This window comes from Adhaeribacter radiodurans (assembly GCF_014075995.1).
Taxonomy (GTDB): Bacteria; Bacteroidota; Bacteroidia; order Cytophagales; family Hymenobacteraceae; genus Adhaeribacter; species Adhaeribacter radiodurans.
The window spans coordinates 57,672-288,357 of record NZ_CP055153.1 but is presented as its reverse complement, the minus strand read 5'-3'; the positions used below and the strand labels follow the sequence as shown (position 1 = coordinate 288,357).

The following is a 230,686-nucleotide window of genomic DNA, read 5'->3' as shown; positions in this document are numbered from 1 at the left end:
TTTTTTTGCCGATTAGTAAGCGAAAGGAAGCGGGTACCTTTCTCAATTCTCCCGTTTTTTATTGAAAGGACTTACGTTAGAAATAGAGCGTTGCGTAACTGAAGTATATGCCGTTTTTAAAGTGCCAAAATCAATTAAAATATTTGCTACTGAAATTCCCGCCCATTTACTTGCATTTTATTGTAAGCACTTCTTACTAAAAGCAAACATATAACGCATAACAAATTGTATATCATTTATATAAAGGCATTCTAAAGTAAAAATCAGCCACCACAATCCCTCCCTATTCAAAACGGGAAATTAGTGTAACCACATCCGAAAAATTACTTTAAAACAAAAAAGCCTTCCTGAAAAATCAGGAAGGCTTTGGATATATAGAGAGGAGGTATATTACTTGTTACCGTCTACTTCTTCGTAGTCTACGTCAGTTACGTGATCAGCAGCACCATTACCATTTTGGGACGAGTCCCCTTGCGGACCGCCTTGGCCTTGACCACCAAATCCAGCACCTGGGTCAGCACCCGCACCTGGGTTACCGCCAGTAGCCGCGTACATTTCCTGCGAAGCAGCTTGCCAAGCGTTGTTCAGGTTATTAATAGCAGTATCGATGGCAGCTACGTCTTTGTTACCGTGAGCCGTACGTAATTCAGCTAAAGCACTTTCAATAGCCGTTTTGTTACCAGCAGACAGTTTATCGCCGTATTCTTTCAACTGTTTCTCGGTCTGGAACAGCATAGAGTCGGCAGTATTTAATTTTTCTACCTGCTCTTTCGCCGCGCGGTCAGCATCCGCGTTAGCGGCCGCTTCCTGGCGCATGCGTTCGATTTCGGCTTCCGATAAACCAGATGAAGCTTCGATCCGGATTTTTTGCTCTTTACCAGTACCTTTATCACGGGCTGATACGTGCAGAATACCGTTGGCATCAATATCGAAAGTTACTTCGATTTGCGGTACACCCCGGGGAGCTGGCGGAATATCGGCTAAGTGGAACCGGCCAATCGTACGGTTATCGCGGGCCATTGGGCGTTCGCCTTGCAACACGTGAATTTCCACACTTGGCTGGTTATCCGAAGCAGTCGAGAAAGTCTCGGACTTTTTAGTAGGAATAGTGGTATTCGATTCGATGAGTTTAGTCATTACGCCACCCATAGTTTCGATACCTAGTGAAAGCGGCGTTACATCTAACAGCAACACATCTTTTACTTCACCGGTTAATACCCCACCTTGAATAGCAGCACCAATCGCTACTACTTCGTCCGGGTTTACACCTTTAGAAGGTTTCTTACCAAAGAATTTTTCTACTTCTTCCTGAATGCGCGGAATACGGGTAGAACCACCAACTAAGATTACTTCGTCGATATCATTCGTACTCACACCAGCATCTTTTAGAGCCTGACGAACCGGATCCATCGAACGACGAACCAAAGTATCGGCTAACTGCTCGAATTTAGCACGGCTTAATTTACGTACTAAGTGTTTCGGACCAGTTTGCGTAGCAGTGATGTACGGCAAGTTAATTTCAGTTTCCTGTGAGCTGGATAACTCCACTTTCGCTTTTTCAGCGGCTTCTTTCAAACGCTGCAAAGCCATGGGGTCAGTACGCAAGTCCATGTTTTCTTCCGATGTAAATTCATCGGCTAACCAGTTAATAATTACCTGGTCAAAGTCATCACCACCTAAATGCGTATCTCCATTGGTAGAAAGTACTTCAAAAACGCCGTCGCCTAATTCCAGGATAGAGATATCGAATGTACCACCACCTAAATCGTAAACAGCAATTTTTTGATCTTTATGTTTTTTATCAAGACCGTAAGCTAACGCCGCGGCAGTAGGCTCGTTAATAATACGTTTTACATCTAAACCCGCAATTGCACCGGCTTCTTTAGTAGCCTGGCGCTGCGCATCGTTAAAGTAAGCCGGTACGGTAATAACGGCTTCACTAACGCTGGTACCTAAATAATCTTCGGCGGTTTGCTTCATTTTTTGCAAAACCATTGCCGAAATTTCTTGTGGAGTATACTGGCGATCGCCAATTTTAACCCGCACGGTATTATTGCTGCCTTGTACTACTTCGTACGATACGTTCTTTAACTCAGAAGCTACTTCAGAGTAGCCCCGACCCATGAAACGCTTAATAGAAGCGATGGTATTTTTAGGGTTAGTGATGGCCTGGCGTTTAGCTGGGTCACCTACTTTCCGTTCGCCATTACCATTATCCAGGAAAGCCACAATCGAAGGAGTAGTCCGGCGACCTTCACTGTTCGGAATTACTACCGGCTCATTACCCTCCATTACAGCCACGCACGAGTTGGTAGTTCCTAAGTCAATGCCTATTATTTTTCCCATTTTATATTTATGTTTATTTTAGAAATCCTGTTCAGTAATTGTTACTGCTTTAATAACAAGGGATATGCCAACCAACTTTTAAGGTGTAATTTGTGACATATTGTCATTTTGCAATTTTCAATGATTTCATACTTAAATTTTTGTCCGCCAGAATATGCCGGATTAGTACATGGTTTTCAGCAGTTTTATGCTTAAACGGGCAAATGTGTCGGTGGTTGGCTGATTTTATCAGGAAAATACCCTTCAGCTCTAGTAAATTAACTAATTTATCCAGATCCTTAAATAACAACTACCTGGTATTCTTTTCTGGGGTAGGCGTTCGCGATAGATGTTTTTTCATTGATTAACGAGAGCCTCGTTTCAGCGTTTTTACTTCCTCGGGGGTTAAGTGGCGCCATTCGCCAGGAGCTAATTTGCCTATTTGAAAAGTGCCAATACTTACCCGAATAAGCCGGAGGGTTGGAAAGCCGACGGCGGCAGTCATTTTGCGAACTTGCCGGTTCATGCCTTGGGTTAATGAAATTTGTAACCAACTCGTTGGGATATTTTGCCGGAACCGGATAGGTTTGCTGCGTTCCCAAACAGTTGGTGCTGGCTGAAGAAGCGTAGCTTTAGCCGGAGCCGTTTTAACATTCTTTAAAAAAATACCTTTCCGCAATTGTAATAAAGCATTTTCATCCGGAATGTTTTCTACCTGCACCCAATACGTCTTTTCAATTTTAAATTTAGGGTCGGAGAGACGATGCTGCAAGGCTTTATCATCGGTTAACAAAACCAATCCTTCACTGTCATAATCCAAACGGCCAACCGGGTAAATATGCGGTACTGGTACAAAATCTTTGAGGGTGGCGCGCCCGTTTTCGTCGGTAAATTGGGTTAATACTTCGTACGGTTTGTTAATGACAATATAGGTGAACAAAATAAATGGATTAATTATTTTAAGATAAAAGTTGCTTCTATTACTTCTGAAATTATACGGATTATTGAGCAGCGTAGCCTTAACCAATTTTAGAAATTAAAGTCATGTTGAGATTATCGAAACATGTATCAAAACTTCATTTTTTAAAATTTAGATTTTTCTGGTGGGTTCGAAATAACAAATTCTTGGTCATAAATTTATCAGAATAAGTTTTACTACTTAAAACAAAAAAGCCCGGCAGAACCGGGCTCTTCTTTATTAGCTTAACACCTTATTCACCTATCGGAATTTCGATATCAATATTGTTAAATCTAATACGGTCATCTTCCAGAACGGCTTCTACTACCGCATCTTTCCGGATTTCACCCGACAAGATGGCTTTCGATAACTCGTTCAAAATCCGAGTCTGCAATACGCGTTTCAGCGGACGGGCTCCAAATTGCGGATCGTAACCCAGTTCACCGAGGTAATCCAGAACTTCGTCGGTAGCTTCCAGACGGATACCAGATTCAGCTAAACGGTCCTGAATATGCTTGAATTGAATGGTAACAATCTTGCGTAATTCATTCTGACTTAACGGACGGAACATGATCAACTCGTCAATCCGGTTCAAAAACTCAGGACGTACGGTTTGTTTTAGCAATTCAAACACCTCGTCTTTGGTTCGCTCAATTACTTGCTCACGGTTGTAATCTTCCATTTCGGCAAAATTACTTTGGATAATATGCGCACCAATGTTAGAAGTCATGATAATGATGGTATTTTTAAAATTTGCTACCCGACCTTTATTATCGGTTAAGCGGCCATCATCCAGCACTTGCAACAAAATGTTAAATACATCCGGATGCGCTTTCTCAATTTCATCCAGCAAAATTACGCTGTAAGGTTTCCGGCGAACGGCTTCGGTTAACTGACCACCTTCATCGTAACCCACGTAACCCGGAGGCGCCCCAATTAAACGGCTTACCGCGTGGCGTTCCTGATATTCACTCATATCAATCCGCACCATGTTGTTCTCGTCGTTAAACAAGAAATCGGCCAGTGCTTTAGCTAATTCGGTTTTACCCACTCCAGTAGTCCCCAGGAAAATAAACGAACCAATCGGCCGTTTAGGATCTTGTAAACCCGCCCGGCTCCGGCGAACCGCATCCGATATTGCTGCAATGGCTTCTTCCTGACCAGCTACCCGTTTACCTAACTCTTCTTCCAGGTGCAGCAGTTTTTCGCGGTCGCTTTGCAGCATTTTACTTACCGGAATACCGGTCCACTTGGCGACTACTTCGGCAATATCTTCGGCGGTTACTTCTTCTTTCAGCATGGGGTTACCATCCTGATTCGCTTCTACCTGCTGTTGCAGTTCTTTTAATTTCTGCTCGGCCTCGGTAATTTTACCGTAACGTAGCTCGGCAACCCGGCCGTAATCACCTTGCCGTTCGGCTTGGTCGGCTTCCAGTTTAAATTGCTCAATCAGCTCTTTTTGCTTCTGGATGCCTTCAATAACCTGCTTTTCGTTTTGCCATTTAGCTTTCAGGTCATCCCGTTTGCCACTTAAATCGGCAATTTCCCGGGATAAAACAGTTTCCTTATCTTTATCGTTTTCCCGGCGAATGGCTTCGCGTTCGATTTCCAGCTGCATAATGCGGCGCTGAATTTCGTCGAGTTCCACCGGTAAAGAGTCAATCTCAATGCGTAATTTAGCTGCTGCTTCGTCCATTAAGTCGATGGCTTTATCGGGCAAAAAACGGTCGGATATATACCGGCTCGATAACTCTACCGAAGCAATAATGGCATCGTCTTTAATGCGAACACCGTGGTGCAATTCGTATTTATCTTTTATTCCCCGCATGATAGAAATGGCATCCGGTATGCTTGGTTCATCGACTGATACGGCCTGGAACCGGCGCTCTAATGCTTTATCTTTCTCGATGTATTTTTGATATTCTTTTAAAGTGGTGGCACCAATAGCATGTAATTCGCCGCGGGCCAAAGCTGGTTTTAGTAAATTTGCGGCATCCATTGCGCTTTCACCGCCACCACCGGCACCAATTAAAGTATGCATCTCGTCGATGAAGAGAATAATTTCGCCTTCGGAATCGGTTACTTCTTTAATTACGGCTTTTAAACGCTCTTCAAATTCCCCTTTATATTTAGCACCCGCCACGAGTAAACCCATATCCAAACTCATTAAAGTTTTAGATTTTAAGTTCTCGGGCACGTCGCCGGAAACAATGCGCTGGGCTAGACCTTCCACGATGGCGGTTTTACCTACTCCGGGTTCACCTAATAACACCGGGTTGTTTTTAGTACGACGCGATAAAATCTGCAATACCCGCCGGATTTCTTCGTCACGGCCAATTACGGGGTCTATTTTACCGGATTGAGCCAGCTCGTTCAGGTTTTTTGAATATTTCTTAAGCGAGTTGTATTTGGTTTCGGCGTTTTGGTCAGTAACTTTTTCGCCCCCACGTAATTCTTTAATAGCCGCTTTTAAATGCTTTTCATTAAAGCCTACGTCTTTTAACAAGCCAGCTACGTTATCGCGACCTGCCAAAATACCCAATAATATATGCTCAATGGCAACGTATTCGTCTTTAAATTCTTTCAGGTAAGAGGTAGCTTTTTGTAAAGCTGCCGCCGCATCATTACTTAAGTAAGGGCTTCCGCCACTTACCATCGGATATTTGTCAACGATTTCGTCCAGTTTGTTGGTAAGTATATTTTGGTTGATACCTAACTTCTTTACCAAAAACGTAATCACATTTTCGTCGGTCTGGAGAATGCCTTTTAGTATATGACCGGTTTCCACGACCTGTTGCTGGTTACCACCCGCAATTTCAGTTGCTTTCTGGATGGCTTCCTGCGATTTGATGGTATAATTATTAAAGTTCATAGCTCTATTTTCCTACGCTCACTGTTTTGATCTATTATTATCAAATTACTCTCCAAGGGCTATTTAGGTTTAAATCCGGAAATAATGGCGGTATATTTTCAGGGAAATTTGTACTTTCAGGACATTTTGACTGTACCCTCCCCCTACGGGACCTCCCCTAAAAACAGGAGAGAAGAGGCCGCTAATTTTCTTAAAAGAAAGCCATTACGACATTGATTAAGATAATTCTAGCAGAATTAAACATCTGGGTTTTGAGGTGTTTTAAGCTTTTGTAAAACAAACCTCTATACGAGTTAAAATGGAATTTAACCCATCATGCAGTTTCTCCTTCCCTGTTCTTAGGGGAGGTCCCGCAGGCAGATGAGTTACCTTATAAAAGAAGAACCAATGGTATAACCAATAAAAATAAGTCCGTAGAAAATCAGAATTACTATCAGAAATATACCCCAAAATTTAAAAAAGGACTTTAGACGGGAAAAAGCAAAAGCTAAGTTTAACTCCTCGCCGTACAAAAGGGCGGCCTTGGTTTTAGCCGAAAATTGGTATAAGTACAGCGTAGGAAAGAAATAGAGAACAGCAAAGAACAGCAGGTAAATGGTCATGACTACACTGGAACCGCCGGGTATACTGGTGGGAGCACCGGGAAAGTTCGCCATCATAGAATGCATAATTGCGCCAAAAGTAAATGCCCCAATTACCATCAGGCCAATAAATATAAACCCGACAATTGAAAGAAAGTGAGTCCATTTTGCTGTTAACAGTAAATAGTTTCGCATTTGGGCAGTTACCTGCAACTCTGACCGAAGTGGTTCTAAACCACCTCCTGGTATCTGGTTTTCAATTTCCATGGTTGTTTCAGCTTATTTGGTAAGCTACTAAATTTCAGGAGGATATTTTTTAGTTTTATACCTATCTGGTTTATTATTTTTTAGTACTGCATACTACAAGTGGCCAGAATGTAAAAAAGCTTCCGGATAGTAACCGGAAGCTTTTTTACATAAAATTAGTAAGGAATTAAATTTACTTTCTTACTGCGTTTTCTTGGTACTTCTTTTTGGTTTAGAAGCGGGTGTTGGAATTGCCTCTGTATTAGATGCCGTTAGATTATCTGCTGTTAAGCCGGTTGCGGCAATTGTAGGGTCTATAGCCGCCACCGAAGCTGCCGCAGAATCTAAATTAGTAACAGAACTACTCTTGGTACTTCTCTTGCGGGTGGCAGTAACCGGGGCCGGCGCTTCTGTTACGGGTAAAGCAGCACTTTCAGAAACAACTGTAGTAGTACTTGTTTTTTTAGACGAAGATTTCTTTGGCTTGGTAGTCTCTTCCGATTGCTTGTGCATGAGCGTAGCATTTAACGCATCGGGTAGAATGGCACTTTGCGCTACCTGAATTTTGGCTTTAAAGGTTGGTACGGCGCGTTTGTCGCCGGCCAATAAAGCTTTGTAAGCTGTACTGGCTACTTCTTCGGGAGTTGCTAAATCGCCTTGAGCTATTTTACTGTTCTGGGCACCGGCCACGTTAAAAAAGTTAGTATCGGTGGCCGGTGGACAAAGAATTGTTACTGATACCGGGGAGTCTTTTAATTCTTCCTGCAAAGCTTCGCTAAAAGATAAAATAAATGCCTTGGTAGCCCCATATACAGATTGCAAAGGAGTAGGAGTAAAAGAAGCTACCGAACCTACCTGTAATATTTTGCCGGAGCCCTGGTTGAGCAAGTAAGGCAAAAACAATTTAGTAAGATGTACCAGCGCAATAATATTCAGGTGAATCATGGCTAATTCTTTCTCCAGATTTGATTCTGCAAAAAGACCATATTCGCCAAAGCCGGCGTTGTTAACCAATACATTTATCTGCCAGCCTTGTTGCTGCACGTGGTTGAACAAGCGGCTGGGGGCATCGTCTTTACTTAAATCTATTGCAATGGTATTTAGCCTTACATTACTAAACTCACTTTGCAATTGCCAGGCCGCATGATCCAGTTTATCGACGTGGTGCGCTACCATAATAATGTGGTAATTATCGCGGGCAAATAAACGGGCTAGTTCGAACCCAATGCCACTAGAAGCGCCGGTTATTAATACTGTTTGATTTTGTACCGTTTCCATAGTTATTTTTGATTTAAATGAAAAAGCTCCCGGTACGAATCCAGGAGCTATATTGTTTTATTCTTTTACGTTTTCTAATTGTTTTTTGGTCATGGCTGCATTCCACGCATCGGGCAAAGTAATACCTTGAGCGGCGTACATTTTGGCCACAAACGTTGGTAATACCCGGGCATCGCCATTCATTAATCCTTTGTAACCTTCTTCGGCTACATCTACCGGCGATTGTACCTGCGAAGAATTAGCAATTTTAGTATTTTCCATGTGCGCTACTTCAAAAAAGTTAGTTTCCGTAGGCGGCGGACACAAAAGGGTTAAAGAAATACCGGTATCCTTTAATTCAACTTGCAAAGCCTCGGTAAACGAAAGAATAAAGGCTTTAGAAGCGGCGTAAACCGACAATAAAGGATGCGGAATAAACGAGGCTACCGAACCTAATTGCAATATTTTACCTGAGCCGCGTTTTACCATATCCTGGGCAAAGAACTTAGTTAACGCTACCAGGGCAATAATGTTCAGGTGAATAAGAGCGATTTCTTTTTGCAGATCCGTTTCCAGGAAAGAGCCGCGTTCGCCAAAGCCAGCGTTGTTTACTAAAAATTCAATCTGGTGGCCGCGTTGCTGCACTTGTTGATAAAGTTGCTGAGCCGCTCCATCCTTACTTAAATCGCAGGCAATGGTATCTACCAGAACTTCCGGAAATTCTTGCTGAATTTTCTGAGCTGCTTCCGTTAATTTATCGGGGTAATGGGCCGTCATGATAACACCGTAACCATCGCGGGCAAAGCAGCGGGTTAGCTCAAAGCCTATGCCGCTGGATGCGCCTGTTATTAATGCTATTTTACTTTGTTTTGCATTCATAGTTTCTTGGGTAAGTTTATAAATTATGATGTTACGTTTACGGGATAATTCATTCTATGATTCTGTTTTTTGCCGGAAGTTTTTCTATTAAATAACACTAAATCAGCGCGCTGCTCACTTAAACCCAGGCTAACGGTCATCTTATGAAACAGAACGCCAGCCTTAAAAACAGCATTTCCAGTTATTATGACTATTGTCGGGCAATTTTCTACACCTGAAAACGGATTGTTTTAACGTAATAGCTACTGGTAAGAGTTACCCCGCATTATTTACCTTAGGGCAAACCTTTTAATAAACCCAAGCTAAAAATTACCACAGAAGGTAGTTTTTGTCCCATAAACCAAGCCCCTACCTACTCTATTTTTGTAGCATAAAATAACGCTGTACAATTAATAGGTAAAACAATGACTAGTTATAAGCAAACGTGGTTAAATAGTGTAATAACGGCAAAATGTCCGCGTTGCCGCGAAGGACGCATGTTTCCGGCAGGAACTTTATATAGCCGTCAGTTTTCCGATATGCACTCTCATTGTTCTTGTTGCGGCCAAAGCTTTGAACCAGAACCAGGCTATTACTATGGTGCTATGTTTGTTAGCTACGCTTTTAGCACGGCTATCTTTTTAGCCGTAATATTTGGGTTAAGCTTTTTAGTAAAAGAAGTAACTACTACTATGGTGGCGGTTACCATTTTGGTAATTGTGGTGGGTTTGCTGCCCATTACTTTTCGTTTATCCCGAGCCTTATGGATTAATATTTTTATTCATTATGAAGGCCCTTGCCAATTGATTGTTAAAAAATAAAAAGGAATTAGTAAATATTTAGGGGTTGGCAGCTCCAATTTGGTAATAGGTTAATTTCGGTATATTTAAGCGATGTAAATTGTTTAATATGCCGAATAAATCTTTACCTCTTTATAACATTCAAGACTTTGAGAAAACAGGTATTTCGAAGAAACCTGATTTTTATTTAAACCGTTTTGAAAAACATTTACAGGAACACGCTTTTATTCAGACGCCCCATAAGCACGATTTTTTTATTATTCTTTTAATTACTCAAGGTACCGGTACGCATACCATTGATTTTAAAACGTATCCGGTAGCTCCACAAACCGCATTTTTCCTTAGTCCGGGCCAGGTGCATGCCTGGCAACTCTCCGCCGATTCGGCTGGTTACATTTTGTTCTTTAACCTGGACTTTTATCGTTTGCAGCCAGATCAGCTAGAAGTTTACCGCTATCCTTTCTTTAATATGTTACTAAACCGGCCGTTACTTGCTCTACCCAACGAGCATTTGCTACCCACTACCACCATCATAGAAAGTATGGAGCAAGAATACCTTCAGTCTGATTATAAGTGGCAAGAGGTTGTTCGGAATTACTTAACTATTTTACTTATCAGGTTACACCGGGCTTATTTAGAACAACAACCCGATCCGGATGTCGCAAACGCGAGCCAATCGCTTTGGCAACAGCTGGACACTTTTTTGGAAAAGCATTTTAAAGAACACCAACCCGTAAGCTTTTACGCCGAAAAGTTAAATATTACCGAGAAACAGTTAAACGAAGCTTCTAAAAACACATTTGGCAAAACTACTTCTAGCCTTATACAAGACCGGATTATTTTAGAAGCCCGGCGCTTATTAATTCATTCGCCGCTTACCATTACCCAAATTGCCGCTGAGTTAGGTTATTTTGATAATTCATACTTCGGCCGATTCTTTAAGAAACATACCGGAAAAACTCCGGAACAGTTTCGGCAGGAAAAATAAAGCAACCAATATTTTTATTTCCAAGGTTTAAAGGTTTACAGAGCATTTTGCGAACAGGTACCGGAAGAAATCAAGCGTAAGAAATACTTTAAGCCTCAAAAAGATTTGCTAAAAATACCGGATAAGAATGCGATTGATCTGAGCGTAAGTTATTGAGTTGTATTTCGGTAAACACGTGGTTTAAAACCCGATCTAAGTTCCGCTTTTCTTGCTTGGTTTTACTAAAAGCTTCCAGACCGAAAGTATAATATTCTTGTTGATTTACCTTAATTTTAGTTAATTCTACGCCGCACCCTTCGTTCGGCCAGAAATCTTCCGGTGTAATAGAAAGTGTATCATTCAATTCATCTAAAGAGAATTTTACTAATAAGCGCTCTTTATCTACCCGCACCCAAAGGCTTTCATTCGTTTCTACAGTTGTTTGGCTAAATTGTTCTAGTAAAGCTTTATTTTCCGCATCCGATTCTTTCAGCTCGAAGCTGTATTTTACCCAATCGTTGCCAATGCCCGAACTTTTATGGTTAATAGTTACTACTCCCCTATCAATAAGTAAAATTTTTACTTCTATCTTGCCTTCTCTTATTTTAACACTATGAGTTTTTAAATCGGGTTGCCATAAATAAATATCGGCCCGGTCCCATTGACCAGAGAAAAATTTTTGCTGTGTGTTAAACCATTTTTGAACGGGAGAAACTTCAGAAAGGGAATTAAAAAACCATCTGATCTCGGAACTGTAAACCATAAACTTTCCTGAAATACTATATTTGTTTATAGGCGAAGTTACCTACGCCAATACTCTCTCGTTACTGATCATTCAAGGAGAAAGTTTATTAATATTATTTTATACATGCCTCAACTTGATCTTATACTTCCTTGCTATAATCCTTCGGTTGGGTGGAAAGAAAATATAATCCATACTATTTATCTGCTAAAGCAATCTTTACCCGATACTGAAATATTTATTATTTTAGTAAATGATGGCTCTATTTCTGGAGTAAAACCAGGGGATTTGGATCTGCTAAAACAAACGCTGCCTAATTTCACCTTTATATCTTATCATCAAAATCAAGGCAAAGGTTATGCTTTACGAAGAGGGGTTCAAGAGGCTAAACATGATTTATGTATTTACACCGATGTTGATTTTCCTTACAGTATCAAAAGTTTTATTCAACTATATAATGCTCTGATTAGCCCGGAAAATGATATTGTAGTTGGTGTTCGTGATAAATATTATTACTCCAGTCTTACTCAAAACCGTACAATTATTTCGAAATTCCTTCAAGTACTAAATCAGTATTTTCTGAATTTACCCGTTACAGACACTCAATGCGGATTAAAAGGCTTTAATAAAAAAGGGCGGCAAGTATTTCTTCGGACAAAAATAAACCGGTATTTATTTGATTTAGAATTCATTTTCCTGGCAGCTCAAAATCCGGATGTTAAGCTACTGCCTGTACTGGTTCAACTGCAATCCGGAACAATTTTTCAGAAAATGGGCTGGAGAATTTTAACAATGGAGGTAATTAGTTTATTAAAATTAACCTTAGCAAAAGCAAAATACCTGATTAAAAAATAACCTTTTTCAAAAAGCTTTCCTTCATTAACCTAGCATGAGGCTACACCGAAAGTACCGTACTTTATGTTTTATAATTCTTACCCAAGTATTACTGGTAGGTGTTACGTTTAGCCCCTTACTGTTACACCCTAATCATTATTTATTTCAAATTAACGGCGATGGGGCCAAAAATTATTTTACCTACCTGGCTTACCTAAAACAACCTTTTGAGCAAGGCTTATTAAAGTTCGAACAATTTAATTATCCTTTTGGTGAGTACCTTTTATATACCGATAATACCCCCATTTTTGCCTTAGCGGTAAAGCTGTTTTCTTATTATATTCTGGATGTAACGGACCATAGCCTACTTCTTTTCCATTTATTTTTATTGAGTGGTATTCTCCTCAGTTCTGTTTTAGTTTACTTAATATTAAAGCGACTCATCCATAATAATTTACTAATTTTTTTCTTTAGCCTGGTACTTCCCTGGATTCATCCTCAGATATTTCGCTTGGAAATTGGCCACTATAATCTAAGTTTCGCGTTTGTATTATTAATAACTATTTTATTTTTACTGCGCAGCTATCAAAAATTTTATAGTGGTAAAAATATTATTCAGGAGCTGTATTGGTTTATTCCGATCCTAATTATCTGTTCCTTTCTGCATTTGTATTATCTGCCGGTGGCGTTGGTTTTTGTTGGTTTCTTTTGTACTGCCTGGCTTATTCAAGCTTTTCGGCAACAAACTAATTACAAGCTACTACTCCAATGGAGTGCCACAGCCCTGTTAGTACCTTTAATTATTGTTTATTCTCTAATTCGATTTTTGGATGGGTATTATGCTTTGCGCGAATCCGGAGCCGGTGGTTATGATGCAGAGACTACTAAACTATTTTTAAATGCCTTATTTACCCCTTATTTTATTGCAGAAATAGGTTCTTTTTTGCGGCTTAAAAATCTGCTTTTATACGAATTCGGAATTGAATCTAACGCCTATATAGGCAGCTTTGTTATTGGCGCAGGCGTACTATTACTGCTTGCTCGCCTAATTTACAAACCCGTTAAAACCACTAAAAATCAGAATTCTACTCAGATAAAGCACTTTTTTTTACTATTTGCTTTTGCGGCTCTTTGCTGTTTATGTATAGCTCCGGGCGATAAATTTCATTTCGCCGAAAAAGATAATGGCATCAATAACTACTTTAATGTATTCCGCTACTTAAAACACGTAAGCGTTAGCTTTACCCAATTCAGGCAATTAGGCCGGTTTGGTTGGTTTTTTTTCTGGTTTATAAATTTCTGGATTATTTACTTATACGACCAATTTCTGGCAAATAATACCCGCAAAGGTTTGGCGCAACTAGCCCGTTATTCTTTTATTGGATTAGCCTTGCTGGATATGTTGTATATTCAGATTTACTACCGAAAGAACCTGTATCTGTTAACTTTACCAACTACAACTACTCAAGATCAACCTTTTTTAAAAGCCAATTGGAAGCTTACGCATTTTCAGGCTATTTTACCACTTCCTTACTATCACATTGGTTGCGAAAACGAGAATTATTACTTTACAGTAGATAATCCTTTTTTCCTGGAAACGGTACAACTTTCTCTGCGCACCCAGTTACCCTTAATGGCTAGTAATATGTCGCGGTCAGCAACTACTCAGGTAAAAGCTTTTTATGAAACAATTACTAGCGGTAACGTAAATCCAGCTATTCTTCAAAAGTTAAATCAAAAGCCTATTTTGGTAGCCATTGATACTAGTTACTATAATGGCAAACAAAATATATACACCAAAACGACCTACAAAAACGCAAAAATTCTTTTTAATGCCGGACGCACTTTTGTGCAGAAACATCGCTTACAACACGTAGGGCGCTACCAAAATCTGGAATTATATAGCTGGCAAATTAAACCTTAGTTATTCTGAAAAATTTACTAAAAGTTTGGCTTTACAAGAACTAGATAAATTCTTGTTCTACCCAATAGTGGGAATGTTCTATCCGCAATTGTTAGCCCCGGCAAATAAAAAAGGTAATCTTTTAGCAATTTGCAACAAAGTTTTAATCATCGTCGCGATCGCCGCGGCGGAGTTCCTGTACGGAGCGCATTACTTTTTCGCGTAACGAGTTCCGGTGTTTCTCTAAACGGTCTGCAATGGCGGCATTATACGTTCCTAAAATTTGAGCGGCCAGTAAACCGGCATTTTGAGCTCCGTTTAAAGCTACTGTAGCCACCGGAATACCGCTGGGCATTTGCAGGATAGATAACATAGAATCCCAACCATCGATAGAATTAGTAGATTTAATGGGTACCCCAATTACCGGAATGGTAGTTAACGCCGCCACCATACCTGGCAAATGTGCGGCTCCGCCGGCTCCGGCTATTATTACGCGTAAACCCCTTTTACGGGCATTCTCGGCATATTCTACCATGCGGTGCGGCGTGCGGTGTGCCGAAACAATGGTTAGTTCAAATGGCACTGCCATTTGCTCTAATATTTCGGCGGCTAATTCCATAACTTTTAAATCAGACTGACTTCCCATTATAATGCCTACCAGGGGAGTCGTGTGGTTAGTTCCGGATACTTCGGTCATGCTTTTACTTTTATCACTTCTTTAATATTGTTCGCTTTTTGGGTAGCCTCGGCTACGGTAGTAGCGGTAATAGTTACGTGCCCCATCTTGCGGGCTGGTCGGGTAAATTTTTTACCGTATAAATGAATACTTACCCCCGGAACAGCCAGCGCCTGCTGCAAACCTTCGTATTTTGCTTCGCCCGAAAATCCGGGTTCGCCGAGTAAATTCAGCATTACTGCCGCACTGTGTTCTTGGGTATCACCCAATGGCAAATTTAATATTGCCCGCAAATGCTGCTCAAACTGCGACGTTAAGTTGGCCTTAAAAGTATGATGGCCGCTATTATGCGGCCGGGGTGCTACTTCATTTACTAAAATTTGCCCGCCTTTGGTCAAAAACATTTCTACGGCCAATAAACCCGTCATGTTAAAGGCTTGAATTACTTGCTTGGCAATTTCCTGAGCTTTTTGGCCAATTTCGGCGGAAATAGCAGCCGGAGCAAACAAATAATCTACCAGGTTATGAACCGGATGAAACACTAACTCTACTACCGGAAAGCAGCTTACTTCGCCTCTTTCATTACGGGCTACCAGCACCGCCAGTTCTTTTTCGTAATCTACTAATTTTTCCAGTACCGAAGGGGCTTCAAATCCTTTGGTAAAATCGGCAGAACTGGTAATTCTGGTTACTCCCCGGCCATCGTAACCTAAGGTGCGTAATTTTTGAAACGCCGGCAGAAATGCTTCTTGCTGCGCTAGTTCGGTTTTATCCTGCAATAAGCGAAACTCAGCCGTTGGGATAGAATGCTGTTGGTAAAACTCTTTTTGGGAGCCTTTATCCTGAATAACTTTAATTACTTCCGGTTCCGGGAATACGCGAACACCTTCCTGCTTTAAACGCAGCAAAGCAGCGGTATTTACGTGTTCAATTTCGATAGTTACAACATCACATTTTTTCCCGAACGTATACACGGTATCATATTCAGCAAAACTGCCCACGTGAAATTCATTACACAACGATTTACAGGGTGCTTCCCGATCCGGGTCTAATACTAACGTATAAATATTTAAATCAATCCCGGCTTGTAATAGCATGCGGCCTAACTGGCCACCGCCCAAAATACCGAGTCTGGTTTCTCCTTGCATCTAACGTATTATTTTTTTAGTAAGACAAAAGTAAGCAATTTAATTAAGTTGCCGAGGATGCAAAATTTTAGCATCCTTATAATTTTTATCTAGCTTTTATTTTTCGATAACCCGTAAAAAAGGCAATATTCAAGCAATCAGAATAAAAAACAAGACGCAGGAACAACCGTATGTGCCAAATAAATTATACTATTGCTACTTAAAAGTAATTTATAAAAAATCCCGATGGAAATCTTACTGGCTACTTTTTCTGCTCTATTTTCGGTGGTAAACCCTTTTGGAGCAATGCCGGTTTTCCTGACGCTTACTCAAGACGATACTCCAGCCCGGCGGCGGCAACAAGCCCTGAAAGCTTGCTTTTACATGATAGGAATTTTAACGGTATTTTTTCTGGCTGGCCAGTACATTCTTAACTTTTTTGGTTTACGCATTCATGATTTGCGCATTGCCGGTGGTATTATGATTCTGAAAGCCGGTGCCGATTTATTAACCACTAAATCCGATGCGGGCCGTAAAGTTTCGAAAGATGCGGTAGAAGAAAGTATTAGCAAACCCGATATTTCCTTTACCCCATTAGCAATGCCGATGCTGTCGGGACCAGGAGCAATAGCAGTAAGTATTGGTTTATTTACCCAATCGCTTTCTTACCTGGATATGAGCCTGATTATTCTTGCCATTATTTTACTAGCCATTCCTACCTACTATATTTTAATATTTTCACCTACGCTGATAAAAATAATGGGCAAGGCCGGTTTAGAAGCTTTATCTAAAATTATGGGTTTTATTGTGCTGTCGCTCGGCGTAAACTTCATTACTTCGGCTCTTATTGCTTTGTTTAAATAATTTAGTCCATGGTCGATAGTCCACAGTCCATAGAATTCAGGATAAATTTGTTGGATGGTTAAAAAAGAGATGATTTATTTTAAACAGCGCTTCACAATTTTAATAAAATAGGCCTACTATTTTTAAAAAGCTTTGGGCCACATTATTTTAAACCAGCAACCATCAACTATATTCTTTTATCTATAGCCTGTTGACCATGGACTATCGACTATGAACGAATTGTATTACCTTTGCTGAATGGAGTTAAAGAACGATTTAATTTTACGGGCTGCCACCGGCGAGCCTACCGAGCGTACCCCTGTTTGGCTCATGCGGCAAGCGGGCCGGATTTTACCAGAATACCGGGCGGTTCGGAATAGCGTGAGCGGATTTAAAGAATTAGTGGAAACCCCCGAATTAGCTTCAGAAGTAACTATTCAACCGGTAGATATTCTGGGAGTAGACGCCGCTATTATTTTTTCAGATATTCTAGTAGTTCCCGAAGCCATGGGCTGTTCGTACGAAATGCTGGAGCAACGCGGCCCTATTTTTCCTAAAACCATCCAAACCTTAGATGATGTTAAGCAACTACGTGTAGACGAGGCTCATTACCAACTGCATTACGTGTACGAAGCCATCCGGATAACCAAACGAGCTTTGAATGGCCGGGTGCCTTTAATTGGTTTTGCCGGTGCCCCCTGGACTATTCTGGCTTATATGGTAGAAGGCAGTGGTTCTAAAACTTTTTCCAAAGCCCGCAAACTCCTGTACACTTCGCCGGAACTTGCGCATACTTTACTCGATAAAATTACCACCGTAACCATTAATTATTTGCAAGCCCAGGTAGAGGCCGGAGCCGCCATGCTGCAGATTTTTGACTCGTGGGCGGGTATTTTACCCCCGACGCACTATCGCGAATTTTCGACCCGTTACATTTCCCGTATTTGCGAAGCTATTCCAACAGTACCTATTACCGTTTTTGCGAAAGGTGCTTTTTTTGCTTTGGCGGATTTTGCCCAATTAAATTGCCATACCATTGGCTTGGATTGGAATAGTAACATTGCTGAAGCCCGCGCTACCGTTGGAAATAGTAAAACTTTGCAAGGCAATTTAGATCCCTGCGCTTTATACGGTTCCTTCGACAGTATTCGCCAGGAAACAATAGCCATGTTGCAAGCGTTTGGACCTACCCGGCACATTGCCAATCTGGGCCACGGCGTTTACCCGGATACCGATCCGGAAAAAGTAAAATGCTTTATAGATACCGTAAAAGAATATTCCAGTAAAATTAACACACCGGTAACTATTACTTAAATAAACAGGTACCAATTCAAGATTAATAATTAATTCCTACAAACAAAAGAGCCGCTCTTGGTAGCGGCTCTTTTGTTAATTAAGTTATTTTAAACAGAATCGTCCTCTTCTTCGTTATCTGAGTTTTCTTCGTCTTCTTCCTCATCGGGTTGCTTTCGAATGGTAATTCCGCCATCGTCGACAATAGAGTCGAGTAATTTATTAACTTCAGTTGCTTTTTCGGGTTCGTTTAATTTCTCAAACGAAACAGCTAAATTCCGCAAGGCTCGTTTTACAATATCCAGGTTAGAGCAAGGTTCGTAAAAAATATCTACCGGGTGCAGGTTTAACTGCAAAATATACGAATCAATATCAGTCTTCGATAAAATAAGTCCCCGGTTATACACATTAATGTAAAACTGGTAACCATCTTTTTTATTCTTATAAGTTAGAATAAATAAGTTTGGCAAATTTACTCCGTATACCGGTAAGCCTAGTTTTTGCGCAATGGTTAAATAAATAACGCACAAAGTTAAAGGATTACCGCGTTGCGTTTCCAGGGCCAGGTGCAGCATAGAATTAGCCGGCGAATGAAAATTTTTAGTATTGGCCGAAAACTTATACAACCGAAATAATACGTGGTTCAACGCCTTAATCTGATCGTAGGGATGCATATCTGGTTTTATGTGCAACCAGGCTTCGTAATAAATTTGATCTAAAGTTTTATTAATATTGGCCAGATCCGCATCTGGATATTGGTAGGTATTAACCAGCCACATGCCCTCTATTAAACTTTCGGCACCGTTCTTTTTCCAGTTAGCCAACCGGCTATAAAGCAATTCATATTGTAATTTATGAATCAGATCTTCAATTTTTTTCTGCACCTCAGGGTTAATACTTTCTTCCCAATGCTCTTCCAGAAAAGGAATTACCGGCTCACCCAACGACACAATTTTTTCTTCTACGTGTTCCGCTATTTCCAGGTCCTCATCGTCGAGTAAAGATATTAATGCTTTTATTTCTTGATTTGTCACGCTTTGTAAAATATGAATTAGAAATTATGAATTAGAAATTAGAAATTAAATTTATCCCGTTTTCTAACTTTTAATTCATCTTAACAAATTTAATTAAACGTTATGTTTCCTTTTTGTTGCTGTCTGGATAATAGAATTTCTATTAGTAGAGTAAAATAATAAGATTAAAGCAAGTATTAAAAATATAATCCACTAACAACTATATAGTTATAAAAAAATCAGAAAGTCAGAACTCTAAATTCATAATTTCTAATTTTTAATTTCTAATTATTTTAGGTTTGAATAATTCCCACGTTAAACGGCTTTTCAATAGGTGCCTGGTTAGCTGCCGCAATGCCCAGCGAAATTACCTGCCGGGTTTCCAAAGGATCAATAATGCCATCTACCCACAAGCGGGCTGCCGCGTAGTACGGAGAAAGCTGTTCGTTATAACTGGAAGTAATTTTCTCCAGTAATTCTTTCTCGGCTGCAGGAGTAATAGTTTCTCCTTTGCTTTTTAAAGAAGCCATCTGAATTTGTAATAAGGTATTAGCTGCCGCGGCTCCGCTCATCACAGCTATTTGGGCAGTAGGCCAGGCAAAAATTAAACGCGGGTCGTAAGCCTTGCCGCACATGGCGTAATTGCCCGCTCCGTAAGAATTACCAATAATAAATGTAAATTTTGGCACCACCGAATTAGCCATGGCATTCACCATTTTAGCGCCATCTTTAATAATACCGCCGTGCTCGGCTTTACTACCCACCATAAACCCGGAAACATCCTGTAGAAAAATCAGCGGTATTTTTTTCTGGTTACAATTCATGATAAAACGCGCAGCTTTATCAGCCGAATCGGAATAAATAACGCCACCCATCTGCATTTCGCCTTTTTTAGACTTTACAATTTTCCGCTGATTGGCCACAATGCCTATGGCCCAACCATCTATCCGGGCCAGGCCGCAGATTAAAGTTTGGCCGTATAATTCTTTGTAAGATTCAAAATCGGAGTTATCTACTAAACGCCGGATTATTTCCAGCATATCATAAGGCTTCACGCGATCAACCGGCAGCAAACCGTAAATTTCGGCTGGGTTTAGTTTTGGAGGCGCAGGTGTAACGCGGTTGAACCCAGCTTTAGGATTATCGCCAATTTTATCTAAAATGTTCCGGATTGCATCGAGACATTCCTGATCCGTTTGAAATTTATAATCGGTTACGCCGGAAATTTCGCTGTGCGTGGTGGCACCGCCTAAAGTTTCGTTATCTACCGATTCACCAATAGCCGCTTTTACTAAATAAGAACCCGCCAAAAAAATTGAACCCGTCTGGTCCACAATCATGGCCTCGTCCGACATTATAGGTAAATAAGCTCCGCCCGCTACGCAACTTCCCATAATTGCCGAAATCTGAATAATGCCCATTGCCGACATTACGGCGTTGTTCCGGAAAATGCGGCCAAAATGTTCTTTATCCGGGAAAATTTCGTCCTGCATAGGCAAGTAAACGCCGGCGCTGTCTACTAAATAAATAATAGGAAGCTTGTTTTCTATGGCAATTTCCTGAGCCCTCAGATTCTTTTTGGCAGTTATTGGGAACCAGGCTCCGGCTTTCACGCTGGCATCGTTGGCTACTACTACGCACTGCCTACCTTTTACGTAACCCATTACTACTACCACGCCGGCACTGGGGCAGCCGCCATGTTCCGGGTACATGTCTTCTCCAGCCAAAGCTCCAATTTCTAAAAATTCGGCTCCCTCATCTAATAAGTACTGTATTCGCTCCCGGGCGGTTAATTTACCTTTATCGCGCTGCGCTTGCAGGCGGTTAGCTCCTCCGCCCAGGTAAACTTTCTTCAGCCGGTTTGTAAGCTGATAAACCTGCTGTTTTAAAAGGTCATCGTTTTTGTTAAAGTTAATATCAGGCTCCATACATAGATTTGGAATGATATAAAAAATCCGCCGGGTGGCGGATTTTTAAGTTAGAGTTTATAGGTTGTAAGTTGTAGGTAAAATCAAACAAAATTTTGTTAAAATCAAAAATCTGTAACGTAGAACATATAACCTAAAACGTAGAATTTAAAACTTGAATCCTTATTTTTTCCCTACTTCGCCAACTGTTTGCGTATTTTCTACGGTAGTAGCATTCTGCACTTTATCCGCCGATCTTACATTATCCGCTTGTTTTATTTTGGTACCGCCGCCAATCAGCGAGAAATGCACGTAACGTTTCGGGTTAGCCTTTAAGTCCTGTAGCAAAGCATTTAAGCTTTCGGTAGAAGCATTCATGTTGCGGTACAACGAGTCGTCGTTCATTATTTTACCTAAGGTACCGCTATCCTGGTTAAACTTCTTAATCATGGTCTGAGCTTCAGTTACGGTAGCATTTAACTGCCGCACTGTACTGTTAATAGGAGTATTTTTTAAAGTGTCGGTAATTTGGCTCAGGTTACTGGCTAAATTACTAAATTTCTTTTCTGTATTTTTTAATGATGAGGTTAGATCGGCCATGTTAGTGGTAATCTGGTTAATGTTACGCTGATTAGCCAACATTAAATTTTTAACGGCTTCGGTAGTGGCCTGAGTATTTAAAATTGTAGCCTGAATACTACGCTTGGCATCTTCGTTAAAAAAAGAATTTAATTTAATTAAAGTAGAGTCAACGGTACCTAGCACCGGCATAGCCTTGGCGGTAAGCATATCAGTAATACTTTTTTCAATGAAAGGTGTCAGGGTTTCGCCACCGGTATACGTTTTAGTATTTGGCCGCAAGAAAAAGGTAATGGCTTTCCCCCCAAGCAAATCGCTGTTCGATAAACTGGCAATAGTAGAATCGCCTACGGTTATATCATCCTCCACGGCCAGAGTTACCCGGATTTTATTATTCTTATCTTTCAGAATAAACATATCCTTTACGGTACCTATTTTCACCCCGTTTAATACAATAGGAGCCGAAATATTTAAACCGTCAACGCTGTCGTATTCAACGTAGTAAGTAGTATTAGATGAGAAAAAATCGGTTCCCCGAAGAAAGGTGTACCCGAAATACAGCATTACAATGGCAACCACGGCCAATAAGCCTACTTTTATTTCTTTTGCAAATTTCACGCAGTGTAGATTAGTTTGAATTAGTTCATGGCTTCGAGCTCTTGCTTGTATTCTTTAAAAGCCCGGTATATGCCTGATGCAATATACGATTGCCCCAATTTATCGTTTAGATATTTTTCTTCTTGGGGATTAGTTAAAAATCCAACTTCAATTAAAGCGCTGGGCATTGCTGATTTCCAGAGTACAATTAAGCCGGCTTGCTTTACGCCGCGGCTTTTGCGGCTTATCTTATTTTCAAACTGATGCTCTACTTTTTGAGCAAACCGCAGGCTGTTATCCATGTAAGCACTTTGGCGCAACGATAATAAAATATGACTTTGAGGTGAATTGGGATCAAAGCCGTCGTAGTTTTCTTTGTAACCTTCTTCTTTTAAGATAACAGAATTTTCGCGCTTAGCTACTTTTAAATTTCCCTCTGATGTGTGCAGCCCCATGGTAAACGTTTCGGTACCATAAGCAGCACTTGGTCCGGAATTGCAATGAATAGAAATAAATAAATCCGCGTTATTTTTGTTAGCAATGCCGGCCCGGTCAATTAATTCTACGAATACATTTGTTTTACGGGTGTAAATTACTTTTACATCGGGCAAGTTTTCTTCAATATAATTACCTACTTGCAGCGCCACTTTTAACGCTATATCTTTTTCCCGGCTGGTTCCGCCCATATTACCCGGATCTTTCCCGCCGTGGCCGGCATCAATCACTACTGTACGTACCCGATTATCGCGGCGAGGAGCATTGGTACTAAAACCGGAAAAAACAAAAATAAGCGCTGGCAACAAAAACAAAACAATATTTCTCACGACTTACGTTACATTAAAGCTAATGATATTACCTTTGCAAAAATATATAAAAAGCTAGTTAATTCTGAACCGTTTACCACACATTTTGCGGCCACTCTTTATCCTTTTGGTTTCTTTAACCGGGTTGGTTAATGCCTGGGCGCAACAAACGCCGGGCCGCACCACCACACCCCAAACAGCCGAAATCACCTTAGATTCCACAACCGTAAAACAAGACTCTATTAAGGGTGATATTGTTACTACCATTAAGTATACCGCTAAAGATTCTATTGTTTTAAACGTACAAAACAAGCTGGTTAATATGTACAACGATGCCAATATTGAATATGGCACCATGTCGTTGAAGGCGCATACTACTCAACTGGACTATAAAACCAATTTAGTTACGGCTATCGGCACGAAAGATTCTACGGGTAAAGCACTTGGTACTCCGGTTTTTAAGGACGATGCGGAAGCGTATGAGGCCGAGCAGATTACCTATAACATTAAGTCCAAAAAAGGAAAGATCCGCAACGTAGTAACCCGCCAGGGAGAAGGCTTTTTGCACGCTGAAGTAATAAAAAAGACCCAAGGCGATGCCTTGTACGGGGTACATTCTAAGTATACCACCTGCGATTTGCCTCATCCGCACTTTTATATTAATGCTTCTAAAATAAAAGCCATACCCGGAAAGAAAATATTTTCAGGCCCCTTTAATCTGGTATTTGGCGATATTCCTACGCCGCTGGGTTTCTTGTTTGGTTATTTCCCTACGCCTAAAAAGCGGAGTTCCGGCTTGCTAATTCCCACCTTCGGCGAAGCGCGACAGCGGGGCTTTTACCTGCGCCAGGGTGGTTATTATTTCGTACTGAACGAAAATATTGACATGCGGTTAACCGGCGATATTTATTCGCTGGGAAGCTACGGGCTTCAGTTACAATCGATGTACCTGAAGCGTTATAAATACCGGGGTAATATTAGTATGAGTTTTAGTGCCAATAAAAATCCGGTTACGGCAGCTAATGAAGCAACTCTAGGGCCCGGCAATATTAACCGGGAGCCTAAATCATTCTGGATTACGGCCAGCCATACGCCTACCACCTTGCGGCCGGGTGGTAAATGGTCGGCGAGCGTAAACGCCGGTACGCAGTTTTACAACCGCCAGAACCGTTACGATAATCCGGCATTGGCCTTGAATAATACTTTTAGCTCCAGTGTGCAGTACCAGTTTGCGAAACCTACCTCACCCCTTACTTTTACCGCTTCGGCTTTGCACAACATGAATACGCAAACGGGGGTGCATAACTTTACTTTACCGGATGCCAGTTTTACTGTAAACCGCCAAACGCCGCTCAGATGGTTTAAGAAAACGGGCACAGGTACCTGGTTTGATGATATAGCTATTAGTTATAGTGGTAATGTGCGAAATTTAATTTCTACCCAATTGGATCGTAGTACGCTAAGTGGGGTTTCGAACCTGGTAGGAGGAACTCCTGCTACTACTGTTCTAAAACTAAACGGGAAAAACTTCCGGCGCATACTGGCCAATGCCGATTACGGTATTCAACATTCCATACCTATATCCATGAACAGTATACGGGTATTTAAGTATTTTCAATTATCCCCCGGCTTGAGTTACAACGAAACCTGGTTTTTTAAGAAATTTGATTATAACTACATCCGGGATTTAAATGCTGTACAAATAGATACTACAAAAGGCTTTTACCGGGCGTATACCTACTCAGCTAGTACCAGTATGAGTACCCGTATTTACGGAACGTACATTATTAAAGGAAAAAAAATAGAGGCTATCCGCCACTTAATGACGCCTAACATTAGCTACTCTTACAACCCAGACTTTTCTAAGAAATATACCCGGGCCATTCAGGTAGGTCGGCCGGATATCGAAAATAATATTCCGATTCAGTATTTACCTATTTACCGCAATTTGTACGGCGTTCCCACTTCGTTCATGCAAAGTAACCTGAACTTTAGCTTAACGAACAACGTGGAAATGAAGGTAAAAAGTAAATCGGATACTGCCAGCACCTTCGAGAAAGTAAGTTTAATAGACAATTTAGGCCTTACCTCGGGTTATAATTTTGCCGCCGACTCGTTCCAGTTGCAAAACGTAAATGTGCAGTTCCGGACTTTGTTATTTAAGAAATTAAATGTGTTCTCGAATGCTGTGTTTGACCCATACGAGGTTAGTAAAAGTGGTCGTCGAGTAAACCGGTACAGTTTTAACAATGGCAAACTGGCTCGTTTAGTAAATGCCAACCTAAACCTGGGCATGGAATTAAACCCAGAAGCTTTAAAGAAAGGCAGTCAGAATACAGACCAGGCGCCCCGCACCAACCGGCCTTCGCTCGAAACCAACCAGAACCTGGTAGCCGAATACGTTGATTTTAAAATTCCGTGGACGTTGAGTTTTACTTTTACAGCTTCTTACTTCGATAATCCTGCTTCCCAGACCAAAGAACAAATTTCTAAATCGCTGGGGATAGACGGCTCAGTTAACCTTACTGAGAAATGGAAGATTACGTACAGTAGTGGTTATGATTTTCAGTATAAAAAAATGACTTATACCAGCCTGAATATTTACCGCGACCTACATTGCTGGGAAATGAGCATTTCGTGGGTACCGTTTGGTGAATTTCAATCTTACTCCATTAATATTAATGCCCGTTCTTCTATTCTGCGCGATTTAAAATTAAGTCGCAACCGGGGTATTAACTGGCGTTAGAAGTACAGAAATTATGAATTAGAAATTAAAAATTAGAAATTAACGCTTAATATTACGCCTCTTTTACTGTTAGTGAAAGAGGCTCTTTTATTTTGCTTAAATGGTATAGCAAAATCCGGAAGAAACATAATTTATAAAAAGTAGTTAAGGAAATTTCTAATGCATAATTTCTAATTTTAATTCCCCTGCTCATGTCTGTTCATAAAAAAGATATCAAATTAATTACCACGCACCAATTGCAGGCCATGAAGGAGCGCGGTGAAAAGATATCGATGCTCACGGCTTACGATTTTTCGATGGCTACTATTCTCGACGGAGCAGGAATTGATGTGCTGCTGGTCGGGGATTCAGCTTCGAACGTAATGGCCGGTCATACTACCACTCTCCCTATTACCCTAGATCAAATGATTTATCATGCCTCATCAGTAGTACGCGGCGTTAAGCGGGCACTTGTAGTGGTAGATTTACCATTTGGCTCGTATCAAGGCAATTCATCAGAGGCTTTGCGTTCAGCTATCCGCATTATGAAAGAATCGGGCGCCCACGCCATAAAACTAGAAGGAGGTAGCGAAATTAAAGAATCAGTGGTTCGGATTTTAAGTGCCGGCGTACCGGTAATGGGCCACTTGGGTCTTACACCGCAATCGATTTATAAATTTGGTACCTATACTGTGCGGGCGAAAGAAGAACAAGAAGCACAAAAACTTTTGGAAGATGCCCTGCTCCTCGAAGAATTAGGATGTTTTGCCTTGGTACTCGAAAAAATACCTTCGGAACTGGCCCGTAAAGTAGCCGAAGGTTTACGGATTCCAGTTATTGGTATTGGCGCAGGACCGCACGTAGATGGTCAGGTGCTTGTCTCTCATGATTTACTGGGTATTACTAAAGAATTTAAACCACGCTTTCTGCGGCGCTACGCCGACTTGCACGATATTATGACGAATGCAGTTAGCAACTATATAAAAGATGTAAAATCACGGGACTTCCCCAGCTCCGAAGAAGCGTATTAGTTGCAGGTTACAATTTTCAGGTTATAAAGTTGAAAGGTTTTACAAATAGTAAATTACCTTTATAATTATTTATCCAATAAATAAGTCTGTCCACAGAATTATTTATTGGATAAATAATTGATCCTCGACTTAACTAAAACTATGGTCTATGGTCTATCGACTGTGGACTGTGAATCAATAAACATGACTGATTTTGGCCGATTAGTATTGTACGAAGACAATCATTTAATTGTAATTAACAAGCCAGCTGGTTTATTGGTACAAGGCGACGAAACCGGTGATGTTCCCTTATCTGAACTAATTAAACAATATTTAAAAGAAAAATATCAGAAAACGGGTAATGTGTTTGCCGGGGTTGTTCACCGTTTAGACCGCCCTGTGAGCGGAGTGGTTTTATTAGCCAAAACTTCTAAAGCCCTTACCCGATTAAATGAATTATTCCGACAAAATAAAATCCAAAAAACGTATTTAGCTATAACAGCTCGTAAGCCCATAGCGGAGCAGGCACATTTGGTGCATTGGTTAACAAAGGACGAAAGCCGTAATATTTCCAAAGCTCACACGAAAGAAGTACCTAAAAGTTTACGGGCAGAGTTAAGCTACCAAATTATAACCCAGGCACAAGATTATTATTTGCTGCGGGTAAAACCAGTAACAGGTAGGCCACATCAAATTCGGGTTCAGTTAGCCACTCAAAAAAGTGCGATAGTGGGCGATGTTAAGTACGGAGCGCCTACTTTACTACCCGATAAAAGTATTTGCCTGCACGCGTACAGTCTCGAATTTATTCATCCAATCCGGCAGGAGAAAATGCTTGTAAGAGCTTTACCCCCGGAAAACCATCCTTGGGCATTATTTAAAAATATGCTACCAGAAACGAGTTAATAATAATGATTTTCATCATCATTGGTATATTTTTTTATTAAAATTTTAAAATTTAAATTTTGGTGTTGTAGCTTTGTGAACTTAATAGTCGCAGAACTGTTGTAGACTAAACCTTTTACCTGTAGTTTTAATTTGTATACCTCCAATTAACAAACATGCCTATTCTCATATTTTTTGTAGCGCACTGGTATTTATCTTTATTTGTTCAAACTTTTTACCTGCATCGTTATGCTGCCCATAAAATGTTTACGATGAACAAGTTTTGGGAAAAATTCTTTTTCTTTTTAACCTACATAGGTCAAGGTTCTTCGTTTTTATCGCCGCGCGCTTATGCTATTCTGCACCGCATGCACCATGCGTTTTCTGATACGGATAGAGACCCGCATTCTCCGCATTTTTCGAATAATGCCTTTACGATGATGTGGAAAACTAAAAACATTTACAACAATGTATTACACAAAAGAATGGAAGCCGAAGCTCGTTTTGAAGGAAATTATCCTTTATGGGATGCTTTAGAAAGATTTGGTGACACGTATTTCTCCCGGATTGGCTGGGGTACTTTTTACGTATTCTTTTACATTGCTTTTGCTACCCAATGGTGGATGTACTTATTATTACCAATTCATTTTTTAATGGGCCCTATCCATGGCGCTATTGTTAACTGGAGCGGTCATAAATACGGTTACCAAAACTTTGATAATAACGATAAATCCCGTAACTCCCTGTTTTTCGATTTCTTAACCGGGGGTGAGTTATTTCAAAATAACCACCACAAGCTGCCAAATCGCGTTAATTTTGGAGTAAAATGGTGGGAATTAGATCCTACTTATCCGGTTATTTGGGCTTTAGACAAACTACGGATTATTCGCTTAAAAAAGGTTCGGGCCTAATTAAAATCTAAACTATACTATTTTAGGTCTCTTTACTCACGTGAAGAGACTTTTTTATTTGTATTTATTACAGTAACAAGTAAGAAATTCCGCTATTTTTACTTACTAAATTTAAGTAAAGGGTGCCGAAAATTAAATCTCTTCCTGATATTGGCTACCTAATAGTGGGGATAGTTATCTTCTTCATTCAAACCTATTTAATCTGGCAAACTGGTTTTTTCGATTACGATTCTGCGCATAATTGGCAAATAGTACAGGAAATCGGCCGGGGCAATTTCGAAAATTTATTTCAGCATGCTAGTCCCTCCTTTTTCTTATTTTATGCGGTTTTTACTCCATTTTTTAAAGATTTTCATCTTTATATCTTACTTAACAGTTTATTTAATATTCTGAGCATTCTGCTCCTTACTCGGTTTATAGCGCAGCAATTTTCTTTATCCGCCTTTCTTACCTTTTTACTTTTACTTTTCACAGGTTTTTCTGGTTATTTAACTGCCAATAGCCGGTATTTCACCATAGAAGCCCCTAGTTTATTTTTATTCGCACTCCTCTTACCCCTGTATTACAAACGCTTTACGGAGCAAAGCAGCCAAGCCTTTTTTCAGGTGATTATTCTTTTAGCTTTAGGGCTTACCATTAATTATAAGTTTTTACTTCTTTTTCCGATTGTTTTCGTTATTGAGCTACTTCACGCTGATAAAATAGTAAATAGCCGAAGCATTTTTTACTGCTTTATCATTTTACTTGTGCCATTTGTATTTTATGGCTTTATAGCAATTTTAGTAGAATTACCTTTTTATCGTTTCCCGGCGGCGTATGCCAATTTGTTTTACAATTTTAAAGTACCCACTCCAGGCTCCCGGTTAGGTTTCTTTAACTTCGATGTCTTCTATTATTTACGGTACTTTCTTCGCTTCGAGTCCCCGCTGTTGCTGGTTGGATTAGTACTTTTTCCCTTTCTTTTCCGGCAACAAATTTTCGGGCTTAAACAAAACAAATCAATAAATATTTACCGATATCTGTTTTTAATTATTTACCTGTATGTGGCCGGAATGCACGTATTGCAAAAGGCCCCCCGTGGTTTATTTTTGGTGTATAGTTTAATGTATGCTTGCGCACTTATTAGTAGTTTGCGATTACTGCAATCTCAAAAAATTACTTTTAGTTTATTACTATTCAGTATTGTTTACCAAGGCTTCGTGCTGCAACGTGAATTTTATACCTACGCGCATACCAACTACCCCCACGTAATAGCTTACTTACAAAAACAAAAAATTAACAAAATAGCAACTACCACAGGACTAGGCATTGCGCCTTATGCTCAAGAAGCTGGCATAACAATAACCCCCGTATTTGACGAAGCTCAATTAATTAACTTAAAAAACAGAGGCTATCTTTATGTTTTGCTCGATGATTACTACTTAGCTGCTAATATTCGAAAGTTCAAAAATTTAGAAGATATCCCGCCATTGGTTAGCTGGCCGGAGCCAAGTTTACTTCCTCCGTTTTTATATTTAGACCAAAGCGAATTTACCAGCTTTACGTACCAACAAGCATTAGAATTGCAACAGAAAGTTGCCCAGGATTCGGTACAATTAAGGCTCCTGCGTATTCCCTAATATTTTAACATTTTTCTAAAGAATTGAGATCTTACGCTAAAAATTGCTTAATCTGAAAACAGATAAATTGAATTTCTTCGTCGCGCAAATCATAATAAAAAGGTAACCGTAAAAGAGTATCAGTGTATCGGTCGGCGCATGAAAGTTCCCGGCCATCGTGCTTCTGATGGTAAAAAGGGCTTTTATGCAAAGCTAAATAATGAAAAACAGCCAGTACTCCTTTTTGCTCCAGATAATGAATTATATCTGTTCTCTGAGCTAAATTTTGACATAGCACGTAATAACCAAAACCATTGTTAGTAGCCGACGCAGGAATTACAGGTAATTGCAACTTATTTTGCTGGCCAAGTTCCTTTAAAGAATCATGATAGGTGGTCCAGATAGCTTTCCGGCGAGTTTGAATTACTTCCAAATTTTCCAGCTGGGCCCACAAGAAAGCAGCCATAATCTCTGAAGGCAGAAAAGAAGATCCCACATCTACCCATTCGTATTTATCAATTTCATCACGGAAAAAGGCTGCCCGGTTAGTACCTTTCTCCCAAATAATTTCGGCCCGCTGAATAAACTGACTATCATTGATAACCAGCATTCCGCCTTCACCCGCAATAATATTTTTTGTTTCGTGAAAACTAAAAGCAGCCAAATGCCCCAAACTACCTAAAGGTTTTTCTAAACCATTGGGCTCCTTATAAAAACTATCTAATGCATGCGCCGCATCTTCTACTACAAACAAATTATGCTTTTTAGCAATGCTCATGATTTGCTGCATATCACAAGCTATACCTGCGTAATGAACCGGTACAATAACTTTGGTACGCGGCGTAATCAAACTTTCCAGTTTAGTAACATCCAGGTTAGGATGCTGAGGGCTGCTATCGGCAAACACAATTTTAGCTCCGCGCAACACAAAAGCATTAGCAGTAGAAACAAAAGTGTAAGCTGGCACAATAACTTCGTCGCCGGGTTGAATATTTAGGAGCAGAGCTGCCATTTCTAAGGCATCCGTACCAGAAGAAGTTAGCAGCGTTTTCTTAAAGCCGTAACGCTTTTCAAAAAATTTCTGGCACTGTTGCGTAAACATTCCATTGCCGGATATTTTACCTGATGCTACTGCTTGTTGTATGTATTCTGTTTCTTTACCCGTTAAAAAAGGCTTATTAAATGGAACAATATACTTTTGGTTTTGCTGCACAAGAACAGATTGGTTTAATGAAGGAGGCTATTAATAATAAAATAGCACATAAACGTTATCGTTATTCAATTAGTAAAATAGCCCGTACGTATATAATAAATACTTCCTGAAGCATTGAAAAACATTTTAATAAAAACCAGTAACTACTTCTTCCATTTTTCCTATACTTAATTTTAACTAATTTTGGTAAAACAAGTTTTGTGCATGTCAGAACCCAATACTCCCTTTATTTCTGTTGTAAGCCCGGTTTACGGGGCAGCAGAATTAGTAGATTTATTGGTAGCCAATATTAGTCAGGTTCTCCGGACTTTAACCTCTTCTTATGAAATTATTTTAGTAGATGATGGCAGCCCGGATGCTGGCTGGAGTAAAATTGAACAAAATGCAAAACGTTGGCCGCAGGTAAAAGGTATTAAATTGAGCCGGAATTTTGGTCAGCATCGGGCTATTAGCGCCGGTTTAAAATTTAGTACCGGGCAATGGGTGGTAGTACTAGACTGCGACCTACAGGACAATCCACTCGAAATTCCCCAAATGCTTTTAAAAGCCCGAGAAGGTTATAAAATTGTGTTAGCCCAACGTAACAACAAGAAGCATTCTCGGCTGAAAATTTTTTTTTCGCAAGTTTTTAATCGGGTATTAACTTTTCTAACCAACCTGCCATTTGATAGCCGCATTGGTAACTTCGGTCTATACCATCGCGATGTAATTACTGCTATTTGTCAGAAAAACGATCGAGCTTATTACTTTCCAATGATGGTTCAAAAGGTTGGTTTCCGTAGCGCTATTCTGGAGATTGAACATCAAAAACGTCCTGCCGGAGAAAGCTCTTACAGTTTCGGGAAAAATATAAAATTGGCAGCCTCAGTTTTATTTTTCAACGGCTATAACCCGCTGCAAATAGATATTTCAGTTATGCTTCTTACCGGAATTTTACTTGTTTTAGTAAATCTTTATGCCCAAAATCATTTCCCAATTGCTACAACCTACACATGGGGTATCTTTTTACTTGGCTCAGTTTTTTTTCTGAGCATAATTGGTTTCAACTTATTTAAAACATTCGGAAACAAAAGAAATAAACCATGCTATCAGATTGAGAAGAAAGTAAATTTTAAAGCTGTCATTATTTAATGGTGGAAAACCTTTACGAGCATTTACCTTGGGATACTTTCACTTTTGGTTATAAAGTCGCTCGTATTACCTCCTCCAGTATGAGCCCGGCTCATTTAGAAAAGCTGCTCTTAAACTTAAAACAACAGGGCTTTCGCCTCGTTTATTGGTCAGTAGATCCAGATAATACTTTATTAAATATTGTTGCCGAACAAGCTGGGGGTTGGTTAGCAGATGAAAAAGTAACCTACACTACTCAGCTTTCGACTAATCATTTAGTAATTAATAACACAAACGCCGCTATTCAATCTTACTCCAATGCAGTACTACCCACCGATTTGCAGCAATTAGCCTTACAAAGCGGCGTCTATTCCCGATTTAATCTAGATCCTAATTTTAAAAATCAGGAGTTTGAGAAGTTATATACCGCTTGGCTTCAAAATTCAATTAATAATAAAGTAGCCCGCGAGGTTGTAGTGTATCGGCTGGAGGACGTAATTATTGGCTTTATTACTTTAAGCGAAAAAAATAAAACAGGTCAAATCGGCTTGTTTGCGGTAGAGGAACAAAATCGCCGGCAGGGTATTGGAACACAATTACTGGAAATTGCTTTGCATAAATTCTACTCCTATGGATGCCAACAAGTACTCGTATCTACACAAAGACGTAACCAGGCGGCTTGCCGGTTTTACGAGAAAAGTGGTTTTATTCTTAAAAACCGGGAGAACGTGTATCACTTCTGGTTATAATTAAGGCAAAAAGCTTCAATAATTACACACTCTTTCCACTTTCATAAAAATATTCCTTATCTTTGCAAACTCAAAAAAGCCGGACGGGTTCCGGCGCTTAACAAACGTTAGTTTTATAATATGCCTGTTAAAATCAGACTGGCCCGCAGAGGCCGCAAAAAAGCTGCAATGTACGATATTGTTGTAGCAGACTCAAGAGCACCACGTGATGGTAAATTTATTGAGAAGTTAGGTACTTACAACCCCAATACGAACCCAGCATCGATTAATTTCGATCAGGATAAGGCTTTTAAGTGGGTAATGGATGGTGCACAACCTACAGATACGGTAAAAGCAATGTTATCGTATACAGGAATACTGTTCAAAAAGCATTTACAAATTGGTGTTGCCAAAGGCGCTATAACTCAAGAACAAGCTGATTCTAAATTCCAAACCTGGAAAGACGAGAAAGAAGCGAAAATCCAAGGTAAACGCGATACTTTGAGCCAGAAGAAATCAGATGCTGCTAAAACTGCTTTAGAGAACGAGCGTAAAATTAACGAAGCTCGGGCTGAAGCTCTTCGCAAACGGGCTGCCGATGCTGCAAAAGCAGCAGAACCAGCTGCCCCGGCTGAAGATGCAACTGAAGCTCCTGCGGCAGAAGAACAAGCTTAATTATTTTTTACCATGAACATTGATGCCTGTTACCAATTAGGTTACATCCTCCGGACGCATGGTATCAAAGGACAGGTAATTGCATTTTTTGATGTAGATTACCCGGAAGATTACGAAGAATTGGAATCAGTTTTCCTGCTTATCAACGGAAAACTGGTTCCTTTTTTTATTCAGTCCATTGACCCGCAAGCCAAAGGCCGTTTTTTACTTAAATTTGAAGATACGGATACTATAGAGCAAGCCGAAAGATTAAAAGGCGTATCGTTGTATCTCCCACTCAACTCTTTACCGGAACTCGACGAAGATCAGTTTTACTACCATGATTTAATTGGCTATACCATAGTGGATGAAACCTTAGGGGAACTCGGTGTTATTAAAGAATTATTTGAGTTACCGCATCAGGATTTACTAGCCATGGACTACAAAGGTGTGGAAGTATTAATTCCCATGCAGGAAGATTTAATAATTCGGGCAGATAAAACAGAACAAAAGTTATACATGAACCTGCCCGAAGGTTTAGTAGACGTGTACACTCAACCTGGTAATCCATCCGAGGAAGAACGCGACGAAGATGCGATTTGATATTATAAGTTGCCAGCCCGATTTACTGGAAAGCCCGTTCAATCACTCTATTTTAAAACGTGCTCAGCAAAAGGGTTTAGTTGAAGTGCATGTGCATGATTTACGCCAATTTGCCATTAATAAACACGGCCAGATTGATGATTATGCATTTGGCGGAGGAGCCGGCATGGTTATGATGATTGAACCCATTGCAAAGTGCTTAGATCAACTAAAAGCCCAGCGCTCCTACGATGCCGTTATCTACATGACTCCTGATGGAGTAACGCTGAACCAGAATACGGTAAATAGATTTTCCTTGCTGCAAAACGTTATCATTTTATGTGGCCATTACAAAGGCGTGGATGAACGAGTGCGTGAGCACTTTGTAACGCACGAAATTAGTATTGGAGACTATGTACTTTCGGGTGGTGAGTTGGGAGCGGCGGTTTTAACAGATGCCATCATTCGGATTTTGCCCGGCGTTTTAAACGATGAATCTTCTGCTTTAACTGATTCTTTTCAGGATGGTTTACTTGCCCCTCCGGTTTATACTCGTCCGGCTGATTATAATGGGTGGGCTGTACCAAGTATTTTACTATCAGGAGATACGCCTAAAATTGACCAATGGCGCTTTGAGCAAGCCGTTGCCCGTACTCAACAACGTCGTCCAGATTTACTAAATTAGGCAATTAGCTATAGTTTCAGTTCTTCAGAAACGAAAAGTAAAAGTGGGCATCAATAGTACTTTCTAATTGATAATTATTTAATCCTTATACCTTTTATTTGTAGTTTGTTAGCTGTTGATTACTGATTATCAATTAAAAAATACATCATAACTGTTTTTATCTGAAAATTTCTCTATCTTTGCAGTCCGAATTTTGAAGATACGATATAATCCATTATAAGAGCCATGAGCCAATTATTAGACCTCATTCAACAAGAATACAACGAAAAGCGGGCAGGTATTCCTGATTTCGCGGCTGGTGATACCATTAATATCCACGTAAAAATCCGGGAAGGTAACAAAGAGCGGATTCAGCAGTTTCAAGGAGTAGTTATTCAGCGTAAAAACCCAAATTCAAACGGCGAAACTTTTACAGTGCGTAAGGTATCTAACCAAATTGGTTTGGAGCGTATTTTCCCATTATTATCCCCTAACATCGAAAAGATTGAAGTTATTCGTCGGGGTAAAGTAAGAAGAGCCCGTTTATATTATCTGCGTGGTCTTTCTGGTAAAGCTTCCAGAATCAAAGAGCGTCGTTTTAAAACTGCTTAATTAAGACTTTTTTATCTTCAGATTAGATAAGTACTTAAATTGTTATATAAACAAAAAAGCTCTGGTTCTTAAGAACCAGAGCTTTTTTGTTTTAAAATCTGTTTAAACCAGGATTGAAGACTAATCTTTACTACTTTTATAAGTTATACCTTATTGCCCTCATTACCTCTTATAAGAATAAGCAACCCCGACAAGTTCTCAAAACAAGGTTGCCTTCCAGCTAGATTCCGGCTAATGCCATCATCAATGCCCTTCTCTTGTTCGTTCTCCTGCAAAGATTTAATTAGTTCGCAGCGCCTGCTAGAGCAGTGTCAAAAAATAGTTTCTTGGTTGAAGTAGGGATTAACTCGAATTAGTTTTTATAAGTTTCTCTTTTCTGCTGGTTAGCTTCTTCCAAAATGGATTAAAAGTTTTCCTCCTCCCTAATTTAGGTTTCAGACAATCTTGTTTATAAAACCTGCTGGATATATCTCCTCTTAAGTAGGCAAGTATGTTCAGGCGAGTGAGAATAACTTTTAAGTTTAAGTATTTGATGATACATTAATTTATATAATCCATCTTAGTTAAATAAACCGGCTAATTTTTACTTTGTTGGTATAAGTATAGTCCCGATATATTTAAAACAAGCATTTCATTTAAACTCTAACTAATTTTATAGTGCTATAAAATAAAGAACCTCATCCTTTTGGAATGAGGTTCTTTATTTTACTTGTGCTTGGGTCTTATTTATGCAGAAATGGATTCGGCTAGCACTATAATTTTATTATTTAGCACCTCTACCACTCCACCATCCACCTGAAAGAATTGTTGACCAGTAGGTGTAGTAATCCGAATCTCACCGTTCTCCAAGGTGCTAATAATAGGTGCGTGGTTATTTAACACTTCAAATGAACCCTGGGTACCCGGAAACTTCGCCCCCGCTACTTCGCCTTCAAATACTTTTTTATCAGGAGTAATAATCTCTAAATACATTTTTTCAAGTTATGCGTTTAAAGTTAAAAGTTTAAAGTTATCCCGAGTTTTCACTCATAACCTTAAACTTTTAACTCTTAACTAAATTAATTATTTTGCTTCGGCTATTAAGCGCTCACCTTTAGCTACAGCGTCTTCAATAGAACCTACCAGGTTGAACGCTACTTCTGGCAAATGGTCGTATTTACCATCCATAATTTCGTTAAAGCCCCGGATAGTATCTTTAATGTCTACCAGTACTCCTTTTAAGCCGGTAAACTGTTCTGCCACGTGGAAAGGCTGCGATAAGAAACGCTGTACCCGACGGGCTCTGTGTACTACTAATTTATCTTCGTCAGATAATTCGTCCATACCCAGAATAGCAATAATATCCTGAAGTTCTTTGTAACGCTGTAAAATTTCTTTCACCCGCTGAGCCGTATTATAATGCTCATCACCTAAAGTTTGTGCGTTCAAAATGCGAGAAGTTGAATCCAGTGGATCCACCGCCGGGTAAATACCTAACTCAGCAATTTTACGGGAAAGTACCGTTGTAGCATCTAAGTGAGCAAATGTTGTAGCAGGGGCCGGGTCAGTTAAGTCATCAGCAGGTACGTAAACGGCCTGTACAGAAGTAATAGAACCCCGTTTGGTAGAAGTAATACGTTCCTGCATCGCTCCCATTTCGGTAGCTAATGTAGGCTGATAACCTACCGCCGAAGGCATACGGCCTAAAAGAGCCGATACTTCTGAACCTGCTTGAGTAAAGCGGAAAATATTATCAATAAAGAAAAGAATATCTCGACCTTGACCGGTACCATCGCCATCGCGGAAGCTTTCGGCTACAGTTAAACCAGATAAAGCAACGCGGGCACGGGCTCCTGGTGGTTCGTTCATCTGCCCAAACACTAAGGTAGCTTTTGAATCTTTTAAGGCTTCGGCATCTACTTTAGATAAGTCCCATCCGCCTTCTTCCATGGAATGTTTAAATTCTTCGCCGTATTTAATTACATCCGATTCTAAGAATTCGCGTAGTAAGTCGTTTCCTTCGCGGGTACGTTCTCCTACTCCGGCAAACACTGATAAACCACCATACGCTTTCGCAATGTTGTTTACCAGTTCCATAATTAATACCGTTTTACCTACTCCAGCTCCTCCAAAAAGGCCAATCTTACCACCTTTTACATAAGGTTCAAGCAAGTCAATTACTTTAATACCGGTATATAATACTTCCGAAGAAGTAGCTAAATCTTCAAAGCGTGGAGCACTCCGGTGAATCGATAATCCACCTGTACTTTTTGGTTGAGCAATACCATCAATAGCTTCCCCTACTACGTTAAAAAGACGACCTCTTACATCGTCACCAGTAGGCATTTTAATCGGAGAACCCATATCCACTACTTCAGCTCCACGGGTAAGTCCCTCGGTAGAGTCCATCGCAATTGTACGGATCCGGTCTTCGCCCAAATGCTGCTGACATTCGAGAACAATTTTCTGGCCGTTGGCTTTTGTTACCTCCAGCGCGTCCAATATATTTGGTAATTTAGAGTTTTCACCCGAAAAGCTAACGTCCACTACCGGACCGATAACCTGGGTAATTCTGCCAATATTCGCCATTTGTATAAATTAAGATAGATAGAATCAGGTTGAACTGGTTTCAGGGTGCAAAACTAACGCTTATTTCTCTTAATTCAAATTACTCTATTTGAAAAGTTTTGCCGATAAAATCCTTATACTATAGACTTTACTTTCTTTCTGCAGCTCGGCTTACTACTTACAATCCATTTCAATTCATTCGCTTTTTAACTCTTAATCTGGTTTATAAATATAATTACCTGTATTTAATCTGTGTCCTAAAAAAGAAATTTTAAGTTCACAAGCATTCCATTTAAAGTTTACGGCTTCCTTTTCATTATTCTGCTTGCATAAAAACAGCATTACTCATTTACAAATCGAGCAACTAAATAATACTTATATTTTGGTTTACCAGCGAATTTATCTCGTTTAATTGAAGTCTATGAAAGAGAAATCCCTAATTTTGCGGCAAATTAAAACCAGTACCCGTGGAACAACAACTCCCAACCGTAGAAACTGCTAAAAAGCTGGGTTTGCTACCTGAAGAATTCCAAAAAATTCAAGATATTCTGGGCCGTGTCCCCAACTTCACCGAACTAAGTGTTTTTTCGGTAATGTGGTCGGAACACTGCTCTTATAAAAATTCGATTGTTTGGCTAAAAACTTTGCCCAAAGATTCGCCGCACATGCTAGCAAAAGCGGGCGAAGAAAACGCCGGCTTGGTGGATATCGGAGGCGGCTTAGCCTGTTCCTTTAAAATAGAATCGCATAATCACCCTTCGGCCATTGAACCTTACCAAGGTGCTGCTACCGGAGTTGGGGGTATTAACCGGGATATTTTTACGATGGGTGCCCGGCCTATTGCCCAACTCAACTCTTTGCGCTTCGGTAATTTGGCTAGTGATAAAACCAAACGACTGCTGCGTGGTGTAGTAAAAGGTATTGGCGATTATGGTAACGCTTTCGGTATACCAACTGTGGGTGGCGAATTATTTTTTGATGATTGCTACAACGTGAATCCATTGGTTAACGCTTTTTCGGCGGGAATTGTGGAAGTAGGACAAACAGCTTCGGCTACAGCGCACGGAGTAGGTAATCCGGTATTTATTATTGGTTCTGCTACGGGCAAAGATGGTATTCACGGGGCAACTTTTGCCTCAGAAGATATTAGTGAAGCCTCCGCCGATAAATTGCCTTCGGTACAAGTTGGTGACCCTTTTCAGGAAAAATTACTACTGGAAGCTACCTTAGAAGTGCTGCAAACTGGTAAAGTAGTGGGCATGCAGGACATGGGAGCAGCAGGTATTACATGTTCTACTTCCGAAATGAGCGCCAAAGGCGAAAGCGGCATGGATGTATGGCTCGATAAAGTACCCACGCGCCAAGCCAATATGCAACCTTTCGAGATTTTACTTTCCGAAAGCCAGGAGCGCATGCTGGTAGTAATGGAAAAAGGAGCCGAAGACTTAATTTATCAGATTTGTGATAAATGGGATTTATACTGCGCCCAGATTGCCGTAGTAACGGATACCAAACGTTTACGCTATTATTTGCACGACGAGCTGGTAGCCGACGTACCTGCGGAAGATTTAGTATTAGGCGGTGGAGCACCCGTATATCATCGCGAATACCGTGAGCCTGCTTACTTCCAAGAGACTTTAAAATTTAAGATTGACCAGGTAACTGAACCCACTTCTCCGGCCGAATTAAAGCAAATAGCCGAATATTTAGTACAACACCCCAATATTTGTTCCCGGCGCTGGGTATCGCAGCAATACGACTCTATGGTAGGAACTGCTACCATGACTACTAATTCCCCTAGCGATGCCGCCATTGTAAAAGTAAAAGGTTCTGATAAAGCCATTGCTATTACCGTTGACTGCAACAGCCGCTACGTAAATGCCAACCCCGAGGAAGGTTGCGCTATTGCGGTTGCTGAAGCTGCCCGGAACATTGTGTGTTCTGGTGGCGAACCTTTAGCCATTACTAACTGCCTAAACTTTGGTAATCCTTACGTACCAGAAGTATATTGGCAATTTGTAGGTGCCATTAAAGGCATGAAAAAAGCTTGTGAAAAATTTAGTACTCCCGTTACAGGTGGTAATGTAAGTTTTTACAATCAATCCTCCGACGAAGGTCCGGTATTCCCCACTCCTACTATTGGCATGTTAGGCTTAGTAGAACAAAAAGAGAACACAACTACACTCGCTTTCCAAGCAGCCGACGATTTAATTTATTTAGTTGGTGAATCGAAAAACGATATCAACTCATCCGAGTACTTGTATTCTTATCTTAATGTAAAATTATCGCCTGCCCCTGCCTTTGATTTAGACGAAGAATTTAAGGTACAAGTAGCCGTAAAAACGATTATCCAGCAGCAATTAATAGCTTCTGCGCACGACGTATCGGATGGTGGCTTATACATTACCTTGGTGGAGGCAGCCATGCCAAATAATTTGGGCTTTGATATTAAAACAAACCCTGACTTCCGGAAGGATGCGTTTTTATTCGGCGAAAGCCAGAGCCGTGTGGTAGTATCCGTAAAGCCAGGTAAACAATCTGAATTGGAAGCTGTACTAGCAGAGCAAAACGTGCCTTTTGAACTACTCGGAACCGTACAGACGGATGGTGGCCGTATCGACGGAGAAGATTTCTTTAAAACCGAAGAAGTTAAAAACTTGTATGATACAGCTTTAGAAAAAATCATGCAGTAGGTTTTAAAAATTTTAGACAGAAATTTTGAATCTAAAATCTTCGCCGTATATTTGTGCTCCCAAACAATAATAGGGCGGGAAATTGTCCGATGGTGTAACTGGCAACACGTCTGATTTTGGTTCAGAAGAGTCCAGGTTCGAAACCTGGTCGGACAACGAAAAAAGAAATTAACAATGTGCCACTTTGGTTTATCCGAATGAAGCGCATTGTTAATTTTGTTAATAGGCGGGTTGTAATTAAAATAAAAATAGTGTGTGCACGATTGCAGTTTATGCAGTACTTTTGCCGCTCTTAATATAAGTTTTAATTTCAATCCTTAGTTTTCTAAAATGGCGCAGGTCAAAATCTTTTCGGGTTCGCAATCGGTCCAACTGGCCGAAAAAATTGCTGCTGCCTATGGCACCACGCTGGGAGATATCAGCTTACAGAAATTCAGCGATGGTGAAATTTCCGCTAGTTTTAACGAATCAGTGCGCGGTTGTCACGTTTTCCTGATTCAGTCTACTTTTCCTCCATCCGATAACTTAATGGAGTTGATGCTGATGGCAGATGCGGCCAAACGGGCTTCGGCTACCCAGGTAGCCGTGGTAGTACCCTATTACGGTTATGCCCGTCAGGATCGGAAAGACAAACCCCGGGTTGCTATTGGGGCTAAAGTGGTAGCTGATGCTATTCAGGCAGCTGGAGCCGACCGCCTCATGACCTGCGATTTACATGCCGGCCAGATTCAAGGTTTTTTCGATATTCCCGTAGATCACCTGGATGGTTCGGCCATTTTTGTTCCTTACATTAAAAGCTTACAACTCGAAAACTTAACCTTTGCTTCGCCGGATGTAGGAGGCTTAGTTCGAGCTCGCACTTTTGCGAAACGCTTTGGCGCGGAGTTAGTAGTTTGCGATAAACACCGGGCACGGGCCAACGAAGTAGCCAGTATGCAAGTAATCGGAAACGTAGAAGGCATGGACGTGGTTTTAGTAGACGACATGGTAGATACAGCTGGTACCATTACTTTAGCGGCTAATTTATTAAAAGAAAAAGGAGCGAAAAGCGTGCGGGCAATTGCTACTCACGCTGTTTTATCCGGACCAGCTTACGAACGCATCGAAAATTCGGTATTAGAAGAATTAGTAGTTTCGAACACGATTCCACTACGCCAGGAGTCTTCTAAAATAAAGGTTTTATCTTTTGCCGATTTATTTGCCCGGGCAATTAGTAACGTAGTTACCCACGAATCTATTAGTTCGCTGTTTTTGTAGTTGGTTGCAAGTTGAAAGATTAGAAAGTTTGAAAGCTAAATTTGATAACTTACTAAAAATTAAATAAAATCTATAGTCTATTGCCTGTGGATTATGGACTAAAAATAAACATGGATTGTCGACCATGAGTTTTCGGCTAAATACAAACAATTAAATTTATTATTAATGAAAACTTTAGAGATTATAGGGTTTAAAAGAGCAAATCTCGGTAAAAAAGAATCAAAAGATCTGCGTGCCGAAGCAAATGTACCATGTGTATTATACGGTGGCTCAGAGCAAGTAGCTTTTTACTCTCCTGCTATTCTTTTCCGCGATTTAGTTTACTCCCCAGATGTTCACATTGTAGATTTAAACATTGAAGGCACTCACTACAAAGCTATCATGCAAGACTTACAGTTTCATCCGGTAAACGAGATGTTGCTGCACGTAGACTTTTTAGAATTAAAAGAGGATAAAGAAGTTAAGATTGAAGTTCCGGTTCGTTTTGTAGGCGTTTCTCCAGGTGTTCTTTCCGGTGGTAAATTAGTTGCTAAATTACGTAAACTTAAAATTAAAGCTTTACCAGCTAACCTTCCGGATAGCATTGATGTGGATATCTCCGATTTAGAGTTAGGTCGTTCGGTAAAAGTTGGTAAAATTAAAGCCGAAGGTTACACTATTTTATCAAACCCTGCTTCACCGGTAGCTACTGTTACTATACCGCGGGCGCTAAAACAACAGCAAAACGAAAAGTAATTTTTAGTAGTAATTATTTTTTAAATCCCATTTGCACCAGCAAATGGGATTTTTTATTTATGCCCCAGTTCTACCTGTATTCGCTCGCTAAGAATATTTTAAATAATCATTAATCCAGATTTACTAATTAAACTCTTCAACACCGCAAATCTATATATGTAGGTCGATTTTGGCCTTTTTCTACCCAGGTATTATTTCTTAGTGGCAGTTACCACCCGTTGCTCAATCTTTCCGATTTTGGGGATAACCTGAATTAAAAACCGTTTGTTATCGTACTCGCGTTTGTTTTTATACCGGCCGGTACCGTAAAAACCACTTCCCGCAATAATTACTTCAAACCGTTTTTCATCAAAATTAATGTTGCGGCTCTGCCACAAATTTAATAGTGCTAAAGCGCGGTTGTAGCTCAGCTGGTAACCGTAATCGCGTTGCCGGATATGAAAGGAAGGATCGTAAGGATCGCGGGCGGCCATGCCTTCAATAATTACCAGGTACTTTACGCCTTGGTCTTGCTTAATATCGTCGATGATCTTTTTTAACGTAAGGCCCGCCGCGTATAAATCTTTTTTGTCGGCTTCTTTAATTACCCAGCTATTCGGGTCAAATTTGGTTTGTACTTTTAATTCGTGGCGTTTATTTACCGGGTCAAATTTAAAATATTTTCCTTCCAGACCTTTTAAGGCCACTTCAATTTCCCGGATTTTATTCAGTTGCTCTACCTGCACCAGCAACTCGCTTTCTTTATCTTTAAATAATTTATAGCTGAGCACAAACAATACGAGCATGACAATGAACAAACTCGTCATTAAGTCCACGTAACTCGGCCAGAAAAAGTCTTCTTTATTGGTGTTCAAGAATGGTTGAAAAGTTAAAAGGTTTGAAGGTTTTAAAGTTGAACAATTATCTCACTTCTTAAAGTAAGTCAAATATTAGACGGAGAAATATATGAATCAAAGTTCTGCTTTATTTACTAAATCATCTATAAAGAAGTACTTATTGGAATACAAGCTTGTGTCTAATATTCTGATACTTATGTGTGTTTTATTATTTAAACATTCTGTCCATCATTTTTTTGAGCATGCCGGGCTGGGTTACTTTATCCAGGTTTTGGTTCATGTGTTCGAGTTGCCGGAGTAAGCGGGTCTGGGTTTCGGCGTCGCGATCCATTTTCTGGAGTAAGGTGCGCTGGGTCTGGCTTATTTCCTGGTGCATGGCTTCCTGCTGGGTATTTAATCGCTTAAAAGGCTCCAGGTACTGTACTACCCGCTCGTAAATATTATCACGATTTAAGGTTTCAAAATGACTGGACCAGCGTTCGTAGGCATTTTGGGCATCTTTCTCCAGGTATTGCATGCGGGCGTCCATCAACTCGGTTAAACGTCCAGCAGCCTGGTCGAAGTACTGTTCTATTTTGGCCGAAATATCGTTCATTTCTTTTTCGTGGGTACCAAAAAAGTCGAGTTGCTTTTGAATTAAATTATCGTGCTGACCAATGTATTGCCCCACGTTATTAATACCGCGCTCAAAACCCGTTAAGCGATCCAGGATGCTTCGCACCGCCGTCGCAGAGCCAACCCCCGCTTCTAAGGACTGGTTTAAGGCTTGCTGGTAACCCAAAAATTTCTGAAACTCTTCGGTACTTTGTGTTACTTTATCAAATACCTGCAAGCTGGCTTTGGCCATTTGATCGTAGCCAATTTCTTCGAGTTTTTTTAAAAAATCTTTCTGCACCTCAATATTAGCCGTTATACCCGCAATAATAGGTTTAAAGTCGGCTACTTTATCCAGGAACTCCCGGTTAAAAGCATCTAACACGGCTTTTAAACTGCTTAAGCTACCCGCCATATCGGAATGTAAACGCGGCAACAGTTGAGCCTGCAAAAAAGTGTAATAATCGTTTTGATAACGATCTCGCGTGAAGCGCGCATTTTTAAATAAAGTATTTCCCCAGAGAGTAAGCAATAAACCCACAAACGAACCCACCATTGCTATTACCACGCCAGTAATAAAAGTTTGAATAGCCTCGTTGGTTACGCCGCCGCCCAGAATAATACCCGACAAACCAAAAATTACTCCCAAAAAAGTACCCAGCAAACCCACGTAAAGCGGCGTGGCTACGGTAGAATTAATCTCTTTTTCCAGAACTTCGGATTGCCGCTCCGAAATATCTTTTAAAATATTAAAATCAGCAGCGGCTCCTTTGTTATTGCGCAGATAGTTATTGGTATCGTTCACAATTTCCAGGAACTCCGGCGAAGGATTCTCCGCCGCAATTAAATCCAACTCAATTTCGGCAACCGGCGGATTGGTGGTGGTTGGAATAGCGGCTACTTCAGCTTCTAAATCAGACTTAAGGCCAATTAGCTCTACCTCTTTATTGCTGGCCAGGTTCACCAAGCGGATGTAAGGAATAAAATACGTTTCCGAGTTGGAGGCAAATCCATCGTAAACGGTGCGGCGAATTTCAACCTGATCGCCCCGATTATTTAAATTAACCACCCGGTGAATTTCGGAGGGTTTATGCAGGTACAAGAATTTTTTGCCTTGCTCCAGTAATTGCAGCTTTTCGGCCTGCGCCGCCGACAAGTTATTCCGGACTTCCTGTACACTATTACCGAAGCCATTCAGGTATTCTTTCGTAATTTTTAAACGCTGTTTGTTGGGGTAAAGCGCAGCAAACCGGTTTATCTTTTGCCTGTTCTGCCAAAACACGTAGCCTTGCAAACAAACAATCCCGATAATGATAACGGCTTCTAAAAATATTTCGAACATAAAAAAGCGGCGGTATAAAAAGCAATTAACCGACGCTCGGGCCGGTTAACTTAGTAACAGTTATTTTTAGTAATTCTAATTTTAAGATTTACGAATTCCCCGAGTTTAAAAGCACGTGGCAACCAGAAGTTTCAGAATCAAACTGATCATTTTTAAAATTTTTAAATTTTACTCAAAGTGAACATTGGCTTTCCGGTCGATTTTCCAGAAACCGTTTACCTGGCTAAGCACTCCGGGTTCGTCGTTTACAATGCGGGTGGCATTGGTATTATTCATCTGGTAAGTGCAGGCATCTTTCAAAGATAAATAGGCGCTTTCGATGGCGCTGCGGTGTACGCTGGTGTTGGTAACAATCCGGAACATGGCCCGGTTAGGGTCTTTGCGGCTGATGCGGATTTCGTAAATGCTATCGTGCTGCGGGGTGTCGTATAAATCTTGCTCATGAAAGCCACCATTCACCGGAATGCGCGCAAACTTGCTTTGCGGTTTATCGGCCGCAGGTGCCGGCGCAGCCGCTACCAAATTAGGCGGGGTAAGCAGTTCTTCTTCGCTTGGTGAATCCTCGACTACAGAAGGTGCGGTATTGCTAGGAACTGGTGGTGGTGTTACCGGAGCCTGCGCTGCCGCTGCAATTTTAATTGGTCGTTGCGCTCCGGGGGTTCCACCTGCAGTATTCGTAGTAGTCTGCCAAGTTTCCCGCTCTTTCGCGATAGCCCGGCTTATTAAATTTTCTACCGCCGACATGGTAATTTTACCGCTGGTATCGGCTCCGGTGCGACCCGGTAAATTTACCATTTGCGCTAAATTATCAATATCAATCCGGCGCTGATCGATGCGTTTACTTTGTTTTTTAATTTCTTTGTTGAGCAAATAGATTAAAACTAAATTTATTAAACCCAGGGCAAGAGCAAGTATAGTCATAGAATTATTTCCGGTTGAGGTAGTTGAATCTTCACGTTTGGCAAGAGAGGATAATTTTTCTTCGGCAGTAACATCGGTATCAGTGCCATCGGGGTCGGTAAACGACTCGTTGGCATGCGCACTATCCGGGTTTAGGGCGTCTGCTTCCTGCACAATAGGTGCTCCCGTGGCAGCAGGCACCCCATAGTCGGCAGCAATTTGCTGCAATTGTTTGTTCAGATCGTCTAATTTACGCCGGCGATTAATGTCGTTCATGCGCTGGTCGTTGGTGCGCAAACGGGCGTAAATGCTTTTCACCAAGGTTTTTAACTGATCTTTGGCCGCTTTAGGTTGCTTGTAAAAACCGCCATCTTCAATGGGTTTGTAAAGCTTTGAATAAATCGACGAAGTACCATCTTCTTTTTTAATCAAAGCCACAAACTCCGCCATACTGGAAACATTATTAAACTGACCCGCATTTGGTAAGTTGGCATCCCGGTATACAAAATCAGCTGTTTCGGTCCAGATGTCTAGTTTTGCCTGCTCCATTTCCGACTGGGCCCAGCCTGGTGGCGCTATCCCTAGAAATACCCCAATAATTAAAATTACAAGCTTCTTCTTCATTGTACTCTCTATAAATCTTTTGCAAAGATAGCGCATAAAGGTTTTCGCATTCTGGTTATCCTTAAAAAGAACTGCGCCCTTTGGCACCCTGCTGGTAAGTGGCAAATTTTAAAAATTTAAAAAATTACTACTTAACTTCTGTGAAATGTGCTTACACCGTTGCTTTACTGGCATAATGGCGTTCGTACAAATCCCGGGACAGTTGATACAGCGTTTGCTTAAACGGATAAAAGAACAACGTTTCGGCCAGCACTTCGTCGGCGCGTAGATTTTGGTGCGTTTGATTTAAGCCAATGCTTAAGCTATCTTCTACCTCATTTTGCAAATACGGCAGTAAAAAGTTCGGATCAATTTGCACGCCTAAATCCGGCAGCATCGACGTAACTTCGGGATCTTGCAACACTAACTTTAAATACGCTTTCGCATTTTCCACTACCGATTGTCGCACCGTTGAATCAATTTGCTCAGTGGTGGTAAAGTTACTTCGGATGTCCTGCAACTCCTGGCCTCCCACCAATTTTACTTCCTGAATATGTCCGTACTCGGTTTGCTGCGTTGAACCTTGGAACAATACGCCGCCGTTAGCCGTGGCTTCTTTCGGGTTATCGGCCAGAATAATTTTAAAATTCTGCTTGGGTTCTTTACTGGTTACTTTCTTCAGAATGGTTTTAGTTAAACGTTCCACCACCAGCATGTTGGGGCCGCCACTAAGCAATTTAATGTACAAACTACCTTCCCCACTGAAACATACATATCTTGGGGTTTCCATATCTAGGTGCTTAACTAACTGCGCTACGTGGTAGATAATACTGGTGTAATGCAGGTAAAAAATAATACGCAAATGCCGAGCTTTCATAAGCTGGTGACTAAATTTCAATTCATCATCATAATTAAATAACAAACTTACAACATCCTCCGACCGAAATTGGTCATTTCTCATAGCTAATTCAAATGCTGTCCGAGCTTGTTGAATTGAACCAGATACTGGCACATTACGGCTCTCCTGATCATATAGCTGTAAAAAGCCGTTATGTTTTCCACTTCCCTGTAGGCGATTATAGCCTTCTCCCCACAAGTCGTCTCCAGCAAACCGAAACGAAGTACTATATGTGGGCTGTTTACCTTTTATAAATAATAAATCTGTGGTACCACCTCCAATATCGATATTTACTACATTCTCATTACTATTAGGTATAACCTGATTAGTAGCAGTAAGATAATAATATGGTGCTACGGATTCAGTGAGTGATACGGTAAACTCAGAAGTTTTAAAAATGTCTTGATAGGCTTCGTCCCATTTTTGCTTAAACTGGTTCAGTGAGAACATATCAAAACTTAGTGGTCGGAACCAAATCAGGCGAGTGTTTTCGATGATACCATTGTTGAGCGCTACTTTGTGTTTAATTAGATAAAGTAACTCTCGGAAAAATGCTTCAACACGGGCTTCACCTTGGGTATCTAGTTCTAGAGACCATTTCAGGTTAGTTACATAACGAGCCTGTTGTACAACAGCTACTTCTGAGTTAATACCAAAACCAATATTAATATTACCTAGTACGCTCATAGTTTCGTTAGGAAAGTTTGGCGTCTCGCAAGTAGCAGTCCGAATTGGGAACTCAAATACGCTACCTTGTTCTGTACCAATAAATGATGGCACAAACTCGCGGTTCTGAATTAATAATACAGGAAATAACTCGCCAAATCCTGCTCTATATCTTTCGTATATTGTTTTGTTTAAATCATTAGAAGGTTTGTTGAGCAGCACCACCTGCATATCGTTTTCACCTATGGTAAAAGTTTTTGGATGGGCATTTGGAGCATTATTATAAGACACAAAAGTGTTGGTCGTACCAAAATCAATAGAGAATGTAAAATTTTGAGTACCGCGGTCCAGTTCGGTCCATTTTGGGACAATTAAACCTTTCACTTCCTGCCCTTGCGGACAAACCAACTCGACATAATCAAAGTGGGTATGTTTCACCTCGTAATACGTAGAACCTGCTCCCACGGAGGTTTTAGAAGTGCGTTGCGTTTTGGTAGCGCTGCGACTACCGCCCTGCCCTTCAATGCGGTGGTTACCCACGTAAAAATTCAGGTCGTAGCTTTTGTTCACCAGCGAAGGAGCAGTATCATCGTCCACGAGCATTACTTTGTACAAATCATTATGCTGCGGCTGGTTACGCATCTTATAGAATGGGAAAATACCCAATCCTACTTTGGCCCGGATAGTAGCCCCTTTTTCTGGTATTTCGCGGCCAAACTCGTCTTTTACGTTCTGCGGATTCTGATAATAACTACGCTCGTACGTTACAAATTGCCCGTTTTGCACCGGTATTTTCAAGCTTACCTTAACGTGGTTGATGTCGATGGTAAACGTGAGGAATTCGTATAAATCCCGTACTTCAAAATAATCGAAGAAAGTACGTTTTATTGGCAGTAAATACGGAAACTTGTGCTTCACGCGGGTATCAGCGCCGTAACTATATGCAATCTGCCCTACCTGGAAACGTTCGGTGTTTACCTCGTAAGGCAATTCTACCAGGTATTCTTCCAGAAAATCATTAATCGTCAGGAATGGATATTTGTATTTTTTACCCGGCAGCACCCGGCTTTCGAGCGGTAGCGGGTCAGCCCAAGGTACGGTAGTGGCGTTATCCCAGCGCTGCCCGTTAATGTAATTGGCCTCAATTTTTAAATTTGGCTTGAGTACAATGGGCAAAGTACCCGGGTGCGGCACCCCCGGACTAATGCGCACGAACAAATCGCTGTTTATTTCGATGCGGTTGGAACGGGTAGGCAGCGCTACATTTTTAACCAGTACCGGGTTGCTGTTCGCGTCGGCTAAGGGAATGTACTGAGCATCAAAACTTGCTGGCGATACCTCGCCCCGCAACTCCATGGCATTAAAACGCTCCGTTTGTAAATTGGCAAACACACTGCCGCAGAAGCACTTGCTCCGCAGCTCTGGTTTTACCATAAATAACCCGTACACGAAATCCTGAAAAGCTTTGTCCCGCTCGTGTAGCAATACTGTATTTTTATCAAAGTAATGTCCTTTGGCCTGTGGTCGCTCAATATCCAGGGGCTGCACGGTAGGCGCGGTAAAGAACAAGGTAAAAGGCGAGGTACCGCCAATCAAGCGTTCCGCCGCTTCGCCGTTCGGTAAATGGTATTCGTAGTAAACCAGGTATAAATCCGAGAAACCGGTAAAGCGGTCGTCGTTTAGGAACAGTCGCAGGGTATCGCCCAAAATTTTAGTAGCCGGATTATTCCGCAAGGCTTGCAACTCGCTGTCGATGTTCCAGCGGCGTAGTGTAATTTTTTTGCCGGCTTGGGCGTATTGGTGGTAATTAAAAATCAGCTCGAACAAATCCCAGTAATGCGATACCAACTCGTGGTAAATAGAGTTACGATTTCCACTTTTATCGGAGTTCACAAAATCGAAGGCCGTCTCGAACAAGTGCATCCGGGCAAATGGCGTCGGGATGGAAGTAACAATTTTACTGGCTTTGGCCCCGGTGGGGTCAGTTATATCATTCAGTTCAATATGCGTGATCGGCGAGGATTGCTGCCAGCCTTCTATTTGCTGTTTTCCTTTATCGTGCAAGCGCAGTACTTTCGGCATATGTCTTATTTTTTAAGTCTTTATTAGTCCATTGTCCCTTATCGATGGTCCACAGATGTAAATTTTAATGGTTAAATTGGTAAATGGTACTTGTTAAATGTATAAGGAGCAAAAGTCCCCCTTCGAAGGGGGTAGGGGGATGATTTACCTCTGCCTTTCCGTTATCCAATATTCAAGGGTTCGCTGTACATTAGGTAAGTCTTTCATCACTTCCTCATCAGTAAATCTTAAAACAGTAAACCCTAAGTTAGTTAATAGCTTATCCCTTTCTATGTCTGCTTCAGTTTTAAAAGAATGAGAATAACCGTCTACCTCTAAAATTAATTTTAACTCCTTACACATAAAATCGGCAATAAAGTCACCAATGGGTCTTTGCCGCAGGAAAGAATAACCCAACTTACCTTTACTTAGCAACTCGCACCATAATCTTACTTCGGCTTTGGTAGAATCTTCTCTTAAAGTTTTTGCTAATCCTTTAAGCTGTTTATTATAAAAGTGATGTTGCGCTGTTGTCATAATCGCTAATTTATCTACCAAGTTTACCATCCCCCTACCCCCTTCTAAGGGGGACTTGTATCAGCAATATTTTATACCGTTTTCACCTTCTCGTTAAACGCTTTTTCGGTAACCCGGTCGAAGAGTTGAATGAATTTGCGGAAGCGGTCGTGTTCGGGAATTTGCTTTTCGGCGGCGTCGAGTTCGTTGCGAAAAAAGCCGTGGCTGATGCCTTTATCAAAAATATTCCAGGACTTGGTAATGATTTCTTTACCTTTAATTAATTGGTTAAAATCGTCGGTACTCAGGTTAAAAGGGGCAAAACTACGCTGGTTACTGTTGAGTTCGCGGAGCCAGTTCAGGAAGCCGAAATCCGGGTTATTAATAATTCTATCCAAGTCTTTAAATAAGCTGTCTTTGCCCAATAAATTTTGCAACTCTAGGTTTTTATAGTACGGCGAATCACGATCGTCTTTTAACAGATCATTAAAATACTTGGCGAAATACAGGAAACGGCTTAAGCTTTCGGCAATCTTTTCTTTGGATTCCGGCGCCAGATGCCCGAACTGTACTTCGCGGGTATCTTCGGTAAAACCGTACTCGTGGTATAGGGTGCCCGCACTAAAATCTCCGGCGTTGTAATCCATAAAATCCAGCACGGCCATGGCGCTAAGCAACTCTACTAAATGCGCTTTATTTTGCTGCCCACTGCCACCCGGTTGGTTTTGATACGGTGCATCGGGAGTATCGGCAATGTAATACAAGGCCTCCAAACCCTTCAGGTGATGCTCGTAGTAAGAAAGTGCCGCCCGGGTTTTAGTAATAAAGGTATTCGAGTCAATCACGCTGCCATCTTCGGCCTGTAAGGCAAAATACGGCAATACGGTAATCGCACCGGTAATCGCGTCCTGAATGTAACCTGCGTTAGCCAAAGGCGCTTGCTGATCTTTCAGATTTTTGAGCAGCAATGGGAAGCCTGCGGCCCCGGTACCACCAAAAATAGAACTGATGAAAAAGATGCGGTCGCTTTTCTGAAAGTTCTTAGCAAAATACTGGATTTCGGGCGAGTCCACGATCTTATTCAGAACCACGCTGCCCACATTTGGGCTACCCCGGAAACCAATGGTCAGCGGGCTTTCCAGGTTATCTTGGGTAAATAGCAAATCTACCACGCTTTTGGTACCCGGCGTGAGAGAATTATAGTTAATGTAATCGCGGAAACGCTGGTTAATGCCGCCAAAATCGTACACGAAGGTATCCTGCACCACGCCATCGGTATCGTTGGCAATGTTGGATAAGGTGCTGATATCGGTTTTAAAAAAACCTTTGTCGCGCAGCCCCAAGTGTTTCTGAATGCGTTTGTAGGTTTTCAGTAGCTCTACGGTGCGGTTCATGTCGCCGTTTTGCGCATCCGGGTCGATGATGATGGGCACTACCCGTTCGCAATTTTTAATTTCAGCACCCGCCGCCAGCAACATGGTCAATGACCGGATTACCCTGGAACCCGTACCGCCAATACCAAATATGAATAGTTTTGCCATTTATGTTAGTTGATAGTACATGGTCGATAGTCGATAGACCACAATCCATAGATCATTTTTTAAATTATTGTATTTGAAAATCTATCTCTTTTAGAACTAAATACCTCTTAATAAACCAGTCTTCTAAAAAGATATTGTTTATTCAAACTAATTATATCGCGAGCGGCCTCGCTCGTGATGCTTATCGTCCGGCCTCTGGCCAGCAGGAAATTGCCGACGATTTGCTTTTAGGAAAGGTTTATCTGTTCGCCCGGCCGGAGGCCTACCAGATAGTAGACACAGCGAAGACGCTCGCGCCAGCAGATTTTTTAAAATTTTTAAATTTTCAACTTACTAACCTTTCAACTTTACAACCTGCAACCAAACTAAAACCTGACCGGAGTAGTGCTGGCTCCCCGGGACCAGCGTCGTAGTAAGAACGAAAAAATCAGAAAAAATAAGGCGCCGTACAAAGCATTTACGGTAGCAAAATTATAAACGTAGTCGCCTTCCACTTCTTTGCCGTGCGCGTAATTAACCGCGTAAGCAAAACCAATAATGGCGCTGATAATCATAAAAAGAGCCCAGTGCCAGGCTTTCCGGAAGAACGCGATGGGTAGCCAATGATTAATGACGTAGTAAAAAATAACCATCATGGCCAAAGCCGATAGCACGGTGACTAAGCCCACCGTCGGAAAAATTTCGTTCCAGTAAATGGGCCGGGCTTGCGGCGGTTGCGGGGCAGATAAGAATAATTGGTAGATAAATTTAAAAAATCCGGGTAGCATAGTTTCTTATTATAATGTAGATGATGCGCAAAAACCAGTTGTATTACCAGTTGGCTCCGCGATGAAATTTTATTCTTTTTTCGCCTGAATGATAGCAGTAAACACCGAATTGTTGGTGGCGCCGTAAGCTCGTTCTACGCCCGCCACCATACCGGCCAGTTGAAAAGTTTTGCCTCCCGCGTTGTTTATTTGGCTATCGTCGGTAGTGGTACGAGCTTGCACCCAGGCGGGCCGCTGGTTTTGTAAGCTTAGTTGCAGTTCTATTTCGGGAGCGGCCATTTTCGAAAATTTAACTTTTACAAAATGTGAATACGGTTTTAAAGGATTGGTATTCTCGCCCGCTACGCCTTTCTGCGTCCGGAATTGGGCCGCCGTGTAAATGCCGGTAATTTGCGCGTCGGAGTTTTCGGCTTGTATTTTTAAATTTTTCTTCAAATAAGCTTCGTTGGTGTAAGAAGCCGGTAATGATGTTAAGTTAAGCCCCACTACCATTTCTAAGGGAGTTTTTAAATCACTAACGGTAATTGCCCGGCAACCCGTATCGCTGCTGTTGCAATACCAATTACCTACCGGTAGGTATTTATCCAGCACCGAATAGACGGGCGTTGTAAATTCAAAACCAATATGCACCTCGTCGACAAATTTACCCGCCATAATCTGGCGATTGAAGAGCTGCACTTGCTCGGGTTTACCCATTACCCATAAGTAATACGGTACCTCCGAGTCGCAACAATTGGGTATGGTTTTACGAGTAGTTTTTACGGCCGGGTAAAACGTGCCTTTAAAGTCAGAAGTGACCCCAAATATAGAAACGGCCTGGCCTTGTTGCTGGGCTTTCGCTACTACCTGGTAAATATCAGTGGTCACAAAATTTACGGCCCGGCCATTAGCAGGCGCATAAATAAAGTCCGAAATAAACACGTTTACACCATTAGGCTGACTGTAATTCGAAATAATAGAATCTAACATAGCTGGAATGGTGCTACTGCTGGCAGTGGCCTCTAACCCATAGCGCAAATGTTTAGATACCTGACTGTACTCGGCTGGGGATATTTTCTCGCTAACTTCGTAGAATTGCTTCTTACCTAACTGGTTATTTTGCTGCACCGTAGCCAGTAACGCATCCAGAGTTTCCTGAAATTGGGTAATCTGACCGCCGTTACTGGCCGGCATAAAGCCTTTCATACTCCCCGAAATCTCCATAAAAACATTTACCTGCCCAACCGCGGGCGCTGCCGGGACTTTGGTTTTAGCTTTGGTGGCTGTTACTTCTTCGGTATTGTTGTTTTCCGTAGCAGATTCATTTTTCTTTTCCGAGGAACAGGCAATCAAGCAGAGTACTCCGGCCATAGCCGCCGCACTCGTAATTTTTTTAAAAAATTGCCGCTTTTTATTCAGCATGGATTGAGTTTAAGGTGAACGTATTGTTTAACGTAAGAAAACCGGGTACCTGTTTACGCACTAACGAATATAGGTGTTCTTATATTTTTTACTTATTCCGAATCATTCTCAAAATTATCTCTCCGGACAAATAGGGCAGTTATGATTTAGGCTTTCGTGCGTTTCCTATTTATACTTACTTCTTTATTTCTTGGTAATTTTAAAGCTGATGTTTGAAGGTAATACCAGCTGATTTTTCAAATTTCAATTCATCCCCAAGCGTCCTACTTTCAGCCTTTATTTTAAAATATTTAAAAAAAGCTATAGTAGATGTATCTCAAAATCAACACAAAGCAAATAACCTGGCTCTTACTACTGGAACATCTACCGGAAAATATAAATTATTTACTGGAATATACGTATACTCCTCGTTGAGCACCTACATTGGTTAGTAAAAACTAAAATAACCTGATTGTATTTACGCAAGCTAAGCTGCATTGATCATAAAACGGCTTTTGCCACAGGCTTTTACCGGAGAACCTCCGGACAAATATAATCTGGTTAATTTTACTTATTATTGTTTAATTAAATGCTCAGCACTGAACTTAAATTAAAAAAAACTATGAAACGATTATTGCTTTACTTCTTTGGCTTCATCATTCTGGCTTCTCAAACGTCGTGTGGCTACAACGATATGGTAGCAAAAGACGAAAATGTAGCTGGTAAATGGGCGCAGGTACAAAACGCTTACCAGCGCCGTGCCGACCTTGTTCCGAACCTGGTTAATACGGTGAAAGGAGCCGCCAACTTTGAGCAAAAAACCTTAACCGATGTTACCGAAGCCCGCTCTCAGGCTACTCGAATTCAACTGAAGCCAGAAGATTTAACCCCGGAAAATATCCAGAAATTTCAGGCAGCACAGGCTCAGTTAAGTGGTTCGTTGTCGCGTTTACTGGCTACCGTAGAAAGTTATCCGCAATTAAAAGCCAACCAGAACTTCCTGGAATTACAGGCTCAATTAGAAGGAACCGAAAACCGGATTTCGGTGGAACGCATGAACTTTAATAATGCCGTACAGGATTATAATACGTACATCCGCTCGTTCCCAAGAAATATTTTTGCCGGCTGGTTTGGCTTCGAACGCAAAACGCCTTTCGCCGCCGATCCTAACGCCCAACGTGCCCCAGCAGTAACTTTTTAAGTTTTAAGTTTTGAGTTGGAAGGTTGGAAAGTTGAAAAGTTAAAAATTAGAGATTAAAAGATTGCTGTAGGTAGTAAAACAGTTATGTACTTTCAACCTATTCATCCTTAAACTAAACTCAAAATCTTCTCATCCAACTTTCTAACCTTCTAACTTTTTAACTTTCCAACTCACCATGAAAGAAGATATAACGGCGGAAGACGAAGCCCAGATTGTGGCAGCCATTGCGGAAGCCGAAAAAAATACTTCCGGCGAAATTCGGGTACACATTGAAAATACCTGTAAAGGCAACGTGCTCGACCGGGGTACGGAGGTATTTGCTTATCTGCACATGCACCAGACTAAGCTGCGCAACGGCGTTTTATTTTACGTAGCCCTTAAAAGTCATCAGTTTGCTGTTTTGGGCGATGCTGGTATTAACGCGGCAGTACCTCCTAACTTCTGGCAAGAAGTAACGGCATTGGTTATTCAGCATTTTAAACAAGGCCAGTACGCCGAAGGCTTAAGCAAAGGTGTTTTAATGGCCGGTGAACAATTAAAAGCGTTTTTTCCTTACGCTGGCGATGCGGCTGATACCAACGAATTGCAAAACGACATTTCCTTCGGGAAAGATTGAATTAAAGTAGCAGGTATCAGGTAATAAGAATCAGGATTAAATTGCTATTCTGATACTTGTTACCTGGTACTTGATACTTACTACCTGCTACCCATTATGAAAAAATATTTTTTTCTGCTGCTATACTTCTTTAGTCTGCATTTGGCCTGGAGCCAGGACAATGCCGGTATTCCACCCCGGCCAAACCCGCCTCGGCTGGTAAACGACATGGCGGGTATTTTGAGTCCGGAAGAAGTACAGGCCTTGGAACTGAAGCTTAAGAACTACAATGATTCTACTTCTACCCAGGTTACTATTGTGAACGTAAAGTCCATTGGCCCTTACGAAATTGCGGATTTTGCGGTGAAGCTGGCACAAAGCTGGGGAATTGGTCAGAAAGATAAGAACAATGGTCTTTTAATTTTAACATCGGTAGAAGACCGGAAAGTTAATATTACCACCGGCTATGGCATGGAAGCGTTACTGCCCGATGCTTTAGCCAAGCGGATTACTGAGTACACCTTAAAACCCAATTATAAAGCCGGTAATTACTACCAGGGTTTAGATGAAGCCACCAATTTAATTATTGATATTTTTAGCGGCCAATACAAAGCGGATCCACGCGATACCCGTGGCGATGGCGAATCTAGCGGTTCTTTCTGGCTTATTATTGGCATTCTGGCCTTAATTATTATTTTCAGTTTGCGCCGGCGCGGTGGTGGTGGCCGGGGTGGTCGGGGTGGCGGCATGCGCACCTTAGGCGGTGGTTTCTTCCCGCCGGTCATATTTGGTGATTTTTCTTCCGGCCGAGGACCATTTGGCGGTGGAGGCGGCGGCTTTGGCGGCGGCGGTGGTGGTTTCGGTGGCTTCGGTGGAGGTTCCTTCGGCGGCGGCGGTGCCAGCAGCGATTGGTAAAATTTCACGGATACACTTTCGTTAAACCTCTGGTGCCACCCAAATTTAAATCTTCAAGCACCACTACAAATCTTTTATATACATTCTTGCGCTCTTGCAGCAAGCGTCCTATTGGTTGTTTGGTCCGGATTGTTACCTTAAAATAACAATTATTTATCGGGCCAGGTACCTTATTTTACCAGACTAAAAATGCCAACTATTTTAAAAACCTATGGCTTGCGCTTTTTCTTTTTCAGCAACGAAGCCACGGAACCTGCTCATATTCACATAGAAAAAAACAACGCGTATGCCAAGTACTACCTGACACCGGTAGAACATGCTACCTCTTTTGCCTTTAACGCGAACGAACTAAGTCAAATTCGTAACCTGGTACAACAGCATCAATCCTTATTTTTAACAAAGTGGAATGAATTTAGCAGCAAGTAAAAAAATAACTATTACCGCTAACCAGGTTTGGTTCGCCCAAGATAAATTATACGTTTTGCTCAACGATGGCCGTGAGTTAGGTATTCCGCTGGAATGGTTTCCGAAGCTAAGTACCTGCACCGACGAGGACCGCGCCAAATGGCGATTGATTGGTAACGGCATTGGTATTGCCTGGGATAATTTAGACGAAGATCTATCTGTAGCGGCTCTGTTGTAAGTTTAACCAGCGGCAAAAATTTAAAATTTTCAAATTTTTGCCGCTCCTTCTTTCCAAAGCACTGCTAAGGTTGGGGGGTAGTTTTTTGTCCGAAGGGTACTGTTAAACCCAGAAAAGGAATAGCAATAAAACTATCTATCTCAGAACCAGCCGGAAGAACTAAGCCAAAATCCAAGCCTACTTTTTTAATAATTCGACGGCCGCCAAAAGTTATTAACCCAATAGAACCATCGGCAGTGCCAATTAAGTAATTTTCGGTTAACAGATATCCCCGGTTGCCGGTTCGCAGCATGCCGCTTAAGGTAAGAGTAGGCGTACGCGCCCAATCGCCGCCTGCATAACCGTAGCCCAATCCTAAACTTATGTTTTTATCGCGGGAACCCAAAGTGGTAATACCGTACACAATACCAAACCCGGCAGATTCTTCGCCCATTACCGTACCGACTAATGCTCCGGCGCCCACATTAAATTTATCTTTTACTACCGGAAAGGAAACTTTGGGGAGCACCCAAACCGGCGTAGAGGCCCCAAACAGAAACAATGGTACGGTACCCAAACCAATCGAAACATTATCAGTAATGCCAACGCTAATCTGGTTTACCACTACCGTAATGTTTTGATAATACCCTTCGCCGGCCCGCAATCCGTAGCCGTTGGGTGCGAACAAATACCGGGTACTTTGCGGGTTTTCAAACCAATAAGCACCATTTTTTAAATTTTTAGTATTTACGGCAGTTATAGTTTTAATGTCCGGTCGCGCAATCCGAATAGTACCCAGCTTTTCGGTCCTTAATTGAATACCGGTTGGATCTTCGGTTATTAGTTTACCGACATACTCGTTATCATCGGTTGTTTCAATGCGGTAAAGATTGGTGGTATCGATGGCAGTTTGGGCTAAAGCTTGTTTGGCCATAAGGCTTAAGAGCAGCACAGACAAACTCCAGAGTATTATCTTTACATAACAGGCCATGCTTTTAACCAGCTAATTTAAAAATGAATCAGATTTCTATTACTATCAATCCGGGGCAATTAATAGCCAGAATTATTGCCGTAAGCGCAACATCTTACTAGCTTAACACCCCATTAATATAGTAATTTTTAAATAAATTTAAAATTTTACTCTTTCTTTTAATGCAATTACAAAATTGCAGAATGCCCACGCGTAAAGAACTAGTTATAAACAGGTAAACTATGTATCATCAAAATATAACTCAAAAAATATTCTTTTACTCAAAAGTTATGTAAGTCATAAAATAGCATTTTTGCCAACCACCCAGCCCGAATACCGTTTTATAGGTAAGTTTTTGATGTATCATTATTAAGATACCCTAGCTATGAATAGAAGAGAAGATCAATATCAGCCAAGAAGAGAAGAATACCAGAACGATAATAACAGCCGGGAGGATAGCAACTACCGGGGTGCTTACCGGTTTGATGACCACCGCACCGCCCGCGATGATTAGATAAAGCTAATAATAACCGCAGCCGCGGCCAGAACTACGCCACTAAGACCCTAAAAGCGGTCGGGTACGAGAACAAGATAATTCTCGCCGGAACCATCCGGACGAAAGAGGCTACAATCGATAAAATTTAAAAATTATAAAGAAAGAGGTTTCCAATGCGGTAACCTCTTTCTTTATATGTAAGCCTTAGCCATAAGCTTTATCGACTCATAAGAGTAGCTATTACTCTTTACTTGGACTCACTATGGCGTGGAAGTTACTTCCGTGACTTACCTAAATACAAGTCACGGAAGTAACTTCCACGCCATAGTGAGTAATTAACACGATAACTGAACAAAAACTTTACTGATCGAACCGGAAACCGGCCCCAAAAGAAAACAGCAGCAACTCTTCGCGGGAGTGCTGCAATAGCATGGAAAAAGCAAATCTTTCGGCTACCGGGGCAATGTAAAATCCGAAACCATACCCATCGTGCCAGCGGCCTTCGCTTTTATTCTGGTACCAAACCCGGCCCCGGTCAAAAAAAGCAATTCCGCCGTACCGAAACGGCAAAAAGGCGCTTTCTACCTCGCCCAAATGAAAACGGACTTCACTGTTTACGTACAAGCTGGCGTCGCCGGCAAAGCGGTTAATTACGTAACCCCGTAAATTCGATCGCATGCCCAGTGTAGTATATTTATAATAAGGCAAGTTATCGCCGTAGTTGCGGCCGCCGCCCAAGCGTAACGCCAAGGTTACCGGTAAATAAACCCGGCCTGTGGCGTAATAATCGATAAAACCTTCGGTAAGGCCGTAGGCTTTCATGTTGTTTTTGATGGGCTTATAAGTATTGTGCCGCACCAGAATGCGAATGCCGCGCTGGGTAAAAATAAGCTTATCGCGTAAGTCCAGTACAAAGTCGGTGTTAAAACCAATGAGTTGTTGCTTTTGGGTATTTACTGGCGGTAATTCACCGTTGGGCTGATTTAGGAAAGAATTATCCCGATAGTTAGTCGTGAGTGTTTCGAACAAAGGCCCGATGCGAAAATAACTTTTTTGAAAAAACTGCCGCTGTACAAACACCGACGACATGACGCCGCCGTAACGCGCTTTATAAAATTTATCGTCGTAGAGTTGCTCGTTCTTTTTGGTACTATTACCTAAGCCAAAAAAATCGTACGTCCGGAAGTAGCCGCCCAAATCCAGGTACGCACCTAAATCCCATTGGCCTACTACGTGGCGCCACAAAGTATTGGTGGTAAGCTGCAAATTACCAAATTGTGTAGCCCGGGCACCAAAGGAATAAATACTGGCAAAATCTTTTTTCCGGAAATGCTGCCGCTTATACGTTACCCCCAATGCCAAGCCAACCCCGTCGCTTTGGTTATAGATGAGGCTGCCATTGGGGCTGTAGGCATTATACACAAACGAAGTCGGGCTAAAAGCATTAATGTCGGGCGTATCGGAGGTTAAGTTGCGGGCTTCTTTGCCTAAGTCCAGTTTCGTGGCTTTATTGTCGTAAACAACGGTGCTTTTACCGTAACTTTTAACCGCCGATACATCCCGGATGCTATCCTGACCATCGCCCCCGATAATACGCACCCGAATGCTGGCCGCAGTTTGCCCGGAAACATCAAACACGTCTTGCCCGCCTAAGCCGTACAATCGAATCTCGTTGGTTTCTTTTTTAAAAAATATGCGGTTGTAATACGGTTCTCCCTGGGGTAAATTAGTTTCCTCGTTCTTCCGGAATATTTGTACCCGTACTTGGGCATCGGGCAAGCGTTCAATTTTAAAATATTCATTTTTGTTGGTACCTACCACATCTACGTACTGGGCTAACAACTCGTAGTACTCTTCCATCGCGGCGGGTAACCGGGCCCGGCGGGCTTTTAAGGTTGTCCCAATCTCCTGTCCCTGGGCTTTGGCAATTAATGGTGGTAATTCGGCAATGGCTTTATCAATTACGGCATCGGTAAAGGTACGCTGTAGTTCCTCGGCCAGATTTAACCAATCCTGGCGGGTAAGCGAGGTAAGTAAAAACCGGTCCAGGTGGCGGGCGGCCCAGGTAAGGCTGCGGATGCCACCAATCTCTGGGTCAAAATTCTGGATATTCGGGATGGCCCATTTGCGGTCGGCGAGCCAGGGGATTACACCGTCCCAGCGGGAAAAAGCATGATCACGGTCGCGTGGGATGGGGCGGTAAACCCACTGCGAATCTGTTTTGTAGCCAGCCCAACGCCAGTTATCGGGTTGGCGGCCCCAATCTCCAATAAAAATATCGAAAGCCCGGGCCTTGCCAAAAGCCTGGGCATCTATGTGGTTGTTGTTATCGCGGTAAAGTTCCTGGTACAGTTTAAAGCTGTTTTTTAGATTAGTGGCTCCGCCAAAGCCCAGTGTTTCGCCCTTGGCATCGCCTGGTTGCTCTTCGAGCATTCCAAATAAATCCTGGTAATTTTTCCGGTAAGGCCCTAAAACCCGGTCATCACCCAAAACATATAACTTAGGTTGCGCGTGCAAAATATCGGTAGCATCTAATAAGCTACTCACGATTAAGGCGCCGTAAGGCTGCTCGGTGGGTGTTATTTGCCGCAACACATCGGTTACTACCGTATTGCGCAACTCGGGTGGGATGGCGCCAATCGGGTCTTTATCCACAGATCGGAATATAAACTGCCGACCATCAGCGGCTTGTAGTTGCAGCGTCGTAGTTTGCCGCCCACCGCTAAATTTAGAAGGCCGCAGTTTTTCCGGGGTCCGACTTAAATACAACAAGGGCACCTGCACCGGTTGCGCCCAACTTTTACGATATAACTGGCCGAAAAATTTTAATTTCAAACCTTTAGCGGCGTATTGGGGTCCGGCAATTACTGTGGCTTTATTGCCGTTGGTTGTAACTTCTTCGGTGGTAATAGGCGCAGGCATTTCCAGTTTAATGCAAGGCCCTACTTGTTTGTTTACCGGTATAGCTTTGTCCGGGTCTGGGTTGCAGGCTGATTGCAGTAAGGTGTAATTGGCAACTTCGGCCGCAGTACCCGATTTAGTAAATTCGTAGAACGAGGTGGTTACTTTGCCGCTGGCGTACGTGGTAATTTTGGCAAACCCGGTTTTGGCTCGGTTAAACTGACTTTCTATATTTTTAGCCACGTTCCTTTTCTGCGAAAAACTACCCGAAACAATGTGATAGTTATTTGCTAGGGCATTTAGCTGTAAGGAATAATCGTGCGCCGCGGCGTAAATAAGTTGGTCGTGTTCCTGAAATACCCGGTTCATGTTGGCGATAAAATTCTGATAACCCGGATTAGCCATGTCGCGGGGAGTGCCGGTATTTTGCCGGTAAGAGGCGTACAAACTTCCCAAACCCGGTAAAGGTAACCAGGTAAGCGGCTTAAGCCGGGTATCGGCGAACGGAAAAAAATGGCTTTTTACCGGCACATGCCCGCCGTAAAAGCCATTAGACAATACCGGGTGATGCCCCACAATAATTATTTGCCGGCCGCGGGCATCAGTAATGGCATTTTCCAGAGTTTCTAAAAACTCGGCATCCGATAAAATACCGCAGTCAGTATCGGGTTCGGCAGGTTTGCGGTGCGGGTGCATCCACCATTGAGTATTTAAGGCAATAAGCCGAATGGTTTTACCAATATCTCTTATCTCAGGTCCGGGGCAGCCACTACTTGGTAAAAGTACCTGCGCGTTGGTTTGGTGGGTTTTAATGTATTGCTCCAAACGCCGTACATCTTCCAGTCCTTCTCTACCAGAGTTATCCCAATCTTTATCGCCGGGCACCAGATACATTTTGCCCCGGTCTTTGGTGAGCTGCAGTAGCTGGTCTATTTTCTGGTTAGCTCCTGCGTTTAATCTTTTGCCAATACCCCGGTTAGCTGCAATGTCGCCAAGATGTACCACGGTAAACGGATTTTTTTCAGCCTGCAAAACCTGCTGAAAAGCTTGCAAATGGTCAGCAGGAATAGTAGTGCTAGCGGTATTGCCCAGCAGGTATACCACTTGTGCCACCGAATCAACCGTTTGGGCATTTACCTGCAAGGTGATTCCCAAACTAAGTAATCCTAACAGGAGTATTTTTTTTAGCATATATTACTTATACAAATCGATTTTAAATAGGCATGATATCTTCCTGCCAGGCTCTCACAACAAATTCCTGTTGCTGCAACTGCACGTAGAAAAGTTCATCAAAACCTTCGGTAAAATTTGGCAACACCAGTTTCTTATAACAGCTTACTACTCCAACGTCTTTAATCCGGTCTTTACCCTTTCGTAGTTTATTTCTCTCTAAAGCTGCACTTAGGGTAGAAGCGAAAAAGTAACCAATTACCCGGTATTTCTTGTCTTTGGCCAGCTTAATGTATTTTGCTCTTTCTTCCTTAGTGGGGTTGGTATTATCTACAACAAACCGGGAGTTGGTATCGAGGCATAATTTTAAAAATTGGTCTTCTCGTTTACGGGTTTTTAATAAATCCATGCTTATGCGCACATGAGAATTAAAAAACTTTTCCTTGTAAAAAAATGATTTACCCGAAGCCGGAATACCCATAAATATGATTGCCTGCAATTTCTATTGTGTTTTTCTTACCAAAGAGTTTTAGTTACTTTTTAATCAGCTAAAACTTAAAATTTTTAAATTTTTACTAATAACCAACTTCTAAAATCTATTCAGCTTTTAACCTTTTTTATTTTTAACCCAACCCTAAATGCTATTCACCGGTTTAGTTTTATAATACAATAAATCAGAAAAATCTTGGTTCTCGTACTACTCCTACCCACGTACGTAATTTGCATACCTAATAGATACACAATACCTTTATAGCATGAGCGAACGAAGCAAAAAATTATTTCTCCTGGATGCCATGGCCCTTATTTTTCGAGCCCATTTCGCGTTTAGTAAAAATCCGCGCATTAATTCGAAAGGCATGAATACCGGGGCTGCCTTGGGTTTCACCAACACCTTATTCGAGGTTCTTTCCAAAGAAAAGCCCACGCATATTGGGGTAGCCATGGACGGACCCGCTAAAACCTTCCGGCACGAAAATTTTGTGGAATACAAGGCTAACCGCCAGGCTATGCCCGAAGATATTGGCATTGCTATTCCGTACGTAAAAAAAATAATTGAAGCTTTTAATATTCCGCTGTTAATGATGCCCGGCTTCGAAGCCGACGACCTTATTGGTACGCTTTCATGCAAAGCCGAAAAAGCCGATTTCGACGTGTACATGATGAGCCCGGATAAAGATTTTTGCCAGTTGGTAACCGATCACGTGTACTTATACAAACCGGCTTTTCTGGGCAACGGCGTAGATATTCTGGATGTAAAAAAAGTGTGTGAGCGTTGGGAAATCAGCAACGTAAAGCAAGTAATTGATATATTGGGTTTGCAAGGCGATGCCGTAGATAACATTCCGGGCATTCCGGGAATTGGCGAAAAAACGGCCAAAACGCTTATTCAAAAATACGGTTCCGTCGAAAACCTGATTGCCCACGCCGACGAGTTAAAAGGCAAACAACGCGAAAACATTATTCAGTACGCCGAACAAGGCCTGCTTTCAAAAGAGCTGGCCACTATTCACTTAGATGTTCCCATTGAGTTTGATGAAGCAGCCCTGGAATATACCGGTCCGGACGTAGAAAAACTACGGGCTTTGTTCGATGAATTAGAATTCCGGCAGTTAGCGGCACGTATTTTAGGAACGCCCGCCGCCGCAACTACGACCAAAGCGCCCACTGCTAAAGCAACTTTGGTAAAAGGTAAAAAGTCCGACCAGCAATCTTCGCTTTTTGAAGAAATGGACGAATTATTTACCGAAAACGGCGCAGGTACAACTGAGGAAGCTACAACGCCAGCCGTCCGGAAAACGATTGCTACGACTGTACACGATTACCGCTTAATAAACACGCCGGAATTACGGGCCAGCTTAGTTTCGTACTTAGAAAAACAAAAAGAATTTTCGTTCGATACCGAAACCAACAGCATTGATGCCATCACGGCCAAGCTAATTGGCATGTCGTTTTGCTACATTCCCGGCGAAGCCTATTACGTGCCGGTGCCGCTGGATAACGATTCCGAAAAGAAAGCTATTCTGGACCAATTCCGGGGATTGTTGGAAAACGAAAAAATTAAAAAAATCGGGCAGAACATTAAGTACGACATCCTGGTCATGAAAAGCCACGGCGTAGCCGTAAAAGGACATTTATTCGACACCATGATTGCGCATTATTTGCTGGAGCCGGATATGCGCCACAACATGGATTTACTCGCCGAAACATACTTGCACTACACGCCCATTTCTATAACCGAGCTGATTGGAAAACGAGGCAAAAAGCAGTTGAACATGAGCGACTTGAGCCCGGAAGAAATTTACGAATATGCCTGCGAAGACGCCGATGTGACTTTACAGTTAAAAAATTACTTTGAGCCGTTGCTCGAAAAGAATAAGGTTAATGAGCTATTCGAGGAAGTTGAAAACCCACTTATCCCGGTTTTAGCTACCGTGGAGTACGAAGGCATTTCCATTGACGGCAATGCCATGGCAGAATCGTCGAAAGAACTAGCGGGTTACATTTCGGACCTCGAAAAACAAATTTACCAGATTGCCGGCACTACTTTTAACATTGGCTCGCCCAAGCAGCTCGGCGAAATACTGTTCGAAAAACTAAATTTAACTGGCGACAAAACAAAAAAAACCAAAACCGGCCAGCACGCTACCGGCGAAGAAGTACTCTCTAAATTAGCCGGAGAGCACGAAATTGCCCAATTAATTCTGGACCACCGGCAGCTTACCAAGTTAAAATCCACGTACATCGATGCCTTGCCGCAATTAATTTGCGACCGCGATGGTCGGGTGCATACGTCGTTTAACCAGGCGGTAGCGGCCACCGGGCGTTTAAGCTCTACCAACCCGAATCTGCAAAATATTCCCATCCGCACGGAAAAAGGCCGCGAAATCAGGAAAGCCTTTGTGCCCCGCGACAGCAGCCACGTACTAATATCCGCAGATTATTCACAAATTGAGCTGCGCATTATGGCCGATTTTAGCGGCGATGCTACCATGAAAGAAGCTTTCCAGAAAGGCTTAGATATTCATGCTTCTACAGCCGCCAAGGTGTATCATGTAGGGTTAGACGAAGTGGATGCAGATATGCGCCGCAAGGCTAAAACTATAAATTTTGGGATTATTTACGGCATTTCGGCCTTTGGTTTAGCTGAGCGTTTGCGTATTCCGCGCCGCGAAGCCGTAGAAATTATCGATGCGTACTGGCAAGAATTTCCGGCGGTAAAACAATACATGGACAGCGCCATTAACAGCGCCCGCGAAAAAGAATACGCCGAAACCAAGCTAGGTCGTCGTCGGTACTTACGCGATATTAATTCCCGTAACGCCAACATTCGCGGTTACGCCGAACGCAACGCCATTAACGCTCCTATCCAGGGTACCGCTGCCGATATTATTAAAATTGCTATGATCAACATTCATAACTGGATTGAAGCCGAGAAACTACAAACCCGCATGGTGTTACAAGTGCACGACGAATTGGTGTTTGATGCTCCCAAAGAAGAACTAAAAATTATACAGCCGAAAATAGAAGAATTAATGAAAAATGCCTTACCGCTCAGCGTACCCATGGAAGTAGGCATGGGCATAGGCCATAATTGGCTGGAGGCACATTAAAAAACAGGAGCTCAAAATCTAGTTAAAGCATTGATTTTGAGCCCCTGTTTTTTAGGTTGTAAAGCTTTTTTATTCTCGACTTGTCTTTAAACATTCTCTAGCGCCAGTGTTCAGAGCAGCGCCACTGGTGCTTAAAAAACAAGAGGAAGTCTTCTGACTTTTGGCTACCAGCAAGCTAATACTTCTTACGTTATGAATAGAGTTCGCGTTAGCGGTCTCTACTCATTATCGGACAGTCAATCTTCAGATTGGCGTATTTAATAAATTTCTACTCTAAACCTGGTTAACGCCAATCAGAGATTGGCTCATCCGGAAAAGCTTAGAGCGCTATGCTAACTCTACGCTTAACGAAAAGTAACGAAAAACAACTTAGCTTAAACTATAAAAGCAGACCTTTCAGTCTGCTTTTATAAAATTTTAAATTTTCTACTACTGCTTAAGCTACATCACATATTCTAACACCTTGGTTCAGGGACGCCAATTTATCTTCCCGTTTCGGAATAAATTCTTGCGCTACAAAACCGGTAAAGCCGGTATCCACAATGGCTTTCATGATTGCCGGGTAATATAGTTCCTGGGTTTCATCAATTTCGTTGCGGCCAGGCACGCCCCCAGTGTGATAATGCGAAATATACGGATGATGCTTTTTAATGGTAGCAATTACGTCGCCTTCCATAATTTGCATGTGATAAATATCATATAATAACTTAAACCGTTCCGAACCCACCAGTTTACATAAACCTACTCCCCACTCGGTATGGTCGCACATGTAATCTTTGTGATTTACTTTGCTGTTGAGCAACTCCATTACTAAAGTTACTTTGTATTTTTCGGCGGTAGGCATTAAGCGTTTTAAACCTACGGCACAATTTTTCATACCCTCTTCATCCGACATACCCCGGCGATTGCCCGAGAAACAGATAATTTGATTATAACCAGCAGCAGCTACTTTCGGAATAACTTCTTCGTAGCTTTTTACTAGTTCGTCGTGTAGTTTGAGGTCGTTAAAGCCTTGCTCAATGCCTTTGCCGGCGCCGTTGGGTAAAGCGCAGGTTAAACCGTATTTCTTAAGAGTTGGCCAGTCTTCGGGGCCTAGTAGCTCAATGGATTTAATGCCCATTTTTTTCGCTTCTTGGCAGAATTGATCGAGGGGCACTTTGTCGTAGCACCACTTACATACCGAGTGGTTGATTTTTCCTTTTAATTCAGTTCCCATAGCTTGTTCGGCCGCAGCTACCCGGGCCGACAGCGAAGAGCCAACTGTTACGATAGCGGCACTACCGGCAATTTTTTTTAACGCCGCACGCCGAGAAGATGCATTTTTCATAATAATACGATATAAATGTAGGAGTGAAATTCGTTAACGGCCCGTACGCTAAAGGTATTTGCCAGTATGCAATGTAGGAAATACTTTGCTTAAAACTTCTAAACTTAGTAAGATATTTATGGATGGTTTAACCTACAGTAAAGTGGAAAGTATTCTATTTGCTTCAAAAAACAATGCTTTCCAGCTTTTAGCTCTAATTCAATGATTAGATTGTGTTAGAATGTAGTTGGGATATAGCTTTTCTTTGGACCTCTTCAAGACTACGGGCTCGGGTGCTAACTTATTTGATATTCCAAGTTTTGCCTCGTGGCCGGCGGGCCTCGTTTGGCCATGAGGCAAACTTAGCTCGTTCGAGTTAGATAGCACCACTACATGGAGACTTGTAAAGGCTCCAAAGAAAACATCACTTATGTACTAATCTCTACCTAGCAGAACATCAGGAAAATGCCATTAAAGATTAATCATTAATAAATAAAAAATCCAGACAGTACGCGTACTATCTGGATTTACAGGTATTGAAAAAATTTGAATCTTTGCGCTTAGGCTAATTTAGCCCGGGTTGCGAAAAAGGATACGCATAATCCCATAATGGCAATAATAAAGAAAGATACGCGTAAACTGGTGGCGCCAGCTACTAAACCAATGATAGGAGGCCCCATTAAAAAACCTAAAAAGCCAATGGTAGAAACTGCTGCTAAAGCAACACCAGGCGATAATACTTGTGATTTACCAGCCGCGCTGTACACCAAAGGTATGATCGACGATACTCCAGCGCCTACCAGTAAAAAGCCAGCCATAGCGGTAATTAAATTAGGTAAAAGCACAGCCAATAATAAACCAGTAGCAATTAGTACCCCGCTCAGTTGCAAAGTACGTTTCAATCCGAATTTACTGGTGAACCAATCGGCTACAAACCGGCCGGAAGCCATGGTTGCCATAAAAGCGGTATAACCGGCCCCTACCCAGGCTTTGTCGGCCTGCACTACTTTCTGAAAATAAACGCCGCTCCAGTCGAACATGGCTCCTTCGCAAATCATAGAACAAAAAGCAATAACGCCCAGCATCAGCAAAGATTTATCGGGTTTAGCAAAAATCGGCTGGTCGGCCTGGCGGTTCGGATCTTCGGCAATGGTAAACCGGGTACTTACTAAAGCTGCTAATACTACAAAAATAGTAACTGCCATAAAGTGTTGTACTGGTAAAATCCCTTCCCCAATCATCAGGGTACCCAGAGCTGCTCCGGAAAAACCGGCTAAACTCCACATCCCATGAAACATACCCATAATCGGCTTTTTGTACATCGATTCTACCCCAACAGCTTGGGTATTTACCCCAATATTTAAAAAATTACCGCCAAAGCCGAACAACAACAAATAGCTGATTAACTGAAAAGTATTTTGGGCCATGCCCAATGTAATTAAGGTTAAACTGTATAAAAATACACCCAGAGTAACTACTTTTTTACTGCCAAATTTAGCCACTAGCCAGCCCGTTATGGGCAACGAAATCATGGAACCAATGGGAATAGCTAATAAAACAGCGCCTAATTGGCTTTCGGTTAAACCAAGTTTTTCTTGAATAGTCGGAATCCGGGAAGCCCAGCTGGCAAAGCACAAGCCTTGCAGAAAAAATAAAGTACTTACCGCCCATCGGTGTACTTTCTTCGAAACCGGAAAGCTGGAGGGTAAACTAAGAGAAATCATACTAAAAAAATTAAATTAAAATGGTATTCGTGTTTGTTACTAGCTTTTGGTTAACAATTTTCATTCCAAAAACAAATGTTTATTGTAAAATATTTTACTAAATAGTATTTATAATAAATAATTTATAATACAAAAGCTATTACGTTGTAATTAATACAAAGTTAACGCTTATTTATTAATAAATCATTAATAAACGTATTATTACCTATTATTTCGGGTAGTTTAACCTGTTGTAAGAAGAGAAATAATGACCAGAAGACTATTTAAGGGGAATTTTATCGAAGGTGTTAACTTTAAATAAAAAAAATGGCAGCTAGCTTTATTTAAGCTAAAATCAAACGGGCTAAGTACTGGTCCTGTTCGTCTTCGTACTGAATAATAGTAAGCCAGCCTTCTTCACCGGCTATTTCGGCTAAGGTATCCTGATCGATGTATAACCACTTAAACCATTCGCCTTTTACCTGGCGGTATTCGTATTGGTACGCAATTTCGCCGTAGTACTTTTCTCCATCGGGTAAATTCCCTTCGTACAAATAAGTAATATCCGAAGAATCAAAAACCAGTTGGCCATTGGGGTTAATTAACTTTTTGGCGTGTTGCAGAAATTGGCGCAGTCCGGCAATATCACCTACTAAACCAATGCCGTTCATGAGCAAAAGCAATGTATCGTAGGTATCACCGGAATAAGTAAAAATATCCTGGTTGATAATTTTTGCTACGCCCCGTTGCTGCATGATTTCGGCGGCTAAGGGCGATATTTCCAAAGCTGTTACATCTAATTCTAACTCCTGTAATGCCAGTGCGTGGCTGCCCACGCCGGCTCCAATATCCAGCACATTGCCGTAGCAGCAGCTTAACGCTTCGAGCTCTACTTCCGACATTTCTTCTTCATCCCGAAAAAAAATATCCAGCGGCATGTCTTCCGGCTCGCCGTAGCTGGTGTGAAGTATTAACTTTTGGGTAAAATTGTCGGTGTAAAAATCGCGCAGCGCTTCGCCAAATACATCCATGATACCAGGATTAAAAATTTCGAGCGGCAAAAGTAACCTTTCTACCGTAAGCCACCAAGCTTAATCCTAAATCAACTGTTTTTGCTGGGAATCAGAACGGCGTCATAACCAGATTTAGATAAAAGTTTTCAAAAAATAACCAGCTAAAAGGTGTATCTTTAAGCAGTAGCCTTTAATAATTTTAAAGAAAGCTATTTATTCTTTGCACTAAAATTTAAAAATATGGACTTAATTACGGTATTAATTCTGGTCTTTATTGGCTTGGTGCTTTTGCTGGTAGAGTTAATTTTTTTACCGGGCACCACGCTGATCGGGATTCTGGGTTTTCTGGTGTTAGCGGTCGGGGTTTGGCTGGGTTACGATAAAATGGGAATGGCTAATGGCCATATTATTTTGAGCATTGCCCTGGTATTAAGCATTGCTATTGTAGTTTTTAGTTTTAAAGCTGATGTCTGGTCGAAGTTTGCTTTGAAAGATGTAAACCACAGCCGGGTAAACGACAATGTAAAGCCGCAACTACAGGAAGGCGATATGGGTCGGGCGTTATCGGCGCTCCGGCCATCGGGTACCGCTATGTTCCACGATCAACCCTACGAAGTACACACAAATGGCGAGTTTCTGGATCCGGATACAACCATTATTATCACCCGCATCAATCATCATAAAGTAATTGTAAAGCCGGTAAGCTAAGTGTTAGACACTAGTATCTAGACGCTAAACACAACACTTTTTAAATTTTTAACTTATAAGAATTCAATTAATTAACTAGAAATTCATCGCCTTTATTCAATCAGATTTTACTTTTTTTAAACTTTATAAGATGAAGCCAAAACAACTTTCTTTCGATTTTAAAAATCGGGCTTCATCAAACAACTAAACCTCAACTCATGGAATTATCGCCTTTACTTCTTCTTGCTGGTGGCTTTATCTTACTATTGGTTTTCTTATATTTCGTACCCATTAACCTCTGGATTACAGCGTTATTTTCGGGCGTAAAGGTTAATTTATTTGAATTGGTTTTTATGCGCATCCGGAAAGTATCTCCCAGCCTGATTGTAAACTCCCTGATTACTGCTACCAAGGCCGGTTTACAAATTACTGCCAGCGAACTGGAAACGCACTACCTGGCGGGTGGCAACGTGCCTACCGTTATCAAAGCATTAATATCTGCAGATAAAGCCAACATACCGCTTACTTTTAAACAAGCTACTGCTATTGATTTAGCTGGTCGGGATGTATTTGAAGCCGTAACCACTTCGGTAAACCCCAAAGTGATTAATACGCCTAACGTAGCCGCCGTAGCCCAGGACGGCATTCAGTTAATTGCCAAAGCGCGCGTTACCGTACGGGCCAATATTGCGCAGTTAGTAGGTGGTGCCGGCGAAGAAACCATTCTGGCCCGGGTAGGCGAAGGTATTGTAACTTCCATTGGTTCGTCTTTATCGCACAAAGAAGTACTCGAAAACCCCGATAAAATCTCCAAATTAGTTTTACAAAAAGGCCTGGATGCTGGTACGGCTTACGAAATTCTATCGATTGATATTGCCGACGTAGACATTGGGGAAAACATTGGCGCCAAATTACAAATTGACCAGGCTAACGCTGATTTAAAAGTAGCCGAGGCCCGCGCTGAGGAACGCCGCGCCATGGCCGTAGCGGTAGAACAGGAAATGCGCGCCCGTACCCAGGAGGCCAAAGCCTTGGTAGTGCAGGCCGAAGCCGAAATTCCAAAAGCTATGGCCGAAGCTTTCCGGTCAGGCAATTTAGGCATTATGGATTACTACAAAATGCGCAACATCCAAGCCGATACCGATATGCGCGACTCTATTGCTAACCCAAATACTGGTAATACCAGCAACCGGGCTGGCCGCGACGAAACGAAATTATCTTAAGAAATTTACCATCTTACGTAGGAACACGCCGCTGCGCGTTCCTACGATAAATTTATATTTACTAAACTTCTACCGAAACCGCGTTAATCGAGAAGGTATACGAAATCTGAGCCGTTTTATTTAAAATAGCTGTAACGGAGCAGTATTTATCCATCGATAAATCAATGGCGCGTTTTACTTTTTGCTCATCCAGGTTCCCCGACAAAGCATAATGAATGCGGATGTTGGTGAAAACCGCAGGCGTGGCGTTGGGTTCCCGGTCGCCGTCAATGTGAATGCGAAAATCCGTAATTTCCTGCTTTTGTTTTTTTAAAATCAGGGTAATATCAATGGCGCTACAACCACCTAAACCCATCAGAATCATTTCCATAGGGCGGGCACCGGCATTGTTTCCCCCAACTTCGGGGTTAGCATCTATATTTACGGGTACGCCCGCTGCTCCTACTGCCTCAAAATGGAAGGCATTATCTACGCGCTTTAATTCAACTTTCATTTTATTTAGATATAAGTATCAGGACAAAGGTATCTGGATAGAAATACCCGGACAATAACCATTGTACCTGCTTTTCATAACAATAATTACACCTGATGGTTTTTGGCATAAAAGCCCTGACACTTTTGTCCTGCTACAAGCTACTTACTACCTGAAACCTGCTACTTTTTAACCGGCGGTTCCATAACAGTGCCGCAGTTTTTACAGGTCCGGTGCTCTTCATTAGCAAAGAAATTATTCATTACTACCGGTAACTGCTGCACAATATCCGTAACTACTAAATACTCTTCGTAGAGCTTGTTACCGCAATTTTCGCAGAACCACAAGAAACCATCCTGTTCGCCTTCGCGACGATATCGTTCCATTACTAAACCAACTGTATTGGCCGGCCTACGCGGTGAGTGCGGTGTACCGCCCGGCAATAAAAATATTTCGCCTTCCCGAATAGGAATATCTACGGGTTTGCCGTCTTCAATTACTTTTAATACAATATCGCCTTCGAGTTGGTAAAAAAACTCTTCGCCTTCGTTGTAGTGGTAATCTTTACGGGCATTGGGACCACCCACTACCATTACAATAAAATCTTTATTATCCCGGAAAACCTGGGCATTGCCTACCGGTGGTTTTAATAAATGGCGGTGCTCATCAATCCAGGTACGAAAATTCAACGGTCTGATCATAAGTATTAATCGTTATTATGTATTCGCTGCGGGTAATCTACGAAAAAATCAGCTTTAAGTAATTTACAACTAAGATAAGAGTCGCTTTTAAACTATACAATTTACATATTAGCAACCCACTTACATAACTAGTGCAGTTAAATCTATACTAAATGAGAACTACTGTAGGAGGATATCCAAAAAATAAAGAGCTTTGAACCAGTTTGATGCTTCTATAAAAATCAAAAAATTAAAAAAACGGGTACATGCAATTTGAAACTTCGGCTCAAGATGAATTTTATATAGTGGGTATTTCGGTTAGAACAACTAACGCAAACGGTCAGGCCCAGGTAGATATTGGTGCGCTCTGGAGCCGTTTTTTCAGCCAAAACGTAATAAGCCAAATCCCAGATAAAGTAAATAATGATCTTTATTGCGTCTACACCGAATACGAGAGTGACTATACAGGTCCTTACACTACGGTTTTAGGCTGTAAAGTGCCTTCACTTACTAATATTCCGGACGGGTTGACCGGTATAACTATTCCGGCGGCTAATTACCAGATATATACCTCGCAAGGGAAATTACCTGATTGTGTGGGGCAAACCTGGCATTATATCTGGCAAAACGCCCAAACCCGAAAATACACCGCTGATTTTGATGTGTACGGCCCGGACGCGCAAAACCCAGAAGCAGCTACCGTAAAAACCTACCTTTCCGTTACGGCATAACTATCAAATTTTAAAAATTTACCGTATAACCGGCCATGGATTTAAACTTAAGTCAAAAACAAGCGATTGTGTGCGGCAGCACGCAAGGCATTGGCAAAGCCATTGCGGTAGAACTGGCCCAAATGGGCGCTTCGGTAACTCTGATAGCCCGCAATGAAGAAAAATTACAAGAAACTTTGCAGGAACTAGACCAAACTGCTGGTCAGCAACACTATTATATTTGCGCTGATTTTTCGAATCCGGATGATTTGACTACCAAAATTAAAGCCTATGTGGTCACCAAACTGGCGGTGCATATTTTAGTAAATAATACCGGTGGCCCTAGTGGTGGACCGATTATAGATGCCGGTCTAGAGGAGTTTAAAAAAGCATTTAGCAATCATTTAATCTGCAACCATATTCTGGTGCAAGCCGTGGTACCGCTCATGAAACAAGCCCAGTATGGCCGCATTATCAATATTATTTCTACCTCGGTAAAACAGCCCTTACCAGGCTTAGGAGTTTCTAATACCATTCGGGGTGCCGTGGCTAACTGGGCAAAAACCCTTTCGTTGGAGTTAGCCCAATTTGGGATTACCGTAAATAATGTGTTACCTGGTGCTACCGTTACGGGCCGGCACACGTCGCTTATCCAAGCCAAAGCGGCGAAAACTGGACAAACCATCGAGCAAATAGAAAATGAAATGCTGGCTAGTATTCCGGCCAAACGTTTCGGCAGTTCCGCAGAAGTGGCGGCGGCAGCGGCTTTTTTGGCTAGTCCGGCAGCGGGTTATATTAACGGCATTAATATTCCGGTTGATGGGGGTAGAACGGGGAATTTGTAGCTCCAGATATTTTAAAAATTACTTCTCTACTGGTATTACTTAGAATCTGTTCCAGGCTCCAGGATTTGGTGCTATCGTGTTTGACAGGGCTGCGTTTGCCTCATGGCCGGCGGGCCTCGTTTGGCTCTTTCGGGCGGTCTAAGCTTCCTTTCCTCGACTCCGTCTGCGGAATTCTGCTGCGCAAAACCGGAACCTTAGAAGGCCCTCCACAGCCAAACTGGTATCAGTAACGCTTCGCTACGGTTGATGTTTGTCATTCTAACTTTTGGAAATTTTCAAATTTGTTAATTGATGAATTAGTAACATGAACCTTTAGATTTCATCAGCAGAAGAAAAGTCCCCCTTTGGAGGGGATATGGGGAGGATAAATGCTATATATATTGAAGCAGAAGAAAACTAAATTTCTAAATCCATAAGGCTTGAGTCAGCTCCTCTGATTTAATTAGAAACTGCGCTACATCTTTCTTTTCTGAAACAAAATTGCTTGCTCGTCTTCGTAGATTATTTTAAAATTTAAGTTTTGCCGGAGTTGGATTATCTTCTGGTTGTAAGCTACGGGAGAAAGCGGGTAGGTTCCTTCTTCGGTTGTTTTAACCAGGGCAATATACGCGGCATCGCGGATTACCGGGAAATGATACAATTTTTCTCGTTCTACTAAGCGGGGAGTTAAACAAGAGGAAGCACTTACGGGAACCTGACCGGGAATTAGTTGCAACATCGCATGGAGTTTCTCCCGGTCGAAAAGTGAACGGTAATGCATGCGCCGCTGGAATTGCACCATCGGTTTTATAAACCATTTCGATTTTCGTTTTACTAAAGTAACGCTAGTAGCTGCTAACGTAAGTACTAGAAAGGCAACTAAGTATCTCTTTTGAAAAACTGACGTAAACTTAGTAGAAGCTTCGAAAGTAGCCAAGGCCAATACCGGGGCAAACTCAATCGAATACTGGTAGTTAATGCCCCACAAAGTAAAATCGTGGGTTAACAGTTTCTGGGCGAAAATCGGCAGTAATAAAAACAAATACCAGGGCCGAAAAAAGAAAGAGATGCCACCGGAAAGTAAAATCATGCCATATAACTCGGCTTTAATATAATTGAACTTAGGATTACCGGTAGTATTTAAAAATAAGTGCGAAAATATGACTCCCGGGTGCTCCCATAAATACTGGATAATAGAGCCAAACGAATTCCCTAAATGCTGGTACCGGATTAACTGCGCAAACTGGTGGTGGGTAGTGTTTAACTGCGGCATAATTACCGAAGTGACCATCATAAAATAAAAGAGAGTAAAAATGGCTAAACTTAACGCCACCTTTCGGGCAGATTTATCAGAGAAATATTTACCCAGGCAAGCCACCGCAATAAAAACACCCCACAAAGCCATGTTTTCTTTACTGATAACCAGTAATCCGAAAAACACTGTCGCCAACCAATACTTTTTCTGATCAAAGTAATGGAAGAACCAGGGCAGAAACATGGCGCCTACCATATTATCGTGATAATCAAAAGCTAGCGCCGAGTAAATTCCCCACATGAAAAAAAACTGAGCCGTAATTAACAACGGAATAGTCAGGCCTGTAGAACGATGCCGGCAATAAGCGTAAATACCCACTCCCCCAAACAAAACGGCCGCAATTTGCACGACTAATAAAGTGTAGGAACCCAGCAGCCAGTACAAAGGCGAAAACAGCACGGGTAATAAGGTAAAATGCGATCCCAGAAAATTCATAGGAGCGGCATCCACTAACAATGTGGAGTAATTTACCCGGAAGTGCGCGTAATCGTAAATCGCATGGTTTACTAAACCCAAATCTAACGCATATGTGCGGAAGTTATAATGATTTACCAGCGAAATAAGCCCGTAAATAATCCCGAATACTATCAGGAGAATTACTAAATTTTTGTAGCTTTTCAATGCCGGAGCAATCATTATATTTTAAAAAATAATCTGGGGTAGTTGGTTATAAAATGCCGTAAAGATAAGATCCGAATTTGGAGTTATATTTTTTTAAATTTTCATCTTATTTGTACTTACTTGTAGCCGATTTCCGTCTCCAGGTTTAGATTTCATCTTATTTAATACGGCTGAGTTTACCTCATAGTCGGCGGGGCTGGTTTGATTTTTCGGGCGGTTTAGCAAATCTTTCCTCAATCCGTTGCGGAATGTGGCTGCGCCACTCCGAATTGCTAAACGTCCTGCATATATGGCGCGGAAGTTACTTCCGTGCCTTGCCTCACGACTAACCGTAATGCATTAGCAAACGCCATTATGAACCTACTACATTGCCGGAATTAAGCGGAAAGACACGGAAGTAACTTCCGTGCCATAGTAAAAATCATTCTTTTAGAAAAAAGAACTGAGTCAATAACAGTAATACTCTAAAAAGATAATGTTTAAATCCGGAGTACTCCGTTGTATTTTTCTTACAAAATAGAAAAGCCATTCCGGAAACAAACTTGTAATTGTTTCCGGAATGGCTTTCAGTTTACTAAATGGACTTAAAATTTAAAATCTACCGGTTTCTCTTACAAGTACTTCAGCAAAAAATCGGTCATCATGGTATATAAATGCAGGCGGGTATTGCCGCCAGAAATGCCATGGTTGCGGTTAGGGTAATAGAACGAATCGAACTGCTTGTTGGCTTTAATTAAAGCATCCTCCATGGCAATAGCATTTTGAAAGTGCACGTTATCGTCGCCGGTACCGTGAACAAGTAAGTACTTGCCTTTTAACTTATCTGCGTACGTAACCGGTGAATTTTCGTCGTAACCAGCGGCATTTTCCTGTGGCCGTTTTAAATAACGCTCGGTGTAAATATTATCGTAGTAACGCCAGTTAGTAACGGGAGCTACGGCAATAGCGGTTTTAAAGTAATCGGCTCCTTTGGTTAAGGCCAGCGACGACATGTAACCCCCGAAGCTCCAGCCCCAGATGCCAATCCGGCTTTTATCTACGTAAGGCAGACTCCCAAAATATTTGGCGCCTTCTATCTGGTCAATGGTTTCGTAGTGGCCTAGGTTGGCATAAGTAATTTTCCGGAAAGCCGCTCCACGTCCGCCGGTTCCCCGGTTATCTACACAGGCCACAATGTAGCCTTGCTGCGCCAGCATCTGAAACCAGAAATAATTGCCGCTGTTCCACGCATCGAGCACCTGCTGACTACCCGGACCACCGTACACAAACATCAATACCGGATATTTTTTAGATTGATCAAAATTGCTGGGCTTAATTACATACGCATTCAGTTTCACGTTTTCGCTGGTGTTAAACGAGATAAATTGCAACGGCGACAGATCAAACTGTTTTAAAGTGGCATTCAGTTGGGTATTTTCTTCCAGGTTTTTCACCAGTTTCCCGCTCGGAGCAGCGTGCAAACTTACTAATGGTGGCGTATTGGCAGTGCTTTGATAATCGAGGTAATACGTAAAATCCGGACTCATGCTGATCCGGTGCGTGCCTTTGGCTTCAGTTAAGCGTTTTTTGTTGCCGCCCTTCAGGTTTACGCTGTACAGTTGCTTTTCCATCGGCGATACTTCGGCAGCTATATAATACACCAAACCTTGTTTTTCGTCGATACCTACTACATCGGTTATATCCCAGTTTCCTTTGGTAAGTTGCTGCTGTTGTTTGCCTTGCATATCATACAAATACAAATGATTGTAGCCATCTTTGTCACTGGAAATAATAAACTGCTTCCCGTTTTTTAAATATTTTAAATCGTCGGTAATTTCGATGTAGGCTTTGTCGGTGAGGCGTAATGCTACGGTAGTTATACCGGTATTTACGTTGGAATGCAGTATTTCCAAAGTGTTTTGCAGGCGGTTCATGCGCTGAATCCAAAGCAAATCTTTGGTTTCGGTCCAGCCGATACGCGGAATGTAAATATCGGTTTCGGTACCAATATCCTGGCGGGTGGTTTTATTTGTACTTAAATCCACTACCGAGATAGTTACTATTGAATTAGCTTCGCCGGCTTTCGGGTATTTAAAAGTATAATCCTGCGGGTACAAAGGTCCCCACATCTGCAAAGTATATTGTTTTACCTGGCTTTCGTCGAAGGTGTAAAAAGCAATTTTAGCCCCATCTGGCGACCAGAAAAAGGCTTTGGCAAAACTAAATTCTTCTTCGTATACCCAATCGGTGCCGCCGTTTATAATTTTATTGCGCTCGCCGTCAGTAGTAATTTGCTTTTCCTGATTGCTGGCTAAATCCACATAAAACAAGTTATTATCGCGCACAAACGCTACACGGCTACCATCCGGCGAAAAGGTAGCGAACATTTGTTTTCCTTTAGTGCTTAAAGGCCGGAGGGTTTTGGTTTTTACGTCGTACACATAATACTCGGAGCGCGAAGAATGCCGGTAGATAGGTTCGGTTTCGGTGGCGAAAAGTATCTTCTGCTCGTCGGCGCTAAAAGTATATTCTTCAAAGTCGATGGGTTTTGCGCTATTTGCCACTTTTAAATCCTTCCCAGCTACTACCGTAGCTACCGGTTGGCCCGTAGTAACATTATAACGAATAAGATCGGTAGCATTGCTTTGATTGTTAGCCCCCATAGAGGTATAGTAACGCCCATCTTTCGCCCAATCTACGCCACTCACCGTATTAGCCGCAAACGTATTTTTTTGCCAGATATCTTCTAAAGTAATTTTTTGTCTTTGCTGAGCATGAACAGCCCCCGAGAATAGACAAATAAGAAGTAAAAAGAGAGATTTTTTAAAAAAAAGTATACGCATAAGATAGTAAAGAATTGCAAAAGTAAAGGTACCTATTTTGGCGGAAATTACCCGAACCTACGGGATAGCTATAACAAAACGCTGCACCAAATTTTAAATTATAATAAAGGTTAGTATCAAATCATATACAGAATGAGTAATTTTGATTCGTTCTAAGAACATATATTTTGCCTGGAACTTACATGATAAAAAAAATTAATTCTGCGTTTGCCCCAATTTTTCTATTACTCTTTATTGTTTTAGTTACTGCCTGTAATAACGAGCCGGAAACTCCTTCTGTTTTACAATTAGTATCTAGTACCGGACAGAATTATGTATCAGAGAATCGTAACGTATCGGGTGGTACGCCAGTAATTACGGGCGTATTTGCCCAATCCCCTACTAGTAATGTAAGCTTAACTAAATTTCTGGTAACTTTTAACCATGATAGTTTAGATAAACAACCTCCAGTAATTTATCTTGATTCTACTTTAGCTCCAGATACTAAAAATTTTGCGATGCAAGTAGCTTACACCCCACGCAATTTGGCTAATAAAGAAATCTGGAAATTTATTATAACAGATAGTAATAACAATACTTATCAACGAGTAATAAGCATAAAAACTACTACTACCGTAAACAAAGCTGATTCCAGATATTACACTTACAAGGATGTACTATTAAGTCGTGTTAAGAATCCGAGAACTTTTTTAGACTCGTTGGGTTGTATTGGTTTTTCTTCTGCAACCGGCACCTCTTTTCCGGCTTATGCGGCAAAACAGCCCGAGGTTAACAAGCAAATTGATTTATTATTTAATAATACAGGGACACAAAAACCAAGTTTAAGTTTAATGGGCAGCGATTCTTTGGCATTAACTGCATTAACACCCAATGATTTTGATGCAATTGATAATGCCGGGGAAATAAGAAATAGCTACCCGGCTACGCTTGGCGCCAACAAATTTGAAAATTTAAAAGATGGACAGGTTCTAGCTTACAAAACCACATTAAACAAGATAGGTTTACTGCGAATAAATAAAGTTTATAGAACGCTTGATTCTCTAGCAATTGATGTAAAAGTGGAAAAGTAAATTTTACTAATTTGCTTTCATCAAGTTGATTCTGAGTGTTGCTCTTAGTAAGATGCTTTAAACCTAAATAGTTAATTTAATTGAGCGTATTATTCAATAAAAAAGCGAACCCTCGTTCAAACCAGAGCTCGCTTTTTTATTATTTTAATCTTTCTTAGAAATTAAAGCCAACTGTAAATAATACACTGTTAGTTGTGTTTTTAGTACTAACTACAGGTTGCAAATTATCTATTAAAGAATAAGGTGAATACACACTATTATACCTTGCGTTTACTATTGCTAAATCAAAAAAATGGCTTTCTTGTTTAATACCTACGCCGGCAGTGATGTATCTTTTATCACGGTCGTAATCGCTGTTTTTATAAGGGTCGCCGTATAAGGCATAACCAGCCCGTAACCGGAAAATGTTGTAGCGATACTCCCCTCCTACCCGGAAATTAAGCGTAGACTGATACGTATTTTTAATTACATCATTCTTATCCGAAAACGAATCACCGCCATCATTGCTGTCAAAGCGAGCGCCTCCGTAGTTTACGTATTCTACATCAGCCGATATAAAGCCATACTTACCCGCAAAATAGGCAACGCCTCCATTCGCCCGCATGGGAGTAATTAAATTATATTCATAATCGCCGGGTGTCATTGCCAAATCATAGTTACCCGGAGTAGTACCACCAAAAGTTGATGACATAGAAGTAGTATACTGGTCGCGCAGAGTATAAAATGTGGGTGTCTGTACAGATACCCCAATGCGAACAGCATCAATTGGTCGCACAATAACTCCAACCTTTAAGTTAACGCCTGAACCAGTAGTAGTAAATTCGTCGGTTAAGGTTAAATCCTGAAAATCGGTTTGCGAATCGGCATCCACTTCGCGGTAAATCCGCTTCTGATTATAGCGCAGGGTAGTAAGACCTACTGAAGCCCCTAAGTAAAGTTTATCGCGGTAGCTGGCACCATAGGCAAAATCCCATTGGTTTTGAGCTCCTTTGCTGCTCACCGTTTCGCTTTGAGTTACATTCCCCTGTGATTCAACGTATATTTCTTCCCGTAAAGGCGAATTTGGATTATTGGGTTCAGTAGGGATTTTATTCACGCCAATCAGATACGTTGCATAACCTAAACCTTCTAAAGAATAAATACCGTCATCGTACTCCTGGTCTAAATTTGCTTCAGTGCGATTATTGGCAATAGCCGTTTCACCTAACGATTGCACCAAAGATTGAGTTTGGTCAACTGGCCCGGCGTAACTGTATCGATTTTGAAAATTGTTCAGGCGGGTTAAGCCAACTCCAAAAGCACCCGAGCGCCAATCACTCTCCTCCGAATCTGATTTGCGTTTAGTAAATACTATTCCTAAACTCGGAATATTAATAATATTACGCTGGTCTGTTAAACTGCTGCGGCCATTTAAGCTGCTTTCGGTACCAGATAAGCTAATGCCGGGTGTAAAAGAAAATTCAGAACGGCGATATAATCCTAAACCTGCCGGGTTAGTAGATAAGGTAGAAATATCGGCGCCCAGAGCCGTTTGGGCACCAGCAATACCCTGAATTCGGGCAGAACCGCCAAAATCCTGGCGGGAATATCGGAGGGCATCGACCTCATTTTGAGCCGATACCTTCCCTGTCCAGCTTAAAACTACTAAGCTGGCTACCAATAATTTATATGTTTTCATGTGTAAGTCTAAAGGAAATTAATTTCTTCTAGGTCGGCCACCGCCACTACTTCCACCGCTGTTACCTCCATTGTTTGATGGAAAAGAAGAAGAGCGGCTAGGCTGGCTCCAGGAGTCATTACGTTGTGGCGAAGATATCTCGTAAGTACGTTGCTCACGCCGTGGTGCTTCATAACGCGGGGTTTCAAAAGTCCGGGGCTGTGATTCAATCACCCGTTGTGGCCGGTTGTTGTTTTGACGTTGAACTTCTGCCGGGAAACTAGGCGGAGTAGGAGCACCATTGTTATTGGAAATAGTACCTTCAAAACGACGTACCGGACGAGTAGACGGACGGTATCCTAAATCGGTATTATTAGGACTAGTGTTAACCCGGGCAGGCTGGCCATTGTTAGGACTAACCACCATACCTGCATCTGTTGGGCTTACTACACGGGCACCACGCACCGAACGATTCGGAGTAACATTTGCATCGGGAGTTCTTACCCCACCCGTATTCGTATTAGGAGAAATTGCCCCACCACCACTAACAATACGTGCTGGCCGACCACCTGGGTTATCAATTACCCGATTACCACCAGTATTAGGAACTATCCGGCCTCCGTTATTCCGATCAGTTGGCACTACACTCCGCTCTGAACGCGGACCATAATTCCGGGACCGGTAATTAGGATAACGATCATAGTTACCACCATTAGCGTAATAACCATTATAGAAACCGTTGTAAAATCCATTAGAATAACCATTGCGATAGCCAGAGAAAAGACCTCCACCAAATCCATAAGGGTTATAGAAGTTATTATAACCATAGAATGGCGAATAAAATGAATTACCCCAGCCTAAGTTTAAAGACAAGCCAGTGTAGAAACCTGGACGGTAGAAGCCTGGTGAATAAGAGAACGGATCGTAAAATGGATTGTAAGCGTAAAAACTGGAACCATACCAATACGGATCAGTATAAGCAAAATCGTAGTAAGACATACCCCGGTAAGGACTATTAAACCGCCGGATACGCGAAGCATACGTATAATCATCGGAGTAGTAATCGTAATCGCTGTACGAATCACTATTGCTGTTATTTTTAGTAGTACCAGAATACTCCGGATTAGCTACTTCGTCGGCATTGGCATCAGAATTATTGCTAGCTATATTTTCCGAAGTTGTAACCGTTTGTTTACTGGCATAAACTGTCTTATCCGTCGAAGCATAATACAAATCATCCGTTTCTGTAGATGACGTAATGGCAGCAGGACCGCTACAGCCTGCCAGAAGGAGGGCTACTAAGGGTACCAAAGATATTTTTTTTGCGTATTTCATGGCCTTATAACGATAACTCTTGAAAGATAAAATTTTAGCAACCACTTCTAAGAGGTTGGCTTTATTATAATTTAACGTAATTTTGAGCAGATTTGATATATTATTTTATTAGTCAAATCCCGTACCAAATAACTAAGAATTTTCCAATACAAATATACAGAAAATTACAAAAAAATGAGCAAAAGCTTACCGAAAAGAAGCGAAGATTATTCCCTGTGGTACAATGAGTTAGTCAAACGTGCTGGCCTGGCTGAGAATTCACCAGTGCGGGGATGCATGGTAATTAAACCTTACGGTTATGCCATTTGGGAAAAGATGCAGCGCATCCTGGATGACATGTTCAAAAAAACGGGACATACTAACGCTTATTTTCCCTTGTTTATTCCTAAATCTTTCTTCAGCAAGGAAGCCAGCCACGTAGAAGGTTTTGCGAAAGAGTGCGCGGTAATTACGCATTACCGCTTAAAAAATGCGGAGGATGGTAGCGGAGTAATTGTTGATCCGGAGGCGAAACTGGAAGAAGAATTGATTGTGCGCCCTACTTCCGAAACGGTTATCTGGAACACGTATAAAGGCTGGATTCAATCTTACCGAGACCTACCATTATTAATAAACCAATGGGCCAACGTAGTTCGCTGGGAAATGCGTACCCGGTTATTTTTACGTACTTCTGAATTCCTGTGGCAGGAAGGTCATACAGCCCATGCCACTGCTGAAGAAGCCATTGCTGAAACCGAACAAATGCTGGAAGTATACGCCGAATTTGCTGAAAAATACATGGCAGTACCGGTAGTAAGAGGTATAAAAAGTCCTAACGAACGTTTTGCTGGTGCTTTGGAAACTTATTGCATCGAAGCCTTAATGCAGGACGGCAAAGCCTTACAGGCCGGAACTTCACACTTCCTGGGACAAAATTTTGCAAAAGCTTTTGATGTAAAATTTGCTACTAAAGAAGGAGGTTTAGAATACGTTTGGGGAACTTCGTGGGGGGTAAGTACCCGTTTGATGGGTGCTTTAATTATGGCGCACTCCGACGATGAGGGCTTGGTATTGCCTCCCTTACTTGCTCCTACGCAAGTAGTAATTGTACCGGTATTTTTCAACGAAACCCAATTATCTCAAATCTCAGAAAAAGCCAAACAAATTAAACAAGCTTTAGAAGCCCGGGGCATATCCGTGAAATTTGATGCCCGCGATACGCAGAAACCCGGATGGAAATTTGCCGAATACGAGTTACAAGGGGTACCCGTTCGGATTGCAATTGGTATGCGCGACTTAGAAAATGGCGTTGCCGAAGTTGCCCGCCGGGATACTAAGACAAAAACTACATTACCGCTCGACAACCTGGATGCACAGGTGGCGGATTTACTAAACGACATTCAGGAAAGTATTTACCAGAAAGCTTATCAGTTTAGGGCCGAGAATATTACTAAAGTAGACACCTACGACGAATTCAAAAAAGTACTCGATACCAAAGGCGGCTTTGTGTTAGCTCATTGGGACGGTACTCCTGAAACCGAAGAGCGCATTAAAGAAGAAACTAAAGCCACCATCCGGTGCATTGCTTTAAATGCTGAACCAGAAGAAGGAACTTGCATTTTAACCGGTAAACCATCTGCCCGACGTGTACATTTTGCCCGGGCGTACTAGACACAGGTAACAAGACACAGGTATCAGGATTTTTAAATTTAGTTAAACCCGGTAAGCTTTACAACTTACCGGGTTTAGCCTTTATACATCTTTCAGCAGTTTGTACTCTCTACTGCAAATTTGCTGTATACAATATAATTTTAGAACCCAATTTTCAAGAAACCTTTACAATCCATTGCTTCCTCTGGCATTGCTTGTATATTTGAATTTTCCGGTAAAACTATTCTTAGCAAAATATGAATTCTTCTCAAAACGCGCCAATCACGGTGGGCTTAGCTTCTTATGGTATGTCTGGTATGGTTTTTCATGCTCCTTTGCTGGCTACTAACCCGCATTTTAAACTTACCAAAGTATTGGAACGCAGCAGCGAGAAGTCGAAGAGTCGCTATCCGGAAGTAGCAGTAGTAAAAGATTTTCAAGCTCTTATTCAGGACGACAGCGTTGAACTGGTTGTAATTAATACACCCAATGCCTTGCATTTTGAAATGGGAAAACAGGCTTTACGGGCGGGTAAACACGTGGTAATGGAAAAACCTTTTACCGTTACTACTCAGGAGGCCAACGAATTGATTAACCTATCCAAAGAGCAAAATTGCATTTTAACGGTTTTTCAGAACCGGCGCTGGGACGGCGATTTCCGGACTATCCATCAAGTAGTAACGCAAAAGCTTTTGGGCAAACCGGTGTATTACGAGGCGCATTATGACCGTTTCCGAAATTACATAGAAGCCAATACCTGGAAAGAAGAGACTGGTCCTGGCTCCGGTTTATTGTATAACCTGGGCTCGCACATGATGGACCAGGCTTTGGTATTATTCGGCAAACCGCAAGCCATAACCGCGCATCTGGGCACCCAACGGCCCGGCGGCAAGATTGATGATTATTACGACATTACCTTACATTATCCGGAACTGGTAGCAAGCATAAAATCCAGCTATTTGGTGCGCGAACCCGGTCCGCGTTATATTTTAAACGGCACGGAAGGGTCTTTTCATAAATACGGCATCGACCCACAGGAAGAAGCTCTAAAGGCGGGGCAAACCCTAACCAGTCCAAACTGGGGACAAGAACCAGTTGCTGATTGGGGAAAACTCAATACCCAGCTAAACGGACTGCACTTTACCGGCACCATTGAAACTTTGCCCGGCTCCTACCCGGCTTTTTACCAAAACGTTTACGAGGCTATTCGATTAGGGAAAGAACTGCAAGTAAAACCCGAAGAAGCTGCTTTAGGTATCCAACTCATTGAGTTAGCCCAGCAAAGCAATGCCGAGAAGCGGACGGTTTTAATTGATTAGGGTTGAAAGTTGAAAAGTTACAGGTTACAAGTTGTAAATAAAACTTGGTAAATGGCACTTGGTAACTGGTAATTGTAAAAGAGTTCTCTGCCTTGGGGAAGGAGGAGTTAAGGTGGTTGATTTTTTGAAATTTGCTACTGCTTTTCAGGAACTCTAATTGTTGCTCCTTTTACTTAACTCAATAAATTTAACAGCTTATATAAAAAACTGCCAGAAGACACAAAAACGGGCTTATATCTTCTGGCAGTCTCTCCAGTAAATCGTTTTACCTACACTAAACCCCGTAAGCGGTCGGCGGCGGTTTCCGGAGTAATATCGCGTTGCGGATTGCCGAGCATTTCGTAACCCACCATAAATTTTTTAATAGTAGCCGAGCGCAGTAGCGGTGGGTAAAAATGCATGTGAAAATGCCAACCCGGATGTTCCTGACCATCAGTTGGGGCTTGATGAATACCCGCTGAGTACGGGAACGATATGTTGAAAACTTTATCGTAAATTACTGTTAACTTTTTAATACTATCAGCAAAAGCATCTTTTTCGGCTTCGGTAATCTGACTTAAACTGCCAAAGAGCCTTCTACTCACAATCATAGTTTCGAAGGGCCACACCGCCCAGAAAGGTACTAATACCACAAAGTGTTCATTTTCTACTACAATGCGCTTCTTTTCTTCTAACTCAATGGCCAGGTAATCACTCAGCAGACTGCGGTTATTTTTTGTAAAGTAATTTTGCTGTTGCAATAACTCTTTGGCTGGCTCCACTGGTATAGAACTTTGCGCCCAGATTTGCCCATGCGGGTGCGGATTGCTACAGCCCATGATAATGCCTTTGTTTTCGAAAATCTGCACGTAATTAATAAAATCGAGCTTACTCAGTTCTTCATACTCGCGCTGCCATAAATCAACTACTTTCCGGATATCTGCCACTTCCATATCGGGCAAGGTAAGATCATGGCGCGGAGAAAAGCAGATTACCTTACAAATACCCCGTTCACTTTCGGCTTGCAGCAGGCCACCTTTCTCGAAACCTCCGGCAGGTGTACTTTCCTGCAAGGCTCCGAAATCATTATTAAACACAAACGTTTCGGTATAAGGTGGATTTTGCTGGCCTCCTGCCCGTTCGTTGCCGGGGCATAAATAACAGGTAGGATCGTACTCGGGGCGGGTTTCCTTTTCTACTTCTTCCTGTTGTCCTTGCCACGGCCTTTTAGCCCGGTGCGGTGATACCAGTACCCAATCGCCAGTTAAGGCATTGTATCTTCGGTGCGGATGTTCTGCTAAATCAAAAGCCATAGTTCTATAGTTGATAGTCCACGGTCCAAAGACCACAGAGGTTTTGTTAAGTAATTGAATTGGTAAATGCTACCTGGTAAATGTAAAGAATGCTCCCCTCTTGTTTTAGGAGGGGTTGGGGGTGGTAAACGGAGCGGTGCTTTCCATTAATACTCCTTCATTTATTCAAATACTTTTTATTCTCAGATTGTGGCATTTTAATATTTAATTTTTTAAAAGTTTTGTTCTCTCTTCATCCCGTTCAAAACCGCTAGCAGAGAAGCGTTCTTTTCTATTTGATTTAGTTGCTAGCCTTAGTCTTAGCTGAAGTTGAATCACTCCAGTTTTTGGGCAATTAGTTGTTTTTGGATGCGTTCTTGCCTATTCAACTGGCTTGATCAACCACCCCTAGCCCCTCCTTAGCCAAGGAGGGGAGCTTTTAATACTTTTAACCCTCAAACTTGCAACCTGCAACTTGTAATATGCAACCTAGTAGCCCTTCAACTATTCAACTAAACCCGTACCATCTACAATTTCGGCAACGTAAGTTTTTAAGGTAATGTTAAATTGTTGCTGGTATGCTTCTGCCATTTTTTGAGTGAATGCATCCAGGCCACTTAATTTTACTAAATTAATGGTACAACCACCAAAGCCTCCGCCCATCATCCGGGCGCCTAATACGGCTTCATCCTGACGGGCTAAATCAGCTAAAAAATCGAGCTCGGGGCAGCTTACTTCGTAATCGTGTTGCAAGCCTTGATGCGAAGCATACATTTTTTGCCCAAAAGCAACTAAATCGTTTTTTTCTAAATCGTGGCAAGCAGCTTCCACCCGATTGTCTTCCTGTACCACATAGCGGCAGCGTTTATAGATAATCGGATCAAATTCTTGCTCGTGGGCGGCCAGCATTTCTTCGGTAGCATCACGTAAACTTTGCACCTCGGGGTAATACTTTTGCAACAACTCTACGCCTGCTTCGCATTCCTGACGCCGCGTGTTGTATTCTGATGAAGCCAGGGAATGTTTTACCTGGGTATCGCAGAGCACAATACGGTAATCAGAAATCTCGAAAGGATAATATTGATAGTCCAACGATCGGCAATCGAGTTTTACTACATGGTTCTTCTTTCCGAAAGTGTTCGCAAACTGATCCATGATGCCACTCATTACTCCGGCAAACTCATGTTCAGCTTTCTGTCCCATTTTTACTAAATCAAGCTTTTCTATGCTCAGGTTAAAAATGTGGTTTAAAGCATAACCAAGCCCGCACTCGATGGCCGCCGACGAAGACATGCCTGCCCCTATTGGGATATTGCCGCCAAATACTACATCAAACCCCGGTAGTTGGTGCCCGGCTTTTTGTATTTGCGCAATTACACCCAGCAAGTAATTCGCCCAATTAATATCTGATTTCTTAACCTGATCCAGGCTGAATTCTGCTTGTTCGTTTAAGTCGAAAGAATATACCCGGAAGGTATTTGTATTATTAGGCGCTACAGCAAAATATATTTCTTTATTAATAGCAGCAGGCAATACAAAGCCGTTGTTATAATCGGTATGCTCGCCAATTAAATTTACCCGGCCCGGTGAGCGTACTACCACGGGTTGAGAACCATAGAGTTCTTTAAATCTGGCAACAATATCTTGGATCATAGCTTTATTTTTAATAATTCTATAATGGAGTTAAGTCGGTAAAAATCTTCAACAAGCTTGCTTAAGGTCATTATTTCAGGTTGTTCTTTTGTACCGAAAATTTATAAATAGTAGATTGTTGAAAGGTTTCACCTGGGTTTAGAATAGCAGAAGGAAACTCAGGTTGGTTAGGCGAATCGGGGAAGTGTTGTGTTTCCAGGCAAAAACCGTAATGTTTTTTATAAACATGACCTTTGCCGGTTAACGAGCCATTCAAGAAATTACCAGAATAAAATTGTACGCCAGGCTGCGTGGTATACACCTCCATTACCCGATCTGTTTGAGGTTCATGAACAACAGCAGCCAATCCTAACTTTCCGTTTTGGCTATTATTGAGCACATAATTATGATCGTAACCATTGCCCGCTACCTGAGAAATACGGGAACCAATGGTATGTGGTACAGAAAAATCCATGGCTGTACCTGCTACTAAAGGTAACTCACCGGTAGGAATTAAATCTTCATCTACAATGGTATACCGGTCAGCATAAATTACTACCTCGTGGTTTAGAACATCTTCGGCCTGGCCCGCAGCTAAATTAAAATAACTATGATTGGTTAAGTTAATTGGAGTAGCTTTATCCGTAGTAGCTTCGTAATCAATCTTTAATTCGTTTTCGTTGGTAAGAGTATACGTAACGGAAACCGTTAAATTGCCCGGATAACCTTCTTCCCCGTCTTTACTGGTGTATGTTAGCTTTAAAGCATTTTGCGTAGGTATTTCTGTTGCTTCCCACACTTTCTTATCAAACCCTTTTAAACCGCCGTGTAAATGATTAGGACCATTGTTTATGGCTAAAGTATATTCTTTACCATTTAAGGTAAATTTACCTTTGGCAATCCGGTTAGCGCATCGTCCTGCAACTGCCCCAAAATAAGGGTGCTCCGCCAGGTAATCTTTTAAATTATCGAAACCTAATACTACATCGCCAGCTTGCCCATTTCTATCAGGAGTAATAATGGAGGTAATAATAGCACCGTAATTAATAATTTGCACGGTTATACCATTTTGGTTGGTAAGAGTATACAGATTTACTTCCGTACCTTCTGGGGTTTTACCAAAGACTTCTTTTTTCATAGTAGCTTTTCGTTGTTTCGCTTTTTGGCAATTAGCATTCTGGATAGATTGCTTTTCCGGCGCAACTTACTAATCCAGATACGCCAAAGTTGTTTAATAAGACCAGGATTATCAATATTTTTTAAAGATTTTGCTTTTGTATAGGCCACTAGAAACCAAAACATTAAAAAATTAACATTCAGTAATCGTGTCTGCACTAAATGAGCGCCATTTTTTTATTCTCAATACCAAAAATTAAGATTACTTGAACTGCTCAAATCGGCAAACAATTATTCCATTAAAACGATGGTAGTGTTTGAGTAAATATGGTAGTGTTTGAGTAAATAATATAGTGATTAAAAATAAAAAGGCCGGTAACGTATGGTCACCGGCCTTTTTGTTGGGCTTAAAGCATTAATTAGCTTTTCTTGGCTGCAGGTTTACCGGTTGTTCCCGCTGGTGCTAACGACAAAATATATTTAACCATTTCTGTAGCATCAGCTTTAGAAATTTGTGGGTGCGGAGCCATTGGAATATCACCCCAGCTACCAGCGCCACCTTTAATAATTTTATCAGATAGCTTGTTTAAGGCAGTTTTATCAGTTTTATATTTTTTAGCAATATCCTTAAAAGCAGGGCCTACTACTTTTACTTCTAACTGATGGCAGGCATTACAATCACTTTTATCCATCAGGGCCTTACCTTTTAAGTTAGCCGAGCCTTGTACCGGTGCGCCAGTTGCCGCGTAAGCCGCCGACGAAGCTAATAGCACTGCGGCTAAAGCAGCAGTCTTAAAATAATTGGTCACTTTTTTCATTTTAATTTTTACGTGTATGGAGGTATTCAATTTATTTTTTTTACTATAACCAGACCCTAAATAGTTGGTTTTTGCTTAACCAAAAGGTGAAATCACTAGTACTCCCCTGAGAATCAGTCAACAAGTTAATAGTATATACCAGTAAGTTAATTAAGTAGTTACATTATTTATGGGTAATGCTGTAAGTAACAACTTTTATACCTTTTTTTCAAATATTTGTGTAATCAGCTCACTATTACCAACTAATTTTTCTTTTTTTATAATATTGCCGTATTCTTAACAAAGAATATTTTTAAATATTCAAGTGAAGTTATCTGGTTAGAAGTTGATAACAAGGAACTAATAACCCAAAATTTGGTTTAAATTTCTTTAAGAGCCAAGAAGTTTAGATTTAAATATTTAATTGTATTTTTGCTATATACCAAACACTTGGTAAGTACAAGTAATTCTTAGCTAAATTGATTTAAAACCCGATGTATTTACTTATTCTCCGAACTTTGTTATAAGACCATATATGGTTTTGTAAAAAGGACAAAACTTGTCTGAATTAATACTTACCGCTATTCTTCCAATCACTATTTTAAAGCTATGAATTACAAGCTTACCTGGTTTTTGTTATTTTTTATTTCGTCGGTAACCGCTAAGGCGCAGATAGATATAACTCAGGCTATTACACATGCGCAAAATCAAACTAAACTTATTATACAGGAAGTAGGACAGGCTCAAACTCCCACCCAGCCCGACTTATTGTTACCTCGTTCTCTTACCTCTACCAACGAACTAAAACTTATTCCGGCCAAAGACTGGACCAGCGGCTTTTTTCCGGGTAATTTATGGTTTTTGTATGAATATACACAGGATCCTTATTGGTTAACCCAAGCTCAATCTTTTACTTCGCTGCTGGCGCCGGAGCAATTTAATACCGAAACCCACGATGTAGGTTTTAAAATTTACAGCAGTTATGGAGCGGGCTATCGTTTAACCCAATCGGCCTCGTATCGCAATGTTATTATTCAGGCGGCAAAATCATTAGCTACTCGCTTTAACCCAAAGGTAGGCTGTATACAATCCTGGGATTCTTCCAATAAATGGCCTTTTCCGGTTATCATTGATAACCTGATGAACCTGGAATTACTATTTGCCGCTACCCGTTTAACCGGAGACTCTACTTTCTATCGCATTGCGGATAGTCATGCTGCTACAACGCTTAAAAACCACTTCCGGGCCGATTACAGTTCCTGGCACGTTGTCGATTACGACCCTGTGACCGGGCAAGTCCGCCAGAAAAACACCCATCAAGGTTATAGCGATCAATCAGCCTGGGCGCGGGGGCAAGCCTGGGGATTGTACGGCTACACTATGTGCTACCGCGAAACTAAAAACCCCATTTACTTAATTCATGCGCAGAGAATTGCCTCTTTCATTTTAAATCATCCCCGCTTACCCACCGATTTAGTACCTTATTGGGATTATGATGCGCCGCTTATTCCGAATGAACCCCGCGATGCTTCGGCTGCCGCAATAATGGCTTCGGCTCTTTACGAATTAAGTACATATAGTTCTCAAGGAAGTACTTACCGGGCTGCTGCAGATAAGATAGTAACCAGTCTGGCTAATTTATATACTTCACCAAAAGGAGAAAATCGGGGCTTTATTTTACTACACAGTACTGGCCACAAACCTGCTCATAGTGAGATAGATGCACCCTTAATTTATGCTGATTATTACTATTTGGAAGCCCTTTTGCGCAAGAAAGAAACAAATATTGCCCCGCAATTAAATGGTATTAGTAATCGAACTATAAACGTTGGTCAGAATTTAAGTTTTACAGCTACAACATCCGATGCCAATGCCAATCAGATTAAAACTTATTCATTAGTAAATGCTCCGGCAGGCGCTACTATTCATTCGGCCACCGGAGCATTTAGCTGGACACCTACTCAAGCCGGAACATTTACATTTTTCGTTCAGGTAACCGATAACGGCTCGCCTATGTTAGCGGATGTGCAGGCAGTTACCATAACTGTTACTCCTATTCCAACTTATACTTTAACGGTAACTACAATAGGTAGCGGTACAGTAACAAAAAGCCCCAATCAGGCCAGCTACACTAGTGGCAGTACAGTTACATTAACCGCTACTCCTGCCTCTGGTTTTCAATTTACCGGTTGGAGCGATGATGCCGCCGGCACTACTAATCCGCTCCCGGTAAGCATGACCAGTAATAAAACTATTGTAGCTCAATTTACAGCGGTAGCCGGGCAGCAAGTAGTTAGCTTTAACTTAATAAATGCCGATTCTAATCAGCCAATAAGTACCATTACGAATAATTTTGTTTTGAACCTGGTCAACTTACCCGATAATCTAAACATCCAGGCCATTACTAATCCAACAACAGTAGGTAGTGTAGTATTTAACTTAAGCGGTGCCCAAGTATGGAATTCTACTGAATCGAGAGTGCCATATACTTTATTCGGGGATTCTGGCAGCAGTTCTAACGTCTGGGTACCTGTTCCTGGGAATTATACGTTAACCGCAACCCCTTACTCAGCACCAAATGGTGGAGGAACGGCTGGTACCCCGTTAATTATTCCTTTTAGTATGATAAATAGCGTAGCTTCTAGCGCTCTTGCGCATATAACAGCATATCCTACTCCTACTAGCAACGGCTATATTCAAGTAAATCAAATAATACCGTGGGAAGGTAAAATAACGTATATTCTTAAATCAACCACTGGTGCTCAATTAACTACTGGCGAAATCAACTTAACTGAACCGACAAACACTTTAAAATTTGATTTCTCGAGTCAAATGTCGGCGAGTGGCGTTTATTATCTACAAATTGTAACGGAGAAGCAAAAAAGTAGTGTGGTTTTAATGCGGCTGTAAAAGAAGAACTCTTTTTATAGTAGTTTAATTTATGATTGGTATTTAACTTAAAATTAAGAAAGCAATGTGCTGCTTTCTAATTATCTGTTCTTTTTGTTTTTTCTAAAATACCGGTGCCGCTTGCGGAGTAATAGTAGGTTGTCCGGTTTCCATTACGGGCCATTTTCGTTGCCATTTAATTTTATCAAGTAGCATTACTCTGCCGGTTTTTGGGCTATCTTTTCTGAACCCGTGGTACAGCATCCAGGTTTGGCCGGCTTTATCCTGAATAATATCGCCATTATGACCCGGGCCAACAAAACCTGAAGTTCCAACATTTTTTTGCAACAAGCGGGTACCACCATTTTCCAGCAGCGGCTTGCCGTTCTTATCTAAGTAAGGACCTTTAAATTTTTTAGCGCGCCCTACCTTTACTTCATAAGTACTTTTTTCGCCTTCGCAGCAGGTACCTGTCGACCCTAAATAGTAATAAAATTTACCTTTCTTATAAATCAGCGATCCTTCGTAATCAGTACCCGCCATTTGAAATTTTTCACCTTTTATCTGAGTACCGTCTCCTGATAGTTGGATGCCGTAAATTCCGTGAAAACTTCCCCAGATTAAATAAGGAGTACCTTTATCTTCAAAGAAAAAGGCATCAATAGAATTATCCACGCCTACTTCTTTACTCAAAAACAGTTTGCCATGATCGGTAAAAGGACCTTCGGGTTTGTCAGCTACCGCCACTCCAATGCCCGGATTGGGATCGCCCCAGGTGGAAAAAGAATAATACAGGTAATACTTGCCTTTGTAATAAACGGCATCAGGGGCCCAAATACCACCTTGTTCTTTCCAATCTGGTTTTTGAGCTAGCGCAGGTCCAACTACTTCCCAATTTACTAAATCTTTAGAACGCAGAATAGGAATAACGTAAGGGCCGCCAAAATTATCTTTTCGCCAGTCGGCTTGAGTAGAATAAGCGTAATAATAGCCGTCTGTCCCCTGCACTAAATTGGGGTCGGGAAAATCGTGATTAAAAACCGGATTCTGGTAAGTTACTTTTGGATTGCTGTTGATAGCCGTTCCGGCCTGCGCCCATACAACTTCCGAATTTATTAAAAAGCAAAAAATAAATGCTGCTAGTAAAAATAAAGATTTAGTAAATAAAGAATGCTGCATGAGTAAGGGAGTTTTTACTTTTTTATTTAACCAGATCAGAAACTGATTTAATAGCTTTTTACTCGCCGGAAGGTTTTACTATAAGCGTTGCTGTTGACAGAGGCGTGCCAAAATCAGGGATGCCATCTGTTTTCCAGGTAAATTTCTGAATGCGGGTACTCCGGCCGCTGCACTCGCCATTAGCCATCGATTTAGCGTGGTATACAATCCAATCTTCTTTCCCATCCGGCGATTTTGTGAAGCTATTATGACCGGGACCGTACACACTATTCTCTTTGGAAGCTTTAAAAACCGGCTCCGGCGATTTCTGCCAGGCAGCCTCTGGTAATAAATCGCTTTCATCAATGGCAGTAAGCATGCCCAAAGCATAGTTATCGTCCCAGCAAGCGCTAGCCGAATAAATTATATGCACCGTACCTTTTTTACCTTTTAAAAATTGTGGTCCTTCCAAAATTTCGCGGTCATTAAATTTTTCCCAGGCAAAGGTGGGTTTAGCAATTTCTACTTGCTTTGCACTAATGGTCCAAGGGTTTTTCATTTCGGCAATAAATAACCGGCTCTGTGGCCCAACATACGCCGAATACATAAAATAGCGTTTCCCCCGATGCTCAAATACGGATCCATCTAAGCCGGAATAATTTGTATTTACTTTGCCTTTATCCAGCCAGGTGCCGGTAAGTGGGTCATCGCCTGAATTTTCTAGTACAAAAACATAACGCGTTTTGTCGCCCGGATTCTGTTTATCGGTGGCGGTGTAATAAATGTACCATTTACCATCTAAGAAATGAATCTCGGGGGCCCATATATCCTTACTATTCGGCCCGGTAGCGGGTGGTATCCAGACTACTTTAGGACTAGCTTGTTTTATTCCGCTTAAGTTTTTTGATTTCCAAATAGAGAGCTTATTCCCTCCGGTTGACATAAAATAATAATTGCCATCGGTATGTTTATAAGCCCAGGGATCGGGACCTTCTGCCACCAGCGGGTTCGTAAACGTTTTCTCCTGGGCTAAAGCAACTAAACTGCTAAACGGAAGCCAAAGAACCATCTGAAGCAAGAAAATAAAGCTTACCTTATTCAAATTTTTCATGTATTAGATTCAGAATTTTAGGGTAAACTAAAAATAAGCAGGTAACCTTACACTTGCTTGCCTCGCATCCTAATGGCTTTTATTTGCCTGAAGCTTGCTGTAAAAAGTATCTGTTTCGGATAACGCTTTATTTTTAAACTTACTAAATGGTAGTTTATTATTTTAACTGCAAATACAGAATAGCAGCTACACAAGCCCCTAGTACCGGACCAGCAACAGGAACCCAGGCGTAGCGCCAATCGCTGTGGCATTTATTTTTGATAGGAATGAGCGCATGTACAATTCTTGGCCCTAAGTCGCGCGCTGGGTTAATGGCGTAACCGGTAGGACCGCCTAAACTTAAGCCAATTCCCCAAACCAGGAAAGCAACCGGAATTGCTCCTAAAGACCCCATTCCAATAGGCGTTTTATCGGTGCCCATTTCAGGGTTAGTAACGTAAAAAATTACAAAAATTAACACAAAAGTACCCACTGCTTCGCTGAACAAATTAGCCCAGGGATGCCGGATAGCCGGACTGGTACTAAAAGCCGCCAGTTGTAATAAAGGATCTTCGGTGTTATCAAAATGAGATTTATAAAGCAGCCACACTAACAGTGCACCCAGCATAGCACCCAGCATCTGTGCCAAAATAAACATACCTACCTGATCCCAGTTAAACTTACCCGCAATAGCCAAAGCTAAGGTAACTACCGGGTTTAAATGCGCTCCACTGTAAGGAGCAGCCACCACTACGCCGGTAAAAACCGCTAAAGCCCAACCAGTAGTAATTACCAGCCAGCCACTATTATACCCTTTGGTTCCTTTCAATAATACGTTAGCTACCACGCCGTTGCCCAATAAAATCACAAACATGGTTCCGAATAATTCAGCCGTAAATGGGGACATGCTATATTATTTTCTTTTAAGTGAATAATACTCTTGTTAATTTAAACAAAACGGACTAATCTCTGAATCAATCTATTATAAACGATTCATTAAAATTGCTAGAACTTAATTATTCGCCCTGTTATGTCAGGGAACAAGCAAAATCTATTTAATCAGGTTAATAGTTAAATGCAACTATAAAAATCTATCGCTTCAGAATTACTTGTACAATCAAATTTAGCTGGATAAAAAATATACATAGAAGACCATTACCTACCAACAGGAATTGCAGTAGGTATTCCAAAAACCCTAATAATAGAAGTTTGAACAGCAAATAAACCGATATTCCTTTAGTTGCAGAAACTTAAAAATGGTCCTCGTGATCATCGTCTTCGGCCCAGGCTTTAGCTGCTTTTACCGCCCGTTTCCAGCCTTTTACCATTTCATCTGAATAAAAACCAGGTTCCGGCTCAAAGCGCCGCTCTACTTGCCATTGTTGCTGAATATCGTTTATGCCTGACCAAAAGCCAACTGCCAACCCAGCTAGGTAGGCAGCACCACTGGCAGTAACTTCAGTAATTTCAGGGCGAACTACCTGCGCACCTAAAATATTGGCCTGAAACTGCATTAATAAATTATTAACCGTAGCCCCACCATCTACGCGCAATTCAGCAATTTTTACACTAGCATCTGCCTCCATAGCTTTTAATACCTCGCGGGTTTGAAACGCAATGCTTTCCAGAGCGGCCCGGGCCAGGTGAGCAGAAGTGGTACCGCGCGTCATCCCGACGATAGTGCCCCGCGCGTGTTGATTCCAGTGAGGCGCCCCTAAACCGGCAAATGCCGGCACCATATATACCCCTTCGCTATTGGTAACCGCACCAGCCAAATCCTCTACTTCCGCCGAAGTAGAAATGAGACCCAGGCCATCGCGCAGCCATTGAACTACCGCCCCGGCAATAAAAATACTGCCTTCTAAAGCGTAGTTTACCTGCCCATTAATTTTCCAGGCAATAGTAGTTACCAGTTTATGGGTAGAAATAATGGGTTTATCGCCAATGTTCATGAGCATAAAACAACCGGTACCATACGTATTTTTTACCATACCTGGCTGGGTACACATCTGCCCGAATAAAGCCGCTTGCTGGTCGCCGGCAATACCCGCAATAGGAATGCGGGTAGCAAACATAGCCGCACTGGTTTCTCCTACTACTTCACTCGACGATCTTACCTCAGGCAACATACTGGCAGGTATTTGAAACAAATCTAACAATTCTTCGTCCCAGGAAAGCGTATGAATATTATATAAGAGCGTGCGCGAAGCATTGGTTACATCGGTTACGTGAACCTGCCGGCCTGTCATATTCCAGATTAACCAGGAATCGATCGTTCCAAAGGCTAACTGACCGGCATCTGCTTTTTCGCGGGCGCCGGGCACATTCGCCAATATCCAATAAATCTTAGTAGCCGAAAAATAGGCATCAATTACCAATCCCGTTTTTTGCCGTATTAATTCTTCGTAACCCCTTAACTTTAAATCGTCGCAGAATTCTGCCGTGCGCCGATCTTGCCACACAATGGCATTGTACAATACTTTACCCGTTTGCCGGTCCCAAACTACAGTGGTTTCCCGTTGGTTAGTAATGCCAATAGCAGCAATATCCGTTGCCTGTAGGCCAGCTTTAGATATTGCTTCGGCCGCAACGCCCACCTGCGTCGACCAAATTTCGCTTGGATCATGCTCTACCCAACCCGGCTGAGGATATATTTGCTTAAATTCTTTCTGAGCCAGGGAAACAATTTGTCCTTGTCGGTTAAATACAATGGCTCGTGAACTGGTAGTACCTTGGTCAAAGGCTAAGATATATTCTTTCATAAAAAACGGATTAGCATTAAAGACACAAGTATTAAGGCATTAAACGTAAGACTTACTCTATACTAAATACTTGACTACAAACTCTTAATCAAATATTTTACAATCCTTAGCTACCTAAACAGAAGCTTGATTTTTTACTAAAAGTCTACGTTTACTCCATTACTTCCATTGAATTCAGTTCCGGGCCACCTCCGTGATTACCCGAACCGGCCGCAATAAATATTTTGTTCTGATAAACTACCGCTTGCGTGCCATGCCGTCCGGTTTGCATAGGAGCTAATTTTTGCCAGGTATTGGTTTTCACATCAAAGGCTTCAGTTTCGTTATGCGACACCAACTGCGGACTTTCCCCACCCATAATAATAACCTTATTGCCCAAAGGAACCGCCGTACAACCAGCGCGCTGCGTTGGAATATTTTGAGATGCCGGAGCAGTACGCCATTTATTCGTTTTAAAATCAAACACGTCTACCTGGGCAATAGTCGTATTCAGTACCGAATCAACGCGGGCAGTAGACCGACGGCCTCCCGCTACTACTAATTGGTTATCGGCTACGGCTACTGAAACGTGGTCGCGGGTTCGGGGGGCATCGGGTAGTTTTCGCCAGGTATTGGTGGCGGGGTTGTATTCATCAAACCAGCTTACCTGGCCATCCCAATGACCATCGGTAATACCGCAAACTACATAAATCTTGTTCTGGTAAACCGTTACACCAGCCGAACCGCGCCGCCGATCTGCCGGGATTTCGGGTCCTTCTCGCCAGGCATCTTGCTTGGGATTGTAAATATAAATGCGCGGAATGGGCGTTTCGTGCGGATAGCCACCCGTAAAAGCGCCTACCACATAAATCTCGTCTTTAAAAGTTATTGCCTGAAAATGGCTCATTTCTAAGGGCGGAGCTGCCCGTTTTTCCCAACGATTGGTCTTGGTATCGTATCGCTCAACGGGTTTTATTTGCCTACCACCCAGCAGGTAAAAGGAATCTCCCACGCGGGCAAAGGCATTTTCGTGCCGGGGTAAAGGTAAGTTTTCCGGAGTAACCGCTTTCCAGGATGCCATTATTTTGCTGTAAAAGCTAAAGCATACCAAACTAATAAGCAGTAATCCGGAAACCACGGTAATTTTCTTTTTCATAAGAATAAGACTGAGCAAATTGAATAAACAGTTGTTGGAATTTATTTCAGAAAAATGAATAAAAATATTTGAAAAGCATAATGTAAATGAAAATTGATGAAAATATTTTGGAGTAGAAGCTGGAAGCTTGGAAACAGATGGGAAAATAATTTTGAAGGAGCTTAAGCATTATGCCTCCGGATTGGCTAATGTATGATCAGGTTATCAACCTTTTTAAAAATAAGAAAGACAAATTGCATTAAGAAAAGATTATTGGATAGCCAGTTTATTGAATATTTTGTATTCAACCGACATAAGAATTTAAAATGGAATTCTCTTTTAGTTTAAACCCGATGCCAAGGTAATCGGCTAGCAAACAGTTCAAAGCAAAAGGACACCTTAGGGGTGCCCTTTCTAGATTTGGGAATATTGATTAATTGCTGTTAAGAGGTTCCTTCGCTTAAGCCTATCAAACGAAGACAAAATTTAATAAGAGTCCTATTTAATTTTTCTGTCCTAAATAAAAAGGCGTATTGTTGGGTGTTTGAATCCCACTTTCGTAGGAACCGGAAGATAAAGAGGCCGGATCGAAATCAAACTCAATCCATTCGTATAGTTCCGCTGTATTTGTACCTACAAATACTTGTTTTCTCGTACCATTCTGCTCACTTTCAATGGATACATGGTATTCTGTTACTGGAATATCGCCCATGTAATAATTTTGATCTGGCCCACTGATTATAGTAAAGGTTTTCTGAATTTTATCGGTAGCTACAGCAGGAGTGCCATCGAGGTATTTGGCGCTGTTGGTAGGCGTTAAGGTAACAGTTACCTTTGTCCCCGGATTCATAGCTGGAACTACACTATTCACGTTTACGAATAAGAGCGACCCGCCAAAGAAACCAAAACCATTTTTAATATCGGTGCCCCGATCTGGAATGCGGCCGCTCCGTTTCCAGACAAAGTTTTTAACGGCTCCTTTCTCTCCGGGAGTAAAAGCATCGTAATCTTTATCATCGGGCATTCCTAACCGTAAATGGTAAATTTTTCCTTTATACTCCACCTCTTTCCAGGCGTAGATTTTCCAACCGCCAATAGAGGTTAACGTTAAATTGTATTTTCCATCGGTACCGGTAGTTCCTTCCACAAAAATGTTGTAACCGGACGGATTCTCGGCTCTTACTTTTACTCCCGCCAAAGGTTTTCCTTGAGCATCTACCACGTGGCCGCTTACAGTATTAGCGCCTGCTCCATTGTCTGGTTGAGGCTCGTCATCTTCGGTACAAGAAGTAAAGGCTAACAGGGCAGCCAAATAAAAAATAACAAGTTTAGATAATGATGTTTTCATGATAAAATATTAATAGCTTAGTTAGAAAAGTTTAGTGAAATAACCGTTTTAATGAATTTTGGCGAGGATTATATTTTTAAGAACTATTACTTTAATTGAAAGTATGGGACAGGTTTTTCTCTGCTAATAAGGTCTGAATATCTGCTAATAAATAGTCTACTTGCTCTGGTTTAGTACCATCGTAAATACCCCGGACATGGCGGTTGGTATCTATTAATACTAAGGCTCCGCTATGGATCAAACCACCTTTTTTACTATTCTCGGTGGCGGCAACCATGTATTTAGAAGCAATAGCGTAAATACTATCTTTAGCATCCGTCACAAAATGCCACTTCTTGCTGGATACTCCCATGCTTTGGGCGTAGTCCCGAAGTACAGCTACAGAATCACGCTCCGGGTCGAGGGTATGCGAAAGCAGTAGGACTTGATTGTTATTTTTAAATTGCTGGTATACCCGCTGCAGTTGGGTTCTCATTTTAGGGCAAATAGTTGGGCAGGAAGTAAAAAAGAAATCGCTTACATAGATCTTTCGAGCAAAAGTTCGCTCGGTAACTTGCTGGCTATCCTGGTTAATAAAACCAAAATCAGGTATTCGGTGAAAAATGGTATCAACTATTATTTTACCATTCTGCACCTTTTTTATTGCCATCCGCTCTCCAAATATCGGAAGACTATTCTTGGTCTTTTGAGTATTAGTACAACTCCCTAACAGGCCGGCAAATGCCAGGAAAAGTATAACAGAAAGAATTGAATTTATCTTATAAAATTGGGGTGCATTCATATTTATGAAACCTGTATTTAGATTAAAAATAAGAGGAGAAAGGTGGCTTGAAAATTTTAGTTTTTTCAAGTGTTAGGATTTATGGCTGAACCACCATTACTAGAATCTGGAATGTTTTTCAGGTAAATTTCTAAGGCAAAACATTCAATTTCTACAAGCTTTTATTTGCCTTTCTGGATTTCCAAAGCAGTGCAATGCTCATAATTAAGGTGGAGAGTAAGAAAACCAATAAAGCTAGTACTCCAATTTTGTGCAATAATTCTCTGTGATCAAAAGTGCCGGTAGTTACTACAAGGGTTAGTCCGGCAATTAAGTTGAGCACAGCTATCCATCGGGGCATTATTCGGTATAGCCAAATGCAGACGCCAGTAGTAATCAAAAAAAGACTTAAGGGCGCCGTAAAGAAGTGAGTAGTTATATGGGATATTTCATCTAACCCCCGGACCAGATCCGCATTAACATCGCGGCTTGCCATTAAAGAGGTGGCAGCCAGGCTGGCTTGGCCCATTATAAAAATAACGGTGGTCATTAATGCGGAACCTAATAGTACACCTGGTAACCAATTATTACTTTTTACTTGTTGCCGTACCAGGTTATGCAAAGTGGTTGAAAAAATAAAGAACAATAAAAATGCTACAGAGGCCAAGTGTGTTCCTACTAAATGATTGGCTACGTTTTGTTTATAAAAAGCGGCTAAGGTTTCATTTGTAAAGTCCGCGGGAGGCCCCGGAGTAAGAAAACCAACGTACATAAAAAGGGCAACAAAGGCTAAGCCACTTGCCATGCCTATCCGGTCTAAAAGCGTTGTTGGTTTGGCATGGATAACAGTCGGTTGTGGCCGGGAAATGGTTTCGGAAGCAGTAATTACTGTTGACATATACTTATAATTTAATTAGTTAGGATGATTTAATTTAATGGTTCATTGGATATCACTTGGAGAGCAAATTGGTTTATCAGCTTTTTCATTATTGCCTTTAGCGGCATAGAGCTATTTTCCGCAATATTTTGTGTAAGGGATCATCGGCTTTATTATCAGAGGTATTCAAAACTTCGACTTTTTGACCCCTTTTAAAAAATGGCAGGAATTGGCTACTGTTTAGGTCAGTTAAAAAGCTGTTTGAAACAAGTTTTTCGTTTTGTCCTCTTATATAGAGAATGATTGAATCTTGGATATTAACAAAGGATACAATACTAATAATTGTAAGAGTAGAAGCTAGAGTAAAACCGAATAAAACTCTTTTCATGGCCTTTATAAATTTGTTTAAGTAGAGGTATTAGCTTTTGATTTCTAAACCTGATAAGGCAAATGTATAATCGCCGGAGTGGCCTTGTCTAACACGCTTGTTACAACTTATAACAGGTAAGTAACATATGAGAAAAAGGCCGTTTACAGTGTTTTAAGGCACTTTTTTATTGGTAACATTTACTAACACGGAGGTAACATGCACCCTTTTTATGGGTGGTAAACCGGTAACCAATCAAGGTTTGCTAAAGAATCAGGAAGGGATAGATTTAATAATAGAAAAGCCCCTCATTAGAAGGGGCTGGTAAGTTTTCTGAATGGGTTAACTGGCGCGATGCCCTGGCTTGGTGCTTAATATTTATCTAACCTCTTGCCAGGCAAACTCATTTATACTTAATCAGAGCAAGTAAGCTTTTTATGAATCTTCAGTTGGGCAATGGCAAGAACAATTGGCTATTTATCGCTGCGTATAGTAATAAAGAAAGTATTATAAATTTTTGAGCAAAAAATAACCCGCACGTTTCACATGCGGGTTATCACAACTAATTTCTATTAGATTTATATAACCGGGTAAGCCGGTTCCACTTCTGGCTCCGTTGCTAAAACTGGTTCTGGAAGTTCTTTTTTACCGTTTAATCTCTTTTTCAAGTAATAGTAAATACCCGAAGCAGCAGCTACCAGTACTTTCCAAAACTTTAAAATCAATGCAAAGAAACCAACTTTTACCAATACTTTACCGGCAATTAAACCACCAATCCCGTACTGGGCTACCTCATCTATGTCCGGATTAAAATCGCCGTATTGATTACCAGAAGTAAAATTTACAGCCGCCAACATATCCGGAATATTTTTCTTTACGGTAGGTAAAACCGACATAGGAGCAATTACATTTAGTAATAAATAGCCTTTGCGGCCTAATACCCGAACGTTGTAATTTAAGGTATTGGCTTCATCTTCGCCAAACTTTACTTCTTTTGCCCAATGCAGTTTATGATTTTGCGCATCGTAAAACGGTACACTTGCCCAGCGTACTAATTCCACGGATGGGTAACCCGCTTGTACCCGCTCCGGGTTGGCATCCCGAACATCTTGCTGCATTTCTTTTAATAAATCGGTGTAATTTAAATCTTGGGCATCGTTGTCTTTAATATATCCTTCTTCCGAATAACTAATTTCAACCGCATACGTGTTTTCGGTTAATGGTGAATCGTGTTCCGGAAAAAGCATTCCCAGGGTAGAACTATCCGGCGGATTCCCCCATAACTGGTTAAGCACATACTGGCTTTGTTTGGCACTTAAAAATTTGTAACCCTTAGGCACTTGCAACTTAGCCAGATTATCGCCCAGCGTAATAGTTCCAGTTTCGTAAGTAAAGGATTTTTCGAGTTGTTCGCGTTGGATGCCGGCCGAGTCTACAGCCTGCGCCCAGATTTTAGTGGGTAAAAGTACTAATAGCCATAACCAGGCTTTACGGAGTAAAAAGTGTTTCATGAAGTTGTTTTAGTTGTTTAATATTTACTTTTTATAATATATTATTCACATAATAAATACTATACCAAAATCCCTTTCAGTAATTATTTTCGGATATATACTCCCGAAACCCTCCATCCCTATTTTTTGCAGGTATACTGTAATTTCCGGTACTAGCCAATACAATCTCATAACCAACCATTGATAGCACCTAATAATTTAGGCTGATTGTTAAGGCCGGAAAGTATTAAAACTATTTCTTGTATTTAGGGTTATTTTACCATGAAAGTTTTAGTAACTGGAGCAACAGGCTACATTGGCAAACGCTTGGTTTATTATCTGGTAAGCCAGGGACATGAAGTATACGCGTCGGTGCGCGACCGTAATCGTTTTCCTATGCCCGAAAGCATTCGGCGCCACGTTCAGATTCAAGAAGCTGACTTTCTGGATACCACCAGCTTAATTAATTTACCCATCGATATAGATGTTGCCTTTTATTTGATTCATTCCATGAGTGCTTCTTACCAGCATTTTAACGACCTGGAAGAGAAAACAGCCCTCAACTTTACTAATTACATTGCCACCACAACCTGTAAGCAAATTATTTATCTGGGCGGTATTGCCAACGATGCAGAGTTATCGCGGCATTTAAACTCCCGCCGACACGTAGAAGAAATTCTGGCTACGGCTGGAGTTCCGGTTACGGTACTGCGGGCTGCCATCATAATTGGTTCAGGTAGCGCTTCTTTCGAAATTATTCGGGATTTGGTAGAGAAGTTACCGGTAATGATTGCGCCGAAATGGCTAAAATCCAGGTGTCAGCCTATTGGTATCCGGAACGTAATAGAATACCTGACCGGCGTAATGGGAAATCCGGAAACGCATAATAAAGTATTTGATATTGGAAGTTCCGAAATATTAACCTATAAGCAAATGTTAGCCATTTTTGCTCAGGTACGCGGCCTCAAGCGCTGGATTATTTCGGTACCGGTACTTTCGCCCAGGCTGTCGTCGTATTGGCTTTATTTTGTTACTTCTACTTCTTTTGCTTTGGCCCGCAGTTTAGTAGATTCTATGAAAAATGAAGTTATCTGCCAGAATTTAGGAATCACCGAAATAGTACCATTGCGATTAATGACCTACAAAGAATCGGTAGAATTAGCTTTTGCCCGTATTGATCAAAACGAAGTAGCCTCGAGTTGGAAAGATTCTTTTTCGAATAGTGAAAGCCCAATAAAAGTAACGGATTTTATCCAGGTACCCGAAGAAGGTTGTTTTAAAGATAAACGTGACTTTGTATTTAGCCGCTCGCCCGAGGCAGTTTTAAATAATATTTTCCGGATAGGTGGTTTACGGGGCTGGTATTACTTAAATAGCTTATGGCGGCTACGCGGCTTTATCGATAAGTTATTTGGTGGAGTAGGTTTACGGCGGGGCCGCACCAATCTGGCTACCATAAATCCAGGTGATGCCTTAGACTTTTGGCGGGTACTGCACGTCGATAAAGTTGAAAAACGTTTGCTTTTGTACGCCGAAATGAAATTACCCGGCGAAGCCTGGCTCGAATTTAAAATCGAAAACCAGAATCAGCAGAACCATTTAATTCAAACGGCCACTTTCCGGCCAAAAGGTATCTTGGGTCGATTATACTGGTACTCCGTGTTGCCCTTTCATTACTTTATTTTTAACGGTATGGCTCGCAACATTATTCATTACGGCGAATAATTTAAAATTTGGCTGGAAGTAAAAAAGCCGTATCTGATTATATAACCCTTTTGACGCGGAAGTAACTTCCGCGCCATAGGGAGGCGCCATTGTGAGGATTTTACAGGGGAATTTATATAATCAAGTCTTTTTAAATAAAAAACCGGGAGTACCCGGTTTTTTATTATTCATTCGCATTTCGCTAATACAGAGAGCAGGGAAATACGTAAGGGTCGTTTACTAATATTTTATTTATTTTCCAAGGTTACTACTTTCCCTCCCCGGCCGGTGCGGCTAACAGCACGCAGTTTTACAGTTCCGGTTTCGGTGATAGGTTCCCGGTAAATCCGGCTTCGGAAGGTAGGATCGGTACCATCGGTAGTGTACCGAATGGTTAAGCCCGGAAGTTGTATATTGGCACTTACCTGACCGTTTTGTACCACTGCCCCTACCGGAGGTAGGCGGTATTGGTACCCACCACTGTAATAATCCAAGCGGGGAAGCTCACGTTTACCCAAAATATTAGCAAACCGCGCCCAGGCCTGCTGATACAAAGCCTCACTTTTTACCGTGTCTTTTTCTACTGCCCAATCCGGATCGGGTGACCAGGCACGTTCTGCCAAACCTAATAGTTTGGGCAGAATCATGTATTCCATTCGTTCCGGAGTAATAATGGTTTCGGCCCAAAGCAAACCCTGAATGCCTACAATATTATTTTTACCAAAATCCGTGAGTCGTTCTTTCCCTGCAAAAACCGATTTAGGCAAAGGATTTCCGAACTTATCTTTTTTAGTATTTTTATAATAATTGTACGGAATAAAGTAAAAAGGCTTGTCTACGTCTACGAAGCTGCCCCAGTAAAAACCTGGTTCTTCAAACGTGCTATTATAAGCCATATCAAAGTACTGATTCGTCACGTTAGATAAGATAACTTTATAACCGGCATTGGCCAACCGATAAGCTAAATCTTCCGAGCCTCCTCCCAGAGTATTATTCCAGACATCTACGTGAATGTTTTCGTTTACAAAATCAGGATTAGGAATATAATGTTTTTGCCCTTCGATTTCAGTTTTACGCATGGCTACTTCTTCCCAACCCGATAAGTACAAATTGCGGATTTTTAGTATTTCGTTTACTTTCCGGAAATAATAATACCACATATCATCTACCGAGGTAAAGCGTTCATCTTCCTGCAACAGCTTTTGTACTACCGGCGATTTCACCCAAACGCCGGTCGGAACTTCGTCGCCCCCAAAATGAATGGTTTGCAGCGGAGCGCCTGCTTCCTGGTACATATCCCGCACCTCATCTACTACTTTTTCCAAGAAGTTATAGACTGAAGGCAAGGCCACATTTATCACGTTGTCGTTCCAGTTTTGCACCGACTGGTATTCTGATTTATCATTTAAGTCGCGCAACAGGTATCTTTCGGCATCTTCTTTCTTGCCTGCGGCCATTAACCGGGAATATCGAATATCCATGGCTTTAATTGCGGCCCGGGCATGACCAGGCGTTTCAATTTCCGGAATTACTTTTATGTTACGGTCGCGGGCATACTTTAAAATTTGAATAAAATCGGAACGGGTGTAATATCCCGAACCAGGAAGATTATTCGCTATTGGTCCGGACCCATACGAAGGCGGCAGGTTATTGCGGCTATCTAAAGTATGCGCCCGCTTTCCGCCAATTTCGGTTAATTCAGGTAAAGGTACAATTTCCACGCGCCAGCCTTCATCGTCGTTAAAATGGAAATGCAGCACGTTTAGTTTATACAAAGCCATTAAATCGAGCAACTTAAGCACCTGTTTTTTCGACTGAAAATTTCGGGCAACGTCCAACATTACCGCCCGGTGGTCGAAGCGCGGGTAATCCGATACTTCTACGCCGGGAATAGTTACGCTCTTTGGTCTTAATTCCCAGGCATTAGCCGGCAGCAAGGTTTTTAAAGATTGCATGCCGTAAAACATACCCGCTGGAGTAGACGCGTTTATTACAATTTCCTGTGAAGTAACCCGCAGATCATACGCTTCGGGAGCCAGATCTTCTTTCTTCACCAACCGGATTGCTTTGCCGGAACCAGTGTTCTTAAATTCTGTTTTCTTTCCGAAAATAGCGGCCAGGTCTTCCGCCAACATTTCTGCCTCCGGATAATAATCGGTGGCAGTTATAATCGGAATATCGGCAGTTAAGGCAAAAGACGCTTCCGTTTCCCGGTAATTAGCGGGCGTAGGAAATATTTTTGGTAATTTTTCGGCGGCAATATCGGGGGTAGGTTTATTTTGCTGATATAATGCTTCGGGATTAATTAAAGTAATAGCCGGGCTACCCGGCACAGTGCTGGGTTTAGTAGCAGTAGGTACTTTTACCTTGACGGGGCTTAACGCTAAACCTTGGTTAGGGCTTTTATCCCAGACCAGGTAAAATCCCGAGGGCGCATCCGTAATGTTTAGGGCGGCACCGGTTGTAACGAAAGAAATACGGGCAATTGCACCCGAAGACATTCTTTTAAAATCTGCCTTTGGTGTTATTTGAAATAAATCGCCGTTTAGGTGCTGCAGCGTAACGGCTCCCCGCACCGATCCTGAAATAATAGAGCGGTTATAATTAAAGTAAATTTTCCAGCCGCTTGTTGGTAATGCTTGCGGTGCCCCGTTGTTTAAAATTATCGTGGATAAAAACTGAGCTTTATTTTGGTAGTTATTTTCGTTTACTTCCCAGCTAACCAAAAGTTTTTTGGCATCAAAAGCCGGCGCCTGGCTCCAGGCAGTTACAGAAACACTAAGTATAGCCGCCAGCACAACTAACAAAAATTTTATCCGCTGGTTTATCAATAAAAACATTTCGCAAAACTATATACTGAACGAAGAGGCAAAATTATAAAATTTTACCTCTATAAAAGTAAAAGTCCTACCAATTGGGTACAGGTAGGACTTTTCTGAATTTAAATAAAAAGCCAACTCCTTTTCCATAACTGGCTTACGGGTATTATTAGGTAAGTTTACCAATTAATCATATTTAGGTTTGTTCTTCTTTTCTTGCTTTTCGGCGCGCTTTTCTTTGTCCGTTTTAGTAGGTTTTTTCTTTTGTTCCTTTTTGGCGTCTTGTGCTTTTCCCATGATTATAAAGTTTAAAATTTATAAGACTACTTTTTTATTCTTTAACTTTTATTGCATTTAAAAGTTACCTTAAAACCGGAGCAAGTCAGTATCGGGTGGCGTATACCCTAATTGCCGGCTCATAGAAACTATTTGCCCTTTGTGGTGGCACTCGTGCGTAATTACATGCGTAAAAAGCGCAAGCGGAGTTACTTGCATGTTTATTTTTCGCCAAGGTATTTCACCGGTAATTGGTTCTGACCATTTCTCCTCAAAATGTTGCAAAAACTGTTCGGTTAAACTATTTACTTCCTGAAAAACCCGGCGTACTTCGTTCAGGTTTGCTACAAAAAGTGGTTTAATAAAAGGGAATTCCTGCTGTTGAGCAAAATTACCTAACCAAAACTGATAGGTGTTAGCTGTATGCACCCATAAACTTCGAATACTGTTACCACCAAACATTGGCAAATCCTCGGTAAAGTGCGCTAAAGTAAACGTATCGCCGTAGCTAAACAACGCGGCACGGGCACTTTGCATTAATTTATACTGCTGCTTTAAAAGGTCCATTTTTGGGGAAAATTCAGAGGCAGAATAATTAAAGTTTGTACTTACCAGTGTTTTAGTTGAACATATTTCTTAACGCTAAGTTACAAATCTTTAGTATAAATAAAACAGAACTCGGGATAAAGCACTAAACTTAATAAAGTTGAAGATTGCGTAAGGATAGTTAAATTATTTGCAGGATAGTTTTTATCTTCGCCTTCTACCCTATTTTTATAACAGCTAATATGAAATATTTATTTTTCTTTTGTTTCGCCAGCATTTTAAGTTTAACAACTTTAACTACAAATGCTCAAACCAAGGCAACTAAGGCACAACCGCTTACCTGGCTCAACCACGTGGCCCTGCACGTAAAAGACCTGCAAACTACCACTACTTTCTACGAAAACTTTTTGCAGTTAAAAAAAATACCCGAGCCGTTTAAAGATGGCTTGCACACCTGGTTTAGCGTGGGCGAAAAGTCGCATTTGCATTTAATACAGGGTAAGCCGCACGAAACCCTTTACGATAAAAGTGAGCATTTGTGCTTTAGCGTTGCCTCGGTCGAAGATTTTATTAGCCGCCTTAAAAAAGAAAACATTAAGTTTGAGAGTTGGACCGGAGCACCGCAAGAATACACTTTACGTACCGATGGCGTAAAACAAGTTTATTTTCAGGACCCGGATGGCCATTGGATTGAAGTAAACGATGCCAAAGAATAAAATTCATTTATAGAACCAATCTTATTGGCAGTTTCTACCGGTAAAAGTTACTTTTTTTAAACAGGTGACTTCTCCCGGCAGAAACTGTCAAAATTATTTACTTTTTTCAAGCTAGACAGGAGAAGAAACACGCTTAATCTGGCTGGTTCACGTTTTACTTGCGATCACTGTGGCCCAATGGCTTATCGGGAGCAATTATATCCCGAATAAGTTGTTTTAATTCCTTTGCTTCCGGAAACCGCCCGGCTTCTTTCCTAGAAAAGATTAATTCTCCATTTAAACGGATATCTAATACTCCACCCGTTCCAGGTATTAAAGCAACTTCACCCATTTCTAACTCAAAGGTAGTTAATACTTCTTGCGCCAGCCAGGCGGCCCGTAAAAGCCAACGGCATTGCGTACAATAGTTAATTTCCAGACGAGGGGTTGGCATATTATAATTCGTAAGCTTTTTAATTAGAACTTTATACGTTATGGTGCTTTTAAAGAGTGTAAAATTTTAGTGGTTGATAATTTTGATAATTCTAGTAACTGGCAAAAATTAATTCAATATATCAGGTGTCGAGATTACTGTAATATACCATTGATATTCACATGCTTGATTACACCAAAGTCTAACATCTAATATCCGGATACTTGTGTCTTATAATTGAAACATAACTCAAGCACACAGGTTATTTTCAAACACGGTATATTTGCCATTATAAATTTTGAATTATAACTACTTACTAAATAAAGTAAATATGGAATCATTAAAAGGCAAAGTTGCCCTGGTTACCGGAGCCGGAAAAGGTATTGGCCGGGCAATAGCTATTGCTTTAGCAAAAGAAGGTGTACACGTGGGCTTACTGGCTCGTACTTCCAGCCAACTACAAGATACAGCCAATGCTATTCAAGGTCTTGGGGTTAAAACTTCGGTAGTAACCGCCGATATAGCGGATATAAATGCTGTAAATGCGGCGGCCGTTCAAATTAAAAAAGTACTGGGCCCCGTTGATATTTTAATTAATAATGCTGGTACGGGTACTTTTGGTAAATTTCTGGAATTGGAACCAGCCGAGTGGGGAAAAATTATTCAGGTTAACTTAATGGGGGTATATTATATGACTCGCGCCGTTTTACCGGATATGATAGAACGCCAAACCGGCGATATTATTAATATTTCTTCTACGGCGGGTCAGCGGGGCGCGGCCGTTACCAGTGCTTACAGTGCTTCTAAGTTTGCCGTAATGGGTTTAACCGAATCGTTAATGCAGGAAGTGCGCAAACACAATATTCGGGTAAGCGCTTTAACGCCCAGCACTGTAGCCACTGACCTGGCCATTGCCAACAAACTTACCGATGGCAATCCGGAAAAAGTAATGCAGCCCGAAGATTTAGCTGAATTAATAATTGCCCAGCTTAAATTAAACCGCCGGGTATTTATTAAAGAAGCCGGCATGTGGTCAACTAATCCTTAAGCAAAATAAAAGCGGCTCAGAGAATTTTCTGAGCCGCTTTTATTTTTATACAATTAATTATTTTTTATCCGCTACTGGTAACCGGTCGCCCATTTGCCGTTCTACCATCCAACCTGGATATCTTTTCTCCGGCTGACTTACAGTATTTAACTCTTCCAGAATGGCTGCTGATAAATCAAAAGTTGTAGAGTGAATATTAGACGTAAGTTGTTCCGGTGTTTTGGCCCCAATAATAGTACTGGTAATACCTTTTTGTTGCCGCACCCAGGCTAATGCTACTTCGGCTGCCGATACATTATAATTTTCACTTAGTCGTATTAATACATCAATAATATCGTAAGCTTTTTCTTTATCTATCACCGGAAAATCAAAGCTATCGCGCCGCGATTGGCCACCGGTATTGGTTTGATTACGAGTAAACTTACCCGATAAGAAGCCTCCGGCCAACGGACTCCAGGGCATAAATCCTAAATGCTGATCCAGGGCTAAAGGCAATAATTCTTGCTCCACATCGCGGTTAGCTACGGCATAAAAATATTGCATTGCTACAAACTCGTGCCAGCCGTGCTGCTTGGCAATACTCAATGCTTTCATTACCATCCAGGCTGGCCAATTACACACCCCAATGTAACGCACTTTGCCGCTGGTTACTAAATCGTGCAAGCTATGTACTACCTGCTCTACCGAGGTTGCCGCATCTACGCCGTGCACATAAAGTAAATCTACATGGTCCATCTGTAGCCGCTGCAAACTTTCTTCTACCGATTGAAAAATGTGATAACGCGATAAGCCTACTTGATTTACGCCGGCACTCATGCGGCCACGAACTTTAGTAGCAATAAATAATTCATTACGGGAAAGTCCGGCTTGTTTGAGCCCTTGCCCCAGTATTTGCTCTGATTGTCCGTACGAATACACGTTGGCCGTATCAATAAAGTTAATACCCGCATCTACCGCCGTTTTAAGCAAGGCGTTCGCTTCGTCCTGGGTTTGCCTCCCGATGGCTTCCCAATAACCCTGTCCACCAAATGTCATCGTACCAAAGCAAAGTTCCGAAACCAACACTCCGGTATTACCTAATAAATTGTATTTCATAGCTTATAGGTTTTTAAGTAGATTAAAACAAATATGGAACATACGTGGGTAGCAAGGCAAATTTTTACCTATTTACTTTTTATAAATATTTGTTTAGCAAAATAGGATAAATCCATATAAAAACTACCTGTTTTTATATGGATTTACTAAAATAGTAAGCTTTTTCGACAGTAAATGTTTTCATACAAGGCTTAATTCAAGTTTAATAAAAAAGCCGGCGGAAGAATCCGGCCGGCTTGGAACAAAAACAAAGAAAAAATTAAAACTACGAAGCTTCTATCTCAGCCAAAGCAGGATAATCTACGTATCCTTTCGCTCCGCCCGTATAAAAAGTATTTTTATCTGGAGCAGATAACTCGGCTTTTTGCGCAAAACGCTCGGGCAAATCAGGATTAGAAATAAATGGTACGCCAAAAGACACTAGGTCTGCTAAACCTTCCGTAATTATTTGGTTGCCTGTTTCCTGGCTAAATCCTTTGTTAATAATTAAAGTGCCAGTATATAACGGACGGAAGTGTTTAGCCACTTCGGCTACTGCATGGGGTACATTATCTACGGGCACAAAAGGCTCTGATAAATGTAGGTAAGCCAGATTATACTCGTTTAAACGTTTTACAATGTACTCGAAAGTTGGAATGGTTTCCTCATCTACGGTAATTCCGCTTAAACCATGTAACGAAGGATTTAGTCGTACACCCACGAGGTTGAGATCAATTACTTCTTTTAAAGCATCTAAGATTTCGAACAGAAAACGAGCGCGATTTTCGATAGAACCTCCGTATTGTTCGGTACGCTGGTTAGATACTTTATTAAAAAACTGCTGAATTAAATATCCGTTGCTGGCGTGTAGTTCTACCCCATCAAAACCAGCTTTTAAAGCATTAGCGGCCGCCTTTTTAAAGTCCTGCACAATAGCTTGAACTTCGTGCGTTTCCAGGGCGCGCGGGGTAACGGTATCTTTAAAACCTAGAGGAGTAAACGACTTATCGTTCGGGTTAATGGCCGAAGGAGCTACGGGCAATTCGCCGTTATGAAAATCCGGATGTGAGATACGACCTACGTGCCATAACTGGGCAAATATCTTCCCATCTTTTGCGTGTACGGCTTCGGTTACCTGCTGCCAGCCTTTTACCTGAGCTTCGGAATAAATACCCGGCGTATTTATATAACCCACCCCTTGCGGACTAACCTGAGTTCCTTCGGAAATAATTAAACCTGCAGAAGCACGTTGAGCATAATACTGAGCGGCTAAGGCTGTGGCTGCGTTTTCGGGGTTATCGGCCCTACTGCGAGTCATGGGAGCCATTACTACCCGGTTTTTTAAAGTTAGAGAACCTAACTGATATGAAGTTAAAAGCGGTTGTTTTTCCATTTTAATTTTATTCTAATTATCAATTACTACATTATTTGTATATACAACTGTTAAAGCAAAATTTTTTTATTCCCTGACTTTATCTAATAATTGACCCAAGATAGAAGCTTCTTCTGGGGTAATTGCCGGAAATAATTCTTCAAAAGGAGGTACCTTTTCTTCAATTTGTTTGAGTAATGCTAATCCTGTCTCGGTAATGGTAATATCTATTTTCCGACGGTTTGCCGTACACTGACAACGCTCCGCCAAACCTTTTTCCAGTAATTTATCTACTAAACGGGTAGCATTACTCATCCGGTCCAGCATTCGTTCTTGAATATCGCCCAATGAACAAGGATTAGGATGTTGCCCACGCAGAATACTTAAAACGTTGTGCTGCTGCGGCGAGACTCCAAAGGAACGCATCATGCATAGTAAACGCTTTTGCAGGAAATTTCCCGTAAACATGATGTTTACCATCATCCGGTGATGCGGCGACTTAAAACTTTTTTGTTTAATTTCCTCCTCGAGTTTCACAATTAGCCTTATTCTTAATTTCGTGTCAAAAGTATTAATGATATTTGTATATACAATAGTTGTATTTACATTGTTTCAAATTTAGTTAGATTTCTTTGTTAGAAGTGTTAAATTAAAATACTGATTTCCTTTTAGGCAAGCATTTTTAATTTTATCCCCATTTAGATTGCAGGAACCCTCGGGTACGTTTAGGTTTTAATCAGGAATTAATTGCTAACAGTATTGTTTTTAAAAGAAAGATAAAAGCTTTTGCTAGTAAAATTTTGCATGACAACATTCGCCGATAAAGTAATTCAATTTAACGCTACATTAGATTTTACAGATCCACTACCGCTTGGTATTCGTATTCTAAACCCATTTAAAGAAGATCAGAATATTATGCCGATAGTGTCGTCGTTTTATCATAAGTTTTATAACGATAGGCATGCGCGGCACATGATTTTAGGCATAAACCCCGGCAGGTTTGGCGGTGGTGTTACAGGCGTTCCGTTTACGGATTCGAAAAGGTTAAAACTCGAATGCGGTATTCCTTACTTTGGCAAAGAAACGCACGAGCCCTCATCGGTTTTTGTTTACGACGTTATTCAGGCTTATGGTGGACCAACTGCCTTTTATCAAAAATTTTATATTAATTCTATTTGCCCGCTTGGCTTTACGGCGCCAGGTAAAAATGGTACTGAAGTAAATTATAATTATTACGATAATCCAGAACTTACCGAGGCCGTTTACGAGTTTATTGTACAGAATATTCAAAAGCAAATAGATTTGGGTATAAATACCGATATATGCTTTTGCTTTGGTACCGGTAAAAACGAGAAATTTCTTCGGCAGTTAAATCAGAAATATCATTTTTTTGAAACAATAATGCCGCTCGAACATCCCCGATTTGTGATGCAATACAAAGCAAAATACAAACAATTTTACATTGAAAAATATTTATCCGCTTTTCGTCAGGCAGGTTAAATCAAAATTGCTTAATTGTTTAAAGTAAATTTTGTACTATAAGTATAAGGTAAATAAGGGCCAACTACAATAGTTTATGACTGGATAACCTAAATACAATTAAATTTTACTAATACTAAAAAAGGCCTGTAATTGATTACAGGCCTTTTTTAGTATTAGTAAAATTTAATTGTAACAATCCGCTATTCACATACATTAAATTTTAAACATTTCTGAGCCATTCTTTTGCAACAGGCAGGGAGTAAAAAACATTAATTCGGTTTTTAATAGATAAACTCGTAGCTTCTAGGGTTTGCTCCATAGAGTACTGGCTGTAAGGATTAGGTGATTGCACCCAGGCCAAATACTGCAAACCAGCTTCAATTAATTGCGGCAATGATTCTTCGGCTGCATACGAACAAGCATCTAACCAAGGACCTTGCACCTGCTGATTGTTATTTAAAATTTTAGTGCATTGCTTTTCTTTGAGAAACTGCAAAACTTTCTGGCCGTTCTGCTGAACAGTATGCAAGTTCAAAGAGCCTGTCCATTCTGTATAAAGCCACTGTTCATCAGGCTCATACCAAATTTTAATAGAATCGGAACTGTACAATAATTCCTGAGATATAGCAGCGGTACTACCACGAATAGTATCTAATAAAACAACCATAAGTATAGATTTAGAGCGTAGATATTTTAGTAAGGTATTGGATAAAATTTAAAAAGTCAATTCATTACTATTAAATGAAATTTTTTAACTTAAATACAGTATATACTATATAAAATTAATTTAAACCAATATCCATTAATTGTAGATTTAGTGTATTTACTATGTTTTTAAATATATAGTTCTATTTTGACACTAAAATACGTTCATTTTCTTTATAAAATCTAAATAATCAACATCATAATGCAATAACTATAAAATTCATTGTATTTAAAATTAAAGAGAGGTTAAAGTTAGTAAGAGCATTTACTTTTATTATGCCTTATGCTGGCTCTATTACTAAAAAGCTAAAGCTTTAATAATGTTACAGGAACAGCAGGTATGTAGCTGAGAAACTAGCGTAAGAGATGTACTATTTTCCTGCAATTTTCTATTCTACCAATATAAATAAAAATTTATAACCAATAGTAAGAAGTAGTTGCTAAAGCAGACTTTGATGTTGTTCTTTGGAGACTTGAAAAAGGCTTCAAAAAAACGCTTACTAGCAAGCAAAATCCAAGATAACTTTTTGATACAATTTAGTATAACTTAAAGCATTAGGCATAACCTTGCCGGTGAATATTTAAATAAACTTAAATATTCACCGGCAAGGTTATGCAATGGTGGGAATTTTTATTTAAATATTATTGCTGTAGCAATACTTTTTGCTGGAAACTTTTTGTAGACGTAGCTACCCGCACAAAATAAATACCGGCTTTTAAAGGTTGGGAAGGCTGCCAAGTGAACCTATTGTGCTTTGCTGCTTGTAGTTCGCCGCGGTAGAGGGTTTTTACTACTTGTCCCTGACCGTTATAAATTTGCACGTGCACTGTTTGAGTTTTTGCTAAAGTAAAGCTCAAAGTCATTTTATCCGCAAATGGGTTAGGGTAAGCTGTTAAATTAATTAATTGATTATTAGCTTCTAGTGGAGTAGCCAACCGGGTAGCAGCAGTAACCTGGTTGTTTGCTACCGCTAAGGAACCCGCAACAGAAGTATCTTCTATTTTAATCAGCCAATAATCGCTACCACCGAGGTTATTTTGGGTCCGGTCGCCTGTTAAGCCCGATTCTGAACGTCCGCCTAATACATAGCTACCATCTGCGGCAATAAGTACATTGCGTAGTTCTTCAGCTCCGCGCCCACCAAGTCGACGATCCCATTGCTTACTACCATTACTTGCTAATTTCACTATCCAGTAATCGGCACCTCCTTGACTATCCTGGCTTTTATCGCCACTCACGCCCGAAGCAGATTTACCGGCTAATAAGAACCCGCCATCCGCGGTACGAATAATAGAGCGTAATTCATCGTCGTTGCTCCCGCCAAAGCGCTTATCCCAAATTTTAGCACCGCTGCTGCTTATTTTAAGCATCCAGAAATCTTTTGCGCCCTGACTAGCCTGGCTTTTATCGCCTTCCTTACCCGAAGAACTGCAACCAGCTACAAAAAACTCCCCGGTAGATAAACGCCCCATCGAGAAAAGATGATCGTCGCGGCTACCACCGAACCGCTGATCCCAAAGCTGATTACCATTAGCATCGGTGCGCACCAGCCAGAAGTCCTCACCACCTTGGCTTGATTGGCTCTTATTACCGGTTTGCCCCGAAGTGGATGCTCCTCCTAGTAAGAAGCCACCATCATTAGTGAGAAGGAAGTTCTCCAGATTATCGGCTAAATTACCGCCGTAGCGTTTGTCCCAAATTTTAGTACCATCATTGTTCAGCTTTACTAACCAATAATCGCGTCCGCCCTGGCTACCCTGGCTCTTATCGCCGCCGGCCGGCGAATCGCTGGTACCAGCTAACATATAATCTCCAGATGGTAATTGAGCTACCTTGCGTAGCTCATCGTAGCCGCTGCCACCGAAACGTTTATCCCATTGTTTTACCCCATCGCTCGCAATTTTCACAATCCAGTAATCGCGATCGCCCCGGCTGGCCTGGCTCTTGTCGCCGCCTATGCCCGACAAAGAACTACCCGCCAGTAAAAATCCGCCATCATGTGTTTGAATCAACCGATTTAAATAATCGTGACCATTGCCGCCAAAGCGCTTATCCCAAACTTTTTTACCATTAGCATCGGTTTTCACTATCCAGTAATCGTTAGCACCACGGCTATCCTGCGTTTTATCACCAGTTTGCCCCGAAGCAGAATATCCACCTAATAAGTAGCCACCATCCGTAGTTTTAATTACTTCCGAAAAACTTTCGGTTTCAGAACCACCATAAGCTACATCCCAACCCGATTGGGCTACCGGCTGACCAATGGTAATGGTATAATCTTCAGTTTCACCAAATTCGAAAGCATCGCAGAACTGCTCCGCCTCAATTACGGTATTGTATTGTGCCCGCACGCGCATTCTTCGCGGACCCGGAGTTATTTTGGTTGGAATAGTGATTTTACCGGTATATGTTTCCCCTACAACTGCCGTAGGAGATTGATACACGAACTCTCCGGCATCGCTAAAGTTATTATTGTTGTTATAATCAATCCAAACTCCAAAACCTTCCGGATAGTCTGCCCCTGATTTTAAACTGAGCGTATAGCTTTGGCCAGGATTTACGGTGGTGGTGAGGGAACCTGTGGCAGGGTAAATAATATAGCCATTGGATTGCCCGTTACAACCCGAGCTACTGTTAGTTAAGGTGTTAAATTTAAAACTATCAATGTAATCGCCATCGCGGCAGCCTTTGGTAACTAGCGGCGTACAATAGCTGGATAGCAAGTTACCCGAAATACTGTATTCTCCCATAGAGCCGTAATCGGAATTAGCCCCTAATTTACCTCTAACGCCTGTTACGTAGAGGTAATACGTACCCGGTGTTAAAGTAGGCGTTAAAGAGGCGGACATGTTATCAGATTCGGCAGAAGCAACCGTAGTACCCGCGCTATTTTTTAAAGTTGATAAAATATCTAAATTAGGATAATCCGGAGAAGGATTAACATTAAGCGTAATGGCACCGCTGCCAACTGTAAAAGAAAAAACATCTATATCTGCTTGGGTAGTAATAATACCTTTGTTATTGGCAGCTAGTATAACTCCGGAGCTATTGGCTACTAACGGGCGGGCGTTGGTACTATTATTACTATAATCATCGGGACGGAAACCGATGCCGTTATCTTTAGAAGTAATTATAGTAAGATCATTTTCTGTGTTACTAGCTTTTGAGTACTCGCCTCTACTCCATTGCACCTGCTCTACGTAATAACCTACCCCCATAATAGGAGCCCATGATCCCTGGCCGGCATAATATTCTTCTAACGGCGAAGTGCGGCCATCGTGGCTCAACCCTAAGGTGTGTCCCGCTTCATGCGAACCAGCTTCGCCGGCACCTTTTATTCCGCTATTAAATACCCAGCAAGGCGTATCATTGCCCCAGGTATATGAACCTACGTAAGCTATTCCTCCGTAACCGGGACCAGCATCATCGGTAGGCGTAAAAATTACCCGCATCCGGCGGTTGGCAGGAGCATTTCGGTAAGCAGTTAAGCTGGTAGTAATATTTACGGCAAAAGGCCGAAAATCTTCGCTTATTAATTTCCAAACATCTACAATTTCGGATTCAGATAAATCAGCGGGTTTGGCATCAATTACGTTACCTGCATTCCAGTAAAGGCTTTTTACTTTTTCACCATCAAAATCGAGATATATTACGGCCTTAGCGCCCGGTAAACTTTGCAGATCAGGAACGGCACCTACTAGATTGGTAGTAGAACTTATGGCTGGAGCGGCTTTACTCTTGGCGGGTTCATACTCCAAACAAAGAACTTTATCAATGTTTACTTCTTTCAGATATACCTGGTTTGATACGGAAGCGTATTCATAGGCTTTTTTCTGATCTTTTAAGATAACATAACCCGATAACTTAGCGCCTTCGGCTTTCAGGAAGAAGTAATTGTTTTTGCCATTATTTACCGGGCCGGAAAATACTTCGTGGGCACCTTCTTTTTTATTATTCTTAACAGTAAGCACCAAAGGCGCTTGTCCTGGAATAATATAACTAATTTTATTTGTATTGCTTGTACTTGTTGCAGCGTTTGTTTTCGTTAGGTTTGCTTTATAAGCGGCTACAACATTCGGAACTTTGCCTAAATAAATGGAGCTTTTGTTTTGAGCCTGGAGGGAAATAGTACCCCATAAACAGAATACTACCAGGAATAAAGGCTTGTAAAAAGTCGTCATAAAGTTTTAAAGCAATTAATTTTAATATAAAAAAACATAAATATAATATATAAAAGAAATCTACCCTTAAAAAGTAGCAGAAAGCCCTCTACAACAAACAATTAAAAAGTTATGAGGTAAGTGGTAGTTAAGGTCTAACAGATGTTCTTAATAAATTGCCTTAAACTAACAGCAACTGAGCAACGCAAACATTTAGAATTACTTAAATAGTAACGTTAACTACAGATAAACTACCACATTAAGTAAGAAGAGCGAAAGCTATTCCACTGAAATAACTTCTCAAGTACTTTGATAAGCAGAATATTTGCTTTATTCAAATATACACCTTACAACCAGCATCCGCAATACCAATTTTCAATTACCAATTACCAATTACCATTTACCATTTACCAAATACCTGTTATTATTTACCATTCATCAAAGTAATTTCGCAAGAATTACATGTTGGTAAATGGTAAATGGTAATTGATACTCTTATACTTTCACACGTTTGCCGGTTGCATACGCCGAAGGCAGTTCATTAAACTCTTGCTTGAAGTATTTAGTAAAGTATTTCGGGTTATTAAAACCTACTTCATAGGCTACCTCGGCTACTGTAAGCTGGCTTTCGGTTAATAATTGGGCTGCCCGTTTTAAGCGTACCGTCCGGATAAATTCCAGCGGCGCTTTCCCCGTTATAGCCAGCAACTTCTTGTATAAATAAACCCGGCTCATCCCTAATTCCCGGCTCAGCTCTTCTACCGAAAAATCAGGGTTGGCTATATTTTGTTCGGTAAAAGCAATGGCTTTCTGAATTAATTTTTCGTCGAGTGGCGTAATAACAATATCTTGTGGCTTTACCTCCATTTTATGCTGCAAAGCTGTACGGAACGCCACTTGTTGGGCAATTAAATATTTTATACGGGAAAGTAGTATTTCGAAATTAAAAGGTTTAGTTATATAATCGCTGGCACCAGTTTCATAGCCTAGCAGCCGTTGCTCTTCGGTAGCGTTAGCCGTTAATAAAATAACCGGAATACCTGCCGTACGCGGATCTTTTTTCAATTTACGACTGAAGGTAATGCCGTCCATCTCGGGCATAAGAATATCGCTTACTATCAGGTCAGGAGCCAAAGTAACGGCTTGCTGCCAGCCTTGTTTCCCGTTAGCGGCTTCTACTACCTGGTAAAAAACACTCAGGTTATCTTTCAGGTAAAACCGAAAATCTTCGTTATCTTCTACTAATAAAATAACTGGCTTTTTGCCGAAGTTTTTAGTCCCATTCACCTTCACCTCAGAAATACCAGTAGTTAAAGTCTGTATTTCGCTGGTTACTACATTACCATTCACGGGGGTAAATACCTCTTGTACAACAGGCAGCATAATGGTAAAACAAGTACCTGCCCCGGGAGCACTTTGTATGGTAATTTCGCCTTGGTGTAATTTTACAAATTCTTTGGTAATAGCTAAGCCAATGCCGCTACCCTGGTTTACCATCGAGCCGGGTATATCACTCTGGAAGAACCGCTTAAACACATTTTCCTGATCTTCCGGCGGAATACCAATACCGGTATCTTTTACCTGAATAACCAGGTTCTTTCTATCCGGATCATTATTAAAATCGGCAACGCTTACCTCTACTGAAACTTTGCCTCCCTCCGGGGTAAATTTAAAGGCATTGGACAGCAAATTAAACAAGATCTTCTCCATTTTATCCTGGTCAATATTAGTTACCAGGTGTTCCATGCCGGTTTGAAAAGTAAACTGAATGTTCTTATTTTCGGAGATATCGGAAAAAGAAAAAGCAATTTCGCGGATAAAAGGAATAACATCTATTTGCGAAGGATGTAAAACAATTTCCTGCACCTCCATTTTTCGGAAGTCGAGTAGTTGATTTACCAGATTTAGTAAGCGGCGGGCATTGCGGTAAATTAATTTTAATTGCGTTATCTTGTTACCATCGGCCGTAGCTTCTTTTAGCATTTTCTCCAATGGCGAAAGAATCAGAGTTAACGGAGTTCGAAACTCGTGACTAATGTTAGTAAAGAAGCGAATTTTCAGAGTGTCTAATTCTTGCCGGCGCTGGGCTTCTTCTCGTTCCTGGACTAATTTATACTTCAGGCGTTCCTGCGTCTGCACTATCTTACGAGCTAACCATAAAGCAGCCAGAAACAATAAAATATAAAAAGCAAAAGCTAAATTAGTTTTCCAGAAAGGTGGTAAAATGGTTATCCGTAAGGCTGCTCCAGTAGCATTCCATAATCCGTCGTTATTTGAGGCTTTTACCCGGAAAATATAAGTACCCGGATCTAAATTGGTAAAGGTAGCTTTGCGTACCTGGTTATCTACACTAAGCCATTGGTCGTTAAACCCTTCCAGTTTATAGGCGTATTTATTTTTTTCGGGTTGCAAGAAATTTAGCGCTGCAAAAGCAATCGAAAACATGTTTTCGTGATGACGCAACGTAATTTCTTTTACCTCATTAATATTTTTAGTTAATAAAACCCGTCCGTTAAGCGAATCACCTGCTTCCACAAATTGATTAAAAATTTGAAAATCAGTTAACACCACCGGCGGAATTCGCTTGTTTACTTCCAGCTTACCAGGATGAAAAATATTAAAACCGTTACTGCCCCCAAATAATAAGTCGCCGGACCGGGTTTTTAAAAAGGCATTATTATTAAAAGCTTTTTCTTGTAACCCATCTGACACATCGTAATTTTTAAAATGAAGGGTGAAGCTAGTTGCCGCAGAGTTTTGCTTTACTGTTACATTTGAAATACCATTTTGAGTGGCTAGCCAAACAGTATGCTGATTATCTTCTACAATTCCCTGGATAGAATTATCGGGTAAGCCGTCTTCTTTACGGAAACTACGGAAAGCGTTCTTTTTCTTGTCAAAAATATTTAAACCTTCGTTGGTGCCCATCCAAATAAGTCCCCGGCTATCTTCCATAACCGTAATAATATTATTATTACTTAAACCTGTTGCGCTATGATTACTGTTTACGTAGTGAATAAACTCTCCCGTTTTACGGTCTAATTTATCTACTCCGTAAGCAGTACCAATCCATAAATTACCGGCCTTATCTTCTATTATCGACGAAATAAAATCAGAATGTACCGATTTAGGTTGCCCCATTCGATAATGCCGGAACGTTTCATTTTTTCGATCCAATAATTCCAGCCCTCCGCCTAAAGTACCAACCCATAAGTTATTCCGGGAATCTTCAAAAATTTCCCACACTCGGTCGTCTGAAATGCTGTTTGGATCTTTTGGATTGTGCTGGTAATGGGTAAAAGTTTTTCCATCAAATTTATCTAACCCACCGTAGTATGTTCCAATCCATAAATTCTGCTTTTTATCCAGGTATAAACCTACAATAACATTATTACTCAGACTGTTTGAATTTTTAGGATCGTGCTGAAATTGTTGAAAACGGTTATTTTTCCGGTCGAAATACAGTAAACCACCGCCGTTCGTACCCATATAAATATTACCGCGTGCATCTTCTACTAATCGGTTTATATCATTGTAAGGTAAGCTATTAGGGTTAGTGGCCTGGTAACGGTAAACCGGAAATTTAATATTATTAGGATGATAGTAGCTAAGGCCACTTTTGTAAGTACCTACCCAAATAATATTAGCCTTATTGCGGTACAGAGAATAAATACTATTCTGGCTGATACTACTTTCATCGTCGGAATTTTGTAAGAGGTACGCTATTGTGTTATTTTTTTTATCAATAATATTTACGCCGCCATGATCCGTTCCAACCCATATTTTACCATCTGAGTTCTGAATCACACTCCGCACTAAATCATTATTTAATTTAAATTTTTCGGAGTCGCGGTGGTAATGTTGAAATACTTTAGTTGTAGAGTTGAAACAAAATATACCAGCGGGTACATCTTCCTGGTAGATCCACAAATCATTGCTATTATCGGCAAATAGATGAAAACCTTGTCTGTTAGCTACTTGCTGCTGACCTAAATGTCGGTTTCGAAAAAGCACTTGCCAATTTTTTCCACTTCTTTTTTCCAGCGTTCCATCGCGGTATATTAGCCAGTAATCGTTGCTTTTATCCTGAACAAAATCGGACACGGAACCAGCATGCAAGCTCTCTGTTAAGTTTTGAGTTACTTTTGTTTGGGGAGAATATTTAAATAAGCCCTTTGTGGCATGAACAAACCAATAATCCCCGATTTTATCTTTTACTACCTTGGTAATACCAGAATCGGGCAAAGCGTACTTTTGCAGCCAACGCGTGGTACTCGGGAAAAAAGATTCAGTTAAGGGGTCGTAAATAGTTAATCCGCCGCGGGTTACCACCCACAATTTTTCTTCCGGCCCGGCATAAATAGCATTTATATAATTATCCCGCAGGGAAGTGGCATGCCGGACATCGTGCCGAAACGTTTTAAAAGCATTCCCATCGTAGCGGTTCAGCCCGGTCATAGTACCAAACCACATAAACCCTTGGTTATCTTCTAAAATACAGTTAATCTGATTATTAGATAAGCCTTTATCGTTATCGATCCGGATAAACTTATACTGGTCTGGCTGAGCAGACAGCCGGGAAATAGTAAAAAACAGAAAAACAAAAGCTAGAAAAATCCTAAAACTCATTATACATGTACGATACAGGTTCGAGTGGCGGTTTGTCTGGACCTGCTACTATTAACTCACTTACCAAACTATTATTAGCAAGTAAAGGTTAAACGTTATTAGCCCTTGGAAAGTGCGGGCACGGGCTATATCATTTTAGGATTTTATTAAATTTCAGGCACCTTCAAGAAAAAAGACGAGAAGCAACTACTGTAATTTTTCATATTCCTGGCGGGTAACTTTAAACACAGTACCGTGTCGCACGCCTGCCGGAAAAGTTATTTTATCTGAAATGTCGGTCCAGGTTTTTAAATCCGGAGAAGTAACAGCACCCATTTTGCCTTCGGTATATTTATCAAAATACACAATCCAGTTGTTGCCCAACTTTAAGGCAGTTGGACCCTCAGCCCAATATTTACCAGTTATGGGCGGTCCGGCGGCACTATAAGGTCCTGTCAGTTTTTTGCTCGTTGCTATCCGAAGGTTTTTTTGCGGGGGTTCGCGCGTTTCGTCTTTCAGGAACATTAAATACTCGTTGTGATTAGGGACAATAGTGGCATCAATCACGTTAAAGCCGGGCTCGTATAACAGTTTGGTGGGGCTAAATTTCTTAAAGTCGGAGGTCGTAGTATAATACATTCGGTGGTTGTAACCACTTTCCTCTTTCGATTGCGTTTCCGGATACAAACCAGTAATGGTAGTTGCCCAGTAGATTAGATATAATTTTTGTTTGGGATCGTACGTGATTTCAGGGGCCCAACTATTGCGGGCGCCTGCTTCGTGTTCCATTACCGGAATGTACTGCTGTTTTGACCAATGAATTAAATCCGGCGAATTGGCGTAACCAATTCCTTTCGCATTCCAGCTCACCGTCCAGACCATGTGAAACAGATTATCCGGACCTTTAATAATGCAGGGATCGCGCATAAGCTTATCTTTACTAACCTGGGGGTTTAGAAAAATACTATCGTTTTTTAAAGTAGACCAGTTTAAGCCATCGGTACTGGCGGAGAAGTGTAAACCATCGCCGTTTCCTTTAAAATAAGAAAAAAGTAAAACTTCATCTTTACTAAGTTCCTGAGCCTGAACAAAAAAGGGAATAGTAAAAAATAAAATAAAACTTAATAATTGTTTTTTTATCCGGGTTCTATAAATAGCAGCCATTTAACAAATTTAGGTAAACGGCGAAATATAAACCATTTATTAGATTTACTAACTAAGAGCTACTTAACTATTTTGCCTCAGCTACTACCAATGGATTAGCCTTTTTATTTACTTTATTCACCACCCACTCCCCTACTTGCAAACCTTGCAGACGGCCATTGTCAATAGCATCGCGGAAGTGAATACCGCCGTAAAAACGAGAAATACCTGCTTCATCGGCAGCTTGCTGAAAAGACTTAAATTCACGGGCAGGCAAACCAAACCGCACTTCTACGGTATCGTTATATTTAAAATTATCTCCTAAGTAATGCGTTAAAACTACTGCCGCAGCAGATGAAATAGTAGAGTGACCACTTAAGTATTCCGGAAATGGCGGAGTTTGCAAGAGGGGTTTCCACCGAGGATCAATGTATTTGCGAATAGCCGTTTCCGGGCGAATGCGATTGCTCCGAAATTTTTCATCCCAGCACGAAATAAAACCATCCATTAACGAAATAGCAACCAGGGTATTTATTTGCATGGCTTTGGCAAAAGGTACTTTGGCTTGCTGGCAGGCAATACCCGTAATACCCAGCCAATGCGCTCCCGGCGATATTTTTTTCATACCTACCAGCATGTGCCCATTATCTTGAAGCGCAAAAGGATTACAATCCCAGAAAGCCGCAATATCCTGGTGGTCTTTGGGTAATAGCACACCTTCCTGATAGCTTTCCTGCATTAATTTATAGAACTCAGAAGATTTCTCTTTAGAAAATGCTACCGGTGGCGCCGGCTTAAACTGACTGCAAGTATCTAAGGTAAACGACCGAACGGTATTAAAATAAGGCTCTACCGGTGCAAAATAGCCTGGCGGGGTAGGATACCAGGCACCCTCCTGGTTAGTTGGAGTATAGCGGGGATAATTGCTAATGCGGTTATATTTATCCGCTTTGGCGTAGGCAAGTACGTTTTTACTAATAGCTTGTGCATACGTTAGCGAAGCAGTTATTACTTCCTCCGAAATATTCTCCCGCCGGCAGGAATCTAAAAATCGCTGCTCATATTTTTCTACTAAAGTACCAGAAGGCTGCATTTTTTTTGCTGTTTCCATCATAGCCAGTAAGGCACTTAGCTGATAAGAATAACCCGAAATTTGCGGCTTTTCTATTTTAGGATATTTGTTTAAAATACCGTGCATGCTTTGACTGGAACTATCGTTCTGGGCTACTATTTCGTAACCGGCTAAGCAAGCATAAGAAAAAAAACGAGCCGCTAAAGGTGGATTCGTTACATCATGCACCATTATGTCCGTCATTTGGGCTAATACCTGACTAATTTGCCGACTGCTAAATTGAATTTCAGGTTGTTTCCGGGTACATCCCCAGAGTAGCGTTAGCACTAAAAGAAAACTTAAAATTTTCTTCATTTATTATTTTAATTTATAAGCTTTAATTGGCTGCTGATTAATTCCTATCAGCAAGGTATTATTTACCGGCAAAATACTTCGTACATCGCCCCGGAGTTGCAAACCCGATTTTGTTTGAGGCACATAAGTAAACTGACCTTTACTGTTTCCCTGTAGTAACACACCATAATTAGCATCGGCCTTGCCAAAGCGCAACCGGGCCAGGTTCTGATTTCCGGCTAGCAGCACATCCGGTTGTCCATCGTAGTTATAATCCAGGGTACTGATGGCATATACCGGAGCATACTGCGATTCTACTGGCAAAGGCATTAATTGCAATTTATGCTGACTATTGCTCAGAAACAAACTCGTTCCTAACCAATTAGCAGATAACTTTTTAGCGCCCTGCAACTCTTCTTTCGTAAAGATATCAGTTAAGCCGGCATCCGCGTAGCTTTTATAATCCGGAAAACGGGTACGCATCATACTAATCTGGTCGAGTAATTCGTCGCGACTCACGTATGGGTAACTCTTGCCTTGCATATATAAGCAAAGAATCGGGTCTATGGAACCATTGTCGTCGAAGTCTTTATAAATTAAATCGGCGGGTTGTTTGTCGCTGGCTTTACATTGGCTATTCAGCCCCATGTTGCCAATTAGTAAATCTGGCTGCTTATCCTGGTTAAAGTCACCTATTAACAATTTGTTCCACCAGCCACTATAACGCTTTGCAAAGTAAGCAGTAGTATTATCCGTTAGATTACCATTCGTGTTGCTAAAAACAGTTACAGGCAGCCACTCGCCAACAATTACTAATTCGTGCTTTTTATCTTGGTTTAAATCTACCCAAGCCGCATCGGTAATCATTCCTAAATGCTCCAGTTGCGGCGCTATATTCCTGGTTTGATCCGTAAACTGCCCTTTGCCGTTATTTATTAAAACATAGCTGCGGGGCACTTCGGGATAACGGCCCGGAATTACTCTGCCACCCACAAATAAATCCAGGGCTCCGTCGCCATTAATATCACTGGACCGTACGCAACTGGTGCTGGTAAGCATCGCAGGCAAAGCATTCGTACTTTTCGTGAAGTTACCTTGGCCATCGCCTAAATAAAGCCGGTCCTGTAACAAAGCATCATCGGGCATAAAATTGTTATACCCCCCACTACACACGTATAAATCCAGCTTTTTATCCTGATTTACATCTATAAATAAAGCATCTACGTCTTCGCTGCCTTTATCTGCCACAAATGCATCATTCGGTTTGGTTATAAACTTACCGCCTTTTTGCTGCAAGTATAACTGACTGGCTTGTCCGGCACTGCCGCCGGCGAATACATCTTCCAGCCCGTCTCCGTTTATATCGGCTTTTACCAGGCAAGGCCCGTTAAAAGATAAAGGATTAACCAGCAAGGGTTGCCGTTTAAAGTCGTTTATACCGGTGGGCTGATGGGTAAAAGCTACAGGCGTGGTTACTGGAGTAAAAACAGGAGATATATTTTTTGGGGCCGGGGTATATAGCCTTCCAGCTTCATCTTCTTTTAAAGTAAGTAACTGATTCGCCTTTATAATACGAAGCACTTGTTGCTTGCCACTTGGCCAAACTATACGCATCGAATCAACGGTAGAAGCAGCTCCTAAACCAATGTGTAAAACCGGTGATACACTAGATTGAAAACCCCTGGTAGGTATCTGCTCTAAAAATTGTTTTTTCCCCTGACTATACGCCGTTATTTTAGCTCCAATGCCAAAAGTATTTTTACCTGCTCCCTGTAGCTTAATTTGTAGATAATTATTATTCAGGTATTTATCGCTCTGGTTCTGGTATATAAAAGCTGGCTGATTTAAGTTATTAATTACTAAATCTAAATCCCCATCATTATCTAAGTCGGCGTAAGCAGCGCCGTTACTGTTAGAAGCTTTATTTAAACCCCAAGCCCGGCTCTGGTCACGAAACTGCACCCCACCGGTATTCTGAAACACATAGTTTACTACGTTTGAGGAGGGCATACTTTTTACCAAGGCGTTTACATCCTCTTCGCGCATATTACCGCCTTTTAGCCGTAGAAAATCGCCCCGGAATTTAATAAAATCCATGTTGGTAAAATCGCGCAGAAAGCCATTGGTCACAAACATATCTTTCCAGCCATCATTATCATAATCCGCTACCAAGGGTGCCCAGCTCCAGTCGGTATTAGACATTCCGCTCATTTGCCCCACCTCGCTGAAAGTACCATTCCCGTTATTTACTTGCAGCATGTTACGCATGTATTGGTAATGAAAACCTACCCGCAAAAACATATTAAAGTGTTCGTAATTATCCGGGGCAAACAATAGTTTCTGCCGCCGGTTATCTTCCGGGAGCATGTCCAGTGTTACAATGTCCGTTAAGGCATCATTATTCAGGTCGGCTACATCATTTCCCATGGAGTAAATGGGAGTATGCCCAATGCCGGATTTTAATTTATCGGTAAAAGTGCCATTGCCATTGTTTATATACAGGTAATCGGGGGCAGAGTAATCGTTAGAAACGTAAATATCCGGCCAACCATCCTGATTTATATCAGAAACCCCGGCGCCTAACCCATAAGTAAAAGCAGAATTTGCTAAACCTGCTTTAGCAGATACATCTTCAAAATGACCTTGATTGTTCTGAAACAACTTTACCCGCATGTTAGGCTCCGGGTGTTTTTTAATTTCGGAGATAGAAATATCATCAAGGTTGCTGAATAATTGTGGGTTATGGTTCAGCAGAAACATATCTAGGTCATTATCCCGGTCAAAATCAAAAAAAGTAGCATTGGTGCTGAAAGAAGAATCGGCTAATCCGTATTGCCGTGCCTGTTCCTGAAAACGGGGAGTACCACTTGCATCTGGTCCTTGGTTGATGAATAATTCATTTAATCGGGCTTCAGGAGGCATGTTACCGGAATAACAAACGTAAATATCGAGTAAGCCGTCGGCGTTTATATCGGCCATGGTAACTCCGGTTTTCCAGGTATTGCGTCGCCCAGCCACGCCCGCTGGTTCGGTTACTTCGGCAAATTGCATGTTACCTTTATTCAGATACAAGCGGTTAGGCGTCATGTTACCGGTGAAATAAATATCCTGCTGACCGTCGTTATTTACATCGCCTACGGCTACTCCTCCCCCATTATAAAAGTATTGGTACATTAACACATTGGCGTACATACTTTCGGTTAAGGTATTGGAGAAATTTACCTGCGTTTTTTCTGGCGCTAACAAAGTAAATAACGGATTCTGGGGGGCATCATCCGTGCTGCTTGGAGCTAAATTCTTTTCTTTTTTGTTGCAACCACTTACTAAACTGATGCTAATTACCAGTATAAAAAATGCACTATGGCGTATAAACTGCATTAAAAATTTTAAATTATTCGGATTATTACTATAGTAAATACTTTTCCGGGAAAATTAATTCCCTTACTATTTATATATAAAACAACCCTGATTTCTTCTGGAAATCAGGGTTGTTTTTGAAAAATTATAACGTATTTTCTTAAACTATTTAGCTGTGACAGCTGAGCTAATTTGATTTTGCAAAGCTTCCAATGCCGAAGCTAAGTACACAAATGGGGAATTCCAGTTAATAGCAATTTCGTTAGAGGCATAAGAACAATCCTGGTCGAGATAAACTTCATCCGGAGAAGTGGCCGTGTAACCACTGCATTTATCTTGCTCTTTCGCCCGGGCGTTAGTGCCCCCGGAAAGTAAACCAGGAACAGGTTCCTCAATACCATCGGCAATGGAAAGCCGGTGGTGCGGATGCATTGTAGATTTTTTACCAAAGCCGGTTAAAAAAGAATATCCCACGGCATTTCGTCCGAGTAAATAATCCAGATTACCCAATGCCCCCTGCAAATATTTTTTATTGTTCGTTAATTTATACGCCTGAATCAAAGCAATTCCTTGGTTAGCCGCAACGGCACTACTCCCCCAAATATAATCTTTTTCGGTTTTACCCATTACCGTGCGGTAGGTTCTTTCGGCAGTACCCGCCAATAAATCATCCGCAAACTGTACTATTTGCTTTTTAATTTCTGGCAAATCTTTTTGTGCCAATGGAGTTAAATTTTTACTAAAACGGGCTAGCGTATAATAGCCAAGCATTTTTACCTGCGCCCACGAAGGTAAAGTAAGCTGATCAGATGTGTTTATTTTAGCGGTGGTATAATAGGTATCTTTCTGAGTAGTTACATACAATTCAGCGCCGGCCCAAGTTAATTCATCGCTAAAGTCCCGATCGCCGTAAGCGCCCGTGGTTACTTTAGGCTCAAACTGTTGATTGATAGTATTTTGATCGTATGTTACATTCGGATTTTTCTGTGCCCATTCCCACGCTTTTACGGCAGCATTCAGGCAAGAATCGGATAGACCTGGCATTTCGCGGTTATATTTTTTATATACCCGGCTGGCTTGGGCCATAACAGCCGCAAAATTCAGAGCAGCGGCGGTGCCTTTTTGTACGACGTAGCGCGGTTTCATGGCTTTATCCGGCATTATCATACCATCAAAAGCAGCATTGGTTAGTTTATGGTATACTCCGCCATCATTGGGGTCTTGCATCGTCAGCATCCAACGTAAGTTCCAGAGCACTTCATCTAAAATATCCGGCACTTGGTTCGTACTTTCGGGTATATTTAACTTTTGTGTTTTAAAATATTCCGGAAAATCTTCGTAGGCGGCTAATAAAGTACCCATAGTAATTCCGCTATTCACAATATATTTATTGTAATCGCCGGCATCGTACCAACCTCGGCGCGAGGATATTACTGTACCAGCTGGCCGCTGGGCCGAAGCAGCGGAGGGATGAACCAGCACCTGGTTATCCGTAGTAGCATGGCCAGCTGGGCGATGCCATTTACCAGCAAATTTTTCGGGTAAATCAGTGGATACCCGCTGAAAATAAAACCCTTTTAGTGAAGCAGCCGCCGCATCTTTATGTACGTTTTTCTGAATCTGAAAAGAATAAGATGTGCCTACTCCCGGAATTTCTACTACATAAGTACCATTAGTTTTAAAAGTACTAAAATCAGCAATTTGGCTAGGCTTCTTAGAAAATTCGCCGGGTTTGCTGGCGGTTAGTTTCCCGGTATAAACTGCTTTTTTTCCCTCCACCGTTTTCACGTAAAAAGTAGCACCTTTTGGTTCGCCTACTACTACGGCCAGTTTTTCGGCCTGTGGGTAAAAGCCAACCTGGTTCAGACGTATATTTTCGGCAGTTTGCTGGGCTTGCAAAGTAAAACCAGGAAATAAGAAGAGCAGGCCGCCCCAGATTTTAAGAGTTTTCCGTTTATTCATTTAGAAAAAAGATTTTTAATTATTCAGATCTTAGTATACATCCATCCTTAGGCAGAAAAGCAACCCATAAAGGTTTTCGTGAAGTATCTTTAAATTATTCTATAAAAATCGATGATTTCACAAGTAGCTTTTTCTAGGTTTAAAAGGCTATTGGTAATTTAGTTGTAGTATAAATTTTACACAATAGCCATAAATACACTAGCCCTGATTAAACAATCAGGGCTAGTGTAGTAGTATTCACAGGTCAGTAGCTATAATACTTATAAAAAAGCTGTTATTGGCTACTATCTGCAACGTTTCTTATAATTTATATAATTAGTTACTTGCTACTTTAATACCGAATAACTAGAATACTATAATTATTGTACGGCATTAACTATTCGCATATTGTCGATAGCAATAGTGGCGGGTACATCTGCTGTATTGCCGTTAACAATTACTACCCGATAGGTTTTTACGCCAGATTTATTTCCTTTTAACAAATCTCCGTATTTAGCCAATTTTGTACTGCCGTTAACCAGGTTGGCTAAAGGAACAGCAACGGTGTACCATTTGCCATCCTTGCTACGCACAAAATCTTTTAAATTAACGTTAGCCGTAATTTCTTTGTCGGTTGCTTCCTGCGTCATTACTTGCAATTGAATTCCTTCTAAAGAGGCAATATTAGCCACTGCCACTTCCATTCTTGCTTCGTAGTTAGCTATAGGATCTTCCAATTTATAAATAGAAGCCGGCTCAGTAGGGAATATTTGGGCTCCACCCCAATCGGCCAGGTTAATTACTTTATCGTTTGACCAACCGTAAGCACCTGGAAGAGCCATGTTGATTAAACCAAACTTACCATCAATTGGTGTTATTCCAGATGCCGAATTCGTAATATTATCAGCAGGAATTCCCCAACCAAATGGATTTTTATCGTCGAAGTTTCCTACCATACCTACGCTATACAGTTTGGTTTTGCCGTTAGCTGCTGATTTTCCACTTTCGGTTGTTACAACTACATTGCCTTGCGCCGGATTAACGACCGTTGGAACAGTAACGTTAAGTGTTAAACCATCTGGAGAAGCAGTAAGGTTAGTACCTTCTGCACCCCCCGGAAAAGTAACACCTTTTACAAAGTAAAAATATTTACCATATAAGGTTAGGGTTTCGCCGGCTTTTACATATTCATTGCTCATAGCTTCTATAATGGGAGCTGGTGGCAGAACTGTAAAGTCATAAGTAGACTCACCTTTAGAATTTCCTACAATTAATTTATTAGAAACAGTAGCCGAGGTTGCTACAGTAGGAGTTAATTGTGGAATTGTAACAATAAGGTAGTTTTTGGAAGCATACGCCGAGTTGAAAGAAGCATTATATCCGTTAAAGGAAATGTACTGGGCATTTTCTAAATTTTGCCCTTTAATAACAATAGTAGAACCTAAAGTTGATTGAGTAAAGGTACTATCCGCCTTTGCGGGGTTCATAGAACGTACTGCCTCAATTACGGGAGCAGCTTTAGCTTTGGCTGGCTCAGTAGGATCTTCCTCTTGACAGGAGTAGAGCATTCCTACTAAAAAGAACAAGATCAGAAAACTTATTCGGTTCATTGACTTATTTATAAATTTATTCATATAACATTTATTTTATCTATCTGCCCTAATCATATTTAGGGCAGATAGGAAATTAACTTTTATTCAAACTGATAAGGAACAGGTGTTTTCCGTAAGTTAGGAGCCCGGCTAAGTTCTGCTGCAGGTAAAGGCACATAGAAACTAGATTCCGTAACAGAGTAAAACTGCGGCGTAACAGATTCAATGGTCCAGGAAGTAGCGTTTACTTTTGCGTTTGGCGTAATCCGGTAAGTTCCTCTGTCCTGCTGACTCAGTTTCTGTAAAGCTAAATTTGGATTATAATAATGCAGCCGAGTAATATCATACCAGGATTGTCCTTCCATAGCAAGTTCAGTCCGTCTTTCTTTATAAATATCCTCCCAGGTAATAGAAGTTTTTGCTGGCACACCCGCTCTTACCCGTACTTCGTTAAAAGCTTGTAAGGCCGATGCATCTGATGTAGAGGCTGAGTTTCCTAAAATTGCTTCTGCATATACTAATAATACTTCTGCATACCGCATCAGATAAGTCTGAATTTCAGTTCCCATCTGTACAACTCTTCCATCGTTATCTTCCGGACGGCCTACTACGTACTTTTTGATATTGGCGCGGGTTTTATATGTATCTGCACCGTTATTATCGGTAGTTACCTGAAGCGGACGTTTGATTTTGGCACCTGGTTTATTAGGGTCGTTTACTTCTTCGGTAATGTAAGAATAAGTATCACCAGGGAACATGTAGGTAGCTTTTCTACGCTTATCCCCTTCTTCATACGTTTTCAGGATGTCCATAGTAGCACCGTGGTCACCACCCCAACCATCACCAAAACCGGTGATGCTAGAAGAAAAGGCCATATAAGCTTGCTGCGTGTTTTGAGCACCCCAATAGGTATTTCCACCATTGTACACCCACTGCAAGGCAGCTACAGTCTCTTCGTTTCCGTTGTTTTTTGTTAAATATAAATCCTCGTAACTAGGTAGCAACTTATAATAGTTAGCATCCATTACAGATTTAGAGTAGTAAGCCGCGCTATCTAAATCCGACTGACGACGAGTACCATTTGCTCCTACACCCGCCCGGGTCAGGAACATCCGGGACAACATTGCTTGAGCAGAATATTTAGTAAGTCGTGATTTTTGAACTGGCACCGCAGGTAAAACTTTAGAGGCGTATCTGATATCCCGGATAATAAATTCCCAAATACTTTCTACAGTATTAGGAGCTAAAGAGGTATCCGTAAAAGCTTTGGTATTATCCTCTAACAGCGGCACTGCTCCCCAGGTTTGCACCAGGTAAGAATAAGCTAAACCCCTAAAGAAGCGAGCCTCTCCAATAGCATGTTGTTTAATATTACCAGGTACTGCGTCTGAAGCATACTTGTTTACGTTGTTGATAACGGCATTAGATTGCCCAACAATGTTAAAAAATGATTGCCAGGCGCCATTTACTGATTCTTGCGTAGCAGTACTAGCCAACCGAACGTGCTCCATCTCATAAGAAGGAGAAAAGAATGTTCCGCCCCGGCCATCGCCAATACCTACTGCCGCCTTGTCGTTATAGCCAAACCATACACCGCTATACAGTGGGGCAGTTGCCATTAACACCTGGTCCGTTGTTTTATAATACTGTATATCAGTAATTTGACTTAATGGCGGACGATCCAGAAAATCATCTTTACAGCTGGTAACTAATCCTAAAAGCATCAGGCCGGCCGCATATTTTTTTAAATCTATCTTAAACATTTTTTGCATTTTAATTAATTAAAAATCAACTCCTACACTAAAAGTGTACATCGGGGTAAGCGGATAACGACCATAATCTACCCCAATCGTTTGCGCACTTACTTGGGCATCCCGACCTACATAAGCACCTACCTCCGGATCAAATCCTTTGTATTTGGTGAAAGTATAAAGGTTCTGTATACCAAAAGTTAAGCGGGCACCTTGTACTATATTTTGTTTGGCTAAGAAGGCTTTAGGAACATTGTAACCAAGCTGCACATTTTTCAAACGGATGTAGGATCCATCTTCTACATATTTATTGGTGATCCGTTGGAAGTTACCGTTCACGTTAGTAGCAGTGATCCGGGGTACATCGTAACCTGGATTGGTTAATACCGGATTAGCAGCATCGCCACCTATTCTGGCATAATTATAAGTCTCTTTCATCATGTTCTGACCAACATTGATGTTATTTGGGTTGGTATTATAGAAGCGTACATAGTTGTAAACATCGTTACCATAAGAACCCGTTAACAATACCATTAAGTCAAAACCTTTGTAATTGAAAGTATTCGTCATACCAAAAGTTGCCTTTGGCCAAGGATTACCGATAAAAGTCTGATCTCTTTCGTCAATCATACCATCCTCATTAATGTCCTTGTATTTAGTATCACCTACCCAAACACCATCAGTAGCCGATACAGGTAACTCCACTCCATTACGGGTTGGTAAAGCACTCGCTTCAATTTCTTCTTTAGACTGGAAAATACCTTCTTCGATATAACCATAGAATTGCCAAGGAGCCTGACCCACAACCGCACGTTGGGTAAAAGCTCTCATAAACCAAGCCGAACGCTCCACAATAGCAGAAGCAGAATAGAACTCAGTTACTTTAGGACGGAAGCCGGAAACATTGAAGTTTGTATTCCAGGTAAATCCACCCCGGTCAATATTAACAGTATTCAAGCTTATGGCATATCCTCTATTTTCCAGGGAGCCGATGTTTACGGTTGGTTTTCCAATACTGCCGTTTCCGGTAGCACCTAAATAATCAGGTAATGGTAAGGTCATTAACAGGTTATCAGTTTTCTTAATGTAGAAATCACCTTCTAACTGAATCCTGTTTTGCAGTAAAGCAATATTAAATCCTATGTTATTAGTCTTGGTTTCTTCCCACTGTAAAGCAGGGTTACCATACTGACCAACCACAAAACCGGATCCCCAGGTAGTAGGAATGGTGCTCATAGGAGAATAAATACCGCCAGAACCTTGGTTACCGGTTAAACCTGTTTCAAAACGAAGTTTAAAATCGTTAATAAGCGGTATAGATTTCATGAAAGGTTCTTGCGAAATATTCCAGGCAGCAGAAACGGATGGGAAAACTCCCCAACGGTTATCCGGTCCGAAGTTAGAAGAACCATCAGTCCGGATAGCTCCCTGTAATACATACTTTTCATTAAAGGTGTAAATAACCCGGCCTAAATAAGATTCCAGTGCCCAATCGCTTAGATTACTGTTGTTGGTTTGACCTTGAGAATTACCCGCACTTAACACCGGGAAATCGTTAGATAAAAAGCCTTGTCTCTGGCCTGAAATATCCTGATATCTTCCAGACTGGGATTCGTGGCTAGCCATGGCATTGATAGCGTGCTTGCCTATGGTTTTATTATATTGTAGTAATTGGTTCCAGTTCCAATAAGTACTCGCTGTATTACTTGTATTTAAGGTAGCAGTTGGATTATTACGACCACCTATCTGGTAAGAAGGAACAAAGTAATTGGAGTTATTAAAATTAGCATTACCACTTAAAGAAGTACGGAAAGTTAATCCTTTCAAAAGATTTACTTCCGCATTCAAGCCGCCAATAACGCCTCTTCTGAGTAAATCGTTTTGAACTAAATTAGCCATGGCAATCGGGTTCAAAGGAGTATATTGAACAGCCGCTCCGTTGGTTTCGTCTGCACCACCCCAGGTACCATTTGGATTTACTACCGGAATTGCAGGAGACATTTGCAAGGCGGTTAAGATAACATTTTCCTGCGTAGAGGATAAGTTTTCATTTGTTTGGTTAACCGATAAATTAGTAGATAATTTAAGCCACTTACGCGCTTGGTTATCTACATTTAACCGGAAAGAGTAACGTTTGAAATTTGAACCAACAGCAATACCATCCTGATTAAAGTATTCACCTGAAACATAAACCTGGCTTTTTTCTCCTCCACCGGACAAGCTAAGCTGGTGCTTTTGTAAAGGAGCTCTTTTAAATAATGCCTCCTGCCAGTTTGTTCCGGCACCTAATATTGAAGGATCCTGAAAATCCAAGTTTGGCGTTGCTCCGGTTAATACCCGCATTTCATTCGTCATTTGAGCATATTCCTGCAGACTCATTACTTCAACGGCTTTTGGCTTATCCTGCAAAGAGTAGGTATAACCGTAATTTATTTTCATGTCGCCGGACTTACCTCTTTTAGTAGTAATTAAAACTACCCCGTTCGTTCCTCTGGAACCATAAAGAGCAGTGGCCGATGGCCCCTGCAGGATCTCCATATTTTCAATATCTGCTGGGTTTAATCCAGCTAATGGATTAGACGAACTGGTAGCTCCAAAACCAACATTACCTGGCTGAATTTGAACACCATCTACTACATAAAGAGGCTCGTTTGTACCATTAATGGAATTAATACCACGTACGTTTACCGAAACACCCCCACCCGGTTGGCCTGTATTTTGGGTAACATAAACACCCGCGGCCCGGCCTTGAATAGCTTGTTCAATAGTAGTATTAACTGTTTTCTCGATTTCTTTTGCTCCAATGGTAGTTTGTGCACTGGTTAAATCACTGCGTTTAATTTCACCGTAACCAGTAATAACTACCTCATTTAATGCCTTAGCATCTTCTTTTAAAGAAACGTTAATTTGCGCTTTGTTGCCAACTGTAACTTCCTGGCTCACAAAACCAATGTAGGATATTACTAATACATCGGTATTAGCAGCTTCCAGCGAAAAATTACCGTTTACATCAGAAGCTGTTCCGGTTGAAGTTCCTTTTATTAATATACTTACCCCAGGTAATCCTTGATTATCAACTGCTGAGATTACTTTACCGGTTATAGGGTGTTTTCCGGACGCAGTCTGAGCAAAGCTAGTAGAAATAGACAGGCTTATAACAGTTAATAGTAATACCAAAATGCGCCCGGCTTGCGGCAAGCTACAAATTGAATTACGCAACACGTTATTCCTGTATTGGTACTTGTTTTTCATCATAAATAATAGTTAATTAAAATAATTGTGTTTAATGCGGTTTAAAGTTGAAAAATAGCTTCTAAGTCTAACCTAGAAGGCAGCTTAATAGTCCAAATTGTTTTATCTGTTTTAGAGTTAAGTATAATTGATAAGTGTTATTTAAATTTCCGACCCAGCAAGCAATCAAAATCAAACGGAGCGTCTGATAAGTTGAACAACATTCAAATATTTAAAAAGTAATAAAAAGCAAGACATAGCTTTAAGCAACGCGCTTTTATATAAATACGCGTTTATAAATTTACCAACACTACTGTTAACAAAAGACTATTAAATGTTTCTAATATGGATACAGAATGTTAACTGAAAGGGGTAAAATGTCACCTAATAGGTTGTTTTCTGTTACATATACCTACTTTAAACACGTATAAAGGTATTTCACCCAGGTATTACCTAAGAAAAACCAATTTGTAAGTTTTACAATAACTAAAAAGAAACATTTAGTATATAATCGTCTTAACTACTAATTCTTCATCAACACATTGCTTATTTTATTAAAAAATAATTAAGCAATGAACCGGTTTAATAAAGAAAATACAATCACTATTTCAATGCTCATCAAAGCGCACTTTTCTAAGATAAGTACAACTAAATAGAAATCATTATACAACATTAAAGCAGTAGCAGAAACATTTTATCCCCGCTTACTTACTCATTAATGCCGGCATTATAAGTATACATGTCGCCCTGGCTGACACTCACCACAACTGTATGGAAACCCTAAAATCCTCCACCATATTTACTGATATTGAAAAGTGAGAAATCAGGCAGAAAAATAGTTATACTGAAATTGGCTTTTATCCTTCACAAAATCAGACAAAGATTTGGGTATATCTGATTGTAAGCGCCTAGTTTTAGAAAGAAACAGTAAGGTAATTTTTGGTATATTGGCCATATTTTTACTAAAATTCTGCTGGTATATGCCAGAAAATCTGTATATTTAGCTATGCCGGCAGTTGTAAATCGAACCTTAGATACTTATTTTGATAAGTACGCTGAAAGCCATGAAAATCCAGTAAATAAGCTTATTCACTGGATTTGCGTACCATTAATTGTCTTTAGTTTGTTGGGTTTGGTATGGTCTATTCCTTTTCCGCAACTTAGCTTTTTAGGTGCCGCTCAACGGTACTTTAACTGGGCTACTTTCCTGATTATTTTTTCTATTATTTACTATTTCCGCTTATCTGTTCCTCTGGCTCTTACTATGTTGCTAATAATTTCAGTGTTTTCGGCTATTATTATTACGCTAGAGATATTGCATCGGGAAAACGGGTGGCTCCCACTCTGGCAAGTCTGCTTGTATATTTTTGTTCTGGCCTGGATTGGTCAGTTCATTGGGCATAAAATAGAAGGCAAAAAACCTTCTTTCCTCGACGATCTAAAATTTTTATTAATTGGTCCTCTCTGGTTACTTCATTTTATTTTTAAAAAAGTAGGGTTAAGGTACTAACCCATTCCTGCATCTTACATTTACTTTTTTAAACCGCTTGTGAGGGGAGACTTTCCAATTGGTTCTTTCGCGCGTAAATGATGGGCAAGAAAGCTTAGGCCCGGATATTTATTAATCTTAAGGCTAATAACAATTCTCCGCCCACATGAACCGTACTTTTGCTTAGTAAATAATAGAAGTAGCTTGTCCCGAACCAGCCGGTACCAACACATACCTACCAAATAACCGTTTATCGGCTATAACATTATTCTGCATCAGGGCCGAAATAGTATCTACAGTAGAGGCTACGTTTACTTTGGCATCTAATTGCAACTCTAATCCGGTTTTCCAAAAGCGCCAGAATAAAACGCCCAAGCCAGTATTGGCGGCAATTCCTTTGCTGTTTTTATCATTATTATAGGCCAATTGAATATCGCCGGTTCTTACAAAGTAAATTTTATTAATACCATCCTTCCGATTAGTAGTATCTTTTTCTATGTTTAACCTATAGTTCTCGAGAGCAAACTAGGCCTGAATTTTTGTCGTGAAGAATACTAGACAAGAAAACAAGCAAATTGATTTGCAGATATTGTTTATACGGGTAGGTTTTGGGATTCACATCGAAATGGCTTTTTTAATCCGGATAAAATTCTTCTAACAGAAGCAAAATGTCTTATGCTAACTTTTCCGAAAGCGGCTAAACAGTATAAAATCGAAGCACTGCTTGCTTTAAGGTAAAAACACATACCCCTTATACCTATTCCTCTGACTTATAAGCAATTTAGAAATTACTATTTAAAGCAAACCAATTTTTCAAAGAACAACTTTATAAACATTGTACTAAAAAAGCAACTAATAATTATATAAAAACTAATAATGGTTTGAGTTAGATTACAGCATGATTTAACGTAAACTCGTAGTAAAAACTTTATGCACTTATAACAACTATAAATAAAAAAGCCACTCCGAAGAGCGGCTTTAAAGAACTATAATTTTAATAATAAATAGCAGTTTGTTTTAATATTTACCAAGCCAAAGCGTTGCGGTTCATTTATCTATGCTACCCTCTTTCTTTTTAAACTAGAGAAGCTTAAAAAACCTTTTTTAAGCTTCTCTAGTTTACTTACTAAATAAAATTCGGTACATCCAGGCGTTTAGTAATCCGGTACGCAGCATTCATTAAACCTACGTGGCTGTAGGCCTGCGGGAAATTACCCCACTGACTACCCGTAGTGGCATCTACGTCCTCACTTAGTAAACCTAAATGGTTGGTATAAGCCAGCAGTCGTTCAAACTCCCGACCGGCATCTTGTAATCGTCCGACGCAGGCCAGCGACTCAACATACCAGAAAGAACAAATCAGGAAAGTAGTTTCCGGAATACCAAAATCGTCCTGGTGGCGGTAGCGGTAAAATAATCCGTTGGGTGTTTTTAATTCCTGCTCCAGGTTGCGCAAATGAGAATGTGCCCTTTCCGAATTCGGATCTAAGTAACCCATTAAAATTAACTGCATGGTACTGGCATCCAGGTGAGGCGAGCCAATGGCATTGGTGTAAACTCCCCGTACAGGATCGTAACAAGCCTCTATTTTACTAGCTGCTTCGTTCATCAGGCGCTCGGCCATTTGCGCCATTTCCTGATTTTGCAGGTAATTGGCTATTTTTAAAGCTGCTTTACTACCCGCCCAATGAAACAAGTACGTATAGCAATGATACTGGGCAAAATTACGGAACTCCCACAAACCGGCATCGGGTATATCCATGGTGCGCTGAATGTGGTAGAGTGTTTTATAAATAAGCTTTTCGGATTCTACCCTTTCTTCCCCGATAAACCGGCGGTCTACGTACAAAGGCAACAAGGCTACGAGTACCTGGCCATACACATCGTTCTGAATGTGCGTATACGCATCATTTCCAATCCGGACGGGTTTATTACCTAAATAACCATCCAAATGGTCGAGTTCTTTTTCAATTAAATCGGTGCTGGTACTAATGGAGTAAAGCGGCTGAAACTTATCTTTGGCTTTGGCCGACACATTGGCAATGTAATGGAAATACCGCTCCAACTCCTCAAAGTGACCAATGTTATTGAAAGCCGTTAAAATATAATACGTATCGCGCATCCAGCAAAAACGATAATCCCAGTTGCGGGTACTATGAGGCGCTTCGGGTAAGCTAGTTGTAGTAGCGGCTATAATAGCTCCGGTGTCTTCGTACTGGTGCAGTTTTAAAGCTAAGGCCGAACGAATAACCTGGGTTTGGTAAAAGTTACTGATGCTAGTATTTTTTACCCAATTGCGCCAATATTTAATGGTATTGGTCAAAAACACTTCGGCGGTACTTTCCAAGGGAGCTTCCAAAGGTGCGCCGTAAGTCATTACCAGGTACTTAGGCTCATTTAGCACAAAATGTTCTTTATCCAGAATGTAGCTTAATGAAATATTAGTAGTTAACCGAACTTCTTCTTCCATACCCAGAAATGCGATATGATTGCTACTACGGCGCTGATCTAACTTATGAGCACCATACTGCCCCACCGGTTCACAACATACTTTCACCCGCGGCGAACCAGCCAAGGGTTCTATTTTACGAATGAACATAAGCGGCTTGTAATACCGATCGTACTGCGAAAAACGAGGAGCAAAATCGGTTATCCGGTAGCGGCCATCTTCATTTTCTATTTCGGTGCATAGCACATTGGTATTTTCAATGTAATATTGATAACTGTTATAGGAAGAAGTGCTGGGTTGAATACTAAATTCTCCGCCTTTTTTTTTGTCGAGCAAATCGCCAAATACAAAGCTAGAATCGAAACGAGGCCAACACAACCAGGCCACGCTGGTATCTTTCCGGATGAGGGCGAGGTAAGCACAGTTACCAATCAAGCCCATATCATAAGTATGTTTTTGCTGCATCAGGATAGTTTATATAATGTATAAGTATCAAACAGATCAGGAATAAGTACATCACCCAATCTACTTGTAATTCTGACTGATACGCAAGTTCGTTGTCAGTCGTTCTGAAATGATGAAAATGAAAGAAATAGAATAATTGTTTATTATTTACCAATTCGCTTAAAGCTATTGGATAACAAAAGATAAACAACTAGAAATGAAGCGTTTTAAAACGCTGGTGCTACCTTGTTGTAGCGGTAACAGAAATTAAAAAAATTTACTTTTTCTATCCGGAAGAAGTTTAGTCTTAATTGTTTTCCCTACTTCTTCCGGATAGATAACCCATAACCACCAGATTTCTATTAAGGCAAACCTACCATTAATGTAAGTTCTGGTTTCAGGAATAATTTTTGGCTTCTGGCTGATCCACGGATGGTTCCGGACAAGATGAATCTTTTAAGTTGCCTAGAGTTTGTAACAGATTTCTGACATCTTTTACCGAACCTAAGTGAAACTGGGCCATTGATCGTTGAGCGCCCACTTTAATAGTAAAAGTTCCGCGGGGCATAAGCTGGAACATATCTTCATCCGTACGATCGTCGCCGATAGCCATAATAAAATCCGAAGGATACATTTCGAGCCAGCGGGTAGCGGCCAAACCTTTATTTACTTCTAAATTTTTAATTTCTACTATTTTATTCCCTTCCATTACCTGCAGGTTAATATTAGAAGCAATATAACCCAGGTGATGAATTAAATCGCGCGAGCGCAGTTTGCCTAGGCCACTGGCTACCCGCCGGTAATGCCACACCAAAGAGTAATCTTTTTCTTCGATAAAAGAACCTGCCGTACGCTTAACATAAGCTTCCATAATGGGCCTAATCTCCCGTTTCCAATCGTTTTTTAAACTCAGAATAGTTTCCCAGTTTACTTCCTGCCGTTTTAGCCAAACGCCGTGTTCCGCAATTAAATCAACCGGTAAATGTCCGAGCCAGGTTTCTAACGTCTGCCGGTCGCGGCCACTTATAATAACTACCCGGTTGCAATTATCGGCTGTTAGCTGCTCTAAAATAGTAAGCAATTCCTGGTCGGGCCCGGCTTGGAGCGGATCTTTCGTAAAGGAGGTTAGAGTACCGTCATAATCCAAGAAAATGAGGCGCGGTATTTTTTGCTGATATTGCTGTTTTAAATTATCCAGGGCCTCTCCGGATAAAGGATCCGTTAAATAAGATTGTTGTTTGATTTTCACGTAACTCAACCGGTCCATAAATACTTTTACCCATTGGTGAATATCGTAGGTCTTAATTAAGGTTTGCATGGCGTTCATTTGCGCTATTTGCTCTTCCTCCGGTAATATCAGCGCTTCGTGAATAGCATCCGCCATCTGGACAATATTATTCGGATTAATTTGAATAGCATCCGATAATTCCTGCGCCGCGCCCGCCATTTCACTCAAAATTAAAACACCTTTTTGATCATACTTCGACGCAATATATTCTTTACTGACCAGGTTCATTCCATCACGCATGGGTGTTACTAAACCTACATCCGCCAAGCGGTAAAAGGCCGATATTTCGTTTAAAGGAAAAGACCGGTAAAAATACTGAATGGGGTTCCAGCTAATGGTGCGGTACGAACTGTTAATGCGGCCCACTAATTCGTCTATCTCTTCTTTCAGGCGTTTATATTTCTCCACGGTATCGCGCGAGGGAACCACAATCATTACCAGGGATACTTTTTCCTGAAACTCAGGATAGCGCTTTAAAAACAACTCAAAGGCAGATAAACGATTCGGAATACCTTTTGAATAATCTAAGCGGTCGATGGAAATAATAATGCGTTGGGTGCCAATCGCCGCCCGGAATTCGTCTGCTATTCGAATAGTTTCTTTGGCCGAAGCGAGCGTAGCGTATTTTTCGTAATCAATACCCATCGGGAAAGCATCAATCAAAACTGCCCGCCGGCCGGTTTCAATTAAACCATGTAAATTACTATATCCCAACAAGCGATTGGCCGAACTCAGAAAATGGCGCATATCGTCGTAGGTATGAAATCCAATCAAATCGGCGCCTAACATACCTTGTATAATTTCGCGGCGCCAGGGCAATAACCGAAATATTTCGAACGAGGGAAACGGAATATGCTGGAAGAAACCAATGCTAACCCCTGGTAGTTTCTCGCGGATAAGTTGCGGCAATAAAAGTAACTGGTAATCATGCACCCAAATAGTATCTTCGGGTTGCGCAAATTTTATAATTTCCTCGCAAAATTTTTGATTAACGGCTACGTAGGCTTCCCAAAGTTGCTGCTCGTAAATGGCATATTGGCTAAAATAATGAAAAGTAGGCCATAACGTTTCGTTACTAAAGCCCTCGTAATATTCTTTTACTTCTGTTTCTGTGAGAAACACCGGCTGCATGTTTTCTTTTAGTAAAGCTTCGCGCACGTATTCCTGATCTTGTTCTTCCTCTAAAGGTAAACCTGGCCAGCCAATCCATAAGTTATCACCTTGTTTGTACACCGAACCTAAACCGGTGGCCAGTCCTCCTTCGCTTGGCTCTAAAGTTATATTTCCTTCTTTTTTCTGCGCTTTTAACGGGAGCCGGTTAGATACAATAATAATTCTTGACATAAGTGTGTTTAGCAGTTTTATCTGTTTAAGGATAATAGGGAATAAAGCCTGCTTCTTTCTCTTAAAAATTGTTTCCTGTTTTTCTTTACTTGAAAAGCAACAACAATAAGATACGCGAGGCATATTCTACTTATAATTAGTAGACCTTATACGAAGCTAACAAATATTGGCCATCCCTTAACCTAACCTTCATTTTGAATAAGTACTTATACGGAAAAGAACCAGTGTTCTACCGAAAAAGGCTTTAAACTCTTTTGAAAAGAGAGGTAAATACAATAACAAAAGGCAGGTTGTTCTAGTTTCGAACGAAGTAATCTGCTCTGTTATACTGAGTTCGAAAAGTCTGAGAAATGGTTCTTGCGTTACGGAAACTAGTAAAAACTTCTGCGTTCTTTAGGCAGGCATTTCAGCTGAAGCTATAATTTACTTTTATTTTAAAGAATCAGTTTTTCTATTTCAGGCGACTATAAAGTTGCTCAGGCAAGATAGGAGAATCTTCTTTACCTGCCGGTTTCCACCAGATGGGTGAGAGCTGATTACCTCCTAACTTATACAAATACTCGATGCGAATGGGATAAAAACCTTTTTCCAGGGGCACCATGTAACTCTGTCCGGCTCCGGGAACATTATAATTACCTAGTACTAAATGCTTGCCCACATACACCTTAGAAGAGCTATCGTCGCCCATTTGAAAAATATAATAACCCGCTTCCGGAACTTCCAGGAAACCTTCCAGCAGACAGGCAAACCCACTTTGACTTTGCAACTTATTTACATTAAAATCTTTACCGGCTTTTCCGGATTGAATGGGCCTGAGCTTTTTTACATCCGGCCATTTTTCCCAATCACCAATGTAGTACGCATAACGAAGGCCTCCGGCTTGCACGGCTTTCGGTTTAGAAACAGCTGGTAAAACAGCAGAAGTTTTAAAATTAGCGTGCAGTGTCTTGGTATACTCATCCCGGGGGCTGAAAGAGGTAACGATTAAAGTAGTGGGCTCCGAAAAATTAAAATTATTTACTTTTTTTAAGGCAATTGAAGTTAAAGTGGGTTCTTGCGCATTGGTAGTGTACCGCAATAAAGTATTCGTAAAAAAGTTATCACATTCTACGATAAAAGGTTTGCCCGGTACTATTAGCCCGTTCATGGGTTTTAGTAAAATATTACCTTCGTGCAAGTGGCCGGTATAAGAGAAACGTAAACCATCGTACACCCCTTTCCAGATGGTAGAGAAATGCGTTTCATCCGGGTACCTGGCTACTTGCCAAATTAAACCGGACGGCGCTTTTTTCTGCAGAATGGAATCAAAAGCGGCAACGCCCATACCGTGATAATCCTTACCATCGCGCACCGACAGCCAAAGCGTATTATTCACTCCCGTCATGGTGGTGAGTTTTGTTTCGGCCAATTTATTTAAGTAGCCCTTATCCCACCATAAACTGGGCTCCACGGTTAAGTACGATTTAAACAAAGTTGGCTCCTGCAAAAAAGCATACACCGCAAACATGCCACCCAGCGAAGTACCGTATAAAGTATTATTCTCTTTTTTAGTGGGGAACGAATTATTAATATAGGGGATTAATTCGTTTTTAAGAAAAGCCAGGAATTTAGCCGCTCCCCCGGAAACCGGACCTTCTTTCACCGAGGAAGGAGTAAAATCTCTATCGCGCAAGTTCAAATCCTTCCTATACAAATTCGGAACACTTACGAGTATCATATTTTTAGGTATGTACCGGGCATATTCCATAAAGCCATAGAGTTGTATAGCTAAAGCAGTATTCCATTCACCGTCTAAAATGTACAGAACATCGTACTTCTCCGAGGTGCCTGCTTTGTAATTTTCAGGTAAAATAACCTGAATTTTTCGGGTTTCTTTTAAAATAGAAGAATACAGGGAATCTTGTAGCGTATTTGTTTTTTGTGCTTTAACTGGCGAGCTGTGGAGCAGAAAACAAATTAGCAGGACAAGGTTGTAAAGAAAAAAAATCAAATTTTTCAATTGCTTCTTCAATTTAACTCTGGTTATAAACTTCTTTAGTTATTTTGTTTTTAAATTTTGAACCGGATCGGTGCGGACCGCCCGAGTAGAATAGTAAATTACTGTAATTCCCGCACTTAACAAGCTGAACAGAATAGCAAACAAGAAGCTACCCGGCTCCTTCAGGTCTCGGTGTTCAAAGTTTTATAACTATTATTCTTTCATTAAAAAGACGATAAAAGGCGAAATACATTACAGTCTTTTTTAGAAAATGAATACCTAATTGGTGTCTATTATAGAACAGCACCTAACGCTACTAATTACTAATTATATTGTGAGTCCGCTTCACTCGTGCTAGCCACTACTACCTTTCTCATTCGCTTCTTAAGGCTTTAACCGGATTAGCTACGGCCGCTTTAATGGCCTGAAAACTAATGGTAAATAAAGCAATCAATAAGGCCATACCACCGGCTAAAGCAAAAATCCACCAACCCAGATGAATGCGAAAAGCAAAATCCTGCAGCCATTGGTGCATGGCATACCCTGCCACCGGAAAAGCAATAATAGCCGCCAGTAATACCAGTTTCAGAAAATCTTTGGAAAGCATAAAAACAATACTTTGCACACTGGCTCCCAATACTTTACGAATACCAATTTCTTTGGTGCGCTGCTCGGCCGCAAAAGTAGCCAGCCCAAACAAACCTAAACAGCCAATCAGAATAGCAAGTACGGCACCGGCCAGAAAAATAGTTTGTCTTATTTTATCATCGCGGTAAAATAAGCTCCACTGGTCATCTAAAAAATGATACTCAAATAAATGGTCCTGATCTACTCCATGCAACACCGCTTCCATTTGTTTAATTGTTTCGCTGGCATTAGCAGGCCCCATTCTAACGGTAAAATAATCAATACTGTGAATTGGATTTTTCTGAAAGGCTATGACCATAGGAGCCAGTGGCTCACGCAACGTTTGAAAGTTAAAATCTTTTACAATACCCACCACCCGTACCCGGTAAGGCTGCTTTAAAGGCTCGGAGTTGCCGCCAAAATTAGTAGCCGGGATTTGCACAATTTGTTCGGCTGGTTCCTGAATACCGAGTTGCCGGGCTGCCGTTTCGTTGAGCAACACCGCCGTAGAATCGGCTAGGCTGCCGGTTCTAAAGTTGCGGCCTTTTAGCAAATTAATTTGATAAGTAGCTAAAAACTGCTCGTCAACGCCCAGGAAGTACATCTCGCGCATCTCTCCGGTAGTATTACTATTTTTCACACTCACTTTCGGTAAGTTTTTCCATTCACCGGGCACCCGCGAGCTAACGGTTACTGCTTTTACCCGGGGAAGTTTAGCCAATTCATTTTTTATAGTACCGGCTCCCCGGCGAACCTGGCCGCTGTTTATATCTATTACCACCAATTGGCTTTTAGTAAATCCCATGTCTTTGGTTTGCACGTAGAGCATTTGCTGGTAAACTACTAAAGTAGCAACCATCATGGTAATAGAAACCGAAAACTGCAATACTACCAAAAACCGGCGCAGCGAAATACTATCATTTCCTACAGGCATTTTATTTTTAAATAATTCCAATGGCTTTAACCGCGACTGAAACAAAGCCGGATAAATACCCGCTAAAAGCCCTACCAGCAACATAATAATTCCTAAGCCGAGCCAGATCCGGTAATCGGTGGCGGAGTTAAGGGTTAATTGTTTTTCGGTGAAGGTATTAAAAGCGGGCAATAGTAATTTTACCAGTAATAAGGCAAAACCAAGGGCCAGTAGTGTTGTTAAAAAAGCTTCTGACAAAAACTGATTCACTAAATTCTTACGGGAAGCGCCAATCATTTTACGCACGCCTACTTCTTTGGCTCGCTTCGTAAAAAGCGCAGTAGTTAAATTCATGTAATTGATGCAGGCCAACAGCAGAATAAACACGGCAACCAGCGAAAAAACGTAGATGTAGGTGATGCTACCCGTTCTACCTAAAGTGTTCTCTATCCCCTCCGAATTAAAATGGACTTCTTTTAAAGGCTGTAAAGTAAAATTAATCCGGTCTTTATTATCTGCGCTGCGGTGGGAAGCAGCCAATCGATTTATTTTAGCTGCTACAGCGGGGACACTCGCTCGGCTATCCAATAAAAAATAAGTAAAAAAATTATGCGAATCCCAATCATCGGTAAAGGCAGTTGGCGGGAAGGTAGTTTCGGAGAAAAGCAAATTAAAAGAGAACTGCGAATTTGCCGGAAAGTTTTTGAGAACGCCGGTTATTTGAAAAGGAACGCTGTCTAGTTCAGCTTTTATTCGGCGGCCTAACACATCGGTGGTATTAAATAATTTTCGGGCAGTTTCTTCGGTTACTACCACTGAATGAGGCGCGGTTAAAGCTGTTTGGCGATTCCCATAAAGCATCTCAAAGTCGAAGGTTTGTAAGAATCCGGAATTACTAATCCAGAAATCTTCGTAAAAAACATTTGTGTTTTCGGGCGTAGAAACATTCGTTCGACTTAAAGCTACCAACCGTACAGCATTTTTAATTTCCGGAAATTCAACTTTTGCTCTTTCGGAGATTTGGTACCCCGCGCCCCCAATATTCGTTTCCTTGCCTTCTGGGGTAACCCGGTGTTCTACCAGCCGGTAAATATCCGCGGTATTTTTATGAAACCGGTCAAAAGTAAGTTCATCAAAAACATAAAGGGCAATCAGCAACAAGCTGGTTAAACCCAAGGCTAATCCTACCACATTAATAAAAGAGAACACTTTGTTTCGCCGGATATGGCGCCAGGCAGTTTTTAGGTGAGTTTGCAGCATAAGGGGAATATTTTAAAGTTGGTTGGCTCCATGGGAAAACTCAAAATTTAAAAACTAACCCTAGATAAGAGCTTGGGAAACGCTGAACCGTACTTTTATTCCGGATGGTTTTGATTGAACTACTCCGTTCGTAAGCTTTTTACCGGGTTAGCCACAGCCGCTTTAACTGCCTGAAAACTTACAGCCAGTAAGGCAATTGCTACTGCTGCTATACCCGCCAGGGCAAATAAACTCCACGAGATTGGGGCGCGGTAGGCAAAGTTGTCCAACCATTGGTGCATAGCCCACCAGGCTAAAGGCCAGGCTACCAGGTTTGCTAGTAATACTAACTTTAGAAAATCTTGCGAGAGCAGCGAAACAATTGAAGTTACCGAAGCACCCAGCACTTTGCGGATGCCAATTTCTTTGGTGCGCTGGGTAATGGTAAAGGCTACTAAACCCAGCAAGCCCAGGCAGGAAATAAAAATAGCCAGGCCAGTAGCCCAACGAACAATAGTCGCAATTTTTTGCTCTCTGTCGTAAAAATGCGCAATGGTATCGTCGAAGAAAGCGTAATCAAATTTCTGATCGGGGTACAAGGTTTTAAATTCTTGTTCAATTTTAGCCAGGGTAGCTTTTACCTGGTTTAGTTGCCTGCCCCGGGTAGATAATTTCAGGCTGATTGTGCGCGCGTATTTATTTTCGGTACCGATAAACGTTGGTACAATAGCGGTATGTAAAGACTGCACGTGAAAATCGGCGACTACCCCCACAATGGGTAATTTTTGTTTATCGAGGAGTAAATACTGCCCCACTGCTTCGCTGGTATTTTTAAAACCCAGGGCTTTCGCGTAGGTTTCGTTAATTAAAACTTCCCGTAAGGTATCGTTAGGAAATACATTACGTCCGGCTAAAAGCTTAATTCCATACAAATGAATAAAATTTTCGTCGCCGGATTTATTATGCACGTGCAGGCTAATTTCTTTTTTCCCGTTGATAAACTTTAATACAATGGTATTATAGCCGCTACGGGCCGGGGTAGAACTACTCAGGCTCACCTGGGCCACTTCAGGCATTTGCCGGATTTTATTTAACAACACAAACTTTTTCTGACTTTGGTCGCGCCAATCGGTTTCAAACGTTACAATTTGGTCTTGCCGAAAACCCATATCCTGGCTGCGCATAAAATTAATCTGTGTGCTAACGATTAAGGTGCCCAGAATAAAGATCTGAGAAAGCGAAAATTGAAATAATATTAAGGTTTTACGAAGGTAGGCTTTGCGGGTAGTAGCAACAGAAATCAGGCCTTTTAAAGATTGAATAGGCGCGGTAGCGGAAAGTACCAGTGCCGGGTAAAAACCAGCCAGCAAAGTAGTAATACCCGTAAGGCCAATTAAAAAAAGTAAAATAACAGGGTCAGTTATAGGCAAGTGAAGCCCTACCGGTAAAAAAGATGCAAAAGCACTTATTAAAGGATTGGTAAGCAGCACTGCCAGTAATACCGCCGTTAAGGTTAAAACCAAGGTTTCGCTCAGAAACTGAGTAATTAAACTTAAACGATTACTGCCTAATACTTTGCGCACGCCAATTTCTTTAGCTCTTTGCACCGATTGGGCGGTAGCCAGATTAATAAAATTAATAGCAGCCATTAAAAGTAAAAAAACCGCCACCCCCATAAGCGCATAAAGGGTAGGGCGGTGCGCTAACCGCACAAAGTCACCGCCATAATCAGCGTTAAAATGAATATCAGAGAGGGGCTGTAGCAAAAAGACGCGCTTTGCGTTAAACTCATTTTTTTCTGCGTGCCGGTAAAATAAAGCTGGCATTTGCTTTTCTACCTGAGTGGGTTTAATGCCGGGAGCTAGTTTTACAATTAACTGCGAAGAGGAGCTGGTCCCATCCCAGTTTTTTAATTGAAGGTTATCCTGCCATTTTAAATTTCGCGCGGTGGCAAGGGAAATAAATTCGGTAAAATGGAAATCGGTATTTTGTTGCCAATCCTTAACTACTCCCGAAACCGTTACAGTTAGGGTATCGCGGCCATCCAGGTAACTAAGGGTTTTACCGAGGTAATTACTTGCCTTATCCCAGCCAAAATACTTACTCGCTTGCTTTTCCGATAATACTACTTTATATGGTTCCCGGAGCGCTGTCCGGGGATTACCAGCCAGCCATTTGTATTGAAAAACCGAGAAGTACTGGGGACCAGTAATAATGGCGTACTGACCACCGGAATTAGGATCAGCGGTAAAATCCAATTTTTTTATTTTTCCTTTTGGTTCCGGAATATGCACCTGCTGCAGGTAAAGCAAATGAAAGGCAGCCACGCTGACGAGTCCGGTTACTTCTTGCTCCATGGCACTAGGTACCGCCCCCGATACGCCACTGTTCTTGTAAGTTTCATCAGCAATGCCAATGTGCGATACTACCCGGTAAATCCGTTCTTTATCCGGATGAAAGGTATCATAACTTAATTCAAACCGCACGAGCAGGTAAATAACTAAGCAGGCGCTAATGCCAATGGCTAAACCCAGCACGTTAATGCCCGAAAAAGCAGGATATTTCCACAGATGGCGCAGGGCTATTTTAATGTAATTCCGGAACATAGTATTTGAATTTGGCCGAATCAAAAAAAGATTGAACCCAGAATTTACCTGCTTTTAAATTTTACTTTAAAAGATTGCCCTGCTCCGAATTATAAAATGAAAAAGCACACCTACCCGAATAACGGGGTAACTTTAAAATTCTATAATTTTAATTCTGGTTTAGCTATAATGTGTTTACAAGTTCTGCTTACTAAACAACTAGGAATAAAAATGCCAGAGTTGTATATTGCTTATTATCTGATATTTACAGTATTGCCATTTGAGTACTTGTCCGGTTTTGATACAAAATTCGTTCGCTTTTAGAACATATAGCGGCATCTCCTTCCCTGTTTTTAGCTTGCCGTAGGCGGAAGGGTTTACATTACCGTTCAAACAAGTTAGCACCGTAGACTGGAAATGGCTCTATAAAACTAAATGTCATTAAACCTTTAAGTATCCTAATCCTACTAATAGGAAATTTCTTAATACAAAGCCTTCCGTAACACCTAAAACTTATTAGAAGCTCTATGGTTATTTACTAAAAGTAAAATTAGTTATGCCCGAACTACCCGAAGTAGAAACTTATCGTCGTTATTTCGAAGAAACTGCCCTTGGCCAAACCGTAGTAGATTTAAAAGCCGAAGATCCGCGGCGGCAACTAACCCTTGACTACGATACCTTGTTAAACGCTTTAAAGGGAAAGCAATTCGTAGGTACTCATCGCATCGGGAAGCACTTTTTAGTAAATTTAAGTTCGGGCAACGTATTGGTGCTCCACTTTGGCATGACCGGCGATTTGGCTTATTACCGCGACGAAGAAGATACGCCCCGATTTGCCCGCGTTGTTTTTTACTTCAGCAATGGGTTCCGGCTGGCCTTTATTGATTCGCGTAAATTTGGACGAATTGGCATAGCCGCTTCTATAGAAGAATACCAAAAGAAAAAAGCTTTGGGCCCAGATGCGCTCGATATTACTTTACCGCAATTACAAGCCAGTATAGAAAAGCGTAAAGCTCCCATAAAACCCTTGTTGCTCGATCAGAAAATACTGGCAGGTATTGGAAACTGGATTGCCGACGAGGTATTATTTCAGGCCAAAATAAATCCGGTAAAACCAGCCAATACCCTCAGCGACTCCGAGCTAAAGCATTTACACCAAGCCATTCAGCTTGTATTACAAACGGCCATTGAACACGAAGCCATTTATCAAACCTTTCCAAAATCTTTCCTGATTCATGCCCGTGGTTGGGACGACACAGTGGAAACAACGGCTGCCGAACGGCAAATTTGTCCCCGGCATGGTACTCCGCTGGAAGTGGCAAAAGTGGGTGGCCGCACTACGTACTTTTGCCCTATTTGTCAACCCCTTTAAACCAGCAACAGATTTGATTTAAATTAACAGTAAAAGGAGAATTACTCTGGTTCTTACTTTTATTTTGTACTGCCTGAATTGCTGACTTTTTAATTGGGTAACCGTATGACGTTTATAGTAAAACGGACAAGTAACTGTTTTTACCTGTACTTTTTTATATTTGGTATTTGGCCCGGAAAATAGAATGCGTGTTTGGTTATAGATATAAGGTAGTATTAAGAAGCATGGGGAAACAACGCAACAGTTGGCTGCTATTGGTTCTGTTTATCTTACCTGCTGTTTGTTTTTCCCAGAAAATCTTGCCACCCTCTTTAAATAATAATCAGCAAAAACTGGCTCCGGTTCTGCGCCAGAAAGCGCCGCCTAGCATTGGTAACCGTTATCGGGTACAAGTAACCAATCCGGTTGAATTTGCTAATTGGTTGCGGCATAAACTGCCTATAGCAACTCTCCAGAAACAATCCGAAACGACCAATATTTTTCTGCTGGCTAATCTTTCTTCTTCCGATGTAACTAAGATACTTCACTGCTCTTTAGTAAAATATGTGGATGTGCCGGACCGGATACCTCAAGAGGAATTAATCTTACGAAATACCGATTTAACGGCTAACAACGTAACAGCCGTACATGCGAAATTTCCGGCTTTAAAGGGCAATGGCTTGGCAGCTTCTATAAAAGAAAATCCTTTTGATACTACTGATATTGATTTAAAGAACCGCATTATTCGTACGTCAGCATTAAAAGGAACCGCCACTATGCATGCTACCACCATGGCTACTTTGTTGGCCGGAGCGGGTAATTCAGCTCCTTCGGGCAGAGGTGTAGCCCCCAATGCGCGTTTAGCTTCTTCTGATTTTAGCAACTTGCTTCCCGATGATGCCAGCACTTTAGTAACGCAAGAGATTTCGGTACAGAACCATTCGTACGGCGTAACACCCGAAAATTATTATGGCCTCGAAGCGCAAGCCTACGATCAACAATGCCGGGAAAACCCTCTATTAATGCACGTTTTCTCGGCGGGTAATGCAGGTGATCAAGCCATTAACACCGGACTTTACGCTAACCTGGCTGGTTGGGCAAATCTAACGGGTCAGTTTAAAACATCTAAAAACACCTTAAGCGTAGGCGCTACCGATACTTCCGGACAAATAAGCCCACTCAGCTCCCGTGGGCCGGCTTACGATGGCCGCATAAAGCCGGAATTAGTAGCTTTCGGGGAAGGTGGCTCTTCTGAATCAGCGGCTTTGGTTTCGGGTATGGCTTTATTGGTGCAGCAAGCTTACCGGGAACAAACCGGCACCTTACCGACCGCAGCCTTAGTTAAAGCGGCATTTATTAACAGTGCCGATGATTTAGGCCGGCCAGAAGTAGATTTTGAAGCAGGTTTTGGTCAGGCCGATGCTTTAGGAGCGGTACAGGCAATTCAGGAAAAACGTTTTTTTACAGGCCAGGTTACTAGCAACCAAGTAGCTACTTTTACTATTCCGGTACCCACGAATAGCCAACTTTTAAAAGTTACCTTAGTCTGGCACGACCTGGAAGCAGAACCCAATGCTCCAAAAGCCTTACAAAACGATTTAGATTTAACTTTAATTAATAATACTACCAATAAGCACTGGCTACCTTGGGTATTAAGTTCTTATCCGCACCCCGACTCCTTACGTTTACCCGCCCGACGAGCGGCCGATCACTTAAATAATGTGGAACAAATAACGCTAACCCAGCCGGTAAATGGCTCTTACGAGATTCAGGTAAAAGGCTTTCAGGTAGTTCAGGGAGCGCAGGCATTTAGCGTTGTGTACGAGGTGCAAACCGAAGAACTAACCTGGAACTATCCCACGTCCGGCACCTGGCTTCAGACGGGTGGACGGCACCGGCTACGGTGGCAAAACCTGGCAAGTAATCCTTCTTCTGGTAAACTGGAATACCGGCTTTTACCCCATGGAGCCTGGCGAGTAATTAACGACAAAGTAGCTATAACCACTAATCAATTTGATTGGCAAGTGCCCGATACGACTGCTTTTGCCCAATTACGTTTAACCACCGGGAACAAAGAAGTAGTGTCCGATACTTTTAACTTAGCCCCTGCATTACCGTTGCAAGTTGGTTTTAACTGCGGCGACGAGGTTTTGTTTTTCTGGCCTAAACAAGCTGGAGTTTCAGAATATCAGATTTATCAACTCGGCGATCTATATCTGGAACCCTTAACTCGAACAGCCGATACCACATTTTTAGTAAATAAAAATACTAGTAAGTCTAATTACTACGCAGTGGCTCCCGTTTGGCAAGGAGTAGTAGGCCCCAGAAGTTATACCCTCGATTATACCCAGGCAGGTTGTTACGTAAAAAGTTTTTTGCCTCGACAACTGGTAACCGATACAGTAGCATTTGAGGTGGAACTAAGCACGTATTATGGCGTGCAAACGGTTAGTTTAGAAAAAATAGAAAACGGCATTTTCAGAACTGTACAAACTATAAGTCCGGAGAATCAGGTAAATTTTACTTTTTTCGATCCAACTCCTCGGTCCGGCCGAAACGAATACCGGGTGCGGGTATTGGCCCAAATGCAAGCTTCCTTTTATAGCCAAACTGAAGGCGTGTTTTATACCCAACCCGAATTTATTCAGTTGTTTCCCAATCCAATTACCCGCGGAAATGACGTAAACATTGTAGTAGAAAGTGACGCCGAAGTTCCCATTGAGGTATATGACCAACTGGGGCGAAAAGTTAACCAATTTAACGAACTAGGAGTTGTAAAAGCCATACCTACTACTAATTTAAAGCCGGGCATGTATTTTATAAGAGTACAATCTGCTAATAACAAATGGCTGGTTGCCCGATTAGTGGTATTGTAATACGTTTAAGCCTTAAAAATTCCGGCTTTTATTTTTCGTAATAATTCAGAATAAATACCCTTACTTTTAATAAAAGAGGCTTTTTTTAAGGATAATTTTAAACCTTCCTGAATATTAATCAGACTAATGCCGAACTCTTCTTTTTCTGACTCTCTTAACGCTTGCCCCAGAGTCATGCTATTGCGGGCTTAGAAGTAGATTTGTCTAAATTCAATATTTTTCTTTTAAGCTAATATCGTGTGTAAAAGCGTTTTCAACTGGGTGGCGGAGGGATTTAGTAAATTACATAGCTTACCAATTTCCTGTTAATAGATAAAAAATGCCTTTATCCCTAAAATGGAAGTTAGTATTTACGCTAGTGCCAATGGGTGCGTATAGTATTGTACTGGTGCTTAAATAAAAAGCCCTCTCCTGTAGCAGAGAAGGCTTTTTATAATATCTTTTTATAAATAGTAAATTTGTTATAAGTAGATGAATGGCTTACAAGTTATTATTGTACAAATAATTTAAACCGTACACCATTATTTATAAACCTTGAACTTGCTAGTACAAATAACTTAATGCGGTTCTATCGTTCGCATTAAAAGGCCGATTCATTCCGCTGCCAATACAAGATAACATCCACGAATTAGGATCGGGACCGGAAGGTGTACCTGGAATTAAAATAGCACCTACGGTGCTCGCCCCTTCGTTAGTTGCCGAACCTCCGCAACTATAAGCCCGGTTCATATAATCCGTATGACGGAAACCAATACAATGCCCCATTTCGTGCGCCAGAATTGAAGCTACTGTGTTAAGCGGTTGATTACCAATAGACCGGGTATTTACTTTAACTTGATTATATGGATTACCACCAGAAGGGAATCCCGCTGAAGCTAAGTAACTGCCATTTCCATTAACTATCTGAATATTCCCATTAGAAGCAACCCGCTGAAAAGTAATTAGTAAATTTTCGGCATTATAACGTTTAATGGCTTCATTCAAAGCGTCACCATAAGAAGTTGGTAGTTTCGAAGCTAAACTAACCGTTATAGTACGTTTACTACCTGAGGGAATATATACTAAGTTAGTAGTTCGGTATTGCTCTGTTTCCCCTATCCGCAAGAACTTCTGATCGTGTTGATCGTTTAAAACACTCTCGCTTAAGAAAATGTCTCCTTCAACTAAGTAACCATTATCTACCTGTTGCACGTCATTAGTGCCAAAACCCATTTGGTAAATTTTATCTAATGTTGCCTGAGGAATATCCGTTTTCTGAGCAAGTTCCGGATCCTGCTGGCAGCCACTAAATCCTAATACCAGCATTAATGTTCCAATGGTAATACTGTTTCTTAACTTCATACTACTGTTTTTGTTAGTGAATAATAATTTAGCATGATGTGATTTAGAAATTTAGCTCTATATATGCAATTATATTTTTACAAATATTTTAAATAATAAACAAATAAATCACCTTTTTAATGCAACCTTAATATATAATAAAATATATTATTGTAAAATTTTCAATAAATATTTAATTTTTTCTGAAACCTTTCTATTTTATTAAACAATTAACAATATTGTACTATATCAATATCTACTTTAATCTTCATTTTTAATATAAAACCAAGGCTGTGTTTCTATATTAACTATAGGTTGATAGCCATTTATATTTCCTAATCTTTGCCCCAGCCCCGAACTACTTAACAGTTTTACATAGATTATTATTAATAATTTAGAAGCCTTTATAAAGTTGGGATCAGGCTTTTTAAGCTGATATTTAAAGAATTTTACCGGTTAATCCTGATCTAGTTAATAGTAAGAAGAGTTGTGCTAAAAGCGAACGAGATATGTATCAAAACCGGACAACTTTACACCCACATCTACCAGGTTTAGGATACAAAATACTGATAATTAACACACTGCATTTCTGGCATTTTTCTTCCTTAATTTTACCCAGCAGGTAATGGCTCAAGTGTAAACGGCATAATTAATTGCCTGAGCTTACTACCGGCTAGGCAAAATATCTGTCTTACTAATTACGGCTAAGGTTATGTTCCAGAATTTCTTTAAAATAGCAATCCGCAACTTGTTGCGCCGCAAAGCTTTTTCGGCTATTAATATTTTTGGGTTGGCCCTGGGTATGGCTACCTGTTTGGTAATTACCTTGTTCGTGGCCAACGAATGGAACTACGACCGTTTTAATCAAAAAGCCGACCGGATGGTACGGGTAATTTTTAAAGGTTCGATTCAGGGCGAAAAAATGGCCGAAGCGCACGTAATGCCACCCGTAGCCCAAACCCTACTCGCCGACTATCCCGAAGTGCAGGAAGCCACCCGTTTGCGCAACTACGGATCTCCCCGCGTAATTTACCAGAACAAATCTTTCCGGGAAAATGCGTTTGCGTTCGTAGATTCTAATTTTTTCGAGGTGTTTACGTTACCCTTCGTGCAAGGCGATCCTAAAACCGCTTTGGCAGAACCCAATACCATTGTTATTTCAGAAGAAGTTGCGCATAAGTACTTTGGCAAAGCCAATCCTATGGGCAAAATCTTGTTTTTTAAAGATTACAATACTTCTTTAAAAGTGACTGGGGTAATGGCGAAAGTACCCGCCAATGCACACTTCCAATTCGATATTTTTGCTTCCATGGCCAGCTTTCCGGATGCGAAAGCTCCCTCCTGGTTAGTATCGGAGTTTTATACTTACCTGGTTCTGCCCAAGGGTTACGATTACAAGCAACTGGAAGCTAAATTACCGCAGGTAGTCGAGAAGTACATGGGTCCGCAAATACTGCAATCCATGGGCGTGAGTTTAGCGCAGTTCCGGCAAGCCGGCAACGACTTAGGTTTGTTTTTACAACCCCTCACCGATATTCACCTGCGCTCGCATTTAATGGGTGAGTTAAAGCCCAGTGGCAATTTACAATACGTGTACATTTTCGGGGCAATTGCCGTGTTTATGCTCTTAATTGCAGGCATTAACTTTATGAATTTATCTACCGCCGGAGCCTCTAAACGCGCCAAAGAAGTGGGTATCCGCAAAGTTTTAGGTTCGGTAAAGAAAGAGCTGGTACAACAATTTTTAACCGAGTCGGTGCTTTTAACGGCTATCTCGTTAATTATAGCTATTGGCATTGTGTATTTTTCCTTGCCCATTTTTAATAATCTGGCTGGCACCCAACTTACTTTAAATTTTATTTCAAGCCCTTGGTTAATGCCCGGTTTGTTACTGTTTGGCTTACTAGTAGGTATTTTAGCGGGCAGCTATCCGGCCTTCTTTCTTTCTTCGTTCCGGCCAGTGGCGGTGTTAAAAGGCCGGTTTGCCACCGGTAAAAACAGTTTGAGCTTACGAAGCGGTTTGGTAGTTTTTCAGTTTTTTATTTCCATTGCTTTAATGATTGGCACCACCGTGGTGTACCAGCAACTGCGCTACATTCAAAATAAAGAATTAGGCTATACCAAAGATCAGGTACTTTTAATACCCGATTTATATTTATTAGGCAAAAAGGCGGAAGTGTTTCAGCAGCAAATTCAGCAAGACTCCCGGGTTAAATGTGTTAGTATGTCGGGTTATTTGCCGGCGGGCCCCAGCTATAATAATAATTTTATGGTTTCTCCGGAAGATAATCCGGCGCAGTTTATGAAAGCGCTGCGCTATGAAGTGGACGAAAGGTACATTCCTACTTTGGGCATGCAGGTAATTGCCGGACGCAACTTTTCGAAAGAATTTGCTACCGATTCTACCGGTATAATTTTAAACGAAACGGCTGCTAAAGCTTTAGGCTGGACCAATAACCCGCTGGGCCAGAAAGTAACCCATTCCGATAATGAAGGCAAAAAAGTAACTTACCGGGTAATTGGTATTGTTAAAGATTTTCATTTTAAATCGTTGCACGAGCCTATTTCGCCTTTAGCCATGACACTGGGAAATAACTCAGGCACTCTGATTGTAAAAGTAAAAACGCAGGATATTGCCGGCCTTTTGGCCACCGCTAAAAATAACTGGAACCAATTAACCGCTGAAGAACCCTTAAATTACGCTTTTCTGGACGAGCGCTTTCACCAAACCTACCAGGCTGAGCAAAAAATCGGGCAGGTGCTGGGCATCTTTGCCGGTTTAACCATTTTTGTGGCTTGTCTGGGTTTATTTGGCCTGGCTACCTTTACTGCCGAGCAGCGCACCAAAGAAATCGGCATTCGCAAAGTGCTGGGGGCTTCGGTAACCAATATTATCGGCTTACTTTCTAAAGATTTCCTGAAACTGGTTTTACTAGCTAACCTCATTGCCTGGCCGTTAGCCGGCTGGCTGATGCATCGCTGGCTGCAAGATTTTGCTTATCGCATAAATTTAGGTTGGTGGGTGTTTGCCTTAGCGGGCGTAATGGCCCTGGTAATTGCGCTGTTCACCGTTAGTTTCCAGGCTATAAAAGCGGCAGTAGCCAACCCAGTAAATTCGCTTCGCAACGAGTAGCTATTAATGCGTGAGTACGAATTAGCAACCAGAAAATGATTACTAATAATTTAAGGTTCAACATATAAACTTTGTTGCCTTCAGGCGTAAATTATGGAACTACGCAGCCATAATTTACGCCTGAAGGACAGTTATTTAATTCAAAGTATAGCCCTCGGGCATTTAAAACTGCTAAATATAAAACGGGATGTTTCGAAATTACTTTAAAATCGCACTGCGCAATTTGTGGCGCAACAAGGCGTTTTCGGCCATTAATATTTTTGGTTTGGCGATTGGCATTGCCACCTGTCTGGTAATTATGCTGTTTGTAGTAGACGAACTAAGCTACGATCGCTTTAACCAAAAAGCCGACCGCATAGTACGGCTGGTGTTTAAGGTTTCGTTAAACGGCGAAACCCTGGAAACACCTACCGCTTCGGCACCTACCGGGCAAACGCTCGTGCGCGATTACCCCGAAGTAGAAGAAGCTACCCGGGTGCGGGTAAACAGCGCTCCTTTTATTACCTACCAGGATAAAACCTTTAAGGAAGACAAGTTTGCTTACGTGGATGCCAACTTTTTTCAGGTATTTACGCTGCCTTTCATCCAGGGCGATGCCAAAACGGCTTTGCGCGAGCCTAATACTATTGTTATTACCAAGGCCATGGCGCAGAAATACTTTGGTACCTACCACAACGCCGTAGGCAAAATGCTACAATTGAAAAACGAAAAAACTACCTACAAAGTAACCGGCGTCATCGACAAAGTGCCTACCAATTCGCACTTTCATTTTAACTTTTTTGCCTCTATGGCCGGTTTAGAAGAAGCCCGTCAAACCACTTGGATGAGTAATAACTTTAACACTTATCTGGTGTTGCGCCCCGGCTACGATTACAAGCAACTGCAAGCCAAATTGCCGCAGGTAATTGAAAAATACATGGGCCCAGAAGTGCAGAAGGCCATGGGCATGACCTTAAAGCAATTCCGGGAAAAAGGCGACGATGTAGGTTTGTATCTGCAACCACTTACCGATATTCACTTGCGCTCCAATTTAAATAATGACCTGGAACCGGGCGGTGACATGCGATATGTGTATATTTTCGGGGCAATTGCGCTCTTTATGCTGCTTATTGCCAGCATAAATTTTATGAATTTATCAACGGCCGGTGCTTCTAAGCGGGCCCGCGAGGTAGGAATAAGAAAGGTGCTCGGCTCGGTAAAAAAAGAACTGGTGCAGCAGTTTTTGCTCGAATCTATTTTGCTTACCATTATTGCACTGGTACTAGGTATTGTGTTGGTTTATCTGGCGCTACCGCTGTTTAACGATTTGGCCGGCAAAGAACTTGCTTTACAGTTTATCGCTAACTTGTGGTTAATACCAGCCTTGTTACTATTTGGCTTAATTGTGGGCGTATTAGCGGGTAGCTATCCGGCGTTTTTCTTGTCTTCGTTTCAGCCGGTTAAAGTGTTAAAAGGTACTCTTACGGCGGGTAAAGAAAGTTTGAGCCTACGCAGCGGGTTGGTAGTGTTTCAGTTTTTTATTTCGGTGGCTTTAATGATTGGCACTACCGTGGTGTACCAGCAACTCAACTACATTCAGAACAAGAAAATAGGGTTTGATAAAGATCAAACTTTTGTGCTGCACGATACCTACGTGTTAGGCAAACAAGAAGAAGTTTTCCGGCAGCAGCTTTTGCAAGACCCCCGAGTTGTTAATGCGAGCGTTTCGGGATTTGTGCCCGTTGGGCCTACCAGTTCCGAGAACTCGGTAGTATTACCCGAAAATAACGCGGCGCAAAGCGTAAGTACCCGGCAATATTTTGTGGACCATAACTACATTCCTACGCTGGGCATGCAGATAGTAGCCGGTCGTAATTTTTCCAAGGATTTTGCCTCTGACTCTACTGCTATGGTTATTAACGAGGCCGCCGCGAAAGCTTTTGGCTGGGGGAATAACATTTTGGGTCGCAAAGTTTCGCGGTTTATTAATAACGCGGGCGATAAGGCAGAGTACCGGGTTATTGGGGTTGTAAAAGATTTTCATTTCGAGTCGTTGCACCAACGCATTACCCCGCTGCTTATGATTCTGGGTAATAATTCCGGCTCCATTATAGTAAAAGCCAAAACTAAAGATATTGCGGGCTTACTAACTTCCATGAAACAACAATGGGGCAGCTTTACCGCCAATGCGCCCTTTGCGTATACTTTCATGGACGAGCGTTTTGCCGAAACGTACCAGGCGGAGCAAAAAGTGGGTCGAATTCTAAGTATTTTTTCGGGACTTACCATTTTTGTAGCGTGTTTAGGTTTATTTGGTTTGGCTACCTTCACCGCCGAACAACGCACCAAAGAAATTGGCATCCGCAAAGTACTGGGGGCCTCCCTGCCTAACATTGTATCCCTGCTCTCTAAAGATTTTTTAAAGTTAGTACTCATCGCCAATCTGCTGGCTTGGCCGTTAGCTTGGTGGGCCATGCACCAATGGCTGCAAGACTTTGAGTACCGCACTACTATTGGTTGGTGGGTATTTGGTTTGGCCGGTGTGGGAGCTTTGTTGATCGCTTTGCTTACTATTAGTTACCAGGCTATTAAAGCAGCCATTGCAAATCCGGTGAAAAGCTTGCGCAGCGAGTAGCCTGTAGAATAAAAAGCTGCGTCAACTATAAAACCAGGCAGGATACCCGCATTCAGGTATCCTGCCTGGCCCTGTTTTAAGTTGTTAATTTATATATTGGTTCATGCAACCCTTAAATATGCTTAGAAATTACCTTAAAATTTCCGTCCGAAATTTGCTACGGCACAAAGCCTATACCTTTATTAATATTATTGGCTTAGCGGTAGGCATGGCTTGTTGTACCCTTATCCTGCTATATGTGCAGGATGAACTTAGCTTCGATACGCACCACCAGCAAGCTGAAAATATTTACCGGCTTACCGTTGAAATAGAAAATAATGGTACTTTAGAAAAAGCTCCGGTTACTTCCCCGCCCATTGCCCCGCAGTTACAAGCCGATTTTCCGGAGGTAAAAAAAGTAGTTCGTTTAAAAAATCCTTCCCGCAGTTTAATCCGGCACGGCGAAATCCGCAGTTACGAAGAAGGTGGTTTATTCGCTGATTCTACTTTGTTCGCTGTTTTTACTTTTCCGCTAACGGCCGGTAACCCTAAAACTGCTTTAGCCGAGCCTAATTCTATTGTATTAAGCCAGGAGCTAGCCATCAAGTATTTCGGCAACACCAACCCACTGGGGCAAGTCCTGGAACTGGCAATGGACACCATCCGGCAAGTAAAAGTTACGGGTGTTCTGGCTCCAGTTCCGGGTAATTCGCACATCCGGCCTACTTTTCTGTTACCCTTCCATATGGTATCGAATAACCGCACCAATTGGTGGGGGTTTGCTTATTATTCGTACATTTTAGTAGAAGTTAATTTTAGCGTTAAAAATTTTGAAGCCAAACTACCCGGTTTCGCAAAAAAATACTTCCCGGAACCGGAAGGTACCCCGCTGGCTTTGCACGTGCAACCTTTACGGGATGTTCACTTTGCTTCGGAGTACGGAAGCCATTTAGACGCACCCGCCGATATTAAAAATGTGTATTTATTCTCGGCGCTGGCGGTATTTATTATTTTACTTGCCTGCATCAACTTTATGAATTTGGCTACGGCCCGTTCGCAAACCCGCTCGAAAGAAGTAGGTGTACGTAAAGTAATTGGTGCTTCCCGTAAACAATTAATCAGTCAGTTTTTAAGCGAGTCCATTTTACTGGCTTTTCTAAGTCTGCTATTAGCTCTGGTGTTGGTACAGTTATCGTTACCGGCATTTAATGCGCTTGCGGGTAAATTAATACAGGTAAATTACTTTACTAATGGTGGTTTAGTAGCCAGCTTGTTTGCTTTAATGCTATTGGTAGGATTAGCAGCAGGTTTGTACCCGGCCTTATTCTTGTCGGGGTATCAGCCGGTGCAGGTGCTAAAAGGCCCGCTAATTACCAGTTTAAAAGGAGCTGTTTTGCGTAAAGGTTTAGTGGTAGTACAGTTTACTATTTCCATTGCTTTAATTGTGGGTACGGTGGTAGTGTACAGCCAGATGCAATACATCCAGCAAAAGCGTTTAGGTTTTAATAAAGAACAACTACTTTCCATACCCCTAAGCGGCCGAGTAACTCAGGCTAAGGCCAATAACATTAAAAATAGTTTCTTAAATGTACCGGGAGTAATTAGCGGCACTGCAACTACTGCTATACCGGGTAACCGGGGTTGGTGGCAAACCGACATTAAACCCACCGGAGAAAGCAAGCAATCCATTATCGGGCACGTGTTTCAATCCGATTTTGATTATTTGAAAACCATGGGAATGGAATTAGCGGCTGGCCGGGATTTAAGCCGCAATTTTGCTACGGATACTACTAAGTCAGTTTTATTAAACGAAGCAGCTATTAAAGCATTCGGCTGGACATCCGCAACTGAAGCTATTGGTAAAAAAATAGACTTTAATAACAGCGGTAATCTACGTAGCGTGGTAGGAGTGGTTAAAGATTTTAATTTTAAAACGCTACGCTCGAAGGTAGAACCGGCTATTTTTATAATTGCCCGCGAACCAGTTTACTACCTGGTTCTACGGTTGCAACCCCAGCAAGTACCGGCTACTTTAGCAGCTTTAAGCCAGAAATGGAACACCCACGATAATCAGCACCCGTTTGAATTTAGCTTTGTCGATGAAAACCTAAACAACCTGTATCAGTCAGAAATGCGCTTTGGCAAAATAGTAGGCGTATTTTCGGGCTTAGCTATTTTTATTGCCTGTTTAGGTTTATTTGGTTTGGCTTCTTTTACTACGGAGCAGCGCACCAAAGAAATTGGTATCCGCAAGGTATTAGGCGCTTCCCTCGCCAACATTGTTTCACTACTCTCCAAAGATTTCCTGAAATTAGTTTTACTGGCTAATGTTCTAGCCTGGCCCTTGTCCTGGTGGGCAATGCAACAATGGTTACAGGATTTTGAATACCGGACTCCCATTAGCTGGTGGATATTTGCGCTCACAGGTGCCTTAGCTTTATTTATTGCTTTGCTTACAGTCAGCTTCCAAACAGTGAAAGCCGCAATTGCCAATCCGGTAAAATCGCTGCGTAGCGAGTAATACTTATCCCATTGTTTATTTGATTATAAGGATTAACAAAATTTAGTAAAAAGCCAGTAACCAATTTAAAATGCCAAAGTTACCCCTTTATCCTGAACTCAGCTAAGCTATGGTTCCGCCAAAGTAACCAGGTAAGCCTTACATCAAATTAATCAAAGTTCTGACCATTATAAACCACAACTCCTTTGTTTAAAAACTATTTTAAAACGGCCTGGCGGCATATTCTTAGGAACAAAGGTTATAGTGCTCAGAACAGTCTGGGTTTAGGTACGGGTATGGCAGTAGCCCTTTTTATTGGGTTGTGGGCAACCCGGTAAAATCCTTACGCTCCGAATAAGAAAATTCTTAAAATTAAATTTAACTCTTATGAAAAAAGCATTTTTATTTATTACCTGTGCCCTGCTCCTATTCTCACTTAAAAGTGAAGCAGCCAATTTAACTAAAAAATCCAACAGTTATTCCAGCCGAATAGACGAGCAAACCCGTCCGGTAGATTCCTTTACCGGAGTAGCTTCGGGGGTTCCTTTTAACGTGTTTGTTACCATTGGCCCTAAAGAAAGCCTGCGTTTAGAAGGCGATACCGACCTGCTCGACAAAATTGAAACAGCCGTAAAAAACGGCGTTTTACATATAAAAATGCAGAAAGGCAGCGAACGATGGTTTGGGGGTTCTAAAAAAGCAACTATTTATATAACAGCTCCTAGCCTGAACAAATTATCGGTGAGTGGGGCCGGCAATATGGAGGTGAAAGGAACCGTAAAAGGAGAACGGGTAACAACCGATGTAAGTGGTTCCGGTCATCTTTCTGCTGCGGTAGCTTCCTCTAGCTTATCAGCTTCTATAAGTGGTTCCGGGGGCATGGAGTTAGAAGGCAAGGCCAATGAAGCGCACATCGATATAAGTGGCTCCGGCAAGTTTGAGGGTGAAGATTTAAATACCAAAACCGCTAAAATTACCGTGAGTGGTTCCGGTAAAGCTTCCATCCAGGCCGAAGAAACTTTAAATGCCACTTTAAGTGGCTCCGGAAAAGTTACATATTCCGGCAATGCAAAGGTGAATGTGGTTAAAAGCGGCTCCGGTACAGTTAGTAAAATTTAAGGCAAACAGCCGTACAACCCAAATCGCATATTTACTTACGCGATTTGGGTTGCTATAACCTGATTACTGCTTTTTTATAGATATTTTATGGTTTTTCATAAACATTAGTGGCAGAACTCCGGAACTAACCCTTCATTAACTTTCACTTTGCCGGCACCCGCAGGATACTCTTTAATCCAGGCTTCGGCTACTTCCGGATTCGTAAAAAAATGTTCATTTTCTTTCCCAAACAAGGTTTCGTACTTTTCTATTTTGGTTTCGTCCTGGTGCACGTGGGCCGCCGCGATACATTGAATCCCCCGGTTGTTGGTTAGTTTCAGATCGGCTGCTTCTTCAAACAAATCTAAATAGCCCGTTCTCCAGCCGTATGTGGCCAAAGTTTCCGGAATAATAGTTCTAAATTTTTTGTGCGCTGCAATATCGGTGGCTTTAAAGCCATAAAGATTTACTAAAATTTTAAAAGTGCCTTTGTCTTCCACCAAATTTAAACTTTCGTGTAAAGATTGTTCCCACCGGCTGATGGCGGCGCTGTCTACGTTGCCGCTAAGTTGGGTAATAATTAAACTTTGATTGGGGTACCAGTTGGTACGCGTTATTTGCGTTGCTTCCATTATCCTGATTATTAACTTTAATTTGATGAAACAAATGTAGAACAGGAATCTTATTTTTACCCGGAAGCCTCTCACTTTTAGGGGTATACTCCAGGAAACCCATATTAGGAAGCAAAAAATGAAAGAAGAATTAAAACCGCTCTTTGTTCTTTCTAAGTGCCGGAACCGCATTGTAGCCATCCGGGACACTTTGGATGTTTTAAATGGAAAATGGAAAGTACCTATTATTGCGGCCCTGAGTTTTGGCAACCGGAGCTTCAGCGAATTGGAATTGGTAATAGATGGGATTACAAGTAAAATGCTATCGAAAGAATTAAAAGACTTGGAAGTAAACGAGCTGGTTAAACGCGTTGAATTTGATACCAAACCAATAACCGTAGAATACGAATTAACCGAATACGGGAAAACCCTGCAAAACGTAATAGAAGAATTAGCGCAATGGGGAATACAGCACCGGAAAAGAATGTTTGCTGTTTCTGAAAAAGAAAGTTAACCGGGGTTAGTACGTAATCGTTAAGCAGGTAGCATCATTTTTCTTAAAAATTTCAAGCTTTGCGCCTTTTTCTAAAATAATTATATTCTATCCTTTTATACCAAATCGTGTAACAGATATTTTAAAGAAAAAGGGAAGGCCTAGCTTTAAACTTTTTTAAAATACTTAAACTCATTTGCCTTTTTCTTTGGAGTCTTTGCAAATCTCCAAAGAAAAGCCCTTAGGCATTTACTTTATACACTTTGGTATTAATCTTCAAGTAGTTTAATAAGGGTACTTTAAACAGCAATCATATTTATCATCATCCATAATAGCCGTATTGAAAATTGGAGACATCAAAAAAGCCGGACAGAACTTTTCTATCCGGCTTTTTAAATTTTCTAAAAATCTTAATTACTCCGCATTAGTCTAAAAGGGTAGCGTTTGGCCGGAGTTTGCAGTTCTAATAAATAAATACCAGCCGGTTGATTTTGTACCTTCCAGTCTACTTCATACTCTTGGTTGGCTTTTGCCTCGCCCTGGAACAAAACAGCCACTTCCCGGCCTTGGTTATCGATCACTTTCACCGTTATAGTTTGCGTTTCGGGTATAGAGAACCGAACCGTAGATTTATGGGAGAAAGGGTTTGGATACGCAATTAAATCTACTTTACTGGTTAGCTGTTTTGTTTCTTCTACGGGAGCAGCAGGCTGAGTTACTACTGGAACCGGCGTGGTTACCGGGGCCACTTTTACCAGCCAATAATCCATGTCGCCCTGACTGGGTTGAGTACGGTCGCCGCTTACACCCGAGTTGGATTTACCGCCCAATACATAACCACCATCGCTGGTTTGGAAGGCTGCCCGAAGTTCATCCTCTCCACTGCCACCAAAACGCTTATTCCATTGCACCATACCGGTACTGCTGGTTTTTACAATCCAGTAATCATTACTACCTTGGCTAGCTTGTGTGCGGTCGCCGCTAACACCGGATTGTGACCTGCCAGCTAACAAGTAACCGCCATCTTGGGTGAGTATAATAGACCGTAATCCTTCGTCCTGGCTCCCGCCAAAACGCTTGTCAAAAATCTTATCTCCGTTGCCATTGATTTTCAGCATCCAAAAATCTTTACCGCCCTGGGTTGGTTGGGTTTTATCCCCGCTCACGCCCGAAGTACTATGACCGGCAATATAGAAGTTACCTGTAGAAGTGCCAGTGCTACCCAGATCCATTAAATCATCGGTTTCCGAGCCACCGAAACGCTTATCCCAAACTTTTTGACCGGTGCCCGTAATGCGAACCAGCCAGAAATCATTGCCACCCCAGCTGCTCTTGGTTTTATCGCCGCTAATGCCCGAAGCCGAGCTACCACCCAGTAAAAAGCCACCGGTCAAGGTTGGTGCTAAACCTTCCAGGTTTTCGTTGGAGGAACCACCATAGCGTTTATCCCAAACTTTGGTACCGCTGGCATTAATTTGAATAATCCAGTAATCTTGTCCGCCTTGGCTGCCCTGACTCTTGTCGCCGCCCGCCGGTGAACTGCTGGTACCAGCTAATAAGTAATTGCCATTAGTGATTTGCAGCATTTTCTTCAGCTCGTCGTAACCACTGCCGCCAAAACGTTTATCCCATTGTTTTATCCCGGTTCCGGAAACTTTTACTACCCAGTAATCGCGATCGCCGCGGCTGGCTTGAGTTTTATCTCCACTTACGCCAGAGAGAGAGCTACCGCCTAAGAGGTATCCGCCATCAGAAGTTTGAATAATGGTATTCAGGTAATCATCGCTGCTGCCGCCATAGCGTTTTTCCCAAAGCTTTTTACCCGCAGCATCCGATTTCACAATCCAGTAATCGTTTTTACCCTGGCTGTTTTGGCTCTTATCGCCGCTAATGCCGGAAGTAGTATAACCCCCAGATAAATAGCCGCCATCAGAAGTTTTGATAACCGTTGAAAAAGCATCGGTGCCAGAGCCTCCGAACCGGGCATTCCATTGATTTACCGATTGTGTTATAGTAATGGTATAATCTTCTGCCTCCCCGCTTAAAATATCTTTGCAGGATTTTGTGCTTGTCATAGGCTCTTCGTAGCTACTTCTCACCCGCAGACGCGTGGCACCTAATGTAGCAGTAGCAGGAATGGTAATATTGCCCGTAAAAACACCCGTTCCAGTAGAAGGAGAGGCATACACGAATTCACCAGGATCATCAAAATCCTTATCCTGGTTATAATCTATCCATACGCCAAAGTACTCTGCAAAAGCACCAGATTGCATTTGAATAGTATAGCTTTGGCCTCTGTTCACAGAAGTGGTACGGGTATCACGAGGGGCATAAACTGTATATCCGTTTGCTGTTACGCTACCACAAACTGTGTTGTTATTAACTAAATTATTAAAACTGAAATTATTAATATAATCATCATTGCGACAACCAATGGTATAAACAGGTGTACAATAAGCACTTACTGGTTCTACTATGGTAATGGTATAATCCTCTGCTTCTCCTACCCCTTCATGGATTAGAGTGCAGGATTCGGTGCTCGTAATAGGAACATCTGAGATGCTTCTTACCCGCATACGCGTGTTACCCAAAGCTGCAATTGCTGGGATTGTGATATTAGCCGTAATAACACTTATTTCTGCTTTAGGAGAGGCATATACAAATTCACCGGCATCATCAAAATCCTTATCCTGGTTATAGTCTATCCATACGCCAAAGAACTGATGATAGATTGCGCCAGCCTGCAACTTCATAGTATAACTTTGACCTCTGTTCACGGAAGTAGTAAAAGTGCCGGTAGGAGCATAATTGGTGTATCCGGTTGTCGTTCCGCCACCGCAACCAGAATTATTATTGAATAAGGTGTTAAAACTAAAATTGTTAATTTCCTCTCCCTTGTAGCAACCCATAGCATATAAAGGCACCCCATAATCTTTAGTGGAAATGGAGTATCCTCCGAGAGAGCCGTAGTCTGAATTAGCTCCTAATATTCCGGTAGTTCCATCAATAGTGAGGTAATAGGTTCCGGCTGGTAAGGTAGTCTCCAGGGTAGCGGCTAAGGTTGCAGGATTGGCCGTAGCTACAACGGTACCAGTTGGGTTACGCAGGGTAAGATAGATATCCAGATTAGAAAAACTTAATTCCGTATTAACGGTAAGTGCTATTGGGCCGCCATTGTGAGTAAAAGTAAAAACATCTACATCGGTTGGAGTGGAGATAATACCTTTATTCACCAATCCCGACACATTACCATTGGCATCTTTTACTAGCGGCGTTGCGGTGTTTATACTGTTGCCGTGGTCATCGGCACGATAGCTAAATCCATTCAGAGTAGCTATTTTATTCAGATCATCTTCCTGGTTATTGGCAGAAGGGTACTCGCCTTTGCTCCATTGAGTGACACCCAGGTGTCGCCCCCCACCCATTATAGGAGCCCAGGCACCTTGCCCCTGAAAATATTCTTCGTACGGAGAGATACGGCCATCATGACTTAAACCTAAGGTATGCCCTGCTTCATGGGAACCGGTCCTTCCGGCTAATATATAATTGGTGCCATAAGTAAACACCCAGCAAGGCTGTTCGCCAAAGGAGGTACCTCCCGCATCAAAGGAGCCATGTATAGCTGTTCCCGCCACATCCGTATAAAAATAATCAGTAGGAGTAAAAATCACCCGCATCCGGCGGTTAACCGGTGCCTTATTAAAAACAGCTTCGCTGGTAGTTATATTTAGCGCAAAGGGTCGGAAATCTTCACTCACCTGTTTCCAAATTCCAGCTATTTCGGTTGCTGTATAAGTAGAGGGTTCCGCCACAATAGGTTTACCTTGGGTATAGGCGCTATTCCACATAGTATTGGTAATCGTTTGGCCATCAAAGTCAAGGTACACCACAGCACCCACCCCAGGTAAACTTTCCAGGGCAGGAATGGCAGCAGCAGTAGCTGCTAGTCTGGTTCGGCCTTGAATTCTTTCCTGTTCTTTCTGTTTTTTTGTTTTTTGTTCTTCCGTGGCTTTCGGCAGGCCTACGCATAACACTTTATCAATATCCTCTTCTGTCAGGTATACTGAGCCATCAGGCATAGTAGAATAACGATAAAACTCTTTTTGTTTTAATAAGATTATAGAACCTGAAACTTCAGAATTGGTGATTTTCAAGTAAAAGCTACTGGACTTAGTATTAAACACTTCGCCATAAAAGAATTCAGCTGTTCCATCCTGTTTACTAGCGTTTAGTTTAAGTTTTAAAGGTGGTTTACCTGACCGTGAATAGCTGATATGTGTTTCCGGACCGCTGCTACTTTTTGCCGCTACCGTAGATTTATGCTTATAGGTTGCGGCTACATCCTTAATTTTTCCGAGATAAATGGGCTTCTGAGCATAGGCAGAACCACCTAGCCTCCAAAGTAAGATGATAAGTAATAGTGTAAGGTTAAACTTTTTCATAGATTGTTAATTGTTTTGGATTGGAAAAGGGTTAAATGGTAGATTAGGGTTATAGATTAAGGTTAAGCGTCAATAACTTAAGCAATTCATTTCCATACTTTTATAAATAGCTATTTTAGAAATAAGGCCACAGATAACCGGTAACCAAATTTTACTCTGGTTTAATGGTTAAAAAATAAACTAGATTAATAAATCAGCAGGTCAGGGATTAAAAGAGACACGAGACTGGTTTCATAACCAACTTTTACTTCTATAGAATTAACCGTAAAAATTAAGAAGCGTGTACTATTCCAGGCGTTGCAGAAAGGAAGAACCGGACAAAGCTCGCTTTTGTAACATTCTATAAATAGTCCATTAACCTTTAACAGTAATTTCCTTTAAACGCGCCTTTTGGTTAAGGCTCTGCAAGGTTGGTTAAACGAAGTTTTAGCCGAAGAATACCCGTAAAAACAGGTTTTCCTTAACAACAACAATAAGTGAAAGGAGCTCTTTTACCTGGCATCAAGCTTACCACAATGGAAAGTAAAATTGTTGATAGAAAGGTATCTACTATCCATACAACAAGCTTGTTTTCTTTTAAGTGAATGGGACGAAGAGGAAACAGGGGCAACGAACCTTTTAGAACCTCTTGAACAGAAGAGGCTTGTACTTTTTTCATAGTTTTTGGACGGATTAATTGGAGTTTAAAGTATAATTTTCTATTAGTTTATTATTTATTTTTAATGCTAACCTTAATCTCTGACTTAGATACCAAAGTATCTTATTTTGTTACCATATTTTTTACAAAATTTTTTCTTTAATCTAAATTTTTATAGAAAGACGCGTTTACTTTAAATAAGACGCAGGCTTTAGAAATTTTTCAGCTATATGTTCTCCTACTTCCGTTTGATTTAGGATCAAATTTTTAGGTAAGACCAGACAGGATCTTAAAAGGTTGTCTGCTGCATAAAAAATTTAAATTTTATTTTTTGAGAGGCTTATTGAATATTTAAATTGTTCCTCCTGAATAATTTTATTTAATTGAAATGTATGAGCAGCGTTAAACTAGCCATTATAGACGATCACCAGGTGGTAATAAATGGAATGTTGGCCATGTTTGCTGATTCGGCTGAAGTAAATATTGCTTTTACAACTACTTCTAGTCAGGAATTGCTGCAGTATTTGCAGCACGAGCAACCCGATATAATTATTCTGGATATTCAGATGCCGGAAGTAAATGGGGTAGATTTAACCAAACAAATTCTGAAGCAACACCGGCAGGTAAAAATAATTGCCTTTAGCAGTTTTGCCGAATCGCAATACGTAAAACAAGTTTTGCGCAACGGCGCTTCCGGTTATTTACTAAAAAATGCCAATTTAGCAACTCTGTTGAAAGCTATAAAAGCAGTAAACCGGGGTGAAGAATTTATAGATGAGGCAATAAAAAATATACTGTTACAGGAAAGCATCACTGGCCAACGACGGTCTTTATTCGAAATTCCGCTTACGAAAAGGGAAAAAGAAATTTTAAAACTTATTGCCGAAGAAAACAGCAATCAGGAGATAGCCGATAAGCTTTTTCTGAGCTTACGTACTGTAGAAACCCACCGGTTTAACCTAACTCAAAAACTTGGAGCCAAAAACACGGTTTCGCTGGTAAAAGAAGCTATAAAAAGAGGCTTGATAGATTAAAGCGCCTTGACTTATTAACGGAAGAAATATCTAAATTTTAATCCCATCCGAAGGGTATTTTCCATTCCTATCGCGAGCGTCCTCGCTCGTGATGTATACCGCCTGGCTTCTAGCCGGTAGAAATTTACTTGGTTACTCTTAAGTACCGTTCATCCGTTTACCCGGCCAGATGCCTACCACATAGTTAACCACGAGGCCAGACCCTCGCGCCAGTTTTATGTTTATTAAAACAGAACAGCTACACCTGCTTTAAACCTGTTTTCAGAAGGGACGGATTTACGGAACCTGCTACATGGCAGACAGATTACTTTAAAATTCTCCTTCAATAACAATACTCCAATTTAGCTCACAGGACAACAGGTCTGTTCCCTTTGTAATTACATTATTGTTTTCATTTTCCCAGCCTTAACAGAACTACGTAGTACTACTTAATTTTAATTTTGGTAGTTTCTACATAAGTTTTTTCCTACTTCACACTATAACTTTGTCTTCATAATAATATAAAATTAATACAAAATAAAAACACATGAAGACAAATCATCTCTCAAGTTTATTTTTAGATAAAATACTTTAATAGGAGGCTATTACTATCTTCCCTAAACAACTCAAAAGGTTGAAAATTGAGGTTAATACCCATTATTTATCAGTAATTCTATTTAGAATATTTAATTCTACACCGCGCCTTTTAGATACCACTGCAGTTAAACTTTGTTTTTCTTCTTTAAAAAAAGTAAATAAAAAAATTAATCATACTCCAATTAATCCAATTTCCATCTAAAACACAATCCTGTAAAATTTAATTATTCATTTCTAAACTTAGCCTTATGTCATTGATTAAAAGATTACCCTTGTTTTTATTAGCGGCAACTCTTTTATTAGAGTCCTGCGAGACGAAAGATAAAACTACCAATCCTAAGCCTACGGTAATTACCGCAAATGCCGGCACCGACCAGGCTGTAAATACAGGTCAAGTAATAACCTTAACGGGGAGCACCGCCAATAATAATGAAAACAACACGGTAACGTATTCCTGGACCTTTTTACGGAAACCCACCAACAGCCAGGTAACTCTTACTGGCGCCAACACGGTTAATCCTAGCTTCATCCCCGATTTACCAGGAGAATACGAACTTGAATTAACAATAACGGCCGGAGATGTTACTGCCAAAGATAAAGTACTGGTTTCAGTTACTTTTGCGCCAATCGTTCTTACTGATATTGAGGCCGTAACCGTTTTGGAAGATCGCACGCCTGATCCGAACGCAGCTGATTATTACGTAAATGATGATATTAACGTAGACGCCGACCTGACGATTAAACCAGGAGTAGTAATAGCCTTTGCCGAGGATGCTCTTATGTTTGTAAACGAAAATGCCGCCTTCGTAGCTAAAGGAGAGGCGAACAAGAAAGTAAAATTTACCGGTAAACTAGCCAACCGGGGCCATTGGGCGGGTATTTTAATTTACTCTACCAATAGTTTAAATGAAATTTCTCAGGCGGAAGTTTTATATGCCGGTAGCGAAGAAATAATAAGCGGAGTAAGAGCCGCCATAACCTTAGCCGACCGGGCCCGCCTAACCATAAACAACACTACTATCGCCGAAAGTGGGGCCAACGGTATGTTCCTGAACGAAGGTTCTTTGCTGGTAGCTTTTGCTAATAATACTTTTAAAAATAATGCCGCCGCTCCGTTGGTTACCTATGCTGCCAACGTGCCTAAACTAGATGCCACATCGGTTTTTAGCAGCAACAATGGCAAAAACGTAATCGAAGTGCAACGCTCCATCATAGAGGGCGCCGCTGAAATTACCTGGCCAGCTTTTAACGATAACACGCCTTACCGTTTTGTGGAGTTTATAGGGGTAGAAACCGGCTGGAAACTAATGCCAGGGGTAACGATTGAAGTAGCCGACGATACTTATTTTGATATTAGCGCTGGCTATTTAAAAGCAATAGGTACTGCTGAAAGAAAAATTACTTTTACCGGAGTAACAAAAGCCACGGGTGCCTGGAATGGAATAATTATTTACCCCAGAAGTGCTAATAATATAATGGAGAATGTACAAATTAGTTATGCTGGTGGTGACGGAATTAGTGGAATAAAAGCAGCCGTTACAGTAACCCATGGTGGTAGCCTATCTATCCGGAAATCCACCATTAATAATAGCGGCGGCTACGGAATTCATGTAAACGGCGACGATGTTACGGTAAATGCCGATGTAGAAACTGTTAACACCTTCACCAACAATACTCAAGGCAAAGTATACTATAACCACTAATTACTTTTTCTAAACTGCTTTAGCCAAACGGCGTTCCTGGGTTTGTTAACCACAGGAGCGTCTTTTTTATTTATTTAATAATTAGCTCATCCTTTCACCATTCTTTCTTTTCTGGTTAGGCCGTAGGTAATGCTATGCTATACAAAAGAAAAAAAGATATTGTAATGCAACTGCTTTCAATAAAGTTTATAGAACGTTTAGCATTGCCTGTTGATTTTCTAAAGCTGCTAAATCTTGTAGCAAATCAAGTGTTACAGAACCGGGTTTGCCATTACTAATCAACTGGTCGTTTACCTGCACAATAGGGATAATGCGTTTAGTAGTACTGGTCAGGAAAGCTTCTTTGGCTTGGGCGAGATCGGTGAGGGTTATGGCTCCTGCTTCAGTGGGGTATTTTTTAGCGGCGAGTTCCAGTACATTTTTACGAGTTATACCTTTCAGCACATCCTCCCCCGGGGTGCGTACCTGGTTATCTTGGGTTATAATAAAGAAATTACAGCGCGGAAACTCGGTTATTACATTGTTGTGGTGGTATAAAACATCCGTAGCATTTTGGGCTTTTACCTCTTTCATTAGCCGGATGCCGGTGGTATAATTAATGGTTTTAGCCTGCGCCAATTCCCGGACGAAGGAATATGTAATAATTTTAATGCCTTGCTCTACCACTTCTGCGGGGGGCAGAGAAACGGGTTGCTGGGTAATAATCAGATTAGGAGCAGCCGGGGTGAAACCATCTTCAGAATAACCACCCGTGAGAACCATTTTAATGCCCGATTCTGGTATTTGATTCTTCTCCATTAACTGATACAGCACTTTTTTAAGCTCTGCCGGCGCAAAAGGTACCGATAAATCCATGAGCCTAGCCGATTCATAAAAACGCGCCAAGTAATCATCCAGAAATAAAGGCACGTTGTTTTGAATTTTAAAAAAATCAAAAATCCCGTAGCCACGTTGCACCGCCAAATCGCTAATGTGCAAAAAAGCATCTTGCAGTAAAATTATTTCGCCGTGGTGGTAAACGTACAGGTTAGGGCTGGAGGACATGGTGCTTTTTTAAAATTTTAAGGGTTTGATCAATGGGTAAAGCTGGAATACGATGCTGGTCGCGACCGGTTGAAGTTTCAGCTTTAAAAAGCGAATTTAAAATAGCTTCTTCGGTAGCCTCGATAGTAGCCAGAAACAAAGGTGTTACCTCATCGTTGCGCAGTAAAGTTACAGTTTGCGTTTTTGACTCCGAATTATGAGGAATGCGTAAATTGGGATGCGTGGAAAAAGCAATTACGTAATCGCCGCTGCCATTAGCCGCAATGCCGCCGGTTTTGCCTAAGCCCAGCATGGCTCGTTTGGCTATCCGCTCCAGGTTGCGCGCGTCCACGGGAGCATCGGTGGCTACCACTATCATGCAAGAGCCATCGGCTTTAGCTTTCATTTGTTCGGTCAGGTAATTTTTTAATTCTTCGCCCACCGGTGCGCCGTTAATTTGCAATACGCCGCCAAAATTGGTTTGTACCAGCACGCCTACGGTGTAGCCGCCTTGTTCTGGTTTAACCTGGCGCGAAGCCGTGCCAATACCGCCTTTAAAACCAAAGCAAACCGTACCAGTGCCCGCGCCACGTTTCCTTCCGCCACCGGTCCGTCTTTGGCTTGTTGAATAGCTTGCAGCGCGTGTGCCTCGGTTACATGCCTACCGCGAATGTCGTTGAGGTAACCATCGTTGGTTTCGCCGACCAGCGCGTTTACCGATTGCACCTTTTCGTTGCCCGGCAATTGTAACGTATAACTAATCAGAGCGTTCATGGCATTGGCCACGTTTAAAGTATTGGTAAGTAAAATAGGGGTTTCTAAGTTGCCTAGTTCTTGTACTTGCGTACTGCCGGCCAGTTTACCAAAACCATTGCCTACGTACACGGCGGCCGGCACTTTCTCCTGAAACAAATTACCCGCGTGCGGCACAATCGCTGTTACTCCCGTCCGGATACTTTCGCCGTTATTTAAAGTTACGTGGCCTACTTTTACGCCGAGCACATCGGTAATAGCGTTGTTTTTACCGGTAGGTAAAATACCAGTTTTCAGGCCGTATTCGCGGGCGCGCTTTCTCTCCTGGGCCTGTACCGAACTTACCATAGTAAATAATAAAAGTAAAAAAAAGACTTTAGACATGGACAACAGGAGGTATTCTAAAGATAATTTTTCGCGATATTTTTAAATTTTAAAAATATCGCTCTATTTAGTAAATAAATTTAAATAATACCTTCTAATATAAGTAGAATATTTAACTAAATCGTCCCAGCTTTCTCTTGTAAACTATCCGCGTATTTACCGGAAGAATATTTATAAATTTCTAGAAAAGTGGCCGCGGACTTTTCTCGTAACCCGTCATCCTGGTAAATCTTTTTGCCTTTACAGACTCTAACTAACTCTGGCAACTTCTGGCGCAAGTCTTAGCGCAGCGAGACTGGTAACGAACAGACAAGAGCCAGTCTCCTTTCCAATGTCATTAAGTTAAGGAATGGAAAACTTTAAGAAAACGTAATCCAATACGGTTAATCATCCCCCTACCCCCTTCAAAGGGGGACTTTTTTCTTTCGATTAGCTTAACTTAATGACATTGGTCTCCCGACTGGCGAAACTTAACCTCTTTGCTGAAGCGAGTTTATGGCTCAGAATTTATTAAATTTCAAAAAGCACACGCTATCGGCTCGTTCCGGCAGCAATATCTATTGCAATGGCACCAAATACTAGTTTAAATACCCGTCAGTCGGGAGACTGACTTTTGTTAATAAGCACCAGTGACGCTATGCTTAACACGGGCGCTGGTACAATCTAATCGGGAGATTGCCACTTAACCAATACATTTTCAAATACTTAAACAAGCATTAAGAGCTTTCTTCTTATGCGTGGCACTTTGATTCTCTGCTACTTATCTATTATCAAGAATACGTGCGGCAAGTATTTTATTCTTAGCTAAAAGCCGTGGTTTTATTTAGTTAAACCTGTTACAAAACTGAACAAAAAGTTGTATCAAAAGCGAACGCTTTTCTAGCTAAATCACGAAAATAAAGCTATAATCACCTACAAATCAATAAGATATAAATGTGGCATTTTTATTATTAAAAGTAGGGTTAAGCAAAGGCATCAATGTGCTTGCTTTATTAAACTAAGCCGGAAGGTTTCTGATTACTTAACTGCCCGATCAGCCATCATAAAAAATTTAATTAGAAAATATGTTAAAAAATTATCTAAAAATCGCGTTGCGAAATTTGCTCCGCCACAAAGGGTATTCTTTTATAAATATTGCTGGCTTGGCGGTGGGTATTGCCTGTTGCACGTTTATTTTATTATTTGTGCAAGACGAACTTTCTTTTGAGAAAATCCACAACAAAGCCGAAAATATTTACCGGCTCACGATTACCGTGGATAACAGCGGTACCTTAGAAAAAGCGGCTATAACTTCGCCGGCCATTGCGCCGCAGCTCAAACAAGACTACCCGGAAGTAAAGCAATTTGTCCGGTTCCTCAGTACCGGTAACCAGTCCCTGATTCGGTACAACGATAAGGCGCTCTACGAAACCAACGGCTATTTCGTAGATTCTACGGTGTTCCAAATATTTGATTATCCGTTAATTGCCGGAAATTCTAGAACCGCATTAAACGAACCCAACTCCATTGTACTGAGCCAGGAACTGGCCCAAAAGTATTTTGGTGCCGAAGACCCGATGGGTAAAATTATAGAACTCGAAACCCAATCAGCTAACACTTTAAAAGTAACCGGTATTCTGGCCGAGATACCCCGTACTACCCAGGTGCGTCCGGATTTTCTGGTGCCTATGCGTTTAGTAGGCAGCGGCTTTTTGAGCCAATGGTACGCTTACGGGTTTGCCTCTTATATTCTGGTAAACGATCACTTTAATGCCGCTGCTTTTGAACAAAAATTACCCGCTTTTACTAAAAAATACCAACCCAACCAACCCGGTAATCCGCCGCCGCCATCGCTGCACATTCAGCCTTTATTAGATGTGCATTTAAATGCGGAGTACGGCGGGCAAATAGCTCCGGTGAGCGACATTAAAAATGTGTACTTATTCTCGGCTTTAGCACTATTTATTATTTTACTGGCCTGCATCAACTTCATGAACCTGGCTACGGCCCGTTCGCAGAACCGCTCGAAAGAAGTAGGCGTGCGGAAAGTAGTAGGCGCTACCCGCAGCCAATTAATCCGGCAGTTTTTGAGCGAATCGCTGATTATCTCGGGTTTTGCTTTAATACTGGCTATTGTAATGGTGTACCTGGCGATGCCTTTATTCAATCAACTATCCGGCAAGTTTATTACAATCAATTTTTTGACGAATGGCGGGTTATGGCTGGGGTTAATGGGCCTAACGTTTTTTGCCGGCATAGTAGCCGGTTTATATCCGGCCTTTTACTTGTCGGGTTTCCGGCCAGTGCAGGTTTTAAAAGGCCGGTTTGGGGGTAGTACCAATGGCGCCTCTTTGCGCAAAGGGCTAGTAGTGTTGCAGTTTGCTATTTCCATTGCCATGATTGTGGGTACGGCCGTAGTGTATAACCAAATGCAGTACGTGCAGAATAAACGCCTGGGTTTTGACCAGGAGCAAATGCTGGTAGTGAACATCCCGGGCAACCTGGATTTTAAAAAATCCCGAACTTTAAAAGAAGATTTGCTGCAATTACCAGATGTAAAACAAGCCACGCTTACGGGTTCTATCCCCGCCGACGATAACTGGTGGCGTGCTCCTATGCGCCCCATAGGAAAAGGTAATTCCGAGGAAAATTCGATTATCGGGTTTGTATTACCGGCCGATTTTGATTTTGCTAAAACCTTTAATTTAGAATTAAAAGCGGGCCGTTTTCTGGATAAAAGCTTTGCTACCGACACTTCCCGGGCTATTATGCTCAACGAAGCAGCCGTAGCAGGCTTTGGCTGGCAAAAACCCGAAGATGCCCTGGGGCAACGGGTTAGTTATGGCGGTCAGGATTCTATTGGCAGCGTGGTAGTAGGTGTACTCAAAAATTTTAATTTTCAGTCGTTGCACCAGAAGGTAGAGCCTTTAATATTTAATGCCAGCTCTAACCGCGCTACGTTTCTGGTGGTAAAAGTGCAAAGCGCTGATTTGCCCGGTACGCTGGCCAAACTAGAGCAAAAATGGAATGCTTTTGACGCCAAACATCCCTTCGATTTTACTTTTATGAACGAGCGGTTGCAAAGCCAGTACCAGGCCGAAATACGTCTAGGTCGCATCTTCGCGGTATTTGCTGGGTTGGCTATTTTTATTGCGTGTTTAGGTTTGTTTGGCTTAGCTTCCTTTACCACTGAGCAGCGCACCAAAGAAATTGGTATCCGCAAAGTTTTAGGAGCCTCCGTGGGCAACATTATGGTAATGCTTTCCAAAGATTTCGTGAAACTGGTTTTAGTAGCTAACCTGATTGCCTGGCCTATTGCCTGGTACGGCATGAGCCAGTGGTTGCAGGATTTTGAATACCGCACTTCTATTTCGTGGTGGATTTTTGGTATTGCCGCGGGAGCAGCCTTACTTATTGCTCTGGCTACCATTAGCGTGCATTCGCTTAAAGCGGCAGTATCTAACCCGGTAAAGGCTTTACGCAGTGAGTAAATAGTAAATAAATACGAGTTGGATGATGTTAGGACGGGCAATTTTTAAAATTGTCCGTCCCAACAGTCGTTAATACAAGCTTATAGGTTTCAGTTTTAGCGGCAGCTGAATTAGAATAATAAGTCGTAAATGTGTAATTATTAAAAATATGCTGAGTACATCCTTTCTCGTGGGCATCCGGAACTTGCTTCGTCACCGGTATTATACCTTGCTCAACGTGGTGGGTTTGGCCGTAGGTTTAGCCTGTGCCTTACTCATCTGGGTTTTTGTGCGGTTTGAAAGTAGTTTTGATTTGTTTCATACGCATCCGGAGCGTATTTACCGGGTAGTAACCGAATTGCGGTTCGAGGACCATATTGGCCATCAATCTGGGGTGCACGTGCCGTTTCCGGAAGTGCTGCGCACCGATTTCCCCGAAGTAAAAGTAACGCAGTTATCGCATTACGCCGGCAGCCAGGTTACCGTTCTGGACGAGCAAAAGAACGCTACTCCCAAAATGTTCCGGGAAGAGGTGGGTGTATTTTTTCTGGAACCGGAATTTTTTAAAATTTTTAATTTCTCGTTTTTACAGGGTAATCCTAAAGCCACGCTTTCGGCTCCTAACCAAGCTGTGCTTACTCAAAAAGCAGCGGAGCAATATTTTGGTAGTTGGCAAACGGCTGTGGGTAAGTTTATTCAAATAGATGATAAAACCTTACAGGTATCGGGCATCTTGCAGAACCCGCCCGCTAATACCAATTTCCCTTTAAAAGTGCTGGTATCGTTTGCCACGATGGAGAATTATGTAAAAACAAAAGGCTGGGATGGCATCGACAGCGATTTTCAGGGTTATGTGGCCTTGCCGGAAAACATGTCGGCCAAGCGGTTTCAACAACTGCTCACTGCTGCGCACGATAAAAACGTAGCTCCTCCTAAAATTACTTTTCCTACGCTTCAACCCTTAACGGATATCCACTTTAACCAAGAGTACGATTCTTTTACCGGTTCTAATATTTCGCGCCAGACTTTGTGGTTATTTACGGGCATAGGCGTTTTTCTTATTATTATGGCCTGCGTTAACTTTATAAACTTAGCCACCGCTTTGGCCGCGAAACGTTCGAAAGAAATTGGCGTGCGCAAAGTACTGGGCGGCAGCCGTTGGCAGTTGTTCCGGCAGTTATTAACCGAAACCGGCTTAGTGGTTTTGGTAGCCATGGTACTGGCCCTCGCGCTGGCTTACCAGAGTTTTCCGTGGTTAAAACAATTATTAAAACTACCCGAAACTTTGCCGCTTTTTTCCGGGGAATTGCTGTTGTTTGCGTTGGGTATTATAGGGTTGGTTACCTTACTCGCCGGTACTTATCCGGCCTTGGTATTATCCGGATTCCAGCCAATATTGGCCTTAAAAAGCAAAGGCGTTTCGCAAACCGTAGGCGGGGTTTCGTTGCGCAAGGCTTTGGTAGTGGTGCAATTTAGTATTTCACAAGTGCTTATTGTCGGGACTATTCTGGTTATAAATCAGATGAATTTTGTACGGAACCAGGATTTAGGCTTTCAAAAAGACGCCTTGGTTTTTCTGCGCATGGACAGCGACAGTTTGAGCCAATTAAAATTCCGAACCTTTAAAGAACAATTGCTACAAAATCCGCAAATTCAGCAAGCTAGCTATAGCCGGGCTTTGCCTTCCGATATGGACTTTAACTCCAGTTGGGGCATTGAACAGTTTGATAATAAAAGCTTACCGGCTTACCTGGAACCGCAGGTAAAGCTGGCTGATACCGCTTACTTCCGGACCTATGGCCTGCAATTACTCGCCGGACGAAAATACCAAGCCGCCGATACACTGCGGGAAGTAGTAGTAAACGAAACATTCCTGCGGAAAGTGGGTATCCAAAGCCCGGAGCAAGCCATTGGTAAAACACTTCGTTTTTATGGTGGTCCCGCTTTACCCATTGTGGGCGTAGTGAAAGATTTTAATAACCAATCGCTGCACAACGAAATCTCGCCCATAGTAATGAGTACCCTAACGGAAAGATACCAAACCTTAAGCTTAAAAATCAGCACCCAGAATATGTCACAAACGCTCGGTTTAATCAAGCAGCAATGGCAGCAAACTTTCCCACAAAAGGTGTTTGATTACCAATTCGTCGACGATAAACTAGCCCAATATTACGCGCAAGACGAAAAAATGCTGCGCTTGTTTAAAGCTTTTGCTGGGGTAGCCATTTTTATCAGTTGTTTGGGTTTATTTGGGTTAATGGCTTTTACCGCCCAGCAACGCACCAAGGAAATTGGCGTGCGCAAAGTATTAGGCGCTACCGTAACCAGTATTGTATCGTTGCTATCCCGTGATTTTTTAAAATTAGTATTGCTGGCCAACGTGATTGCCTGGCCACTGGCCTGGTGGGGCATGCAAACCTGGCTACAAAACTTTGAGTACCGCACTTCCATTACCTGGTGGATCTTTGGCATTGGCGGCGCACTGGCTATTTTGATTTCTTTAGCTACCATCAGCTTTCAAGCCATTAAAGCAGCCGTGGCTAACCCGGTTAATGCGCTGCGCAGCGAGTAAAGGAATTTTGTTAATACTATAATGTCATGTGGTATAATTATTTAAAAATCGCTGTTCGTACTTTAATACGGCAAAAAGGCTTCTCTTTCCTGAATATTGCCGGGCTTTCGCTGGGTCTGGCCACCAGTTTGCTTATTTTGTTGTGGGTAGTAGATGAGCTGCAATTCGATGGCTTTCATAAACGGATTGATAGGCTCTATGTAGTGCTGCACCATCTGAATTTTACGAACGGCGAAGTGAGAACTGGCCCGGATACGCAGGGCTTATTGGCTCCCGCACTAAAAGAAAAATTCCCTGAAATAGTGGATGCCACGCGGGTTTCTTTCGCCCAGGAACGAATACTTAAAATAGGCAACAAAGCTTTTAAAGAACAAGGCCACTTTGCTGATCCTAATTTTTTTCAGTTGTTTTCCTTTCCTTTAATAGCCGGGGATAGTAAAACCGTTTTGCAGGGTATTTCTGCTATTGTTATTTCGCAATCGTTCGCCCAAAAACACTTCGGGAATGTGCCGCAGGCTTTAGGCAAAGTAATTCAGATAGGCGACGAAGACAAGTTTATGGTATCGGGCGTATTCCAGGATGTACCTAAAAATTCTTCTTTGCAATTTGATTACGTGCTTCCTTTTGAAGTGCTATTCCAGCATAATCATTGGCTCCGCGATTGGGGCGCCAGTTCTATCCAGACGTTTGTGTTGCTAAAAGAGAATGCCCAGGCCGATGCCGTGAGTAGCAAAATAGAAAATTTTGTAAAAACGCAAGCGAAAGGTTCTATCTCTACTTTAATGCTTCAGCCATTAAAAGAATTTTACTTATATGATAAGTTTGAAAATGGCAAGCCAGCAGGTGGGCGGATTGTGTATGTGCGTTTATTCTCGGTAGTAGCTGGCTTTATTCTGTTAATTGCCTGCATTAATTTCATGAACTTGGCCACCGCCCGGTCGGCGCACCGGGCAAAGGAGGTGGGTGTACGCAAAGTAATCGGCGCTAGCCGGACTTCCCTTGTTAGTCAATTCCTGACTGAATCTTTTTTGCTGTCCCTGCTTTCGATGGTTATTGCAGTAGCAATAGTTGCGTACACCTTGCCATTTTTTAATCAGCTTACCGGAAAAAGCATTTTCCTTCCTTTTCTTCATCCAACTTTTTTGTTGGCAGTACTAAGTATAACCTTATTTACCAGTCTGCTTGCTGGCAGTTATCCGGCTTTTTTTTTATCGGCGTTTCGTTCGGTGCAGGTATTAAAAGGAATTATTAAGGCTGGTTCCGGCACGGCTTATCTGCGTCAGGGATTAGTTATCTTTCAATTTGTACTTTCTACGAGCCTTATTATTTCTACGGTAGTCGTGCACCGGCAAATTCAATACATGAAAAATAAGGATTTAGGCTTAAACCAGGAAAACCTGATTTACTTTCCGGGTTCAGGCGGTATTTTAAATCATTTTGAAGCTTATAAAACAGAATTGCTGGTTCAACCAGGCATAGGTAAAGTGGCTCAATCCAGCCAGGAATTGTTAGGGAGAGTTACTACTTCACAGAGCCTGGATTGGAAAGGAAAGAACCCCAACGAAATAATTTCTTTCCAGATTATTAATGCCGATGCTAATTTTTTGCCCACCATGGGAGCAAAGCTGAAAGACGGACGGAATTTTTCCGTGGATTTCTCTACGGATAGTTTAAATTATATTATTAATGAAGAAGCTTTAAAAGCAATGGGCCTATCGCAACCTATTGGGCAGAAAGTGCGCTTTCAAGGCAAGGAAGGTAAAATTATTGGCTTGGTGCAAAATTTTCATGTTAGCAGTTTGCACAATCCTATTATGCCGATTATGATAACGCTTCGCCCGAAAGAAGCTGGAATGGTGTATGTGCGAACTAAATCCGGACAAGCCCAGCAAGCAATTGCCAGCTTGCAAAAACTGCATCCGAAATTTGAATCGGCAGCGCCGTTTGAATACCATTTTCTGGACCAAAACTTTGAACGCTTGTACCATAGCGATTTGCTGGTGAGTAAGCTAGCCACTGGGTTTGCTTTTATCGCCATTTTTATTTCGTGCTTAGGCTTATTTGGATTGGTCACATTTACGGTGCAGCAGCGCACCAAAGAAATTGGTATTCGCAAAGTTTTGGGGGCCTCGGTGCGCCTAATTGTTACGCTACTTTCCAAAGATTTCCTGAAACTGGTGTTATTATCTAATGTAATTGCCTGGCCGCTGGCCGGATGGGCGATGCACCGCTGGTTACAGGATTTTGCTTATCGCACCGAGCTTGACTGGGGAATATTTGCTTTGGTCGGAGCCGTTACTTTACTTATCGCGCTGTGTACGGTTAGCTTGCAGGCAGTTAAAGCCGCAGTGGCAAATCCGGTAAAAGCCTTGCGGAGCGAGTAAGCAATCTCTTATTTAAATTAGTAAGTCATGTTCTACCATTCTCTTAAAATAGCCTTTCGTACGCTGTGGCGTCATAAGTTTGTAGCGGGGATTAATCTTTTTGGTTTGGCCTTGGGCATGGCAGCTTGTTTACTCATTTTGCAGTATACCAGCTTTGAGTGGAGTTATGACCGCTTTCATGTAAACAGCAATCAGATTTACCGCTTACTACTGGAGAAAAACCCGGCGGAAGGACTAACCGAAAAGAGCGCCAAAACAGAGCCCGAACTTGGGACCGCCTTAAAAGCAAGCTTTCCCGAAATAAAAGAAGTTACGCGGGCCACCCCTTGGATTGGTGGGGTAGTATCTACCGTAGGAACAAATGGTCCACAACAAGCTTTCAACGAATCAAATTTACTTTTTGTGGATGCGGCTTTTTTGCGCTTGTTTTCTTTTCCACTTATTAAAGGTTCAGCAGCTGCTCTGGATGAGCCCAATACGGTAATTATTACGGAACAAACCGCTAAAAAATACTTTGGCGAGCAAAACCCATTGGGCAAAACGCTTACGCTCGATAACCATAACCAAGGGCATCATTTTAAAGTTACCGTACGGGGTATATGCCGCGACGTGCCGGCTAATTCGCATTTAAAATTTAAATTTCTGGTTTCACGCCACGTTACCGGGCAGGAAGGCGGGCCGCATACCTGGGCGGGGTACACTTACGTTTTAATAGCTCCCAAAACAAACGTGAATGCGTTGGAAACGCAGTTGCATCGGTTTATGCAGAAATACCCAGGTAACCAAACCGGAAATCAGGGAAACAAACAAATTCTTTCTTTACAGCCTTTAACCAGTATTCACTTATATTCTAACCTAGCCGACGAAGTGCCTGGAAGCGGCAATGGCAAAACAATTTGGTTCTTAACTGTTATTGCGGGATTTATCTTGCTTATTGCTTATGTAAATTATATTAATCTGGCAACCGCTCAGGCTACCGAAAGAGCAAAAGAAGTAGGAATCCGGAAAGTTTTAGGTTCGCAGCGGAGCCACTTAATCCGCCAGTTTTTTCTGGAATCGTTTTTACTTAATTTGTTGAGTGCCGCATTTGCTTTGGCGCTGGTTCAAGTAGGTTGGCCTTGGTTTAGCCAAGTAGTAGGTATTCCTTCATCCTTTTCACTAGAACATCCATACTTATTTGGAGGAGCATTTTTAGGAATTTTAACAGTTGGCGCTTTGCTTTCCGGACTTTATCCGGCGCTGGTTCTTTCGGCTTACCAGCCAGTGCAAGTCCTTAAAGGCAAACTCGGTCAGTTAAAGCAGGGAATAACACTCCGGCAATCATTAGTTGTTTTTCAGTTTGTGGCTTCTGTTAGTTTAATGACGGGCACCTTTACGGTTTACCGGCAATTACAGTACATGCGCAGCAAAGATTTAGGTATTGATATTACCCAAACCTTAATAATTGCTGCGCCGCAAGCCCGGCGGGAAACGCTGGAACAAGAACTAGCTTTTTACCAAAAAAGCAGCATTTTTAAAACAGAAATAAGTCGCTACCCCGGCATAAGTGGCGTTACGCTTACCTCTAACGTACCAGGCATAGCTATTGATTGGGCACCCCGTTATTTTAGTAATGCCAATGCCCCCAACAGTGCAGCAGTAAACCGCCCCACTATGGCCGTTGGGCCAGAATTTATCGACCAGTTTAACTTAACCGTGATTGCCGGAGATAAAATTTCGTCGGAAAAAGCCAAACAAATGACTGCCCGGGAAGTAGCACCCATTATGCTGAACGAAGCGGCGGTACGGGCCTGTGGATTTGCCAGCCCGGAAAAAGCAATCGGGCAGACACTTTTTATGCGGAATGGAAGCGGTAAAAACTTTAAAAACGAAGTAGTTGGAGTTTTACGCGATTTTCACCAGCGTTCTCTGAAAGAAGCGTACACCCCGCTTATTTTTTTAATTTCGGAAGATGCGAGCTCTATTACACATTACGCCTTAAAAGTAAATTCTTCTGATTTAAGCCATACTATAGCGCAAATTGAAAACACTTACCGGAGTTTATTCCCAGATAGTCCGTTTGAGCATTTCTTTCTGGATGAGTTTTTTAACCAACAATACCAAACCGACCAGCAATTCGGATACATTTTTGGTTTATTTACGGGGTTAGCCATTTTTGTGGCTTGTTTAGGTTTATTTGGTTTGTGCCTGTTTACTATTACGCAGCGCACCAAAGAAATTGGTGTCCGCAAAGTACTGGGCGCTTCGGTGGCCAACATTGTATCCCTGCTATCCCGTGATTTTTTAAAACTAGTGTTAGTGGCGAATGTGCTGGCCTGGCCATTGGCGTATTGGGGCATGCAAACCTGGCTGCAAAACTATTCTTTCCGCATTCCGATAAGCGCCTGGCTGTTTGTGGTGCCCACTTTACTGGTGTTGGGATTGGCGTTGCTTACGGTTAGTTTTCAGGCGATAAAAGCGGCAATAGCTAACCCAGTAGAAGCCTTGCGAAATGAGTAATAAATAAAATTTTTATTGAGACCCTCATCTAAAAGCAACTACCATTATGTTTTACAACTATTTAAAAGTAGCGCTGCGGCATCTCTTGAAAAACAAAGGATTTTCGTTTATTAATATTGCCGGATTAACGCTGGGCCTGACGGCGTGTTTACTGATTGGTTTATTTGTGCGTGACGAAAAGCAATTTGACAACTTTATTCCGGAAGGGGAACGAGTATACCGCCTTTATTATAAAATAACCAATAACGAGGGTGTGAGCAATATTGCTACCACGCCACCTATGTTTACAACTGCCTTGCAGCAGAATTTTCCGGAAGTAGAACAAACCCTTCGTATATTAAATATTCCTTCTAAAGTTCTCTTTCAAACGGATAGTAAAGAACTGTACGAAGAAGGGGGAATATTCGCGGAGCCTACTTTTTTCAATTTCTTTCCACTTTCTTTTAAATACGGTTCGGCTGATAAGGCTTTGGTTACCCCTAATGCCATTGTTATTTCCCAGTCTATGGCACAGAAATACTTTGGTTCTGAAAATGCAATCGGCAAGGAAATTCGACTAGACAAAGATTTATTCCGGGTAACGGGAGTGTTTCAGAACAATCCAAAATTTCATTTACCAGTTACATATATACTACCTTTAGCAGCAACGGGCTTATCCGACGAACAGTTGAAAAGCTGGGATTGGTATTCCTTCCATAACTATGTAAAACTTAAAAGGGAAGTGAATAGCTCGATCTTAGAACGCAAATTTCAGGATTATACCCGCGCCTTCATTAAAGATAAGCGTACCACATATCTGCCTCTTTTACAACCTCTGCCTCAAATTCATTTATATTCCGCCGCATTTAAATATGATATAGCCGTAAGGGGCAATATAACGTACGTGCGTGCTTTAAGCCTGATTGCCGTTTTTATTTTACTAATTGCCTGCTTTAATTTTATTAATCTGGCTACGGCTAAATCGCTGCAGCGGGCAAAAGAGGTAGGCGTGCGTAAAACCATTGGAGCTAGCCGTTCACAACTAATTGCGCAATTTATTGGTGAAACTTTGCTGCTTACCTTTATTAGCGTAGCTATTTCCCTTGCTTTTACTTACCTGGCCCTTCCCTGGCTAAATAATTTTACGGCTAAACAAATCTCGTTTCACCCCGTCAGTAATCCGTTTACACTGCTTTTTTGGTTGGGTTTAACATTGGTGGTAGGGCTTTTAGCGGGCTTTTACCCGGCCTTGGTTTTATCAGGTTTTCAGCCGTTAAAAGTTTTAAAAGGAGTTGCTTTGGCAGATGTTGGGCCGGGTAAGATTCCGTGGCTGCGGCACGGGTTGGTAGTAGTACAATTTACTTTATCGGTTTTACTAATTATTAGTGCCTTGGTGGTCATCACCCAAATAAATTACCTCCACCAGAAAGACCTAGGTTTTAATAAAGAAGAAATCATGTTTTTCCCGATGCGGGGCGATAACCTGACCAACAACTACGAAACCTTTAAAAATGAGTTATTGCAAGTACCGGGAGTAGCGGCTGCATCGGTAGGTTATGGTTTTCCGGGTGATATGTTTGGTGATGGCATTATAACAGTACCTGTGCAGGGGGAGCAAAAATCGTTAAAAGCTACGCAGGTAATGGTAGATTATGATTATATTAAAACTTTAGGTTTGCAGTTATTGGCTGGCCGGGATTTTTCCAGGGAGTATAAAACGGATACTTCCGCCGCTTACATTATTAACGAAACCGCAGCTAAAGAATTAGGCTTTACCACTCCCGAACAAGCCTTGGGCCATACATTGCTATGGCCTACCTGGCGAAAACCCGACCTGATTAAAAAAGGACAAATTATTGGAGTGGTAAAAGACTTTCATTACAAAAGTTTGTATGATAAAGTAGAGCCAGCCGTTTTGCATATTTATCCGCAAGCTTACTGGAAGGTAGCCGTAAAACTCAAATCAACGGATATCGGCGCAACCGTTAACCAGGTAAAAGAAGTCTGGGACCAATTCGCACCGGATTATCCACTGGAATATACTTTTCTGGACCAAAGCTTTGCCACCATGTATAAAGCCGAAGATAACCTGAAATCCCTTCTCGGGATTTTTACCGCTATTACCGTTTTTGTTTCTTGTTTGGGCTTGTTTGGTTTAGCCGCTTACGCCGCCGAACGCCGCCGGAAAGAAATAGGTATCCGGAAAGTATTAGGAGCCAGTATTAATCAAATTGCTTTTCTTTTATCGAAAGACTTTGTAAAATTAGTACTGGTGGCCATTTTCCTGGCTTCGCCGGTTGCCTGGTACTGCATGCATGCCTGGTTACAGAATTTTGCCTATCGGATTAATATGGGCTGGTGGGTATTTGCGGTAGCCGGAGTTGGCTCCTTAGCTATTGCCTTAATCACGATAAGCTTTCAAGCCATTAAAGCAGCCGTGGCTAACCCAGTAGATGCATTACGGAGCGAGTAAGCTGACTGAAGAACAAATAGATGAAGTAGTATTATCAGGAAAATTCTAAGTTTTTCTTTTTATTCTTTATGGAAAATCGGCGTGTTGTTGCTCCTTTAATTTAGATTACTTCTGTCCATACTATTCTCATCAACTGTAAACCCTACGCGTATGATCCGGCATACCTTCCTTCTTATTTACCGCCATTTCCTCCGGTTTAAAGGTACTTTCTTAATTAATTTAATTGGGTTGTCTTCGGGGTTGGCTTGTGCGCTGGCTATTTATTTGTGGGTGTACGATGAGTGGCATTTTGATAAATTTCACGAGCAGGACAAACAGCTTTTCCGGGTAATGGAAAACTGGCGTGATGCCAACGGCATAACTACTAAACCCGAAACGCCGCACCAATTAGCCACCGCCTTAGCGGCCGAAATGCCGGAAGTAGAATACGCCGCTACGGTTACTCCCCCGGCTTTTTTTCCAAAGTTTACTTTAAATTATAAGGGTAATAACATTCGGGCTACCGGCAAATTCGTGGGGAAAGATTATTTTAAAATGTTTTCTTTTCCGCTTACTCAAGGCGATAAAAACCAGGTTTTAATTGATAAAAATGCTTTGGTTATTTCGGAAGCTATGGCGCAAAGGCTATTCGGTACTACTAAAAATGTGCTGGGAAAACCGGTGGAATGGGAAACCATGGGCGTGAAGAAAACGGTTTTTATTTCGGGCATTTTTAAAGGCATTCCGGCTAATTCATCCGAAGAATTTGACTTTATTTTAAACTTTGAGGCTTTTGAGAAAGATGTAATGAACATGGGCGTAAACTGGGACATGCCGGAGCCTTTTTACACTTACGTCGTTTTAAAAAAAGGCACTAACCTGGAATTGTTTAACCAGAAAATTGCCAATTTTTTAAAAAATAAAAGCAGCAAAGCGCAGCACCGCACCTTATTTCTGGAGCCTTATTCCCGCCACTATTTATATGGTAAATACGAAAATGGCGTACCCGTTCCTACGCGCCTGGAGTATGTAAAGCTGTTTTCGTTAATTGCGGTGTTTATTCTGGTAATTGCCTGCATTAATTTTATGAATTTAGCTACGGCCAGAGCTTCGCGCCGTTTAAAAGAAGTAGGTATCCAGAAAACGCTGGGCGCCAGCCGTAAAATTTTAATTTCTCAGTATTTAGGCGAAGCTTTGCTGCTCACCAGTTTGTCCCTGGTGCTGGCTATTGTGCTGGTGGTGCTTTTTCTGCCGCAGTTTAACCAGATTACCGGCAAACAGTTGGCGTTGCATTTCGATGGTAATCTAATTTTATCGGTGCTTGGTATTACGTTCATCACCGGAATTATCGCGGGCAGTTACCCGGCCTTGTATCTGTCGGGTTTTAATCCGGTGGCTATTCTTAAAGGAAAACTCAACCGTTCGGGCAACGAGGTATGGGCCCGTAAAGGCTTGGTAGTGTTTCAGTTTGCCTTATCTATTATTTTTATTGTATCGGTGCTGGTGGTGTACCGGCAAATTCAGTATGTACAAAATAAAAACCTGGGCTACGACAAAGATCAGATTATTACGTTCGAGATAGAAGGAAAAGTAACCGCTAACGTAAAAACTTTTCTATCGGAAATTAAGAAAATACCGGGCGTGGTAAACGCCTCCGGCAAGATTGACAAATTTATTGGCGGGTTTGGGGCTGCTGCCGAAAATACCCCGATTACTTTAGACGGCAAACAAATTCCTGTTCATAACATCCGGGTAAATTACGGCCTGATAGAAACGTTGGGTATTCCGGTAGTGGCTGGCCGCACTTTTTCGCGGGATTTTGGCGCGGATACAAAAAAGAGAGTAGTAAATGAAGCTTTCGTGAAGGCTTTGAGTTTACCGGAACCCGTTGGCAAAATAGTAAAAGGTCCGAACGGAATGGAATTTGAAATTATTGGCGTCGTAAAAGATTTTCATTATAAATCGTTGCACGAAAAAGTAGAACCTTTGCTGTTTACTTTAGAACCCGAGTTAGCCACCGTTGTTCTGGCTAAAGTAGCTGCGGGTCAGGAGAAAGAAACATTGGCCCGCTTGCAGCAATTTTACAAAGAATTTAACCCCGGCTTTGTTTTCGATTACCAATTTCTCGATGCCGATTACCAGGCCCAGTACGTAGCCGAACAACGGGTAGCGGCTCTATCGCGGTACTTTGCCGGTTTGGCTATTTTAATTTCCTGTCTGGGTTTATTTGGTTTAGCGGCTTTTACCGCCGAACGCCGGCGTAAAGAAATTGGTGTACGCAAAGTTTTAGGGGCTAGTGAGTTTAGTATCGTGTATCTGTTATCCAGTGAGTTTTCTAAACTGGTTATTATCGCTATTTGTCTGGCCTTACCGCTAAGTTACTTACTTGTAAAACACTGGCTGAATAGTTTTGCTTACCAGATTGAATTAAACCCCTGGTACTTTGGCGTAGCTGGTTTATTAGCCTTGGTAGTGGCTTGGCTGACGGTGGGCCTGCAAGCCGCCCGAGCTGCTAAAATTAACCCGGTACATTGCCTGAAAGAAGAGTAATCAAAACATTTATCCAGGCTTATCGAGATATTTAAATTATACGCTACTATTCCTTTGATTTGCTATAATTTCTGAAGTATAAAAACAGAAGCGGACGTGAGAGCCCGCTTCTGTTTTTTACCTTTTCGCCTATTAATGCCATGTTTTTCAACATTAAACACGGCTTGTTAGAAATTAAAGATTTAAAAGAGGATTAATTATTGGAGTTGAGATAAGAAAGCATTTAGGTTGTTGGGGTATATAAAACAATAGCTAACCTATTTTAAAATTAATTAACTACTGGAGGTTATAAGTTCCAATTACTTCGCCTATTCTGTCAGTGCAGGTATCTTTCACTTCTGTAATAGTCAGGGTTTTACCATCTATCCTGAATTCGTAAATTCCTTTCTTATCCGAGCCACAGGTTTGGGCAAAGCCGGTAGCAGCTTCATCCACAATAGTTATCTGGTTGCGTTCCACGGTATATTTCCCGGAAATAGAGGAATCTCCGTTTAAAAACTTGAAAGTATGGTCAGCATTTAACGACCAGATCAATCCGGAATTGTTCCATTTTCCTACTAAACTAACTTCGGTAGTTTGCGAAGTATTACCGGCAAAAAGTTGCGTTACAACACAAGCGAAAGAGAGGGATAGAATTTTAATTTTCATAATGCAATAATTTTAGTGGTTGGGTTTAGGTTTAAATGTTTAGTTGTTATTTGGTTGTATTTGGATGGCTTTCTTTTTAGAATTTTTCTTCTATTGCCCGCTACATTCCTATTACTCTGAGTAGATTTTTTTATATCCTGGTGCTGAGCAAAAGTACAATTACCTGCCACCATTTGTCTAACAGCGTAGTTACAACTTATAACAGGCAGGTAACATTAATAAAATAGCTCCTCCAAAGCTTAGAAGTGCTTTAACAGGCAGGTTACATTTTATAACACAGGGGTAACCTGTGGTAATAAGAAGCCTTTCTGGTGAGTAATTACAAGGAAAGTTATAAAGTTATTACATAGAAGATCTTTCAAATCTTCTTTAAGCAGTGCTGATGCGGTTTGCACCGTTACCCATTTGCCTCATGGCCGGCAGGCCTCGTTTGGCTCTCTCGGGCGGGTCTAAGCTTCCTTTCCTCGACTCCGCCTGCGGAAGGATGAGAAAGTAATAGCTGCCTCTCCTTCCTGTTCTTAGGGGAGGTCCCGAAGGGAAAGACTTTAAATGAGGCAAGTAGATTACGATTCAAACTAGTTAGCACCGCAGCAGGAAGTGGGTAACCAGCTCCAACGACAAACCAATAACCGTAAGTTTTTATAATCTCAAATTAGTTTTAAAACCTTATTAGGAATTGGCAGGTTGGCGAGCGATGTACTCGTTTGGGAGAACGCCAAACTGCTCCCGAAAGCATTTGGAGAAGTAAGACAAATTATTAAAACCAACCTGGTAGGCTATTTCGGCAATGTTACCGGCACGGGCTTCGAGCAGTTGGGCGGCTTGCTTTAAACGCATCATCCGAATAAAATCACTGGGTGATTGGCCGGTAAGCGCCTTAAGTTTGCGGTGTAAATGCACCCGGCTTAAACCAATTTCGCGGCTAAACTCATCTACGCTAAATTCAGAATCGCTGAGCCGTTCTTCTACTACTCGCATTACCTGCTGCAAGAACTTCTCATCTACGGAGCTTACTACCATTTTAGTGGGTTCCAGCCGGATTTCCCGGCTAAAATACTCGCGTAATTTGCGGCGGTTTTCAACTAAATTAGCAATTCGAACTACCAGCTCCTTGGAGTCAAACGGTTTAGTCAGGTAATCGTCGGCACCAGTTTCCAGGCCTTTTACTTTCGCCGCTGCAGTTGTCAGAGCTGTAAGCATTATTACCGGGATATGACTGGTGCGCATATCTGTTTTCAGCTGTCCGCATAAAGCAATACCGTCCATCTCCGGCATCATCCAGTCTGTGATAATCAAGTCAGGAATAGTTTCCTGCGCTACAGTTAAGCCCTGCACTCCGTTAATACTTTCTACTACCCGGTAACTTCCTTCCAGGTGCGCGCAGATATACGCCCGTAAATCATCGTTATCTTCCACTACCAATATAAGTGGCAATTCCTCCGAACTGTTAGAAGTTACGGGCGATTTGCTAACTTCTGGCAAGGAAGTAATTTTTTCGGGAAGGGCAGATAAATCAGAAAATACTTCTTTTTGTAAGGTTCCTTTATTGTTTGATAAGACTTCTTCATTAGTAGAGATAAACGGTAGCTGCACGATAAAAGCTGCTCCTTTGCCCGGTTCACTTTCGGCCCATATCCGGCCTTGCTGCAGCTCTGTTAGTTCTTTAGCTAACGCCAGCCCAATACCCGTACCCTGGGCATCGGCGTAATATTGCTGACCCTGGTAAAACCGTTCAAACACTTTATTTAATTGCTCCGGATTTAAACCCGGGCCACTGTCTTGCACTGTAATTTGGATTACTGAAGTCGCTGTACTATTTGTAACCGGAAGAAGTTCGGTTTTTAAAAATACTTTCCCGCCATTCGGCGTAAATTTAAAGGCATTGGATAATAAATTATACAGTATTTTCTCTACCTTATCTTCGTCGTACCGGCAAACCAATGGTTCATCAGGCAATTGGAGTTCGAACTTTATGTGCTGGTAATCGGCTAAAGAGGAGAACGACGAATATATTACTTTTAGTAGCTGCTTAAAATCCCCGGTTTGTTGTTCCAAAAGCAATTGTCCCGATTCTATTTTAGATAAATCCAACAATTGATTAATAAGTTGCAGCAATCGCCGGGCATTACGCGACATTACTTTCAGCTCCGATACTTTTACCGGAACCAGCGTTTGTTCTGAATTTGAAGTTGTGCCGGATAGTTTATCCAGTACATTATTTAAGATAAGAGTGAGCGGCGTCCGGAACTCGTGCGAAATATTGGCAAAAAAATGGGATTTTACTTGGTCCAGTTCCTGGAGCTTTTCGGTTTGTGCGGCAAGTTCCTCGGCCTGTTGACGTAGCTGTTCGTTTTTAAGCGCTACTTCCTGAGTACGCTGGGCTACTAATTTTTCTAATTGCTCTTTCTCCGCTTTTAATTTCGCCGAACGCCACCGCACCAACAACCAAAATAAAATACCCGCACCCAACAGATACAGCCCATACATAAACCAGGTGCGGGGCCACGGCGGCAAAATAGTAAAAGTATACGACACAGGTCTACCTAAGTGGCCTTGCGCGTTTACAGCCCGGGCGTGAAAGGTATAAGTGCCTTCTGGCAAACGGGTATATTCTTTAACCGATTCTTTGGTCCAGGCCGACCAGTTTTTATCGTAGCCTTCCAACCAAAATTGAAATTTATTATTTTCGGCGCCATTATAGCTGGGTGCTGCCAGCTCCAAATGCAACGAATTTTCCCGAAAAGGCAATTGCACCTGTTGTTGATTATTGGAGTAAAGAACCGAACCAGATGGTAAAACAACGCGGCGGAGCAAGGTAAAAAACGATGGGCTTTTCTCCTCGGCAGCTGGCCACTCAAAACGCACCAACCCATCTACTCCGCTAAACCAAACTGCCTTAGCCGCTTGCTGGTAAACAAATTGTTTTAAAGGGTACGAGCTGCCACTAAAATCAAAAGATTGGGTGGTGTAAGTTCCGTTAGGTTGTTTTCGGGCTAACTGCAATTGCCAACGCTGATCTTCGTACTTTTTTGTCCATAGCCACACTTGCCCGCCATCGGAATATTCTGTGGCTGGTTGTACTTGCTGACGGGGTAAGTTAAACTGGGTTTCGTAAGCTTTTAAGGGCTCAAACACATTGCGGTCTTCCCGGAACCGGAATAATTGGTAGTTACCCTCCCCTATCTGGGCAATTAAGTCTTGACCTACATAATATAGGTTGGTAATGCCTGCCGGAACACCTTGAGCCGGACCATACCGGTTAATAACCGTATTTTTAGTAAAAGCTTGGCCATTTTTAAGTTTTGCTTCCGGAAATTGAACCCGGGTAATGCCTGCACGGGTGGGTAGCCACAAATCACCGATAGGCGACTCAATTAACTGCGAAATATTATCTGGTAACCCTGGTAGTGCGCCTTCGTTTCTCCATTGATTGCCTACCCGCCGGAAAGCGTATACGTTCTTAGAAGCAATAAATACAACCGTAGAATCGTATTTACTGGGTTGAATATCCCGGCAATAATTATCCCAGGGTGCAACGGTAATGGGTAAGGCAGTAATTTTGCCGTTGCGCCACTCAAACAAACCCTCTTCGCTGCCAATCAACAAAGATATACCTATTGATTGAAGACTCCAGATGCTGGAAGTAAATCCGGCCACGTTGCGGAAACTGGCTGAGGGATTTAAAGGCAATTTTTCGGTGAGTTGAAATAAGCCCGCCGTGGTACCGGCAAATAACTGCCCCTGGTGTTCGCATACGGCGTAGGTCTGTCTTTGCAAACCTACGCGCTCGTTAAAGTACGAAAATGGAGAATTTAACCTTATTCGGCTTAATCCTTTCTCCAGGCTAATCCACAAACCGCCCTGGTCGTCGGTGCCTAAACTATACGTGGTGTTGGTTACCAAACCACTCTCCTGGTTAACAATAGTTTTAATATTTGCGGCCTGATCTAAAATAACGACGCCACCTTTTAAAGTTGTAATAGCCACATTACTATCCGGCAATAATTTACCCTGGAACAGCACATTATTGCGTAAGTAAATGGCTGCTGCCCCTTGTACCGGAACAATAGTTTTCCCAGTAAAATAGGCAAGGCCGCTATTTGAGTTAGCTACCAGCCAGCGTTTATCTTTTAGCGGCAACAAAAACTGAAGCCGGCCTTCTGTAAAAAAGGTATCGTCGGAAAAAAGCTGGAGTGCATTATTTTGCAGCACAAAAAGGCCTTTATCTGCTACCTGAACGTGTAATTTATTATTAAGCCATTGTAATAGACCAAAAGCCGTTTCTGCTTGCCATACTTTAAATTTGCCTTGGTGCCAACGCAAAAGATACTGGTTAGATTTAAAATAAACCCCTTCGGGAGTAACCAAAGCATCCCAAACATCTCCTAACGTCCGCATATTTTTTGGTAATTTAGACAATAAGGAAACAAACCGGATTTTACCATTTACGTCGGGCGCTAAATAGCCCAAGTTATCCGAAGCGCCTACGTAAATGCGTCCCGACTTATCTTTTCCTAATCCCCACACCATGTTGCTGCCCGGAATTTGAATAAACTGCCAGGTAGTACCATTGTACTGCAATATGCCCCCGTGGCTCCCGATCAGCATTACCCCCCGGTTATCCTGTAAAATGGTAGAATGCTCGAAACTGGGCGTTAAGTGCAGGTATTCTTTGGGATTAAAGTTCTGAATAAAGGGTAGCCCTTGAAAATTGCTACCAGGTGAAGTATAAAAATAACCGAAAGGCAAGCCGGCCGCCTGACCGGATAAAAAAAATAAGAATAATAAAATCAGGATTACCTGCCGCGAACTTTCCATCCGGCACTTTTTAGGCTGCATACATACGGGTTAGTAGTATACAAGATAGCTAAAAAACAGAAATAGCAATCGCCTAAGCAGCAAAATAAAGCAAGATTATCTTTAAAACTTTATAGTTAAAAGACAATCTTACTGCAGAATGTTAAAAATCAAAAGGAATCTGGTTGTACCTCTACTGCCAGGCTGTAGCTGCCGGTAGCTCCTGGGTAAGCCGGGTCAAAACTGGAAGTTACCGAGGTAGCAAAATTTTGTCCTTTATTGCGAAGGCGAATTTGCAAAGGCCGGTTTTCTGGTACATATCGGGCCGAGATTTTATATTTACCTAAAGGAGCATCGTACAAAATGTTACCCTCGGGATTTTGAATAATCTTGTTACCGGTACTACCATCCAGTAAAACACCAACCGGTTCTAAAGTTAATTCTACCCCATCCGAATCGAAAAACTCGCCGCCAGAAGCATAAATTTCTACGCTGCCCCGTAGTAACCGCCCATGCCAAATTCCGGTGTTTTTGCTCCTGAAATTTTTAAGTGCAGGTTGCGTATGGCACCTTCTGTTCCGGCAAAAGCACCTTCGGTTTCGGGTTGTAGATCCAGAATGTACGTTTTACTATCAAACGGAATTACCACTGTACCCCGCACGTACCAGGAACCCGGTGTTAAAGCTATTTTGTAGGTGCCGTTGGCATCGGTGGTTCCCAGAATATTATGGTTATAAAACTGGCTATTATTCACCACAATAGCTGCATTAGCTAATGGCTTACCTTTAGTATCTATTGCTTTCCCAATTACATATCCTTTTTGCGGCTGTGAAGTATCGTTTAACTGGGGTTGGGGATCATCTTTTTCGGTACAACTGGTATAACTAAATAATCCGGCGGCCAAAAGTAGAACAAGTAATTTTTTCACGGCAGGGTTTATTTTTCGTTAACTAAGTTCCTGCAAAACTACTCCCTCTCCTACCCGAAATAAATAAGAAATAGCACTCATATTACTAAGCAGTACTACTCATTTTCAGCCCAAATACTTGTTAGGCAAAATTTTATGAAAACAAAAGCCAGGTTCAAACACCCGGCTCCTAACGCTATTTTCGCGAAATCATCTGAATAAACTATCAATCCAGATACTTTTTATACGTAGGCCGGTACCCAAGCAAATAGGCAATGGGCGTAAGCAATGCAAATAACACGCGCTGTACCATAAACGAAGGTTTTGCTAACCGAAAAACATCTGCGAAATAACGGGCTATTAAGGCTATTTGCCAGATATTGGGTATACCTGCTTCGTTGGTTTTGCCTTCATTAGCCAGCCCCATATGGGTTTCGAAAAAATGATCGGTATTAAGGGCCGGGCGTACTTGCCAATCTACTACGGCGGGACGTTCCGTCGCATTCCACATAGTATGAATGGTGTTTCGCGGAATATGCAGTGCCTCGCCTTGTTTTAAAAGTTTAACTTGGCCGTTTATTCTTACTTTTATTTCTCCTTCCAGTACCCTAAAATCTTCTTCCTGGTTAGGGTGATAATGAGCCGGAGGTTCTGTGGAGTGTGCCTGGTAAGTGGTTTGCATGTGCAGCAGTTGTCCGTTAGTTTCTTTGGCAGTTAACAGAAACTGAATTTCCTGCCCTGTTTTTGGATGACGAATAGTTTTATTTGGATAGGCCATGTTGGTATTGGGTTAATTAATTGGGGTAAATAAAGACTGATAAATTACTTTATAGATAAATTTTATTTAAAAGAAGTACCTGTTTTCTGGTGGTAAATAACTCCAGGGAATTTGCGCTTTGTACCCGAGGGAATACTTTCTTCTATTTAGTAAATTTTACTTTGCTATCAAATCTTTTGAAGCCAATTGGGCAGAGAGAGTAGGGTTATTAAGCCAAGCTTCGGGTTGAAACAATTGTTTTTGGTGCAAAATTATGCCTGTGCGGTTACCCGGAACGCTGGCAAGATCATGACCGGGAATAACAACAATGGTAGGCTCAGCTTTCTGCAATGCCCGAACTTGATTACGTATAGCAGCGGCTTTATCCGGGTGGTGCGCTATTTTTTGCACGTCTTGCGAGTTAAGCCAATCAAAATGAACTACGGCATCGCCGGTTAATAAAACAGGGCCTTGCGGTAACTGCACAATAGCTGCCATGTCACCTTCAGAATGGCCTTCGCCCTCTACCAGAATAATACTACCATCTTCAAAAAGGTCGATTGTGCGGAGAAAAGTGGCGTAAGGTTTTCCCTTCGTAAAATCAATTTCTTGTTGCTGTTGCGGGGCAATCCAAGCTGTATGAGCGGGTTCCAGCCCATCGAATCGGGAAGTATTTTTCAATTTTACTCCTTTGGTGGTTACAAAAGTAGCATTGGTAAAAGCGGGTGCAGTTCCGGTATGATCAAAATGCAAATGCGACAAAATAACGGTATTTACTTTTTCTGGGTGCCAACCAGCATGGCGCATCTGGCTGGCCAAATCACCACCCGTTGCCGACCTCGATTTAAATAATAAACCTACCACCGGGTGCAAAGCACCTTCTTGCTTATCTGCAATTTCCGGCCCTAAGCCGCAATCAAAAATTACTAAACCGCGTTGCGGGTGTTCAATAACAAAAGCCGGCACCGGACGCCAGGGTTGGTTTGGGCCTGCCAGCAGATCGGGTACCCGGTTAGTACCTGTGTTAAACACGTGCAACTTTAAATTTGCGTAGTGTACCCAATTCTTGTTAGCTAAAATGGCCGGCACTTCCGGCCCCGCTACTGGTTGAGGAGAATAACAACTGCTCAAACTTATCAGCAAAACGCAGCCGAAAATTTTTCCTATTTGTCTCATAAATACTTGTGGATTAATTAATTTAACAAGACAAAGTAAGCGAAGCATTTGGCCAGAAACCTTGATTAAAATCAAGATTTACCGTTATCAATAAATGAGTATATAATTAAATTATATTAAATTTTTAAATCCTTGACAAACAACGAAATTTTTGCGCAAGCGCGGGAGAGTTATGCACGATTGGTAAAATTTACCGAAGAAGAATGGCTATTTTTTCAGGAACGAACGCAAATCCGTTACCTGCAGCGGAAAGAACATTTTTTAAAGCAAGGAACCGTATGCCAGCATTGCGCTTACGTAGCGAAGGGTTATGTACGGCATTACTACCTCGTAGACGGCAAAGAAATTACCAATGATTTTAATTTCGAGTACATGTCTACGGGTGGCTACCAGAGTTTTATTACCCAAACTCCGGTGCGGTTTAACATTGTGGCTATGGAGCCTACTACCCTTATAACTTTTAACCGGAACACCGTACTAGATTTATATGAGCGCTATCCGAACTGGCAAAAGCTAGGAAGATTGGTGATAGAAGGATTATTTAACCGCAAAACCCTCCGTGAAGAATCTTTCTTACTCGATACCCCCGAAGATCGATACCAGCAGTTGTTACAACGGCAACCCTTTATCTTGCAACGCGTGCCTTTGGTGTACATTGCTTCTTACCTGGGCATTACGCCGGAAACGCTGAGCCGCATCCGAGCTAGAATTTAATTTTTGCAGAAACCAATATTCTGATGATTAAAAGGCCATTAAAGTAAATCTTTGCTTTAAAAAGGTCTAATTGAAACTAAGTAAATTCAGAAAGAATGCCTTCAATCTAGTACTTGCCTTAGGCTTTTACTTTTGATTTATAAAAGAAGGTAAAAGAACACTTAATCAAATTCCGGGTAATGCAGACCAATAACTTTCTCGGCCATCCCCCAAAGTTTTCGCTGATTGTTCCTTTAAGCCCCGGTGAGTAATAGTAAATCTTTATAAGATAACCCCACCAGCTTGACCTGGTTCATAAAAACCGCCACCTACGCACAGGTTTCTGCTGCAAATAGAGAAGATAGGCCCCTTTCAGAAACAAAGACCAAAACTAGAATTCAAATAAAAATATTTAAAATTAAAACCATGAAAAAGATCAACGTTCCCACCGCCGAACAGGTAGCCCCTGAATCGCAGGAAATATTCGCGCAACTAACCAAAAGATTAGGTAAAGTGCCTAATTTATATGCTACCATTGGTTATTCCGGTAACGCTTTAAAAGGCTTTCTGGATTTTGAAGCAACCTTAAACAAAGGCAGTTTTAGCGCCAAAGAACGCGAAGCCATTGCCTTGGTAGTATCCGAAGTAAACCATTGTGATTACTGTTTAGCCGCTCATACCCAGGCAGCTTTAAAATACCGCTTTACCTTGGAGGAAACTCTGGATTTCCGGCGCGGATCCGCTACCGACGATAAATTAAACGCTATTGTACAACTTGCCAAAGCCATTGCCGAATCCAAAGGCCACCCAGATGCTGCTCTGGTGGATAACTTTTACACCGCCGGTTTTAAAGAAGACGGTTTAATTGAACTGATTGGCCTGGTAACTGTTCGTATTTTTACCAACTACGTATTTGCTGCTACCCAAATACCAGTAGATTACCCGGCCGCTCCAAAGTTGGTTTAAGGAATTAAAAACAGAAAAAAGTAAAATAGCGCTATCATTTTGCTGTTATTTATCTTTTTGTTATTCAGTTGTCATTTTAGTTGTCATTTTCCAGTTCATCCAGAAGGACCTATTTGGCTGCGTAGCGAAAGTGTTTCCTCCTGAATGAACTGAAAAAGTTTCTTACGTCCGGCTATACTAAAAATAAAGGCTCTCTGCCCTAAATAAGGAGTATTTTTAATTAATCACTTTCGCCCACGGCTCACTCCTAGTAAAATATTCGCCGATTCTATTTGAAACTGATTCTCAAATTCATGTACTTGGCGAAAAATTTAAAAAATTGCAAAGGCTCTACTGGTTTTGGTTAATTGAATCGCTGCCCGTTGAGCTTTTTTCTGATTGCTACACCGAAATTAAATGAATTATGGCAAAAATTGTTTCTCCGCAAGTTGACTTCGCCGAACTAATCCGGCAGGTAAAGCAGGTAACCCCCGAAATTTATGACCAACAGGGTAACTACCTCAACCTTTTAGAAGGCCGCTGGCAGGAGCCGGGCACTACCCGTGAATTTGTAACTCCTATTGATGGCTCCGTACTCGGCAGCTTGCCCTTTCTGGATAAAGCTACCGCCCTACGGGCCGTACATGGCGCCCACCGCGAAGCAGCCGATTGGTGTCGCGTAGACCTGGACGAGCGCAAGCAACGCGTGCAAGACTGCCTGGACCAGCTGCTCGATAACGTAGAACTGATTGGCAAACTGCTCATGTGGGAAATTGGCAAAACCTACAAACTAGGCTTTACCGACATCGACCGCTGCATTGATGGCGTGCAATGGTACGTAGATAATATCGAGGAAATGCTCGGTCGTCGGGAACCTTTGGGCGTGGTATCTAACATTGCTTCCTGGAATTACCCCATGTCGGTGCTGATGCACGCGGTATTGGTGCAGGTGCTTTGCGGCAACGCGGCCATCGCCAAAACGCCTACTGATGGTGGATTTATCTCACTTAGTGTAACTTTTGCCATTGCCCGTCGCTGCGGTTTACCCGTAACTTTGGTTAGTGGCTCCGGTGGCGAGTTAAGTGACGTTTTGGTAAAAGACCAGGCCATTGAATGTCTTTCTTTTGTGGGCGGGCGCTACAACGGCCGCAACATTGCCGACGCGCTGGCTTCGGTACACAAACGTTATATGCTGGAAATGGAAGGCGTAAACACCTACGGTATCTGGAATTTCTCGGATTGGGACAGCCTGGGCGATCAACTTAAAAAAGGCTACGACTACGGTAAACAACGCTGCACCGCTTACGTGCGTTTTGTGGTAGAACGCCGCTTATTTCCGCAATTCCTGGAAACCTACTGGACCGCTATCCGCAGCCTCAAAATAGGCAATCCTACTTTGGTAGACAACCCAGGTGATAAACTACCCGACTTGCATTTTGGACCGGTAATTAACAGCCGGCAAGCCGAAGATCTGGACCGCTTGTACGCCGATGCGCTTAAAACCGGCGCTACGCCTTTTTACGAAGGTAAATTAGACGATTCGTTGTTCTTACCCAACCAGGACCGTTCAGCTTACCGCGCCCCGCGGGCGTTAGTTGATTTGCCGCGCCAGAGCGAATTGTACTTTAAAGAACCTTTCGGGCCAATCGATTCCGTTGTACTGGTTGACCGCGTAGAAGAACTGGTAGGGGAAATGAATATTTCCAACGGTGCCTTAGTAGCGGCCGTAGCTTCCGACGATACCAAATGGGCGCAACGCACCGCCAAAGAAGTGCGGGCCTTTAAAGTAGGCATCAACAAACTTCGCTCCCGTGGCGACCGCGAAGAAGTATTCGGCGGCCTCGGCGAATCGTGGAAAGGTGCTTTTGTAGGTGGTAAACTGCTGGTAGAAGCCGTTACGCAAGGTGCCCCATCGGAGCTTGTTCTGGGTAATTACCAGGATGCCACCTTGTTGCCGGAGAAAATATAAAAACATAGAATTTTTGCAGAAGCTGTTGCAGGCTGGTTGTGCGGACACAACCAGCGGCATTGGCCATTGTTCGTGAAGACACAGACAACTTTCACGAAAGCTCTGGGTTTAAGAAGTGCTGCTGATAAATTGCTTTTAGACTAAAATTTAAAAAATTTACAAACCTGGAATTAGCATGTAGCTGGTTCCAGGTTTTTTGTTTTAAGTATTATTGGGTAGCATTTTCGACAAAATTTCGAGAATAAATTATTGTATTATTTCATTCGATAATGGATACCTGCATTAAAAATTTCATTAAAGTTACCATATTGGTAACTTAATTCTTTATCTTTAAGTTATAAAATAAATAAGTGAGGGTAATAGCAAAACGAACATTACGTGATTTCTGGGAGAAGCACGCCAACAGTGAGCAACAATTAAAAGCCTGGTACAATGAGGCGGAGCAAGCTACTTGGAAGTCTCCCAACGATATCAAGAAACACTACCCTTCTGCTAGTATTCTGGAAGACAACAGAATAGTCTTTAACATTAAGGGCAATAGTTACAGGTTAATCGTCAGAATAAATTACCCGTTTAGCATTGTGTGGATACGATTTATAGGTACGCACGCCGAATATGATAAAGTTGATGCTACTAAAATTTAAGTGAAACAAAGATGAATATTAGATTAATAAAGACCGAAAAAGACTATCAATTAGCCTTGCAAAGGCTGGAAGAAATATTTGACGCGGAGCCAGGTACGCTAGCAGGCGACGAGCTCGAGTTGCTTTCCTTTCTGATTGATTCTTATGAAAAGGAGCATTTCCCTATAACTGCCCCAGACCCCATTGAGGCAGTAAAGTTTAGAATGGAACAATTAGGATTAAAGCAGAAAGACTTAGCTGAAGTCTTAGGTTTTAAAAGTAGAGTAAGTGAGGTGTTAAATAGAAAAAGAAAACTTTCTTTAGAAATGATCCGGAACCTTCACAAAACCTTGAATATTCCGACAAACGTGCTCATTCAGGAATACTAAAAGATATTCTCCTTATAAGGTTAAATTTAACCAATACGTTTACTCATCTGTAAACTTTTATGCTTTGTATCTATTCAATCTTAGTTTATGCTATCGGATAAATAGGATGAGGAAGAAAATAATTTAGGAAAAAACAAACTGAAAATAGCTACATGGATAAAACAATTCTCATAACTGGAAGTAGCAGAGGCATTGGAGCGGCAACCGCTTTGTTAGCCGCAAAACAAGGTTATAATGTTTGTGTAAACTACTTGCAAAATAAGAAAGCCGCCGAACAAATTGTGGATGCCATAAACCAACAAGGCGACCAGGCCATTGCGTATCAGGCAGATGTATCTTCTGAAGCAGATGTAACCGCGCTTTTTAGTAAAATAGATAAAGATTTCGGAAGATTAACAGCCTTAGTAAACAATGCAGGCATTTTAGAAGCGCAATCGCGAGTAGATAATATGAATGTAGAGCGGCTTACCCGAGTGATAAATAGTAATATTATTAGTTACATTTTGTGTTCGAAAGAAGCAATTAAACGAATGTCAACTCTTTATGGCGGTAAAGGTGGAGCCATCGTTAATGTTTCTTCCATTGCCGCCCGAACCGGTTCTCCTAATGAGTATGTAGATTATGCCGCTTCGAAAGGTGCCATTGATACGCTTACATTCGGGCTTTCAAAAGAAGTAGCTACAGAAGGAATAAGAGTAAATGCCGTTAGGCCAGGATTTATCTATACGGATATTCATGCAAGTGGCGGAGAACCCGATAGGGTTAACCGGATAAAAAGCTCTCTGCCCATGAAAAGAGGCGGCCACCCCGAAGAAGTGGCGAAAGCAATCTTATGGTTATTATCAGACGAAGCCTCTTTCTCAACCGGAACAATTATCGACGTGACCGGAGGTCGATAAATTATATCGTTGATTAACAGTTCTGAAAAGCCCGCGAGAAAGTGGTTGTTATTTCTTTAATTTTTAAACTCCACTTGCCTGATATTTACTATATTTGATTTTCGCAAATAGCTAAGAAAAATGACAGGCATTACTTCGTTGCAGGATTTTTACCGGGAAATGGGGTTTGTAGCCAATAACCAGCTCGAAACCATTTTACCCAGCGGCATTAATAAAGAAATTGGGCACTTTAACGTGTTTAACATTGCCAGTACCCGGAAAAAGTTGAAGGAAACCAAAGAAATGCCTTACAACCGGCGTACTTATTACAAAATAAGCCTGATCAACGGCCACAACCGCGCCGAATACGCCGACAAATCCATCGACATCCAGCAACACGGTTTGTTGTTTGCCTCGCCCAAAGTGCCGTACAACTACCTGCCCCAAGACGAAAACCAGTCGGGTTACTTTTGCATTTTCACCCATGAGTTTCTGGCAACTTCGCGGAGTGGCGTAATTCTGGACGAACTGCCTATTTTTAAACCAGGCGGTTACCCGGTTTTCGAATTAACGGAGAACCAAGTAGCAGAATTGAAACAATTGTTCGAGAAGATGTTTCAGGAACTGGCCTCGGACTATCCTTATAAATACGATTTGCTGCGCAATTACGTGTTAGAGTTAATCCACTATGGCCAGAAATTACAACCCGATATTGCCCAGTATAACGCCCATAATGCCACTACCCGTATTGCCGGTTTGTTCGTGGAATTGCTGGAACGGCAGTTTCCGATAGCTTCGCCGGGGCAACAATTAGAACTGCGGGCCGCCAAAGATTACGCCGAACGGTTAGCCATTCACGTGAACCACCTCAACAAGGTTTTAAAAGAAAATACCGGCAAAACCACCACCGATTTTATTAGCAGCCGTCTGGCCCAGGAAGCTAAAATCCTGCTTAAGCAAACCGACTGGAATGTTTCGGAAATTGCGTACTCCTTGGGTTTTGAAGAAGTAGCGCATTTTTCTAATTTTTTTAAAAAACAGGCCGGCTTATCGCCTCTGGCTTTTCGTTCCTGAACAGCTGATTTGATTTTTGCAAATAATAGATTGAAACGCGCAAACACCTGCCCGGTTAATTGCGCGAACTTTGTAGTATAAAATTTAAAAAAAATGGCTACAAATAATAAAATCGCATTAGTAACCGGCGGGAGCCGCGGACTAGGCAAAGACATGGCGCTAAGTTTAGCAAAAAAAGGCATTGATGTGGTGCTCACCTACCACAGCAACCAGCAAGAAGCCGAAAAAGTAGTAACGGAACTACAAGGATTAGGGCAAAAAGCTTATGCCTTTCAATTAGATGCCGGCAACATTCCGTCGTTTGATGGGTTCCTGGAAAAAGTAACTACCCATTTACAACAACAAACCGGCAACCCCAATTTCGATTTTTTAATTAACAATGCCGGCACTGCACTTTACGCTAATTTCGCCGACACCACCGAAGAACAGTTTGATACGGCTTTAAACATTCACTACAAAGGTGTGTTTTTCTTAACCCAAAAAGCTTTACCTTTTCTGAACGATGGTGGACGCATCATTAATATTTCTTCGGGCTTGGCGCGTTTTTCTAATCCGGGTTCCTCGGCGTATGGCTCCATGAAAGGTGCTGTGGAAGTACTTACCCGCTATTTAGCCAAAGAATTAGGTGCGCGCGGCATTGCAGCCAACGTTGTAGCACCAGGGCCTATTGCCACCGACTTTGGCGGCGGCCGGGTACGCGACAACCAAGACCTAAACGACCACTTATCTAGTTTAACGGCTCTGGGCCGGGTAGGGGTGGCCGAAGATATTGGTGGCGTAGTGGCCTTTTTATGCACCGAAGAAGCCAGCTGGATTAACGGCCAACGCATTGAAGTTTCGGGCGGCGTGAATTTATAAATTTTAGAAATCTAGCTAGTTCAGGATACCAGACAAAATGGGCAGATAGAGTTAAATCTTTATCTGCCCATTTTTTAAATTTTCAGGCTACCAAAAGGTACTCATTTTATTATTTTCTTCATCATAAATTCTATTGGGAAAGTAGCGGATAAATACCGCAGAACTTTACTTAGTCTCATTTCCGAAATAGAAGCTGCCAAAATAGTTTCTCTTAAGTAAAGCGGAAAAGTTAACTTGTCCGGTAAATACCGGATGCCCTCGCCAGGCGGTTAGTTCAAAAAAAGTAAATGGCAGAATATTAATGGACTTCGATAATTTAAAACAGCACATAAGCAAACGTGTTTCTTTTACGGAAGAAGAGCTACATGAATTTTGCCAGAGTTTTAAACTGGTAAAAGTAAAGAAAAGGCAGTTTGTGGTGCAGCCCGAATTTGTACCCCGCTACCGATTTTACGTGGTACAAGGCAGTTTTCGGGCTTACGTAATCGGCGATGAAGGCCAGGAACATACCATTCAGTTTGCCATTGATGATTGGTGGATAACGGATTACAACAGCTACCTTTTGCAGCAACCTGCCTCCATGTTTATAATGGCGCTGGAAGACAGTACCCTGCTGCAAATTGATTACGAAACGGAGCAAGCCTTAAAGCAGCGCCGCCATGTATTCGAAACGTACTTTCGGATACTCGCCGAAGCTACCGCAGCGCACATGGCCCGCCGGGTAATCACCAACCTTACTAAAACCGCCGAACAACGGTACGATACGTTTATGGAGCGCTACCCGCAAATCGGAAGCAAAGTGCCGCAATACGCGCTGGCTTCTTACCTGGGCATGACTACCGAATACCTCTCCCGGCTGCGGAATAAAAAAACTATCCCCAAAAAGTTAATCTAGTTCAACCTTTTTCCTTGAACTAGTTCGGGCTTATTTCCTAATCCAGTTCATTGAAAAATGGACCTTACCGGTGCCAACTTTGCATTGTTACCAACAGCAATAAAAAGTTAAAAATTTTAAAAATAATTAAGATGGCACCTCTTAAAAATACCCAGGTACTTATAATGGCCGCTACCGCCGGAATAGCCGTAGCCAATGTATATTACAGCCAACCCATTCTGCACGAAATTTCCCTTCAATTTCATACTACCCTGGAAAAAGCCGGTAGCATTTCGGTTTTAGCTCAGATTGGCTATGGCATCGGGCTGTTCTTTCTAACGCCCATTGGGGATATGATCGAACGGAAAAAGCTTATTTTGTACCTGCAGGCAGCCCTGGTTTTATCGCTTCTGCTCGTAGCCTTTGCGCCTAATATAATGATATTATATATCGGCAGTTTGCTCATTGGCGTGTTTTCGGTGGTAGCGCAGGTAATATTGCCCATGGCTGCCAGTTTGGTAAAAGAAAACCGGGGCAAGATTGTAGGGCAAATCTTTACGGGAATTTTAGTGGGTATCTTGTTAGCCCGCGTGTTCAGCGGTTTTATAACTAATTGGTTGGGCTGGCAATACGTGTATTTAATTTCGGCAGTTCTGGTAGCCGGTACCGCTATCCTGATGCAAACAGATTTTCGGTCTGTACCCGAGCGGTTTACCGGGACCTACGCTGGTTTGTTAAAGTCCACCATTGCTCAATGGAGCCGCTTTCCCGTACTGCGCCGAACTGCTTTAACCGGAATGCTGGCCTTTGGCACATTAAGTGCATTTTGGGTTACGCTTACCCTATACCTGAGCGAGGCACCTTTTCATTATTCCGCTTCGGCCATTGGTTTGTTTGGCTTATTAGCTGCCGCCGGCGCTTTAATTGCTCCTTTATTTGGCAAACTAGCGGATAAAGGTAGTTCGGTTCGGTCGCTGTTATTTTCTACTGGGTTAACGCTATTGAGCATAGTAATATTGAAGGTAGCTCCCGGAGCTATCGTAGCCATCTGGATTACGGTAATTCTGCTGGATATAGGCGTACAAGCCACCCAGGTAACCAACATTGCGGTTATCTACACCCTCGATTCTTTAGCCAACAGCCGAATCAATACCGTTTACATGACCAGTTATTTCATCGGCGGCGCCCTGGGTTCTTACTTTGCCATTCAGTTTTATAAATCTGGCGGTTGGCCCGCAGCCACCGCGTTCATGGCCTTACTCGCCTTAATAGCCATTATCAATGTAGTCACCTCCACAAGCAACGCCAATAAATTACAACTAGGCAAATCCGAATAAAATAGAAAATAATGGCTTTTCTACCTGATCACTCAGCAGCTAAATTTTAAGCTTCAATCATAAATTATTAAATCAGGTAGCTAAAAGCGATTGACACCAGTTTGGCTGAGGAGCACCTGCTAGGGTTCCGGTTTTGTGGAGCAAAATTCCGCCGACGGAGTCGAGGAAAGGAAGGCTAGCGAGGGCGGAAGAGCCAAACGAGGTCCGCTGGCCATGAGGCAAAACGTGAAGCCAGCCAGCTAGATAGCACCTGTGCCTGGAGACTGGAACAGGCTCCAATGAAATGGCTTTATAGAAACGGCTACAACAACCATAGATTTGGCTACATCCTTTTTTTAGTTACGGTTGACCTTTGCAGAAACTAAAAAATTAAAAAAATGAAAATTGTAGTTACCGGCTCCTTAGGCCACATCAGCAAACCACTTACCCAGGAGTTAATTCATAAAGGAAACACCGTTACCGTTATCAGCAGCAACCCGGGAAAACAAACCGAAATTACAGCTATAGGTGCCACCGCCGCCATTGGCTCCCTAGAAGATGTTGCCTTCTTAACCGCTACTTTCACCGGGGCCGATGCTGTGTACACCATGGTGCCCCCCAACAATTACTTCGACCCAAACCTGGACTTGCTAGGATATTACCGCCAACTCGGCTATAGTTACGCCCAAGCCATTAAAGAATCTGGCGTAAAGCGGGTAGTAAACCTGAGCAGCATTGGCGCCCATTTAGAAAAAGGTAACGGCATTTTGCGTGGTGCGCACGATGTCGAGCAAATCTTAAACGAACTACCACCGGATGTATCCATTACCCACTTGCGCCCCACTTCTTTCTATTATAACTTATTTGGCTACTCTGACCTGATAAAAAACCAGAACGTGATTGCTGCTAACTACGGAGCCGACAATGTGATTCCCTGGGTTTCAACAAAAGATATTGCCGCAGTAGTAGCGGAAGAACTGACTACTTCTCAAAACGATAGAAAAGTGCGTTACATTGCCAGCCAGGAATTAAGCGGCAACGAAACCGCCCGGATTTTAGGTTCCGCCATTGGCCAGCCCGATTTGCAATGGGTTTTAATTTCCGATGAACAAACTTTAGCTGGTTTAACTGCCATTGGTATGAACCCCGAAATCGCGGCCGGGCTGGTAGAAATGTATGCTGGTCTGCACAGTGGTTTGTTAGCCGAAGATTATTACCGGAACCTGCCAGCGGAAATGGGTAAAGTAAAGCTTACCGACTTTGCCCAGGAATTTGCAGCATCTTTTCAGCAAAAGTAAGTAACTTAGATTATGGCAACCACTCAACCCCTCCGCTTTAAAACCATTAGCGAGTACCACCAGCAAATGGGACTTCCTAAGCCGGAACATCCATTAATTAGCGTGATCGATATGGGCACCATGCCGGTTTGGGCGGGGCAGAGTCCGCAAAATTTGGTGTTGGATTTTTATTCCATTGCCCTGAAACGCAATTTTAATATCAAGTTTAAATACGGGCAGCAGGAATATGATTTTGATGAAGGCATCCTATTTTTTATAGCGCCGGGGCAGGTGTATGGCATTGAAGCTAGTCCAGATCAGGAAGTAAAACGGTCGGGGTGGATGTTACTCATTCATCCCGACTTTTTATGGAACACGCCTTTAGCCAAAACCATCAAACAATACGAGTACTTTGATTATGCGGTAAACGAAGCCTTGTTTCTGTCGGAGAAAGAAGAACACACGCTCACGAACCTGCTGCAAAACATTGCCCAGGAATACCATTCTAATATTGATAAGTTCAGCCAGAGTGTCATTATTGCCCAGCTGGAATTACTGCTCACATACGGCGAACGGTTTTACCACCGCCAGTTCATCACCCGCAAAATCACCAATCACCAAATATTAAACCGGCTGGAAGAACTTTTAAATGCGTATTTCAACAGTGATGCCTTAACCGAAAAAGGCATACCCACTGTGCATGATATTGCCGAACAGCTAAACATATCACCTACCTATTTAAGCAATTTGCTCAAAGTTTTAACCGGCCAAAGTACTCAACAACACATCCACGATAAACTCATCGAAAAGGCCAAAGAAAAATTATCCACCACGGCTTTATCCGTCAGCGAAATTGCTTTTACCCTGGGCTTCGAGCATTCCCAATCCTTCAGTAAATTATTCCGCAGCAAAACTAACTTGTCTCCCCTGGAATTTCGTCAATCATTTAATTAGCGTTATGCTTAATTAGAAATTATGAATTAGAAATTAGAATTTCCTTCTTCTAGCTTCTTCCTTCTATTGTTATAGCATCTATGGCGCGGAAGTTACTTCCGTGACTTTCGAGCCAAGATAGAAATACTTGTTCGCATAGCTGGCCGAGTAGCTGTAATTTCTACCTGAAGTTGTTTCATTGCTGAGGTAATTGTTCTTTTTGTCTTGACACAAAAAGAACCAAAAAAGTCAAGACGCTAAAAACTCGCTGAACGCTCGAACGGTTTAGCGTCAACTATTGCACTTGGCTCAAGCTATCTGTTGCATAGTAGATTTTCAAAATTTTAAAAATTTAAAATTTCATCATTTTTGCAATTACCTTCCGTGTCCTTCAGGAGGAACTTATTTGGCTACGTAGCTAAATAGGTTCCTCTTGAAGGACGCTCAAAATAATATTCAAAATAACACTCGATTATAAAGTTATATTGAGTCAAAAAGCACAAGTTCTTTTTATTTTCTTCGTCCAATCTGATATCTTCTTCTTTTCTAAGCAAACAGAATAGCAGTAGCTAAGAGCAACTGACACCAGTTTGGCTGTGAAGCACCTGCTAGGGTTCCGGTTTTGCGGAGGAAAATTCCGCAGACGGAGTCGAGGAAAGGAAGGCTAGCGAGGGCGGAAGAGCCAAACGAGGCCCGCCGGCCACGAGGCAAAGCTTGAAATTAGCAAACTAGATAGCACCCGAGCCTGGAGACGGGAACCGGCTCCAAAGAAAACTCCAAAACATTTAAAATTAACTATCCTACTATTTCCACCTAATCTTTCTCCTACCTTTTAACATAGTACTTATTCAAGCATAACCAATCAGGCTAACCTCAATTAAATATGCTTCTGCTCAGCAATGCAAAATATTTTATATCAATTATTTGCAAACAAAAATAAAACTTGTACGTTTGTATTATACATATAGTACATTATTATATTGTAACAATAGTATAATGATTGAGTTTAAACTAGACCCAAAATCTGGCTCGCCCTTTTACCGGCAGATCATCGACCAGATAAAATTTGGCATTGCGGCCGGAAACCTGAAAACGGGCGAACAACTCCCGACCGTCCGGTCTTTGGCCGTAGATTTAAAAGTAAACCTGAATACCGTAGCTAAGGCTTACAAAGAACTGGAAATTCAGAATGTATTGGCAACCCAACAGGGTACCGGTACTTTTATCAGTGACATTAAAATTGAAATACCTACCGAAGAAAAGCAGAACAAACTCCAGGAAATTTGCAGTGAGTTTTCGTCCATTGCTTTTAGCTATGGTTTTTCGGTAGACGATATCATTCAGCAACTTCAAAAACTTAAAATCAGATGAAAACAAATACCGATAGATGGTGGAATCCGATTTCTGCCACTGTATTAATTGTATTATTAGCCGCTTCCATAGCGCTGTTATATTTTCAACTCATCCACCCGGTGGGGTTCGCGGCACTCGTGCTGCTTTCTTTTTTTGTGGCCCGGGCCATTAACATTGCTAACCAGTGGGAAAAAGCGGTGGTTCTGCGGATGGGAAAATACCAGGGTCTGAAAGGTCCCGGCATCTTCTTTATCATTCCGATTATCGACAAAATAGATAATTACATCGACCAGCGGGTACGGGTAACAGATTTTAAAGCCGAGCAAACCTTAACCAAAGATACCGTGCCGGTTAATGTAGATGCCGTGGTTTACTGGACCGTTTGGGACGTAGAGAAGGCCGCCCTTGAAGTGCAGGAGTACGAAACCGCCATTTTCTACATTGCCCAAACCGGCTTGCGCGATATGATCGGGAAACACGAATTGGCCGACCTGCTGCAGGAACGCGATAAAGTAGCCGAAGATTTACAACAAATCATGGATCACCACACCAATTCCTGGGGTATTACCTGCCAGAACGTGGGTATCAAAGATATTATAATTCCGCAAACCTTAGCCGATGCCATGAGTAAGGAAGCGCAAGCCGAAAGAGAGCGTCGTGCCCGGGTTATTCTGGGAACCGCTGAAACCGAGATTGCCTTTAAGTTTGCCGAAGCCAGCGAACAATACCGCAACAACCCGGTAGCTTTGCACCTACGCGGTATGAATATGTTGTTTGAAGGGTTAAAGGAAAAAGGCTCAATGGTAATTGTACCGAGCTCCGCCCTGGACTCCATGAACTTAGGTGCCATGGGTGGTTTGGTTTCTCTGGCCAAAGCCAACGATCTGGAAAAAACGGTTTAACGCTGCGCTTCACTATACAAAATACCAACTTACAGTCTATCTATTTTAAAATTTAACCTGATTGTCTCACGCCTAAAAACCTAATTATGAAATGCCTTTATGTTCTTATAATCAGCTTATTGGTTAGCACCTTCACGTTTGCTCAGTCCGCTAATTATTTGCCCGCAGTGCAGCAAAAAATACAAGCTTTAAAGTGGGTAACCGGCAAATGGCAAGGTACCGTTTCTATCATGGGACCCGATGGCAGCAAACAGGAATACCAACAAACCGTGGAATTTAGACCGAAATTAAAGAATTCAATACTCCAATTCACCGAAGCAGCTAACCGGGGGCAGGATACCGTTTTTCAGAATATTGGAATGCTGGGGTACGATGCGCTAAAATCTAAATACACGATTCAGGCTTATACCAATGGTGGCATGCAAATACAAGCGGATGTAGAAGTGCAGGATAAAAAAATGATTTGGCGGCTTCCTTTGCCAAACACCCTGATCCGGTACACCATTACTTTAAACGAAAAAGGACAATGGCACCAAATAGGGGAAGGTAGCGCGGATGATGGCCAGACTTGGAACCTCTTCTTCGAGTCTAAACTAAGCCCCGTTAAGAATCAAAAATAAATTGAAAATGGAGGTATATGGCAATTATTGATGAATCATTTCTTATTTTTAGAGTTTTGATTGTAATAATTTAAAATAAATCATTGGCCATTCACTCATGAAAGTAAAGCATACCATTCTTTTAATTGCATTAAGTAGTTTATTTTTTAAAAATCCGCTATCTGCCCAAACCATTTCTAAAGAAGAACTAACCTATCTTACCTCCGATTGGAAAGGCGAACGGTTTCCGGATGGGCGTCCTAAAATTCCGGATAATTTGCTGGAGCGGGCCAAGCTAATCATGATCGATGATGCCTGGAGCGTTTTAAAGAACGAAGGCTACGTTAACCAGTTTGAAGGAAACTGGAAAAGTGTGAACGACATGCCTATGACGGGCCGCGCGGTAACTGCCATGTACCTGCCCAGCCGGCCGGATTTAGAAAAACAAATTAAAGACCGGGGCGCCAAGCAAGGTCGCAAAGGAAATACCAATGCCTGGCCCATTGATATTCTCGCCAAAGGCGATTTATACGTGGCCGATGCTTTTGGCAAAATAAGTGGGGGCGGTATTATGGGCGCTACCTTAGCCAATTCGATTATCAGCAAATCGGGGAACGGGGTGGTGTTCGATGGCGCCGCCCGCGATTTACAGGAACTCCGCCAGATAAAAGGATTTAACGCCGTAGTGCGCGATTTTCATCCTTCCTACACCGAAGAAATGGTCTTGCAGGGGCTTAATACGCCTATCCGCATCGGCCGGGCCGTGGTGATTCCGGGCGATTTAGTAATTGTACAACCGGAAGGCGTTCTTTTTGTGCCAGCGCATTTGGCGGAGCAAGTAGTAAGTACTTCGGAATTTGTGATCCGGAAAGATAAGTTCGGTTTTGAGATGGTACGTACCGGCAAATACAGCACCGGCGAAATCGATAGCCAATGGCCGGACAAAATCAAAGCTGATTTTTTACAATGGCTCGAAAAACACCCGGAACTAGGTAAAATGACCCGCCCGGAACTGGATAAAGTAATGAGTAAAAGAACGTGGTAGCTTTTTGCGCTTCGCTTAATTAGAAATTATGAATTTAAAATTAGGAATGAGTTCTAAATAGTAATTTTGGTATAAGTCAGAATTACTACTTTTGGAGCTACACTCTGGCGCAAGTCTTAACGGAGCGAAACAGCATTTCTATGGCGCGAAAGTAACTTTCGCGCTTTTTTATTTAATAAATAATTTTCAGTAAAATTAGTGGCATTGGTCTCCTGACTGGCAAAAATTGGGCAAGATGGTAGCTAATTTTTTAAATTTAAAAGTGCGAATTTGTCACTTGTTTCTTAAATTTATATCACCAGTTCTAAAACTTGAAAACCGTAAAATTTCATAAAACCGAATGCGGTGTAGATTTTCTACTGAACGTAGTCACGGGTACAGAATTAAAAGAAATTTTTCCGGATACAAATCTTAATAATGGGGAGGCTTATAACTCAGATTCCTTCGAAATTTACTTTTTTAAAAAAGGCAGTGGATCTATAATCGTAAACCAGCGAAAAATTAACATTGTAGATAATACCATTGTTTTTATATCTCCCTTTCAAAAAAGGCAATTCAAACTAGACCCTACTTGTTTAGATTTTACCTTGCTGATTTTTCAGGAAGACTTTCTGAACGACTTTTTTGCCGACAAATTATTTACGTACCAGTTGCTCTATTTTTACCAGTTAGATTATGCTTTAAACCTGGTGGTACTGGACGCGGATATTCAAAAAGCCTGTGAGATACTCACCGAAATTAAAGCAGAACTGAAAAAGCCGCTTGTAGATAGCAACCATATTATTCGTTCGCTTTTGTATTATTTACTGCTAAAACTCAATCGGGATTACGGCCAGCATAACCACTTGCCCTTGGAGAAACCGGAGAATAATTATGCCTATCAGTTCAAGAAATTGCTGGAAATCCATATTAAAGAAAAACAACGCATTACTGACTACGCGCTGCTTTTAGGAATAAGCCGGATAACGCTGAATAAAGCTGTGCAGGCGCAATTTAACGTAACGGCTACCCATTTATTAAAACAACGGCTGTTGTTCGAAATTAAAAACTACCTGATCCATTCCGGCCAAACCGTGGCCGAAATAGCACACGAGCTTCGTTTCTCCGAACCAAACCATTTAATGCGGTTTTTTAAAACCCAAACCGGATTAACTACTACCGAATTTATGATAGATTATCAAAATGGTATAAAGGAATAAGGCTTTGGTAGGTTGTTCCAGCCGAGTTATACCGACCTTTGCCCCATATTTTATTTCTTTAAAACTCCTGATAAAAAGAAATAAAATCAACCAGATCCATATCTAAATAAGATAATCATGAAACGAGTATTTTTAGTTGTAGCGTTTGCCTTATTCGCTACTTTTTCTTTTGCCCAAAGTAAAACCAACACCAAAACAAGTGTGCAGTTAATCAGAAATGCTACCCTAGTAATACACTATGCCGGGCAGAAAATTTTGGTCGACCCCATGTTGTCTGCAAAAGGCGCGCTGCAATCTTTTGCCGGAATCGAAAGAAATCCTACAGTTGATTTAAAGATGCCGACCGATGAAATTGTGAATGCGCTCGATTTGGTTTTGGTAACGCATAGCCATCCGGATCATTTTGATGAGGCAGCCAGCAAAATTTTAAATAAATCCATAAAACTCATTAATCAACCGGCGGATGCAGATTTTTTTAAAAAAGAAAACTTTACGAACGCGGTATCTCTGGATAACACTACCGCCTGGAATAATATAAGCATTCACCGGATAGAAGCCCAACATGGCACCGGGGAAGTACTAAAAATGATGGGGAAGACTTCCGGCTATGTGTTAACGGCGAAGAATCAACCTACCGTTTATATCGTGGGAGATGGTATCTGGACAGAAGAGATAAAAAAGAATATTCAAAAATTTGCTCCCGATTATATCATTGTTAACTCCGGAGGAGCCGTAATACCAAAGTTCGAGAAAACGCCTATTTTAATGGATGAGGAACAAACCATGGCGTTAATCCGGGAAAGCGGTAAGGCAAAAATTATTGCGGTGCACATGAATGCTCTGGACCATTGCCGTACCACCAGAGAATCGCTCCGTAAAAAAGCAGAAGAATTAAAAATTAGTAAAGACAAATTGCTCATTCCTGAGGACGGTGAAACGATAGAACTTTAGACCCAAAAGGAACTCAAACTTTTCGTGTAACGTCGAAATAAGAGCAAGAGAATTATCTTGAAAATAAGTTCGTACATTTAAGTATTCGATTGATTGCCCTGAGAGGCGAAACAGATGAATTTTTTAAAAATTACGAGCTACCCAGATTGTTTTGACAAATGAAAAGAAGAAAATTTATAGTTAACCTGGGCGGTGTTGGTTTGCTGTCGTTGGTGAAGCCGGGCCAGTTGTTGAGTAAAACCGTAACGGTAGCCAGCAATTACGTAATTGAACAATTCGAGGACAAAGGACTGGCGCATTACTCGTACGCGGTGCTGGCGGATAATAAAATAGTAATTATTGACCCGCAACGAAATCCACAGATTTACTATGATTTCGCCCAAAAGCACAACGCCCAGATTATTGGCGTAATTGAAACCCACCCGCATGCCGATTTTGCCAGCGCCCACCTGGAAATGCACCAAAAACTGCAAGTGCCGATTTATGCTAGTAGCCTCACTAAGCCCAAATACCCAGGCACTGCTTTCGACGAAGGGCGCACCATAAAGTTATCCGGTTTAGTAGGTTTGCGCTCTATTTATACGCCGGGGCACGCACCCGATCATATATCCGTGGTGTTGTATGACAGCGGGAAAGACCGGGCGGTATTTTCCGGTGATTCTTTGCTGATTGGCGACGTAGGCCGTCCTGATTTGCGCGATTTTTCAAAAAATACGGATGCGCAGCGGCAACGCCTGGCTGAAATGATGTACGATACCATTCACGAAAAATTTGCCAAACTGGAGGATGACGTTATTCTATATCCGGCTCATGGAGCGGGTTCTTTGTGTGGCCGGTCTATCCGGAAAGCTGCCAGTTCCACCATTGGCTACGAAAAACAGCATAACTACGCTTTCGAAAAAAGAACCAAAGCGGAGTTTGTGAGCTTGTTGTTGAGCGATCAGCCATTTATACCCAAGTACTTCCCGTATGCAGTGGGCCTAAATATTATCGGGGCACCTGAGTTAAAAGCTAGCCTGGCCAAAATAAAGTACTTACCCAAAAATTACCAACCCGAGGCCAATGCCTTAATTATTGATAGTCGTCCGGCTGCTGCTTTTAAAGCTTCGTATTTAACCAACGCCATTAACATTCAAGGTGGGGGCGCTTTCGAAACCTGGTTGGGCAGCATGGTAGCTCCTGAATCTGAATTTTATTTGGTTGCCGCCGACGAAGTAAATTTACAAAGCGTTGTAAAAAAAGTAGCTGCCATTGGCTACGAATCTAAGATAAAAGGGGCTTTTGTGTATGATGCCACCAACGGTAACCAGTTTACAGCTTTTAATAAAAGCACCTTTAATCCGGAAGAAAATAAATTTACATATTTGGATGTAAGAACCATCAAGGAAATAAACGAGACCACCGTTTTTAAAAACAGTATTCATATTCCGTTACACGAATTAACCCAGCGCCTTTCCGAGATCCCGACCGGTAAACCCATCCTGGTTAATTGCGCATCCGGGTACCGTTCAGCTACGGCCAGCAGTATTTTAAAAAAGCTTTTACCCAATGCTCAAATTTATGACCTGGGAGCTGCGGTAGTGGATTATAAAAAGCCGGTAGCTATAAAATAAAGCCCATAATTGAAGTACGTGATGGTGCTGGTTTTTCTCCGTACTACCGCGTGCTTCAAAGCTTTTCCTTAAATTGCCCCTGCATCAACTAAAATCAAAGATGACTGCTACTACTTAATTGATTTAAATGAAGTATTTAATAATTGGTGCAGGAGGCGCCGGTGGATTAATTGGTGGTTTTCTGGCGCGAAGTAATTTCGATGTTACCTTAGTGGCCCGCGGAAAACATTTAGCGGCTATTCAGGAGAAAGGCTTAATTATTAACCGGTACAATAAGGAAAAAATAACTATTCCGAACGTAAAAGCTGTTTCTCAAACCGGGCTGGGCCAAGAGCGGTTTGCTATTGTTTTTGTTTGTGTAAAGGCCTACAGCATCAAAGAAATTATACCGGTTCTGGAGAAGGTAGCCGACGCGCAAACCATTATTATCCCTATCCTGAACTCCATGGAAACAGGTAATATTCTCCGGGCCGCCTTACCTTCGAAAAGTATTTGCGATGGCTGTATTTACATTACCGGCTACGTGTCGGCACCCGGCGAAATTACCCAGAACAACCAAATTTTCCGGATTGTTTATGGTTTTGCTAACCAAAGCAAAGCCAATTACCCCATCCTCAAAACCTTAGAATCTGATTTAAGAATAAGCAACATAGAGGTACAATACAGCTCCGATATTTTTAGTCAAATTTTTAAAAAATTAGCTTTTACCTCGGCGTTTGCCTCCGTAGGTGGATATTATCATGTTAAAGCCAAAGCTATTCAGCAAATACCCGCATACCGTGAAGTATTTATAAGATTACTCCGGGAACTGGAACAAATCGGACGGGCAGCAAATTATACCACCAGCGCAGAGATTGTAGAAAATAATACAGCTATTCTGGATCATCTGACCGGGGAGTTTACCACGTCTTTCCAGAAAGATTTAGCTGCTAACAAACCCGACGAGCGGGAAGAGCTTATTTTTGCGATGGTTCGGCTGGCTCAAAAGTACCAGGTCCCGGCTCCTACTTACCTAAAAATTGCCAAACACTTTGGCTATATTGGTTAGTAGCTTGAATTTTGTTTTTTCTTATCTAGCAGAAGTATAATACTAAATAGTAAGAAGTAGTTTTCTAGCAGAGCTTAATGTTGTTTTTGGAGCCTTTTCAAGTCTCCAGATGGCAGTGCTACCTAGTTTGACCAGTAACCAGTTTGCCTCATGGCCGGCGGGCCTCGTTTGGCTCTTCCGCACTCGCTAGCCTTCCTTTCCTCGGCTCCGTCTGCGGAATTTTGCTGTGCAAAACCGGAACCCTAGCAGGTGCTCCACAGCCAAACTGATGTCAGTTGACAATATCTACTGCTTTTGTCTTTTTTAGTAGTATTGGATGGTATTAAGCCGAATTTATTAGGATTTACTGAGAGGGTAAGCAGGACGAGGAAGTTTAATTCCGTTAATTCTTGTCATTAGTAGCAGCCAATTAAAATCATTTTCCTTCTACTTAATCAAACAGATTAATTATACTGGATGTGGAAGAAAAGCCGTAGTTAAGCTCGATTAATACCAGTTTGGCTGTTGAGGGCCTTTTAGCGTTCCGGTGCTGCGGAGCAGCATGGCGCAGTGGAACGAGCCAAGGTTCGCTAAACTGCCCGAAAGAGCCGAACGAGGCCCGCCGGCCATGAGGCAAACTGGTTACTGGTCAAACACGATAGCACCTGAGTATGGAGACTTGAAAAGACTCCAAAGAAAACACTTACTAGCAAGCAAAATCTATAATAGCTTAAGCATAACCACCCGAAAGAACCTTACTTCTTACTCGTTGTGTTTGACTCCTGAAGGAAGCTTTTGCGGCGTAGTGGTAGGCCCGTAAACTTTTAGTACGCCATCTTTCACCTCCATGCGATCAATAAAAACCACGCGTTCGTCGCCGGTTTTGGTGGTGCGGCCATGGTACACGCAGAACATTTCTTTGCCATCCGGAGAGTAGGTAATGCTGTTGTGGCCCGTGCCGGTTACCGTTCCGCCTTTGGCTGAGTTTTTCTGCAATACCGGATTGTTCACCGCTTTTTTAAACGGACCTAAAGGCGAGTTAGATGTAGCGTAGCCCACGGCGTAATGCTGACCACCAAAGTAATTAGCCGAATACATAATGTAATAGGTATTGCCTTTTTTAAATGTAACGGAGCCTTCGGTCCAGCGGCGGTTTACTTCTTTGGAGGTAACCGAACGGCTTTCCCATTCGGCTTGCTTGTCGCTGAGTTTTACGGGCGGGCGCAGCAATAAAACCGGTTCGCCAATTATGCCGGAAAAATCAGGCTGTAACTCTACCCCGTATACCCAACTTTCTTCAATCTCTTTAAACCAGCCTTTTTTTTGAGCCCAATCGGCTATTTCGCTGGCTACGGGGTGTTTGTAAGCGGCCCGCGAGTAGTATAAGTAAACCTTGCCGTTGGTATCGAAAAAAACATTGGCATCAATTACTGGGTAACCCGGGTCGAAAACCGGTTTGTTGGCCAGATCTACGAAAGGACCAGTCGGTTTATCAGCCACGGCCACGCCAATTTTAAAATTTTCTACTTCTTTAGTCGGGTTTTCTTTCCATTGAGCACTGTAAAACAAGTAAAACTTGCCTTTTACCTCGTATACTTCCGGTGCCCAGTACGCCCCGCCCCAACTGGCATTTGGGTCGCTCCAGCCGTTTTTGTTATTGTGGAAATATACTTGCCCTTCCGGTTTCCAGTTTACTAAATCTTTGGAAGAATAAGCCGAAAACCCTTTGTTGGCGCCCGCACCCGTGCCGTACATGTAGTACATGCCGTTGGTGCGTAACACGTATGGATCGCCAAATTCTACCTTTAAGGGATTGGTATAGGTAACTTTAGCGGGCGCAACCTTGGGAGCGGTGGTTTGAGCCAAGGCGGAATTCCAGTTTAGTCCGGTAATCAGGCAAAATAAAAAAAGCGTATTTTTTATCATACAAATAGAGTTGTTGGTTGTTCGTGATTCGGTTGATACAGGCTGTTATTTTGTATAGCAACCGAAGCAATTGGTAGCCTGACTCTAGCGAGATCCTTTGTGGTTCTTCGTTAATTTTAAAAATTGAAAGTTAACAGCCAAAAGTTATCCAAAAAAAACCTTTATCCGTCAAAGCCTGACAATACCAGTTGCAATCTAAGTTAAAAGAAACTAAAGCGAAAGCAATTACCGTGAATTGCCATCTTGGAACTTCAGAAAGAAGAAGTACCCATACCTAAGGCGAGTTTTGAATTGGAGTAAATAACTGTTTTAAGGCAAACTAGTGGAAGAGACCTAGCGGTTAAGTTTAAGTTATCCTTCCAGTTCTATCGCGAGCGTCCACGCTCGTGATGCCCCATCCTCCCGCCTCTGGCCGGTTGGAATTTATCTGTATATCCTTTGTATATAGGGTTATCGGTTCGCCCGGCCAGAGGCCTCCTGAATAGCAGACACGAGCGTGGACGCTCGCGCCATATTACTTGCCATGTTACCTGTTAAAACCAGATAACCTCTTAGAATAAGGGAATAATTAACTAAATAATGGTGAAACCGTGACCTGGAGCATCCGGGTCGAAATCATAGCGGTCGCAGCGGGAGTCGTACCAATCTTTTTTGAACTGTTCCAGGCTTTCCAGATGTGCTTCTATGGCTGGTATTCCTTCGGCTTGTTCTTCGCCGTCTGCGAGGCGCGGTTCGGTGACGGTATCCTGGGGAATTAACTCGTATTTAAAAGCTAGCTTCTCTAAACGGGCTTGCCAGGTGGGGATCAGGTGGTTATCCGGTGGGTAATAAATCGTGATCATTTCGGGGTGATTTTTAAATTTTCCAGTTCCGCTTTTAATTTTTGGTTTTCCGCTTCCAAATCGGCGAGGCGTTGGCGCTGGGCCGCGAAGGCGGGTTCCAGTTCTTCGGCGGTGTAGCGCGGGGTAATGTGCTGCGGACAGTTCCAATCGTAGGCTTGTACCGTTAGTACCAGCATACGTTCCGGCCGGTGTTTGTAGTCGGCGGGGTCTATCTGAGCAAACAGTTCGGGTTCGTCGGTGAGGGGCACTACTTTGGC

164 protein-coding genes, 1 tRNA gene and 2 pseudogenes (1 of these 167 running past the window's edge) are annotated in these 230,686 nt (G+C 41.7%); 79 read left to right on the top strand and 88 right to left on the bottom strand.

Annotated elements, in window-relative coordinates; translation table 11 throughout:
* Positions 1-390: 390 nt before the first annotated feature.
* The 6 genes from dnaK to HUW48_RS01715 form a co-directional block, all read right to left on the bottom strand.
* Positions 391-2,346: a molecular chaperone DnaK gene (gene dnaK, locus HUW48_RS01740; protein ID WP_182414034.1), complete on the bottom strand. Its 1,956-nt coding sequence runs from the start codon at positions 2,344-2,346 to the stop codon at positions 391-393.
* A gap of 343 nt (positions 2,347-2,689) precedes the next feature.
* The gene (locus tag HUW48_RS01735) at positions 2,690-3,265 is read right to left on the bottom strand and encodes a pseudouridine synthase (protein ID WP_220463982.1); all 576 of its coding nucleotides are present in this window, start codon (positions 3,263-3,265) and stop codon (positions 2,690-2,692) included.
* Positions 3,266-3,536: 271 nt separating this feature from the next.
* Complete coding sequence (gene clpB / locus HUW48_RS01730) at positions 3,537-6,155, bottom strand: ATP-dependent chaperone ClpB (protein ID WP_182414033.1); 2,619 nt, start codon at positions 6,153-6,155, stop codon at positions 3,537-3,539.
* A gap of 365 nt (positions 6,156-6,520) precedes the next feature.
* Complete coding sequence (locus HUW48_RS01725) at positions 6,521-7,003, bottom strand: DUF5362 family protein (RefSeq protein ID WP_182414032.1); 483 nt, start codon at positions 7,001-7,003, stop codon at positions 6,521-6,523.
* Positions 7,004-7,183: 180 nt separating this feature from the next.
* Entirely contained in the window at positions 7,184-8,260 is a 1,077-nt protein-coding gene (locus HUW48_RS01720; protein WP_182414031.1) for an SDR family NAD(P)-dependent oxidoreductase, read from the bottom strand.
* 57 nt (positions 8,261-8,317) lie between these two features.
* Complete coding sequence (locus tag HUW48_RS01715) at positions 8,318-9,118, bottom strand: SDR family NAD(P)-dependent oxidoreductase (RefSeq protein ID WP_182414030.1); 801 nt, start codon at positions 9,116-9,118, stop codon at positions 8,318-8,320.
* 404 nt (positions 9,119-9,522) lie between these two features.
* Between HUW48_RS01715 and HUW48_RS01710 the strand changes: the two genes are divergently transcribed.
* Together HUW48_RS01710 and HUW48_RS01705 are read left to right on the top strand one after the other, a co-directional pair.
* A complete protein-coding gene (locus HUW48_RS01710) occupies positions 9,523-9,918 on the top strand; it encodes a DUF983 domain-containing protein (protein WP_246343649.1) in 396 nt (131 codons plus the stop codon).
* 88 nt (positions 9,919-10,006) lie between these two features.
* Entirely contained in the window at positions 10,007-10,885 is an 879-nt protein-coding gene (locus HUW48_RS01705) for an AraC family transcriptional regulator (RefSeq protein ID WP_182414029.1), read from the top strand.
* Positions 10,886-10,973: 88 nt separating this feature from the next.
* Here HUW48_RS01705 and HUW48_RS01700 read toward each other — a convergent pair whose 3' ends face one another.
* Entirely contained in the window at positions 10,974-11,627 is a 654-nt protein-coding gene (locus HUW48_RS01700) for a hypothetical protein (protein WP_182414028.1), read from the bottom strand.
* Between the two features lie 105 nt (positions 11,628-11,732).
* Here HUW48_RS01700 and HUW48_RS01695 point away from each other — a divergent pair, with 105 nt between their 5' ends.
* Together HUW48_RS01695 and HUW48_RS01690 are read left to right on the top strand one after the other, a co-directional pair.
* Positions 11,733-12,461, top strand: a complete 729-nt coding sequence (locus HUW48_RS01695; protein ID WP_182414027.1) for a glycosyltransferase family 2 protein — start codon at positions 11,733-11,735, stop codon at positions 12,459-12,461.
* 34 nt (positions 12,462-12,495) lie between these two features.
* Positions 12,496-14,364: a hypothetical protein gene (locus HUW48_RS01690; protein ID WP_182414026.1), complete on the top strand. Its 1,869-nt coding sequence runs from the start codon at positions 12,496-12,498 to the stop codon at positions 14,362-14,364.
* Between the two features lie 142 nt (positions 14,365-14,506).
* On the opposite strand, the gene purE is transcribed toward HUW48_RS01690, so the two are convergent.
* Both purE and HUW48_RS01680 read right to left on the bottom strand, forming a co-directional pair.
* Entirely contained in the window at positions 14,507-15,040 is a 534-nt protein-coding gene (gene purE / locus HUW48_RS01685; RefSeq protein WP_182414025.1) for a 5-(carboxyamino)imidazole ribonucleotide mutase, read from the bottom strand.
* Positions 15,037-16,167 (bottom strand): 5-(carboxyamino)imidazole ribonucleotide synthase, encoded by a 1,131-nt coding sequence (locus tag HUW48_RS01680; RefSeq protein ID WP_182414024.1) that lies wholly within the window; start codon positions 16,165-16,167, stop codon positions 15,037-15,039. The genes purE and HUW48_RS01680 overlap by 4 nt, the downstream gene beginning before the upstream one ends.
* A 225-nt stretch (positions 16,168-16,392) precedes the next feature.
* Here HUW48_RS01680 and HUW48_RS01675 point away from each other — a divergent pair, with 225 nt between their 5' ends.
* Together HUW48_RS01675 and hemE are read left to right on the top strand one after the other, a co-directional pair.
* Positions 16,393-17,010, top strand: coding sequence for a MarC family protein (locus tag HUW48_RS01675; RefSeq protein WP_182414023.1), 618 nt, complete (start codon positions 16,393-16,395; stop codon positions 17,008-17,010).
* A gap of 237 nt (positions 17,011-17,247) precedes the next feature.
* On the top strand, positions 17,248-18,303 hold the full coding sequence (gene hemE / locus HUW48_RS01670) for a uroporphyrinogen decarboxylase (RefSeq protein WP_182414022.1): 1,056 nt from the start codon (positions 17,248-17,250) through the stop codon (positions 18,301-18,303).
* Positions 18,304-18,392: 89 nt separating this feature from the next.
* Here the strand turns inward: hemE and HUW48_RS01665 are convergent, their stop codons facing one another.
* The 4 genes from HUW48_RS01665 to HUW48_RS01650 all read right to left on the bottom strand — a co-directional run bounded on the left by HUW48_RS01665 (position 18,393) and on the right by HUW48_RS01650 (position 23,202).
* The gene (locus HUW48_RS01665; protein ID WP_182414021.1) at positions 18,393-19,316 is read right to left on the bottom strand and encodes a transglutaminase-like domain-containing protein; all 924 of its coding nucleotides are present in this window, start codon (positions 19,314-19,316) and stop codon (positions 18,393-18,395) included.
* Positions 19,317-19,588: 272 nt separating this feature from the next.
* Positions 19,589-21,223 (bottom strand): acyl-CoA carboxylase subunit beta, encoded by a 1,635-nt coding sequence (locus HUW48_RS01660; protein WP_182414020.1) that lies wholly within the window; start codon positions 21,221-21,223, stop codon positions 19,589-19,591.
* Positions 21,224-21,385: 162 nt separating this feature from the next.
* Positions 21,386-22,399 carry an MlaD family protein gene (locus HUW48_RS01655; protein ID WP_182414019.1) on the bottom strand — a complete coding sequence of 338 codons (1,014 nt, stop codon included), beginning with the start codon at positions 22,397-22,399 and terminating at the stop codon, positions 21,386-21,388.
* A 20-nt stretch (positions 22,400-22,419) separates the two neighbouring features.
* On the bottom strand, positions 22,420-23,202 hold the full coding sequence (locus tag HUW48_RS01650) for an N-acetylmuramoyl-L-alanine amidase family protein (protein ID WP_182414018.1): 783 nt from the start codon (positions 23,200-23,202) through the stop codon (positions 22,420-22,422).
* A 106-nt stretch (positions 23,203-23,308) separates the two neighbouring features.
* Between HUW48_RS01650 and HUW48_RS01645 the strand changes: the two genes are divergently transcribed.
* From HUW48_RS01645 to HUW48_RS01625, 5 genes are all read left to right on the top strand, one after another.
* On the top strand, positions 23,309-25,927 hold the full coding sequence (locus HUW48_RS01645; RefSeq protein WP_182414017.1) for a putative LPS assembly protein LptD: 2,619 nt from the start codon (positions 23,309-23,311) through the stop codon (positions 25,925-25,927).
* 191 nt (positions 25,928-26,118) lie between these two features.
* Positions 26,119-26,937, top strand: a complete 819-nt coding sequence (gene panB, locus HUW48_RS01640) for a 3-methyl-2-oxobutanoate hydroxymethyltransferase (RefSeq protein ID WP_182414016.1) — start codon at positions 26,119-26,121, stop codon at positions 26,935-26,937.
* Positions 26,938-27,120: 183 nt separating this feature from the next.
* On the top strand, positions 27,121-27,822 hold the full coding sequence (locus HUW48_RS01635) for an RluA family pseudouridine synthase (RefSeq protein WP_182414015.1): 702 nt from the start codon (positions 27,121-27,123) through the stop codon (positions 27,820-27,822).
* A gap of 155 nt (positions 27,823-27,977) precedes the next feature.
* Positions 27,978-28,712 carry an acyl-CoA desaturase gene (locus HUW48_RS01630; protein WP_182414014.1) on the top strand — a complete coding sequence of 245 codons (735 nt, stop codon included), beginning with the start codon at positions 27,978-27,980 and terminating at the stop codon, positions 28,710-28,712.
* Positions 28,713-28,834: 122 nt separating this feature from the next.
* Positions 28,835-30,331, top strand: coding sequence for a hypothetical protein (locus HUW48_RS01625; RefSeq protein ID WP_182414013.1), 1,497 nt, complete (start codon positions 28,835-28,837; stop codon positions 30,329-30,331).
* Between the two features lie 31 nt (positions 30,332-30,362).
* On the opposite strand, the gene rffA is transcribed toward HUW48_RS01625, so the two are convergent.
* Entirely contained in the window at positions 30,363-31,523 is a 1,161-nt protein-coding gene (gene rffA / locus HUW48_RS01620; RefSeq protein ID WP_246343647.1) for a dTDP-4-amino-4,6-dideoxygalactose transaminase, read from the bottom strand.
* A gap of 204 nt (positions 31,524-31,727) precedes the next feature.
* Here rffA and HUW48_RS01615 point away from each other — a divergent pair, with 204 nt between their 5' ends.
* The 6 genes from HUW48_RS01615 to rplS all read left to right on the top strand — a co-directional run bounded on the left by HUW48_RS01615 (position 31,728) and on the right by rplS (position 35,873).
* On the top strand, positions 31,728-32,654 hold the full coding sequence (locus HUW48_RS01615; protein WP_182414012.1) for a glycosyltransferase family 2 protein: 927 nt from the start codon (positions 31,728-31,730) through the stop codon (positions 32,652-32,654).
* Positions 32,654-33,382 (top strand): GNAT family N-acetyltransferase, encoded by a 729-nt coding sequence (locus HUW48_RS01610; RefSeq protein ID WP_182414011.1) that lies wholly within the window; start codon positions 32,654-32,656, stop codon positions 33,380-33,382. Before HUW48_RS01615 ends, HUW48_RS01610 begins: the two co-directional genes overlap by 1 nt.
* A 120-nt stretch (positions 33,383-33,502) precedes the next feature.
* Positions 33,503-34,036 (top strand): 30S ribosomal protein S16, encoded by a 534-nt coding sequence (locus tag HUW48_RS01605; RefSeq protein WP_182414010.1) that lies wholly within the window; start codon positions 33,503-33,505, stop codon positions 34,034-34,036.
* 12 nt (positions 34,037-34,048) lie between these two features.
* On the top strand, positions 34,049-34,618 hold the full coding sequence (rimM, locus tag HUW48_RS01600) for a ribosome maturation factor RimM (protein WP_182414009.1): 570 nt from the start codon (positions 34,049-34,051) through the stop codon (positions 34,616-34,618).
* A complete protein-coding gene (trmD, locus tag HUW48_RS01595; protein WP_182414008.1) occupies positions 34,608-35,282 on the top strand; it encodes a tRNA (guanosine(37)-N1)-methyltransferase TrmD in 675 nt (224 codons plus the stop codon). The genes rimM and trmD overlap by 11 nt, the downstream gene beginning before the upstream one ends.
* Before the next feature lie 225 nt (positions 35,283-35,507).
* Positions 35,508-35,873, top strand: a complete 366-nt coding sequence (gene rplS / locus HUW48_RS01590) for a 50S ribosomal protein L19 (RefSeq protein WP_115373092.1) — start codon at positions 35,508-35,510, stop codon at positions 35,871-35,873.
* A 726-nt stretch (positions 35,874-36,599) separates the two neighbouring features.
* Here rplS and atpC read toward each other — a convergent pair.
* Positions 36,600-36,845 (bottom strand): ATP synthase F1 subunit epsilon, encoded by a 246-nt coding sequence (gene atpC / locus HUW48_RS01585; protein WP_182414007.1) that lies wholly within the window; start codon positions 36,843-36,845, stop codon positions 36,600-36,602.
* A 90-nt stretch (positions 36,846-36,935) separates the two neighbouring features.
* Positions 36,936-38,441, bottom strand: a complete 1,506-nt coding sequence (gene atpD / locus HUW48_RS01580; RefSeq protein ID WP_182414006.1) for a F0F1 ATP synthase subunit beta — start codon at positions 38,439-38,441, stop codon at positions 36,936-36,938.
* A gap of 446 nt (positions 38,442-38,887) precedes the next feature.
* On the opposite strand from atpD, the gene purL reads away from it, so the two are divergent.
* The 4 genes from purL (at position 38,888) to HUW48_RS01560 (ending at position 43,105) form a co-directional block, all read left to right on the top strand.
* Complete coding sequence (gene purL / locus HUW48_RS01575) at positions 38,888-41,113, top strand: phosphoribosylformylglycinamidine synthase subunit PurL (RefSeq protein WP_182414005.1); 2,226 nt, start codon at positions 38,888-38,890, stop codon at positions 41,111-41,113.
* 83 nt (positions 41,114-41,196) lie between these two features.
* A tRNA-Gln gene (locus HUW48_RS01570) sits at positions 41,197-41,269 on the top strand.
* A 174-nt stretch (positions 41,270-41,443) separates the two neighbouring features.
* Positions 41,444-42,370: a ribose-phosphate pyrophosphokinase gene (locus HUW48_RS01565; protein WP_182414004.1), complete on the top strand. Its 927-nt coding sequence runs from the start codon at positions 41,444-41,446 to the stop codon at positions 42,368-42,370.
* 165 nt (positions 42,371-42,535) lie between these two features.
* Positions 42,536-43,105 carry a 50S ribosomal protein L25/general stress protein Ctc gene (locus HUW48_RS01560; protein WP_182414003.1) on the top strand — a complete coding sequence of 190 codons (570 nt, stop codon included), beginning with the start codon at positions 42,536-42,538 and terminating at the stop codon, positions 43,103-43,105.
* A gap of 191 nt (positions 43,106-43,296) precedes the next feature.
* Here HUW48_RS01560 and HUW48_RS01555 read toward each other — a convergent pair whose 3' ends face one another.
* From HUW48_RS01555 to HUW48_RS01520, 8 genes are all read right to left on the bottom strand, one after another.
* Entirely contained in the window at positions 43,297-43,959 is a 663-nt protein-coding gene (locus HUW48_RS01555) for an OmpA family protein (protein ID WP_246343645.1), read from the bottom strand.
* A 190-nt stretch (positions 43,960-44,149) separates the two neighbouring features.
* A complete protein-coding gene (locus HUW48_RS01550; RefSeq protein WP_182414002.1) occupies positions 44,150-45,877 on the bottom strand; it encodes a hypothetical protein in 1,728 nt (575 codons plus the stop codon).
* 168 nt (positions 45,878-46,045) lie between these two features.
* On the bottom strand, positions 46,046-47,401 hold the full coding sequence (locus HUW48_RS01545) for a hypothetical protein (protein WP_182414001.1): 1,356 nt from the start codon (positions 47,399-47,401) through the stop codon (positions 46,046-46,048).
* Between the two features lie 151 nt (positions 47,402-47,552).
* Positions 47,553-51,026 carry an acetate and sugar kinases/Hsc70/actin family protein gene (locus HUW48_RS01540; protein ID WP_182414000.1) on the bottom strand — a complete coding sequence of 1,158 codons (3,474 nt, stop codon included), beginning with the start codon at positions 51,024-51,026 and terminating at the stop codon, positions 47,553-47,555.
* A 144-nt stretch (positions 51,027-51,170) separates the two neighbouring features.
* Entirely contained in the window at positions 51,171-51,542 is a 372-nt protein-coding gene (locus HUW48_RS01535) for an endonuclease domain-containing protein (RefSeq protein ID WP_182413999.1), read from the bottom strand.
* Positions 51,543-51,613: 71 nt separating this feature from the next.
* A complete protein-coding gene (locus tag HUW48_RS01530) occupies positions 51,614-53,062 on the bottom strand; it encodes a hypothetical protein (RefSeq protein WP_182413998.1) in 1,449 nt (482 codons plus the stop codon).
* 365 nt (positions 53,063-53,427) lie between these two features.
* A complete protein-coding gene (locus tag HUW48_RS01525; protein ID WP_182413997.1) occupies positions 53,428-53,829 on the bottom strand; it encodes a hypothetical protein in 402 nt (133 codons plus the stop codon).
* A 69-nt stretch (positions 53,830-53,898) separates the two neighbouring features.
* Positions 53,899-55,230, bottom strand: a complete 1,332-nt coding sequence (locus HUW48_RS01520; protein ID WP_182413996.1) for a hypothetical protein — start codon at positions 55,228-55,230, stop codon at positions 53,899-53,901.
* 601 nt (positions 55,231-55,831) lie between these two features.
* Here HUW48_RS01520 and HUW48_RS01515 point away from each other — a divergent pair.
* The 5 genes from HUW48_RS01515 (at position 55,832) to HUW48_RS01495 (ending at position 58,563) form a co-directional block, all read left to right on the top strand.
* Complete coding sequence (locus HUW48_RS01515) at positions 55,832-56,410, top strand: LemA family protein (protein ID WP_182413995.1); 579 nt, start codon at positions 55,832-55,834, stop codon at positions 56,408-56,410.
* A gap of 175 nt (positions 56,411-56,585) precedes the next feature.
* Entirely contained in the window at positions 56,586-57,026 is a 441-nt protein-coding gene (locus HUW48_RS01510; protein WP_182413994.1) for a TPM domain-containing protein, read from the top strand.
* Between the two features lie 96 nt (positions 57,027-57,122).
* The gene (locus tag HUW48_RS01505; protein WP_182413993.1) at positions 57,123-57,920 is read left to right on the top strand and encodes a TPM domain-containing protein; all 798 of its coding nucleotides are present in this window, start codon (positions 57,123-57,125) and stop codon (positions 57,918-57,920) included.
* Positions 57,921-58,109: 189 nt separating this feature from the next.
* Complete coding sequence (locus tag HUW48_RS01500; RefSeq protein WP_182413992.1) at positions 58,110-58,346, top strand: DUF4160 domain-containing protein; 237 nt, start codon at positions 58,110-58,112, stop codon at positions 58,344-58,346.
* Positions 58,327-58,563, top strand: coding sequence for a DUF2442 domain-containing protein (locus HUW48_RS01495; protein ID WP_182413991.1), 237 nt, complete (start codon positions 58,327-58,329; stop codon positions 58,561-58,563). The genes HUW48_RS01500 and HUW48_RS01495 overlap by 20 nt, the downstream gene beginning before the upstream one ends.
* Positions 58,564-58,627: 64 nt before the next feature.
* On the opposite strand, the gene HUW48_RS01490 is transcribed toward HUW48_RS01495, so the two are convergent.
* Positions 58,628-59,476 (bottom strand): hypothetical protein, encoded by an 849-nt coding sequence (locus HUW48_RS01490; RefSeq protein ID WP_220463981.1) that lies wholly within the window; start codon positions 59,474-59,476, stop codon positions 58,628-58,630.
* A gap of 421 nt (positions 59,477-59,897) precedes the next feature.
* Here HUW48_RS01490 and HUW48_RS27160 point away from each other — a divergent pair, with 421 nt between their 5' ends.
* Positions 59,898-60,026 carry a hypothetical protein gene (locus HUW48_RS27160; RefSeq protein ID WP_262891482.1) on the top strand — a complete coding sequence of 43 codons (129 nt, stop codon included), beginning with the start codon at positions 59,898-59,900 and terminating at the stop codon, positions 60,024-60,026.
* Between the two features lie 342 nt (positions 60,027-60,368).
* On the opposite strand, the gene HUW48_RS01485 is transcribed toward HUW48_RS27160, so the two are convergent.
* Positions 60,369-64,100 (bottom strand): hypothetical protein, encoded by a 3,732-nt coding sequence (locus HUW48_RS01485; protein WP_182413990.1) that lies wholly within the window; start codon positions 64,098-64,100, stop codon positions 60,369-60,371.
* 22 nt (positions 64,101-64,122) lie between these two features.
* Positions 64,123-64,578: a bifunctional polynucleotide phosphatase/kinase family protein gene (locus tag HUW48_RS01480; protein ID WP_182413989.1), complete on the bottom strand. Its 456-nt coding sequence runs from the start codon at positions 64,576-64,578 to the stop codon at positions 64,123-64,125.
* 256 nt (positions 64,579-64,834) lie between these two features.
* Between HUW48_RS01480 and polA the strand changes: the two genes are divergently transcribed.
* On the top strand, positions 64,835-67,690 hold the full coding sequence (gene polA / locus HUW48_RS01475; protein ID WP_182413988.1) for a DNA polymerase I: 2,856 nt from the start codon (positions 64,835-64,837) through the stop codon (positions 67,688-67,690).
* 436 nt (positions 67,691-68,126) lie between these two features.
* Here the strand turns inward: polA and HUW48_RS01470 are convergent, their stop codons facing one another.
* The 3 genes from HUW48_RS01470 to HUW48_RS01460 all read right to left on the bottom strand — a co-directional run bounded on the left by HUW48_RS01470 (position 68,127) and on the right by HUW48_RS01460 (position 71,760).
* Entirely contained in the window at positions 68,127-69,017 is an 891-nt protein-coding gene (locus HUW48_RS01470) for a hydroxypyruvate isomerase family protein (protein WP_182413987.1), read from the bottom strand.
* A 539-nt stretch (positions 69,018-69,556) separates the two neighbouring features.
* Positions 69,557-70,720: an MFS transporter gene (locus HUW48_RS01465; protein ID WP_182413986.1), complete on the bottom strand. Its 1,164-nt coding sequence runs from the start codon at positions 70,718-70,720 to the stop codon at positions 69,557-69,559.
* Between the two features lie 323 nt (positions 70,721-71,043).
* Entirely contained in the window at positions 71,044-71,760 is a 717-nt protein-coding gene (locus HUW48_RS01460) for a class I SAM-dependent methyltransferase (RefSeq protein WP_246343643.1), read from the bottom strand.
* Positions 71,761-71,940: 180 nt separating this feature from the next.
* Here HUW48_RS01460 and HUW48_RS27665 point away from each other — a divergent pair.
* From HUW48_RS27665 to floA, 3 genes and pseudogenes are all read left to right on the top strand, one after another.
* Positions 71,941-72,159, top strand: a pseudogene (locus tag HUW48_RS27665) (hypothetical protein); the annotation flags it as partial.
* A gap of 102 nt (positions 72,160-72,261) precedes the next feature.
* Entirely contained in the window at positions 72,262-72,420 is a 159-nt protein-coding gene (locus HUW48_RS27660; protein WP_449500947.1) for an NfeD family protein, read from the top strand.
* Positions 72,421-72,617: 197 nt separating this feature from the next.
* Positions 72,618-73,622 (top strand): flotillin-like protein FloA, encoded by a 1,005-nt coding sequence (gene floA, locus HUW48_RS01450; RefSeq protein WP_182413984.1) that lies wholly within the window; start codon positions 72,618-72,620, stop codon positions 73,620-73,622.
* A gap of 61 nt (positions 73,623-73,683) precedes the next feature.
* Here floA and HUW48_RS01445 read toward each other — a convergent pair whose 3' ends face one another.
* Both HUW48_RS01445 and HUW48_RS01440 read right to left on the bottom strand, forming a co-directional pair.
* Positions 73,684-74,115, bottom strand: coding sequence for an OsmC family protein (locus HUW48_RS01445; RefSeq protein ID WP_182413983.1), 432 nt, complete (start codon positions 74,113-74,115; stop codon positions 73,684-73,686).
* Positions 74,116-74,276: 161 nt separating this feature from the next.
* Complete coding sequence (locus tag HUW48_RS01440; RefSeq protein WP_394368441.1) at positions 74,277-74,795, bottom strand: 3-hydroxyanthranilate 3,4-dioxygenase; 519 nt, start codon at positions 74,793-74,795, stop codon at positions 74,277-74,279.
* A gap of 245 nt (positions 74,796-75,040) precedes the next feature.
* Between HUW48_RS01440 and HUW48_RS01435 the strand changes: the two genes are divergently transcribed.
* The 3 genes from HUW48_RS01435 to HUW48_RS01425 all read left to right on the top strand — a co-directional run bounded on the left by HUW48_RS01435 (position 75,041) and on the right by HUW48_RS01425 (position 76,559).
* Positions 75,041-75,505: a GyrI-like domain-containing protein gene (locus tag HUW48_RS01435; RefSeq protein WP_182413982.1), complete on the top strand. Its 465-nt coding sequence runs from the start codon at positions 75,041-75,043 to the stop codon at positions 75,503-75,505.
* A 35-nt stretch (positions 75,506-75,540) separates the two neighbouring features.
* Positions 75,541-76,329: an SDR family oxidoreductase gene (locus HUW48_RS01430; RefSeq protein WP_182413981.1), complete on the top strand. Its 789-nt coding sequence runs from the start codon at positions 75,541-75,543 to the stop codon at positions 76,327-76,329.
* Between the two features lie 80 nt (positions 76,330-76,409).
* The gene (locus HUW48_RS01425) at positions 76,410-76,559 is read left to right on the top strand and encodes a hypothetical protein (protein ID WP_182413980.1); all 150 of its coding nucleotides are present in this window, start codon (positions 76,410-76,412) and stop codon (positions 76,557-76,559) included.
* 224 nt (positions 76,560-76,783) lie between these two features.
* Here HUW48_RS01425 and HUW48_RS01420 read toward each other — a convergent pair whose 3' ends face one another.
* Positions 76,784-78,259, bottom strand: a complete 1,476-nt coding sequence (locus HUW48_RS01420; RefSeq protein WP_182413979.1) for a DUF2079 domain-containing protein — start codon at positions 78,257-78,259, stop codon at positions 76,784-76,786.
* A 596-nt stretch (positions 78,260-78,855) separates the two neighbouring features.
* Complete coding sequence (locus HUW48_RS01415) at positions 78,856-81,066, bottom strand: S9 family peptidase (protein WP_182413978.1); 2,211 nt, start codon at positions 81,064-81,066, stop codon at positions 78,856-78,858.
* 182 nt (positions 81,067-81,248) lie between these two features.
* Here HUW48_RS01415 and HUW48_RS01410 point away from each other — a divergent pair, with 182 nt between their 5' ends.
* Positions 81,249-82,136: a hypothetical protein gene (locus HUW48_RS01410; protein ID WP_182413977.1), complete on the top strand. Its 888-nt coding sequence runs from the start codon at positions 81,249-81,251 to the stop codon at positions 82,134-82,136.
* 154 nt (positions 82,137-82,290) lie between these two features.
* Here the strand turns inward: HUW48_RS01410 and HUW48_RS01405 are convergent, their stop codons facing one another.
* Positions 82,291-83,814: an OmpP1/FadL family transporter gene (locus HUW48_RS01405; protein ID WP_182413976.1), complete on the bottom strand. Its 1,524-nt coding sequence runs from the start codon at positions 83,812-83,814 to the stop codon at positions 82,291-82,293.
* A gap of 18 nt (positions 83,815-83,832) precedes the next feature.
* A complete protein-coding gene (locus tag HUW48_RS01400; RefSeq protein WP_182413975.1) occupies positions 83,833-85,128 on the bottom strand; it encodes a hypothetical protein in 1,296 nt (431 codons plus the stop codon).
* 174 nt (positions 85,129-85,302) lie between these two features.
* Between HUW48_RS01400 and proS the strand changes: the two genes are divergently transcribed.
* Both proS and HUW48_RS01390 read left to right on the top strand, forming a co-directional pair.
* Positions 85,303-86,778 (top strand): proline--tRNA ligase, encoded by a 1,476-nt coding sequence (gene proS / locus HUW48_RS01395; RefSeq protein ID WP_182413974.1) that lies wholly within the window; start codon positions 85,303-85,305, stop codon positions 86,776-86,778.
* 236 nt (positions 86,779-87,014) lie between these two features.
* The gene (locus tag HUW48_RS01390) at positions 87,015-88,076 is read left to right on the top strand and encodes an oxidoreductase (RefSeq protein WP_182413973.1); all 1,062 of its coding nucleotides are present in this window, start codon (positions 87,015-87,017) and stop codon (positions 88,074-88,076) included.
* 269 nt (positions 88,077-88,345) lie between these two features.
* Here the strand turns inward: HUW48_RS01390 and HUW48_RS01385 are convergent, their stop codons facing one another.
* From HUW48_RS01385 to HUW48_RS01370, 4 genes are all read right to left on the bottom strand, one after another.
* Positions 88,346-89,368 (bottom strand): UDP-glucose--hexose-1-phosphate uridylyltransferase, encoded by a 1,023-nt coding sequence (locus HUW48_RS01385; RefSeq protein WP_182413972.1) that lies wholly within the window; start codon positions 89,366-89,368, stop codon positions 88,346-88,348.
* A 483-nt stretch (positions 89,369-89,851) separates the two neighbouring features.
* Positions 89,852-91,000: a galactokinase gene (locus HUW48_RS01380; protein WP_182413971.1), complete on the bottom strand. Its 1,149-nt coding sequence runs from the start codon at positions 90,998-91,000 to the stop codon at positions 89,852-89,854.
* A gap of 70 nt (positions 91,001-91,070) precedes the next feature.
* A complete protein-coding gene (locus HUW48_RS01375) occupies positions 91,071-92,117 on the bottom strand; it encodes an aldose epimerase family protein (RefSeq protein WP_182413970.1) in 1,047 nt (348 codons plus the stop codon).
* 397 nt (positions 92,118-92,514) lie between these two features.
* The gene (locus HUW48_RS01370; protein WP_182413969.1) at positions 92,515-92,913 is read right to left on the bottom strand and encodes a c-type cytochrome; all 399 of its coding nucleotides are present in this window, start codon (positions 92,911-92,913) and stop codon (positions 92,515-92,517) included.
* A 588-nt stretch (positions 92,914-93,501) separates the two neighbouring features.
* Here HUW48_RS01370 and HUW48_RS01365 point away from each other — a divergent pair.
* Positions 93,502-95,802: an InlB B-repeat-containing protein gene (locus HUW48_RS01365; RefSeq protein WP_182413968.1), complete on the top strand. Its 2,301-nt coding sequence runs from the start codon at positions 93,502-93,504 to the stop codon at positions 95,800-95,802.
* A gap of 102 nt (positions 95,803-95,904) precedes the next feature.
* Here the strand turns inward: HUW48_RS01365 and HUW48_RS01360 are convergent, their stop codons facing one another.
* From HUW48_RS01360 to HUW48_RS01320, 9 genes are all read right to left on the bottom strand, one after another.
* The gene (locus HUW48_RS01360; protein ID WP_182413967.1) at positions 95,905-96,960 is read right to left on the bottom strand and encodes a family 43 glycosylhydrolase; all 1,056 of its coding nucleotides are present in this window, start codon (positions 96,958-96,960) and stop codon (positions 95,905-95,907) included.
* Between the two features lie 58 nt (positions 96,961-97,018).
* Entirely contained in the window at positions 97,019-98,050 is a 1,032-nt protein-coding gene (locus HUW48_RS01355) for a glycoside hydrolase family 43 protein (protein ID WP_220463980.1), read from the bottom strand.
* A gap of 157 nt (positions 98,051-98,207) precedes the next feature.
* A complete protein-coding gene (locus HUW48_RS01350) occupies positions 98,208-98,936 on the bottom strand; it encodes an MIP/aquaporin family protein (protein WP_182413966.1) in 729 nt (242 codons plus the stop codon).
* Positions 98,937-99,279: 343 nt separating this feature from the next.
* Positions 99,280-100,791 (bottom strand): glycerol kinase GlpK, encoded by a 1,512-nt coding sequence (gene glpK / locus HUW48_RS01345; RefSeq protein WP_182413965.1) that lies wholly within the window; start codon positions 100,789-100,791, stop codon positions 99,280-99,282.
* Between the two features lie 151 nt (positions 100,792-100,942).
* Positions 100,943-101,926, bottom strand: a complete 984-nt coding sequence (locus HUW48_RS01340) for a Kelch repeat-containing protein (RefSeq protein WP_182413964.1) — start codon at positions 101,924-101,926, stop codon at positions 100,943-100,945.
* 481 nt (positions 101,927-102,407) lie between these two features.
* A complete protein-coding gene (locus HUW48_RS01335) occupies positions 102,408-103,253 on the bottom strand; it encodes a carboxypeptidase-like regulatory domain-containing protein (protein WP_182413963.1) in 846 nt (281 codons plus the stop codon).
* A 91-nt stretch (positions 103,254-103,344) separates the two neighbouring features.
* Positions 103,345-103,902 (bottom strand): SCO family protein, encoded by a 558-nt coding sequence (locus tag HUW48_RS01330; RefSeq protein ID WP_246343641.1) that lies wholly within the window; start codon positions 103,900-103,902, stop codon positions 103,345-103,347.
* 283 nt (positions 103,903-104,185) lie between these two features.
* Positions 104,186-104,911 (bottom strand): hypothetical protein, encoded by a 726-nt coding sequence (locus tag HUW48_RS01325; protein WP_182413961.1) that lies wholly within the window; start codon positions 104,909-104,911, stop codon positions 104,186-104,188.
* Positions 104,912-105,835: 924 nt separating this feature from the next.
* Positions 105,836-106,768: a DUF2167 domain-containing protein gene (locus tag HUW48_RS01320; RefSeq protein WP_182413960.1), complete on the bottom strand. Its 933-nt coding sequence runs from the start codon at positions 106,766-106,768 to the stop codon at positions 105,836-105,838.
* Between the two features lie 261 nt (positions 106,769-107,029).
* On the opposite strand from HUW48_RS01320, the gene HUW48_RS01315 reads away from it, so the two are divergent.
* Entirely contained in the window at positions 107,030-108,472 is a 1,443-nt protein-coding gene (locus HUW48_RS01315; protein WP_182413959.1) for an SDR family oxidoreductase, read from the top strand.
* A 227-nt stretch (positions 108,473-108,699) separates the two neighbouring features.
* On the opposite strand, the gene HUW48_RS01310 is transcribed toward HUW48_RS01315, so the two are convergent.
* Positions 108,700-111,291 (bottom strand): family 20 glycosylhydrolase, encoded by a 2,592-nt coding sequence (locus tag HUW48_RS01310; RefSeq protein WP_182413958.1) that lies wholly within the window; start codon positions 111,289-111,291, stop codon positions 108,700-108,702.
* Positions 111,292-111,636: 345 nt separating this feature from the next.
* Entirely contained in the window at positions 111,637-112,113 is a 477-nt protein-coding gene (locus HUW48_RS01305) for a DinB family protein (RefSeq protein WP_182413957.1), read from the bottom strand.
* A gap of 221 nt (positions 112,114-112,334) precedes the next feature.
* On the opposite strand from HUW48_RS01305, the gene HUW48_RS01300 reads away from it, so the two are divergent.
* Positions 112,335-112,808 (top strand): VOC family protein, encoded by a 474-nt coding sequence (locus HUW48_RS01300; RefSeq protein ID WP_182413956.1) that lies wholly within the window; start codon positions 112,335-112,337, stop codon positions 112,806-112,808.
* Between the two features lie 154 nt (positions 112,809-112,962).
* On the opposite strand, the gene HUW48_RS01295 is transcribed toward HUW48_RS01300, so the two are convergent.
* Positions 112,963-113,241: a SelT/SelW/SelH family protein gene (locus tag HUW48_RS01295; protein ID WP_182413955.1), complete on the bottom strand. Its 279-nt coding sequence runs from the start codon at positions 113,239-113,241 to the stop codon at positions 112,963-112,965.
* Positions 113,242-113,551: 310 nt separating this feature from the next.
* Between HUW48_RS01295 and HUW48_RS01290 the strand changes: the two genes are divergently transcribed.
* Complete coding sequence (locus tag HUW48_RS01290; protein ID WP_182413954.1) at positions 113,552-114,268, top strand: 3-ketoacyl-ACP reductase; 717 nt, start codon at positions 113,552-113,554, stop codon at positions 114,266-114,268.
* 57 nt (positions 114,269-114,325) lie between these two features.
* Here HUW48_RS01290 and HUW48_RS01285 read toward each other — a convergent pair whose 3' ends face one another.
* The 3 genes from HUW48_RS01285 to HUW48_RS01275 all read right to left on the bottom strand — a co-directional run bounded on the left by HUW48_RS01285 (position 114,326) and on the right by HUW48_RS01275 (position 117,251).
* Positions 114,326-115,363, bottom strand: coding sequence for an aldo/keto reductase (locus HUW48_RS01285; RefSeq protein ID WP_182413953.1), 1,038 nt, complete (start codon positions 115,361-115,363; stop codon positions 114,326-114,328).
* Positions 115,364-115,628: 265 nt separating this feature from the next.
* Entirely contained in the window at positions 115,629-116,735 is a 1,107-nt protein-coding gene (locus HUW48_RS01280) for an alkene reductase (protein WP_182413952.1), read from the bottom strand.
* A gap of 66 nt (positions 116,736-116,801) precedes the next feature.
* Positions 116,802-117,251 carry a MarR family winged helix-turn-helix transcriptional regulator gene (locus HUW48_RS01275; RefSeq protein ID WP_246343639.1) on the bottom strand — a complete coding sequence of 150 codons (450 nt, stop codon included), beginning with the start codon at positions 117,249-117,251 and terminating at the stop codon, positions 116,802-116,804.
* 267 nt (positions 117,252-117,518) lie between these two features.
* Here HUW48_RS01275 and HUW48_RS01270 point away from each other — a divergent pair, with 267 nt between their 5' ends.
* Positions 117,519-118,214 (top strand): uracil-DNA glycosylase family protein, encoded by a 696-nt coding sequence (locus HUW48_RS01270; RefSeq protein WP_182413951.1) that lies wholly within the window; start codon positions 117,519-117,521, stop codon positions 118,212-118,214.
* A 202-nt stretch (positions 118,215-118,416) separates the two neighbouring features.
* Here HUW48_RS01270 and HUW48_RS01265 read toward each other — a convergent pair whose 3' ends face one another.
* From HUW48_RS01265 to HUW48_RS01220, 10 genes are all read right to left on the bottom strand, one after another.
* Positions 118,417-118,863, bottom strand: coding sequence for a hypothetical protein (locus HUW48_RS01265; protein WP_182413950.1), 447 nt, complete (start codon positions 118,861-118,863; stop codon positions 118,417-118,419).
* Between the two features lie 680 nt (positions 118,864-119,543).
* Positions 119,544-123,083 carry a GEVED domain-containing protein gene (locus tag HUW48_RS01260; RefSeq protein WP_182413949.1) on the bottom strand — a complete coding sequence of 1,180 codons (3,540 nt, stop codon included), beginning with the start codon at positions 123,081-123,083 and terminating at the stop codon, positions 119,544-119,546.
* Positions 123,084-123,557: 474 nt separating this feature from the next.
* A complete protein-coding gene (locus tag HUW48_RS01255; protein WP_182413948.1) occupies positions 123,558-127,691 on the bottom strand; it encodes a hybrid sensor histidine kinase/response regulator transcription factor in 4,134 nt (1,377 codons plus the stop codon).
* Positions 127,692-127,877: 186 nt separating this feature from the next.
* The gene (locus tag HUW48_RS01250) at positions 127,878-128,834 is read right to left on the bottom strand and encodes a glycoside hydrolase family 43 protein (RefSeq protein WP_182413947.1); all 957 of its coding nucleotides are present in this window, start codon (positions 128,832-128,834) and stop codon (positions 127,878-127,880) included.
* A gap of 67 nt (positions 128,835-128,901) precedes the next feature.
* Entirely contained in the window at positions 128,902-130,239 is a 1,338-nt protein-coding gene (locus HUW48_RS01245; protein WP_182413946.1) for a vanadium-dependent haloperoxidase, read from the bottom strand.
* A 3-nt stretch (positions 130,240-130,242) separates the two neighbouring features.
* Entirely contained in the window at positions 130,243-133,596 is a 3,354-nt protein-coding gene (locus HUW48_RS01240; protein WP_182413945.1) for a VCBS repeat-containing protein, read from the bottom strand.
* Between the two features lie 144 nt (positions 133,597-133,740).
* A complete protein-coding gene (locus HUW48_RS01235) occupies positions 133,741-135,537 on the bottom strand; it encodes a glycoside hydrolase family 9 protein (RefSeq protein ID WP_182413944.1) in 1,797 nt (598 codons plus the stop codon).
* 359 nt (positions 135,538-135,896) lie between these two features.
* Entirely contained in the window at positions 135,897-137,126 is a 1,230-nt protein-coding gene (locus HUW48_RS01230) for a glycan-binding surface protein (RefSeq protein WP_182413943.1), read from the bottom strand.
* 83 nt (positions 137,127-137,209) lie between these two features.
* A complete protein-coding gene (locus HUW48_RS01225; protein WP_182413942.1) occupies positions 137,210-138,871 on the bottom strand; it encodes a RagB/SusD family nutrient uptake outer membrane protein in 1,662 nt (553 codons plus the stop codon).
* Between the two features lie 18 nt (positions 138,872-138,889).
* Positions 138,890-142,114, bottom strand: coding sequence for a SusC/RagA family TonB-linked outer membrane protein (locus tag HUW48_RS01220; protein ID WP_182413941.1), 3,225 nt, complete (start codon positions 142,112-142,114; stop codon positions 138,890-138,892).
* Between the two features lie 982 nt (positions 142,115-143,096).
* On the opposite strand from HUW48_RS01220, the gene HUW48_RS01215 reads away from it, so the two are divergent.
* A complete protein-coding gene (locus HUW48_RS01215; protein WP_182413940.1) occupies positions 143,097-143,600 on the top strand; it encodes an Mpo1 family 2-hydroxy fatty acid dioxygenase in 504 nt (167 codons plus the stop codon).
* Between the two features lie 162 nt (positions 143,601-143,762).
* Here the strand turns inward: HUW48_RS01215 and HUW48_RS01210 are convergent, their stop codons facing one another.
* From HUW48_RS01210 to HUW48_RS01185, 6 genes are all read right to left on the bottom strand, one after another.
* Positions 143,763-144,005, bottom strand: coding sequence for a hypothetical protein (locus HUW48_RS01210; protein WP_182413939.1), 243 nt, complete (start codon positions 144,003-144,005; stop codon positions 143,763-143,765).
* A 700-nt stretch (positions 144,006-144,705) separates the two neighbouring features.
* The gene (locus tag HUW48_RS01205) at positions 144,706-146,493 is read right to left on the bottom strand and encodes a glycoside hydrolase family 15 protein (protein ID WP_182413938.1); all 1,788 of its coding nucleotides are present in this window, start codon (positions 146,491-146,493) and stop codon (positions 144,706-144,708) included.
* A 376-nt stretch (positions 146,494-146,869) separates the two neighbouring features.
* Positions 146,870-149,104 (bottom strand): bifunctional alpha,alpha-trehalose-phosphate synthase (UDP-forming)/trehalose-phosphatase, encoded by a 2,235-nt coding sequence (locus HUW48_RS01200; RefSeq protein ID WP_182413937.1) that lies wholly within the window; start codon positions 149,102-149,104, stop codon positions 146,870-146,872.
* Positions 149,105-149,555: 451 nt separating this feature from the next.
* Positions 149,556-151,103: an alpha/beta hydrolase-fold protein gene (locus HUW48_RS01195; RefSeq protein ID WP_182413936.1), complete on the bottom strand. Its 1,548-nt coding sequence runs from the start codon at positions 151,101-151,103 to the stop codon at positions 149,556-149,558.
* A 352-nt stretch (positions 151,104-151,455) separates the two neighbouring features.
* Positions 151,456-153,882, bottom strand: a complete 2,427-nt coding sequence (locus tag HUW48_RS01190; RefSeq protein ID WP_182413935.1) for an ABC transporter permease — start codon at positions 153,880-153,882, stop codon at positions 151,456-151,458.
* A gap of 119 nt (positions 153,883-154,001) precedes the next feature.
* Positions 154,002-156,467: an ABC transporter permease gene (locus tag HUW48_RS01185; RefSeq protein WP_182413934.1), complete on the bottom strand. Its 2,466-nt coding sequence runs from the start codon at positions 156,465-156,467 to the stop codon at positions 154,002-154,004.
* A gap of 535 nt (positions 156,468-157,002) precedes the next feature.
* Here HUW48_RS01185 and mutM point away from each other — a divergent pair.
* Both mutM and HUW48_RS01175 read left to right on the top strand, forming a co-directional pair.
* Positions 157,003-157,818, top strand: a complete 816-nt coding sequence (gene mutM, locus HUW48_RS01180) for a DNA-formamidopyrimidine glycosylase (protein ID WP_182413933.1) — start codon at positions 157,003-157,005, stop codon at positions 157,816-157,818.
* Positions 157,819-158,042: 224 nt separating this feature from the next.
* Positions 158,043-160,673, top strand: a complete 2,631-nt coding sequence (locus HUW48_RS01175; RefSeq protein WP_182413932.1) for a S8 family serine peptidase — start codon at positions 158,043-158,045, stop codon at positions 160,671-160,673.
* A gap of 5 nt (positions 160,674-160,678) precedes the next feature.
* On the opposite strand, the gene HUW48_RS01170 is transcribed toward HUW48_RS01175, so the two are convergent.
* On the bottom strand, positions 160,679-160,849 hold the full coding sequence (locus HUW48_RS01170) for a hypothetical protein (RefSeq protein WP_182413931.1): 171 nt from the start codon (positions 160,847-160,849) through the stop codon (positions 160,679-160,681).
* A 367-nt stretch (positions 160,850-161,216) separates the two neighbouring features.
* Entirely contained in the window at positions 161,217-162,014 is a 798-nt protein-coding gene (locus tag HUW48_RS01165; RefSeq protein WP_182413930.1) for a M57 family metalloprotease, read from the bottom strand.
* 691 nt (positions 162,015-162,705) lie between these two features.
* On the opposite strand from HUW48_RS01165, the gene HUW48_RS01160 reads away from it, so the two are divergent.
* The 5 genes from HUW48_RS01160 to HUW48_RS01145 all read left to right on the top strand — a co-directional run bounded on the left by HUW48_RS01160 (position 162,706) and on the right by HUW48_RS01145 (position 171,338).
* Positions 162,706-165,126, top strand: coding sequence for an ABC transporter permease (locus HUW48_RS01160; protein WP_182413929.1), 2,421 nt, complete (start codon positions 162,706-162,708; stop codon positions 165,124-165,126).
* A gap of 187 nt (positions 165,127-165,313) precedes the next feature.
* Positions 165,314-167,740 carry an ABC transporter permease gene (locus HUW48_RS01155; RefSeq protein WP_182413928.1) on the top strand — a complete coding sequence of 809 codons (2,427 nt, stop codon included), beginning with the start codon at positions 165,314-165,316 and terminating at the stop codon, positions 167,738-167,740.
* Between the two features lie 118 nt (positions 167,741-167,858).
* Positions 167,859-170,240, top strand: coding sequence for an ABC transporter permease (locus HUW48_RS01150; RefSeq protein WP_182413927.1), 2,382 nt, complete (start codon positions 167,859-167,861; stop codon positions 170,238-170,240).
* Positions 170,241-170,425: 185 nt separating this feature from the next.
* Positions 170,426-170,557 (top strand): hypothetical protein, encoded by a 132-nt coding sequence (locus tag HUW48_RS27155; protein WP_262891481.1) that lies wholly within the window; start codon positions 170,426-170,428, stop codon positions 170,555-170,557.
* 49 nt (positions 170,558-170,606) lie between these two features.
* Complete coding sequence (locus HUW48_RS01145; RefSeq protein ID WP_182413926.1) at positions 170,607-171,338, top strand: head GIN domain-containing protein; 732 nt, start codon at positions 170,607-170,609, stop codon at positions 171,336-171,338.
* A 104-nt stretch (positions 171,339-171,442) separates the two neighbouring features.
* Here HUW48_RS01145 and HUW48_RS01140 read toward each other — a convergent pair whose 3' ends face one another.
* The gene (locus HUW48_RS01140; RefSeq protein ID WP_182413925.1) at positions 171,443-171,949 is read right to left on the bottom strand and encodes a hypothetical protein; all 507 of its coding nucleotides are present in this window, start codon (positions 171,947-171,949) and stop codon (positions 171,443-171,445) included.
* Between the two features lie 118 nt (positions 171,950-172,067).
* Between HUW48_RS01140 and HUW48_RS01135 the strand changes: the two genes are divergently transcribed.
* A complete protein-coding gene (locus HUW48_RS01135) occupies positions 172,068-172,442 on the top strand; it encodes a winged helix-turn-helix transcriptional regulator (RefSeq protein WP_182413924.1) in 375 nt (124 codons plus the stop codon).
* A gap of 389 nt (positions 172,443-172,831) precedes the next feature.
* On the opposite strand, the gene HUW48_RS01130 is transcribed toward HUW48_RS01135, so the two are convergent.
* Both HUW48_RS01130 and HUW48_RS01125 read right to left on the bottom strand, forming a co-directional pair.
* On the bottom strand, positions 172,832-176,863 hold the full coding sequence (locus tag HUW48_RS01130) for a GEVED domain-containing protein (RefSeq protein ID WP_182413923.1): 4,032 nt from the start codon (positions 176,861-176,863) through the stop codon (positions 172,832-172,834).
* Between the two features lie 460 nt (positions 176,864-177,323).
* Positions 177,324-177,521 carry a hypothetical protein gene (locus HUW48_RS01125; RefSeq protein ID WP_182413922.1) on the bottom strand — a complete coding sequence of 66 codons (198 nt, stop codon included), beginning with the start codon at positions 177,519-177,521 and terminating at the stop codon, positions 177,324-177,326.
* A gap of 371 nt (positions 177,522-177,892) precedes the next feature.
* On the opposite strand from HUW48_RS01125, the gene HUW48_RS01120 reads away from it, so the two are divergent.
* Positions 177,893-178,534, top strand: a complete 642-nt coding sequence (locus HUW48_RS01120; RefSeq protein WP_182413921.1) for a response regulator — start codon at positions 177,893-177,895, stop codon at positions 178,532-178,534.
* Positions 178,535-179,358: 824 nt separating this feature from the next.
* A complete protein-coding gene (locus tag HUW48_RS01115; RefSeq protein ID WP_182413920.1) occupies positions 179,359-180,813 on the top strand; it encodes a PKD domain-containing protein in 1,455 nt (484 codons plus the stop codon).
* A gap of 186 nt (positions 180,814-180,999) precedes the next feature.
* On the opposite strand, the gene HUW48_RS01110 is transcribed toward HUW48_RS01115, so the two are convergent.
* On the bottom strand, positions 181,000-181,857 hold the full coding sequence (locus HUW48_RS01110; RefSeq protein ID WP_182413919.1) for an aminotransferase class IV: 858 nt from the start codon (positions 181,855-181,857) through the stop codon (positions 181,000-181,002).
* A pseudogene (locus tag HUW48_RS01105) lies at positions 181,841-182,973 on the bottom strand (DmpA family aminopeptidase). The gene HUW48_RS01110 and the pseudogene HUW48_RS01105 overlap by 17 nt, the downstream one beginning before the upstream one ends.
* Positions 182,974-184,037: 1,064 nt before the next feature.
* Here HUW48_RS01105 and HUW48_RS01100 point away from each other — a divergent pair.
* From HUW48_RS01100 to HUW48_RS01075, 6 genes are all read left to right on the top strand, one after another.
* The gene (locus HUW48_RS01100; protein ID WP_182413918.1) at positions 184,038-186,443 is read left to right on the top strand and encodes an ABC transporter permease; all 2,406 of its coding nucleotides are present in this window, start codon (positions 184,038-184,040) and stop codon (positions 186,441-186,443) included.
* A gap of 148 nt (positions 186,444-186,591) precedes the next feature.
* A complete protein-coding gene (locus HUW48_RS01095; RefSeq protein ID WP_182413917.1) occupies positions 186,592-188,994 on the top strand; it encodes an ABC transporter permease in 2,403 nt (800 codons plus the stop codon).
* 26 nt (positions 188,995-189,020) lie between these two features.
* Positions 189,021-191,378, top strand: coding sequence for an ABC transporter permease (locus tag HUW48_RS01090; protein ID WP_182413916.1), 2,358 nt, complete (start codon positions 189,021-189,023; stop codon positions 191,376-191,378).
* A 27-nt stretch (positions 191,379-191,405) separates the two neighbouring features.
* Positions 191,406-193,877: an ABC transporter permease gene (locus tag HUW48_RS01085; RefSeq protein WP_182413915.1), complete on the top strand. Its 2,472-nt coding sequence runs from the start codon at positions 191,406-191,408 to the stop codon at positions 193,875-193,877.
* Positions 193,878-193,923: 46 nt separating this feature from the next.
* The gene (locus HUW48_RS01080) at positions 193,924-196,329 is read left to right on the top strand and encodes an ABC transporter permease (protein WP_182413914.1); all 2,406 of its coding nucleotides are present in this window, start codon (positions 193,924-193,926) and stop codon (positions 196,327-196,329) included.
* A 150-nt stretch (positions 196,330-196,479) separates the two neighbouring features.
* Positions 196,480-198,858: an FtsX-like permease family protein gene (locus tag HUW48_RS01075; RefSeq protein ID WP_182413913.1), complete on the top strand. Its 2,379-nt coding sequence runs from the start codon at positions 196,480-196,482 to the stop codon at positions 198,856-198,858.
* 276 nt (positions 198,859-199,134) lie between these two features.
* On the opposite strand, the gene HUW48_RS01070 is transcribed toward HUW48_RS01075, so the two are convergent.
* From HUW48_RS01070 to HUW48_RS01045, 6 genes are all read right to left on the bottom strand, one after another.
* Complete coding sequence (locus HUW48_RS01070) at positions 199,135-199,506, bottom strand: hypothetical protein (RefSeq protein WP_182413912.1); 372 nt, start codon at positions 199,504-199,506, stop codon at positions 199,135-199,137.
* A gap of 669 nt (positions 199,507-200,175) precedes the next feature.
* Positions 200,176-204,345, bottom strand: coding sequence for a hybrid sensor histidine kinase/response regulator transcription factor (locus HUW48_RS01065; RefSeq protein WP_182413911.1), 4,170 nt, complete (start codon positions 204,343-204,345; stop codon positions 200,176-200,178).
* Between the two features lie 128 nt (positions 204,346-204,473).
* Entirely contained in the window at positions 204,474-204,665 is a 192-nt protein-coding gene (locus tag HUW48_RS01060; RefSeq protein ID WP_182413910.1) for a hypothetical protein, read from the bottom strand.
* A 125-nt stretch (positions 204,666-204,790) separates the two neighbouring features.
* Complete coding sequence (locus HUW48_RS01055) at positions 204,791-205,231, bottom strand: peptidase associated/transthyretin-like domain-containing protein (protein WP_182413909.1); 441 nt, start codon at positions 205,229-205,231, stop codon at positions 204,791-204,793.
* A gap of 205 nt (positions 205,232-205,436) precedes the next feature.
* Positions 205,437-205,988, bottom strand: a complete 552-nt coding sequence (locus HUW48_RS01050) for a cupin domain-containing protein (RefSeq protein ID WP_182413908.1) — start codon at positions 205,986-205,988, stop codon at positions 205,437-205,439.
* Between the two features lie 156 nt (positions 205,989-206,144).
* Positions 206,145-207,143 (bottom strand): MBL fold metallo-hydrolase, encoded by a 999-nt coding sequence (locus HUW48_RS01045; protein WP_182413907.1) that lies wholly within the window; start codon positions 207,141-207,143, stop codon positions 206,145-206,147.
* 132 nt (positions 207,144-207,275) lie between these two features.
* Here HUW48_RS01045 and HUW48_RS01040 point away from each other — a divergent pair, with 132 nt between their 5' ends.
* The 20 genes from HUW48_RS01040 to HUW48_RS00945 all read left to right on the top strand — a co-directional run bounded on the left by HUW48_RS01040 (position 207,276) and on the right by HUW48_RS00945 (position 227,682).
* Complete coding sequence (locus tag HUW48_RS01040; RefSeq protein WP_182413906.1) at positions 207,276-207,857, top strand: Crp/Fnr family transcriptional regulator; 582 nt, start codon at positions 207,276-207,278, stop codon at positions 207,855-207,857.
* A 405-nt stretch (positions 207,858-208,262) separates the two neighbouring features.
* The gene (locus HUW48_RS01035; RefSeq protein WP_182413905.1) at positions 208,263-208,802 is read left to right on the top strand and encodes a carboxymuconolactone decarboxylase family protein; all 540 of its coding nucleotides are present in this window, start codon (positions 208,263-208,265) and stop codon (positions 208,800-208,802) included.
* A 403-nt stretch (positions 208,803-209,205) separates the two neighbouring features.
* Positions 209,206-210,750, top strand: a complete 1,545-nt coding sequence (locus HUW48_RS01030) for an aldehyde dehydrogenase family protein (RefSeq protein WP_182413904.1) — start codon at positions 209,206-209,208, stop codon at positions 210,748-210,750.
* 350 nt (positions 210,751-211,100) lie between these two features.
* On the top strand, positions 211,101-211,394 hold the full coding sequence (locus tag HUW48_RS01025; RefSeq protein ID WP_182413903.1) for a type II toxin-antitoxin system HigB family toxin: 294 nt from the start codon (positions 211,101-211,103) through the stop codon (positions 211,392-211,394).
* A gap of 11 nt (positions 211,395-211,405) precedes the next feature.
* The gene (locus HUW48_RS01020) at positions 211,406-211,762 is read left to right on the top strand and encodes a helix-turn-helix domain-containing protein (RefSeq protein ID WP_182413902.1); all 357 of its coding nucleotides are present in this window, start codon (positions 211,406-211,408) and stop codon (positions 211,760-211,762) included.
* A 152-nt stretch (positions 211,763-211,914) separates the two neighbouring features.
* Positions 211,915-212,661: an SDR family oxidoreductase gene (locus tag HUW48_RS01015; protein ID WP_182413901.1), complete on the top strand. Its 747-nt coding sequence runs from the start codon at positions 211,915-211,917 to the stop codon at positions 212,659-212,661.
* Positions 212,662-212,781: 120 nt separating this feature from the next.
* Positions 212,782-213,714, top strand: a complete 933-nt coding sequence (locus HUW48_RS01010; RefSeq protein WP_182413900.1) for a helix-turn-helix domain-containing protein — start codon at positions 212,782-212,784, stop codon at positions 213,712-213,714.
* A gap of 93 nt (positions 213,715-213,807) precedes the next feature.
* The gene (locus tag HUW48_RS01005) at positions 213,808-214,572 is read left to right on the top strand and encodes an SDR family NAD(P)-dependent oxidoreductase (RefSeq protein ID WP_182413899.1); all 765 of its coding nucleotides are present in this window, start codon (positions 213,808-213,810) and stop codon (positions 214,570-214,572) included.
* Between the two features lie 301 nt (positions 214,573-214,873).
* A complete protein-coding gene (locus HUW48_RS01000) occupies positions 214,874-215,467 on the top strand; it encodes a Crp/Fnr family transcriptional regulator (protein WP_182413898.1) in 594 nt (197 codons plus the stop codon).
* 131 nt (positions 215,468-215,598) lie between these two features.
* Positions 215,599-216,783, top strand: a complete 1,185-nt coding sequence (locus HUW48_RS00995; RefSeq protein WP_182413897.1) for an MFS transporter — start codon at positions 215,599-215,601, stop codon at positions 216,781-216,783.
* Between the two features lie 377 nt (positions 216,784-217,160).
* Entirely contained in the window at positions 217,161-218,060 is a 900-nt protein-coding gene (locus HUW48_RS00990; protein WP_182413896.1) for an NmrA family NAD(P)-binding protein, read from the top strand.
* Positions 218,061-218,072: 12 nt separating this feature from the next.
* A complete protein-coding gene (locus tag HUW48_RS00985; RefSeq protein ID WP_182413895.1) occupies positions 218,073-218,993 on the top strand; it encodes a helix-turn-helix domain-containing protein in 921 nt (306 codons plus the stop codon).
* A 975-nt stretch (positions 218,994-219,968) separates the two neighbouring features.
* Entirely contained in the window at positions 219,969-220,343 is a 375-nt protein-coding gene (locus HUW48_RS00980; RefSeq protein WP_182413894.1) for a GntR family transcriptional regulator, read from the top strand.
* The gene (locus tag HUW48_RS00975; protein ID WP_182413893.1) at positions 220,340-221,227 is read left to right on the top strand and encodes a slipin family protein; all 888 of its coding nucleotides are present in this window, start codon (positions 220,340-220,342) and stop codon (positions 221,225-221,227) included. The genes HUW48_RS00980 and HUW48_RS00975 overlap by 4 nt, the downstream gene beginning before the upstream one ends.
* Positions 221,228-221,313: 86 nt before the next feature.
* Positions 221,314-221,847: a DUF1579 family protein gene (locus HUW48_RS00970; RefSeq protein WP_182413892.1), complete on the top strand. Its 534-nt coding sequence runs from the start codon at positions 221,314-221,316 to the stop codon at positions 221,845-221,847.
* Positions 221,848-221,944: 97 nt separating this feature from the next.
* Positions 221,945-222,871 carry an RraA family protein gene (locus HUW48_RS00965; RefSeq protein ID WP_182413891.1) on the top strand — a complete coding sequence of 309 codons (927 nt, stop codon included), beginning with the start codon at positions 221,945-221,947 and terminating at the stop codon, positions 222,869-222,871.
* 311 nt (positions 222,872-223,182) lie between these two features.
* The gene (locus HUW48_RS00960) at positions 223,183-224,070 is read left to right on the top strand and encodes an AraC family transcriptional regulator (protein ID WP_182413890.1); all 888 of its coding nucleotides are present in this window, start codon (positions 223,183-223,185) and stop codon (positions 224,068-224,070) included.
* A 117-nt stretch (positions 224,071-224,187) separates the two neighbouring features.
* Positions 224,188-225,021, top strand: a complete 834-nt coding sequence (locus tag HUW48_RS00955) for an MBL fold metallo-hydrolase (RefSeq protein ID WP_182413889.1) — start codon at positions 224,188-224,190, stop codon at positions 225,019-225,021.
* Between the two features lie 158 nt (positions 225,022-225,179).
* Positions 225,180-226,634 (top strand): MBL fold metallo-hydrolase, encoded by a 1,455-nt coding sequence (locus tag HUW48_RS00950; protein ID WP_182413888.1) that lies wholly within the window; start codon positions 225,180-225,182, stop codon positions 226,632-226,634.
* 127 nt (positions 226,635-226,761) lie between these two features.
* Positions 226,762-227,682 (top strand): ketopantoate reductase family protein, encoded by a 921-nt coding sequence (locus tag HUW48_RS00945; RefSeq protein ID WP_182413887.1) that lies wholly within the window; start codon positions 226,762-226,764, stop codon positions 227,680-227,682.
* A 486-nt stretch (positions 227,683-228,168) separates the two neighbouring features.
* Here HUW48_RS00945 and HUW48_RS27150 read toward each other — a convergent pair whose 3' ends face one another.
* The 4 genes from HUW48_RS27150 to HUW48_RS00930 all read right to left on the bottom strand — a co-directional run.
* Positions 228,169-228,291: a hypothetical protein gene (locus HUW48_RS27150; protein WP_262891480.1), complete on the bottom strand. Its 123-nt coding sequence runs from the start codon at positions 228,289-228,291 to the stop codon at positions 228,169-228,171.
* 132 nt (positions 228,292-228,423) lie between these two features.
* Complete coding sequence (locus HUW48_RS00940; protein ID WP_182413886.1) at positions 228,424-229,587, bottom strand: glycoside hydrolase family 43 protein; 1,164 nt, start codon at positions 229,585-229,587, stop codon at positions 228,424-228,426.
* A 572-nt stretch (positions 229,588-230,159) separates the two neighbouring features.
* The gene (locus HUW48_RS00935) at positions 230,160-230,429 is read right to left on the bottom strand and encodes a hypothetical protein (protein ID WP_182413885.1); all 270 of its coding nucleotides are present in this window, start codon (positions 230,427-230,429) and stop codon (positions 230,160-230,162) included.
* Positions 230,426-230,686: the 3' portion of a pyridoxamine 5'-phosphate oxidase family protein gene (locus HUW48_RS00930; RefSeq protein WP_182413884.1), read on the bottom strand. 369 nt of this gene lie beyond the right edge of the window; the window shows 261 of its 630 coding nt (coding positions 370-630); its start codon lies beyond the right edge, outside the window; it ends in the stop codon at positions 230,426-230,428. The genes HUW48_RS00935 and HUW48_RS00930 overlap by 4 nt, the downstream gene beginning before the upstream one ends.

Excerpts from the sequence above, each read along its gene's own strand:
- dnaK (WP_182414034.1), bottom strand. The coding sequence starts at position 2,346 with ATGGGAAAAATAATAGGCATTGACTTAGGAACTACCAACTCGTGCGTG.
- clpB (WP_182414033.1), bottom strand. The coding sequence starts at position 6,155 with ATGAACTTTAATAATTATACCATCAAATCGCAGGAAGCCATCCAGAAA.
- HUW48_RS01725 (WP_182414032.1), bottom strand. The coding sequence starts at position 7,003 with ATGGAAATTGAAAACCAGATACCAGGAGGTGGTTTAGAACCACTTCGG.
- HUW48_RS01720 (WP_182414031.1), bottom strand. The coding sequence starts at position 8,260 with ATGGAAACGGTACAAAATCAAACAGTATTAATAACCGGCGCTTCTAGT.
- HUW48_RS01715 (WP_182414030.1), bottom strand. The coding sequence starts at position 9,118 with ATGAATGCAAAACAAAGTAAAATAGCATTAATAACAGGCGCATCCAGC.
- HUW48_RS01710 (WP_246343649.1), top strand. The coding sequence starts at position 9,523 with ATGACTAGTTATAAGCAAACGTGGTTAAATAGTGTAATAACGGCAAAA.
- HUW48_RS01705 (WP_182414029.1), top strand. The coding sequence starts at position 10,007 with ATGCCGAATAAATCTTTACCTCTTTATAACATTCAAGACTTTGAGAAA.
- HUW48_RS01700 (WP_182414028.1), bottom strand. The coding sequence starts at position 11,627 with ATGGTTTACAGTTCCGAGATCAGATGGTTTTTTAATTCCCTTTCTGAA.
- HUW48_RS01695 (WP_182414027.1), top strand. The coding sequence starts at position 11,733 with ATGCCTCAACTTGATCTTATACTTCCTTGCTATAATCCTTCGGTTGGG.
- HUW48_RS01690 (WP_182414026.1), top strand. The coding sequence starts at position 12,496 with ATGAGGCTACACCGAAAGTACCGTACTTTATGTTTTATAATTCTTACC.
- purE (WP_182414025.1), bottom strand. The coding sequence starts at position 15,040 with ATGACCGAAGTATCCGGAACTAACCACACGACTCCCCTGGTAGGCATT.
- HUW48_RS01680 (WP_182414024.1), bottom strand. The coding sequence starts at position 16,167 with ATGCAAGGAGAAACCAGACTCGGTATTTTGGGCGGTGGCCAGTTAGGC.
- HUW48_RS01675 (WP_182414023.1), top strand. The coding sequence starts at position 16,393 with ATGGAAATCTTACTGGCTACTTTTTCTGCTCTATTTTCGGTGGTAAAC.
- hemE (WP_182414022.1), top strand. The coding sequence starts at position 17,248 with ATGGAGTTAAAGAACGATTTAATTTTACGGGCTGCCACCGGCGAGCCT.
- HUW48_RS01660 (WP_182414020.1), bottom strand. The coding sequence starts at position 21,223 with ATGGAGCCTGATATTAACTTTAACAAAAACGATGACCTTTTAAAACAG.
- panB (WP_182414016.1), top strand. The coding sequence starts at position 26,119 with ATGTCTGTTCATAAAAAAGATATCAAATTAATTACCACGCACCAATTG.
- HUW48_RS01635 (WP_182414015.1), top strand. The coding sequence starts at position 27,121 with ATGACTGATTTTGGCCGATTAGTATTGTACGAAGACAATCATTTAATT.
- HUW48_RS01630 (WP_182414014.1), top strand. The coding sequence starts at position 27,978 with ATGCCTATTCTCATATTTTTTGTAGCGCACTGGTATTTATCTTTATTT.
- HUW48_RS01615 (WP_182414012.1), top strand. The coding sequence starts at position 31,728 with ATGTCAGAACCCAATACTCCCTTTATTTCTGTTGTAAGCCCGGTTTAC.
- HUW48_RS01610 (WP_182414011.1), top strand. The coding sequence starts at position 32,654 with ATGGTGGAAAACCTTTACGAGCATTTACCTTGGGATACTTTCACTTTT.
- HUW48_RS01605 (WP_182414010.1), top strand. The coding sequence starts at position 33,503 with ATGCCTGTTAAAATCAGACTGGCCCGCAGAGGCCGCAAAAAAGCTGCA.
- rimM (WP_182414009.1), top strand. The coding sequence starts at position 34,049 with ATGAACATTGATGCCTGTTACCAATTAGGTTACATCCTCCGGACGCAT.
- trmD (WP_182414008.1), top strand. The coding sequence starts at position 34,608 with ATGCGATTTGATATTATAAGTTGCCAGCCCGATTTACTGGAAAGCCCG.
- rplS (WP_115373092.1), top strand. The coding sequence starts at position 35,508 with ATGAGCCAATTATTAGACCTCATTCAACAAGAATACAACGAAAAGCGG.
- atpC (WP_182414007.1), bottom strand. The coding sequence starts at position 36,845 with ATGTATTTAGAGATTATTACTCCTGATAAAAAAGTATTTGAAGGCGAA.
- atpD (WP_182414006.1), bottom strand. The coding sequence starts at position 38,441 with ATGGCGAATATTGGCAGAATTACCCAGGTTATCGGTCCGGTAGTGGAC.
- HUW48_RS01565 (WP_182414004.1), top strand. The coding sequence starts at position 41,444 with ATGGCGCAGGTCAAAATCTTTTCGGGTTCGCAATCGGTCCAACTGGCC.
- HUW48_RS01560 (WP_182414003.1), top strand. The coding sequence starts at position 42,536 with ATGAAAACTTTAGAGATTATAGGGTTTAAAAGAGCAAATCTCGGTAAA.
- HUW48_RS01550 (WP_182414002.1), bottom strand. The coding sequence starts at position 45,877 with ATGTTCGAAATATTTTTAGAAGCCGTTATCATTATCGGGATTGTTTGT.
- HUW48_RS01545 (WP_182414001.1), bottom strand. The coding sequence starts at position 47,401 with ATGAAGAAGAAGCTTGTAATTTTAATTATTGGGGTATTTCTAGGGATA.
- HUW48_RS01540 (WP_182414000.1), bottom strand. The coding sequence starts at position 51,026 with ATGCCGAAAGTACTGCGCTTGCACGATAAAGGAAAACAGCAAATAGAA.
- HUW48_RS01535 (WP_182413999.1), bottom strand. The coding sequence starts at position 51,542 with ATGACAACAGCGCAACATCACTTTTATAATAAACAGCTTAAAGGATTA.
- HUW48_RS01530 (WP_182413998.1), bottom strand. The coding sequence starts at position 53,062 with ATGGCAAAACTATTCATATTTGGTATTGGCGGTACGGGTTCCAGGGTA.
- HUW48_RS01525 (WP_182413997.1), bottom strand. The coding sequence starts at position 53,829 with ATGCTACCCGGATTTTTTAAATTTATCTACCAATTATTCTTATCTGCC.
- HUW48_RS01520 (WP_182413996.1), bottom strand. The coding sequence starts at position 55,230 with ATGCTGAATAAAAAGCGGCAATTTTTTAAAAAAATTACGAGTGCGGCG.
- HUW48_RS01515 (WP_182413995.1), top strand. The coding sequence starts at position 55,832 with ATGAAACGATTATTGCTTTACTTCTTTGGCTTCATCATTCTGGCTTCT.
- HUW48_RS01510 (WP_182413994.1), top strand. The coding sequence starts at position 56,586 with ATGAAAGAAGATATAACGGCGGAAGACGAAGCCCAGATTGTGGCAGCC.
- HUW48_RS01505 (WP_182413993.1), top strand. The coding sequence starts at position 57,123 with ATGAAAAAATATTTTTTTCTGCTGCTATACTTCTTTAGTCTGCATTTG.
- HUW48_RS01500 (WP_182413992.1), top strand. The coding sequence starts at position 58,110 with ATGCCAACTATTTTAAAAACCTATGGCTTGCGCTTTTTCTTTTTCAGC.
- HUW48_RS01495 (WP_182413991.1), top strand. The coding sequence starts at position 58,327 with ATGAATTTAGCAGCAAGTAAAAAAATAACTATTACCGCTAACCAGGTT.
- HUW48_RS01490 (WP_220463981.1), bottom strand. The coding sequence starts at position 59,476 with ATGGCCAAACAAGCTTTAGCCCAAACTGCCATCGATACCACCAATCTT.
- HUW48_RS27160 (WP_262891482.1), top strand. The coding sequence starts at position 59,898 with ATGAATAGAAGAGAAGATCAATATCAGCCAAGAAGAGAAGAATACCAG.
- HUW48_RS01485 (WP_182413990.1), bottom strand. The coding sequence starts at position 64,100 with ATGCTAAAAAAAATACTCCTGTTAGGATTACTTAGTTTGGGAATCACC.
- polA (WP_182413988.1), top strand. The coding sequence starts at position 64,835 with ATGAGCGAACGAAGCAAAAAATTATTTCTCCTGGATGCCATGGCCCTT.
- HUW48_RS01470 (WP_182413987.1), bottom strand. The coding sequence starts at position 69,017 with ATGAAAAATGCATCTTCTCGGCGTGCGGCGTTAAAAAAAATTGCCGGT.
- HUW48_RS01465 (WP_182413986.1), bottom strand. The coding sequence starts at position 70,720 with ATGATTTCTCTTAGTTTACCCTCCAGCTTTCCGGTTTCGAAGAAAGTA.
- HUW48_RS27660 (WP_449500947.1), top strand. The coding sequence starts at position 72,262 with ATGGGTCGGGCGTTATCGGCGCTCCGGCCATCGGGTACCGCTATGTTC.
- floA (WP_182413984.1), top strand. The coding sequence starts at position 72,618 with ATGGAATTATCGCCTTTACTTCTTCTTGCTGGTGGCTTTATCTTACTA.
- HUW48_RS01445 (WP_182413983.1), bottom strand. The coding sequence starts at position 74,115 with ATGAAAGTTGAATTAAAGCGCGTAGATAATGCCTTCCATTTTGAGGCA.
- HUW48_RS01440 (WP_394368441.1), bottom strand. The coding sequence starts at position 74,795 with ATGATCAGACCGTTGAATTTTCGTACCTGGATTGATGAGCACCGCCAT.
- HUW48_RS01435 (WP_182413982.1), top strand. The coding sequence starts at position 75,041 with ATGCAATTTGAAACTTCGGCTCAAGATGAATTTTATATAGTGGGTATT.
- HUW48_RS01430 (WP_182413981.1), top strand. The coding sequence starts at position 75,541 with ATGGATTTAAACTTAAGTCAAAAACAAGCGATTGTGTGCGGCAGCACG.
- HUW48_RS01420 (WP_182413979.1), bottom strand. The coding sequence starts at position 78,259 with ATGATTGCTCCGGCATTGAAAAGCTACAAAAATTTAGTAATTCTCCTG.
- HUW48_RS01415 (WP_182413978.1), bottom strand. The coding sequence starts at position 81,066 with ATGCGTATACTTTTTTTTAAAAAATCTCTCTTTTTACTTCTTATTTGT.
- HUW48_RS01410 (WP_182413977.1), top strand. The coding sequence starts at position 81,249 with ATGATAAAAAAAATTAATTCTGCGTTTGCCCCAATTTTTCTATTACTC.
- HUW48_RS01405 (WP_182413976.1), bottom strand. The coding sequence starts at position 83,814 with ATGAAAACATATAAATTATTGGTAGCCAGCTTAGTAGTTTTAAGCTGG.
- HUW48_RS01400 (WP_182413975.1), bottom strand. The coding sequence starts at position 85,128 with ATGAAATACGCAAAAAAAATATCTTTGGTACCCTTAGTAGCCCTCCTT.
- proS (WP_182413974.1), top strand. The coding sequence starts at position 85,303 with ATGAGCAAAAGCTTACCGAAAAGAAGCGAAGATTATTCCCTGTGGTAC.
- HUW48_RS01390 (WP_182413973.1), top strand. The coding sequence starts at position 87,015 with ATGAATTCTTCTCAAAACGCGCCAATCACGGTGGGCTTAGCTTCTTAT.
- HUW48_RS01385 (WP_182413972.1), bottom strand. The coding sequence starts at position 89,368 with ATGGCTTTTGATTTAGCAGAACATCCGCACCGAAGATACAATGCCTTA.
- HUW48_RS01380 (WP_182413971.1), bottom strand. The coding sequence starts at position 91,000 with ATGATCCAAGATATTGTTGCCAGATTTAAAGAACTCTATGGTTCTCAA.
- HUW48_RS01375 (WP_182413970.1), bottom strand. The coding sequence starts at position 92,117 with ATGAAAAAAGAAGTCTTTGGTAAAACCCCAGAAGGTACGGAAGTAAAT.
- HUW48_RS01370 (WP_182413969.1), bottom strand. The coding sequence starts at position 92,913 with ATGAAAAAAGTGACCAATTATTTTAAGACTGCTGCTTTAGCCGCAGTG.
- HUW48_RS01365 (WP_182413968.1), top strand. The coding sequence starts at position 93,502 with ATGAATTACAAGCTTACCTGGTTTTTGTTATTTTTTATTTCGTCGGTA.
- HUW48_RS01360 (WP_182413967.1), bottom strand. The coding sequence starts at position 96,960 with ATGCAGCATTCTTTATTTACTAAATCTTTATTTTTACTAGCAGCATTT.
- HUW48_RS01355 (WP_220463980.1), bottom strand. The coding sequence starts at position 98,050 with ATGAAAAATTTGAATAAGGTAAGCTTTATTTTCTTGCTTCAGATGGTT.
- HUW48_RS01350 (WP_182413966.1), bottom strand. The coding sequence starts at position 98,936 with ATGTCCCCATTTACGGCTGAATTATTCGGAACCATGTTTGTGATTTTA.
- glpK (WP_182413965.1), bottom strand. The coding sequence starts at position 100,791 with ATGAAAGAATATATCTTAGCCTTTGACCAAGGTACTACCAGTTCACGA.
- HUW48_RS01340 (WP_182413964.1), bottom strand. The coding sequence starts at position 101,926 with ATGAAAAAGAAAATTACCGTGGTTTCCGGATTACTGCTTATTAGTTTG.
- HUW48_RS01335 (WP_182413963.1), bottom strand. The coding sequence starts at position 103,253 with ATGAAAACATCATTATCTAAACTTGTTATTTTTTATTTGGCTGCCCTG.
- HUW48_RS01330 (WP_246343641.1), bottom strand. The coding sequence starts at position 103,902 with ATGGCAATAAAAAAGGTGCAGAATGGTAAAATAATAGTTGATACCATT.
- HUW48_RS01325 (WP_182413961.1), bottom strand. The coding sequence starts at position 104,911 with ATGTCAACAGTAATTACTGCTTCCGAAACCATTTCCCGGCCACAACCG.
- HUW48_RS01320 (WP_182413960.1), bottom strand. The coding sequence starts at position 106,768 with ATGAAACACTTTTTACTCCGTAAAGCCTGGTTATGGCTATTAGTACTT.
- HUW48_RS01315 (WP_182413959.1), top strand. The coding sequence starts at position 107,030 with ATGAAAGTTTTAGTAACTGGAGCAACAGGCTACATTGGCAAACGCTTG.
- HUW48_RS01310 (WP_182413958.1), bottom strand. The coding sequence starts at position 111,291 with ATGTTTTTATTGATAAACCAGCGGATAAAATTTTTGTTAGTTGTGCTG.
- HUW48_RS01305 (WP_182413957.1), bottom strand. The coding sequence starts at position 112,113 with ATGGACCTTTTAAAGCAGCAGTATAAATTAATGCAAAGTGCCCGTGCC.
- HUW48_RS01300 (WP_182413956.1), top strand. The coding sequence starts at position 112,335 with ATGAAATATTTATTTTTCTTTTGTTTCGCCAGCATTTTAAGTTTAACA.
- HUW48_RS01295 (WP_182413955.1), bottom strand. The coding sequence starts at position 113,241 with ATGCCAACCCCTCGTCTGGAAATTAACTATTGTACGCAATGCCGTTGG.
- HUW48_RS01290 (WP_182413954.1), top strand. The coding sequence starts at position 113,552 with ATGGAATCATTAAAAGGCAAAGTTGCCCTGGTTACCGGAGCCGGAAAA.
- HUW48_RS01285 (WP_182413953.1), bottom strand. The coding sequence starts at position 115,363 with ATGAAATACAATTTATTAGGTAATACCGGAGTGTTGGTTTCGGAACTT.
- HUW48_RS01280 (WP_182413952.1), bottom strand. The coding sequence starts at position 116,735 with ATGGAAAAACAACCGCTTTTAACTTCATATCAGTTAGGTTCTCTAACT.
- HUW48_RS01270 (WP_182413951.1), top strand. The coding sequence starts at position 117,519 with ATGACAACATTCGCCGATAAAGTAATTCAATTTAACGCTACATTAGAT.
- HUW48_RS01265 (WP_182413950.1), bottom strand. The coding sequence starts at position 118,863 with ATGGTTGTTTTATTAGATACTATTCGTGGTAGTACCGCTGCTATATCT.
- HUW48_RS01260 (WP_182413949.1), bottom strand. The coding sequence starts at position 123,083 with ATGACGACTTTTTACAAGCCTTTATTCCTGGTAGTATTCTGTTTATGG.
- HUW48_RS01255 (WP_182413948.1), bottom strand. The coding sequence starts at position 127,691 with ATGAGTTTTAGGATTTTTCTAGCTTTTGTTTTTCTGTTTTTTACTATT.
- HUW48_RS01250 (WP_182413947.1), bottom strand. The coding sequence starts at position 128,834 with ATGGCTGCTATTTATAGAACCCGGATAAAAAAACAATTATTAAGTTTT.
- HUW48_RS01245 (WP_182413946.1), bottom strand. The coding sequence starts at position 130,239 with ATGAAGAAAATTTTAAGTTTTCTTTTAGTGCTAACGCTACTCTGGGGA.
- HUW48_RS01240 (WP_182413945.1), bottom strand. The coding sequence starts at position 133,596 with ATGCAGTTTATACGCCATAGTGCATTTTTTATACTGGTAATTAGCATC.
- HUW48_RS01235 (WP_182413944.1), bottom strand. The coding sequence starts at position 135,537 with ATGAATAAACGGAAAACTCTTAAAATCTGGGGCGGCCTGCTCTTCTTA.
- HUW48_RS01230 (WP_182413943.1), bottom strand. The coding sequence starts at position 137,126 with ATGAACCGAATAAGTTTTCTGATCTTGTTCTTTTTAGTAGGAATGCTC.
- HUW48_RS01225 (WP_182413942.1), bottom strand. The coding sequence starts at position 138,871 with ATGTTTAAGATAGATTTAAAAAAATATGCGGCCGGCCTGATGCTTTTA.
- HUW48_RS01220 (WP_182413941.1), bottom strand. The coding sequence starts at position 142,114 with ATGATGAAAAACAAGTACCAATACAGGAATAACGTGTTGCGTAATTCA.
- HUW48_RS01215 (WP_182413940.1), top strand. The coding sequence starts at position 143,097 with ATGCCGGCAGTTGTAAATCGAACCTTAGATACTTATTTTGATAAGTAC.
- HUW48_RS01205 (WP_182413938.1), bottom strand. The coding sequence starts at position 146,493 with ATGCAGCAAAAACATACTTATGATATGGGCTTGATTGGTAACTGTGCT.
- HUW48_RS01200 (WP_182413937.1), bottom strand. The coding sequence starts at position 149,104 with ATGTCAAGAATTATTATTGTATCTAACCGGCTCCCGTTAAAAGCGCAG.
- HUW48_RS01190 (WP_182413935.1), bottom strand. The coding sequence starts at position 153,882 with ATGCTGCAAACTCACCTAAAAACTGCCTGGCGCCATATCCGGCGAAAC.
- HUW48_RS01185 (WP_182413934.1), bottom strand. The coding sequence starts at position 156,467 with ATGTTCCGGAATTACATTAAAATAGCCCTGCGCCATCTGTGGAAATAT.
- mutM (WP_182413933.1), top strand. The coding sequence starts at position 157,003 with ATGCCCGAACTACCCGAAGTAGAAACTTATCGTCGTTATTTCGAAGAA.
- HUW48_RS01175 (WP_182413932.1), top strand. The coding sequence starts at position 158,043 with ATGGGGAAACAACGCAACAGTTGGCTGCTATTGGTTCTGTTTATCTTA.
- HUW48_RS01170 (WP_182413931.1), bottom strand. The coding sequence starts at position 160,849 with ATGACTCTGGGGCAAGCGTTAAGAGAGTCAGAAAAAGAAGAGTTCGGC.
- HUW48_RS01165 (WP_182413930.1), bottom strand. The coding sequence starts at position 162,014 with ATGAAGTTAAGAAACAGTATTACCATTGGAACATTAATGCTGGTATTA.
- HUW48_RS01160 (WP_182413929.1), top strand. The coding sequence starts at position 162,706 with ATGTTCCAGAATTTCTTTAAAATAGCAATCCGCAACTTGTTGCGCCGC.
- HUW48_RS01155 (WP_182413928.1), top strand. The coding sequence starts at position 165,314 with ATGTTTCGAAATTACTTTAAAATCGCACTGCGCAATTTGTGGCGCAAC.
- HUW48_RS01150 (WP_182413927.1), top strand. The coding sequence starts at position 167,859 with ATGCTTAGAAATTACCTTAAAATTTCCGTCCGAAATTTGCTACGGCAC.
- HUW48_RS01145 (WP_182413926.1), top strand. The coding sequence starts at position 170,607 with ATGAAAAAAGCATTTTTATTTATTACCTGTGCCCTGCTCCTATTCTCA.
- HUW48_RS01140 (WP_182413925.1), bottom strand. The coding sequence starts at position 171,949 with ATGGAAGCAACGCAAATAACGCGTACCAACTGGTACCCCAATCAAAGT.
- HUW48_RS01135 (WP_182413924.1), top strand. The coding sequence starts at position 172,068 with ATGAAAGAAGAATTAAAACCGCTCTTTGTTCTTTCTAAGTGCCGGAAC.
- HUW48_RS01130 (WP_182413923.1), bottom strand. The coding sequence starts at position 176,863 with ATGAAAAAGTTTAACCTTACACTATTACTTATCATCTTACTTTGGAGG.
- HUW48_RS01125 (WP_182413922.1), bottom strand. The coding sequence starts at position 177,521 with ATGAAAAAAGTACAAGCCTCTTCTGTTCAAGAGGTTCTAAAAGGTTCG.
- HUW48_RS01120 (WP_182413921.1), top strand. The coding sequence starts at position 177,893 with ATGAGCAGCGTTAAACTAGCCATTATAGACGATCACCAGGTGGTAATA.
- HUW48_RS01115 (WP_182413920.1), top strand. The coding sequence starts at position 179,359 with ATGTCATTGATTAAAAGATTACCCTTGTTTTTATTAGCGGCAACTCTT.
- HUW48_RS01110 (WP_182413919.1), bottom strand. The coding sequence starts at position 181,857 with ATGTCCTCCAGCCCTAACCTGTACGTTTACCACCACGGCGAAATAATT.
- HUW48_RS01100 (WP_182413918.1), top strand. The coding sequence starts at position 184,038 with ATGTTAAAAAATTATCTAAAAATCGCGTTGCGAAATTTGCTCCGCCAC.
- HUW48_RS01095 (WP_182413917.1), top strand. The coding sequence starts at position 186,592 with ATGCTGAGTACATCCTTTCTCGTGGGCATCCGGAACTTGCTTCGTCAC.
- HUW48_RS01090 (WP_182413916.1), top strand. The coding sequence starts at position 189,021 with ATGTGGTATAATTATTTAAAAATCGCTGTTCGTACTTTAATACGGCAA.
- HUW48_RS01085 (WP_182413915.1), top strand. The coding sequence starts at position 191,406 with ATGTTCTACCATTCTCTTAAAATAGCCTTTCGTACGCTGTGGCGTCAT.
- HUW48_RS01080 (WP_182413914.1), top strand. The coding sequence starts at position 193,924 with ATGTTTTACAACTATTTAAAAGTAGCGCTGCGGCATCTCTTGAAAAAC.
- HUW48_RS01075 (WP_182413913.1), top strand. The coding sequence starts at position 196,480 with ATGATCCGGCATACCTTCCTTCTTATTTACCGCCATTTCCTCCGGTTT.
- HUW48_RS01070 (WP_182413912.1), bottom strand. The coding sequence starts at position 199,506 with ATGAAAATTAAAATTCTATCCCTCTCTTTCGCTTGTGTTGTAACGCAA.
- HUW48_RS01065 (WP_182413911.1), bottom strand. The coding sequence starts at position 204,345 with ATGCAGCCTAAAAAGTGCCGGATGGAAAGTTCGCGGCAGGTAATCCTG.
- HUW48_RS01050 (WP_182413908.1), bottom strand. The coding sequence starts at position 205,988 with ATGGCCTATCCAAATAAAACTATTCGTCATCCAAAAACAGGGCAGGAA.
- HUW48_RS01045 (WP_182413907.1), bottom strand. The coding sequence starts at position 207,143 with ATGAGACAAATAGGAAAAATTTTCGGCTGCGTTTTGCTGATAAGTTTG.
- HUW48_RS01035 (WP_182413905.1), top strand. The coding sequence starts at position 208,263 with ATGAAAAAGATCAACGTTCCCACCGCCGAACAGGTAGCCCCTGAATCG.
- HUW48_RS01030 (WP_182413904.1), top strand. The coding sequence starts at position 209,206 with ATGGCAAAAATTGTTTCTCCGCAAGTTGACTTCGCCGAACTAATCCGG.
- HUW48_RS01020 (WP_182413902.1), top strand. The coding sequence starts at position 211,406 with ATGAATATTAGATTAATAAAGACCGAAAAAGACTATCAATTAGCCTTG.
- HUW48_RS01015 (WP_182413901.1), top strand. The coding sequence starts at position 211,915 with ATGGATAAAACAATTCTCATAACTGGAAGTAGCAGAGGCATTGGAGCG.
- HUW48_RS01010 (WP_182413900.1), top strand. The coding sequence starts at position 212,782 with ATGACAGGCATTACTTCGTTGCAGGATTTTTACCGGGAAATGGGGTTT.
- HUW48_RS01005 (WP_182413899.1), top strand. The coding sequence starts at position 213,808 with ATGGCTACAAATAATAAAATCGCATTAGTAACCGGCGGGAGCCGCGGA.
- HUW48_RS01000 (WP_182413898.1), top strand. The coding sequence starts at position 214,874 with ATGGACTTCGATAATTTAAAACAGCACATAAGCAAACGTGTTTCTTTT.
- HUW48_RS00995 (WP_182413897.1), top strand. The coding sequence starts at position 215,599 with ATGGCACCTCTTAAAAATACCCAGGTACTTATAATGGCCGCTACCGCC.
- HUW48_RS00990 (WP_182413896.1), top strand. The coding sequence starts at position 217,161 with ATGAAAATTGTAGTTACCGGCTCCTTAGGCCACATCAGCAAACCACTT.
- HUW48_RS00985 (WP_182413895.1), top strand. The coding sequence starts at position 218,073 with ATGGCAACCACTCAACCCCTCCGCTTTAAAACCATTAGCGAGTACCAC.
- HUW48_RS00980 (WP_182413894.1), top strand. The coding sequence starts at position 219,969 with ATGATTGAGTTTAAACTAGACCCAAAATCTGGCTCGCCCTTTTACCGG.
- HUW48_RS00975 (WP_182413893.1), top strand. The coding sequence starts at position 220,340 with ATGAAAACAAATACCGATAGATGGTGGAATCCGATTTCTGCCACTGTA.
- HUW48_RS00970 (WP_182413892.1), top strand. The coding sequence starts at position 221,314 with ATGAAATGCCTTTATGTTCTTATAATCAGCTTATTGGTTAGCACCTTC.
- HUW48_RS00965 (WP_182413891.1), top strand. The coding sequence starts at position 221,945 with ATGAAAGTAAAGCATACCATTCTTTTAATTGCATTAAGTAGTTTATTT.
- HUW48_RS00955 (WP_182413889.1), top strand. The coding sequence starts at position 224,188 with ATGAAACGAGTATTTTTAGTTGTAGCGTTTGCCTTATTCGCTACTTTT.
- HUW48_RS00950 (WP_182413888.1), top strand. The coding sequence starts at position 225,180 with ATGAAAAGAAGAAAATTTATAGTTAACCTGGGCGGTGTTGGTTTGCTG.
- HUW48_RS00945 (WP_182413887.1), top strand. The coding sequence starts at position 226,762 with ATGAAGTATTTAATAATTGGTGCAGGAGGCGCCGGTGGATTAATTGGT.
- HUW48_RS27150 (WP_262891480.1), bottom strand. The coding sequence starts at position 228,291 with ATGGCCGGCGGGCCTCGTTCGGCTCTTTCGGGCAGTTTAGCGAACCTT.
- HUW48_RS00940 (WP_182413886.1), bottom strand. The coding sequence starts at position 229,587 with ATGATAAAAAATACGCTTTTTTTATTTTGCCTGATTACCGGACTAAAC.
- HUW48_RS00935 (WP_182413885.1), bottom strand. The coding sequence starts at position 230,429 with ATGATCACGATTTATTACCCACCGGATAACCACCTGATCCCCACCTGG.